Below are 162,746 nucleotides of genomic sequence, written 5' to 3'. Positions count from 1 at the left end.
TTTAATTCCGTAAATGCGTTGGCATGCTCGCGCGCTACAATAAACAGCTCAAAACGATCTGTAAAACGCTCATCCTGTTCGTTCTTCTTCGCCAATGGGGAAATCTCGACTGGATGACCGTATACAAACGTTGGCTGAATCAATGTTTCTTCAATTTTCTGTTCAAAGAATTCGTTTACTACATGGCCAAACGTATGGTGCGGTTCCACCTGCACGCCATGCTCTTTTGCCAGGGCACGGGCCTCTTCATCGCTCATCGGCTGCCAGAAATCTACACCGACATGCTCTTTGACCAGGTCAACCATGTGAACACGGCGCCATTTCGGGGTAAGATCGACCTCATGTCCTTGATACTGAATTTTTGTCGTCCCCAATACTTCTTTAGCGATATGGGCGATCAACTCTTCAGTCAAAGTCATGATATCTTGAAAATCGGCATAGGCCTGATACAGCTCAATCATCGTAAATTCAGGATTGTGACGGGTCGAGATCCCCTCATTTCGATAGACACGGCCAATCTCATACACCTTTTCCAAACCACCAACGATCAGTCGTTTCAGGTGCAGCTCGATCGCAATTCGCATATACAACTGCATGTCCAACGCATTGTGATGCGTAATGAACGGGCGGGCAGCAGCACCGCCGGCAATCGCATGCAAGGTCGGGGTCTCCACTTCAAGGAATCCCAGGTTGTCCAAATAACGGCGCATCGAAGTCAGAATGCGGCTTCTTGTGATGAATGTATCACGAACCTCAGGATTGACGATCAGATCGACGTAGCGTTTCCGGTAGCGCGTCTCAATATCTTTGAGGCCGTGGTATTTTTCAGGCAGCGGACGGAGTGATTTCGTCAGGTAGGACAGTTCCTTCGCCTTTACACTCAGTTCGCCCGTCTTTGTCTTAAACACGACACCGCTGACGCCGATCAGGTCGCCAATGTCACTGAGGTCAAACACTTTAAAGGTCTCTTCTCCCACCGTATCCAGCCGCACGTAAATCTGGATTTGTCCTGTGCGATCCAGCAGTTGGGCAAAGCTCGCCTTCCCCATCTCCCGTTTCGCCATCAGACGGCCGGCAATGGAGACGACATGCTCTTCTGCTTCCAGCTCTTCTTTGGTTTTGTCGCCAAAACGGCTGACGATGTCGGCCGCATGATCGGTTTGCTCAAATTTTTTGCCGAAAGGATCGACGCCCCATTCGCGAAGCTGATCCATTTTGTCATGGCGCACCTGAAGCAACTCGTGAAGACTCTCCTGTTGCTGTTCTTCCTGTTGTCGGTCTTGCTCGTTATTCATTTCCTTGTTCACTCCTTACCATGCCTATGAGACAATTTGGGTGGATAAATAGCGATACGGCGTACCCTTTTCCTAAGGTACGCCTTGTTTTGAACAATTACAAGTTAATATCGAGAATCTCGTATTGGATCACGCCTGCCGGCACTTGAACATCAACAATGGAGCCTCTCGCTTTTCCCAAGAGTGCCTGGCCTACCGGGGATTCATTGGAAATCTTGTTGTTCATCGGATCAGACTCGGCAGAACCGACGATGGTGTACATCACGATGTCCCCGTACTCCAGGTCCTTCAGTTTGACAGTAGAGCCGACACTGACAACACCGGTGTCTACATCTTCGTTCGTAATAATGCGTGCGTTGCGAAGCATTTTCTCCAGCGTCAGAATGCGGCCTTCAATGAACGCCTGCTCATTTTTTGCTTCTTCGTACTCAGAGTTTTCGCTGATATCTCCATAGCTGATTGCTTCTTTAATCCGTGCAGCCACTTCTTTTCGTTTAACCGTTTTCAAATCTTCCAGTTCTTGTTCCAGTTTCGCTAAACCTTCAGGTGTAAGAATCACTTCTTTTTCCGACATGGTTCAATTCCCCCGTTTAAATAATTCCATCGCACTGGGTAAAGTACAAAGGATTATATGTAGTTGTTCTATACAATATACAGGCAGAAGGTGAATACCAAGCTGTCAACGCCATTGTCATAGGGAAAGCTGCCAGTATGAACTGGCAGCTTACGTCCCGATAATACGACGTATTATAGGATATGAAGGAATCCTTGTCAATGTCTGGGATACCCCTTAATAACTGACTGCTTCTTCCTGGGTGACAGCTTCTTCTCCATCCACTTCGTCTGCGTGGTTTTCCACCCAATCGACATAATCGAGCAGGACACGACGCAGTTCGTCTTCTGTCTCCACGGCATTGATCAAATTTTTCGTATGGGTTGCACCTTTTAACCCCTTCAGGTACCAGGCTGCGTGTTTACGCATCTCCAGCACACCTACGCGCGGCCCTTTCAGGGCGATCAAACGCTCCGCATGAAGCAGGCAAATTTCCATCTTTTCGCGCGGGGTTGGTTCCGGGAGCAATTCTCCCTTCGTCAGGTATTGGATGGTCCGGTAAAGCATCCATGGGTTGCCGAGTGCGGCACGGCCAATCATCACCCCGTCGCAGCCGGTTGTATCCAGCATGCGGCGAGCGTCTTCCGGTGTAGCCACGTCCCCGTTGCCGATCACCGGGATGGAGACAGCCTCCTTCACACGGCGAATCCAATCCCAATCCGCCTTCCCTTTGTACATCTGGACGCGCGTGCGACCGTGGACCGAGACGGCTTTTCCGCCTGCACGCTCTACGGCCTGGGCATTTTCGATGGCATACAGATGGTCTTCATCCCAGCCTAGACGCATTTTGACGGTAACCGGTTTTTCTACCGCGTCTACAACCGCCGAAACGACCTCATAGATTTTCTCCGGGTCCAACAGCAGCCGCGCACCAGCATCGCAGCTTACGATTTTGGGAACAGGACACCCCATATTAATATCAATAATGTCTGCATTTGTATACTGATCCACGTGTTTTGCCGCTGCTACCAGCGTCTCGCGGTCACCGCCAAAAATCTGCAAACTTAGCGGTTTTTCGCGTTCATCTACATACAGCATATCCAGCGTCTTCTTGTTTCCGTGTACGATCGCTTTATCGCTAACCATCTCGGCACAGACCAGGCCTGTACCAAATTCTTTGGCGATCAAACGAAATGCAGGGTTACACACCCCTGCCATCGGAGCAAGAACGACGTTGTTTTTCAACTCGATGTCAGCAATTTTCATGTAATCATTCAACCTCCTTTTCCCGCGATTCCAGAGGGACAAAGCCCGCCACGACAAAGCAGGTGGATGGAGAGGCGCAGCCCCAATGAAAAGTTATTTAATAGTTATAGCACATAATTCCTCATAATCAACCTGTAAAGTGCTGGCGATCTTTCTCAATACTGGCTCGGTCGGCGTTCGTGTCCCTCTTTCCAGAGATCCGACAAAGGAGAGCGAGACGCCCATTTTTTCTGCAAGTGACTGCTGTGTCAGCCCCTTCAGCTTTCGGAATGATCGAATCCGGTTTCCCAGCCGATTGTTCCCCATTTTTGTACCCCCTTGTTCTCTTGCGGCAGCAACCTGAGGTATTCGTCGACAGGCCGGTTCAACACGGGCAATGCCCCTCCCTCCCAGACATCGCGCAAAGGGACTAGAACGAAAGCGCGCTCGGTCATGGACGGATGGGGGATGGTCAAATGTTCGAGCTGGAGCATCTTGTCCCCGTACAACAGAAGATCGATGTCAATGGTTCGCGGCCCCCAGCGAACGGTACGAACACGGCCCAGCTCCTGTTCCACTGCCAATGCGGTTTCCAGCAGCTTTTCCGGAGCCAGGTCTGATTCTACAGCGATCACCATGTTCAGAAACGCCTCTTGATCGACAAAACCGACCGGTTCCGTTTCGTATACAGGTGAAATGCGGATGACCCGAATCCCGTCTCGTCTGTTCAGCTTATGGATGGCTTGTCGCAATTGTTCAGCCCGATCGCCCATATTGGAGCCGAGGGCCAAATAGGCACACACGGTCATGGGGCAAGATCCTCTTTTCTGCGTGTCATCTCGATCGCCACAGAATCATAATGACCGTTAATCGGAGGGTTCGGCTTGGTTACCTTGACCTTTACTTCGGAGAACGGAAATGCCTGCAGCACTCGACTTGCAATCTGCGAAGTTAATGCCTCTACCAGGTTGTAACGCTCTTTTTCGACAATTTGCTGCACACAATGAAAAATATCGGCGTAATTCACCGTATCATTTAGATCGTCACTGGCTCCGGCTTTGGACAGATCCATGGAGAGCTCAAGATCGACATAAAATCGCTGACCCAGCTTCGCCTCTGCTTCAAACACCCCGTGGTAACCGTAAAAAGACATCTTGTTCACATAAATTTTATCCAATCAGGGTGCCCCCTTTTAGCATCGCATCCATCATTGCTGTCACGCGCTTCATTTCCTTGACATCGTGGACGCGCACGATTTGACAACCTTTCGCTACGCCCAAGGCTACGGTGGCAGCGGTTCCTTCCAGGCGCTCCTCGACGGGCAAGTCCAGAACGCGGCCAATCATCGACTTGCGCGAGGTTCCCAGCAGTACAGGGTACCCGAGTGCCACCAGATCATCCAGCCGGCGCATGGCCTCCAGATTTTGCTCCAATGTTTTTGCAAAGCCGATGCCGGGATCGAGAATAATCATCTCGTCGCGGACGCCCGCCTTTTTGGCAATCTGAACAGACTCCCGCAAATCCCGTACCATGTCGCTGAAGAAATGCGTGTACGCCATATCTTCCCGGTTGTGCATGAGAATGATCGGAACCTGGTGGTGAGTTGCTACTTCTGCCATTCTCCGATCTTTTTTGGCTCCCCAGACATCGTTGATGATGTGGGCACCGGCGCGAATCGCCTGGTCAGCCACTTCCGACTTATAGGTGTCAATCGACAGCGGAACTGAAAGCTCCTCCGCCAAAGCACGGATCACCGGGAGTACCCTGTCCAATTCTTCGGCCAGCTCAACTTCTGCCGACCCCGGCCTGGTGGATTCTCCACCAATATCAATGATATCGGCTCCCGCTTCCACCAATGCTCGCGCTTGTGCAACGGCGTGCTCAACCTCTGTATAGCGACCTCCGTCCGAAAAGGAGTCGGGCGTTACATTGAGGATTCCCATGACCAGTGTACGCTGGCCGAGAGGAAGCAGTCTGTTTCCGCAGAGAAGGTTTTTTCTTTGCTGCTGCTGACGGTACATCGTCAACCATTCTCTGACCTCTGCCGCAACGCTGCGAATTCCTTCCGTCTGGTCAGGCAAACGGGCAAGCAGTGCCTGCCACTGTCCATACGAGCCCTTCACATACAGATCGGACAGATTCGGGTCAGCCGGATTGCCGTGTACGACTGCATCGCCGCCGCAGAGCTTCACCTCTTTTTTCAGCAGCGCGGCCTCCTCTGGAGCCAGTCTTTCCACATGTATCTGCAAAAGCTCCCCCGCGTCTGCGAATCGATCCGCTTCTACAGGATCAACACGGAGTCGGGACAGCTCCTCTTTGACGTCCAAACGATTATGTGCGTGAATCACGAATGGATTGTGCATCATCTGCCAAGCTTCCTTTCGCGTGGTGGTCTGACTTGTTGCCATGTTGTTTGAAGCATACCATAATTTACCCGCCACTTGCTACAGACTCACGGTAGGCAAAGCGCAAGGCCCGGGTAAAGCGACCATCTGTTTCGAGCAGATCCATTTCGTCTACCCCGGCGACCGGGACGATTTCTTGAATCGAATTGGTCACAAACACTTCATCGGCCAGTTTCAACGCGTCTGCGGGGAAAAAGCCCTCTTGTACCGGAATCCCCAAGTGAGCTGCCAGCTTCAGTACGTGGCGCCGTGTGATCCCATCCAAAATGCCTGTCTGCGTCGACGGTGTACACAACTGACCATCGCGTATCCAGAACAGATTGCTGACAATGCCTTCTGCCAAATGGCCATCATGGGTCAAAAATACTCCCTCTACATCCGCCTGCTTGCCGATCTCCAGACGTCCCAGCGCATTATTGAGGTAATTATGCGACTTGAAGCGAACAGGTCCCTCCGCTGTCTGACGCGGAAAGGAGAGCATTTGCAGCCTTTTGGGACGAGGCGGCTCGATGATCGGCGGAACGGTTTTCGCGAAGATAAACAGAGAAGGCTGCTCATATCCCGCTGACACCAGACCGATACCCTCTGCTCCCGCCGTGATACTGAGGCGGACATAGGCATCAGTCAGCCCATTTGCTTCAACCGTTTGCAGGATGGCCGCCGCCAGCTCTTCCCCGCTCCATTTCTGACGAATGCGCAACGCCAAAAGCCCGGCAGATAACCGGGCAAAATGTTCCTTCCACAAAAACAAGCGGCCCTCATAGACCCGGACGGTTTCAAACAGGCCAATCCCGTACAAAAACCCGTGATCCAAAACTGAGACTGTCGCCTGCTCTGCGGGCAGTATGGTTCCATCGCAATACACGTACATGACATTCTCTCCCGCTACCATTCTTCGAGAGCATCATACCATATTTTTCAGCCTGTCTGCGCATCCTCTTCCTACCGTTTTCGATTGATGTTGTGAAATGATAGAAAAGACCGCCCTTTCATGAGGGCGGCCCGCAACTCACTTCCATCACCATTGAAAAACCAGAGTCCGGAGCGAGTTTCATTTTTTCAATATTTATCCGACAGATTCCTTGGCATACGCATGCAGGAAGTTTTGCAGCAACTGCTTGCCGTGCTGGGTAATAATCGATTCGGGATGAAATTGGACGCCTTCTATCGGAAATTGTCGATGGCGGACAGCCATAATCTCCCCTTCGGCCGTTCGCGCTGTCACCTCAAGCTCAGGAGGCAGGGAGATCTCTTCCACGATCAGCGAGTGATACCGGGCAGCCGTGAACGGCGACGGAATACCGCTGAAAATCGTCTTGCCGTCATGGAATACCTCAGAGGTTTTGCCATGCATCAGACGCTCCGCGCGAATCACTTTTCCGCCAAAAACCTGGCCAATGGATTGATGACCCAGGCAGACACCCAAAATCGGGATTTTTCCGGCAAAATGACGAATGGCCTCCATGCTGATACCCGCTTCGTTTGGTGTGCATGGTCCCGGCGACACCATCAGATAATCAGGAGCGAGCCTTTCGATCTCTTCCAGCGTAATCTTGTCATTTCGATAGACCTGCAGTTCCTGTCCAAGCTCACCTACGTATTGCACCAGGTTGTAGGTAAAGGAATCATAGTTATCAATCGTCAAAATCATCTTCTCTTCTCCTCTCAACTCTTCTTTCTGTTCTCACTCAGCTCAAAGGCTTTCCACAACGCTTCTGCTTTTTTCAGAGACTCGAGATACTCTGCCTGCGGGATAGAATCGATCACGATCCCCGCACCTGCCTGCACATGTGCCCATCCGTCTTTGACGACCATCGTCCGGATCGCAATATTGACCTCCACATCGCCGTGAAAGCCAAACCACCCGATAGAACCGGTGTAGACGCCTCGTTTGACAGGCTCCAGCTCCTCGATGATTTCCATCGTCCTCACTTTTGGCGCCCCGGTGATCGTACCCCCGGGAAAAGCGGCAGCAACGGCATCGAAGGCATCCTTGTCCTCCGCCAGCATCCCCTCCACATGGGAGACGATATGCATCACATGGGAGTATTTTTCCACCACCATCAATTCGCTGACGCGAACACTCCCATAGCGGCAAACCCGGCCCAGATCGTTTCGCTCCAGGTCGACCAGCATGACATGCTCTGCCCGTTCCTTTTCGTTCTCCACCAATTCGCGAACGAGCGCGTCATCCTCCGCTTCACTTTTTCCACGGGGTCTGGTCCCGGCAATCGGACGCGTACTCACTTTTCCTTCCTTCACTTTAACCAGCAGCTCGGGTGAAGCACTGACGAGCTGGAAGTCGGGAAAATGGAGATACCCCATATAGGGCGACGGATTCAGCTTGCGCAGGATACCGTATACCTCGGGTGCAGCGGAGTGCATCGGTTTGCTCTGCCGGACGGAGAGGTTTACCTGAAAAACATCCCCCTGCGAGATGTAGGACTGTACACGACGCACCGCTTCTTCGAACTGTTCCTGGCCAAAGGATACCTGCGCCGGTTCCACGAACTCAACCGGGTGCTTCCGAAGGGCATCCCAGTCGGTATCATCGGCCGCCACAGCGAGCAGTTGACCCAATTCCTCCGCCTGCCGTGTCAAACGGTCGGCAGCATCCCGGTACGAATCTTCTGTCAATGAGCGGGATGGCAGATGCGTCACGCAGACACATGCTCTTGTCTCGTGATCAAAAACGAGAAGGTCTTGCATTATCATAACATATAGATCGGGCAGCCGTAAGTCGTCTTCCGCAATCTGCGGCAGAGTCGGCTCAAAAAAACGGTTCATCTCGTAGCTGAGATAGCCAATCGCCCCTCCATAGAAATCTGGGAAATCGGGAAGGACCGGCGTTTGATACTGCGCCAGAAAGCGGCGGAGCGCATCCAGTGGATGGTCACCCTTCAGCTCCGTCTCCTCCTGGTCATGCGGATAGGAAACTTTGGTGCAGCCATCTTGGCTGGTAATCACCGCGATCGGCTGATAAGCAAGATAGGTGTACCTTCCCGCTCGTCCACTTTCCAAAAGCACGGCTCCCTCCAGTGAGGGCTGCAAGGATTGGAGCAGCTCCCATGGATCGAGGCGTTCCGGCCACGGCACCCGTATGGATAAAGGGATGTAAGGATAATCGGCAGCATACCTGGTGGTATCGAGATAGGATGGCAATATCAAAAGGACTCACTCTCCGCTATTCATGTCAGATATAGGTGCAGCATTAGCATATCATATCGAGCCTATTCGTCCTATGAAATTAGAAAACTTGGCTGGCTACGGCTTTTGTCATAGATTTTTGGTCAACCCGCCTTTTGTACAGTACCGCTTTTGGTAGAGGAAAGCTTTTGGTCACTCGCCACCCGCTCTGCGTGAGCGACTTGACCCTTCCGAAGCAAAAACAAAAAGAACGCCGGCCAAGGCCGACGTCCAGCAGTTGTATGACGCCCTATTCTTCGAATTGGTAAAGTGGCGTAGAGAGGTAGCGTTCTCCGTTGCTCGGGATGACCACGACTACCTTTTTCCCTTTCCCCAGCTTCTTGGCTACTTGCAAAGCGGCAAAGATGGCTGCGCCGGAAGAAATGCCGCCGAGAATTCCCTCATTTTTGGCTACACTTCGAGCCGTCTCGAAAGCATCCTCATTTTCTACCTGGATAATTTCGTCGTAGATGTTCGTATCCAGAATCTCTGGAACAAAACCGGCTCCAATGCCCTGGATTTTGTGCGGGCCTGGCTTGCCGCCCGACAGAACAGGCGAAGCAGCCGGTTCAACCGCGATGATTTGGACCCCTGGAAAATGCTCGCGGAGCACCTGACCGACACCGGTAATGGTTCCACCTGTACCCACGCCGGAGATGAACGCATCAATACCGCCGATCTCCTTGCCTTGTTCAAACAGCTCCTGGCCTGTTGTTTCGAGATGGACCTTCGGGTTGGCCGGGTTTTTAAACTGCTGCGGGATAAAGTAGGACGGATTTTCCTGAGCCAGTTCCTCTGCCTTGCGAATCGCGCCCCCCATACCTTCCGCGCCCGGGGTGAGCACCAGCTCCGCTCCATACGCACGAAGCAGATTTCGCCGCTCCAAGCTCATCGTCTCCGGCATCACCAAAATCGCCCGATAGCCCTTGGCAGCCGCCACCATCGCAAGACCGATACCCGTATTTCCGCTCGTAGGTTCAATGATGGTATCGCCCGGCTTCAGTTTGCCTTCTGCTTCGGCAGCCTCGATCATCGCCAGTGCAATCCGGTCCTTCACGCTGCTACCCGGATTGAAAAACTCCAGTTTGAGGTAAATGTCGGCTATGTCCTCACTGACAACACGGTTCAGCTTTACCAGAGGTGTATAACCGATCAAATCTGTAATCGATTTGGCAACTCGCATGTTTCCGTTCCCCCTCATAATAACCGAGTAAAATGGTAGGTTTTATTGGTTAATTATATCAATGAAAGCCCAACTGGTCAATTAGACATTTGCCCAATTTCTACCCCAACTGAGTCCTTCAGCCTATCCAAAACCGCGTCCAGGGATTCAACCTGGGCAAGCGCCATCTCCCGGCGAATCCCTTCCTTTGCCTGCTCAAAGGAAACCTGTTCTGCTTCTTTGCGTGCAGAAACCCGGTAGATGACGTACTTCCCTTTCACTTCGACAGGGTCGCTATTTGTATGCAAGCGCAGGGATGAAATCACGTCTTTTTCCGCGCTCGACAAGCTGTCGTCGGTGAGCGCTACCCAGCCGGCGTCGCCTCCGCTGGAAGTGGTCAATGCGTCAATCGACCGCTCTTTGGCCAGCGTGTTGAAATTGGCTCCGTTCTTCAATTCCTTGACCACCTGCTGGGCTTCTGTTTGCGAGGCGACGACAATCTTCCACAAATGCACTTTCAACGGATGATTGTAGCGATCCGCGTATTTTTGGTAGTACGCAAGCAATTCTTCTTCAGGGATGACAATATCGCGGGTAGCCAGCTCCTGCAGGAGCATTTGATAGGTGATTTCCCTCTCCAGCGCTTCCGGAGTCGTGCCGCCCTGTTTTACGAGGGCCTCGCGGAATTCATCGTCTGTCTGGCTGCCGTAGCTTTCCCGGATTTGATCCATTTCCGCGCTGATCCGGGCGGGATCGATGGTGATACCGAGCCGCTTGGCTTCCTGAAAGACGGCTTCCCGGTTGATCATATCTGCGAGCACCTGCTGTCCGTGTTTTTCTTTTAACGTCTGTACCCAGTCGGCCTCACTGATCGTCCGATCGCCCACAACCGCAGTGGCATGCAGCTTGTCCGCCGACTGATACCATGACCACGTGACTGCCAGAAGCAGCAACACCAATGCACCGATCACTGTCCACAGCGTTTTCGTATTGGACACGTCATCCCTCTCCCCCTCGCTTACAGCTCGCCGCGGATTTCCTCCAGCTCCGGCTTTTCAAACATATAGCGTTCATTGCAGAAGTGGCAATGCACCTCCGCCTCCCCTTGCTCCTCAATCAGGCTGTCCATTTCATCCGGCCCCATGCTGATCAGTGCTTTTCTCACTTTTTCATGGGAACAGGAGCAGGTAAAGCGGATATCGGTCCGGCTCAGGATCTTGGGTTCGTCCAAGACTTTGGCCAAAATCTCTTCGGGAGACAATCCCTCCCCAATCATCCGGGACACTTGCGGCAGTCCCGCGAGGCGCTCTTCCATCTGTTTGATCACCTCGTCGGGTGTAGAGGGCAAAAGCTGCAGCACGAAGCCGCCCGCTGCAACGACCGAACGATCCTCCGGGTTTACCAGCACTCCGACGCCAACTGCCGAAGGGGTCTGTTCGGACGTCACAAAATAATAAGTGAAATCCTCACCAATTTCACCCGATACGATTGGCGAGCTGCCTTCGTAGGGCTCCTTCAGACCCAGGTCCTTCACGACATGAAGCAAGCCCTCCGTACCTACCGCGCGCGCTACATCCAGCTTGCCCTTCTCGTTCAGTTCAAAATGGACATGCGGGTTGCTCACGTAAGCAATTCCCTCTCCGTGAGCATTGGCCTCTGCGACGATCTGCCCGATAGGCCCGCCCCCTTTTACTTTGACAGACAGGCGCTCTTCACCTTTCAACATCGCTCCCATCATCAGTGTCACCGTCAGCGTACGGCCTGCTGCTGCTGTCGCCGTATTCCACATATCGTGACGGCGGCGCATTTCCTCCACTATATCAGTTGTCCGAGCGGCAAACGCGCGAACATGGCCGTTATATCCGGTGGCTCTTATCAAATAATCGCTCATGAGGCGATCCTCCTTCTCATCGTTGAACTCAAAAAGTGTGTATCAACCATTTTACCACAAGTATTGCCCCTTCCCTCAACCTGGCAGCCAGCGGAAGTGCTTCTTTATGTATTTTGGACATATGAACAAAGAGGTGTTATCTTCCAGTGAACGAAGTGGGCAAGTGGAACGAAATGGAACAAAGTGTTGACAAGCCGAGATTACACATGTAATCTATTGATAGAATTTCGGATTACAAATGTAATCAAAGGGAGGTGTGATGCTTTGGATGAACAACCGCGTATTTCCGATGCCGAGTGGGAAATCATGAAGGTCCTTTGGGCAGAATCCCCTGCGACCGCGTCGGACATCATCATGGCTCTGCGAGACAACAAATCGTGGAAAGACAAGACGATCAAAACCCTGATCAGCCGTTTGGTTCAAAAAGGGATTATTCAGTATACACAGGTCAACCGCCTGTATTACTATTCCCCGGTGCTGAGTGAGGAAGATTGCAAGCGTGCCGAGCGCGAATCTTTTTTGCAACGCGTGTACGGAGGCGCATTAAAGCCAATGCTCGTGCATTTTCTGCAGGACGAAAAGCTCTCCTCAAAAGAGATTGACGAGCTCAGGAAAATCCTTTCCGAAAAGGAGAACTAATTTGTGATGGAGTCACTAAGGTTGCTGCTGGAACACTCCTTTGTCTGGGTGCTGACCAATTCCCTGCAGGCAAGTATACTGGTTGGGCTTATCCTGCTTTGCAAGCTGGCAGGCAGAGGACGGCTCACCGTAAAATGGCACGATGCGATCTGGTTTCTGCTGATCCTGAAGCTGGCGATTCCCTGGTCTCCCGGCAGCCCGATGAGTTTGTTCAACTGGCTTCCTGCGTGGAGCGGGGCAGCTATGCCATTCGACACGACGGTTGCTGCACCGCCAATCTACATAGAAAGAGCGGGACTTCCCCTTTCAGGTGATCTGACCCTACAGCAGAGCAGTACCAGTCTGCTTGGAACCGACTCTCTCCTGCTGAGCCTGCTTGCTGTCATTTGGTTCTGCGGAGCGCTCATCCTGCTCATCACCGTCTTTTGTCAGGCACGCCGCTTTTCATCCCGGCTGAAACAAGAACCGCTTGTAGAGGAGCAATGGGTGTTAGATATCCTCGCAGCATGCAAGCACCAGATGAACATCACGAAGCCGATTCGCGTGATCAAGAGCAGAAGCGTGACTAGCCCGATGTTGACCGGATTGTGGCAGCCTCAGATCGTCCTGCCGGAAAAGTCGCTGGAGATTTTGGATAAACAAGAGCTGCAGCATGTGATCCTGCATGAATTGTCCCACTGGAAAAGACGGGATATTGCAGTGAACAGCCTGATGAGCTTCCTGCTCATCTGGAACTGGTTTAACCCGCTGCTGTGGTACGCCGCTTCCCGGATGCGACGGGATCAAGAGATTGCCTGTGATGCCCTGGCTCTTACTTATATGAAGGAAAGCGAAGTAAAGAGCTATGGGTACACCATGATCAAACTGCTCGAAATGTATGCAAAGCAAAGGAACACTGCCTTCACAGCCGGGTTTTCCAGCTCAAAAAACGAATTAAAAAGGAGAATGTACATGATCCGATCTTTTCGCAAAAATGCGTATTCCTGGACGACTTCCGGGGTCATCATCGCAATTGTTTTGGGAGTCGTCACGCTAACCAGCGGGCAAAAGGCAGCCGGTGAACCGCTGCATCTGATAAATCCCGTTGAAGGTAGCACCGCTGCTACCAGTGAGCCATTCCTTTTGATCCCACCCGTGGAGGGCAAGATCACTTCTACCTTCCGGGATGCCAGAAATCAAGACGGCATTGTCATTGTCAACAACGCGAGCACCCCTGTTCAGGCTGCTGCTGCCGGCACGGTGATCCAGGCCGAGTATTCGGGCAAAGCAGGAAATCAGATCATCATACAGCATGAAGCGGGCTATCAGACGGTGTATTCCCATTTGGAAAAACTAGAGGTTACTTCAGGAACCGCGGTTGCTCAAGGACAGCTCATCGGCCTTTTGGGCAGCACGGGTCGAAGCACAGGCCCTCATCTCTACTTTGAGCTCCACCGTGACGGACAACCCGTAGATCCCCTGCCTTTTATGTCAGAGGCCACAGCTAAGGAATAGCACTAGCTAATGCTGCTGGCGGAACAGGATCGCTTAGAGGGTCCTTGTTGCTTGCGAAAAAGAATCTCATGCCCGCCTATGTTCTAGCGAAGTGAAATAACTCCAATCACCCTCGCTGTTTGGTAAGGAGAAATAACACATAGCTCAGGGCTTGGTTACTGTCCTTTGTTGGTAGTCTAGCCTTGCTGCTTCTAATTAGAAAAACTTGGCTTATCGCCGAGTCAAATAGCGAAAGCCTTAGTTTTTCTTATACTTTCACCATTTAATGCGTTAGCGAAGTCAGCATACCTGTCAGATTCGCATTCTCAGGAAAGAGAGTATCTTTAATGGCTTCAAACAAGCGATGTTGGTCTTTTTGTGGAAGGTCATAAAAGACCTCGTAAGCGTGTCTCCAATCCATCTACTGCGTCCTCCTTGACACTTTTCGTATCCATTATGGAGCAAAAGTGTTAAGCGAAACGGTAAATAAAAGCTCGTCAGCGTTATCTCTGCAAGGACTGTGGGAAGTCATTTAATGACACAACTGCCAGTCCTCTTTCTGGTACTCACTATCCTCAAAAATGGTTGAAATACTTTGAGATGATGGTAGAAGGCTATACCTTGCCCAAAATTGCAGAAGCCCTTGATATTCATATCTCAACTGCTTTCTACTGGAGACACAAGATATTAAATGCTCTTCGCTCCCTTGGAAATGGGCAACTAAAAGGAATCATTGAAAGCGATGAAACTTTCTTCCTTGAATCGGATAAAGGTAAGAATGGTATCGTTCACCGAAACCCAAGAAAACGTGGCGGTGTCGCTAAAAAACGTGGTATCTCCAAAGAGCAAATTTGTGTCGTTGTTGCCCAAGATAGAAATGGTCAAATCGTCTCTCAATTCGCAGGGAAAGGTAGAATCTCTACAAAGGAGATTGACCAAGTTTTAGGCGAGTATATTCACCCGTCTGCTGTGCTATGTTCAGATTCCGCAACCAACTACAAGACGTTTGCTAAAATAAAGGGCATTGAACACGAAACCATCAATGTCCATAAGGGAGTTTATACCAAGAAGGGTGTATATCACATCCAACACGTTAACTCTTATCACAAGCATCTGAAACAATGGATCGATTTCAAGGTGTTGCTACTACGTACATTGATAACAACCTCTTCTGGTTCCGTTTCTTGGAGATGTCAAAAAGTTGAATAATACGGATAAAAAGAAGGTCATATTGTTAGAGGCTTTGAAGAAAGCTAATTTTACAATAGTGAAGACATTTTGAATTGAATAGCAAAACATGCATGTTAGGTTTATAATGGAAATTATTACAAAAATAGCTTCAAAGGGTGAGGTATATGGCGGAACTTACTGTAGTTAGACAGATTCAATATGATGAATTAAATCAACTGTTGTCACTATACAAGCACCTAAATCAAGAAGACCCCGAACTGATACATGATAACATTCTAAAAGCACACTGGGATGAAATCTACAATGACCCCAATATGCATTACATTGTAGTCGAGGTAAACGGCAAGATTGTTTCGTCTTGTGTATTAGTCATAATCAAGAATTTAACAAGAAATGCGCGTTCCTACGGATTGATTGAGAATGTTGTAACGCATTCGGATTACAGAAGAAATGGCTACGGAAAACTCGCTTTGTCCAAGGCGTTAGAAATAGCTTGGAACACGAATTGTTATAAGGTTATGCTTCTAACAGGGTCAAAGAAAGAAGAAACACTAAGATTTTATGAAGAAGCAGGCTTTCGAAAAGGTCTTAAAACAGGATTTATTGCAGTTCCATAAAAGGGACTGTTTAAAAAGCAACAATCTTTACGAAAAGAGCCAATCGAGTAGGAGGGGGTGACTGACCCCCGACCTCTCACACCACCGTACGTACCGTTCGGTATACGGCGGTTCATCTAGGTATGACGTCAAAGTAAATACCTATCCGTAAGACTTTTCAGACCTTCGGTCTGCCAGTAGGCGTTATTCAAAGTTCTGTGAAGTATAGGACTGCATGCAATACGCCAGTATTTCTTACGTGAATTACCCCATTCGTAGGCTTTTGCTTTGGGTACTCCCAAGGTAATGAGCCTTTTTACTTTTGTTTTGGGGTTCTTCCACTGTTTCCAGAGGCACATGCGGAGCCTTCTTCTTATCCATTCGTCTAGACTGGTAAATACCGAAGGTGTGTCTGCAAGTGAGAAGTATCCCGCCCAGCCAATCAGGTATTGATTTAGCTGTTCAATCCGATACTCCATGGGAAGCGCTTTAGATCTTGAGGTAAGTTCCCGAATTCGTTGTTTTACCTTCTTCATGCTTTCTTTCGCAATTCGAACCTTTGGATCAGACTGATAGGTAAAGCTAAACCCAAGAAATTTACGCTTCCACGGTCTGTCTACCGCGCTTTTCTCTTGGTTGACTTTGAGTTTTAGCTTTCCTTCAATAAACGCGGTAATGGATGTCATCACCCGTTTGCCAGCCTTCTTTGAGGAAATATATACGTTGCAGTCGTCCGCATAACGGACGAAGCTAAGCCCACGTTTTTCAAGCTCCATATCCAATTCATGCAGCATAATGTTGGATAAGAGCGGACTTAGAGGGCCACCTTGCGGTACCCCTTCCTCGTTGGCTGTTTCCAGTCCGTTAATCATGACGCCAGATTCTAAATAGCTTCTGATGAGCTTAAGAAGTGTCTTGTCCTTGACATGTTTAGCGATTAGGCCCATTAACTTGTCATGGTTCACTTTATCGAAGAATTTCTCTAAGTCTAAATCAACAACCCATCGTTTCCCGTCTTTCATAAATCCCTTCGCCCTTCGGACTGCATCGTGTCCTCGTCTATTTGGTCGGAAACCATAACTGTGTTCGGAAAACATCGGATCGAAGATCGGGGTAAGAATCTGAGCGATTGCCTGTTGGATAAAGCGGTCTGTTACGGTAGGTATCCCTAACAAGCGCACGCCACCGTTCGGTTTCGGGATTTCGATCCTTCGGACTGGTTGCGGTTGATAGGTACCTGCCTCTACCTGCTGGCGGATGGAGTCCCAGTTGGTCATGATATGTTCACGTAGGGATTTTACTGACATACCATCCACACCGTGGCTTCCTTTATTCTTTTCCACTCTCTTTAATGCTGTCAGAAGGTTTTCCCGTGACAGAAGCTGCTTCATCATTTGGACTATTCCTTTCGCGTGAACGTTCTTTCTATTTGTGCCATTCTTACTTCAGCCCTCTCAGAGTCCCCCGTGGGATTCACCACTTCCTCCCCTGAGCAAGTCCTTGCGGATTGTCTGCTTCATCAGCAAGAATGAACGCCTAGCTTCTCGTTCTTCCTAGATGTTCGGTCCTTCCCTGTTCAGGTGCCCCTTACTACGGTACTATGACCTCTGCTGACCCCTGACCGTTCAGCTTCTCCTCTTGAAGAAGGTTACCATGTGGGCATGGCGTTCCGATCAGGTCTCCCCAGGTAAGAGCGTTATCTTCCCCTCCATCTATCTGCCTCATTTACTCTCATTCGCCTTTGGCAGTAGGGACTTCGCCTTGACATGCAGACTCATCCAGCGAATGCTAGCCTCATATGAGGTTCGTGTTCCTCAGACCGGAGGTTTGCCGCCGACTTCCTTCAGATTCCACCTCACGGTGGACACCCTTGTCTTAAGCTAATGGCTACTACTGCCTTCGCCATTCGGGACTTTAACCCTATAGATAACGACCATGCTGGGCGCACATAAAAAACAGTCCCCATCATGAGGACTGTTTCTTTGCATTTATCATAAAATATGAGATCGAGCATGCAGAGGCAATCCCACTCTCGAAACGAGACTGGCGGGACACCCCTCCATGCATGTGTATTCAGGCTTTCGTGGTACGAGGTACGGTCGATGTTTTCTTTAGGTCAGGTAATCTTTCAACAGACGCGAGGCTTTTTGAGTACGGAGCCGATCAATCGTCGTCGCTTCGATTTGGCGAATCCGCTCACGGGTCAGGCCAAACATCTTGCCGACCTCCTCCAGCGTGTACACCTGATCATCATACAAACCGTAACGCATCGCGATGATTTCCTGTGCGCGCGGACTGAGTCGGTCCAAGGCAGCTCGCATTTGCGAGCGGAGATCAACCTTTTCAATCCAATCGTCCAAAGACGTCTCCCCATCGTCGACAATCTCGGCATAGCTGAGATATTCATCCTCATACTCTGCCCAGAGCGTATCATCATCCGGCTGCGCATCAATTGATTCCATTTTTAACATCAAGGCAAACTCAATCGCCTCCACCTTTTCCAGCGGAAGATCGAGCAGTGTAGCAATCTCCTGGCGATCAGGAGTACGGCTCAGCAGATGGGCCAACTGGAGCACCTGCTTTTGATACTGTCTGATTTGCTCGTGCATGTGGACAGGGATACGAATCAGTGTCCCTTTGTCATTAATCGCCCGGGTAATCGCCTGCGAGATCCACCAGTGCGAGTAATGGTACAGACGCACGCCGCGATCTACATCAAACTTGTCGATAGCGGTAAACAGTCCAATCGTTCCTTCCTGGATCAGATCCAAGAAGGGCATTCCCTTTCGAAGATGGCGCAAAGCTGTACTGACGACATACCGAAGATAGGCACGCACCAGTTGCTCTCGAGCCTCCAGATCCCCATCACGCTGATAACGGATCAGGCAGTCCATCTCTTCCTCTTTGTCCAACATGGGTGTTGCAGCGACGCCTTCCAGAAACAGCAGAGTCGACGTGTCATTCCGCAGGGAACGGGGCACGACAATGCCCAACTGGTTTTCAACTTCCCGCCAGCGACGAGGAGTTGACTGGAAAGTAGAAGTACTCACAGTCATATGCAACCCTCACTTCTCTGAATGAAAATTCCACGATGAGGTTTCGCCAGTTGCTTCCTTCTGATGTTACATTATGCGTATTTCGACAAAGACGGGTTAATTCCTTCTAGTTTACAGAATATTTACGGAAATGCGGACGATAGATTGATGGAAACGCTGTCAATATCAGGAGATTGTTCGTCCTCTTCCTTTACATAAAAAGTCCTCATCTTGGGGGATGAGGGGGGAATTTGTCGAATATTGGATTGTTATTTGGATGGTTTTTAGAGGAGCGTCTCATTTTCCCATGATAATGGTATCCAAAAGGATTTCTTCTACATGCTGGCCATTCTCATCTTCCCATGTCATTTGAAAGGTTAAGTCGCTGAACATGGAAGCAAGCTCTTTCTCTGGCATATTCTGATGAAAAGTAGGCTTTGTTGCAGAATGGGCATAAGTAGAAAAAATCTGAACGGTTTCGAAGTTTTGCAATTTTTCTAGATCATGTCTCAAATCCCCACCTGGGCTGCCATTGCGAACTTGAGCCTCATACTGAGCAGATTTCAATGTAACCGGGGTTTTCAACTTTATTTTTCCAACAAAAACAGCCTCAACATCGGGGTCATCAACGGGCTTTATGTCCATACTGGCTTCCCAATGTTCACTACTTCCTTGCAGAGTGTGTACCCATTCTTTTTTACTACACCCCAATAGAAATACAAACACGATCATCAGAACGATAAAATTTCCTGTTTCTCATGTTTGGCATCTTCCTTTTCAATATTATGTTCATCCACTTTTTCAGTGTACGGTAAGGTCGATGAGGTGGGATCTGCTGAGGAATCTACTGTAAAAACTTTTTCTTCAACAATACCCACGTTTTTCCTGTTTGTAAATATATGGGGGGATTTTGTTGAATTTTGGCTGGTATAGTCAGGTATATCTTCGAGGGTTTTCCAATAGATGTGACGAAAAATGTGACAAATCCTTTTATCCCCTCGTCTCCCATTAAGCAGGGGTACCGGCGTATTTTTCATCATCGGAATTTCGAGAAAGGGGTGCAGCATTTTGAGAAAAGGACAAATTCTGATATTCTCTCTCCTCATCATTTATTCGCTTAGCCAATTGATATACTTTCCTGGTTTGAAAGTGTCGTCTTTCGATGAACTGGGCTTATTTGATAAGCACAAGATAACTGGGCTGGCCATTACAAAAATTGGCGAGAACGACAGAGTACAACTTACCGATCAAAAGGAGATTCAAAAAATACTAGATGATTTATCAAAATTGGAGCTTCGGAAAATAAAGAGTGAAATGGATGCGATGGACATGGACCCTACTCAGATCGATGCAGAAAAAAACTCGCAGAAATATTTCATAGATATCAAGGAAAATAATCGGGATGTGGGGACAGCCTATCTTTCCGGTACGAAATACATAAAGTTCTACATGGATTCCACTACCGAAATTCTTATCTATAAAATTGTAAATACTCCTGAATTAGACATTCATCATGTATTCGATTCAGCGAAAAATAATTGATCATACCAGTACCCCTAAAGGGGTGTACCGTAAAAAACAACAACAGAGCTGAATATTCTCTCTTCACAAAAAACAAGAATGGCTGGAATCGTGACCAACCATTCTTTCGTAACGTCATTTACCATTTGAGTTCTTCCACACTGACGACCGGAAAAGCATGGGCCGGCAACATCGGAAGAAAGGGACGCTCGTCTACATAGGCGACAACGATATGGGAGGGCCCCACCATGGTTTTCGGGGCCATACGGAGTTCTTCTCCTGTTTTGGTCGTGACGGTAATCTCCAGCAATCCTCCGGTCGGTCTTGCTGGCCCGGGAACGACTTGATCCAGAACCAGCTCATTGCCCTTATGTTGGAGAAAGAGCTTGTGATCGTGGCGCCACGATAAAAAATCGACGTAATACCGAGCGAAGGGGACGGCATCTGTCGTCACGCTATGCTCCCCAGGAAAATACTGACTTCCCTCGCGACGATAACCGCCATTTTCAAGCATTCGCTTGTCAAAGCGATCAAGCGATTCCTTTTCCATCAGGTCGATGACGCCTTCTGTCTTTAACAGAGGCTCCACGGCAAACGTCGCATGATGATTAGAGAGCTCCAGCAGCATTTTCATCTCTGTCTTTTTCTGCATGGCTAGATCCGCATCGACCACAAAAGCACCAATCAGAAGGAAGAACAGCAACGCTGATATAGACAAAATATTAATCCCCGTACCTATCCCCTCCGTTTTGTCATTAAACTGTACTTACAGATCATAGTCCATCCTGTTTATAGTGCCGTAGCGAGTGACGCGCATCTTTTTCTCAGAAGAGGAGAACCATGAGGTGAAAAGAGGAAAAGGCAGTTCGGCTTCCAGCATAAATTCATCTTCATGACTCCATAAAACTGGGTCGGCAGCCCGGCTACGTTCAACTTTCACAACCAGATCATCCTCAGACAGCGAAAAAGATTTCTCAGCCAGCTCCTGCGAGATGAAGGCTCGGACTTTTCCCAACACCTCTCCCTCTCCGCGCCCACCGTGGTTGCTCACGTATTTGGTCGCGGCGGCACTTACCTCCAGCAGTTCATTATGCGTCTGAATGACCGTATGAACCTGCAAAATTCCGAGCGGTACCAGCAGCATCACCATCACTTGAAGAAATACTGCAATAATCTGTCCCATTATCCCGTACCAAACCGGGTTACATGACCCAGCAGCTTTCCAAAAAACTGCATGCATAATGCCAACAAACTATCAGGACCTGTCAGCAGCAGGTTTACAGTCAGAGGCAATACCAGCACCATGAGTCCCAGGACTGCAAGGATTTTGTTCATACCTACCACCCCGGATCAAAGTATTCGGAAGGGCGACTTCCAGTAAAATGAAAGGACGTCTCTCCCTTCACAAATAAGTGCATCCACTGCGATAGACGGGAGGGCCGAACGGTGAGCGTGAGCGTAACCATTTCGTCCCGCTCTTTGCGTGCACGTAGACCCTCCGTCCTCGGTACACTACCGGAAAAAACGTCTAACGAGACATCCCAACCCAGGTCCCCCATCTTTTGAAGGTAGTAATCAGCCAGGAGCGGCTCCAGATAACCGATATCCTGCATATCGTCAAACGCATCCGCATAGATACTGCGGGCAATGGCCCTCTCCATCGCATACATCTCATATGCTGCGATGGCCGAGAAAAGGATAAGCATCACCGACAAGCAGATGAAAAAGACCTTCGTTTTCAACATATCCTTCCAGCAGCAACGCTAGTAATCGGTATTCCGGTTAATCCGGCTATGCCGGTTTGTCCAACCTTTTCCGATTTGCCAGAAACCGATCGTCAACCGGTCCCGTCGCGATAACCACTAGTGAAAGCTGATCGTTGCTGCTTTATACACCCTTTCCTGTTGAGTTTCTTTCAACTGCTCCTGAGGGGTGTTCCCCCAGATAAACGCGCACAAACTCCCTACCATGACCAAGATGATCAAGAACGCGTGAAGATGTATCATTATTTGCTTGTATAAGAGGTGCCATTTTGCATTTTAAACTGAACATTTTCATTTCTTGTATCGTAGTTAAGGGACGTTACGGAGTTATGAATGTTTTCAGCGGACTCGATAGCGGACGGACTCAGTTCGTTTCCGTATGAGCTTACACCAATCCCCAGAACCATTACGCAAGCCAGAAAAATAAAGAACATTTTAGACATACATCACACTCTCCCTTTTTCATGATTATTGTTTTATTCCTTTGGCAAAGCCTGGTCAATCCAGTGGACTGCCCGGTCGCGCAATCCACCATCACTGACGATCGAGCTGTTAACGGATGATATGCTGGATACGATGATGCCCAGGGTGAAGACGATACACATCAGGATGGAGAAAAGTTTCGTCATGCCTGCTCCCCTCCTCAGGTAAGATATTTATCCAGAATTTCGGTGAGCAGTTTGTACCACGGATACATAGCCACTAGCAAGCCCATGTAAAATGCCGGATAGACAATGATGCTATAACCGATGCCCAGTGATTTGATTTTTTTCCGGTGACGAAACATGCGCCGATGATCAACTGCCCACTCCAATCGCTGCATCGTAATGGAGACCTGCCCCTGGCTTAAATGTTCAATGGTCCTCATACTGGAGACGAGCATAATCCCATCATCAACGCCAAGCTTCCTTTTGAATGTTTCCAAAGCCTCATCCGGGTCCTGATTCCAATCCGATAGACTCGGGATATATTCTTTTAGCAAGCGAGTCGGACGAGCTGCTTTAAGCATTGCGGAATAGACGGGTACCTGGTTCTCCAGCAAATTCACATATCGGTTAATAAAACGGGCGATATCTGTACTTAATACTTCTTCCCGATAGCTGGCCCACATCTTCAGTCCAAAATACGGAAGCAAAAAACTGAGAGTCGAAGCAATCAACAATGTCAAAAGAGGAAACGAAGCTGCCCGAATGAACATCGATCCAAACAGAATTAGCAGACATACCGCAGTACCGCAGACAACTTGTGATAATACCCATTCTGGTTTTCCCCACCCAAAAGGTCTGCCCGCACGTTCCAGCAACCGGTCCCACGCCGGATCATCCGAGGAATTCACTGCCTTTGACCAGACTTCTTTCCAGGGTATGGATACAAACAGCTTCCGACGATGTTCAAAGCTGATCGCGTACTTCCCCAGTGTAAGACAACCGATGAAGACAAAAATAGCGCCCAATGACAAAGCGGTATACATATAGATCGTGGGCAATTAGTGATACCTCCTTCCCCAGATGAATGCCAACAGAATTGAGATGAACCACACGGTCACCGCCAGCGACAAGATAGCTTGTCCGTCAGCTGTGAAAAAATACAGCCTGTATGATTCTTTCAACAGACTTTGATTATAGGGAATCAAACAGATACAAATGATGATCACCAGAATCAAACTAATCCATATCGAATGGATTTCGCTGTTTCTTTCTTCTTTTTCATCCTGCTGAACAAACATTTCATTGGTCAAACGGTTTAATGCTGCTTGTATGTCCTCCGTTTCTCCTTCCAACCCGCTCGTCACATAGGTCGCAAAATCAAAAGCCCACGGGTGGTTCAACCGCTCTGCAAACTGCTGAAGGGCGAAAGAAGAATCCCCTCCATCCGCTAATGTATTGATTAACAACAATAAATCAGGGAGAAGGTCTTTCGGACATTCCTCAACCATTTCTCGAAAAGCCAGAACGATATTTTTCTTACTGCTGTAATATCGAGCGAAGAGATCAACAAATAAACAAAAAGAGGCGATCTTTCGGTTGATCAGCACCGTATACCTGGCGTACAGCAACAGGGTTGGCAAAAGCAGCAACAAAATAAAAAGCGATAAGGACACCACGACATTTCCCAGTAGCAGCCCGGAAATAAAACCCGATACCGCTCCCACGATCGAGAGGCCCAAAACGATTTCAGGCACTCCTCCAGCCACCCGACACCAACGTTCATATTGGCTGTAAAGAAACTGGTTGGTTTTGCGCTTGAGCATCTTTTCGCGCAGTTCCGCAACGGTTCTCGAAAAGAAAACCTTTGGTGAAGTCCATGTCCGATAAAGGTACAAGCTCAAAAGGAAAAAGCTGACCAGAAGACATACAAACATCGGGACAAATAGAAATAGCTTCATAGGATTCTTCCTCTATCTGTCAGTCTCAATTCTTTTAATGTATCAAGATCTGCTTTTCCTACGTGGCACATGTACTCAACCAAGTGTCCGTCTATCTGTTTCCCTGTCCACTCGTACTCACCAGTAACCATATTGCGATAGACCAGCGGCACGGATTCAACACGATTCATCGTTTCATTCCACTCTGTCACATGTATGGCATCGATAAAGCGATGACCGTTATTTCGGTAGGTCAATGAATTAATAAAGTTGACAGCGCGACTGATCCTCTCTTGTGTCAGCTCAACACTTCGTCCCCCGTATTGATAGACCAAATCTGTCAAATCGTTGAGTGCCTTATGTGGAAATCGCTCATGCATCGCGGCAAGCGTAGCATCCGTTCCACGTACTCCGGCATTAATGAAGTGATACGCTTCTATAGGTTCACGTATTTCCCCAATAAGGATGGTATTGGCGGTGGAACGGTACATATCTTTGAAGGAATTGGCCAATTCAATCCCGATTTCTTCAACGTTTTGAAGTTCAATCACCTCTCCACTCCACACATCACCAAATCTCATTTCATGCTCGCTTTCAAAGATCGTGATGTATTCCGTTTGCGGGTTCTTGAGCTTCAGCATGCATAGCATCAACGTTGTTTTTCCGGCCGCCATCGGTCCAATCACCAGTGCGTTGCCCCGACCATAAACTTGCTGTTCCAGCAGCAGCTGCACTTTATCGTCAAAGGTTGGCTTCTCTTGGTTACGGAGATCGTCCAGCGAAAAAGCGGGTGTGGCAAAGCGGCGAACGATAATAACCGGCACACGAGAGTAGGGAAAGGTAAACATGGTTAATCTCGCCTTTAAGGCTTCCAGATAGCCACTGAGCCGTGGCTTCTTTTCATGAAAGGAAAGACCTGCCGTGTTGGTCAATTTTTGTTGCAGCGTCTCTACCTCTTGCCAAGTAGGGATATAGTCTAAAAACTTCTTCACTCCCTGCTCAATGTAAGCAACCCTTCTTCCTGCAGATAGCCTCACCTCCTCCACCCATGGGGAGAGATGGAGCACAGCGTCCAAGATTCCCCACCCATACGTGGAAAAAACCAGGCCTTCATACGCATTTACATGTGGAAGAATACACTCCTGGACTGGACGTCGCAGCACCTCCTCGAAGTAATGCTCCAGTCGAAGAATGATGTGACTATGGCTGTCTCGATCTCCCTGTTCCGCTAAAGTTAAAATTTGCTGCATCTCCATCTTCTCTTCGCGGGTTGAACCAAAATGGTTGAGGTAATCCCGCGCAGCTTGCTGAATATCATGGATATCTTTGAGGTCTGCTGCCTGCCATCTTTTGAGCGCCATATTCATTGGTACACGACCGCTCCTCTGACCATTTTTTCAGCCTGCATGATTGCTTGCAGTCCTGTGATATACGGCTTAGGAGGAAGAAACTCTTCAACCAATACACTGTGAGTCCGGTGCGACTGGCTCAACCGATCGTCTGATATACGGGGAACCACCCCGTATACTGATATCCCTTCCCCTATGCGATTGACCTGACCCTTTTCCATATGGCTCAGCATTACCTGATAATCAATGCCTCTCTGATTCCAGCTTTTTATCCATTCTTTGGCTCCCTCGATGCTAAACGGGTCAGACCTTACGAAGAACAGATTGCGGTCGGCAATGTGAACAAGTCTTTTCAATGCCTCTGTTTCCGGGAAACTATAGCCCCAATCGATATAGACAAAGTCAAATTGTTCACGAAGGGTAGTCATCAGGTTAGAGATCTCTACGCTCTTCCAATTGCTCGTTGCGTTCGCATAAAAGAGATTCGGGCAATAGCTACTTTGTTTGCACAGCTTTCCCCAATCTCTTTGCCGGGCTGTACGCATGTCCAACAAATCTGGACGGAACAGACTGAGCTGAAACTGCTGCAGCTTATAGAAGCGGGTCAGATCCTGCTTATGAAGGTTCATATCCAACACCAAAATCCGTTTTTCGGGGTACTCTTTGGCAAGTAATACGGGATAGTTGATACAAAATGATGTGATCCCTGCACCTCCATGACTCATCAGCGCGTAAATCAGTCCTTGCCTTTCGGGCGGGATTCGCTGGCGTTCAACGTCTTCTTCTTCCCATCCAAAGATTTGCCCGATCGCCTTCCGTATCTCTTCTTGTGACAGATTGGCTAAAAGGGTATACACGCCGTTTAAATCAGCGACTTCTACTACTTCTTTGACCAATCTTTCATTTTGATACAGCGGTACGACTATGATCCTCGTCTCAGTCGGCAATGCCTCTCTTACCTTTGGAAGCCAGTCCCAGACAGGTGTCTCGAACATTTCGGAAAACAGCACAGCAGCCTCTGGTTGATAGAGCTTGGCCAAGCGAAAAAAATCTGTGGAAGATTCTGAAACCAGGGCTTGGCATTTGCTAGGCAAATAAGTATAAACCAAAGACTTTACAGGATAACAAACGATCGTTTTCATTTTGTTGTCACCACCTCAGGGCTGGATACTTGACCAATTTGAACGACACCGTACAGAAACGCCTCGCTGATCGCTGTAAATTGGTGATCGGTAAGGTTTAATCCGATAAATGACGCCAGAGCAGTCGGTTGTGAGCGATAGTCATGGAATCGCTTTTCACCGTTTAACAGCGGCCTTTCCCTGGAGCCGTTAAATATAGCATCCATATGATCGGGTGAAGGAAGCGGGCTTGGCTTAATCGTGTAAATTTCCGTACCGTTACTGTCTCTCACTGTTGCCAGCTGGGTGGTAAATAACAGATCGGCAGTGCCATTGCTTTTCACAAAATGGCTGGGCTCCGGTAAATGCTCCAGCTCGGACGGTGATTTATAGGTAACCCATACTTTCACATGGTCACCCTTTCGCAATTCCGTTACGGGATTAAAAAATGTAAGTGGAAATTCATAGCGCGCCATCCCTTTTTCCGGAAGCAACTGGTCATCCGTTAGCTTCCTCTTCAGCAGTTGTTCACCGGCGTAGATGGTTTGTGTACTTCTCTTTCCGATGACACTCTCCAGGTCACTGATTGAATCCGGAAGTATTTCATCGATTTCCTCCTGAACCAAAACGATATCGGCTTTTGTGATCGGTTCAAACGGAGAAATTTCCTTTCCTGGCGCTACCTTCACAACCGGTGCATACAAACGTTCTAGAGTGAGTACCTCAATATAGCGAGTCGCTGCATAGAAACACGAACCAGCAAGGATAAAAGAAATGATGCTGATAATGAATAAGGTCTGTTTTTTCATAGCGTTCTTCCTTCTTCATGATAAAAGTGAGGCAAAACCGCTCTCTTCCTCGGGGTACTCTTCCAACAACAGCTTTGCCTTCGAGTGGGCTTCAAAGGTCTTTTCTCCATCAATAAGCGGCACAATCTTTTCGACACGAACGGGATTCCCCTCATCCCAAAGTGACAAGGTCCCATCCACTTTTTTCATCACCGCAGAGCGGTTCCATCTCTCGCTCCATTTGTTGGCAATAATTCTAATTTTGTTCTGCTGTTCAAGCCACCATTTCGGAGGCTGTTCTGTTACCATCATCCGGGTAAGCCGGGCTATATCTGTATCAATGACGACCCAGATTTCATCAACGAATCCAAGCAAGTGCTCGATTTGTTGGTCGCGCCAATCGGAAGAGAAGTCAATCAAAACAACGGCACTCTCTCTACTCATTCGAAAAAGCCAGTCTGTATGATTCTGAGTAAATTTGGTTTGGGATAGTGGAGTTTCAACATGGATGCGGAGATTATTATTTTGCAAGAAGAGAATGGATGTGGATGCAGTTCGTTGCTGTGAGAAAACAGGTGCTCGCTGCGCAATATCGAGAGCAAAATAGGTATGGGAGACTCTTCCCGGCAGCTCGCAAAGACTTACTGTATGTCCGTTACCTGCCATAGCAAAAGCAGTATTTCCAGCTAGAAAACTGGCTCCAGCCTGGGGATACAGGCTGACAACAGCGATACAACGCTGATGAATCTGCTTCGGTGTTTCATCGGGTTCCAGTTTCGTTAGTTTTTCTTTTAGTACTTTGAGACGCTGTTCTTCTTCTTGAGTATGGTGTATTTCTTTTTTCTCCAGTTCACGAAACTGGCTTACAAATTGATGAACATGCTTGAACATGTTTAGCCTACCTGCGTGTCATTTTCACGGTCTTTTGACCACAAATATTTCTTGAACTTTTCTACCATCTCTACCATGGAGAGCGTTTTTCGGTGGTAGTAGTATATCTTTCGAAGTCTCTCCCGCTCCTGATGTGTCAAATGGGGCTTGAGCTTGCTTACCAAATCCTGCAGTTGAGCCAGTTCCACGTTATTCGGCCGCCCTCTTCTGGGGGGTTTGCCAAACAGTTGTTGCTGCATTTTGTTGAATGCCTGAGGCTGCTCCAGCAGCCACATGTCCACCAAGGTTCCGATATCCGCTAATGAACGAATCCCTAGCCTCATCAAATATCGAAAGTACGTGGGAAAATCGTTCTCTTCCCGTTGACCTTTTTTCCAGCGGTGAAAAAATCCGCTCGGTGACGTTAACACCTTCGTAACATCCCGGACCAGTTGGTCACGGGTACTGGAATGATACTGAGCGACGGTATCTTTGACCATGTCAAATAAGACATCGTGATAACCAGCAACCACCGATTTTTCTTCACATTCTTTCCGGTACCAGTTCTCTACTGCGCGGTCGAAATCTACCCGGCAATTGGTCAACTCAATCTCGTCCAAATGCTTGTAGAAGAATTCCAGCCCATGGGAAGAGACAATCTGATCCTGATAAGGACCAAACACAAACTCGATAAAGGTCTCCTTTAGATCCAGTACGGAGATCAGGCAATTCGTTTGTTCGTAGCAGCGATTCACCAATTCTAATGCGCTTTTCGCCATCACTTCAAATTACCCCCAATAATGACATATTTATACATTATTAGACATTTTGCTACATCTTTCGCCCTTCGTCAAATCTTTTTATCATGATAGGAGCTCGCCCTGTACGCAACCGTACGGGGCGAGCACTGGAGTCTACTCTACGTAAAAATAGAGTTCCTCCCCTGTTGCGAGCAGAAGGGCGATCCTTCCCCCGCGCTCCATGACGGTTGGAGCATTCTCCATTACTACGATACCGTCATTGAGAATAATCCTCTCTCCGAACCGAGTGAGAGACTCGATCTGGAAAGTACCCTGGGGCATTCGGTCCAATGACAAATGCTTTCCAGGCTTGTGCTTTTGGTAACGCACGCGGCGCTCCAAAAGAATTTCCACTCCTGTGGAGCGGTCTTGGTGAGCTTCAACTGTTGCCATTTGCAACTCCTCCTTTTCTCACCAATCATTTACGGCCGTTTCATATGCTTATAAGCCAATGAAACTAACTCTACCGTAAAAAAAGACAGCGCATGGACGCAAATAAATTTATACATCCTCCCACAGGTTAGGTTTTGCCAGCTCCGGAAACATGTCTGTAATCATGTCAAAGGGAGAAAAATACAGCGTGTCTACAAGGATTTTCAGCTTATATTTTCTAAGGAGCGCGTATGCTCGCTCCGTCTTTCCAAAAATCTTGGGCAATTGCCGCAAGTCTTCTACTTTCATAAGCTCGCGGCACATATATTGAAAGCATACCTTGGCACGCTCTTCTCCCTTTATGCTTTGAAAATACAACGGGGGGAAATGGCGCCGGACACCATCCAACACTTCCTGATAGACCCATAGTATTTTCTGTTCTTCCGATGGTTTGGGCAGGTACGGATATGCGTATTCGACCAGATAGTAGACATCCTGAGCCTTTGCCTCAATCGGCGGTTCGATGTACTCGCGTATCAAATGCAGCTTCAAATCCTTGACATCCTGGATACTCAGCTCATTGCGAGCCTGCTCCGGCGTCCACATTTTTACATGTTCAATCGCATATCGTATGACCAGTTGAACCTTTTGTTTGCGATATTGGGCATCCTCAAACTCGTACGGCGAAAAGCGCTTTTGTACTCCACCCAAAATACGCTTGTACCGCTCGACGATTTTTGACGGCACGGCTCACTCACTCCCACACTATTGGAATTTGAATTTGAACCCAAATTACCATACGTGTGTAGGACAAAAATAACACAATTTACATAATTGACCAAACTAAAAGTCATAAATCCCGGATTGGGATACCCTGCGAAAGGTACCATTAACTTCTCCCCAAAAATGATGAATCGGATAATCTGTTACAATTTCCACATAATAGATTCCCTGGTTGTACAAACGCCTCTGTTCTCCCTTTTGATGCCTGATCGTCGCATCTTTGGCCTGGCGTGTTATTGCCGGGCTGTTTAATCGCCATAACTCCTCTGCTTCTTCCCGTGCCCCGCGAACAACATCTGCGTCGTGTTGCAAAGCATCCTGCTTTGTAGCAAATAGCACGGATTGCTTCTCTCCAAAAAGATCCAGATACTCCCCGGCACCAGCTGCACGTGCTCCTTTTGAAATGATGTCCGCAGTCTGTTGTGTCCGCATCTTGGCAAGATTGACCTGCCCGATCACAAGTAAGAGCGCCAATAAACCACCCATGCAGATGAGAAAAAAGAGCGCGGTCACTGTCGTGGTCCCGCGCTCCTCGGCCAGTTTTTCCACTGCCCAGTTCGACATCGTCCTGTCTCTTTTTTTCAACACTCTTACTCCCTTCTCTTCTCCGCATTTTCGATCATGAGATGGTAGCTTTCCTTCAATTCATACGGGGTTCCCGAGGCAAGAAGCCTGAATTGCATGGTTGCTTCCGCCTCAAAATGATTTCCCTTTTCCCATCCACCCTGTACATAAAGCCGAACGTCGCTGCTTGTCCTGCCGATTCCTTGCTCCAGCTCTGCATGTCCCAACTCCATGGCATGATATTTCGCTAACCCGAAATTGGGTTGAACAGCGGCAATTCGTCCCGCCTCATAGGCTGCAGCCAGAACCTTTTGCCGATTGTACAGGATCGAAAACTGATCAAATGAAAAGATAAACAGAAACCAGAGAAGGGGAAGAACGAGGATCAACTCCAAGATCTGTGTGCCCCGCTCGTCGCGGAGGCCGATGAGCCATTTCCTTCTCATTTGGCTTACCTCCACAAGGCTTGTACCAGGTATGCCCCCAAAAGTGGTACGGCATAGGGAAAGGACAAAGCTGCCTCTGCAGGTTGCGGCATCCAAAATTGCCGATGCGCTCTCCATCCCATGAACATGTTGTACAAATTATGACCAAGACGCCGCCAGATACGCGGCCTACACATCATGACAATCAGACAGACCCACAGGGAGTGAAGAAATAAAGGGTACACCTCTGTCCAGCTGGTCCAAGCTCCAACCGCCATCAGCAGCTTCTGGTCACCCATCCCCATTCCTCTTAGAACAACAGGAACAATCGTCAACATAAATGCACACACAAGTCCAGTCAAGGCGGCCCACCCCATGCCTGTATGCCACTGGTACATCAGCCCTGCCGCCATGACCGGAAACGTGAGGGTATTGGGAATCCTCCGATACTGCCAATCAAAGTAGGCAGCCGTTCCCAATACCAGAAGTAGAACGACGTGCGTCATTTCGTAATCATGTTCTCAAGCTCTTCCAGCCTGTCCTGCTCCGTGCCTGCCAGTCCCTGCAGCGTCGGAATCAGCAAGATCAATACGACGGCCACAATAATCACCATCTCCACAATCGTCACGCCATCCTCTTCCTTGACAAAACGGTTCAAGTACTGAGATACCCATGTCATCGCAATCACTCCTTTTTTTCTTGTACTTATACCTTGTCAAAAGAAAGAGTGCTTTCGCAAAGAAACTTATTCATTTACTGCTAACGAGATTCCTTAAACAAAAAAGAACAGTCGTAGATGCGACCGTTCCACTTGTACTTACAAAATACTCCCGAATACTGATTTACTTCTTATTTAGGCTTGAGAATGCCCGCACGATTATTACTATTCCAAATACTATCATAACTAATAATCCTATTATATTTAGGACACCAATCATAAACTCAAAAAAGTCTACGGAATCATAAGGTCGTAACATACTGAATAAAAAACCGACCAAGAAAGCAGCAAAAACAGCTAAATTTTTCTCCAATAAAATACACCCTTTCCTAAAAGTAAAAAATATCAAGATATGTATTATTATACATACCTTGATACGTTATTACCATCTTACCTTTATACTTTCATTGGCAACTCTACTTACTGTTTTCACAAATGTTCCACCAAAATCAACATACGCATATACGCCTATATTATGACTTGAATATTCACTTGGAACCCTATAAATGGCTCCGCCTTTTGCTGTAACGACTTGGCTCCTCAAACTTCCACTTACATCGTAAACCCAAACGCCATAATCATCACTCTCATCGGACAATGTAAGATCTGACCAGTTCTGTGTAAATTGATAAGCATAGCTGAAAGACCCTCCACCTCTCATATCAAAACCTAGACCACCAGAATGAGAAGTGCTACCGGAACGACCGGTATTAACTGGTTCGTGATCTAACATAACAAAAGGGGTACGATCTGCAGTCCTTGGTCTAGATCTTAATTCAATATTTAAAACTCTATAAGCTGAGTCATAGTCACTATCGCCTTTCGCTAATTGAGCACCTGGGTTTACCTGAGCATTTAAGTAGGAGGACATATAGTTCCCCTTATCAGAAGTATGCAAACTTCTAGCTTTGGCTATTTGATAATTTAACCTTATTTTCCCATAAGGCGGATAGTATTTAGCTACCTGATCCCATTCAACATCAGTCCAGTCATATTCTTGTGAAGCGGCTAAAAGAGAAGATGTATTCCTTTCATCAATTGCCTCCCCCTCGTCCTCCTGTAGGTAAGCCAGATGATCGGTTATTGCATCCAATACAGTGGTCTGTATAATGAACTGTTTATCTTTTTCATCTTTACTCTCCGAAACATAACCATCAATGTCTACAAAAACTTCATCCTTCCCTGATATTTCAACACCCTTGCTATTTAAACCAGACCAATATAGTCGTAGATCGGTATCTTCAGAATTTACCTCTTCAACACCAATTACTAACTGATGCTTATCGACTAGAGACTCGATTTCTTCTCTGCTATTAAAATCTACAATTAGTACGTCACTAGTGTTTCTACGTGAGTTTAATTTTCTTTCTTCACTTACTACTTTTTTATAAGCCTCGTTTGTAATTTGGAACTTACTTTCATTCTTAATTTTAAAGTTATTTGAGTAGTTAATTTTAGCAAGCCCCGGACTACTTAGACTAGTTAGTAATAGTGTACTCAGAATACAAATAGTGGCACGCCTAAACAACTTCATGAACATCATCTCTCCTTTTTATTGAAATGTTTTCCATATAAACACTACCGCTATTCCAAATATTTGTAAATAAGTTATTTTAAAACTAATATTTTATTACCAGTGTTCAATGTTTCCATGTCCTTGTATCTTCTCAGCAGAATAGTAAAGCGAACCACCCTTCTCCTAGATTTCCCTTTTCAAAGCCTCTCATCAATCCCAATAAAAATAGGGCCCATTACAAGAAACAACAACGGCACTCCCATCAAGACAATGACAAAAGGAAGCAGCCGGACATTTAACCGATTCATATGATCAGAAGCCTCATCCTCCTGCTGACGCACCTGCTCCTCCACCTGGGCCGCGATCATCTGGGCAATGCTTACCCCTTTGCTCATCGCCTCGTTGATTTCCATAGCGATCGCCGAGAGAGAGTCGACCTCCCAGCGGAACGCCGTGTCTTCCAGGGCCTTGCGCCAGTTGCCGCTGCGCCTCTCCTCTGTCTCCAATCGTGCAAGCTCCTGTCCCAACCGTCCCGCGAAACGGCTTGCTGTCTGTGTGACCGCGGACTGAATAGGCATCCCTGCCTCTACGAGCGATTGCACAATACTAAAAAAAATGGGCACTTGTTCACGGATTTCTGCCTTGGCTCGTTTATCTGCCCACTCCAGCAGCAAGGTAGGAAGCAGAAACAGCAGGACAGCAGCCAGTACGGGCAGCGCTGTCTTGGCATTCCACGGTTGTCCCGCCGACAGGCGAAAACCCACCTGAATGATGATCGCCAGCAGGACGACTCCGCCGATCGCCTTGGCCGCAGCCACTTCCGCCAAGGTATAGCCAGAGCGAAGGCGATAAAGCATGTCTGCTGTTTGGTCCATGTTGATTCCGGTCAGCTTGCAAATACGTTCAAGCAGTCCATTCTGTTGTTCCAGATAGCGAACAATCCGCCACTTTGATGGAGCTTGTCCAAAGGAATGTTCGAGATAAGTATGCTGCTCCCGGTCAATTCGTCCGAGCAGGGAATGGACAGGATCTGTACGAAATTTTCCCCGACAAACAGGCAATCCCCATAGAAATACGGCCAGTCCTACAACGCTAGCCAGTGTCCCCAGTACGAGCATGAGTTCAGCCCCCTTTATGAATCCCTTTGCGGGCCAGATGGCGAATTACCTCTCCGCCAATCAATATCGACCCGAGTGCTGCCAAGACGGTCAGCCTCCCCGATAAAGTAGCTGTCAACGGTTCAAAGTGCAGGGGATTGTTTGCATACAGGGCGATGATAAAGATAAAAGGCATGATGCTGAGCAGATTTACCTGCGCTGTGATTTGAGCCATGGCCGCCCGCTGTCGTCTCAAGGATTGTTTTTTTCTGAGTATGGTTGAGGCTGCCAGGTCCAGCGTTTTTGCCATGTCCCCGCCCATCTCCCGCTGAATGGAGACGATGGTCGCCAGGTACCGAATATCGGTAGACCCCGTTCGCTGATAGAACGACTCCATGATCCGCTCCAGCGGCACTTGTGCCCGCAAAAGCTCTACGACCCTGCTGTATTCGGCGGTGACGCTTTTATCCAGATAAGGACTGGCTGCCACCTGTTCAAATGCATGCAAATAGGATGGCGAGGTCCGCAAAGAGCTGGCCATCAAGCGAATCGCCTTCACGTTGTCTGCTTCGAACCGGTCCTTTTTCCTCGCTCCCAGAACGCTTACCAGTCTCTCGACGAAAAGCACACCGGCAAAGAATGCGGGCAGAGCCAATATCCACGACTTTAAAATCTGCTGACTGACAGCAAAAGAGACCAGCCCGCACAGAAACGCAAGACCCACGTACCGATGAATCCCGATCCCTGAACCAGACTGCTGAAGTCTGAGATCGAGCTTGTCCCACATCGTTTTGCGATCCCGCTGCAACTGGTGGACGATATCGTGTTTTCCCTCCGGTTGCCGTCGCTGGAAAAATGCCTGGGGAAGCGTGAGCATTACCGTTCCAATCCCCAGTCCTGCCGCAATGTACAAGCTCCCAATGGTCATGACCGCCCCTCCTACATCGGTATCGGTGTCGTAAAAAAGACACGTTCCCACTCTTCCTGCCTAAGCCCCTTTTCCGTCCAGCGGCGCACCAACTGTTCCGGTCGATATCCCGTCCATTTATACTGTCCGACTACCCGTCCATTTTTGATCCCGGTTGGCTCGTACACGTAAATATCCTGCAAGTAAACGCGGTCCGGGTTGATCTGTCTGACGTTGCACGATTGCCGGATTCGCTCCTCATGGGACTGACCCGTTCCAACAACCTCGGTAATGGCCACTACCTTGCGGCTGCCGTCTTCTTCAAAGCGCTTTACCTGGACAATCAAGTCCAAGGCCGACCCGATCATCAGATTTCGCTCCGTGGTGCTGTAGGATTCCTCGGCTTTGGCGAACAGTATGGGCAAAGTGGAATCGATCAGAGCGCGCGGAGAGTTGGCGTGAGCTGTACTCCAGCTTCCTGGATGGTCCGTATTCATGGCCCACAGCATATCGACGATTTCCCCACCCCGTGTCTCCCCAACGATGATCACATCGGGCCGCTTTCGGAGGGAGAGCCGGACACAATCCTTGATGGAAAAGCCCCCTTTCCCTTCGTAGTTCGCCGGTTTGGCCAAAAATCGGCGGACAAACGGGTGCTGCAGTTTCATTTCTAGGACATCTTCAATCGTGATGATACTCAGATGATGAGGCACGTACTGGGAAATCAGGTTGAGCAAATGCGTTTTTCCCGAACCGGTCCCCCCGCTTACAATGCCAGAGGCACGTGAATAGCCGATGGCCCATTTGAGAAAGGTCAGCATCGGTTCGCAAATGGACCCATAGGAAAGGTAATCCTGCTCCGTCAACAGATCGCGGTGCTTTCGAATGGTCAACATGTGGCCATCGGGGGAAATCGAGCGATGTGTTGCTGCTACCCGAGAGCCGTCGGGCAACTGCGTGTTCAGCTCCGCTTTGGTCTCGTTGAACTCTCGTCCCATCGTGGCTGCAATTTGCTCGAGCAGGCGAAGCATTTCATCTTCGTCCCGAAAGACAGGAGTATCTGGTACCTCCAGCCGTCCCGTGCTTTTTCGTTCAACGACCAGATGATCATAGCGATGAAACATAATTTCTGTAATATCCGGATTATCCAGCAGTGGATCAAGCGGCCCCCATCCGGTCAGGGAGCGAATCAACCGCTCGACTTCCAGTTCCATTTGCGCCGATGAGAGCGGGGTTCCCGCTTCCAGCAGCAGACGGATATCCTTGGCAAGCTCTTGCAAATAAGCGGGCTGCGCTTTCTCCTCCCACAATCGTTTTCCGTGCTTTTCCACGATTTGCGTGCGAATCGCCGCCTCTGCCTCCGGGCTCAGCCGTCTGTCTACCGGAGTCTGCTGCCTGATCTGCATGATCTCCTGCAAGGTGTGCGATTCCCTTGTCGATTTTTTTGCCTCAGAACGTAAATCGACTCGTTCCCGCTGCGGTGTTTGTATCCCCAGTAAAGTTTTTTTCTGAAAGCTCATTCCCACTTCGCCCTCCTTTCTCTTTTTATCGCTTCAGCCATTTCCACAGGGAGGATCGTCCTTTTTCCTTGCGTTTGAGCGAGTCACCGTTCCCCTCCTGCTCAGGCAGAAGCGCTTTTCCCAGTTCAATGATGGCGTCCTTGGCAGCCAGCTTGCCGGGATGGAGCATGACCGGATTGCCTGTGTTGATCGACTTTTTTACCTCCTGATCATCAGGGATCGCAAAGATTTTTTTACTGGGATGCAACTGAAAATAGGCGCGGATTTCATCCAAAGTAAACATCTCTTTGCGCTGCAGACGGTTCATGCAAAGTTGGATTCGCTCCTCAGGGTACTCTGCCTCCCGCAGCAGCTTTAAAATACGTTGGATATTTTCAATAGAGTCCACTACTGGATTGCCGACCATAATCACTTGTTCGGCGAAAAACAATGCTTGAATCGTGGCATCGGTCGTATCGGGCGCAGTATCGATCAAGATGACATCATAGCCGCTGTGCTTCAAAGCATCCAGAATCAGATACAAATGATAGTCTTTGATTTCAAAGCTGTTCCGAATATCGCGCGGGGAGGTGAGGACATGCAATCCGCTCGCTTCATGAACGACAATATGATTGTCCACCTCCTGCGGCGATAACTGTACCGCCTCGATATACTCCTGCCACTCCTGCTGGTTCAATTCGTCTGGCTCTCTGCCGTGAGAACGAATCCAGTCACGAAGCCGTCTATCAATATCCTGCACCCAAGTGTAGAGATTGGGGGTGCGAGACAGGTTTAACGCGGTGGCAAAGGTCCCCAGGTCCAGATTGAAATCGACAGCCAGCACTTTTAACGGAGTGTCACCGTTTTTTCTTTGCGCAAAATAAATAGCCAGTTCGCGGGAAAGAAAGGTTTTCCCCACGCCGCCTTTTGGTCCGTATACCGTCATCAATCGTTTAGATGCTCGCTGCACACCGTTTGAATCTGCCTTGTAAGGCGGCTCCGGTCTCGCTTCGGCAACAGCCGGAAACGTTAGTGGCATACCCGTCCCCCCTGATGAAACAGTTCCTCCCGCCAAACTTTGACCTGGCAGGACTGGCGCTTGGCCAGGTGCGGCTGGAGCGACTGGTGCGACGAAACCATGGCTTTGTGTGTAAGGTTCCGAGACGGATGAGACCTGGCCGGAAATCCCGGATGCGCCCATGCCTGATTTGTTGATTGGTGGTAGAGAAGGAGGTGTGGACAAGGATGAAAGTTGCATCGCCAGCACCTCCAGTTGACCAGGTTGGATCGGCTTGCCAATCACCCACATCCCCAGGTTTCGCCAAAATGGCTCCCACATCAGCTCAGTCGACGTGCATGCAGCGATAAAATGAAGGTGTGGAAAGGAAAGACGCAACTGTTGACATAACACCCCCCTTTCCACTTCCCGCACTCCACCGAGCAGGACCATATCCATTTTCTCCTCGTCTAGTGCACGCCATGTGTCCTCCACGCTCGCTGTCTGCCCGCAGACCTCTAGCCACTGACTTCCTCCCAGCTGTGTTTGCAATAATGTACCTACAGCGGGATCATCATCGATAATCAACAATCTTTTTTTCACTAACGCCCCTCCTCCGTCTCTCCCCACCGTTTTTTCGTTTTGATCAGGGATGCTGCAAAGCCTTGATCGCCAATTCCCGCTGTATCTTCCCCCTCCTGCAGAGAGGCTTGTCCCAAACGGATTTTCCCGTAATGGAGGGCATGAGTAAGCAGCACCGCCTCTCGGAGCTGCAATGACAGTGTGACTGCCTGAAGTCTGGGAATCGCTCCGTCCATCTCCCTCTGCACGCCAATGACTGGCATATTGCGAAGGAGCAGCCCAGTGTGTGCGCCGCTGTCGTCCTCAAACGAGGCGTATACATGCACGCGTTCACCCACAGCGACATGGGGGTGGACTCCCGTTACATTGTTGACTGGAATGCTGATGCCCGTCATGGATTCTGCCAGCTCCCGGCCATACGTTTTGCCACTCTCGGGCTCCACGTCTCCTGGCAAAAGCGGTCTGCCTCCCTCTATTCGCCGAGACAACGGTCTGTCCAAGTAACGCGGCGCATGTTCCCATGGAATCAGGCCAAGGGCTTCTGCCGATTGGCCGCGAGCCAGCCCTCCTACCTGAATCTCGCCTCGCTCCAGATCCGTTGCCGCCAGCTTTTCTCCGCTTGCTTTTTCCACATGTCCTCTCAGCTTGACGTAGACAAAGGTTTGCGGTTGTAAGAAGTGGTACGCCCCGGCCGCTACGCAAGCAGCCAGCAGAAATATCGCAATCAGTCGAAGCGGATGAATCGACACGCTGCGTGCCCCCTTTCCTGTTTTATCCAGCGTATAGGGGAAGGAGAGGACAAAAAAAGCCAACTTACCGGTTTGATGGAAAAACAAATAGGATGCCTCTATTGGGTGCAACTGTTTGGAACAGTCACCTAGAGACATCCTTTAAAATAGTTTATACCAAGGACATGAAGACTTTTAAAGCTGTAGTTTCCCCGACTCAGTAAATTAACACCATGATATAATTTTCCATAAAAATTTTTATCTAATAACCATTTCCTAGAAAAAAAGAGTTTGAAACTTTTTCCATTTTCTTTCGTCTATTTAATATAGACAAGTCGAGGAATTTCATCATCCCGGCTTTGTAAAAATCCGAAGCTAGTTTTGATTGGTATCATTACAACTAACTGTTCTTTTTTTCCGTTCTTGGTAATATTCATGTTAAAACTGTTCAGCTTGAAAATCGTAGATTAAACAAATTATTTAAAGGTATGCCAGATAAAATCAAAAGGCGGTTTAACATTTTGAAAAAAAGATGATCATTTTTGTTGTATTTATTATTGTTGTTATCGGTATATTTTATGCCTATAGTAGCTTGAAAAGTTCACCTTCTAAAGAAATTGTAGCACTTAACGAAGAAGAGGTGTCTGCTATTGTTATAGACTATAATGAAGATAGAAAAATAATCAAAGATCGAAATGAAATTAAAAAAATATTAGATACTTTCTCCAAGATGGAACTTAAATCAAGACGTGATTCCACATCTTTTAAAGAGTCCCAATCTATTCGAATAATAAAAGATTATTCAATAACATATCTATTGTATTTATACGACAACCATTCTATAGATATATTTAGTACTGATAAGGAGGAACTTGGCAAATATCAAATAATCAATGCTAAAACTATAAATCTTCAAAACTTACTAAAAAAAATCTCGGAGTAATCACCGAACATTCTTTAGCTGTCGAGAAAGTCGACAGCCATTTTTTTGCTGTCTCATAACGACACCGCGTTAATACGTTTAATATTATAGCTATAATTATATTCCCTAACAAATAGTGAAATATATCCAATATTGTAAAAACCAGTGATGGCTTTTTCTAAAAAATTACAATCTCAGTCAATCAATATGTTGAATCACCGTGCTTATCAAAAAATTGACCACCATGGCAAAATTATTGCCACCCGATGGTGGGTAACTTTTTCATGATCACGATTGCTTCAGGCTTTGCTTAAATCAGTAACTTTCGCCATTCATTGCGAAGATGTGAGCGCGGTTAGTAAGTCGATCCACTAAAGCGGCCGTCATTTGTTCATCCTTGAACACTTGAGTCCAGTTTGCGAAGTCCAAAATACTCGTAAGAATCATGCTGCCTATTTCGTAACGAGCAACGCAGAATTGAAAGAGTAGTTCCTCTCCTGTTTTGCTTAAAGGAACAAACCCTACCTCATCAAGAATAGCTAGATCGACTTTTAACCACTGTTTCTCCAATTGAAGCAAACACCTCTCCGATTGCGCCTCCATCAGCTCATTACATAATTTAGCGGCTGTCCAGAATTGTACAGTGTAACCGTGACGGCAAGCCTCCATCCCAAGATAGAGACAATTAACTTTACAATTCAGAGCAAAACAACAAAGCCCTTCTCGTTTAAGGAGGGCTCTTGATACTGATTCTTGATTATATCCAATTTTCCGAAATATAATGTGGAACTTTTTACTTAACCAAAGAGTTACACACCAATCTTTTTAATCGGTCCTAAAAAATTAAAAACTTTCTGTATGAAGTGAGCAACCCCTAAATTTTTTTACCTAGTTAGTGAAAGCGAAGAGACGACCGGTCAAATTCTCGCTTAATCTAAAAAAGGTGGTTTTTAATATGGCAAACCGAAGAATGCGAGCGTTACATGTTTATACCGGAAAAGGATACGGTACAGTCGACAGGCAAATACTTAATGAACTTGATAAAAAAATATTTGGGTTTTAGTGGTCCATCTTGGGGATATGACCCTAGATTCAATGAAATTTGACTTACGAAAAAGTAATGCCCATCAAGAAAGTGTTATTGAACAGATGATTTCGGATTTAGAAGATTTCGTTTATGAGTGGAGACGTTCATCGCTTTGGTCTAAAGATCTCTACATTTCGTTACCTGCAATTGACAACAATCAATATACCATGGAGAACATTGAGAAGATTAGTTCATTTTATCCATTCTATAAAACTTTTATGAGTCGAGCAAGAGATACTGTCATTGATATCTGTGGGGAGACTTTTTGGGATGGGGGCATCGATGGTTTTTATTTCCGGACTGAAACTATCTTCCCGATTCAAGAACAAATTAGCGAATCACGTCCAACATCTAACCCCATGGTCAAACTGTTAAATGATATTTCCTATCAAGTCCGTAATAACTATGATAAAGAATTCATGTGGTGCCCATATTATGGGTATGGTAAATACGCGAAAAATGTAACACATAATCTCGGAGTCATTGCAAACCAAACAAATATTTTTGACTACATTTGCATCCAACCACAGTATTACTTCCAGGGTAGTACCTACAAGAAAAATGTTAATCGGGTTTATGATAGTGCATAAGCGCAGGAAGTAGTGGATGATGCCGGAAATCCAATTGCAGGGGGTAAAAAATCCTCCGCGACCGCTATAATCGGGGTGAACATGGAAGCCAATGATTATTACAATAGCTCCCATCGAGAGGAATTTAATTACTATATCAATACATTTAAAAGTCTAGTTAAACGGGCACCAATGGTATTTTATGCTGGTCCAACAATCAATCTGGTTAAAAATAGTCCTGGGCTTATTGAAGAGATTAGGAAATTCTATGACTAATATCTGGTAATATCCGGTAAAAAAAGAAGTCAACATCATTTCGTCATTTAAGGGAGTACAAAAATGTCTCTCACCTCCCTATAACACCACAGAACCATATATAGAAGGTTGCAATCCTGGATATCAAGAGTGGGCGTTTAGAGATAACCTGAAGTAGTGACTATCACTTCATTTTTTTATGCTAACACCTGTATTTTTTTCCACCTCCTTGAAAATTTCACCACTTGGATCGTTCACATGATCAAAAAAATAAATAAAGCTTTTTAGATGTTCATTGTTGCTACCGTAAGTTTCCTCTTTTATAGGGAGTCCGGTTGAGATGTCAATGTATGCTATTTGGTAGATACCACCTTTGGGCTCTACTATTGATTTCACTTTTTTTACTTGTATACCACCGAGATTATCATAACCTACTAGTTTCCACACAATCTCGTCCTGATATTGCGTCATACTTTTTTTAAATAATGATTCATTCGGCTCATATTTATAAACCTTAGTTTCTGAATTTATCGTCTCTCTGTCAATATATTCCTTGTCGTTACGTTGAAATCCAGTTACTGGGTCATACCATTCTTCAGTTACTGAAGCCCAAGGGGAATTCAAGCCTATACCTATTACCTTGACATGTTCAATCTGCGATTGTGCCTTTTGTACTTCAACAGCACTATTAGCGGAAACTGATTGAGTCATCAGTCCTGAAAATCCAATAGACATTACGAGTACTAATGACGTTAGAAAAGAGCTTTTTTTCAAGTATAATACCTCCCTTAACATTTTATCTCACAATACATTAGACTCCAAAAAAAGGAAAATGTTTCGCAATGTTGAGCTTCCTCAGGGAAATGGGTGCCTAAGATATAGGAATACCTAACTTATAAATATATTTTTCTTTTTCATCATACGCCCCCAATAATCATAACGGCATCTCACGCAAGCCTACGGTTAGCGTAGAGAACGCAACAAGGTAATCCAAGCCTTTCGGCGAATTTTCCATATCGGAACAGGTTACAGCCTTGAAAAGTGATCTCTACAAAAAGGAGAAAGACATGAATATCAGAAAACTGCTTGCCCATGAAGATTCCCCCATGGAGTTGTTGTTACTCGCAGACCCTTCTCGTAGTCTTGTTGAAGAGTACGTGAACAGAGGAGAATGTTATGTCGCGGAAATCGATTATCAACCAATCGGGGTTTACGTACTTCTGCCGACGAGGCCTGCCACGGTAGAGTTGGTGAACATCGCTGTTGCTGAAACGATGCACGGCCAAGGGATCGGGAAAAAGCTGGTGCTGCATGCGATCCAAACGGCCAAGGAGAAAGGCTATGAAACAATAGAAATCGGCACAGGAAACTCAAGCATCGGGCAATTGGCTCTCTATCAAAAGTGCGGCTTTCGCATTGTAGGTGTAGATGTCGATTTTTTTCTTCGGCATTACCCGGAAGAGATTTACGAGAACGGGATACAGTGCCGGGATATGATTCGATTGTCTCAAGATATTTAAATTTCTTTCGGTTCGGCTTCCCTGTCTTTGAGTGATTCTGTTGTAACATCATTCGTTGTTTGTTAACAACAGGTTTAAAAGTAAGAAATGACCATTTGCTTTTGAGAATGTTATACTTTAAAAAATGATACTTTCATCAACCATACGCAAGGAGGCATCTCTTTGAACATCATTCGCAAAAATCCGGACACTGTAGCACCTCCGATTGGATCGTATTCACATCTCTCCATCTTGCCAAGAGACGCAGAACTGCTCGTTTTGTCCGGGCAGGTGGGAGCCGACTTGAATGGTGAGATTCCCGATTCGGTGGAAGACCAATTTCGCAATGCCTTGCAGAATATCACCCGCATCTTAAGCAGTGAAGGCGTAACAGCAGATGGGATTTTCAAAATAAATATCTGGTTTACCGAATCTCTTGATCGGGATCAATTCGTCTCCATTTGGAATGAATTTCATGGTGGCAATCCGCCCGCTACGACTTTGGCGTACGTATCCGCATTGGCTCAGCCATCCCTGAAGGTTGAAGTGGAGGCGTGGGCAGCCCGGAAGTAAGGCGGCGACAAGCTGCCTGTTCTCTCGTCAGCTATTTTACACTGGGGGGAATTTCGTGAAAACGGAACAGTGGCTCGCCTCTTTTGTTGTCTCCGTTTTTTTGACAGTTAGCGTTGTCCTGTCGATTTTGTCTGGTCAAACAGGGCCATCTTCTGACCTTAATAGACATGATGTTGGGAATACTCGGATTACATCTGTTTCTTATCCGTTTCCCATTGAACACGTAGATAAGGATGGCGACCTTGTGTTCGTCACCCTCGAAGGGATAACACAGGGTACGGAGATGAACGACCTGATTCCAGAGGTTGTGAGGACAATCAATAGATTCGGCGGGCTTGCTGCCTCAAAGCAGATCATCGAATTTCCCGATGCGGAAGGCAATGTTGTCATGAGAATACCAGAAGAGCTTATCTTAAAAGACGGTGAAAAACTGCATCACACCGGAAATAACGAAGAAGCACTCCAGTCCATCTCTCATGAAGTGTTAGTGAACATGATTCATTTCCACGATGAGAAGGTAAAGGAATGGAAAGCTGCCCAAAATATGAGCAAACTCATCCTCTCTGACAATAAGGAGTGGCCCAAGTCGAGGGTTCGAAATGGTGTGGAAGGATAACCTTAGTGGATGAACAGCAACAAAGGCTTCGCCGACAATCCTGGCGAAGCCTTTGTTTATAGTTTGTTTATAGTATAAATAGGGCGCAGGGGCGACCCTAAAAGTCGTCCCCTTTATCCACAAATTCAGCGCCTCCGATCAGGCCTTTTCCTCCCATGTAACATCTCTTTCCTTTAGGGCGATACCACTTTTATGTAAGTTACGTTTTTTACATTGATGACAATGTCATCATATTGGAGCCACCCGTCGTTTTGATTGGCAATCATCTGTATGATTTCTTCAGGCTCAGAGGTCCGCAGAGAAATCGTGTCTCCTCCATTGAAATGAAATACCACTTTCTTTTCTTCCAGCATCAGTCATCATCCTCCCTTTTTGCCATAATTCGACAAAAGGGAGATGTTTCCTCTTTTTCCGGCTGCTTGGTCTGATCCGCTATCTGTTCCCAGCGAAAACAGCTTTAGCGGGACCGATACGCCTCCTCCAGAATACGCAGGTAATCAGTAGCCGTGATCGCCCTGACATTACTTGGTGTAGAGCCGTTTGCCACCGCCAGCTCCACGATCCGCGGAAAATCCTCTTCGCGTACACCCGGCAAATCGCTCAGTGCAGGGATGCCCAGACCTTTCGTAAAGTCTGCGATTCCCTCGATCAGCTTTGCCACCGCCAGCTCGTCGGTATCCGAGTCCCTGGCAAACCCCATCGTCCGCGAAAGAGTGGCGTGCATAGGCTTATTTTCAGCAGCATTGAACCGAAGCACATGAGGTAAAAAGACCGAATTGGCTACGCCGTGCGGAGTGTCGTAAAGACCGCCGAGTGCCTCTGCGAGACAATGCACAGCCGCCACATCCGCAGAGCCGAAGCAAAGACCGGCCAGCATGCTGCCCCCCAGCATGGAGTAGCGTGCCGCTTCGTTTTGTCCATCCGCGTAGGCAGCGGGCAGCGCAGAGACTATGGTTTGCATCGCTTTTGCCCCAAGTGCTTGCGAAATCGGATTCGTCACCTTGCAGGTATACCCCTCGATGGCATGCACCAAAGCGTCAACACCGGTAGCAGCCGTGACAGCAGGCGGCACACTGTAGGTCAGGGCGGGGTCAAGCACTGCCAGCACGGGGCGAAGACTGGCGTGCTTCAGCGTCATTTTTCTATGTGTAGACGACTCCGTAATGACAGCAGAGCGGGTGACTTCCGATCCCGTACCGGCTGTCGTAGGCACACAGATGATCGGGGCTATGTTCTGATAGGGCAATTGTCCGTCTGCGTAATCGGCTGGCATGCCGCCATTGGGCCCGCACAGCGCGATTGTTTTTCCCGTGTCCATGGCACTTCCTCCTCCGATGGCTACCACCATCTCGGCGCCAGCCTCGCGGAATTGGGCTGCTCCTGCCAGGCATTCCGTATCGCGTGGATTTTGACTGAGGGACGAGAAGAGCGTTACGGTATATCCTGCTTCCACCAGAGCATTCTGGATCGGTTCGACCAGTCCTGCCCGAATCACGCCCGGGTCACTGACCAGCAAGATGGACGAGCCTGCTTGCATGGAACGCAGGTATTCGGGCAACTGAAGAGCCTTGCCTACTCCCATTTCGATACGTGTAGAACAATAATAGCTGTATGAAATCACGATCTTTTCCTCCCCGTTTCTCCTACATGTTTTGATACCATGATACAAGCCGGGGAGATTGCCTTCCACATAAAATTCGAAATATTGTATATCACATGACAAGTAAAGTCACGAGGGGTATCTCCCTTCTTCTTTGTTCAACTGGTAAAAACGTAGGGGATCAGCGTTGCACCCTCTCATGATTTGCTAGCTACGTGGTACAGACTATCACTTAGATCAATCCCAGCAAAAAAAATAGACGTTCTTTTATGAAACGTCTATAATATAATATTACAGACCGGAGATGCTGGAACATCCACCGGCCTATGTTTTTAGTTTCTTTTATGACACGATTTGATCTTTCGTGAGTTTTCACGAAGATCTTTTTTTTATTTGGATATTTATACGGACCATAGTTTGCGTATTACTGCTTAATCACTTCTGTATGTTGGTAATTAGTTGGGACAGTAATCGATCCAATATATCTATCTCGAACAATTGTATCTTTGTTTGGATATACCTTTGCCCGCCAGTCAGCATAAACTTCATATACTTCACCAACCGCCCAAACTACCACCAAGTATTCTCCCGGTTGTTTGAATGTGGCATCTACTGCCTGCCCTTTTTTAATCTCATGAGTGGTACTCTTAGTATATTGATATCCAAGTTCGGTTTTCACCAAACTGATTGGAAACTCCACGTCACCTTTAAAACTGTGTTTACTATCTACGGTTTCTGATACATTTCGCGTATATTGCGCCTTCACTTCAACACCAGGAGCAACCGTAACATATTCCTTATGAAGTGAATAGAATCTTTTATCGTCTTTATAGTACTCCGTATAGCCAGAACCTTTTACATAGCCATCCCTATAATAGGATATACCTGTATCTAAGGGTTGAATTTCATGTGAAAATTCCTGACTGTAAGATCCTACTTCCCTGTCACTGTGTTCATCTTCACTCGCATTAGTATAGGTTGTAAAATTCCCAGCAGCATGTGTAATTGAATAAACATTTGATGCAACTAACGCCATTGTTAATGCCAAGATAGGAACCATCTTTTTTCTCTTCATCATTCTTATTCCTCCCACAATTAGTAAGTATTTATTTCATAGCTTTTAGCTATAAAACCAATTAAATGTTATTTTCGATATATTTAATAAATTCAGGTAAAAATTCAGAGTTTATTATTTGTTTATTTGAAACTTTGGAGTTATCGCCAATCAATACAATGCTTACATTTAGCTCTTTTCCGGAAAAATTATAGATACCCACAGTGGTATTTGGATAAATTTCACTATATCCTTTTGTAATACCGCTATCCTCATTTATCGCATTGTAAAAATTTGGTGAATAATATAATGCATTTTTCCATTGAAATTTTTCTTCTATTCCCGGTGAAAGCCCCACCATAACAACAATTCCTTTGCTCTCATTTTTATATACCAAGGTCTTGTTGTTGCCTTCAAAAAAGCTGTGGTCTAATTCTGAACTGTCCGTAAATGTAGGGACAAGATTGGTAATAGCCCAATCTTCAGTTATTTCAATATAGCCATCTAATGTAAAATTAGTTTTTATACCGAGGTATTTCTTGTTGAATTTTTCAATGTCTATAACTGTTGAATTACTACTTACGTTATTACTCTGACAGGATATTAGCAAAAGTAAAAGAGATAAAAATATTAGTAATTTAAAGTTGAACTTCTTCCTATTTTCCATTAAAATCACCTGCTCCTAATTTTTATAAGGTATACCTATTAAGTGCGAATTGATAGTAGTTATATGCCAGACTTAAGTAACCACCCTGATCAAGCTACCATTTGGTAATAAATAAGGAAAATCAGATGACGTAACTGGCTGCAAAAATCTTAAAGCATGAGTTACAAAACCTCTTTGGCAATAATACCATACCTTGTAAATTTTACAATATTTTTTAATAAAAGTGATTTATTTACATAATATACCGAATAAACTAAATATTCAATCTGTAGCATCGCCAATAAGCTGTTCTGCCTTTTTTCTCTCTCATTACTTATTCCATTCGTAAATCAACCGCAAGCCCCTGATCCACCACGTCTACAGGCTTCTTGATATATGTCTCGCACATCCGTTTAATCGTCAGGTTAATCGGTGTAAATCCGATGTTCCTTTTCCCCTCTAAAAGAAGCAGAAACAGGATTAAATCCCCCACTCTGAGCATAAGGACTTACAAAGGAGGGCAGTGGAGCAGAATCAACATGATGAGATAAAGGGGGATGCAGGAATGCCTGAAGTGCTGTTCAAAGTGGATCTGACCAAACCGATGGAGGAGCAGGAGCTGCCTGGTCACAACCGGTGGCACCCGGATATTCCGGCTGTGGCTGCGGTCAATCCAGGGTCGGTTTTTCGCGTGGAATGCAAAGACTGGACAGATGGACAGGTGCAAAACAATGACGACCCGAGCGATATCCGCGATGTGAATCTCAAGCGTGTCCATGTCCTGAGCGGACCGTTTTGGGTAAACGGCGCGGAACCGGGCGATTTGCTTGTGGTTGACATTCTCGATATCGGGCCGCTGCAAGGAGCGGAGTGGGGCTTCAACGGCATTTTTGCCCGTGAAAACGGAGGCGGTTTCCTCACCGAACACTACCCCGAAGCAGCCAAGTCGATTTGGGATATCCACGGGATCTTTACCACCTCCCGCCACATCCCCGGGGTCAGATTTGCCGGAATTACCCACCCGGGGCTGATCGGTGTCGCGCCGTCCCATGATTTGCTGTCCACCTGGAACAGACGGGAACGGGAGTTGTATGCCACTGACCCCAACCGGGTGCCTGAGCTGGCCGCCATGCCCGATCCAAACAGCACGGTTCTCGGATCTTTGACAGGCGCCGAATATGAACGGGTGGCGGCAGAAGGTGCGCGAACTGTTCCTCCTCGGGAAAACGGCGGAAACTGCGACATCAAAAACCTCTCCAAAGGCTCCCGCATCTATTTCCCCGTCTTCGTCAAAGGGGCGAAGCTGTCGATGGGAGACATTCACTTTTCACAGGGAGACGGCGAGATTTCCTTCTGCGGCGGCATCGAAATGGCCGGCTTTATCGATCTTCATGTCGATATCATCAAAGGCGGCATGGCCAAATACGGTATCATCGACAATCCTGTCTTCAAACCCGGTCCAGTGGAGCCGCGCTATTCGGAATTCCTTGTCTTTGAAGGCATTTCCGTCGACGAATTTACAGGCAAACAGCACTACCTCGATGCTCATCTCGCGTATCGCCGCGCCTGCCTGAATGCGATCGAATATCTGAAAACGTTAGGCTACACAGGCGAGCAGGCCTACATGCTGCTCTCTACGGCCCCTGTCGAGGGACGGATCGGCGGCATTGTCGACATCCCCAATGCCTGCTGTACGCTTGCAATTCCGACGGCCATCTTTGATCGTGACATCACACCGAGATAACATGCCGCATTACATGTTAGGAGAGGATACAGCTATGCCTACCTACCAGTTCACTTGTGAAACCTGCGGAGTCTTTGACCTCTACCGCAGCATGGCTCATGCAGGAGACCTCAGTCATTGCCCCGAGTGTCAAAAACCGGCCGTGCGGGTCTACTCACCTGTGGGTCTGATTACTTCATCCAAAGCGCTCCGGACCCGCGTGGAACAGAGCTCCGTTCCCAAAGTCGTGAAGAAAGAGACCAGTGGGGCCACCGGGGAGGGGCGGGCAGCTCAGCCTTCCCACGGGGACGCCTGCCGTTCGCATAGCCACAGTCACGCAGGCCGGGCCTCCAGCCGTCCCCATGCCCCTCATCGGCCTTGGCAGGTCGGACATTAATCCACTTAGCTTAGCCCAAAAAATCTATCTCTCGCAGATAGTCCCCTCTCCATCGATTGGTCAGAGGGGATATTTCTCTATTTGCAATCCCTAAAATTTGCAAATCGTGAATTTCTTTTGCAGGAAAACAACTTTCTCTTTACCTGCCTCTGCCGGTTTGGTATTGTACATTATCAAATACGCCGGGATTGGAGTGGTGAATACAAATGATTTCCATCAGGCCAGCCCTTGTCCAAGACGTCCACGCTATCTGCCGTCTGGACGCCATGCTCCTGGGAAGCACCTCCCGATCAGCCAACCTTCACAGATGGATTGCTCAGGGAGAATGCCATGTGGTTACCCAAGGCCATCAGGTATGTGCTTATGCCGTTATGAACCAGTCCTTTTTCGGGCAAAGCCTGGTCGTTCTTCTGATGGTCGACCCCCGCAACCAAAAACAAGGGATCGGCCGTGCCCTGCTCACCTATCTGGAGTCGATCTGCCCGACCGAAAAGCTGTTTGTCTCCACGAATCTGACAAACAAGCGGATGCAGAGGCTCTTGCTCACTGCGGGATACACACCCTGTGGAATGATCGACGCGCTTGATCCCGGTGACCCGGAACTCTTCTATTACAAAAAGCCGCCGCATCACTAGTGTAATGCACCCGCTCCCCCGACAAAAAAAGCCGGAACATCGCAGAATAGCAGCTCTGACTTTCTTTTCTCTCCCGTTACTGATTCCGTTCGTAGATCAACCGCAAACCCTTGAGCGTCAGCCCTTGATCCACCACGTCGATACACTCTGCCTCGTATCCGATCAGCGGAGCCAGTCCGCCTGTTGCCACCACGATCGGGTCGGTGCCATTCTCTGTCTTGATCCGGCGCACGATGCCTTCTACCTGGCCGACGAAGCCGTAGAAGATCCCGGATTGCATCGCGGAAATCGTATTGCGTCCTACCACGGATGGCGGCTTCGCGATTTCAATGCGCGGCAGCTTGTCCGCCCGGTTGACCAGAGCTTCCGTCGAAATTCCGATGCCGGGAGCAATCGCCCCTCCCCAGTACTGCCCTCGCTCGTCCACGTAACAAAAGGTTGTGGCCGTACCGAAGTCCACGACGATTAGCGGCGTTCCGTACTCGTGGATGGCGGCGACCGCATTGACGATCCGGTCAGAGCCGACCTCGCGCGGATACTCGCATTTGATGTTCAGACCGGTCTTGACGCCGGGACCGACCACCAAAGGCTTCTGCCTGATGTATTTTTCGCACATCCGTTCAATCGTCAGGTTAATCGGCGGCACAACAGAGGAGATACTGATCCCTTCCACCTCTCCAAGCGACAAGCCCACGCTGTCGAAGAGATTTCGGACGAGCATGCCGTACTCATCCTCCGTCTTGTTCCGGTCCGTCGCTACGCGCCAATGATGCCGCAGCGTTTCCCCCTCATACAGACCCAGCACCATGTTGGAGTTTCCAATATCCATCACCAGCAGCATCAGACTTCTCCTATCGCTTCCGGGTATTCAAATCAAGACTGATATCCAGCGCTTTCACCGAATGGGTCAGCGCACCGACTGAGATCACGTCTACGCCCGTCTGTGCAATCCCGCTGATGGTCTCCAGTGTGACGCCGCCGGAGGCTTCTACGACCGCGCGTCCACCGATCAACGCCACTGCCTCTGTCATCATTGCCAGAGACATATTGTCCAGCATGATGATATCGGCACCGGCATCCAGCGCCTCCTGCACCTGCTCATGCGATTCGGCCTCGACCTCGATTTTCATCGTGTGCGGGATCGCTGCACGAGCTGCCGCGACCGCTTGGGCGATTCCGCCTGCTCCCTTGATGTGATTGTCTTTGATCATCACGGCATCGTAAAGCGCATAGCGGTGATTGTGCCCGCCGCCGATCCGCACTGCGTATTTCTCCAGCATCCGCAGGCCGGGCGTGGTTTTGCGCGTGTCGACCACCCGTGCTTTGGTGCCCGCCACCGCAGCTGCGTATTCGTGGGTCCGGGTTGCAATCCCGGAGAGGCGCTGCAGCAGATTGAGCGCCAGCCGCTCCCCGCTCAGAATCGAGCGAACCGAACCGCTCACTTCCGCAATCTGATCGCCTTTTTCCACTTTGGCTCCTTCTGCTACTCGGCGGGTAAACGAAAGGGACGGATCGACGGTCGCAAATACTTCTTCTGCCACCGGAAGACCGGCGATAATCCCCGCTTCCTTCGCGTAGAGAATCCCCACGCCCTCTTCGGTCTCCGGGATGGTGCTCATCGTCGTCACGTCTCCGAAGCCAATATCCTCGTGCAGCCATTCTTCAATTTTTCGTTGCAGCTCCCGCTTATTCCACATCGTATCGGTCACTCTCCTCACGTACGCCCTCGTCTATTGACTGAATAATATGCTTGCGCCAAATCAAATCGTCTTTGTTCGGAAAATCAATGCGGTAATGCCCGCCGCGGCTCTCCTCCCGCAAAAGCGCCGCCCGTGTCGTCAATACTGCCGTATTGAGCAAATTGAGAAATTCAAAAGACTCCATCTCCTGAAGCTCATAGCTGTAAAACCGCTGCATGCGCTCCAGCTCTTCCAGTGCTTTGCGCAAGCCCTTTTCCTGCCTTTTCACACCGACGTGGCGCAGCATCAGCTTTTGCAGCTTCACTCTCTGCTCCCGGGTGTTGACCGGCCGATGTACGCGCTTGTCTTCGTTCGCCTGCAGGGGACGAACCTCGGACATAGGCGGAAGCTCCGCGATGCGCTTGACGATGCGGTGACCAAAGACGACCGCCTCGGACAGGGAATTGCTCGCCAGACGGTTGGCTCCATGCACGCCGGTGCAGGAGACCTCTCCGCAGGCAAACAGCCGCTTGGTGGTGGTCTCCCCGTTCAGATCAGTCTGGACCCCGCCCATAATATAGTGGCAGGCAGGGGCGACTGGTATCCAGTCCGTCACCATATCCAGGCCGTACTGGAGACAAAATTGGTAAATGGTCGGAAAGCGATGCTTGATCAGCTCCTCCGACTCATGGGTAATATCGAGGTAAACGTAAGCCGCATGTGTCCTCTCCATCTCGGAAACGATGGCCCGGGCCACGATGTCGCGGGGAGCCAGCTCCTTTTGCGGATGGTACTTTTCCATGAAGCGCTCGCCGCTCGTGTTTCGCAGGATCGCGCCTTCCCCGCGAACGGCCTCGGAAATCAGGAAGCGCGGCGCCCCCGGATAATACAGCGCGGTCGGGTGAAACTGGATAAACTCCACGTCCTTGATCCGCGCCCCGGCCCGGTAAGCGAGCGCGATCCCGTCTGCAGTCGCGATCTCCGGGTTGGTCGTGTAGCGGTAGAGCTGGCCTGCTCCCCCTGTCGCCAGCACGGTTGCATGGGCTTGCAGGAAAAAGCGCTCTCCGTCCGGCTTCATGACGATCACGCCGACACATTCGCCATCCTGCGTCACAACGTCGATGACAAAGTGGTTTTCCAGCACGGTGATATTGGACTTCTCCCGCACGCGCTCGGACAAGGCCCGGACGATTTCCGCTCCGGTGGCATCACCGTGCGCATGCAAAATACGGCGCTTGCTGTGAGCGCCTTCCTTGGTCAGTTCATATCGCCCCTGGGCATCTCGATCAAACTCGGTTCCGTAGGCGATCAGTTCTTTCAGCCGCTCCGGCCCTTCATGGACCAGCACCTCGACAGCCTCGTACGAGCAGAGGCCTGCCCCTGCAATCAGTGTGTCCTGACGGTGCAGGGCAGGCGAGTCGGACTTGGCCGTGACGGCGGCGATCCCCCCTTGCGCCCAGCGCGTATTACTGTCATCCAATCCTTTTTTGCTGATCAATACCACGTCGGCTTGCTCGCTGGCTTGCAAGGCCGTATACAGACCGGCAATCCCGGCACCAATGACAGCCACCTCTGTTTTCAGCCGGGGTAACGCTTCCAAATCAAAGTCTGTGATATAGCGGGGGATCATACCCTTTGTCCCTTCTCTCTGCCGATTTCTATTTCATGTCCCACCCATTATAGCAAATCCCTGTAAGGAGCAAAATGAGTTCACATGTCGAGTCGAGAGTGCGGACGATCCGCTCCCGAAGACCCTGGTTACGCCCGAGTATTTTCCATCGCAGGTATGTGAATCTCTTTCACACAAGACGCCGGGGATAGGTGGATGACACATTTCACCAATGACACGATATCCTGCAGCGGGATCTGGCTGCCCTGGTATGCAGCAATCACTTTCTCCGGGCCGGCTTCGTAAGGAACTTGGGTGGCAATTGCGCCAGGGTTGATGCAGGTCACACTGATGCCAAACTTTTTGACGAAGGCCCGAAGAGAATGGGCAATCCCGCGCAAACCAAATTTGGATGCGGCAAACGTCACCTGGGCAAAGCCTGTATTCTCCAGACCTGCTGTGGAACCGATCAGGATGATTTTAGCGTGCTTCGCTTTCTTGAGATTGGGCAGCAATTTCTGGATGCAGGTGATCGTCGAAGTCAGATTCACTTGCAGAATTTCTGCAATTTCACTTGGATCGTCTTGTTCAAAGTCATAGCCGACCACAAATCCCTTGCTCTCCCAGATGCCCACATTGTAGATCAAGACGTCAATATCCTCCCCCTGCAATGCATCTGCGATCGTGAGGCTGGCGGTATTCGTGGACAAATCCGCCTCGATCCAGAGCCTTTCCACACCATCCGCTCTCTCCAGGGTTTCCGGACGGCTTCTGGAGACGATCCATACGCGATCCCCCGCTTCCGGCAGTCCTTTCACAAATGCGTCACCCAAGCCTTTGCTTCCGCCAAAGATCAGAAATTTCTTCACGCCGCATTCCTCCTTCTTTTTCCATTTATTATATTCTATTTTAAAACTTTGTCAATATTTATGTATGTAATGTAAGAAAATCGAAAAGCCCCTCCTGCAAGCGAAAAAAATCTCGCCTGGGAAGGGCTTTCTCTTTGCTCAATGCTATCGGTGCGACGCTGCGCCCATTGATGCACAATCCGAGCAGGTGCCGTACACCTCGAATTTATGTCCGGTTACCTCAAAGTCTTTCGGGATCGCCGACATGATGTTCATCGGACATCCGGGGAGGGACGAGGTCTTGCCGCATTCGGTACAGATGACATGGTGATGGTGATGACCGTCTGCCGAACAGGCCAGCCTAAATTTCCCCTCTCCATCCAGCTCTGTTTCTTCCAGGATGCCTAATTCTACAAATGTGGAGATGTTGCGATAAACCGTGTCAAAGCTGAGATTGGGGTAGTCGATCTTGATCCGCTCCATGATATCCTTGGCTGACAGGTACCGTTTTTCCGCCGCACAAATGCGGATCAGCTTTTCCCGTTTCCCTGTATATTTATATCCCTTGTCCTTCAATATCTGCAACGCTTCTTCTACCTTCATCGTTCATGCTCCTTCCCGCCATCATCGCATGCTAGCGCAAAGCTGCTTTGATTTTTTTCATCCCCAGAACCAGCAACAAGATAAACACTGCTACCAAGACTATTGTACCACCGGAAGCCCAGTCCAGCAGGTAGGCAAAATAAAGCCCGCTGAGCACAGAGATTTCCGCAAAGAGAATCGCATAAAGTATGGTTTGCCGAAAGCTTTTGGCAATCTGCAGGCTGGCGGCTACCGGCAGGGTAATCAGCGCCGAGATCAGCAGCACGCCGACAATCCGCATCGATGCCGCAATTGTCAGAGCCACCAGAATCATGAACCACAGATTGATCGAGCGGCGAGCCACACCGGAGACGCGGGCAAACTCCTCGTCAAAGGAAACCGCAAACAGCTCTTTGTAAATCAGAAATACCGTCCCCAGTACAACCGCGGCCACGCCCAACAGTGCGTAGAGATCATCTTTGCTCACGGTCACGATCTTCCCGAAAAGATACGAATACAAGTCTGTATTAAAGCCCTTGGCAATACTGATCAGAACGGTAAACAGGCCCAGTCCCGTGGAGAGAATAATAGGAATTGCCAAATCCTGGTACGATTTGTATACCTTGCGCAGCCGCTCAATAAACAGCGAGCCGACGACAGAAAACAGCATGCCGAAAAAGAGCGGATTGACGGCTTGAAAAAGCGCCACCTTTTTGGATAACAGCATCCCCGCCGCTACACCGGAAAGAGTCACATGCGAGAGGCCATCCGCCATCATCGACAGGCGGCGTACGATCAAAAAGGTCCCCAGAATGGGACAGATTAGGCCAATAATGATGCCGGAAAACAACGTATATCGTAAAAAGTCATACTGCCACCAGTCAGCCAGCATGGTTATACTCCTTCTTTCCGTTCCATAGATCAGTGATGGTGAGCCAGCATTTTGATGGAATCACCGTACATATCCTGCAGGATTTTTTCGTGGTTATGTGTAAAGTCATGAGCCGTCCCGTGGAAGTGAAGCTTTCGCTGCAGGCAGGCCACTTTGTTGACCCACTGCGTCATCACGCCTACATCATGGCTGACAATCATCATCGTCATGCCGCTGTCCTCTTTTAGCGAGCGCAGCAGCTCGTAAAATTGTTCGATCGATTCCTGATCGACACCAACCGTCGGCTCATCGAGAATCAACAGCTCCGGCTCCGCTACCAATGCCCGCGCGATAAAGACCCGTTGAAGCTGTCCTCCCGACAGATTGCCGATCCGCTCATCCAGCTTTTCCGTAAGTCCGACGCGCTCCACCACATCTTTTACTTGCTGGTGATGCTTACCGTTCAGGCGGCGGAACAGCCCCACCTTGCCGACAAGCCCGGAGGCGACTACTTCCCTGACTGTAGCGGGAAATCCACCCGCACCATGCGCTACCTGCTGGGCGACATAGCCGATTTTACTCCAGTCGCGGAACTTGGTCAAAGGCTGTCCGAACAGCTCGACCGTCCCCTTGGTCGCAGGCAGCAGCCCTAAGAGCAGCTTCATCAACGTCGATTTGCCCGAGCCATTCGGTCCCACAATCCCGACGAAATCGCCTCGGTCCAAACAGAAATTGATGTCTTCCAGCACTGTTTTCTGTTCATATTGAAAGAATACCGAGGTGAGCTTCACGACAGTATCCGTTTGATGTGTCCGTTCCATGACGCCATCCTTCTTCCTTCAAATCGGATTAGTTCTGATTTACTAATCTTCATCGTACTATGATTCGGCAAAAATCTCAAGAAGCCAAACTCTGTTTTATCTTGTCTTCTTATTGATGTAAATTGGTTATGTAGATTTACTGGGAAAAATACCCTGCACCTTGGATTTACTCTCCAATGTCCAGGGCATCTTATGATTTCGACATGATCATCAACAGCAAGCCAATCCATTTTTTGTGACGACCTTTTTCATTTCATAATCGTACGGATAAATGATATTTCTTTTTCTGTTCTGGAGGTTGATTTGTTGTGAATCTTTTTCGGACATGTACCGTGGGAATGCTACTACTGACCATTTTCGTTGGATGCTCATCACAAAATCGACAGTCGAGAATCGAGGATCATATGACGGGAGATTCGGCTTTTACCAGGCCAATCAAGCAGGATGCATCAACTAGCTTATCTCAAGCACTTTTCCCTGTTAGGGTTCAAGAACGCACGGGATATATTGGCCAAGATGGACAGATGGTGATCCCCCCAACCTTTTCCCAGGGTTATACCTTTTCAGAAGGACTCGCCATTGTAGAAAATGAGGATAGGAAGCTGGGATACATCGATAAACAAGGAACCGTTCAAATTGATTTTCAATATACAGATGCATTGGATTTTTCGGAGGGGCTGGCTGCTGTACGTTTTCCCAGCGGAGAAGGATGGGGGTATATTAATCGTGAGGGCAAAGTCGTAATACACCCGCGCTTTTCATTTGTACAAAGCTTCCATGAGGGATTGGCTGCCGTCTATGACAACTCCTCCTTCTATTTTATCAACCAAGCCGGAGTACCGGCTTTCGATATTCCGTTTTCACATGTAGAAGACCTGGGTGATTACTCCGAAGGACTGGCTTTTATAAAAACAGCGAATCAATACGGTTTTTTGGACAAAAGCGGAAAGGTGGTCATCCCCCCTTCCTTCCATGCTGTGGAGTCCTTTCGGCAGGGATTAGCGGCTGTGCAGCTGAACGGGAAATGGGGATTTATCGATAAGCAGGGTACCATGAGAATCACGCCCGTCTACGATTCTGCTTTGGGTTTTTCAGAAGGCTTGGCTGGGGTAAAGGTCGGACAAAAATGGGGGTTTATAGACCAGGAGGGAAAACGAACGATTCCCTCACGCTTTACTCAGGTGCACTCCTTTTCCGAAGGATTGGCTGCCGTACAGGCCAACGACAAGTGGGGGTTTATCAACCCGCTTGGGGAAATCATAATTCCCCCTCAGTTTGATTTCGCTTACGACTTTCAAAATGGCCTGGCACAGGTGAAAGTAAATGCGAAGTGGCACTATATCGACCATACCGGTCGATTCATTTGGCCCTAGCAAGAAACCCCTTTTCCTTAAAAAACGAAAACGGAGTTATCCCTTTGCATAGAAATCTCCAGGAGACAACTCCGTTACCTTTGGGCGGGCAACTTATACACTCATATGATTATTTTACTCAATGTTTATTATTTCTTCTTCTCGTAGAAGCTCCAAAATTCGCGGGAGGTACTGGAAAAGGTACAACAGATCTTCCTCCCTTGTCTGTAATCCAAAGCTAAAACGAATGGTCGCATATTTCTCGGTATCGGCACCGATGGCTTCCAGGACATGGGATGTTTTTGTCCGTCTGGAGTGGCAGGCTGAGCTGATCGAAGTGCTGATCCCGATGCGATTGAGACTACGCAAAAGTGCGCCGCTGTCTACATGCGCAAAGCCAATACTCAGATTATGCGGGGCGCGGTACTCTAATGAGCCGTTAATGACAAAGTCGTCCTCTATCTTTCCAAGCTCTGTGAGGAATCGATCACGCAGGGCAAGTAAACGCTCTGTTTCCTGCTCCATTTCCCGATGCATCAACTCCGCCGCTTTCCCCATCGCCACGATGGAAGCGACATTTTCTGTTCCTGCCCGTAGCTCCCGTTCTTGTCCGCCTCCATGAATCAGTGGCTGCAAAGGAATTCCTTCCCCGACATAAAGGCCGCCCACTCCTTTTGGCGCGTACATTTTGTGACCAGAAAAGCTGAGCAAGGAAATCCCCATCTCCTCGGGATGAAGCGGGATACGGCCAAATGCTTGAATGGCATCGACCATAAACGGGATACCCCTCGCTTTGCAGAGCTGACCGATTTCGCCAATGGGATTAAGTGTGCCAATTTCATTATTTGCTGCCATGATCGAAACCAAAATCGTATCGGGACGAATCGCATTCTCGACATCTTGCACAGAAACCCTGCCTTCTTTATCAACATCCAGATATGTAACGGAGAAACCCAGGGTTTCCAGATAGTTCATCACCTGCAAAACAGCGGAATGCTCGACTTTACTGGTAATCAGATGTCCCCTCTCTGCCCAGTGCTGCATCGCAATCCCTTTGATCGCCAAATTGTTCGCCTCAGAACCGGACCCGGTAAAAATAATCCCTTCCGCTGAAACAGACAGACAATCGGCAATCGTCTTTCTCGCTCGCTCAATCTGATCACTCGCGTACCTGCCTTCGAGCGTGTTGCTGCTGGGATTGGCGAAGCCCCATTGATTGAGGTAATATTCACTCAGCCATTTGCCCACCTCTGGCCGAACGTAGGTCGTCGCACAATGGTCGAGGTAGACTTCACGATAATTGGTCACCTGAAGCTCCGCGCAAGGTTTGCATGGCTTGCCTTCAGGGTCCTCCTCTGTCAAAAGCCGCGCCATCCGCCCGTCTATTTCCTCCCATTGTCGCTGGCGCAGATATTCCTTCAAACTCATCATCAGCTTCTGCGCATTGACCAGCAGCTCGCTGTTTTCAGGAGTCTTCTCGGCAAAAAAATCTTCTGCCAGCAGAAAAGGCTGGTTTTTCGGGTCCTGGATTAGTGCCCGCAACAAATCCCGATTTTGTGCTGACGTACATACATATCCCGCATATCGATCATCCTTGAGCGCACGATGCAGTACATCTGAAGGGACTGCCTGGTCCAACCCAAGCAGTTCCCCCAGCTCCTGACACAGATGCTCCCATAATTGGAGATGATTTATATGGTTACTCATCAACAAACCCCTCCCTAAGCAGTCGCCTTTCCTACGGTGTGCGGACAATCACAGCATCACTGCCAGCCGATACCGGTACGTCGTAAATCGATTTGATATTTTTCACGGATAAAATATACAAGCTTTGTCCCAACAGACCCTCCACTTTGAGAAGCACTTGCTTTGGATTCGCTTCTGCCAAAGCGGCCTCCAGCACTTCTACTTCAGGGGTGAACTGGTAGTTGGTAATAGCACCGACTGTCGCAGGGTCGATTGCTTCACTGAATAAAACCGTAACCTCTGTATTCTTGATGTTGGCATAGGCTTTTTCCAGACGCATGAACGGATTTTTAGGTGTGGCGCAAGCCGGGAGATCAAGGAAGCTGAATGAAGCTCTGTAGGTTTCAATCCGGCATTCCAGCGAAGGCTGTTCACACACCTTGGCAGGATTCCCCTCCGCGTGCTGCTCTTGAACGAGATCAAACAATGCTTTTACTTGCTTGATCGCTTTGGGAACAAGCGGCGCCAAAATCGGGTCATGCCAGGTATCACGGAGATTCTCAATCGCCTGATAATCTGCTTCCCCGACACAATGCTTGCCTTGATGATAGGCTTGCAGTGTTGCCAGAATTAACGACAAACCTTCAAAGTAAAGATTTTTTAGCCGAGCCAAACCACCTGTGAAAAGAATGTATTTTTGGCTATTTTCCGACCACGCGTATGCATTCGGTTCTTCATTATTCCAATCCAATAAGCAGATGACATCTGGACATAACAGGCGGTTCAGCCTAAAGAGATACTCCAGGGAGTGGCGGCCGGCATAAACATTGTACGGGTGAAACTCCCCGTAATGCTTTACATCCTGTGCTTGCTTTTTACTCAGGAACCCGTGTGCAAGCCGCGGAATATTGATCAGCTTGCGGTTTTTTGGACGGAAGCCTTTGGGCCAGCGTGTTTCATCTTCCAGGAAAGCGTTGAGCGCATCCACAGGAAAAGCAGCCAGATATTCTGGAGTTCCGGCATCATAGATCTCCGTTGCTCCATCGAATGCATAATGAAGCTCATCGCTTATCAGGGAGGTCTCACTTTGCACCTGAATCGCATAATCCGCTGTGACGACTCCGTTGGCGTTAAGCAGATGACCTTCAAGATTGTTGTCGTGCGTATACGGAGCGTCCATTTCAATGCTTTGAATGGCAGTCAGGTATTCACCGACCGTGACAAACTGGACAACAGCCGCATTTCCATCGCTGCCCATCAGTTTGTCCCCAGGGATAAGATGCTGTACCCGCTTCAGTGTTCTGTCAGCATGCATGAGAAACAGATGATCAGGCGTCACAATAAGATGGCGCTCCTCTGTTTCCCCATGGAGGACATAATTGACAAAATACATACCGGGAACCATGTGCAATTCTTGAAATCCTGTGCGCTGCTTCACTTTGGTTGGTTTCCACTGTAAATCGCGCCCCGCAGCCAAAATCGTGTCGCCACTTAAAATATTTTGAATCTGGACATACTCGCCTGGTGTCGCCTCAATCGGTGTATCATGGGCAAAGCAGGAGCAGCAGCAATAACATTCACCGACGGTGTCATCATAGGTAAGAACGGGCCGATCCATCATCTCTTCCTTTTTAAATTTACTGCAATGCGCACCACGAGCATAAGACGTTTTCAAGCACCACGCCTCCGAGCATGGAATATTGTACGGGGGAGTTTCAGCCGCAATATTTTTCAGACATTGTGCAGTTGGCATGATTTGATTCCTCCTTCGTTTTAGGTAGAAAGTGATCCGTCATAATACAAAATCAACTGGATATTCTGGAGCTTGGTCGGGTCAAGAAAATGCCCTTCTTTCAATTCTTCCGGTGTTGCTGCCAATTGAAAATGCACTCCCCTCCTTTCCCCGAGTATTTTGCTGATGGCAGGCTGTTCTTTGCCATTTGCTTTAAAGCTGTACGCAAAGTCATTGTTCTCGCCAAGCTGAACATCGATGGACAGGCTGTTGGTTAGCTGAAGCGTCAGATAGCTTCCCGGCTGACTTCCCACGGTATCCAGCTTGATATAGAAACCCGTACACTTGGCACCATCGATATGCGGCGGCACAAAGTTGGGAATTTCAAAGATAAGCGATTGTACCGCTGCAGAGCTGTGGTTCTGCAAAAATGCAAACCAGTTCTCCGCATACATCTGTCTCAAATTGAAATAACCAACACCGCTAACTGGCTGCATGGCGGGCAGGGTTCGTACTTTTTCGGCAAACAGCTCTCCCCCGTTATATGCGGTATAGCGCAGGGTAAAGATCACATCTGTGATCGTGTCAAAATTGAGCCGGTTTGTTGCTTTTGGCATGCTCAGCTTCCAGGTCGAGACTGCACCGGTTCCTTCAAACGGCAGGTAGCGGCTGTCATTCGAGCTCATTTCAAATAGCCCATTGTCATTCACTCCGCGGGACAAAACCACTTGTTGATTGGACCACCAGTTCGAGCGGAGTACATCAGCTCCAGGCTCCTGTACTTTTTTTCCTCCCAGCAGAAAGTTGATCGCATCCACTCCGCTTTGGTCAGATTTCAGCACAAGATGGTTGCTTAATTGCGTAAGTGTGGCTTTGATATTCTGATACGGTCCGACCACAGCAGGAATGGAGACACTGACACTTTTGATCTTGCGAGCGTAATGACCAGGGAAGTCAAAATCGAAGAGCCGCTCACTCCACTCAAAATGGCACTCCCCTTTTTCCTTCAAATCCAGCAGGGCTTTCGGATTGAGCTGGGAGAGTGAGATGGTTTTCTCGATTTCCAGCGGTCGACGATTCGCTTCGATCGAGGCATTTTCCATCTGATGCAATGCCAGCAGCAACCCGTCAGCGGCACCAAGCCCCTTGTAGCGATCATCCCAATAGCCAAAGTTGATAAAGCTGCGATTCGTATCGAATTCAAATTGATAGGAACGTTGCGCGGCCAAAGCCAGGTCGTAGGCGAGTGTATACGTCTGGAAATAGACGGACGATAATCGGTTGGCCAGCCACTGGTACAACTCTTTATTGGTGAATTTATCCTTGTAGAAAAGCTCGGTTGCTTCATTTTGTTTGATGCTTTCCAGATGGATGGTCAGCGATTGCTCGGCAATTTTTTGTCTGAATTCATTGGCTTTTATCTGTTCTTTTAGCTGATTGATTTCGTAGGAGGCCAGCTTTTCCTGTAGCGTCCAATCCTCCAGACGGCGATCATAGCCAGCCATCGTCAATGTCTGCTGGGATATGGCAGTAGAGATCGTCGCCCCCATTTCCAATACACCGGAGGCAGCATTGAGCATATTTCCAATCTGCACCCCGCCATAGGTCATGGCAAAGGGAGAACCCACTTGAGGTACTGCATAGGCGATTGAAGCAGCTGTCTTGGTTCCGACCCCCAACACATTGAATACGGCAGCAGCCAGCGCTGCATCCAAGCTGCTTTGTTCGCGTGCGGAGATGCCCACCTTTACCAAATTGGCATAATGTTGATAGCGGTAGGTTGCGCTGTTCAAATTCTCCGTCAGTACTTTGTGAGTAGATCTGGTTTCTGCTACTTCGGCTTCTTTGATTGCCGTCGTCATTTTTAACAGCGTTTTTTCCTGCTGAACTCTCAGCAGATTTAACAGTTCTGCATCCTTTTTCTCCAACGCACTCAATAGAGATGAGCCCAATGCAGATAGCTGACCGGTTAGCGCTTTGGCCTTCTCCAGCAGATATTCAAAGCGGTACGAGAACAAGGTTGGCGCCACTTGAGAGGACAGAGCCATACCAAAGCCGCCAGCCGCAATCGCCCTGATCAGTACGCGCGGATCAATGGGCGGTGCAAAAAGCGAGAGGGAACGGACGAGACCATCCAGGTTCATGCAGTGACGTATCTTGTAAAGCCGATCCTCTACACGATCCCAATATTTGATGAAATCAGCATTTTCAGGAACACAGAAGTAGGATGGTATATCGTTGAAGGGAACATCGCGGTAATAACCTGATGCTGTCCAGCCTGATTGACTGCTGTTTTCCAGATCAATTAAAAACTGCGGGATTTCTTTTCCCTGATACTCTTTTTGGATTTCCAGGAAGTTTTTTGGCTCCGGTGTGGGCCGCTTTCCTTTGGACTGCGGACGTTCACCCAGCAAATCTGCTGCCAGAAGATAGAGTTGGGTCGCCTGATTAACCGACTCACTCGTATCCTGTGCAAACAGATAATCGCCCCAGCTAATCAAATTGTCGATGTAGCGCATCACAATGGTTTTGGCATAAGCCACCTGCCGTTGAGAGGCAATCGTATCCGGGTCAAATGGATCGTAATTATAGCGGGCAATCTGCTCCTTGCTCGTCAATATCTCTCGTATTGATTCATTTTTTACCGCGCGGAAAGGCAGAAACCTCCAAAAACGCTCGTTGGATGCAGCATTTTCCCATTGGGATGGTGCCTGTGTCGGGTTAAAAATGTATTGCATCCATCGCTTGGCATCCTCAAATCGATTGTTTTCACTTAACCTGGCAGCAATCAAGAATGGAGCGTGGAAGAAGATTTCCCAGAAGTAAAGCCCATAAGCTCCGTCGAAGTCCATGGTCGTCTGTGCAGGAGGGATGACGGAAGCAGGCGGTGTGCTTCCTGGCGGCGGATAGAACCGACTAAAAGGCAGCTCTTGCAGCATCTGAGACTCTATCGTCAGTAAATTATCGAGGCCGCCAGCAAACAGTTTTTGGCTAAGCATCGAAATGGTGTTGGTCGTCAACCGGGTAAAGGTAAACTTCAGCTTTTCGATGGCGAGCGGTTTTGTTACATAAGCATCTGTCGAGAGAATCTGATTAGAAAGCATATCCGGTGGCATCGGCGATGGTTGCAGGTAAATCAGATCGGACAGCTTATTGATTTCCATCCCCTCTGGACGAACGAGGAAGGATTCATCTCCGCTGCTGAAAATCATCCATCCGGGCTGATTCGTGACGTTCCTCAGTGCAGATTTTTCTTCGGATACGTAGTAAAGCAGATTGACTCCTGCTAAGGCCGGCTCATTGCGAAAGGCATTATGTGTTCCGGGAATGTTGTTTCCCCAGTAATTGCTCTCCAGCAGGTTTTTCCCGTATTCGACGCGCAGCAATTCCTGATTTCTTCTCAAAGAGAATTGATAAGGCTGGGGATTGCTTCCAGCGCTGTACCGGTAGTCGGGCAGGTGCAGCCGCTTTTTGCTTTTGATCAGGTTGCCATCGAGCATGACGGAAGGCCCGACCGCGACAATTCCAGGGATATTCTCCACGCTTGGACTGGCTTTTTTGGCAAGGCGAAGCGAATTATACATATTGTGATTGACAGCATTTCGTTGATCGATAAAAGAATCTCGATCCTTATTTTCCACTGTGGGCGGTTTGACAACGGGACGCTCCACATTGCTCGCAAGCGCTCCTCCATAGATCACGAGCAATTGCTCGTTTCCGCTCCTTCTTGGAACAATCGTGAAAGATTCATGATGATCTGCCAGCCAATCGGAATCTACCAGCATTTCTGTATCATTTTTGATGTAGATAATGACTCGCGACTCGTCACCGACGACAATTTTGTCCCCGTACACAAACTGCTCCGTAAATCGGGTATTCTTACCGCTCACCAGCCTCAATCCGGCGGTAATCTCAACGGTTCCTTGTCCGATAAAAGGAGCAAAGCGGTTGCTGTTGGTGGCGGGAATGATTTTGTAGAGCGCATGTTCTACGCCGGTAGACCAAGGCTCCCGAACAACCAGGGTAGTCGCATTCTTGACCTCTGCTACTACTCGCTCTTCTCCCATGCTTCTGATTCGGTCGCCGGGGCGTATTTCACGATCAAACTGCGTCAATTCCCCCCGAACAATCTGCGCCCCTTCAGAGAAGGAGATTTTACCTGCCCCCACTATTCCCGTACCCGTCGTCAAAGCATACGGCTCCTGCCAAAAGTGATTGTTTTCATTCAGCAGGTTCTTCATCTCTTCCGTGGTCAGCGCGTCGTAGTTGGCGGGATAGGCGTTGATGACAACCTCGTCCAGCAATGTTTGCGGAGGAACCCACTCGCCATGATTCAGAAAGGAGTATTTCAGGCTTGCTTTATTTACCGTTTGGGTGCTCGATTCCTGATTTTTGATCGCATTGCTCTTTCCGATATCAAATTCTGTCCAGAAGATAAACAAACGTCCGAAGGCATAGACGGGAGATAGATGCTGTGCCGGAATGCTCAGCTTAATCTCTTCCCAAGGACCCCATGACTTTCCGTTATCAAGAAAGCGGAAGTAGTAGGTATACGGCTGGGTATTCGTCCGTCCAAAGAAAAACACCGTATCTTTCTCTTCTCCATTGCGGGGGTCGATACGCCTGCAATGATAGCTGGCTACATGCTCCAGACTGCCCAGCACCAGCAGCTTGCTGATGTAATCCTGAAACGGCTTTTCTACATTTTCATGGGTGATATTATTTTGCAGGATGTCATCTGACAGTTTTTGGAAATCGGGTGTTGCCGTTTTGCGGAGGGTCGGATCAATGTAATTCTCGGGATAGAGAAAAATTTTCCGATTCGCTTCCCACAATCTGTAGTTGGAAACCCATGTCCACCAAATGGTCGGAACCTTTGTCTCGACGATTCCTTCTTCGAGCATCATGCGAGCGCGCTGCATATAAAGCTGGACGGAGGCAATCCCTTGGGCGATCAGCGAAGTAGTTGCGCAGCTTCCCATCTCTACATCAATCAGCAAATATTTAAACAAATCCGCAGGGGTCGCAATCCGCTCATCCTGCTTGTGAATGATCCACAGTGCGTAGCTTAGCAGGCTGTCTCGGGATAAGGTGTGAATCTGATCGACAGCTTCCCGGTTCAGAACCGCAAATCGTTCTTCGCCATATTTCGCTTGCAACAGGTCGATGCTCGCCTGGGCCAGCTTGTCATACTGCTCCCAGTTCTGCTGATTGATTTTTCCACCCTCATCTGTCAGCCCCAGGTGGCTCAGACTTCCATACTTAAGGACGACATCGACGCTTGCACCGAGCAGACTGGCCTGATCAAATACGCTCTTCATTCGTACAAGCCCCGCAACGGTAGCTTCCGGTTTCTCAGCAGTTGGACGATTGGACCAGAAATAGTCAATCACTTTGCCGATCTGCGTCTCTTGCCAACCCGTAGCCTCCGCGAGAATAGCCAACTTTTTTTCCCGATCCTTTTCGCTAAAATAGGACAGCAGCCTGTCTTCATCATCTGCGAAGGCTTTGACCAGCTTTTTATAGGCAGACAGGAGCTTCATCTCAGCGAAGGAGGGATAGACCAGATCTTTGATTCCAAAGTGTTTCGCATTGTCATGTGTGGTGATAAATCCTGCCTGGACAGGATTTAGCTCCAGCAGTTCCGCAAGCTGTTGCAGGCGCGCCAGGACATCGATGAAAGAAATAACCTGTGGAGAAGGCTCCTGGTCAGCGGCTGATGGCGTGAGGAATGAAACCAGATACTCACGCAAGCCACTAGCGGTGGAGGCAAACGGCAGCAAAGCCTCTGTCAGCGGAATCGTCCCCTGCAAGAAATCGACCATACCTTTGACCAGATAGCTTTTCTGAAGCTCCATGGTTTTCTGCCACAATTCAAGCAATCTGCCAATGATCTGTCTGGTCTGTAACAGATGGGACCGAACCAGATCCACCTTATTTTCATCCCCGGCAAACAGAGAAAGCAGGAAGGAGAGGTCTGTCTTCTCCGTGAAATGCGAACTCAACACCGTGATTCCCGACTCCAGCCGGACGAGGATAGCCTGCTCCTGCTCCAACAGTGCTGTATACACGTCCCCAGACTCTTCCAGATTGATCGATTGATTCATCGTGACAAAGGAACGCTCGGTGTATCCCGCAAACCATACACTGTTGTGAAGCTCAAGCGGAACCAAAGTGGCAGCATTCTCATAGACAAACTCATATTTCCGAAAAATCCCATGTTCACTGATGATTTCATGGGAAATGAGTAGCTGATAGAGCTGGTCCGCCTGCTCCGTGGTCAGACTTCCTGCCTTCAGTTGGTTCGGTTGCAGATGCGAGCCTTTTGCCGCCATCGCCAAGTTGCTGATAAAAGGGGCGATGCTCTTTTCTTCATATCCCTGTTGAAAAGCTGGGCTCGTTTTTCCGGTTGATAGATATTTCAATTGGTACAGATCATAGGAACCTGCCTGTGCCCAAGCCGCTGCATCGAGCGTTTGTGTCAAGACGTCCAGTGTTGGCTGCAGGGCATCCTTGCCTGGTGTACGATAGTCACGCTCTGGATAGAAGAGCAGTCCCAGCAGGTTGAGATATTCATCAATGGTCAAATCTAGCTGTCTGCTCATCATCGTGATGCGGTACAGCCAGGAGAGATTGTCCAGCGTAAGGGAAAGAGTATCGGCTTCCCCTTCTCCTGCCAACGAATGGACAAAGACCGCGACAGTCGTCAAATCTTGATTGCTTATGGTGAGAGCTGCACGCAAACGATTCCGAATGATTCCGTTGCCTTCACTTTCGTCCTCTATTTTCCATTTTGCTGCAGGGACCCGAAATGGATGAAAGGGAACGTGATCATTTTTGTATGGATTCTCCCCATGGAGCAGGATGGGGTTGTTGAAAACCCGGTCAAAAAAGTCTTGAGGCTGTTGATCGTTCCCCCTGCCGATTGTCTTCATCGGATATAAGCAGGCTGTGAGTGCCTCCAGTGAAAGCTCAGTCGTTTTATGCAACTGTTGCAGCGCGGCAACCTGCTGGATAAACAGCGGCGTAATTTCTTTTGCCTGCAGAGCTGCCATCGCCCAGTTTAGATCGGCATAGCTCCACCCCAGCTTTTTTGCCAACCGAATAAAGCGATTCAGCCGATCCAGGCGATCCAACGATAGCCCGCTGATTCTCTGTATGGGATGATCATCTGCATGGATGCGAAGCGGTGGAAGCTCTTCCTCAGTCGCGTTGATATACAAGGTTTTGCCGACTCCGTCCTTCCATTCCTGAGGGCTGAGATTCTGGTGAATCAACTGATCCAGTTCCTCTCGCGTCAAACCCGTGCGTTTGAGAAACACATCCACCACATCAAGCCCGTCCTTCGTTACTTTCGTGCACTCATTGTCCACCTGTACGGTCTTCCACGGGCGATCTACCTTCAGTTGTGTGTCGGAGAGAAGCTCTGCCACCATGCGTACTTCATTCCCAACCTGGATGCGATCCCCGATGGCGACGTCTTTGGTAAACCGGGTACCGTTTCCGAGAAGAATCTCTTCATTCGCATTGTGACGAACCTTTCCCTCCATTTTTTGGGGCAGGTACCGCGAAATCGGAAGCTCATAACCGTAAGCTTCCGTCAGCCCTGTCTCGCTTTTGTCGGGACGGGTTACTCTTTCGAACTGAATCATGGTCAATCCGAGTGCTTCTCTGGCGGTATCCAGCGGCAATACTTGTTCCGCTGCGCCGCTCTCCACCTGGAGCGTTTGATAGAGCTCGCTTACAGATGTGCCCAGCTTTTGCAAATACACTCGTATTTGCGACGGTGGTCTTTCATAGGGAAGCGAGAATGGATATTTGGCTGTCGCCAGAACTTGGTACGCATCCTCTTTTTCTTTTCTCTCCTCGATTTTTTTTTGCAGAACGCGATTGACCACCTGTACATAAGGGATTTCCGAAAATGTATTTGCGCATGTTAATTTCAGGTCAAACAGGTCTGGACGCCGTTCTCGTAACGTATACCCGTCAGGAATATTCCGTACCGGATTCAAGTTCGGGTCCGTGATGTATTCGTCTGTGATGCGCATCAGATCGAGAAAATAAGCGGCAGGGCTGAAAATGGACAGACATTCCTCACATTCCAGATAGTCCAGGCTGCCAAACAGGTCTTGATAGCTGGGGATATTTTGGTAGTAGCTGTCCAGTTCCGGATTGTCCGTGGAAAAATTAGCTGCACGGTAATGTGGAGAGGCGATCATATCCTTGACCACACCATATACCTGGCGAATTGCTGTTTTGATATGAACAGCTCGTTGATGAGCTTCTTTTGCTTTTGTTTCGTCTCCTTGAAAGAACTGGGCATACTCGCGAACGAACCGATGCTCAGGGATTGCCGCTATTTTATGGGCAGAATCCAATCCTTGCTCCAATAACTCTTTGGCGACTTGCTGATCAGGATATACGCGCATCACCCGTTGATATGCTTTTAACTCTGTCTGGATGCCCTCCTGATCCAAGCCTGCCCAATTCAAGCTAGCCGTCTTTTGTGGATCGTAGAAATCAAAATGTAACAGCTGAAATTCCTCGTTTTGTTGATAGAACTGGTCCAGATGCTGGATTCGATCCCTCTGGCTTCCCATCATGTATCCCCCTATCTGAAAAGTGAAGCTACGATAACCGAGCATTCAGGCGGCCCTTTTTTTAGTTGAGGTGCCAAAAAATCGATTCAATTCCGCTAAAGTTCTGTCCTCCATATCTCTTTGAAGCCCTTCTGCACGCAAAATAGCAGCGCTGAACTTGGTATGGAAAATCTGATTTTTCCCGCCAGAATCGAAAATTTGATAGTGAAACTGGTCGGCAATATGAGTCAAATTTCCATCACTCAATTGGCGAACATCTGCCCCGACACGGATCAGGAGAGCTGTGTCGTTCGCTTTCACATAATTGGCAACAGCATCTTCAATCCCCTTTTGCACCAGATTGGAGCCGTGACTTCCCGCAACCATATTCGAGGCTGCTTCTGCTCCGCCTAGAAAATGAGCGATCAGATGGCACCAGGCTTCTCCCAATCCTCTTCGATCTTTATCATCCCGTCCGGAGTATTGAGAGGCAGAAAGCTCAGAACCCGAATAACCTTTCATGGCTGCCGCCATCGCGGCACCGGTTGAATCCCGCTTGTCACTCGTGATACTTTTTTTGGATACGATCATTTGCTGCTCCACGTAGGTATGCTTGCCTGTAAAGGAACTGCCTTGCACAGAGGCAGCATTTCGTACCTGATCGGGAAGAGGTGTACCCTTCCCTGGCGGTGCTGCAAATTGATCCATTGCCACCTGGGCTCGATTTTCATTTCTCTCCAATAGCTCGCGAACCGCCTCTTGACGCATCTTGGTCATTCGCAAGCTTCTTCCACCACGCAACTCGCTAATGATTGCTTTTTTTTGCTCAACTTTCCCCTTCAAAAACGTTTTTGATATTTTTTTTGCCTTCCCGAGCTCAAGTGCTGCATTTCTCTTCGTAATCTTCCCTGAATTACCTTTGTTCCTATTGTTTTTCGCTTTTCCATCTGGATCGACGAAGGTGGTCGGATTGTTGCCGACGAAGGCGTACAGATTTAATCCATCTACCGTCCAGGCGGGGTCAGGGTTTAACCAACGTCCCAGCCATGGTGGATAATAACGAGCGCCGTAATAGTAAAGGCCTGTCTTTTCGTCCCGCTCTTTTTGGCAATAGCGATACTCTCGCAGTACGATTTCCCGTTCATTTCGCCCGGCGATTAGTGCCGTCCCCCCAAAGGGAAGATACTCTTCATAGCTGATGACATTGGCCTCGCCATCCGTTTCCACACTGGAGGAACCCTGACGATCGGTCAATTGATAGCGGATTTGACGTCGGCCCAGCTGGTCCGTCTCTCTGTGATCGCGATCCGTAAGCCAGCGATTGATCATGACGGCGCAAATATTCTCTTCTCTGACCAAAAGCGTTTGCCGTTCCAAAATCAGCGTCTCCTTTTCAGCAGTAACCCTCCGCACCCGTTTGATTTCCAACGTGCCGAGATAGATTTTTTCGCTGATCTCCGTTATCGTATCGCTGATTTTTTGCTCCATGATCTTTCTCACCCGTTGCCCCTTACTGTCGTACACGTAAAAGCAACGGTCGGATGGCTCGTCCCTTCTGTCGATCAGGTCGACCTGAGCGATATTGTTCCGATAATTCCAGACCACTCGGGAAAGATGCTCCAGCGTCAGCATATTGCCGTTTTCATCATAAAAAACGGGCAGATTCTCGCTCACGCCGTTTTTCCGCCGAATATTCACTGCCCGATTGGAATCGGGAGCAATCCGTATCTCCCGTGACCAAGACGAGGATGGCGCATGATGTCTGACAGAGGTAAGATTGCCTGCATCATCATAGGTGTAGCTTTCTCTGTAGATTTCCAGTTTTTCGCGGTCATTCGGGTGAACGGAATTCGCTGGTTGTTGTCTGCCTCTGGCTTGTGTGAGTTGATAAATCGGGTTATAGGTGTAATCGCTGAGCGGCTCAACAACCTGCTGATTAAAGAAGGTTGTTTCATAGGAAGTATCACGTGCGCGGGTAATGTTTCCATGCGGGTCGTAGGTATAGAAAATTTGCTGGAGATGTGGATCTCGTCCGATGCCCTGTAAATCTGTCGCCGGTCTCGTCGTGTGGATACCAAGCAAATGGTGCGTGCTGGGTTCATAAGTGAAACGTGCATGGACCTGATTCTCATAGACAATGGACAGCGGTAAGCTGCCTGCATTATAGCGAATCTCTTTGACGAAGGAATGGACCGTGCCGTCAGCAAACTGTACATTCACCTTATCGAGCAGACCTGCCTGGTTGTACTCCGGCTGGTACACGCTGTGGTCGGGTGTCGTTTTCGACTGGATGCGCTTCAGGGCGTCGTAAGAAAAGCGTGTCGTAAAGCGTTCCTTTTCAACCCTGACAGACTCCGGCTCATCCCAATTTGCTTCCTTGCGATATTCCTGCAGCAAGACCCTGTCCGAAACAAGCAGTTGTCCGTTTATATCGTAAAGCGATTGCGTGATTATCCCCGCCTGGTCGTAAAGGCGATAAAGCTGTCCACGCAAATTTTTATCCTTTGCATCTGGCTCCTCTTCCCCGTATACCATCCGTTCCACCATCTGGTTCAGAACGAGTCCCCTGCCATCATCGCCCGAAACATGGATACTCACAGGACGCTGAAGCTGATCGAACTTGCTGGTTTCATGAAATCCCCGCTGATCCCAGGCGTGAATCGGATTGCCAAACATATTGTTCAAGACGAGGCGATCCCCCGCATCCGCACTTTGGATGGAGAGTGGCTGATGTACCATATCCCATACATAGCGGAAATTGCTGTACGCTGTCCCATGCTTTTGATTGGAAGTATAGAGGCGCGGATCAATAGAGAGCAGCGTGTTGCCTGTGATATCCAGCTTCTGATAGGTCCGCAGTTCATTTTCTCTCAGCATATCTACGATTTCCTCAGCATAAGGCATAAATTTCTCGTCGAGCTCCAAGAGAAAATCCTTTTCATAGGGCTGGAACTTTCGGCTGACCCATCCCGCCTCAGGGAATCTTTCTTTCCGCATCAGATAGCCTTTTTCCAGCAATTCGCTCCAAACCTGATGGGAAGTAACATTCATCCCCTGAACAAGCCGGGCAAAAAAGTCCGGTGGCACCTGGCCCAGATTATTTGTCAATCTCAGGAAGGTGTCTCCTGTGCTATTCAGTACGTGAGTCTCCGGTGTGTCGTAAAAAAGCGCAGCCTTCTCTAACGCATCCTTCTCGTCTTTTGGTTGTTGGGTTGGCTGATCGGGATAGTCCTGCATAAAGCTTTGGTAGTAGACACTATCCAGAACCGTATCATTGACATCGTAATGAAACTCCTCCCACGCGGTGAACACTACCTTGGAGAAGAAACCCTTCGGAGTATCGACACGGATCAAGCGGGATAACGGATCATAGTGATGGATCGTTGGTGCAGGCAAGACGCCAGCCATTTTTCGCTGGTCCTCATAATCTCGCAAAGGAGAGAAAAACGACTCGTATTGCAGGACGGGATTTCCCTTGTTGTTATAGATCGTTTTCCCGGAAACAATCCATCTTTCCTCCGCCATTCCTTCGATAGCGCGACCGTTTTCTTGAGAGCGCAGCACTCCCTCTGCATCCCGCAGGAAGACAACGCCGGGGTCGGTCTTCACCTTGCTCTCAAGGATTCGTCCAAATCCGTCCGTAAAGGTACTGTGTATTTTCACAGCGGTTTGTTCGCCTTCAGGCAGCTCGCTCTCATAAGTGTGGCGCTCCAGTCCTGCCGAGCGGGCCGGTTGTCGATCGGTCATCCAAGCAAATAAGTCGTAGTAGAAAAAGGAGCTTAGCTTCTGCAAATACTTGTGGGGAAAGTCCAGTACATCTGCAAAGCTGGCAGAGTCCTGCACTTGATAACTGCCTATATCCTCATCACCTTGCCGTTTCCCCTCGGTGATTCCATAAGCAGTCGTGCCGATGACCATCCCCAGCGGATCAAACAGCACCTGCGTAATATTGTCGTTGCTGTCTGTCAGTTGCCAAGGCTGAATGGTGTAATAATCAATCAAGGAAGCCGTCTCGTTCCAACTGGTTTCACTCAAATATTGCTTGATCCGAATCGGCGTCAGCGCATAGGCATCATACTCCATAACGGTCCTTGTCTGTAAAGAATCGGCCATGTGTTGACCATCGCTTGACACCTCACGCGGGAGGAAAAACTGTCGATCATTTTCCGTAAAGTAATGCTGAATCAACCCCTTGTTCCACCAGTATCCCTCACGCAACTGGTAGCCGCCGTCCTGCTCCAGGATGTCATCCGTGATCCGCTCCTGGAATACACGATTCGCCAGTTCTTTCGGAAAAACCGCATGCTCCACCCGATGATAAAGTGATCTTTCGCTGATTTGTCCAAGCGGCAAGGGAGTCGTTTGCGTCAGATTCCAAAAATAGTGCTGTTCCCAGGAAAGCAGTCGCGCTTCCTTGCGGTTGGGAGAGAAAGACTGATCATAGCGGATCGATTGAGCTAGCGCTTCGTCTACCTGCCTTTTGATAAGCGAGGAGTGAAAATACAATTCTTCTACTTGCAGACCGTTTAGCTCATAGGATTTGGATTCATACGGAACACCGATCAGCCAAAACTCAGCCTGCTCATTGATATAGCTCCCAACGTGCAGCTTCGCTTTCAGCACCTGTTGTTCAGGAAACAGCCTTTTTTCCTCACTGTAGAGTTGTTTGGGAAACAGCTCCTTCTCACCACCACCGGAAACTCGTCGCGGGTAATAGATTTCGCAAGAGGTACAGACGTTGCCAAAATCATCGACGTCGAGGAAAAATTGATGCTGTACCCGGGGATCTGTGGGATCGCGCTCGTACTGGTACTCAATCGTTTCTAGCGGATGTACGAAAAAGACAGCGTGTCTTTGCGTACCTTTTGGTTGCAGCAGGTTTACCTGATAGTTGGTTTCCGTAACCAGGTAGGGATGATCCGAGAGACCTGCCACATGATCCTGCGCGTACACCTCTTCACGCAGCAACTGTCCCTTCAAGGCACCGTATGCTTGTCGAATCGTCTCGGTTTCCGTCTGTTGAATGGCGGTGTCCAGAGAGCTGTCCGGCATGTGGTACGCAAGCGAATCCCGCTGGTAGTATTGATGCTCATACTGCCTTGAAAAGGCACCCTCTTCAAAATAAGCGCCTGTATGATACCACTGCTTGGTGTATGTAGGCGGGACATACAACGCTCCTGTCAAAAGGTCAGCCCCTGTCCCTCCCCCGACATTCTGGGCTACCTCCCTCTGTACATCGCTATCGAATGATTCGCCATCCCACTGCTCAACATAGCCAAAGCCGTTAAATTCCCGCTCTTGATGATCGTAAAAACCGTCATGATACCGATACCGTGTGACCAATCTGTTCCCCGTCAAATGATCCGTATTCTCCACTTTTTCAACCACCTGAACAGGAAACGGCAACCGGGTCAACCACGGACGTTCCAGTCGATCCTGTAAATAAAAGGAAACAGAACTGGCATAGCGAATCGACGTACTCGCCCCGAAGTTATTCTCAATCGCATGAAGCAAATACGGCTTTGTCCCTCCGCTGAAATCGTAATAATAGCCTCTGGCGGAGCAATCCCCTTTTATCAATACCAGACAAGCAGTTCCATTCCCCAAGATATCGGCAAACAAGATTTTGTCCATAGCCGTAAAGGGCTCGGGCAAATGAATGGAAAACGGATCACTGAAGCGATTCCCGCTTTGGTTGAGATAAATCTCGATTCTGTCTGAATGGACATAAATCAAATCAGCAGGGCCTGTTCCTGAGAGGTCAGCCAAAAAAAGCCTGTTTCGATCCAATCCTCCCTCAAAAACAGGTGCATTCCCCATGATCACTCGCTTGGAAAAAGAACCGTGACCCAGATTCGGCCAATATTCCACAAGGCCACTCCGAATCCTGATGCGATGCGATAAGCCATCTCCAAGCAAATCAGCAAACGTTACCAGCTCTTGCTCATCGCCTTCATCTGTGACAGGAAAGCTGCCCATCCTCTCTTGCGGCAAACGGCGACTAACCGGACCTCCATAGCCTGCTTTTTTTAGCGATGGATAATATCGCAAGGAATCCTGGGCAAGCACGACCAGATCAGCAAGTCCATCTCCTTCCATATCAACGAACTGGCGACTGGGATTGGCAAGGTCCAGCGGATACGACGTGAAAGCGCGATACGGCTGCCAGCCTCCCCCTGATTCCCCTGCGAAAAACCCGCCCCAGACAGGTTCAGAAATCACCAAATCCAGTTTTCCATTCCCCTCCAAACTGGTCAGCGCCAAATCCGCACCCCTGAGATCGCGATGGTTGGGAAAATAGGCGGGTGTCTCCGGAGCCTGATATCCCCCTGCCCCCAGCGGTTTCCAATAGAGTGTTTGGGAAGAATCGCTGTAAAGAAAACCGGGAAGTCCTTCCCCATATAAATCAACCAACTGAGTATTCGGAGCAGCTAACAGCGCTATCTGCTCACGATCTCCCTCCACTCTCAATGGGGAGAAGCATTGATTCGCCGGTTGGAATGAGGTGTAGTCAACATGAACGGGTGGCATAGCTTTGATTTGATAGCTGCCATCGCTCTGTCGACGATAACCCTTCACTTCAACGTCGGTAATCAGGGAAAGTTCAGAAGAGAAACGATACGTCATTTCGGTGGATCGAACCAAACATGGTTCCGGGCCGAGCTCCTTCTCCAAATAGTGAAACAAAAGAATGGATCGGCACAAACGATAGGTTCGTATCTCAAATCCACTGCGGTAGATTGAAAAGGGGTCAGGACGGCAATCCCATGATCTTTGAGCCTTGTGAGGATGACAATGCGGTGTTTTCAGCTTTTCTTCAGAAATATCGTATTCTCCATAGTTAAAGATCAATTGAAACGCCCATTGTTCTTGGTTTTGTTGATTGAAATAGTTGCCGTAACGAATGGATTCCAGGTATTTATTTGCGGTGAAGGTTCGATGCTGTTCATAAATCTGAGGTGGGACATTCTCGGAGTTTTCTTGCTTGTAGTGGTACTTTATTTTATTACCCTTTGCATCAAAGCTTTCTTCAATCAGCCATCGGAAGATTTTTGAAGGGGAATCGGGGTCGAAAATTCGTGCTTGGTCACTTTGACCATAAACAGAGGTAAGGTTATCCTTGGTGGTCACCTTCCAGTAGGAGTTGACGGTATTGCTCCAGTGCTGAATCTTGTTGAACGCTCCTTCTACTCTCGGCCGATAGTCGGTAACCGTCCAGGTTTCATTGTCCTGCTCTACTTCAGTGGTACGCTGTGGTACCAATATCTCATCATTGTCGAAAACGAAGCTGTCTGTACTTCGATACTGTGGGACACCATTTTCTGTTCGTCTGGAGATGCTGGATAAAGGGAGGGAAAAACCGATACCGAAGGGACCATTTCCCAAGCCTGAGCTGTAGGTCAAGCTCAATTCCGGTTGAAAACCGCGGGAAGGGGTCGTATAAATGGGAATGGAAAATGTTGCGCTTCCCGTAAAGGGGTGGGGCTGAAAAGTTTCGCTAATCCCGCGAATGGCTCCTCCACCTGCCGGCAGAGATAAATCCGGTACCGATATCTTCAGACTTCCTTCCGAAGAGTTTCTACCAGATTGATTTTTATTTACCATTTATTTCACCTTATAAAAATATTTGTAATCTACCTTAAATTGTATTTCATGACAGTTTGCAAGTCAAATATTTTAAAGAAAATTGTCGAATGCTCGTACGTAAGGTTATCGACAAGCCCTCTATATTCGCTATAAGACCGTTAAAATTCCCTTCCTTGGCAGCTCATTTGGCCCTTCCTTAAAAAATGAAAACGGAGTTATCCCTTTGAGTAGAAATCTCCAGGGGACAACTCCGTTACCTTTTCTTATTTCAGCACCGTGCGCAGCATTTCCAAATTCTCTTTCATAATCGAAAGGTAATCTTTCCCTGCCTTCGCTTCATCTTCCGTCAAGCCCTCCAAAGGATTGAGCGTTCCGGTTTGCAGCTTCGCCTCTTTGGCGATAACATCCGCCACTTTCGGAGATGCCAGCGTCTCGAACAAGACGTGGGAAATCTCGTGTTCCTTCACATATTCGACCAGTCTCTTCATATCGGCTGGAGACGGTTCACTGGCCGGATTGATGCCGGAGATTGCCACTTGCTCAAGTCCATAGCGGTGGGCCAGGTAGGCAAAGGCACTGTGCGACACCAGGAATTCCTTCTTGGACGATTGCCTGACCATATCCTTGAAGTCTTTGTCCAACTGGTCCAGATCAGCAGCCAGCTGTTGGTAGTTTTTCTCATACGCCTCCGCATTGGCTTTATCTTTTTCCGCCAGTGCAGCCTTGATTTTCTCTGCCTGTGCTTTCAGCATGGTCGGATCAAGCCAAACGTGAGGGTCTGTATCTCCGTGATCGTGATCATGGTCATGGCCGTGTTCTTCAGACGCCTTTGCTTCTTCTTTGTGGTCGGCGTGTCCGGCTGCTTCGGAACCTTCTTTATGCTCATCATGTCCGGCTGCCTCAGAACCTTCTTTGTGCTCGTCATGCCCTTTCTCGGCCGCCTCGCCCTCATGGCTGTGGTCATGATCATGGTCATGATCATCATGCCCCGAAGCTTCCAGCAGGGACAGTCCTTCCGTCGCATTCACTGCGATCGTTTTGTTTTTATCCAGGTTTTCGACAGCTTTATCGATCCACGCTTCGAAGCCGCTTCCGTTGTATACGAACAGATCGGACCCGGACAAAGCAACCATATCCTTTGCTGTCGGTTCGAAGTCATGCGGTTCTACTCCAGGAGGCACGAGATTGACGACCTCCGCATGATCTCCGGCAATCCGTTTGGCAGCGTACTCCAGCGGATACAGGGTCGTAAATACCTTTATTTTCGACGTCGTATCTGATGACGTTTGCGGGGTCGTATTGGCAGTTGTTCCAGCACCGCATCCGGCCATGGCAGCTGCTGTAATGACGCCTAGCAGAGCCAGCATCGTTTTCTTCATCTTTTCCACTCCTCTTCCAATTCATAATCATTCCGATTTATCTTTTAACCGATTTTCATTATACGGGCAGTCGCCCATCTTGTAAATAGGATTTATTCCGATTTGCTCTTTTTTCTTCACATCCTCATCTTTTTCATTGTGATATGATAGCTATTAAGGAGGTTAGTCCAGGATGAAAAGGAAATCATTGCTTGTAATCGGTCTGCTTGCTGTTGCCCTTGTCTCCGGTTGTGCCTCTTCCGAAAAAGCCCAGGGAGATCACAACGGAAATCAGCAGCATGCAGCAAACGGAGATTTGCAAGAGTTGACCGCTTCTGTCGATCAACTGCCCAGTTTTCTAGACAACCAGGACCCGCAAATTGTTGCCTCGTATAAAATTGCCGCGGCCAATCGCGAGCTACTCAAAGTCATTCCCTGTTATTGCGGCTGCGGGGAAAGCGCTGGTCACGAGCACAACGGAAACTGTTTTATCAAAGAAGAGAAAGAAGACGGCTCGATCGTCTGGGATGATCACGGCACGCGCTGCGGCGTCTGTATGGAGATTGCCGTTATCTCTTCGAAGATGAAATACGACGGCAAAACGGACAAAGAGATTCGCACCTTTATCGACGAAACCTACAACCAGGGCTATGGCAAGCCTACGCCCACACCGATGCCGTCATAATGGCATCAGACATTTGCCGATCGGCAACCAGCTCCTTACCATAACAAGCCCCCTTCTTTATCTGGAAGGGGGCTTGTTGCCATCCGGCATCGCACTTGCGGCTGTGTCACCGTATGCATGCTTTATGGATTCCTATTCGGTTTTCACTTTATCGTCCCGCTAAAATACCTTTTACCAGCATCTCCGCATAAGCCTTTGCCCCTTCAATTGTAAGGTGCACGCCGTCTTTGACAAAATACTGGTCCTTGCCTGTGCTTGCTTCGTACCAATTCACCAGCGAGATCCGGGCAGAGCTGTCTGCTCGCTCTTGCAGCGCGGCGTTTACCACACTCTCCCATGGCCTCGGCACGCGTGTATTGATCAGGATAATCTGCCGGTCCTCGCCCAGTGCAGCCAAGAGGGAATCCATCTGCTTTTTCGTAAACGACCCGTTCGAGCCCAGCTCCAGAATCACGGTATGGCCCAATTTCCCTTGTTCCCTGAGGTGATTAACGACATCCAGAGCTTGGGACAGCTGTCTGCCGATCTTCCCATCGATGATGATCCCCGGCAGCATTTCTTCGAGATAGGGTTTCGCATCGAGTATGACGGAATCACCGATAACGACGATTCCCTGTCCGCTTCCTCTGACAGTCATGCTGGGATGGCCATCCGGTTTGTCTTTCTTTTCGGTGACCTTCTCTTGGGAAGAGGGTTCGGTCTCGTTGCCTGTATCCGTATTTGGTTTTTGTCCTTTTTCTTTACCGGAATTAGCTGAATCAGCCGGATTTTTACCTGCTGTCTCAGACGGGGAGACCGTCCCCTTGGGGGCACCCGAATGATTGGCATTTTCCGTCGGGCTTTTGGGCTGACTGGGGCTGCTGCCCGGCTTCGCCGCTGTCTGATCGCTTTTTTCTTTTTCGCTCGATGGCTTGGCGGCCCCCGTTTTCTCCGCTTGCGTACTGCCTGCTTGTGTTCCTGTACGATCGGCCGGGTCCTTGCTTATCTGATCTTCATTCGACGACGATTGACCGCCTGCCGACGCGGGTCTGGGTCTATCCGGTGCTTTTTGTCCCTGCCCCGGGACCGACGAGTGAGCAGTGCTTTTTTCATCCTGTCCCTTTACATTGATTGTGGTAGCCGTCGCGATGGGATAGAACTGCGTGACCCCGACGAAAGAAAGGCTGACCAAAAGCAAAACGGCGGTAGAGGTCACCCAGGCTACTCTGCCTTTTTTCCACTTGCTCTCTTTCATCCGCTGCCACAGTCGCCCCAACCCGCCATGACGAATCGGCTCCTCAATGAACCGCCACGACAAATCCGCCAGGACCAGACACGCGGCAAACTGCATAAGGGATAGTGAAAGATTGACCCCGTTTGTATTCACATCCGGACTGGTCAGGACGATGATGGGATAGTGCCAGAGATAGATGCCGTAGGAGCGAACCCCGATCCAGCGCAAAGGCTTTGCTCCCATGATTTTGCCCAGCATGGCAGCAGGGTGGGCAATGACGGCTACGACGGCAGCTGTGATCAACGATAACACCACAAAACCGCCCTGATACAAAAAGTCGTCAAACTCATTTATTTTCCAAAACATGTACAGCAGGATGAGCAGCCCCGCTCCTCCCACCAGATTGAGCATCCACCGCACTTTTGTCGATACATGCACAGACAGCTTTGCACTGGGCCACACCATTCCCAGGGCAGCTCCGATCAAAAGCCCGAAGGCTCTGGTGTCCGTTCCATAATAGACACGACTTGGATCGGCGCCGGGTTCGTACAAAAACGCCATGGCCAGAGCTGAGACAGCCGCTCCCGCCAGCGTCAGTCCGAACAACTTGCCCCGCTGCCGGATGAAGAGGAGCCCTGCCAACAGGACCAATGGCCAGAGCAGGTAAAACTGTTCCTCGACAGCAAGCGACCAAAAGTGACCCAAAGGGGAAGGCGGCCCAAAACTCTCGAAATACGAAACCTCATGAAAAATGAGCCACCAGTTATTCACGTAAAACAATGCGGAAAGCATCTCTGCTTTCATCGCAGCCAGCCGGGAGGGATCAAAGACAGCCAGCCATCCCACCACGACTGCCATCAGCACGAACATTGCAGGAAGCAATCTGCGTGCACGTCTCCACCAAAAATCCCCCAGGTTGATCCGACCATTCCGTTTCCACTCGGCAATAAGCAGATCGGTGATCAGATAACCCGACAACACAAAAAATACACCGACACCCAGCAATCCTCCGGGTATCCAGTCAAAATGAAGGTGGTAAGCGATAACGGCCAGCACGGCCAATGCCCTAAGCCCATCCAGGCCAGCCATATAGCGGCCGTTTCCTTTGATCGGCTTAGGCATGCCGTACACCTCCTCTATCAGTTTCCACTCTTGCTGCAGACGCCTCTTGCTGCTGGTTTTTCATGGTCTTTCTGCCTTCCCCTCAGGTAATCTTGTATAGTGAACAGACGCGAAGCAACGCTTTTTTACCGAATCCATACCTCCATTCCCGCCCCTTAGCTTCGCTTCCGATTCAGGCATCCTTTTATGTACGTTCTCATTATAAAAAGGACGAGAGCAAATGTATTTACAAAATGTAAAAAAACAAAAAGGCACTTTTTTCCACGAATGCTGCTGGTGAAAAGCGAGTTGCTTTCCTTTCCAAAAGATATGCTGCACTTCATCATGATTGTGAAGTATCTAAAACGAAAAATGGTTTGTTATAACGAGAAAAAGGAAGGTTTATCCATACATTTGTGACGATAAGGGGAGATTGCCTGATGAACGAACAGCAAACAGCACCGCTTCTTATTGATGTGCAGATTGGACCACTATGGGAGACGTTCAAGAGGGAAGAAGCCTTGACAACAGACTTCTACGTCACCCTGGTCGGGGTTGGACACACCACGGGGACAGTGTTTTGCCGGCTGAACAGATGATTCGGCATCACAATCATCATTTGAGCACGGTTGGCACGCCTGAGAGGAAAATCACGGTCATGCCAGCCAGTCAAATCACTTTTCAGCAAGCAGCCGCTTGAGGCTGCTTTTTTTTGTAAGGGCCTTCATCTTCAGCCATAAGGAAATCTGACTTGCGTTCGTCAAAATCCCTAAAATCTCTACAACTGTTTGACGAACCGTGGGGTTAAAACGTTTCCTGAATCTCCCTTCTTTTTTCCTTTACGCCAAGGTATTTCTTCGATAAGATATAATACATAGATATTCGATGCATCGTAATTCGATATGAGAGGAGAAAAACATGACCATCAATAAAGAGCTCCTGAAAGGAAGTACCGTCATTCTCATCCTGACACTGCTTCAGGAAAAACCGATGTACGGCTACGAGATGATCAAGGAAATGGAGAAAAACTCAAGCGGTATTCTGACCTTGAAGGAAGGTACGCTTTACCCGATTCTTCACACACTTGAGTCTGAGAGATTGGTGGAAGCGTTTTGGAGTCAAGGTGAAGGAGAACGCAAGCGAAAATACTACCGGATCACGGGCGAAGGGAAGCTTCGCTTACAGGAAAAGAAACAGGAGTGGCTTACTTTCCGAAATGCTGTGGATCAAGTGTTGGGGGAGGGACGGGCATGACACCGAATGACAAAATTCGTGCGTACTTAGGGAAAGTCTGTTCCCAAATCCGCTGCAAAGACGTGCATGCCGACGTGAAGCTGGAGCTGGAGGGCCATATCGCTGATAAAGTGGAAGAAATGATAAAAAGCGGGTACAGTGAAACGGAAGCGGTCGACCAAGTGTTGCACGAGATGGGTGATCCCATTACCGTCGGAAAACAGCTCCATCAGGCTCACAAGCCCCGGATTGAGTGGAGTGTGCTTGGTCTGGTGGGCATATTGATTGGCGTAGGTATCCTTGTCCTATTTTCTTTGCTAGAAAGTCGCGCCCAGGAACTTACTCAATCTCCTATGGGGAGACATCTTCCCGTCGCTGGACTCGGGGTGATCGTCCTGATTGCCTTGCTCTTTGCAAACTATAACAAAATCAAGCCCTACTCCCTGTTTTTGTACATAGGGACCATCCTGACGATGATGTATGTATTTCAAGCGGGTACAGCAGTAAATGGCCTCCCGATGCTAGAACTTCCCTTTACCTCCTTGCGTCTTAACTTTATCAGGCTCAGCCCCATTTTTCTCATCATCTCATTGGCTGGAATATTTACTGACTGGAACTGGCATAAAAAGAAGACACCTCTCGTCGTGCTCGGACTCTACATCGTCCCCATCTTCTTGTTTGCCAGCGCACCTGACTCTTTTGCAGCGCTTCTTTACTCTGTTGGTTTTTTCGTTCTGCTTTTTTACTCGCCGATTGGAAAAAAGCGGGCCATGATGACCATCAGCAGTCTCTTTGGCGCTGCGATTCTCGCAATTGCTCTTATCATCAAACGAAGCGAGCTGGATCGCCTGCTCATCTTTTTGCATCCAGATGCTGACCCAAAGGGATATGGGTACGCGCTCCTTCAATCGATCGAAGCGCTCCGCTCTGCGGGTTGGTGGGGAAACGGCTTTGGTGCTTCCCTCGATAGCCTCCCCGCCTTGGAATCTGATTTTGCCTTTGTCTATCTGGTTCACTGTTTTGGCCTTGCCACTGGGATCGGTGTCTTGATGATTGGAATTGTGCTGCTGGTGCGACTTTTCCGTGCAGCCAATCAAACGAGGGACAGCTATGGTGCGTTGTTAATTCGCGGATCGATCGTTCTCTTTTTTACCCCGTATTTTTACGCAATCCTGATGACCATGGGGTGGATTCCGATGTTCGATGCATCCGTCCCCTTGATCAGTTATGGCGGCGCTAACTTTCTTTGTAACATGGCGTTGCTGGGTCTCGTCCTGGGAATCTACCGCCGTATCAATTTGCAGTCTTCGGTTTCACATCAAACCCATTCCTAAAAAACAAATCCTGCCACTGTACCGACCGTACAGCGTGCAGGATTTTTGTTCGTTTGCTTGTGGATATAGCAGCAGGTGGATCACGTTCAAGCCAGCTACTCTCTTGTCACTTTTTCGGAACCAGACGGATGAGCTTATCATCATCCTCTGCGGGCTTCCCGCGCCCATCACGGCCAAGCGTCATCTTCAGCACTGGTTCCCGCGTAGATTGGCGTCAAGCAACTGCCCCTTCCCACGGCCCCTCTGATACAAATGTGATCCCAGACGGCGCCCACGTCTCTTCACCGCTTATATGCAGATGCATCCAGATACCTGCCATTCAAAAAAACCTGTACATCAGCCGGTCAGGCGTCGTACAGGTTTTTCGATCGGTGATCCAGTTTTGGTTTTGGCCTTTCTTACGCGGGGGCAACCGCCAGCATACGCTCCAGGGACGCCCGTGCCTTGTCGGCCACATCCTCCGGCACGTAGATTTCCGGCTTCATGTTTTCCAGTGCTTCCACGCATTTTTTCAGGTTGTTTACCTTCATATTCGGGCACACCAGGTACTTGGAGGCAAAAATAAACGTTTTGTCCGGGCTGTCTTTCTCCAGCATGTACCGCGTACCGTCTTCTGTTCCGATGATGAACTCTTTGTGGGCAGATTCCCGGCAGTATTTGAGAATCCCTGTCGTGGAACCGACGAAATCAGCGAGAGCCACCACTTCTGGACGGCATTCAGGGTGAACCACTACCTCGGCATTGGGATATTGCGCTTTCAGGGTCATGATATCCTGCACCGACAACTGGTCATGCGTGTTGCAATACCCTTCCCAGATAATCATCTTTTTATCGGTAAACTGGGATACGTAGTGACCCAGGTTTTTGTCCGGTACCCAGATGATCTCATCGCTGTCGATGGACTCGATCACGCGTTTTGCGTTGGAAGATGTGCAGCAAATGTATGTTTCCGCTTTCACATCTGCCGAAGTATTGATGTATGCGACCACTTTCGCATTCGGATGCTGCGCCTTCAGCTTGCGTAGTCCTTCTACGTTCACCATGTCAGCCATCGGACAGCCGGCACGCTCATCCGGGATGATGACCTTCTTTTGGGGATTGAGAATTTTTGCACTTTCTCCCATAAAGTGAACGCCGCAGAACAAAATCACATCCGCATCGGTTTCTTTGGCTTTTTGTGCCAAACCGAATGAATCGCCAATATAGTCAGCCACTTCCTGAATTTCTGGCCGTTGGTAAAAGTGAGCCAGAATAATGGCATTACGCTCCTTTTTCAGTTGCATCAGCCGTTCGCGCAACTCAGCGTTTCGTTGGGCCTTTTTTTCTAACGCCAAGGCTTCCATCTGATAGATCCCCCTACATCGATGTCATAATTTAGGGCCATTGTAAGCCCATCCCACTTGCTTGTCAATGGATTGTCGCTGGAGAAGCTGCTTCTTTTACCCACCTGCGAGAATCTGTTTGCGAATAAACTCCGCCACGCCATCCCGGTCATGATGCGGCGCAATAAAACGGGCAAGCTCTTTGATCGTCGGGACTGCGTTTTCCATAACGACAGGATAGCCTGCATGGGAGAGCGCTTCACGGTCATTCTCCGCATCGCCGAACATCATCACCTGCTCGGGGCCAAGACCCCACTTGCGGCAAAAATAGGTGAGTCCTTCCCATTTGGACACGCCTTTCGGGATCACCTCCAGATTATGTTTGCCTGATGACGTGATGTCAGACACATCACCCCAGCGCTCCAGCTCATCCCGAACCGGCACCAGCTCTTCGGGAACCGGGTGCCAGACAAACATTTTGACAATCTTCGACTCACCCGACGCTATTCGCTGCATCATCTCCGCCAGGGGAACCACTCGTGTCCATTTGTAAAAAGCGAATCGTCGCAGCGAAATGCCTTCCACCGAAATATCATCACGGATTAATAACTCTATGCGTTCCCTGTCCTCCTGAACCATCCAGCGAGTGCTTTCCGTATCGTGAAACTCATAATAAAACGGCTGTTTTCTTAGTGTATGCACAGCCTGTTGAATCATTTCCGGTTGCAGGCTGGAGGACTGTACCAGATTCCCGTCCGCATCCAGGACAGTTGCACCATTGCTGCATACATAGCCATCAAAGGAAAAGCCATTGATGGGTTGCTGTGCTGATTTATAGGTACGTCCCGTTGACAGTACCAGCTTGCAGCCGCTGGCCTGAAGCAACCGGCAGGCTTCCCAGGTCGCATCAGTCATCTGCGACTCTCCGTTCAGCAAAGTCCCATCCATATCAAACGCTGCAAGGCGCAGTTGGGAAAACAAGGTTATCTCCTCCTTCGCTTAAAAGAAAAGTGCAGGCCATCGCTCCTGCACTCTATTTCATGTATATGGGCACTTCCATTTACAATGTACCCCATTTCACCGTGTTATTCAATACAGGGAGTAGATTCATGGGATGCGGGGTAACCGAGCACTGCAGCAGAGGTACCATTCGCTGTATTCAAGGAACTTTCCACCTACTGTTTCTACTACTCTATAATATCCATGAGTTAATTGTTTCTAATGTCCAAGATTTGATGGCTCTGTTGACCGCTCACTGTAAACCAGTCAAGGCTGCGACTTAACTCATCTGTCAATACCTCGGCACGCGGAACTCTCTTTCATACGATTTACACGTTTGCTTGCTCTTAATATGCTACCTGTGGAATGAACTGTAAATATTCAATATATTGTGCAAACACATAAACCTCTACGGGTTATTGAGATTACAGTATTTGGTTAATCAACAGGCCTGATGATGCCAAGAGGTTATTCCGTAGCTTTCCCTCATATTGTGTATCCGATTATTGGGCTCAACCTGAAAATCAACAAAAAATTTTTAACTCCCAAAATATAGAACCAAACATGTAATTAATGACGGTAACCCAACTAATAGGGTGCAAATAGCCCATTGTTGCTCTAACTTTCTTTCTTTTTTCATTTCTTCGTTGTCATCATCAACAATGAAATTTCTTTTTACGTCAGGAGTCTCTATTTTAATCCTGTCTACTCCCAATGTAGACCCCAACATAAGAATTGCAAGACCTACCAATCCGAAGCCTGTATACCCTGTAAACCTAATTAGATAGCCCAAAAAATCTCCTTGATAAAGAGAATACGCAAAAAAAAGTAGGACGAAACTGATTCCAATTAATGTTGCTTTAATCAAGTGAACCACCTCCTCCTCATTATCAAAATTATAAAACGAACACCAATATTAGTGCTCGTTTTATAACTTCCAAAATGTTAATTTAATTTTATTGGTAATTATTCAGTCTTAAGGTCCAAGTTTCAGATCCTAATTTTAGCGTTGCAGTTGTATTCACACCAATAGTACCAGCCCCTTCAAAAACCGGCTTCCAACTTGTAGGGGCATTGTATGAGAATGAATTTGACGTTGGCTTTAATATTCCACTATCCTGGATTACACTACCCCCGTGGGTTCCATCGTCACGTAAAGAACCACCACTTGCCCCATATTTAACCTCTCTATTTGTTATTGATACTTTATTATCGTGAATGGTCCATCCCCCAGTAACTTTAGTTAATTTTTTATATCCGTTCCCATTAGTGTCTTTGTATCTGTCCCAGAAGTATGTGGAATATGCTTGAACAGAATAACTGGAGTCAAAATCATCATCAGAAGTTGAGCCAAAAGTTGATATTGACTCGTTATCAATTGCTTCTTTAGGTACACCATAAAAATAATAGGTAACGTAGCTATCTTTTTGATCACCTGAAGCAATATTTCTTTCAGTTTTTAAGCGCTTTGTTGTTTGATAAACCCTCACATTTTGGACATTCCCGTCTTTAGATAGTGTAGCTCTAGCATTGGGAGGTTCTTTATATTCCGTAATATTGTTTTTGGCCATTTCGAATAATGCACTAAGGTCTTTAGTTTCTTCTGTTGAGAACGACACCTCTTTAGTACTGGCTGAGTTACCTGCTACAGCTACACCACTAACCAAAGAAGTTAAGAGCATCAATGAAAAAAAACTACTAAATATTTTTTTCACAAAAAAACCTCCTATGTAATATATTTACACAATACATTACCTTATAAAACCTATAATGTCAAATATTTCTGATTTTATTGACTAAACAAAATAGTTTATAATATATAACCCTGAGTTTCGAAAGCACTTCATAGCGATGATCAAGTAGAGATCAACGCTGAATAAGCTGTAAAAGCCAGGGAATTTCCCAGTCATTCTTGAACAAAGTGACGAGTTGCAGATAGACGCTCCCCCTCCCCACAACTGAAATTCCATGTTAAATTATAGGAATTCATTTCAAAACAACTATTCTCGCTTCGATTCGTTTTCAATAATGACGATTCGCTGAATCCTCTACAAGCTTCAAGACGATTTTGCGGCTATGTCAAGACGATGGTCACAACACAATTAAAGAAATCCAGGCGATATCTGGTGATCGTGTATCTTTGCTATCGGGTCACAGCAATCGCGTTTATCCGCTGGCTCCATTTTCTTCAATTGAGAAATCGTTTGATCCGAATAATCTTTCTGCTCAACTCTTGTTGCCAGATACTAATCTTTTGTTTGCATATCCTCTTACTTCTTCTTGCATATACTCCAAAATGACGAATCGTCTTAAACTGCTCGTCTGGAATATGGCTAATCGGGCAACCTATAAATTCTTCTACACTTAAAGTTTCCCGTTTTTCTTTGCCAGTTGTTTTATCATGATACCGAAAAGTAACGGTTTCCCCACCATATTGCTCTATTCGATTTAGGCCAATGGCTGTACTTGTTTTAGCTCTTGTCGGTTCAACAATTGACGAATTAGCTTAAGAACTACAGTTTGCCACCGTTTTCGTAACATCCCAAATGGAATTTAGTCATACGTTTTCCATTCCCCGTTTTTCTTTTCTTCATTCCCCTCCATTGTAACTAACATGTGGATCAAAATTTAAATGCGAACCAAATGTATACAACCCTGCAATGATTCCTGGAGCTACCTTAAGTTTCTTTTCAAACCATTCCTGAACAAGACGGACAGCTTCATTCATAAATTCTTTAAGCATCCTACGATATTTTTGGAAAATCACTCGTAATCCTTCATCGATTGTAAAAGTCACATGACGATGATTAACCTGTAGAACCTCTTCGTTCATGATACGGCTCCATTCTTCCGCTTCGCTGCATGAACAAGTCGTGCTTGTATGATGACATCCTTCACAAACGAATAATTTAAATCCGTTTTTTGGGTCGCCGCAGTTTAGAAACTTCTGTACTTCTTTCAAAACCGATGGACGGATTCTCTTTCCATATTTCTTAACAAAAGGTTTCCAGTGATCAATAAAAATCTGCTTAAGAACGTTTGTCTCCATATCCCCATTTTATCAAAACAAATAAAGGGGCTTGCGCCCCCAAAACATATTCTTTCCGCTATTATATTATGAAAAAAGAGCACCCGCAGGTGCTCTTACTGTTTTTTCTCATCTTGATTCGGGTCTTGGTTTGGCTCCGTGTCGGAAGACTTCTTGCTTTCATTTGCGCTGTCAGTCGCGTTTTCAGCAGAGCTGTCAGCCTCTTGAGTGGCAGGAGCAGGAGCTTCACTGATCGTCGGCTCCTCTTTTTTGGACTGGATATTTACCACGACATCCTTGTTTTCCAAGGGATGCGGGTCCATTTTGCCGTTTTCGATCAATTGCTTGATCTGATCAGCATCCAGCGTTTCCACTTCCAGCAAAGTCGTCGCGACCAGCTCCAGTTTATCCCGATGTGTCGTCAGAAGTTCTTTACACTTGTCGTAGCACTCGGTGATAATTCTCTGCATTTCCTGGTCGATCTCATACGCAATCTGCTCGGAGTAGTTGCGCTCGTGGCCAATATCGCGGCCGAGGAAGACTTGACCTTGATTGCGTCCAAACTGCATCGGTCCCAGACGGCTCATACCGTATTCAGTAATCATGCTGCGAGCGATGGCCGTGGCGCGCTGGAAGTCGTTATGAGCACCGGTACTGATATCGCCCAGTACCAGTTCTTCTGCAACGCGACCGCCCAGCAGTCCGGTAATCTTGTCAAGCAAATCGGTTTTTGTCGCAAAGAAACGGTCTTCTTTCGGCAGCATCACTGTGTATCCACCCGCTTGACCGCGTGGGATGATGGTTACCTTATGTACCATTTCAGCATTTCTGAGGTAGTATCCAATAATCGTATGACCCGCTTCGTGATAAGCAACCAAGCGTCTTTCGTCCTCGCTCACCACGCGGGATTTCTTCGCAGGACCAGCAATGACGCGGTCAATCGCTTCATCGACCTCTAGCATATTGATCTGCTTTTTGTTTTTGCGTGCGGTCAAGAGAGCTGCCTCATTCAACAGGTTCTCCAGATCGGCACCCGTGAAACCTGATGTACCGCGCGCGATTACATCCAGCTTCACATCCTCGCCCAGCGGCTTGTTGCGGGCGTGGACCTTCAGTACAGCTTCCCGTCCCTTGATGTCAGGGCGGTCTACGGTAATTTGACGGTCAAAGCGTCCCGGACGCAAGAGTGCCGGGTCCAGAATGTCAGGACGGTTCGTAGCAGCAACGATGATGATTCCTTCGTTTCCGCCGAAGCCATCCATTTCTACAAGCAATTGGTTCAGTGTTTGCTCGCGTTCGTCATGGCCGCCGCCAAGACCTGCTCCACGCTGGCGACCCACTGCGTCAATCTCGTCGATAAAGATAATGCAAGGCGCGTTTTTCTTTGCGTTCTCAAACAAATCACGCACGCGGGACGCACCCACCCCGACAAACATCTCTACGAAGTCAGAACCGGAGATGCTGAAAAACGGTACACCCGCCTCACCGGCTACAGCACGGGCAAGCAGGGTTTTACCGGTACCAGGAGGACCCACCAGCAGCACGCCCTTCGGAATACGGGCACCGACTGCGGAGAACTTGCGCGGGTCTTTAAGAAACTCCACGACTTCCTCCAGCTCTGCTTTTTCTTCGTCTGCTCCTGCAACATCGTCAAATGTGACACGCTTTTTCTCTTCGTTATACAGCTTTGCACGGCTCTTGCCGAAATTCATGACTCGGCTGCCGCCGCCTTGGGCCTGATTTAGCAAAAAGAAAAACAGGATAAAAATAATGATAAACGGAATGATCGAGGTCAGGAAAGTAAGCCAAATGCTGTTTCCTTCTTGAGGCGCAACCTCGACCCGCTTCATTTTCTCCTCATCAATCTTTTTATTGATCAAGACGATGATATCCGAATCGTAAAGCGGTACATTCGTTACAAACTTGGTTTCCTGTCCCGGACCTGATTTCGCCAAAATGCCTTCTACCCGATAGGTGCCGCCTTCAGGGCGAAGGGTAAGCTCGGAGACATTATCGGCTTGCAGGTTTACCCGGAATTCCTGATATGTAAGTTTCCCAACCTTATCAGTACCGGAGAGGATAAAATTCACGATCCCGACCGTGACAAGAAAGATTAGTAGGTAGAACCCAGTATTACGAAAAAAGCGATTCATTCCTTACCTCCTCTCACGAACAGACACTTTTCACATTTTACCATACGAGGCCTGTTCTTCACAACAAACCTAGCTGGAGTATACTTCCGGCTTTAAAACGCCGATAAACGGCAAATTGCGGTACTTCTCGGCATAATCCAAACCGTAGCCGACGACAAATTCGTCAGGAATGGTAAAGCCGCTGTAATCCGGCGAGATGTCTACCTTGCGGCGCTCTGGTTTGTTCAAGAGCGTCACAACCTTCACCGAAGCAGCGCGGCGGTGGCGTAGAAGCTCCATCAGCCGGCTCAGCGTCAATCCGCTGTCCATGATATCCTCTACAACGAGAACATGCCGGTCCTCGGCAGAGGTGTCGAGGTCCTTCAGGATTTTCACCATCCCTGAAGACTCGGTCCCGCTACCGTAGCTCGATACCGCCATGAAATCCATTTCGCAAGGGATATCCATGTGACGAAGCAGATCGGCCATGAATACCACGGCACCCTTCAGGACGCAGATGACGAGCGGGTTTTTCCCCCGGTATTCATCGCTCAAGACAGCCCCCAGCTCTTTTACCTTTTCTGCAATCTGCTCCTCGGTGAGCAAAATCTCTTTGATGTCTTGATTCACTTTAAAACCTCCCGCCACTCTTCTCCAAACTCCACTTCCACGTACAAAACCCGCTTGGTCCACTCATTCACTGGTGCAATCGCGGATCGGCGGATGCCCGGCACCCAGACCACCTGGTCACCCGCAGTCACGATCGGCATTTTGTCCCGCCATCGCTGCGGCACCTTGGCGTCAATCAACAGATCCTTCAGCTTTTTGCTTCCGGCAGTCCCCCATAACGTCATGCGATCGCCTGACTTGCGACTGCGAACAAATAAAGGCCCAGGAAGTCGATCGGCATCAAATACCGCAGCATCATCGGGAAGTCGTGCCCAATCGATGGGGCCATCTCGATAAAACATATGTACTGATGCTCCACTTTCCGGAACGAGTGTCATTCCCGGAACCGCGAGCTTGTAGCAGAAAAACGAACTATGTAATTGCTCTTCCTCCATCTGAAAGCGAACCTGCCCGTAAACCCTGACGACGGATATGCCGCTGGGAAAATTCAGCTCTGCAGACGGACGAATTCCCTCTATCATGTGCAAAACGGCCTCCACATGTTGCGAAGACCATTCGATTTGCCTTGAGAGATAATTTAATATTAGAGTAATCATTCTCCTTTGTAAAGCAACGTCACAACTTTGAAACTTGTCCGCGTCGATGGCCACTTTGCCCGGTTTTTGTTCCAAAATAACCGCTTCCAGCCGTTCCCTGCTCTGCTTTTGCAGATAGGCTTCATCCTCCTGGGCAGCCCTCGACAGAGAGAGGATATGTTCCGCGTACCGCTCATTAATTTGTCCCAAAAGCGGCATGACTTCCAGCCGAATCAGGTTGCGCGCGTATTTGCGCGAGCGGTTGCTGCTGTCTTCCCGCGGAGACAATCCAGCATCCCGGCAGTATTGCTCCAGCTCCGCACGACTGACCGACAACAGAGGGCGTACCAGCTCAACCTGATTCTCTACCAGCCAGCGACGTGCAGGCATTCCCGCAAGTCCGGACAGCCGGGTGCCCCTGACGAGCCGGAACAGGATCGTTTCGACCTGGTCGTCAGCATGATGAGCGACCGCTATTTTTGAGGCTTTCACCTTCAGCGCCACCTGTTTGTACAGATCGTATCGGACGGCCCGGCTTGCTTCTTGCGGCCCCATCCCGGTCTCTTTCATCACTTCGGGGATGCTGCGCTCGAACAGATGGAAGGCGATGCCCAGCTCTCGGCACAGCTCCTCTGCGTATTTCGCGTCCTCTTTTGCTTCTTCTCCGCGAAACCCGTGATTGAGGTGAACCGCGTGGAGCGTCCAGCCGTACTGATAGTGTGAATTGAGAGCCCACAAGATATGCAACAGCGCTGTAGAATCATTGCCCCCCGAAATTCCGACGACAATCGACTCGCCCGGCCCCAAAAGATGTTGGCTCTCAATGTTATTGCGCACGCTTTCGAGCATGGCGGGTTTCCCTCCAAATGGTAAATACAGAAATTCCCAAAATCAGACCAGATGCGATGGCCCCTGCTACCATGGCCGTTTGCATCCCCAGGGTGAGTCCATTAATATATTCTCCATTTACAAATGCGAGCATGGCTTTATAGGCGAGAGATCCGGGAACCAGCGGAATAATGCCGGCAACACTGAAATTGGTGGACGGCACCCTCAGCCAGATCGAGAGCATCTGACTGAGCATCGAGACAACCGTAGCCGCAACAAACGTGCATAAAATGACCTCCGCCCCAAAAAGAGGCAACAGCGCAAAGACCAGCCAACCGGTCAATCCGGCGAAACCGCAGGCCAAGAGCGTCCGCACCGGCACATTAAACAGCAATCCCCAGGCCATCGAGGACAAAAGGCTTAATCCCAATCCTTTCAACAGTACCATTTGCGCGTCACCTCATGAACCATAGGGTAATAGCTGTTGCGACTGCAACGGAAAGTGCCGTCAAAAGCGCTTCCGCCCCGCGTGAGACACCGGCTACCAGATCTCCGGCAATCAAATCCCGAAGCGAGTTGGTAATCGCAATCCCAGGGAAAAGGGGCAGCATGGCACCGATAATCAAGATGCTAAAATGAAGCTGAGGGAAAATCGTTACGCTCAGGAATGCAAACAATCCCCCAAGCAATGCGGACATAAATTCTGTAAAAAATTTCATGCGTAGAAACTTTTCGAAAAATTGTAGACTGAGATTTACCGTTAAGCCTGCCAAAACAGAAGGAAGCAGGTCGTACCATGACCCGCCGGCAAGCATGGAAAAAGAGCCGCTGGCAATGCCAGCCGCCATATGCAGCAGCCATCTCGGATAGACAGGTTTTCCCCGGTCAATCTGCTCAAATAAATGATAGGCTTCCAAAAGCGTGATCTTTCCAGAAACAAACCGGCGCGAAACGTCGTTGGCCAGGGTTACTTTGTTTAGATTAATCGTACGGCTCGGCGTGCGAACCATACGGGTATGATCCTGCCCATTTGTCCGAAAAGACAAAATGATGCTGGTTGGCGTCGCTGAACTGTTTACCGAGTCCATACCGGCCGCCCTTGCGATCAGGGACATCGTCTCTTCCGTACGATACGTTTCGCCGCCGTTTTTCAACATGATTTCACCTGCCAACAGGCATGTATCCATCACCAGGTCAGAGGACACTGCTTGCCACACCCCTCACATCAACCATGCGTAATACAGTGTTCCAGCCAGCAGCAGCATGGATGCGACAAAGAAACCGCCAATCCAGATGCCGGCAGCGCCGGAGCCAGACGCCTTCTTTTTGCGTGTGCCAACTGAACCTTTCTGCACAATCGCAATCATCTCACTCTTCATCTCCTCCGCTGTGGCGTATTGGCCGTGCAGGGCCTTGACGAGCGGATGACGATAGGGATAAAGGCTGTCGTTGTTCCGTATTATATCACAGAGCAGGGTAGTATGACGTCTCTCTACTTGTAAACTCTTCCAATCTTCTGGCCGAGTCGCCAAGCGAACCGTCATGACCGCCAGAGAGAATAGATCGTAAGCGGCCTCTGCCCGCCGATCTCCTGCGAGCCAGGCAGCACGGTCGTATTCTTCGGTAAATTGTCTCACGGCATTGCCGATTTTGGTTACTCCCCCAAAATCAATCAGCCTCACCTGGCTATCCGTATGGGTTACCATGACATTTTCCGGTTTTAAGTCCCCGAAAACCCACCCGTAGCGATGCAGCACAGAGAGCCTGGAGAGCAGTTGAATCATCAGCACGGGCACCCAGTCGGCACCCCTCCGCTGAACGTATTGATTCAATTGCTCGCCATCCAGATATTCCATGGAGTAAAACGTGCAGCTTTTCCCCTCAATCCGCAGATCGTCCACATCGCACAGCAACGGAGCCACTGATGTGCGGTCGTTTCGCCCCTGCTGCAAATGTTTCAGTACATTGACCTCCATGAGGATATCCATGCCTTCCGCTCCAATTTTGACAGCGCGCGGAACTCCCCCCTGTGAAGCCAAATACACGGCCCCGTTCGCACCACGGCCCAGCTCCCGCAGGACGTGGTACGTTTTTTGATTCCACTTGCCGCTAAATTGGCGGGGCAAGCTGGGGATCGCCCGATTAAAAGACATGGTCCTTCAGGCTGCCCCGATCGTCATCCTCTGTCTCGTCATACCCATAGCGATCACGCAAATTCGCCGGGAGCTGGATATGCTCAAACAACGCAATTGCCTCAATAATCGCTGGACCTGTGGGCGTAATTCCGCTCATCGTCAGGCCGGACGTGAGCTGATGGGCCTGCTCCACTTGTTCTGTCCACGGGATACGGACATCGAGATGATTTTGTTTCCCAGGAAATGAACAAACAGCCATTCGACTTTGGCCACTGCGGGAACGCAGGCTGATGCTGAAATCGTGGATGGCTTGCTGGACAGCCGACAGCTTTGGCTTCATACTACCGGAGGAATCGACCAGCATCACGACATCAAGTCGGCTGCGCTCCCCCAGATCATCCACCATTCCTGCTACCTGTACCCGTTTTTCCGGGGCCAAGCCTTCCATGGCAGAATCGCCCAAAATCTCTTTCAATTCCTTGCTGACCACCTGATGGATCGTCCGCGTCATGGCCTTGCGCGTCAGCATCTGCACTGTTTGGGCCAGTTGCTGGGGATAGACGATGTCAAACAGGCCGCCCCCTGCCTCTGCCATCTCGCGGATTTCCTTCTCGCCCTGCTCGCCCATGTCTCCTTTTTCAATGACCCCGATGACATTTACCGTAATTCCCTGTTCGCGTGCCAACGTAGCCGCCGCCACCGGACTTAAACCAGAGTTGGAGCAGCCGTCCGTCACTACCAAAATTTGTCGCAATGTTGCTTCTTTCACTTTTCATCTCCCCATTCTGCCTTGCCTGTTATTTGCTAACCAGTATCGACAGGGTGGGGAGGAAACATACCAAAAGGATTGCAAGCTGCCCGAATCCAGGCCGCAGCAACCCTCCTGTGCTTCCTGCACGTCCTCACAGCTTGGAGAGAACCTGCTCTTTTATATACGCTCTGATTTCTTCACCATTCTCCATGGAAAGAACGTGTTCGGCAACCGCGCGCATCTCGCTGTGATCCAGTTGCTTCAATAAATGACGCGAACGCAGGATCGAGACGGCACTCATGCTGAACTCATCCAAACCAAGTCCCAACAAGATCGGAATCGCAGCCTCTTCGCCTGCCATTTCACCGCACATCCCTACCCATTTCCCTTCCTGATGGGCGGCCTGAATCACTTGCCTGATCATCCGCAGTACGGCTGGATGGTAGGGATCATACAGGTACGAGACTTGCTCATTCATCCGGTCGGCAGCCATCATATACTGGATCAGATCATTGGTGCCAATGCTGAAGAAATCGACTTCCTTCGCCAGTTGATCGGCGATCATGGCTGCTGCCGGCACTTCGATCATGATACCGACCTTAAGATCTGTTTGAAACGGAATCTGGTTGCGCTGCAGCTCTTCCTTGGCTTCCTCCAGCATACGGTTGGCCCGGCGCAGCTCCCCGAGCGTCGCGATCATCGGATACATAATCTTGATGTTTCCATACACACTGGCTCTGAGCAAGGCACGCAGCTGCGTCCGAAACAGCTCGGGGCGATCCAGACAGAGACGAATCGCGCGATAGCCGAGAAACGGGTTCAGCTCTTTGGGCAAAGACAGATAGGAAAGCTCCTTGTCCCCGCCGATATCCAGTGTCCGAATCACGACCGGCCTACCGCCCATGGCCTGGGCAGCCGCCTTGTACGCCTCAAATTGTTCGTCCTCCGTGGGGAACTGGTCCCTGCCCATATAGAGAAACTCCGTTCGGAACAGGCCAACGGCTTCCGCACCGCTCGCCAGGGCTTGCGCGGCCTCTTGCGGGTTGCCAATATTGGCAGCCAGCTCTACACGCTTTCCGTCTTTCGTCACCGTCGATTCATGGACCAAACGATTCCAGGTCTCTTTTTTCTCCGCATACTGACGCTGTTTTTCCTCATAGGCCTGGATCAGATCCGGGTCCGGCTTGATGTGTACCTTTCCTTCCAGTCCGTCCACAATCACCAGGTCCCCGGTCTGTACCTGCTCCGTGACCGTGGACAATCCGACCACTGCCGGTATTTCCATCGTCCTTGCCATAATAGCCGAATGGGAGGTGCGCCCCCCGATATCAGTCAAGAATCCTTTTACCTTCTCCCGATCCAACTGAGCAGTATCTGAAGGGGTCAAATCATGGACGACCAGAACCATCGGATCGGAAAAGCCCGACTCGGCGTCTTCCTTTACCCCCAAGAGATTGCGCAACACGCGCTGGCTCACATCGCGGAGGTCGGCGGCACGCTCCCGCATGTATTCATTCTCCATGCTCTCAAACAAGAGAACGAATTGATCCCGCACCTCTTCCAGTGCTGCTTCGGCATTGACGCCTTCCCCTCTGATCTTTTCCTCGATACTGCCGATAAAATCCGGATCTTGCAGAAACAACTGGTGTGCCTCGAAGATTTTCGCTTCTTCTTCCCCGATGCCGAGCCGCGTTTTTTCCTGAATGGCTTCCAACTCTTGAAGCGATGCTTGCACGCTGCGCTGAAACCTTCCCACTTCTGCGGCACTCTCTGTTTCACCGACGGTCCGGCGCTCGTAACGAAGCTGGTCGTTCTTTTTTACCAGCGCACGTCCAATGACAATGCCCGGTGCAGCCGCAATACCTTGGATAATCATGTGATCGCCCCTTACTTATTCGTGGACCGCTTCAAGCAAGCTGCCCAGTTCGTCCATCGCCTGCTGTTCCCTTTCTCCGTCAATTTCCAGAATAATTTCATCACCCTTGGCGGCTCCCAGCGTCATCAAACCCATGATGCTTTTCCCATTGATCTTCTTGGTGCCTTTGATGACATAGATGTTGCAGGGGTAGGACGTCGCCTTCTGGACAAATAGGGAGGCAGGACGTGCATGCAGTCCGCTTGGATTTTGGATAGTGAAAGATTTCGTCAACATGGTGCTACCACTCCTTTTATGTTTACTTGACGGCTTCCTTCTTTAAAAGATTGACCATCAATGCGGTAATGATCGTACCGGCCAAAATGGAAAGGACGTACATTCCCGGGTGGCCGATGACTGGAAGCACGAAGATGCCTCCATGCGGTGCCGGCAGGGTACAACCGAAGAACATTGACAGCCCGCCCGCCACGGCAGAGCCTGCCATGATGGAAGGAATCACACGAGTCGGGTCAGCAGCCGCAAACGGGATCGCCCCCTCTGTAATGAAAGAGGCCCCCAACAGGTATGCCGTCTTGCCGGCCTGTCGTTCCTCCGCGCTGAATTTCTTGCGGAACAGCGTGGTTGCCAGGGCCAATCCCAGCGGCGGAGTCATCCCCGCTGCCATGATGGCCGCGTGGGGACCGTAATTTCCTTCTGCAATCATCGCGATCCCGAAGGTGAATGCCGCTTTGTTAAACGGTCCTCCCATATCAAGCGCCATCATCGCCCCGAGAATAGCGCCCAGGAGGATGGCATTCCCCTGGTTCAGGTTTTTCAACCAGTCACCGAGCGCTGTATTTACCAGGGCCAACGGTTCGGATATCACGTAAATCATGACCAGACCAGTGAGCAGCGTCCCGAGCAACGGGTAGAGCAGCATCGGTTTTATGCCCTCTAGTGATTGCGGCAGTCCGCTGAACAGCTTTTTCAAGCCGAGCACGAGATAACCCGCCAGGAACCCGGCGATGAGTCCGCCGAGGAATCCGGCACCGCTGGAAGCAGCCAGCATCCCGCCCACCATACCGGGGGCAAAACCGGGACGATCTGCGATGCTTTTGGCAATAAATCCGGCGAGAACCGGGATCATCAGGCCAAATGCCGACCCGCCTCCGATGTCCATCAATACCTTGGCAAAAGGATGGAACGTCGGGTCATTCGGATCAGAGGCCTTAATGCCAAACATAAAGCTGAGCGCAATGATAATCCCGCCGCCGACGACAAAGGGCAGCATGTTGGACACGCCATTCATCAGATGCTTGTAAAAGGCAAACTGTTTTGCTCCCTGCTTCTCTTTGGACTCACCATCCGGCTGAGCCTGAGCTCTGCCTCCCTGGTATCGTTTGCCCTGCTGCTTCACTGCACGTTCAAGCAAGACGTCAGGCTGGCGAATTCCTTCTGCGACCGGAACCTCGATGACGATTTTTCCGGCAAATCGCTCCATCTCTACCTGCTTGTCAGCGGCGACGATGACAGCGGCAGCCTCCTCGATATCCTCTGCTGTCAGCCGGTTTTTCACTCCGCCTGAGCCATTCGTCTCCACTTTGATAGCAATGCCCATTTCCTCTGCTTTTTTCCTCAGGGCATCCGCAGCCATATAGGTGTGGGCAATACCGGTAGGACACGCCGTTACGGCAACCACCCGGTCTCTTGCAGCAGGCTCCGTACTCTCTTTTGCCAAAGACTGTCGCGCTTGCTCCGCCCGTGCTTCTCGCTCTTCTTGCTTCTCTTGTTCTCCTTCAATCTCGCGCTCCTTCTCTGCGATGATGGCCAGAATCTCTTCTTTTGATCCCGCAGTCATAAGCTTTTCTCGAAAACCTTCATCCATCAGCATCTGGGAGAGCAAAGCCAGTGTTTCCAGATGCGCCTGATTGGCGTTTTCCGTGGCAGCAATCATGAAAAACAGATGCGCCTTCTGTTGGTCCAGGGAATCGAAGTCGACCCCCTCTTTGGAAAAGCCAAATGCAATGCTGGGAGTTTTAACTGCTGCCGACTTGGCGTGAGGGATGGCGATTCCCTCGCCGATTCCGGTCGAGCTCAGATTTTCGCGGGCGAGTATCGCTTGTTTCATTTCGTCCCTGCTGTTCAACCGCCCTGCTTCATCCAGCTTGGCGATCAACTCGTCCAGCACCTCTTCCTTGGTAGAGGACGCAAGCGCCAGAACGATGGTATCCTCTTTCAACAAATCACCGATGCGAATGGGTTTTGACATGTGTACTCCCCCTTACCCTTCCACGGTTGTCACCGTGATCTTCGGAGATATTTCTCGAATCTTCTCGTGCGTGCAGAAGCCTTCCGATAAAGCAGTGGAACTGCCTGCTGCCACAGCAAAGCGAAATGCTTCCTCGCTGGACATCCCCCTAGTGAATCCATACAAAAAGCCGGCCACCATGGAATCTCCTGCTCCAATGGAATTGACAGGAGGCTGTTTCGGGATACGAGCGACGTACACCCCATCTCGGCTGACAAAGACTGCGCCCTGCTCCGCCATCGAGACGATGACGTGCTGTGCCCCTGCCTCCAACGCTTTTTTCCCATAGGTTACAGCCTCTTCATGCGTGGTGATCTCCACGCCGAACAACTCGCCCAGCTCATGATGATTCGGTTTGATGAGAAAAGGCTTTTCTGCCAATCCGTCCGCCAGCGCTTTCCCGCTCGCGTCCAGAAAAATCCGCACGCCGCGGGGACCCAATCGTTTCATGATGCTTTGATAAACGGTATCCGGGATGCCCCGGGGCACGCTGCCGGCCAACACCAGGTAATCATCAGCCGTCAACTCATCAAGCTGGCTGTACAAGGCTGCAAGCTCCTCTTCCGAAATGGCCGGCGACGTCCCGCTGATATCCGTTTCCGATTGCGCCTTGATTTTGATGTTGAGGCGGGATTCCTGCCGGGTGCGAATCAGCCTGTGAGCGATGCCTTCCTGCTCCAGCTCATGCTGGATAAAGGCGCCAAAAAAACCGCCCACAAAACCCAAAGCCGTACTTTCCATCCCCAGGATGTTCAGTACCTTGGAGACGTTGATTCCCTTTCCTCCGGCAACCTTTTGTTCTCGCTGCGCCTTGTGAATCTCTCTTTCTGTCCAGGCGTCCATCCAAATGTGATAGTCAATTGAAGGATTCAAGGTCACTGTGTAAATCATGCTTTCACCACTTTTAGTTGTGTCAATGCTCCGTATTCGCGGATCTCTTCTTCATGCAAGCCATCATCGGTAATCAGGGTCGCTTCATCCAGCTCCCCGACCTTGGCAAAAGTGACGCGGGAAAACTTGTTGGAATCACAGAGGACGAAGCTTTGGTCCGAATACTGAAGAGCCATTTGCTTGACATGGGCCTCGTCTGGATCAGGCGTGGTCAATCCATGCCGCTTATCGATCCCGTTCATCCCCAGAAAGCATTTGTCGAAGCGGTATTGGCTGATGGTTTTCAAAGCGTCGCGACCCACCAATGACAATGTAGCCGCTTTCATTTCGCCGCCAAGCAAAATCGTTTTGATCTGCCTATTGCTGAGCTGCAAGGCGATATCTACGCCATTGGTCACCACCACGATATTTTCGTGCGGAATAAAAGAAAGCAGATGATGCGTCGTCGTACCCGCATCGATAAAAATCGAGTCGCTCTCTTCGATCAGACTGGCCGCATATTTGGCAATCGCGATCTTTTCCCGCTCATATTTCACTGATTTTTCCTGGACAGAGGGCTCTTCCAGCTTGTTCTGCAGCAGTGCTGCTCCGCCGTGAACGCGTTTTAACAAACGCTGTTCTTCCAGATCACTCAGGTCTCTTCTTACAGTTGATTCAGATGCGCCGGTTCTCTCAACCAGCTCGTGAATCCGGGCAACTCCTTTTTCTTTGAGCATGCTCAAAATAAGCTGATGTCGTTCAGGCGTAAGCATGATCGTCTCCTTTCACACCAGATGAAAATCATCTTGGATGATTCTCATTATAACCGAAATAACAGTCATAAACAATCAAAATAAATCAAAAAACTCCATTTATAGTATAGAAATCATTCATTTTCGATCAAACATGCTGAATGAACAAATAAAAAGAGCAGCCGTCTTTCACAAGAGGCTACCCTATTCTTGATTGCTGTACGCATATGCTAGCTGACGATTCTCGGTCGTTCCAGCTTGGGCATTCCGTGTACCTGGATCGCCGACCATTGCGGAACAAATCTGTCAATTCTCGCCACCAGTACGGTCATGTCATCCACGATCTGGCCGGAATGCTGCCGGATCACCCTCTCCAGCAACAGATCAGCTACCTCTTGCGGATCATTGGTCTCCAGCTCCGAGAGAATCCGCTTCATCCAGGCCTGGCGGTTCTCGATATGGCGCGGCGCTTCGTAGATGCCATCTGACATCATCACGAGCAGATCACCTGGCTTTAAGGTGCGCGAGATGACATCCACCTCGATCTCCTCCAAAATCCCCACCGGGAGGTTGTTAGCGGTAATCGTAATCACATCGGCCCCTCTTTTGACAAAGCTGGGCGTAGACCCGATCTTGACGAAGCGTGTATGTGCAGTCTGCAAGTCGACCAGGGCAAGGTCCACCGTCGCAAACATTTCATCGGTCGAGCGGAGGGCCAGAACCGAGTTCACGGTTTTGATCGAGAGCTTCTCATCGAGGCCGGAGCGAAGCAGCTGCTGAAGCATGTCCAACGCCGATTGGCTCTCCAGATAGGCACGCTCTCCATTGCCCATCCCGTCACTGATTGCCAGCGCCATCTTTCCGTTGCCCAGATCCATCGTTCGGAAGCTGTCCCCCGAAAGCAGCTTTCCGTCTTTGGCCGCTCCGGCAACCCCTATATCAATCTCAAAGGTTTTAGCTGATGTCAGGCACATCGTGCAGCTCCCGTCTTTTTGCGCCTCACATTGCCGCTCCCTCACCACGATGTTCTCGCCCAGAATCTCCGTCAGCATCGGAGCGACGATCTTGGCACACTCGTCTCTGCCGTAACAGGAGGGTTGGCTGATTTCGATATCGACCTTGCCCTCCTCCAGGTTGTGAATCTCGACGCGCCGCACAGACAAACCCAATCCCTCCAAGGCTTGCGAGACCTGCTTTTCCTGCAGACTCAGCTCCATGCCTTCCCGCTGAATCTCGCGGGCAAAATCGCTCATCACCCGGGAGACACCGGACAGTTGATCGGCGACCAGCTTGCGGCTTTCCTTTACTTGTTTTTTCAACAGATCAAAGGCTTGCTGACGATCGTACTCCTGTTCCATGACCGTGATCACCTTTTCCGTCTTGATGCATCTTCTCTCCCATTCGCGCGGAGGTGCCACTCCGGCCAACGATCCCGTCTCTTGCACCTTCTCCATCATCCAGACCATCCCCTGGTACACGGCCTCCGTATCTCTTTCCCAGCACTGCTCTCTTTTCCAGCAACGCTGGCAGGTAAACTCTGTCACCCGGCTCAGCAAAGCATCTGTCTGTTCATCGTACTCTTCGGCATCGGCTGTCTGGGCGAAGCTGCGGGAAAGCTGGACAAACAGTTCGGAAAACTGCTGAATCTTGCCGGCTGTCACGTCCCGAACCCTGCGCATATACATCTGATGCGACTGCAGATTTTCCGGTGTTCCGGGGATAAATCGCGAGACGTTTTTCCAGACACCCGCCGGAGTCAGCAGGAACAGGATGATGGCAAGTCCGGTTTCCACCAGCGACAGGTATAAGGTTTCCTCGGCTCCCCCATAAATGGCCAAAATGGCGGTACCCATCAACAGACCGGCCGACACACCAACCTTCCCGCCCTCTTTCAAAAGACCGGCCAGCAGACCGGAAAACGCCAACAGATTAATCTGCATTAACGCATTGACATTGGCCAAGCTGAGAATCAGACCCGTTACTACTCCTACCGCCGCTCCAATCGTGCCTCCCCCCGCAAAGGCAAACAGCAGCAGCAGGTACCGCGACAAAACATGCTCCATGGACAGGCCCTCAATCGTCCAGTCTACCGTTCCTGTCATCAGGGATGCGAGCAGGATCACCAGGGAAACGATCTCTTCGCTTTTTAACGGCTCATACGGCTTCGCCAGATGAATGATCGACAGAGACTGTATAAAAATCAGGGTGAGCACAAAGCTGAGAACAGCTTCCACCGCCACCATGACCAATTGGTAGGTGTTCACCTGATTGGTAATCGCATCAAACAAGAGATGGCTGCTAAACACGGTGACCAATACGAGCAGCGGTGTCCGTGAGAAGTCCTTGCGACGCAGCCGCTCGCTCCATTTGCAAACAGCCAGTGAAAGCGCCACGCTCATGACAGCCTGCAACCCCATCGGAACCGTATGCGTAAAGGCGCCCAGAATCAGGGCCGCACCGCAAGCCAAAACGGTGTCCTTCCGCAAGTAGTACATTACCATGAAATAGGGAACGATGAAGGGAGTCAATTCCTCCAAAATCAAGGCTCGTCCCAATAAAAAGCCCATGAGGAAGGGTAGCAGCTTCCATTTCTGAACCGTTTCCGCGATTTTCTCTCCCCAACTTCCCGTTGTGGAATCCCATTGTTGTGAGACACGTCGTGCCCACATATGACCGGTACTCGTAACGTTTTTATTGATCATGACCCTTACACCACCCCGTCTACGTTTTCATGTGGTTCCCATTATACGAAGGGGGTGTTGTAAATTTTGTCAAAAAACCAAAGTGTATTCTATAAATCGTGCGACAAATTCATTGACGCGTTTGGACAAAATACGGTCTACCTTTATACAAAAGCTTTTTTGGACAAAAAAAACCGACGTTTTGGCGGTCTACGTCGGCTGACAGGTGATTCGCGCTTTTGCGAAACGGGCTTATTGTTATAGATTCGTCACGATTTCAAAATGCCCTTCCTCGATTTCTCTGCAAATTGCGCTTTTCTATAAGAAAGAAAAATCAAAATACTCAGAAATTATTGGGATTAACGACTTCGTCCCCTCTTGTCCCGCTTTTTTCTCAAAGACGTCTGGCGATCTTCGCTCTCTTTGATAAATCGGTTCAGCTTTTCTTCAAAGCCTTCCGTTCGCTCACGATGCTGGCGAGGAGGCCGCTCTTTTTCTTGGGCTTTCTTGATGGAGAGACCGATCTTTCCGTCCCGGATATTCAACACCTTGACTATGACCTTGTCCCCGAGCTTCAGGTGCTCGTGAATGTCCTTTACATACGTCGGTGCAATCTCACTGATGTGGACGAGCCCCGTTTCACCTCCGGGCAGCTCGACGAAAGCACCGAATTTCGTGATGCCTGTCACTTTCCCTTCCAGTTTGCTCCCCACTTCAACTCCCATAGACGTGAAAAGCCTCCCTTTGGTGTAGATGTCCCTGAACGCCTATTCCGGTATCACGTAAATGCTTTCTCCTGGTTTTGTGTAGAAGAACTGCTTTCGTGCCAGCTCTGCGATGTACTCCTCGTCATAAAGGCGGCTGGCCTTGTACGTAAGCTCCGCCTGCTCATTTTGGACGGCAGTGATTTCTTGCTTGAGTAAGTCAAGCTCTGCCTTTTTCTCGGCCAGGACTCCGCTTTGCATGTAAAGGGTATAGCCAGTCCAGATGAACAAGCAAAGCACGAAGAAGAGAACAAGGCGGATTCTGCGCTTTTGTCCTTTTCGATTATTCGGTTTGGAGGGGGGGACGGTCTTCAATGTTTGCCACCTCGATTGCAGTTACTTCTGCTTCTTCTTTCCGGAGAATAACCATTTCTTGAACGAGCCCCAGAATCCTGCCCATTTTCTGTATATTCCTTTCCCCAAATGCTGACCCCATCTGGCAAAAGGAGACGATAAAAATCGAATCAGCTTCCAAACGTATCCAAAAATCGTCATGATGATGGTCATCAAAAAGGTAACGACCATGAAGATCAATTTATACAAAAGTAACACGGGTCGAACAATTAGGGTATAGATCAATAGTACTATGGTTCGATATAACCAACGTAGAAATTTTATCACGGCATTCAAGAATTGAATATACTTCTTACTTCCTATGACAAAATACACCCACGCACCAAACAACATACCCAGAAATATGGGGAACCGCACAATTCCGTCGTTTACCTGGATGAGAATCCAGAATACCAATGCCATGCTGCCTACCCAAAACAGGATATCCAGAAAGAAAGAGAGCCAGACCGGAATTTTTCCCTTTCTCGAAAACACGTGGTACGTGTCAAATCCCATTCCGAGGATCGCTCCGCACGCTGTCATGGCCAGAACGGTTTGAAACTGAACGGCGATACTCACTTGAATAACTTCCCGAAAAATCCTCTCGACCGGTCTGTGGCCTGCCCTTGTTCCAGATACGCCAAATCGTGTACCAGTCCCTCAATAGCCACTTCGCCAGTCTCCAGGCTCAGATTTTTCATGTGCAGGTTCTGTCCGCGTATGGTTAAAAAGCCGCCTTCCGTCTCCAGCAAAAACTCTTCACTATCAAAGCTCTCGACGTTTTTCACTCCGGAAATCGCCAAGCTGCGTCGATTGATCATCACAACTTCGTGGCGTGGACGCTTCACATGGTCGTTCATCCCTTTGTCCTCCTCACGTACCATTTCTTGTACCATAAATATGGGGAGGGATGTCCTTTTAGAACAACAAGCCTGCGCTGCCCTTCCAAATTTGATCCGTAGGGAGGGAGGGCAACCGCACTTAGCTCGCGATCAAAAAAGGAGTACTTTCCGGGAGAGGTCCCGAAAAATACTCCTGATTTGCTTGTACCCGCAAAAGGTTGGCTTTTGTCAGGTTATTTGAATACGGCATAATGGCCGTTGTTAAACGAAATCTTGTACTGCAGTTGATCAAGCACAAAACGCAGTGGAACCACCGGCACATTGTTTCTCGCTTGTACGGCTACCGGCAGTGTAACGTTCTTGCCATTGACCGTCGCGATGTTGGAGCCCACTTTGAATTGAATCGTTTTGCCATTGCCTACAATTTTCGCTGTGCTGTTGGTGAACGTGGTCGAAACGCCCAGACCATCCCGGAAGAAAGGTGCCGGCATCAGCGTATGTCCGTTGACGGCAAATGGTGCGGCTGGCAAAGCAATCTTCTTGCCATTCTTCATGAAGGAGCCCACGCTCGCCTGGAACGTAACCGAGTTGGTCGGTACGACATTCACTGTGCGCGAGAACAAAATGCCTGGTTCCTCGGAAGAGTAAACGCCGATATTGTACACGCCACCTGCAGCAGGTGTGACGATTCCCGACGTTTCGAGCATGCTGATGTTGACTCCTGTTTTCGCAGGAATATCTTGTCCGGGAACGATAATCAGATTTTGTCCGCGCACGCCCACGAATGCTGGAGTCACGCCGTTGAGTGTCACTGTTTGCGGCGCAATGTAGGCCGGAACACGGAAACCGATCGGCATGACGATCTCAATAAAATCGCGGTTTTTCACCAAAGGCATGCCCAGGGAACGGATCGCGACTTGCATCCCGGTTGCCGTCTGCGGCAATGATTTGGTCAAGGTTAAAGTAGCCGAGCTGTTGTCCACCTGCACCGGCACCGGTGGAGGCGTCGTCGGCTGAGTCGGATTGACAATCGGTGTGCCGGAAATATCAAAACTGCTGGAATAATACTTTCTGCCATCGACCGTGACAATGATGTCATAGCTTCCCGGGGTGTTCGGGTTGCGCACGAAAGCATCATAGTCAAACTCGATGTTCAGCTTGTTGCTGTTGGTAAAGCCGGACGGTGTACGGAATGACACTTTGCTTCCGCTTACGCCCAGTGAAGAAACGTTCTTCCCGTTTACTGTCACGTACAGGTTGGAGATAACCGGCGGAATCATCTCCGTACGCGGGAATTCGACTGAGATCGGTGTATCGGCATAGACGCGTTCGCTCAGGCTGACATCAAAGCTGTAGCTGGTCCGCGCTCCTACGCCCTTGTCGGAGAGCCTTACATCAAACGCACTCCGTTTGCCTCCCTTGATCTCAAAGCTGTCGGTTTCGTAGTCTCTGCTGTCGTACGTAATCTTGTACGTGTATTTGCTGCCAGACTCCGGGTTTTTGATGCCGGCATCCGAGGAAAATTCCAGCTTGAGGTTGGTATCCCCGTCAGCGCCTTTCGGGATCTCAATTTTCACCCGGTCACTGCCCGAAATCGTAACATCTGCGGCTCTGGTTCCGTTCACCTTGACATCGGCTTTGTCGATTTTTCTCGGCAACATGTCCCGGTGAGGGAAGTCCACATAAATGTACTTGCCCTGCTTCAATTTATCCGATTTGTCCAGGTTAAACTTTCCGATCGTAATCGATGTGGTTGCGCCTTCTTCATAACTGCTTTGGCTGACCGATACGTCTTTGGAGCTGTTTTTGCTGCTGGAAGAGCTGCTTCCGATCTGGATATAGTCACTATCTGCTCTTTCATTTTCTGTTTCCACACTGATCGTGTATCTGCCCTTGCTGGATGGATTGGTGACACGATCAATTGTCAGCGTAAGAACCGTACCAGAACTAATTTTTTCATCGACGGTGATCTCGACACTTCGCGATTTCACTTTGACCTTATCGATACTAATCTTATGCCGATCATCATCTCTCAGGGTGACATCCGATTCGCGCAAATTTTTAATACTAAATCCAGAATCGAATTCGACTGTGATCGTTTCTCCTCTTCTTAAATTTTCGTCCAGTTCAAATTCGAGTGTATATTCGGTTTCTTCTCTCGTATCGGTATCCTCGGCTTTAATATCCTCCAGTGTCAGTGCATGAGCCGTCATTGGGCTAATTGCTAACGGTGCAGTAAGTACCGTGGCCGCCATCAGCGCAGCCAGTCCCTTTTTCGCGCTTTTGTGCATCACAAAGACCTCCTTTTCCATGCAACTCTCTCCATGATAGGAAAAGGTTAGTGAAAAAGTCGTTACAAACAGGTAACGATTTACTATCCTGGGCATAGTCAGCCAACATGGACGCAATGACGATGACGTTAAAAGAAAAAAGACTGCACGGCTCGCAGTCTTCATCCTTTGCTTTTCATCCAGGACAGAAGCGCCCATCGTCTCTCTGTCCGCTTTTTGTATTTGGGCAATCCCCGGTAGACCTCCACAGCTTCCGAAAAGGCTTGGCGGGCTTTTTCCTTTTGCCCGATCTGGGTGTAGAGCATACCCAGCTTGTAATACACTTCCGCCGATGAAGTTTGAATCCCTGTCAATTCTTCCAGATAGGCCAGGGCCTTCTCCGTCTGATTGTGTTTGGCGAACGCCTCTCCCAACCGCAGATAGGGCTCTCCGTATTTAACCCGGGGATTCATCTCCAGCGCCTTTTTCAGAATGGCTTCCCCTTCTTCTACTCGGCCTGTTTTGAGCAGACAGATTCCCCGGTCGCTGATCACTTCCGCTGACTCTTGCATGATCAATGCCACTTCATCCAGGTAGGCCAGCGCCTCCTGGTACTGGCCTTTTTCCATCAACAAACGGGCCAGCTCTACTTTTGCCGAGGTATCATGCGGGTTTAGCCGCAGCTCCCGACGCAAAGCAGCGATCCGACTGTTCCGCCGAAACGGCTTCGTCACATCCGGCAGCAGGCGAACAAAGCGCAAATCGAGTGCGTACAGAACGATCAGGATGATGAGCAATGCCACAAACGGGTTCCCCGTAATCCACCACAAGATCGAAAACAACATGACTTTTCCCACAGTCTCATCCCTTTGCATCACAAATCTATCTCTACCTACTTATTATACGGATACCTGAGAATTGTTGTCAAATACTGGCACGGGTCCCTCTCTTTTGGGCTGGGGAAAAAGTGCGCTTCCGCTACACTCCTTTTAGATAGTCATTTTCCTCTTTTTCATCACGCGGCACAGGCACTTCGCCGATCACCCTGTAGAGTGAAGCAGCCTCTTCCTTGCGCGGGTTTTCCTTGATATCTTCCACTTTGACGGAAACGATTTTCTGTCCAAAGCGGATATCCAGCTTGTCGCCGATTTTGACCGAGCTGGAAGCCTTGGCCGGTCGGTCATTGATCTGCACCCGGCTTTGGTCGCACACATCTTTTGCCAGCGTCCGCCGCTTGATTAAGCGGGACACTTTGAGATACTTGTCCAATCTCATCTTGTCATCTTCTCCTCATCCTAGCCGTTTGGCCTCTTCCCACCATTTATCCATCTCTTCCAAATTGGTTTCGTCAAAGCTGCGCCCGGATTCGTGCAGCTTTTGCTCAATGTAGGCAAAGCGGCGGGTAAATTTCCGATTGGTTAATGCGAGGGCTTCCTCCGGGTCGATTTTCAGGAATCGGGCCAGGTTCACTACCGCGAACAGCAGATCGCCCAGTTCACCGGCCTGTTCCTCCGCGGAAGCTTCCCGCAGCTCTTGGTATTCTTCTTCGATTTTTTTGTACACGTCCGCGATGTCATCCCAATCAAAACCGACATGCGCCGCTTTTTTCTGCAGCTTGTAGGCGTACATCAGAGCCGGCAGGTCGCGGGAATGCCAGCCAGCTTTGATTGCTTCTCCAAATCGATACCCTTGGCCGCTTTCTCCTGTGCCTTGATCTCCTGCCAGTTGGCCAGGGCCTCTCCGGCATCTTCCGCACTTTTGTTCCCAAAGACATGCGGATGGCGGCGGATCAGCTTTTGATTCAGCCCGGCCACGACGTCGTCCACCGTGAAGTAACCGTCCTCTGCAGCTATTTGCGAGTGGAGCATAATCTGCATCAACAGATCGCCCAGCTCCTCGCACATGGCATCAGGATCGTCATCGTCGATAGTCTCCAGCACTTCATACGTTTCTTCGATCAGATTCTTGCGGATACTCTGATGCGTCTGCTCTCGATCCCAAGGGCAGCCTTCCGGGCTGCGCAGGATTGCCACAATCTCTTTGAGGTAGGAAAACTGGCGGTACCACACGCTGTCTTCCTTGACCGGCCCTACATATACCAGAGTCAGATTGCCAAAGTGATCCTGCCGATCCAGCTCGTACAAGGGAACCGTCTCGACCCGCTCCTGATCCCTTACCCCGACGGCGGTCGCTATGGTAACCGGGAACTCATCGGGCAGGACCTCCATCAGTGTGAGCTTTACCTCAGAGGCGACGTGCGCATCATATACCTGGGCAATAATCGTATGCAGGCCGGGATGCACCTGCTCCGCCTTGAGAGCTGTCCCGTCTAGAAGGGAAAAGCCTTCGATCGGGTCGATCTGCAAACGGGCAAACAAGGGATCAAGGAAGCTTTGACCTCCGCCAATCTCAATCCGGATACCCTGCTCTGGCCCTTCCTGCAGCAGCATCTGCACAGTCCGCTCTGCCACCAGAGGGTGACCGGGAACAGCGTACACGATCTCTTTCTCCTCCGCCGCTTTGTGCAGCAGCGTCTCGGTAATTTCTGCGTATACTTGTTCAAAGCTGTCGTGTCGCTCATAGATGTCGTCAAATGATGCATAGACGACGTTTTCCGGCAGTTGCGCTACAACCGGATGATCCGAGGTGCGCAAATAGAGACGGGACGCTGTCGTCAGCAGCCGGTACAACCCGTACGGCAGCTGATCAAGATCACCTGCGCCAAGCCCCAGTACCGTGATTTTGCCTTTGTCATTCATCAAGTGAAAAGCCTCCCTCTATGGGTGAGAAATATGTGCCTATGTACGCAGCAGCTTCATACGTGCGAGTAGAGAGGCAATACGCTCTCCCTTCGGCAAAAAGCGAATGTCTTCCCGGGTCAATCCGCCTGTTTTTAGCAAGGCGATCAGATAGACGACCCCGCCGGCCCCGACCGAAACGAGGCCAACCAGCGTGTAAAGCAGCCGGTTAGAGGTAATCGCCCCCTGCAGCAGGAAAAGCATGCCCCACTCCACAATCAGTACGACGATCCCCATTGCGACTACCGATAAAAACGGTCTCCAGGCAATCCGTTTCAGCCCAATCCGGGCACCGGTGTACTTTTGCACACCCAGTACGTTCAGCCCCATGGCAACCAAATAAGAAATTACGGTCGCCAGGGCCGCTCCGGAAATTCCCCAGAACGGAACCAATACGAGATTGAGTATCAATTTGAATAGAACCCCGATAAACAGGTTGCGCGCAGGTCTCATCACTCGACCCAGACCCTGCAGAATGCCCGCGCTGGCAATACTCAAGGTCGCAAAGAGGATGGTAAAGGCTTGAATCGCCAATGCTTGCGTCCCTTTATCATCACCGTACAGCATGACGTTGATCGGTTCCGCCAGCAAAGCCAACCCGACCGAAGCCGGCAGTCCCAGTAAAAACGTGAGGCGAATAGCGACCTCCGAGCGTCCTGCAATCACACGGTGCTGCCTTTGCGCTGCCGCCTCGCTAATCGCGGGAACCAGAGCGAGTGACAGCGAAGTGGCAAAAAACGTTCCAAACTGGATGAGTGGCTGACTGCGGTCAAACGCCCCCTTGACCAGCTTGGCCGCATCCTCATCGATCCCGCTCCATTGCAGCATATTGACGACAGTCATGGAATCCACCAAAGGGATCAAGGGGAGCACTAAGGCCCCGAGACAGATCGGAAGCGCGTAAAACAGCAGACTGCGAAGCACTTGCCGGTTCGACCAGGTGGACTGACTGGCGGCAGGTGCTTCTGATCCTGCCAGTACATGTGACTGCTTGCTCTTTCTCCAGTACCATAGGAGGACCAGGATCGCTGCGACTGCTCCCGGGAAGGCGGCAAATACAGCACCTGTCCCTGCCAAGTAGGCATCCTGGTATACGCTCATGGCCCACCAGGCTGCGACTAAAATAAAAATAACCCGAACCAATTGCTCGATGACTTGTGATACGCCTGTCGGCATCATGTTTTGATGCCCCTGGAAATAGCCGCGCAGGATCGCTACCATCGGCACGAGCAGGAGTGACCAGGCTACTGCCTGAAGCGGACTGGCCAAATGTTCGTCTCCCATGGCACGGGCAATCAGCGAGGCTCCGCCGTACAGAAACAAAAAGAATACGAGACCGAGGATCACCAGCATCATATTGGCAACGCGAAACGCCTTGCGTGCCCCGGCGGCATCCCCGACGGCGATCCGTTCGGAAATGATTTTGGAAATCGCGATAGGAAAGCCTGCTGTCGCTAAAATCAGCAGGGTTGTATACAACGGGTACACTTGCATATAGACGTACAAGCCGATATCGCCCGCGATGTTTTGGTAGGGTATGCGGTACACCGCACCCAGGAGCTTGGAGACAAGACCGGCCGCTCCCAAAATGGCGGCGCCTTTCACGAATTGTACCGAAGCCTTTTCTTGAGCCATGTGTGTGAATTTTCCCCTCTCCAACCACAAACTGCGTACATTATACCACAACCGTTCAGGCCATTCGAAAACTGGGCTTCGCCCAGCTCTTTGGCGTTGCCTTCGTTGCACCTATACGTTTCTACGTTCAACCTATCAAACATATTACAACCATTCTTTCCGAAAGTACAAAAAAACAGCCCCGAATCGAGGCTGTTTCATCCATCTACTGCTCCATCTGTTTGGCGAGAAACCCTGCTGCCGTTTCTGCCATTTTGGTTTCCAGGTCACCCATTTTTGTGGATTCGTTTTTCGTGAGGAGAATAACGGAACCGATCGGATCACCGCCAGCTACAATCGGCGAAACCACGAACGAACCGTAAACTTCATTTAAATCGCGACACAGCTCATACGTGCCTGCATTTTTCTCCAGCCTTGTTTTCCGATCCTCGAGACATTTCTCCACAATGCTGCCAATGGATTTCTCCATGTACTCTTTCTTGGAAGCACCCGATACGGCAATGATGGTGTCACGGTCAGAGATCAAGACGATATGATTCAGGCTCTCGTACAGAGAGTCGGCATATTCCTTGGCGAAATCACCCAGCTCTCCAATCGGAGAATACTTTTTCAGGATAACTTCCCCATCGCGGTCCACAAAAATCTCCAGTGGATCGCCTTCGCGAATGCGCAGCGTACGGCGAATTTCCTTTGGTATCACGACCCGGCCGAGGTCGTCAATTCGACGAACAATACCAGTTGCTTTCATGTCATGTTGCCTCGCTTTCCTGAGAAGTGGGTTGTGAATTGGTTGGTGGTTACCTGTATTTTTTCCTCAGATTCTCATTTTCACTACGGATTGTCGGCAGCAACATTTTCCAATGTTTTCGGTTACTCTCCCCCGGGCGGTAGCGAGTGATTATAGTATTCACTCCCGCTTCAAATATATGCGAGAAAACGAAAAAACAGGGAACCGAAGTCCCCTGCTTTTCCTGTTTATTTTGAAGCCGGTTTTGTTTCCGGAATGTTGTATTTGGTAATCAGCTTGTCCAGCTCTTCTTTGTTGAAATGGTCGTATGCCTGCTCCAACGCCTGACTTTCCAATTGTTTCTTCATTTCGTCAAACGTTTTTTCCTTGCGGCTTTCCACACGCATGATATGGTAACCATAATCCGTTTTCACCGGGTCGCTGATCTGGTTCAGCGGCAGCTTCAGGGCTGCTTCCTTAAATTCTGGTACCCACTGGGTGACATCGGCATCAGCATACAGGCCGCCAGTCTCTTTGCTGCCCGGATCGTCCGTATTTTCGGTCGCCAGCTTCGCAAAGTCTTCCCCTTTTTTCAGGCGAGCTACCAATTCATTCGCCACTTGCAGGGTTTCTTCCTGATTGTTGTTGTGCTTTTCGAAGGATACGAGGATATGACGCACGGAAGCAACGGTCAGAGATTCCTTGTCCATTCCTTCATACAGCTTTTTCAGCGTAGGCTCGTCAATCCCTTTTCTCAGCACGGTCATCGATTTGTTGATGAGTTCCATCTGGCCGACGACGGTTTCTTTGTCCAATCCTTGGTTGCTCATCAATTTTTCAAACTTGGCATCATCCTTGCCGAGCAATCCCATGTATTGGATTTTCAGGCTCTCAAAGGTTTGCTCTGCCAATTCCTTCGCTTCTTTTTCCATCGCAGCATCGGCGCGGGAGGCCAGAATCTTGGTGGCGGTGTATTCCCGGGCAAACATTTTCAGCGATTCCTGGTCAGCCGATTCAATCATCATTCCCTGCATGGGATTGAGGAAATTAATGACACGCAGGAAGGTCTCGAATTCTTCAGCGCTCAGTGTCCCGTCCTTATACTCGACAAGAGCGGTTTTCGGCTCAACCGTATACGGCAGTGTCAGTTTTTTAAATTGGTCAAGCACATCATCAGGCTGGGTTGCCTGTTCTCCGTTTTGCGCAGGTTGGGTCTGGTCAGCAGGCTTGGATGCAGAGTCCTTTCCGGCTGCCCCGCCGCATCCGGTCAACAGAGACACAACCAGTACTGCTGATGACAATAAAGCAACAGATCGTTTCATCGTTTGTCGATCTCCCTTCTCAGAACCCCGTGTTCCCTCAGGACACGGGTCTTTCTGTGCTGGTGTCTTTCCGCACCATGTGAAATTGGCGAAGCAGCTTCTCGACAAGCTGCACGCCTTCATCTTCCCGTAACCCCTTTACTTTAACAGTAATGATGATCTGTTGTCCACCCGACAAGCCTACCCTCCTGCTCCAATTGCTGGCAAGTGCAAAGAGAGCGCCGCCATCAATGTTGTTGTTCTGGCTGGGGTGCAGGAACAATTTGATTTCATCCGGATTTTTCTGGCTGATTTCTGTAACCCGATGCTCCAACGCATAGACGCGCAGCCGGGAGATGGTGAGCAAGTTCTCCACCGGTTTGGTGAGCGATCCAAAGCGGTCCAGCAGTTCTTCTGCCAGATCGTCGACATCCTCGAGTGACGAAACCGCGACAAATTTTTTGTACATCTCGATCTTCTGTCTGCTGTCTGTAATGTAGGTCGACGGCAGGTAGGCGTCAAGCTGCAGGTTGATTTCTACAGGCGGCGCCGCTTCCTGCTTCACTTCGCCTTTCAGCTCGTCGATCGCTTCCTTTAGCATCTGGCTGTACAGGTCAAATCCGACCGAGTTGATAAAGCCGTGCTGCTCGGCCCCCAAAAGGTTCCCCGCTCCGCGAATGGACAAGTCGCGCATGGCAATTTTGAAACCGGAGCCCAATTCAGTAAATTCCTTGATCGCTTGCAAACGTTTTTCCGCCACCTCGGTCAGCACTTTGTCGCGCTGATAGGTAAAGTACGCATAGGCGATCCGGTTGGAGCGGCCGACACGTCCACGCAGCTGATAAAGCTGGGACAAGCCCATCTTATCCGCATTGTGAATGATCAGTGTATTGACATTCGGGATGTCCACCCCGGTTTCAATAATCGTCGTGCTGACCAGTACGTCGTAATTGCCCTCCAAAAAGTCGAGAATTACGCTCTCCAGTTCGCTTTCGTTCATCTGTCCATGAGCGACGGCAATCCGCGCTTCGGGAACCAGCATGGAAATATGTTCGGCCATCTGCTCGATCCCTTGCACCTGATTGTACAGGAAAAAGATTTGGCCGCCCCTGGCCATTTCGCGTTCAATCGCTTCACGCACCAGAGAGGGACTGTACTCCATGACATAAGTCTGCACGGGAAAGCGATTTTCCGGCGGCGTTTCAATTACGGATAAATCACGCACGCCAATCATCGACATATGCAGCGTCCTCGGAATCGGCGTAGCCGTCAACGTCAGTACATCCACATTGGTTTTCAGTTGCTTCAGCTTCTCTTTGTGGCTGACGCCAAAGCGCTGTTCTTCATCGACAATCAACATGCCCAGATCGCGGAACTGAATATCCTTGGACAGCAGACGATGCGTACCGATGACCACATCCACGGTTCCATCCTTCAGCCCTTTCATCGTCGCGTTTTGTTCCTTGCGCGAACGGAAGCGGCTCAGTACCTCCACGCGGATCGGGTAGTCAGCAAAGCGTTCGCGGAAGGTTTCGTAGTGCTGCTGGGCCAGAATCGTGGTTGGTACAAGCACAGCTACCTGCTTGCCGTCCATGACCGATTTGAAGGCAGCACGGATCGCGACCTCCGTCTTTCCATAGCCTACGTCTCCGCAAACCAGTCGATCCATCGGACGTCTTTTCTCCATATCGCTTTTCACTTCGGTGATCGCCCGAAGCTGGTCTGGCGTCTCCTGATACGGGAACATCGCTTCAAACTCACGCTGCTCCTCTGAATCTCTGGAAAACGAATGACCCACAGCCGCTTCCCTCGCAGCGTACAGCTTGATCAAATCCTCTGCGATATCTTTGACAGACGATTGCACCTTGTTTTTGACGCGTTTCCACTCACTGCCGCCCAGGCTGTACACCTTGGGCTGGCTTTCTTCACTGGCCACGTATTTCTGGATGTGGTCAATCTGCTCGATCGGGACAAACAGACTGTCCCCGCCCGCATACTGAATATGCAAATAATCTTTATGAATTCCGAGTATTTCTTTAGTTTCGATCCCCAGATATTTGCCGATTCCGTGATTGATGTGAACCACGTAATCGCCGGGCCTGAGCTCCAGGTAGTTTTTAATTCGCTCGGCATTGGTCATCGCCGGCTGGGCTTTCCGCGCTTTGCGCTGCTTGGCGGTAAATACCTCGCCTTCCGTAATGACCACCAGTTTGTTTAAAGGCAGCTCAAATCCGGTCTGCAGGTTGCCCAGAATGATCGTAGGCCGCCCGGGAGGAACCGTAGCCACTTCCTCTGCAAGCAGGTCCGCTTCCATGTCATAATCATGCAAAACCCGCTCCAGCCTTTTGGCCCGCTCCAAATCGGCCGCAACAAAAATAATCTGATCCTGCGACTTCTTCCAACGAGCCAGCTCCGTTTTGAGGACATTCATCTGCCCGTGGAAGTTTTGCATGGTCCGACAGGTCAAATTGACGATATTCTGCGGCTGGGTTTTGGGAGACTGACGCAGAAACAGCGACAGATAGACGGTCTGCCGTTTTTTGGAGGAGATGAGCTCCTCGTAGGAACGGGACAGGGTCAGGTTTGCCATATACTCGCCTTGGGCAATCCGTCCGGTCAGCCATTCTCCTTCTTCCTTCTGAAGCTGAGCGGCGGTATCCAGTACACGCGAAGGCTCGTCGACGATCAGCAGCGTGTTTGCCGGCATGTAGGAGAGCAGTGTTTCCTGTGTCGGATAAATGACGGAAATATAGGAGTACAGATGCGGGAAACGCTGTCCCTGCGCCATTCTCTCCACGTCTGTACCGATGTTGCCGGCCACCTTTTCCTTGGCTGCGCCATCCTTTAGCTTGCCAATGGTTTCACCCAGCTTCTGTTCCAGCCGGATGGCCGCTTCCTGCAGCAATGCAGTCGAGGCGATCATTTCTTTGGCGGGTCCGATGGTATAGGATTGGACAGATTCCAGCGACCGCTGTGTCGTCATATCAAAAGTGCGAATGGAGTCAATGTCTACGTCGAACAGCTCAATGCGCACAGGCCATTCCGAATCGATCGGGTACAAATCGATAATCCCGCCCCGCACGCTGAGCTCGCCTTTCCGCTCCACCATGTCGACCCGCTCGTAACCCAGCTCGATACATCGCAGCAAGAAAGCGTCGATATCCAGCTCCTCGCCCACGGTCAGTTCAATTTGCGATTCTTTCCAGATGTGAGGAGGCACAGCCAATCTGCGCAAACCGGCAAATGGCACAACCAAAAAACCCGTAAAGCCTTTGGCCAAACGGTTGCATACGTGTATGCGCTGTGCCAGGATATCCGGACTTGCGATAGCCAGCTCCGATCCGATCAGCTCATTTCCGGGGTACAGCAAAACATCCTCGGCGGGAACGAGCTCGGTTAAATCCTCAAACACCTTTTGCGCCTGAAACATGTTATGGGTAATGACGCAGATGGGACGATCGCTCATTTGCTTCAGAGCAACCATTAAGGCTTGTCGCGCAGAGCCTGACAGTCCGGAGACAAGCTGTTCGTTCAGCCCTCTATCCAGACCGGCGACGATCGTCCCGATGTGGGCGTCCTGTTTCATCGGGTTAATGATGACTTGCATTCACGAGTCCCCTCTCAGGTTTTTCTGTGTCGAAAATCTTGGTTTGTCAAACCGGCAGCCTTTTCATGTGTCCTGCTCATCTGCTTTACGCTGATACGCTTTCGGCCAAACTGCACCGCGCTTGACAGCGCTATCAGTCGACCATGCGAAAAGAAGCCTTAGCTTAAGCAAGCCAAGGCCTTGTATCTGAAGCCTTCGAAAATGCACCCATCCTTATTGCAACGGGCTATTTACCAGCGAGAGCTCCGGGTTCAGTTGCAAGGCATCGCGGCAAAAACCGCAGGTGATGCTTACCACGGTGTCTCCCCCTAGTTCTTTGGATATTATAAGAGCACGTTCCTCTGCGGTCAAGGAGTTCAAACCCAGTTGTTCCTCCGATACGCGGTCTTCGTCAAATTCTGCAATCCTCATGCCGCAGCAGCGACATTCATAGCGAATGCTCATACCTACAACACCCCCAGCCATTCCTAAGCTTAGTATGACCGGGCAGGTGGAAAAACATACTAACACGTCTCGTCTTGGCAGAAGTGGTCGACCGCTGTATTTATTTTTTGGCGGCGTTGTATTTGTTCATCACTTTGAGAAACGGTTCCTTCATCCACATCGCGGCGGCTTCGGCAGCCAGATCTACGGCTTCGCTAATTAATGGGCGTTCCTCCGTCGAAAAAGGGTGGAGCACATAATCACTGACACTCCGTCCCGGTTCAGGACGACCGATGCCGATTTTGATGCGGTTAAAATCTTGTGTACCCATATGCATAATAAGTGATTTGATCCCATTGTGTCCGCCGGCGCTTCCTTTTTCTCGCAAGCGAAGCTGGCCAGGGGGCAAATCCAGGTCATCGTAAATGACCACAACATCCTCAGGGCCCAGTTTGTAAAACTTCAGAATTTCCGCTATCGATTCACCGGATAAATTCATATAGGTTTGGGGTTTGACGAGAAGCACTTTCTCTCCGTCAATCCGTCCTTCTCCGACGAGCGCACGAAATTTGTTCTGCTGAACGGGTATGCCCCATTTGTCATTAATCTTATCTATGGCCATAAAACCTGCATTATGTCTGGTATCTTCATATTTTTTGCCGGGGTTCCCCAGTCCGACGATTACTTTCACGCTGACTCCCTCCTCTTTCTCCTCTCATTTTAACCGAAAACAAACGCGGGAACAAAGGAACTGTCCGACTTCCCTTATAGTTGTATGAGCTTATGGGGATTAACCTCTAGCTTTTCTCCGTGCTACGGGGCCGTGGTGAGAAGAATCCTGGTTCCCTGCTTGGCTCCGTATTTCGCCCTGCAGGGCGGATTTCACTGTCCGCTCCACAGCGGCTGGCGGGGGTGCGCAAAAGCAGTAATGCTTCGGGGTCATCCCACGTTGCGCCCCTGTTTCCCGCCATCCGCTGCTCCGCTGAGCTGGGCTTCACAGTCGCACCGCAGGGAACCAGGATTCTTCTTCGAACATGCTGCTTTTTCCATACTTTTATAATGAGCAAAAGAGAAATATGATTTTGGATGAAAACCAAAAAACATCGGCTGTACGATAGCGGAGCGTTCAATTACCGGTTTTTCGCACTTGGAATGATCTGGTTTTATCTTTGGAAGGACAATAGATACGTTAGTTCCTCGGAAAGTGTTTTCTTCAATGTTCATTGGTTTTGTTCTCTGCTTTGTTCTTTTGTTTTATTTATCGGTTTTATGATAGGTTTTCTCATTCTTTTTCTCCTTCGCTTCCCCTTCAAATTTAAGAAGCTCCGGTTTCGTGAAGAAGCATGTTTCCCTGCGGTGCGACTGTGGAGCCCTGCCCCAGCGGAGGGGCAATTCGCGGGAAAAAGGGGCGCAACCTTGGATGACCTCGTAGCGTTGCTGCTTTTGCGCACCCCCGCGAATTGCCCTGGAGCGGACAGTATTACTTCCTTGCGGGCGGAATACGGAGCTGAGCAGGGAAACATGCTTCTTCTCGCTATGGCTCCGTGATCTCGAAGGTTTTATTTGAGATTGAGAGAATAACGGAGGCTTACGCCCCCTATAATATTTAACTTACGGATATGCAAAAAGGGGCTGTCTAAAAAGTCCCTAAAAAGTAAAGAAGCTGGGGGAAAACCGTTTCGTTTTTCCCCCAGCTTCTTTTTTTGCCCTTATTGGTTTGAGGAATGTGGCCAGGCGGATGCCCGCCACTTTCAACAAGTTATGTGCTAGTGCCACAATTCCGAACTCGACATGCACTTTGTCGAGCCCACGAAGAGAAAATCGGCGGAACGACCGATTGCCCTTGATGTGACCGAACACGCTTTCGACCTCGACTTTACGTCGGGCATAGATAGCTGCTTTGTCTTCACATTCAAGGGCTGCTTTTGCCTTTGCTTTCATTTCTTCAAAGATCGTATTCCAATGAACCTGACGGTTCCCTTTACCTTTGGTACATTGCGATTTGAATGGACACCCTGAACAATCCTCACATTCATAAATTTTGTAACTTTGTTCATGACCAGAGGCGTTCTTCTTGTTCTGGTATTTCTTAAACGTAACTTTCATTCCATTTGGGCAGATAAAACAATCATCCTTTTCAACATAGACCCAGTTTATTACACTTTTGATGTCCCTTTTGGCTTTTCGGGTTTTTTCCTTCAAATAGGTTCCGTAAGGAATGAGGAAATCAAACCGTGGTTCTTTTTCCTCCCCCACCGCATACAGATAGTTTTCTTCGCTCCCATACCCCGCATCCGCGATGACATTTTTGGGCATGGGCAGCCAGGAAGAAGCCAGCTTCTCTAGATGGGGGATGAAGCAGCGTGTATCCGTTGGACGTTGATGAATGGTGTAAAATAGGATAAATTGATTCTCCGTTGCCATCTGTACGTTATAGCCAGGCTTAAGTTGACCGTTTTTCATATGATCTTCTTTCATCCGCATGAATGTTGCGTCACTATCTGTCTTGGAATAACTATTGCGGTCACCAAAAGTTTCGTTTTGAGCTTTGTATTTGGCAAGCCTTGGTAGGAAATCTTTACGGATCAGCTTAAGGGATTTCTTCCATGTACTCTGTCTTTTTCGCTTTTCCTTACGGACTTCTGTATTTGTCTCATTTTCCATCTCATCTGATAAAACGGCTATGTGGGTTTCCAAGCCAACAGCAATCTCTTCCAATTTGGAGGGGTCTTCCACTGTATCCATCAGGTTATCCGCAAGGATTTCCAATTCTTCCTCCTTGGCTGTCTCCTCAATGAGCCGCAAGGTTTCTCGGATCTTCTCCTTCAGTTTTTCCTCGAATCGGATCGTTGATTTTTTCCATACGAAAGAATACTTGTTGGCATTTGCTTCGATTTTTGTCCCATCCAGAAAGTAATTTTCCATGGTGATATAGTTGGCCTCGATGAGCTTCAAGATCATGGTTTCGTAAAGTTCATTCATCATCGATTTCATCCGTCTGCCACGAAATTCGTTGATGGTACGGTAGTCTGGTTGTTGCATCGCTGCCAGCCACATGGTGGGAATATTTTCACGGGTAAGCTGTTCGATACCACGGCAAGAGTACACCTTCTGGGAGTAGCCAAACAGGATGACCTTTAGCATCATCTTAGGGTGGAACGAAGGTCTGCCACCGCCTGGATAATGAGAAAATAACTTATCATCAGGAATGGCCTCAACCATTTCATCTACCACACGTGCGACATGGTGCACGGGAATAAGTTCCTCGATATCGAAGATAACTTGAACCTGACGGTTATTATATGATTTGAATGTAGGAGCGCATTGTCTCTTGGAAACAATATTTTCTACTGTTCCCTCTAGGGGAAGAGTTAATTGCGTGGTATAATATGGGGGAGTAATCGAAAGATTACACATAAAAATCGTCCTTCCTAAAATGTTGGTGTGGGAACTTTCATTTTACAAGAAGAGACGATTTTTTTGTGCTTATTTTTGAAAAAAAGGGGCCCCAGGAAGTCAGTTAAAACCGACTTTCTGGACAGCCCCTTCTCGCAAAAACGTTGCTATACCTTTTTCGCTTCCTCCGTCGGAGAAGCGGCATTCTCCATTACACCCTCGGCTGCCTCTTGGGCATCGATTGACTCATCGGACTTGGCTTTTACCGGCAGAACACTGATGACGACTTCCATCTCATCCAGCCCCAAATCCACCGTTTGAGGAACATCCAGGTCTTTGACCAGCACCACATCTCCAATTTGCAAGCCATCCACATTTACGGTAAACGACTCCGGGATATTTCCCGGCAGACACGAGACTTCTACGCTATGCCGGACCAGTGTTGCTACACCCAGTTCGGGATCACCTGTCATCATAATCGGCACACTGGTATGAACCTTTTCATTCATATTGATTTTCTTAAAGTCCGCATGCAGGATATTGCCCATCACCGGGTGACGCTGCAGTTCGTAGACCATCACGACATGCTGGTTGCCGTTAATCTCCAGTGTAAACGGTTTGTTTGTCGTCTGCTGACGAAGGGCCTGATCCAATACGCGTCCTTCTACCTGAATGGACTGATTGCCAATGTCCGAGCCGTAGATCACGGCGGGAACCCAGCCCTTTCGTCTCAGTTCATTGTTCGTCTTCGCGGTCTCGCCTTTGCGACGAATCATCGCCTGAATCGCTTGCACAAAAAAACCTCCTCCGGGAGCTAGAAGTTTCTTCCTACTTTCTAGCTTGTCCAGAGGAGGTCTTTTCCATCCCTCTACCTGTACTTCGGTCTAGTCAAACAGCTTGCTGACCGAAAGCTCCTCGTGTACGCGAATAATCGCTTCCCCGATGATCGGAGCTACGGACAGGACTTTGATTTTGTCAATCAGTTGATCCTGTGTCAGCGGGATCGAGTTGGTCACGACCAGCTCGCTGATTTTGGAGTTGGCGATGCGCTCGATCGCAGGACCGGAGAGAACCGGGTGCGTACAGCAAGCGTAGACGTCGCGGGCACCCGCTTCAATCAGTGCGCTGGCTGCCAGCGTAATAGTACCGGCTGTATCAATGATGTCATCGATGATAATGGCTGTTTTGCCGTCGATATTTCCGACGATGTTCATAACTTCCGCGACATTTGGTTCCGGGCGGCGCTTGTCGATAATCGCGATGGGAGCTTCCAGACGCTCTGCCAGTCTACGGGCACGAGTCACACCACCATGGTCAGGGGAGACGACAACAATATCATTCAGCCCCTTCTCGGCGAAATATTTACCCAAAATCGGTACACCCAGCAAATGATCGACCGGGATATCAAAGAACCCCTGAATCTGGGTTGCATGCAAATCCATCGTGATGACACGGTGAGCCCCAGCTGTTTCGATCAGATTGGCCACCAGTTTGGCCGTAATCGGATCGCGGGCGCGCGCTTTGCGATCTTGGCGTGCATAGCCATAGTACGGAATCACCACGTTGATGCTTTTGGCCGAGGCGCGCTTCAAAGCGTCTACCATGACCAACAGCTCCATCAGGTGCTCATTCACAGGCGCGGATGTCGGTTGGATGACAAAGACATCACAGCCCCGTACACTCTCGTTTAATTTGATCTGACACTCGCCATCGCTAAAGCGAACTGCTTCCGAATTACCCAGCGGAACACCGATGTGATCAGCAATCTCCTGAGCAAGCTGACGGTTTGCATTACATGTAAATACCTTCAGTTTGGGGTCGCGGTAATTAGCCATTATCTTTCAAGAACCTCCTGTAGTTAATCCTTTTTGCCCTTGCGAGGCAATTTGTTCGCGTATCCTGGTTTATTCACCTGACGCTCGCGGGCGATGGCCATGGCGTCATCGGGTACGTCCTGATTAATTGTAGAGCCGGCTGCCACATAAGCGTTCTTCCCGACGGTCAGCGGAGCGACGAGATTTGTATTGCAACCAATAAACGAGCCGTCCCCTACCACTGTTTTGTGTTTGACAGCGCCATCATAGTTCACCGTAATGGTTCCACAACCGATGTTGACACCTTCGCCAATTTCCGCGTCTCCCACATAGCTGAGATGGGGCACTTTGGTCCCCTTGCCAATCTTCGCATTTTTCAATTCGACAAAATCGCCAATTTTGACGTTGGCCCCGATCTCTGATCCCGGTCGCACGTATGCATAGGGTCCGACCGCAGCCCCTTGGTCTACCAGGGCATCGACCAGGACGGAGTAGGAAATCGTTACACCGTCGGCTACTCGGGTGTTGCTCAAATCAGCGCCAGGTCCAATGACACAATCTCCCCCGATGGTTGTCCCTCTTCGCAGATAGGTACCTGGTTGGATAACCGTATCGGACCCGATCACCACATCCGCCTCAATATAGGTAGAGAGGGGATCGATAATGGATACGCCGTTTTTCATGTGGCGCACAGCAATTCGTCTGCGCATGTACGCTTCGGCTTCTGACAACTGGGCACGGTCATTGACGCCCATGGTTTCATCCGGGTCGGCCGCTTCAAAAGCAAAGACCTTTTCTCCGGCTTCGCGAAGAATACCGACGCAATCTGTCACATAGTATTCTCCTTGTACGTTATCATTTTTCACTTGTGCCAGCGTACTCCACAATTTTTGGTTGTCAAAACAGTATATGCCTGTATTAATCTCTTTGATCGCCCGGACCTCTTCAGACGCATCTTTGTGTTCCACGATCTCCAGTACTTCCCCAGCAGCGTTGCGGACGATACGTCCATACCCTGTTGGATCCGGAAGTACAGCAGTCAGAACAGTGGCTGCTGCCTGCTGCTCTTCATGAAAACGCAAAAGCTCTGTCAACGTCTCTTCTGACAGAAGGGGTACATCTCCATACAAAATAAACGTAGTTCCTTCTTTTCCCTGTAGAAGCGGTTCCGCTTGCTGTACAGCATGGGCCGTCCCGAGCTGCTCACTTTGCAATGCGTATTGCACAGTATCGCCCAAGGTGGCTTGAACGGTGTCAGCACCGTGACCAACGACCACGACGACATCCTCCACCTTCATGGCAGCCAGTGTATCCACAACATGCTGGACCATCGGCTTTCCGCAGACGGGGTGCAAAACCTTGTACAGCTTCGACTTCATCCGTGTTCCTTGACCTGCTGCTAGTACTACGGCATGGATATTCGACATGTCAACCCTCCAGCGTAGAAGTTCCACAATGACTATATCTTAATCATTTGGGGATTTCAAGATAATAGGCGCAGTATACTCTTTTCACAACAGACGCACAACTGGCTTAGGGCGTGATTTGACGCTTTCCCTGGCCTGTTTTATGATGGACATGAAAAAATCTGACAATAAACGTGAAGAAGGAGGACGGATGTGATGAAAGCCGGCGTTTACATTTTGACGGGCTACCTGGGCAGCGGGAAAACGACACTGCTGCAAAAGCTGCTTGCCTATCTGCGTCAAAGAGACGGACAGGTCGTCGTTCTGATGAATGAAATGGGCGAGGAAGACATTGATGGAGAACAATTGCAAGGATTCGGCTTTCCGGTGAAAAAGCTGCTGGATGGCTGCATCTGCTGTTCCATACAAGGGGAATTGACAGAAGGTCTCAAAGAAATTCTCTCCTCCTTCACACCCGACCATATCCTGATCGAAACCACCGGGGTAGCTGATCCGGTCGAAGTCGTAGATGCGCTGACACATCCCGAGCTGTACGACAACCTGGACCTCAAGGGAATCGTCAGTGTGGTGGATGCCTCTCGTTTCCGTGACCTGAACTCCCGCTTCCAGTCAAAAGGCTCTCTGGTCAAAACCATCCGCAATCAGGTTAAATATGCCGATTTGCTCCTGCTCAATAAAAGTGATCTGGTCACGCCGGACGTGCTGGAAAAGGTAAAGGCGAAGGTCTTGGAGCTAAATCCCCATGCCCCGATTCATGTAACGATTCAAGGTGAAATGGATCTGGACCAATTGCTTCAGGTTAAGAGGATTGCTGAAAAGGCAGCGGCAGAGCGGGCAGAAGACCGAACAGGCGGCCCGATCGTGCAAAAAAGTATTGGCAAACTGTCCGTGCTAGGAAAGGTGAAACAGTCACTGGGGTTGGCCAGCGCAGAGCCTTCGCTTTACAACAGTATCGAAACCTTTTCCTACCATTTTACCGGTCCTGTAGATGCAGAAAAATTCGAAGATTTTCTCCACGACCTACCCAAGAATGTTTACCGTGCCAAAGGCTACGTGCTGTTTAAGGGGCGTGATGAACTGATCTCCTTTCAGCATACGGAAAATCAGGTTCATCTGTTTCCGTTTGAAAATTTCGGGCCGAAAATGGTCGCGGTGTTTATTGGAGAAGGGTTAGAAAAGGAAAAAATTATTCAAGATATACAATCCTGCTATGGATGAAACAAGGCACCCTGTCATAGGACGGGGTGCCTGTTTTTCAAAAGGTTATGCGCCTGCTTCGATTGTGTTCTCTTCTTCTTGACCTACGCGCTCGTATTCATTCAAGACAGCAGCTTGAATCTTTTCGCGAGTAGCGGAGGAAATTGGATGAGCAATATCGCGGAACTCCCCGTCTGGGGTGCGCTTGCTCGGCATTGCGACGAACATGCCATTGTTTCCGTCAATAACACGGATATCATGAACCACGAATTCATGGTCGATGGTTATGGATGCAATGGCTTTCATACGACCATCCGTATTCACGCGGCGAAGTCTAACGTCTGTTACTTCCATCTAGTTCACTCCCTTTATCTATAAAAAAAGCGTTTAGGAGTATTTCCACGCTCTGGGTAAATATTCCTGCTGAGTTTACCGAAATTTTGCAAAAAAATCTATAATTTTCTCCAGCATACTCCAATTATTAGTAAAAAACAAGCCCGACACGCGAGTGGTGTCGGGCTTTTGCACCTGTTCCAACGTCCTGATACTATTCTCCGAAGTAAGCGATGACTTCGATTTCTACCTGTACATCACGCGGGAGACGAGCAACTTCTACTGTCGAACGGGCAGGCTTGTGGTCGCCAAAATATTCGCCATATACTTCATTCAGACGCGCAAACTCGTTCATATCTTTAATAAAAACGGTCGCTTTTACTACATCGGAAAGCGTCAGACCAGCCTCGGCCAATACTCCTTTGATATTGGCGAAAACCTGGTGGGCTTGTGCGACAATGTCGCCCTCTACCAGCGTGCCGTCCGGGCGAAGCGGGATCTGTCCCGATGCATACAGGAAAGACCCTGCGCGAGCCGCTTGACTGTATGGCCCGATAGCCGCCGGTGCCTGATTGGTGGAAACAAAAGAAATTGCCATGTCCTTTCTACTCCCCTCTATTTTGAAAATAACTGCCCAGCTCGATTTCGATCTGTTTGCCCTTGATGTCGACTTCCTGCAGCTTTGCCAGGGAAACGTATTCATCCACCAGTCGCTCGGATACATCGGCTGTTTCGACCAGGACGCCGCATCCGATGACCGTTGCACGGAACTCCTGCAAAAGATCGATCATCCCGCGAACGGTTCCGCCGGCCTTCATAAAGTCGTCTACGATGAGGACCCGGGATTGCTCAGGCAAGGCACGTCGAGCCAAAGACATCGTCTGAATGCGCTTGCTAGAACCGGATACATAGTTGATGCTTACCACCGAGCCCTCGGTCACCTTGTTGTCTCTTCTCACGATGACAACAGGCACATTCAGATAGAGTGCAGTGGCATATGCGAGCGGGATTCCTTTCGTCTCCACCGTCATCACGACTTCCACGTTTTTATCGGCAAACGCAGAGGCAAACAGCTTGCCGATCTTCGACATGGTGATGGGATTCCCTAAAATATCAGACATGTACAGATAACCGCCGGGCAAAAGACGTTCAGGATTGCCCAAGTGGCCGATTAAATTGTGCATGAAGTCAAGCGCGTCGTCTGTCTTAACCTTGGGAATGTACTTCACTCCCCCGGCTGCTCCCGCCACTGTTGTCAATACGCCTACGCCCTGACTCTCAAACGCCTCTTTGATGATCGACAGATCCTCGCTGATCGACGATTTTGCGGCTCCGTATTGCTCGGCAAACACAGTGAGCGGAATCAGCGTGTGAGGCTGAGCAAGCAAGTGCTGCGTCATATCGACGAGGCGGGCACTTCTGCGCAATTTCTTCATGTTTCTTCCTCCAAAACCGAATATTATGGTGCTAATGTATCATTTCCATACGTGTTATGGCAAGCATTTCCCCCTTCAGGAACCCCCAACATGCGGGCTACGAAAACATCCTTTACAAAACCGCGCAATGCATTGTAGATGCGATGCACCTTTGCCTCTTTTTGCACGAGGGCAAAAACAGTGGGGCCGCTGCCCGACATCAGGACTCCGTCCGCTCCGGAAGCCTCCATCAGTTCTTTGATCTGACGGACCTGGGGATGCATGTTCAGCGTTACTTCCTCAAGCACATTGCCAAGCGAACGGCACATCTGGGAGAAATTTTGTTCTTGTATCGCTTGCAGCATGTTTGCTGTAGATGGATGGTGTTGAATCTCCTGTACGCGCAAATTGCCGTATACATCTGCCGTAGAAACGCCGATCGGCGGCTTCGCCAAGATAATCCAGCACGGAGGAGGAGACGTCAAATGGGTGATCTGTTCTCCTCTGCCGCGAGCGACGGCCGTCCCGCCGTAAACGCAGAACGGTACATCGGAGCCAATCTCCGCTCCGATTTCAGCCAGCTCGTCCAACGTAAGCCCCAGCTTCCAGAGCTGATTGAGGCCTCTTAGCGCAGCGGCAGCATCGCTGCTTCCTCCTGCCAATCCGGCGGCTACCGGGATCTGTTTATCTATGTACACATGTACTCCATCGGGTACTTGAAAGCGTTCCTTCAGCAACACCGCCGCTTTGTAAGCGTGGTTTCTGCTGTCATCGGGCACAAAGCTGGCTGAACAATCCAGCGAAATAGAGCCGTCATCGCGCAAGGTTAGATCAACCCGGTCCGCCAGGTCTACTGTAGTCATCACCATTTCCACCTCGTGATAACCGTCAGGACGTTTGGCCAGTACATCAAGCGTAAGATTAATTTTGGCGGGCGCTTTGACCGAGATACGCACGTTGTTCACCTCTGCCTACGATCTGATTTCCTAGTCTCTTATTGTAGCACAGGGGGATTCAGCCATGCCAGTGAACGTGAGATGCTCTTACCATCGGTAATTTCTAGTTCTTTTTGCTATAGGAGGTTTTCACTAACATATTAGGTTGAGTAGTGTCCGGTATTATGAGGATTTGAAATAGGAAGAGTCATTTCAATCCTCTTTTTTTCTTTCTTGTCTCTTTCTCATCCATAAATGATTCTATTGGATCTCTGTCAACACGTCCCGACATCATGTCGTCAAAAGGAGTATAATCTGTCCTCTTAGGCAACTTATTACTTTTGATCGAGCTAAAAATCATCCACAATAAGCAGGCAGTAATAACAAAGGTAAATCCAATAGCGACTGCGCTCACCAATCTCACCACTTTCATATTAATTGTGAACCTGAAACTGAATTTTTTTGTTTAATGTATTAGACCAAAACAACTTCCAAAAAGTTACAAGGAACAACTAAACATCAGAAATCCAAAACTACTCACCAAGTTACATTCGCAATGAAGGATAGTCCATAGAAGTGGCTACCATGTATCTTATAAAGAAAACAACGGTTTCGTGAAGAAGCATGTTTCCCTGTGGTACGACTTACGACTGTGGAACCCTACCCAGTGGAGGGGTGATTTGCGGGAAAAAGGAGCGCAACCTTGAGAAGTGAAACTGTTGTTTCGCAGCGCCGTTTCTATATGCTAAAAAAAGCCGGGTTTCCCCGACTTCTCTGTCAACGAGTATCTGTGGTATTTTGCTTCGCCAACGCTTCTTCGGCAATCTGAATGGCGCGTTTGACCAGATTCCCTGCGTCACGCGTGGTGATGGCACCCCATCCCTCGGTTTTCACTGTATCGTAAAACCCCAGTTCCTTGGCCAGTTCCATCTTGAACTCATCAGACATAATGCCTCGTCTGCGACCCATAACACCCTCCCTTTCCCGTTGACAACCCTAGTATGCGCGGTCCGGGGCAAAAAAAACAGTAGAGCCCGGAAAGGCTCTACTGTTGAACAAAAGTAATGCGAATGTGCTCATTCTCTCTGCAGACGGTTAACTCGACGGTTTCCGTCAAGATGTCAGCATAGCTGTATGAAACCCGTTCGAACAATTGGTCGTCGTCTAGCTTAACAACAAAAACTGATGGGTACGTTTCTTCGAGGATGCCCGTCCGTTCGACGGTCTTGCGTCGACCGCCATTGGCCTTAAGTAGGATGCGTTCGCCAATGTGCCCGTCTAAACTGCGTTTAATGTCAAGTAACGCGTTTCTTGCCATTGTTCCATCCACCTCGCTTGGTTCCATTATAACAGCATACGCTTATTTTGTCAAACAAATAAAAAATTATAGCAATCTGCCCGAGTTTTTGTCAACGGCCTTTTTTTCGATAAATGCGTGGATATTTGTCGTTTTTCAATCTTTAGCTGAGATGTCAGCAAAAACCCCCTGCTTTTGCGCATTTCACGCGATCAGCAGGGGGCGTTAGTTATTTTTTTCCCAGCAAATGACGTCGAATTGACTCGTTTGCCAGCCTTGCAAATTCTTCAATCGACAAAGTTTCGCCTCGTCGGACCGGATCAATTTCCAAATCATTCAACATCTGTATCACTTCGTCTTTTCGCGCTTTGTCAAACAGACCGTTCATCAGATTGTTCAAGAGCGTCTTTCGCCGCTGGGCGAAGCAAGCCCGAACGACCCGGAAAAACAGGTCTTCATCTTCAACCTCTACAGGAGGGCGGTCCCGAATTTTTAGGCGGATCACGGCGGAGTCTACATTGGGTCGAGGAATGAAGACACTGGCCGGCACGATCATCGCGACTTCCGTTTCTGCGTAGAATTGGGCAGCTACACTGAGTGAGCCGTAATCCTTCGTCCCTGGCCTCGCTGCAATCCGCTCTGCCACTTCCTTCTGGATCATGACGACGATGTTTTCCAGAGGCAGCCGTTCCTCAAGGAGCTTCATCAGGATGGGCGTGGTCACATAATAAGGTAGATTGGCCACGACACTCGCTTTTTCATAGCCGGCCAGCTTGTCCCGAAAAAGAGCCTTGAGGTCCAGTTCCAGCACATCGCCATGGACAACCTCTACATTGTCGTATGGAGCAAGCGTGTCACCTAAAATGGGCAGCAGCCGCTGATCGATCTCGATGGCCACCACACGCCCTGCAGCTCTGCATAACTGCTCTGTCAAGGCGCCGATTCCCGGTCCCACCTCCACAACCGCCTTGCTCTGATCCAAATCGGCTGCGTCCACAATATTGTGCAAGATGTTGGTGTCGATCAGGAAGTTTTGGCCTAGACTTTTTTTAAAGGAAAAGCCGTATTTCTCCAGCACCTCTTTTGTTCGGGTAGGGGTTGCAATATCTTTTCCTGAGGCATTCATCACGACTTGTCCTCCTTGTGCTCTTCTATCGCTGCCATCGCTTCCAGAAATTCCGCTTTGCTGATTTGAAACGCATTGAGGCGGGAAAGCATTTGTTTGGCATTGGCGTAACCGATCCCGAGGCGCTCTCCCAGCTTGATTCTCCGCTCTTTGGAACCGGACCCGGAGGTGAGCCCGTGCTCCAGCATATCATCGGCTGTGATTTCTCCCGCACTCTCCGCCATTTCGCTTTTGACATCCTGCAGCGCGCGGATGATCGTCTCCACTGACGCGTTCTCGACGCCAATATCACCTTTTCTGGTGCCGTCTGCCTGCGTGATGAAGGCATGCTTGCAGCCTGGTACAGCGCGACTGATGATTTTCCGAATCCGCTCTCCCTGGTAATCAGGGTCCGTAAATATGATGACGCCCCGCTTGCTTTGCGCCAGGCGAATCTTTTGGATCGTCCGTTCATTGATGGCCGAGCCGCCGGTTTCGATCGTATCTGCATGGACAGCTCTCTTGATGGCAGCCGTATCGTCCCGGCCTTCTACGACAATGACTTCTTTGATCTTCATGTTGATGCTCCCACTTTCATAAAGTGTCGAAACAACGGAATCCGCATGTACCAAAAGAAGAAAAATTGCATTTTGGTTGTAACATTTTTGCCGCTGCTTCGTCTTACTTAATAACACAGCTTACCATATCCACCTGACAAAATACCACTATCTGGCGCTTCACAGCCCAAAGCTTCCACGGGGATCATTTTCCCTCTCTCTGTTCGAAAGCATTCACGAGGTCCGAGCATCTTTCCATTGCAGAAAAAAAGACAGGAGCATGGCTCCTGTCCTACGGTTTGTGCGGTCCGATAATATAGACGGTGCGGTTTCGCTTGCGTCCAAACTGGACAGCATCAGCTTCCGTTCCAACAAATACGTCGATCTTTGAGCCGCGAATGGCTCCCCCCGTATCTTCAGCACGTCGGTAGCCAATTCCGTCAATAAATACCCACCATCCGAGAGGGACAACTTTCGGATCAACCGCGATGGTATGCTCTGGCTGTGCCTTAACTCCTGTCGCTGTACGCCCGTAGCCTGGCGAATTCGGAGACTTCCCTCCTCCCGCCGGCGAATAGGCCGTCAGTGTAACCCCGTTCAGGACCTTGTGTGGCCGGAACACTTTTCCACCGCGGGAGACCATTCCCGCTTCGGTTGCTACGACTCGATTCGAACTGTCGTCGATCTGAACAGCTACGGCTGTCCCGACCGCTACAATCCGATCTTTTTTTGGTGTGATGACATCTCGCTTTATCAGTTCACGTGAGACTTCCTTGCCATTCTCCGTGACCAATTTGTACTGCGCGAGGGCTTTTCCTTCTTGACCTTCCTGTAAAACACGCGTTGTCCCTTTCGAGAGAACAGGGTCTGTTCTACGGAGCTCTTGAAACGCTACTTGTTCTTCGAGCTGTACAACTTTTTCCTCTACGCGCGTAACGACGATGGTCGATTTCTTGGAAAGAGCCTCTCCCAGTCCCGGTTCTACCCGGTCCTGCTGTCCGAGTGCGATGCCCGCTTCCTGAAGCACACTGGATACATCGCGTTTCAGCGTTTGCACTACTTTTGTCTGCCCGTCCACCTGGACAGGTATTGCCCAGCTTGTATGTAAGGTAATGGTTGTGCCGTTTTTTATTTTGGTGTTAGGTTCTGGTTGTAGTTGATCTTTTTCCGTTACCGTGATGTTTCGTTCAGCCAAAAACTTTTCAACGGTTGACGCTTTCGTACCTACCTTTTGGATGGTACCGTCCAAGGAAAACGTAACCTGTTTTGGCTGGGTGGCTTGGGCAGAGAAATAGCCAATCATGGGAACAAGCACCAGAGCCAGGCCGCCTAAGATGGCGATTGCCCGGTTCTTTTGCCTTTCCCACACCGTGCGTAACTCCATTTCCCACACTCCTTTTTCTTGAAAAGCATTGAAAGCTTTTCTCGTCTAGTCAGGCAAGGGTTGATGAAATCGCACCAATATTTTGGAAATTGGCCTTTCTGAACAAGGTCGGTTTTGATTGTATGCTATCTTTTTCTCTTTGTCAAATTTCCCCTGCCGGACTGAGGATTTGATTGCTACCAGCCTAGCACTAACCGAATGACGAATGGAAGCGGGTTTCTGTCGAGGGGCTCTGTCGATTCAAAATGAATCGTTCGACACGCATACCTTTACTGTATGCAGGGATGTCCCTCGAAAGAACCTGTTTTTTGTCCAGTTTTTTGGAAATGGGGTGACCTTTCTTGTAAATTCGAACAAAAAGGGGCGCCGATTTTATCGACAACCCCAGATTGACCCCTCATTATTCCTCTTCTTTTAATGAGATGATCTTGTCCACCAGCTTTTTGCTATTTTTCCCGCCAAATTCCTTTTGCAAGAAAAACAGGTCATCGTCTTCTTCCAACGCATCTTTCTTAACAGTAAATACAACCCTATCGTTTTGAAGTTTTAACTTTCCTTGAACGCTTCCCATTGGGGAATACGTATCCGACTTTTGGTTGTGACGTAGAAAAACCATGTAGGAGTTGTTTACCTTCATGACAGGTGAACCTTCTACTGTTTGTTCTACAATTTCAGGTTTGTGCCTTCCGGTGCTTGGTTTATCAATGCTGATTTTTGTGTAGTCAACAGGTCCGCCAACCTCTGCGATCACAATGGTTTCTAATTCAGGATCCCCTTTATATAACGCCTGAATCTTTGCCTCTGAAATCGTCTGCGCTATCGTTCCATCTAACATTTCTACTTCTTGATCAATTATTTCAATTTCTGCAACGACATCAGCATCTCTATACATCTCATCGATACTTGAATAGGCTACAGCTAGAAACGGACGGCCAGATACAATCGGATATTCGGTTTCGCTGGAAAACAGATCGTCCTGTCTCGCTGTTTCTCCGTATATAACGAAGAGCCCGACCACCAATAGGAAGGGGTATATCAATTTTATATTTTTTCGTTTCACTACAACGTCACCTCACTTTATATACATTTCCCCTCCTCCTGTTTTTTCCTTTTTTTGAGAGACGTTCTTCGAATTTATTCATATAAAAAACGAGCTGCCCATATCGGACAAGCTCGTCTCTTTTTGGTTCAACATAATTAAAGCCGGAACAATCGGCGCGCATTCTCAGTCGTTATCTGCGCCATCTCTTCATAGGACATCTCGCGAATGTTGGCCATCTCCTCGCATACATAGCGAACGTAGCCGGATTCATTGCGCTTTCCGCGGAAAGGATGAGGCGTCAGGTAGGGACAGTCGGTCTCGATCAGCAGTCGGTCCAGCGGCACTTTGGCTGCTACTTCTTTGGGCTGTCTGGCGTTTTTGAACGTAAGCGGCCCGCCAAACGAGATGTAGAAATTCATATCCAAAGCCAGCTTGGCTGTCTCCCAGCTTCCGGAGAAGCAGTGCATGATCCCACCCACTTCGGCGGCCTTCTCTTCCTTCAGGATCTGGATGACATCCTGGTGCGCGTCCCGATTGTGGATGATGATCGGCATATTCAGCTTGCGAGCCAACCGGATCTGCTTGCGGAACACCTCAGCCTGCACATCCTTCGGTGAAGTGTCCCAGTAGTAATCCAGTCCCATCTCCCCGAGACCGACCACTTTGGGATGGCGGCTCAGCTCCTCCAGCCATTCGAGATGCTCATCGGTCATGTCTTTGGCATCCTGGGGGTGCCAGCCCACGACCGCGTAGATGAAATCATACTGCTCGACGAGCTGCAGGCAGGTGGGAATGGTCTCGGCATTAAACCCGATGTTGACGATGGTACTGACGCCATTTTCCCGGGCGCGAGCGATAACCTCATCGCGATCTGCGTCAAACTCCGGGGCGTTGAGGTGCGCGTGCGTTTCGAATAACAACTCTGCGTCCTCCTTTTTCCTATTTCACAATCGCGCCGTTCGGCATGCTTGGATCGACGGTTGCCAGCGTCAGTTGATCACCGGCAGAAGCGGCCAAAATCATGCCTTGGGACAGTTCCCCACGCAATTTTACCGGTTTCAGGTTGGCTACGAGAATCACTTTTTTCCCTACCATCTCTTCCGGTGTGTAGTATTTGGCAATCCCGGAGACGACCTGACGTTTTTCATAACCCAAATTCAACTGAAGGATCAAAAGCTTGTCAGCATTCGGGTGTTTCGCGCACTCGACCACCTGTGCGACGCGAAGCTCTACTTTTCCAAAGTCATCAATGCCGATTTCTTCTTTGCTGTCAGCCGGTTTTTCTGCTGCTTCCGCTTTTGCTGCAGCTTCATTTTTCGTTTCGTTCACGGATGCTTCTCCTTTCAGCGCCTCTTGCTTCTTCTTGTTTTCCTCGGCCTGACGGCGGGCTTCGGCAGTAGAATCATCAATAAAAGCCAGCTCCGCTTCTACATCAAGACGCGGGAAGAGCAGCTCTTTGCGATTGACCTGGCTGCCTGCAGGCAGTCCGCCCCATACCCCGGCAGACTCCCAGGTGTAGGTTTCCGGTCTGTCCAGGATGCCCAGCTGATCCCAGATTTTTGCCGGGGTCTTGGTCATGAATGGCTGAATGAGAATCGAAGAGATACGGATGCTCTCCATCAGGTTGTACATGACGGTAGCGAGACGGCCTTTGGTCTCCTCGGACTTCGCCAGATTCCACGGCATGGTCTCATCAATGTATTTGTTCGTGCGACCGACCAGCTCCCAGATGTGGGCAAGCGCGTTGCTGAAACGCATCTCGTCCAGATGCTCCTCCACGAGAGCCTTCGTCTTGGTGGCCAGCTCGATCAGGCTGTCGTCCGGCTCCCCTTTGTCGGCTGGAGCAGGCACAGCGCCGTCGAAATATTTTTCAATCATGGTTGTCGTACGGCTGAGCAGATTGCCGATGTCATTGGCCAAATCGTAGTTCAGGCGCTGGATAAAGCTCTCTGGTGTAAATACACCGTCCTGACCGAATTGAATCTCGCGAAGCAGGAAGTACCGCACACTGTCTGAGCCATAGCGGTCGATCAGCAGTTTCGGATCGATCACATTTCCTTTTGATTTGGACATTTTGCCGTCCGGCATCAGCAGCCAGCCGTGGCCAAATACTTTTTTCGGCAGCGGCAAATCAAGCGCCATCAACAGGATCGGCCAGTAGATGGTATGGAAGCGGAGAATATCTTTACCCACGAGATGGACGTCTGCCGGCCAGTAGCGCTGATATTTGCTGTCATCTTCGGACAGATAGCCCAGTGCCGTAATATAGTTGGCCAGCGCGTCAATCCAGACGTAGATCACATGCCCCGGATCGCTGGGAACCTTGACCCCCCAGTCAAACGTGCTGCGGGAGACACTCAAGTCCTGAAGGCCCGGCTTGAGGAAATTATTGATCATCTCGTTGCGGCGGGTTTCTGGCTGGATAAACTCAGGGTTGGCCTCAATATGCTGCAGCAGTCTATCCTGGTATTTGGAGAGACGGAAGAAATAGTTTTGCTCTTTTACTTTCTTGACTTCGCGTCCACAGTCCGGGCAAAAATACCCTTTGTCCGTTTTGCATTGCGTTTCTGTCCAGAAGGCTTCATCCGGGACACAATAGTAGCCCTCGTATTCACCCAAATAGATATCTCCCTGGTCGAGAAGACGCTGAAAAATCTTTTGCACAATCACTTTGTGGCGCGGCTGGGTCGTGCGGATAAAATCGTCGTAGGAGATATCGAGTTTCTCCCACAGATCGCGAATCCAGTCGACCACCGGATCGATGAATTCGAGCGGCTGTTTGCCGTCTTCTGCAGCTCTCTCCTGCAATTTCTGCCCGTGCTCGTCGGTTCCCGTCAGGTAGAAAACGTCATAGCCGCGCAATCTTTTGTAGCGAGCCATGGTATCCGCTGCAATCGTCGTATAAGCGTTTCCGATGTGCAGCTTGTTGCTGGGGTAATAAATCGGCGTTGTAATGTAATAAGTCGGCTTCAAAACAAGTAACCTCCTCTGAAAAAAATTAGAAAACTTGGCTACGCCGAATTTGGCGTGGCCTTAGTTGCACTTATACTTTCGTCCTCTACCGCGTTAGCGAAAAAACTTTCTGAAAGTATAAAAAACCCGCCCCGGATTGGGACGAGTTTTATTCTCGTGGTACCACCCAAATACTCCGCCTTCTCACGAACGGCGGACTTGGAGAGTCATCCTGACTCCACCTGTAACGCAGGTTTGCGTCACGAACTACTTGCGAGCCTTGGCTGCTGTTCATTCGTGAAACTCAGGGGCCATCTTCAGCTTGGTTGCTTATACCGGCTCACACCTACCCCGGCTCTCTGTGATAAGAAAAGCAAGCCTACTCTTCCCGTCATGGTCGATCTTCAGTATTTATTGAGTGTCCTTACCTACTATTGTACACAATAGGGTTTGTTTGTAAACCTTTCCTTTCCCCTTGATCAAGGTACCCGACGGAGAATACATGATGCAAAAAATTTGTCGATGAGGTACGAAAACGCACATTTTGTCGAATGAAATTGATTTATTCGACATGAAATGACTAAATCGACAACGAAAACTTCCAGTTACTTTTTTCCATTCCCAACTCATATGAATTTATTTACATATGTAGTTACTGCTAGTGTATTGATTTTCACTGTTAAAAACAAATTGCGCTTCAAGGAAATGTAAAATTCATGTTGACACCTTTGGGAATCGCTGGTATGATGAAAACACCGGAAATTGTCGAATATTGACGATTAAATATCCGATTCAAAGAATAAACGACATTTTGAAACATCTGAGGGGAGAGACTGTACATGATGAAATCTACAGGTATTGTTAGAAAAGTGGACGAGCTGGGTCGTGTCGTAATTCCGATTGAATTGCGCCGTACACTGGGTATCGCTGAGAAGGATGCGTTGGAAATTTACGTGGACGGAGAGCGCATCATCCTGAAAAAGTACGAGCCTGCTTGTATCTTCTGTGGAAACGCTGATCGTGTATCTCACTTTAAAGGCAAAATCGTTTGCCATGACTGTCTTTCCGAAATGCCTGTAGGCAAACGCTAATCCGACAAAACGATCATGACCGTTTTCCCCTCATCGGGGGACAAAAGTGTGGACCGTAAACGGTCACATCCCATTTTGTGAAAAACGTTAGGATGTTTCAATCCCTCAAATGGGAGGGGACATTTTTCACAGCAAAAAAGAGGCTGGTTCCTGAACCGGCCTCTTTTTGCTGTTTATTGCTGTGGAAATTCGCGGTGGTACTCGTTGTACACATCCCGCTTCGATACCCCTCTGTCATCTGCAGCAAGTTTGATCGCTTCTTTCTTGCTGTACCCCTGGTCACAATATCTGTCGACATGTTCGACCACGGTTACCTGCATCCACCACTGCTCTTCATCGGGGTTCTTTTCAGCTGATTGGCTGTATCCCTCAACGATCAGGCAGTATTCGCCGCGCGGTTCGGTTTCTTGGACGTGCTCAGCAAGCTCGTCCAGCGTTCCACGGGCAAATTCCTCGTATCGCTTGGTCAGCTCCCGTGCCAAAACAGCGCGCCTGTCTCCCCATTCCTCCCGCATCGCTTCCAACGTTTTCACAATCCGATGGGGAGCTTCATAAAAGATCAGCGTTTCCGGATAGTACCGCAGGCGCTCCAGCTCTTTTCGGCGATCCTTGTTCTCTCTCGGCAAAAAACCGCAAAAGACAAACCGTTCTGTCGGCAAGCCCGAGGCGATCAGGGCGGTCAACGCTGCGTTCGCTCCTGGTACGGGTATAACCGCAAATCCGGCGGCCACCGCATCCCGGACCAAATCCGCTCCCGGATCGGAAATCGCCGGCAATCCTGCGTCGCTGACCAGCGCAATCTTTTTGCCCTCTTCCAGCCATTGAAGCAGCCCGCTCCCACTCGCCTCTTTATTATGCTCGTGATAGCTGACTGTCCGCTTGTCGATTTGAAAGTGATTCAGCAGCTTTCGCGTCTGTCTTGTATCCTCACAGGCGATCACGTCCACAGAACGGAGTGTTTCCAGACAACGAACGGAGATGTCATCCAGATTGCCGATTGGCGTCGCTACCAGGTACAGCACACCCGTATTTTCACCTACAAAACTTCGCTGGATGTTCATTCACATCGTCCTTTCTCCTGAAAGATCAACCCTTCTTTTTGATCGCGAGACAGCCGTTTGATCGCTTCCTCTCGTCGCAATCCCCAGGAACGGTCTGTTCCTTCTTCTATATACATCAGCTCCACAGGACCGCGTCCTCTGGTATATTTTGCTCCCTTTCCCTCGTTATGCTCACGGATTCTTCTTTCCATCTCGGTCGTATACCCGGTGTAGTACGTTCCATCCGCGCAACGCAGTATATAGACAAAGTGGCTTTTATGAGAGGGAATCTCGTCTGCCAAAATAGATCTCCTGAAGTTCTGCACAGTATTCCTCCCCGTTTTCATAGACAATCAGCGGGGGCTGGATGCGAAGCTCCGGTCTGCCGTTTCGTATCCCTTCGATCAGGACCATATTGGGCTCTGCATCACGTCTGGGATAAACCAGACGCATCCGCTTTGGTTCGATCCCGTATGTGCGCATCATGGTTACAATATCGATCAGACGAGAGGAGCGATGCACCAAAGCAAGCTTGCCGCCATTTTTAAGCAGCTGGCTCCCCACCCGAATGACATCGTCCAACGAGAGCAGGATTTCGTGACGGGCAATCGCAAAATGCTCACTGAGATTTTGTTCTCCGCTGTTGGCTGGCATGTACGGCGGATTGCACGTAATCAAGTCGAATTTGCCATAGCCAAATTGCTGAACCGCTTCCTTTACATCTCCCAGATGCATGGTGACACGATGCTGCAATTGGTTCAACTGCACATTGCGGCTGGCCATGTCATGCAGCCGCGGCTGAATTTCCATGCCCTCAAATACGGCTTCGGGAGAACGTGTTGTCATGATCAGCGGGATCGCCCCGTTTCCTGTACAGAAATCCAGTACTCTGCCGCGCTTCGGAACGGAAGCAAACCGGGCCAGAAGCACCGCATCCATCGAGAAACAAAAGACTTCGTGGCTTTGAATGATTTTCATCTCGTGAGTCAACAGGTCATCGATCCGCTCCGACTCGTAGAGCGGGATATTTTTCTCCAAATCCATGCGACGTTTCTTACTCCTTTACCCTGTAAAGCTCGGCCAGATATTCATCTAAGTCTGAAAAAGCGACCTGACAAAATATCCAGGTCGCTTGGGTTCCTTCATTATGATACATCGAGGCTGCTTCGCCTATTTCTGCACGCCGCTGAGGAATGAGAGGCAGAACAAGCAGTCCCCTTCCTTTCGCAAACTGCCAAAATGCACATTGCAGATATGAAAGCCTTCCGCGTAGAGACGCGCCAGATTATCATATCCTTCCCCGACTACTTTTTTCTTGGCGTCATCTGCTTTGACCTGCTCCGACCGTTTTTGCTTCGGTGGGGTTGTGGTCGTCTTTTTGTCCAGTCGGTTGCGAAGGTGCTGGTTTTCAACGAGTAATTGGGCGTTCTCCTCCATCAAGACCACGATGACGTCCTTTAACTCACCAATTTCTTGATACAGTTCGCCGATTCGTTCCTCAATACTAGCCATCTTGACGAAGATTTCCCGTTTGTCCACTTGCTCACCTCATCCCCGCTCCCTGTTCTTTGTCTATCTATTGCTCGAACGCAGATTGGCCCGTGACCACTTCGTCCAGCGTAAATTCCATGATCCGACTGTTGTCGGAGAGCTCAACCTGCATCGAATGATCCAAAATATTCAAGGAGACCACGCGTCCCTTGCCCATCGGCGTCGTCACGACAGTGCCGATGTCCGGCATTTCATCACGGGTGCTCTCATAATTATCATTCTCATATTTCAGACAGCACATCAGACGTCCGCACAGTCCGGAGATCTTTGCCGGGTTCAGAGACAGATTCTGATCTTTTGCCATCTTGATCGACACCGGTTCAAAATCGCCCAGGAATGTCGAGCAGCAGAGAAGGCGGCCACAGGGGCCGATTCCGCCCAACATTTTGGCTTCGTCCCGCACGCCGATCTGCCGCAGTTCAATCCGGGTACGGAAAACCGAGGCCAAATCCTTGACCAGCTCACGGAAGTCTACCCGTCCATCAGCTGTAAAATAGAAAATGATTTTATTTCTGTCAAATGTGTATTCGACATCAACCAGCTTCATTTCCAGCTTGTGTTCCTTAATTTTGGTCTGGCATACGGCGAAGGCATTTTTGGCAGCCTGTTTGTTTTCGTCCACCTGCTTGGCATCCTTGTCATCTGCCATTCGGATTACTTTTTTCAATGGCAGAACGACGTCAGAATCATCAACCTGCTTGCGGCCGATGACAACTTTGCCGTATTCCACCCCTCTTGCAGTCTCGACAATAACGGAAGAATCCCGCTCGATTGGCAACTGATCAGGGTCAAAATAATATATTTTGCCCGCTTTTTTAAAACGGACACCTACAACCTCGTACAAGGTTATCCCTCCTGGATTTGAAGAACCAACCGCTCAAGGGCCAACTGTGGGTTGGCATTTCGCTCTATCCGATTTTTTGTTTCCATGACCAGATCGATCCCGCGCAAGAGCTCAGCTTTTGTCCATAACAAGGCTTGTCCTTGCAGCACATCCTGTTGGTCACTATTGATGAGATGGGCATGTCTGTCTACTTGCACATACAGGATATCGCGTAGCCAAAGGATGAGCAAATCCAAGAAGAGGGGCAGTTCCTCCTTTATTTTGTCGCTCTTTTGAAGCATATCGTGAATGGTATAGAGTACAGAAGAGTTGTGTTGCTTACATTCCTGCACCAATTGTATCATTAGATTTCTTAGCTGTGCAAACCATTCTGCTTGGCTAAGTACACGAGCTTCTTCCAGATTTGACGTTATGTGGGACACTACCCTCGCCGCCCCGCCCGGGATGCCTTCCTCCCCCAATTTTCGGGCGATCACTTCGGGAGAAAGCGGGGAGAAATGGATGATCTGACAACGGGACAAAATGGTCGGCAGCATCGCGTGACTATTCTCGGTCAAAAGCAGCGCGACCACTCCCGCTGGCGGTTCCTCCAGAAATTTCAGCAGGCTGTTGGCAGCCTGGGTCGTCATCTTGTCGACGTGTTCGATGATGTATACCTTATGAAAAGATTCAACCGCGCGCATCGCCATTTCTTTCTGCAGATTGCGGATTTGGTCGATCTTGATAGATGCGCCATCCGGAGAGATGACCAAGACGTCCGGGTGATTTCCGGCGTCAATGCGTCTGCATGTGATACAGGCCCCGCAGGCATCCGCTTCTTTTTCGGTACAAAAGAGGGACTTCGCCAGATGCAGGGCCACCTGTTTTTTCCCTGCGCCTCTCGGGCCGGCAAACAAGTAAGCGTGTGCCAGCCGATCGTTGCGCAGACTATGATAGAGCAGCTCAACCACACGGGGCTGCTGTGATATTGTTGTCCATGACATGGCTTTCACCTAAACAGTTTATTGACTCACTGTGTTGCCAACTTCGGTACGGCTGATCCTCGCAGCAGAAGCGTTGCTGCGGCGAGGTCAAAACGAGTGAAACTGTTGAACATCCAAAACAAAAACGGCTGCGCCCCCGACCTGGACTTCCAGTGGATAGGGCATGAATGAGTCAACGGCATTACTCAAAGGTGAGACCGGGGTGACCATCTGTTTTCGGGATTTGCAGTTTTGTTGAATGATTTCAATGACATCGGGCAAATTTTCGTCATTCGTACCAATCAAGAAAGTCGTATTGCCCGCGCGCAAAAAGCTTCCCGTACTGGCCAACTTAGTAGCCCGGTAACCTTTTTTCACCAACTGCTGTGACAGACGACCACTGTCTTTGTCCTGAACGACAGCAACCACCATTTTCATACGGCACTCACCCTTTCCGCGTAGTTTTTCAAAAGGATTGTTTGGCACAAACTCGAAACCCTGTCTCCCTACCATTATATGAGGGGAAGGCTGACAGTGTAACGATATTCTTCTTATCCATAGTATACAGCATGTACCGGTCAGTTCGGTACTCAAACCTGTAAACGAGCTTCCAATTGTGCCAAAGCATCCGCGAAAACCTCATCCGCCGGTTTTTCTGCGTCGATGATCTGGAATCGATCAGCAAAGCGTTCGATGACAAGCCGATAGCCTTCCCGCACTTTTTCGTGGAAATCCAGGGCTTCCAGATCCAGCCGGTTGATCTCTCTGTCTTTTGTGGCATTGATCCGAGCCAGTCCGACCTCAGGGCGTACGTCAAAATAGAGGGTCAAATCAGGCATGCAATTCTCTACCGCGAACTGATTGATCGCAAACACCTCATCGATGCCAATCCCGCGTGCATAGCCCTGGTAGGCCAGACTGCTGTCGATAAACCGGTCGCACAGCACCAGCTTGCCCCCTTCGAGTGCGGGCAGCACCTTTTCCGCCAAATGCTGCCGGCGTGCAGCAGCGTACAGGAGGGCTTCCGTCCGTTTGTCCATCTTTATGTGTTCGGGATTAAGAATAATCTCACGGATTTTCTCTGCGATTTCGATTCCGCCCGGCTCCCTCGTCAGCAGCACGTCCCATCCCTTGTTTTGTAATGCTTCATAAAGGCGGGTCACTACCGTCGATTTCCCGGCTCCATCCGCTCCTTCAACCGTAATGAATCGACCCGTTTTTCTCGTTGTCACAACATTTTGCTCCTTCCAAAATTCAGATCCCATGCGCGTTGGCCTGCATCCGCTTTGTTTGGCCGCAGCTTTTTAACGGACGACCAGAATCGTCTGCAGACCGGCGTCGTCCACACCCTGAAACCTGACCCGGCTCTTCCGCAGTTCTTTTAACAGCTCCAAAAGTGAGGCATCCATGCGCTCTCCCGGTGTCAACAAGGGTATGCCTGGCGGGTAGGGAATGATCATCTCCCCCGCGATTCGCCCCAGGGCTTGTTCCAACGGGATACGGATCAGCTCCGCTTCCATCGCTTCATGGATCGGCATGGCCTGCTCGCGCAAAAAGCTGGAGGAGACCATCCCCGGTTGAACCAAGCGCTGAAACGGGCGCTGCGGCTGACAAGGAGCCGACTCCAGCGTCAAAATCAACTGATGAATGTCTTCCGCCCGCGTCCCTGAGGATGCGGCCAGCAATACATGGCCCACATCGGCCAACTCCGGGTAAATGCCCGCATCCTCCAGCATCTGCTGCAATCCAAAGCCATCCATGTCACGGGTTCGCAGTGTCAGCATCAGCTTGAGCGGGTCCATCGACGTGTAGACGCTGCCAGAGCCTGAACCGACCAACTCCAACCACGACAGCGCAGCGACACTCTCCCGCAGCTTTGCCAACAGAGGAAAGAGCTCGTCCCATTCCTCTGCTGCCTCCAGAACCAAGTGACGTCTTGCCAAATCCAGCGATGCCATCAGCAGGTAGGAGGGGCTGGATGATTGCAGCATGGCCAGACACCGGGCCAGTCTTTCCCGGTTGATGCGATTCCCCTGGATATGAAGCATGGACGACATCGTCAAGGCTGTCGTCATTTTATGGGTAGATTGTACCGCTGCGTCCACCCCGCTCTGCATCGCCGATGGGGGAAATGCTGAGTGAAAGCCGTAATGAGAGCCATGAGCCTCATCCACCAGCAGCGGCACATCATAACGATGAACTGTGGCTGCCATTTTTGCCAGATCGATACCCATCCCATAATAAGTCGGATTGGTAAGGAAAACCGCTTTGGCATCCGGATGGGCCTGCAAAGCTCGCTCCACATCCTCCCTGCGCAAGCCAACAGCCACTCCGCTATCGGGATCGACAGCGGGCACGATGTAGACGGGGTTTGCTCTAGCCAGCATCATCCCGTGGAAAACCGATTTATGGCAATTGCGCTGCACCAGAATTTTATCACCCGGGCGGCATACGGCCATGATCAACGCCATGTTTCCAACGGTGCTTCCCCCGATGAGAAAGCGCGTCTCTTCCGCCCCGAATGCTTCTGCCGCCAGCTCCTGTGCTTCTGCAATCACCTCTGCGGGATCGTGCAAATCATCCATCCCGGAAATTTCCGTCAGGTCCAGCTCCAAAACACTGCCAAACCGGGCTGAACCGCCGGTATCAAAGCTGTGCCCCATTTTATGACCGGGCACATGAAACGGATGCGGATGCGCGGCCGCGTGCCTTTCCAATTTTTCGTACAAGGGAGCACGCCGCTGCCTCTCCCGATAGCCAGGGCTCTTATCCCGCACGAGCTTCACGTCCTTTTTTTCAGCTTTGTTCATTGTAGCATGATTGAAGGACGGAAGTCTGCCCAAATGGAAAAAGGCACTGGACGTTGGCCAATGCCTTTTGTGAACGTAATTACGCGTCTTTTGTGAGCCATATGCGTCTCATCTGATGGATAAAAAATGGATATTTTGCATCTTGTACGTCAGTCTGCACCATTTCTTGTTCGCAATGATGGCAGATAAACTGCTCACAGATCGCGATCCCGTCCAACCGTTCTTCCTCACAGACGATGCATCGCTGAGCAATTCTTTCCATTTTAAACGCCTGCCCTTTTCCTCAATCTACCAACCATTATACCCCATTATAATCGGTTCCATTCCCAAACGTTCGTGTTTTCGCCGATCGTTCGGTAGAGGATCTGGCAGGATTCTGCTTCTGTTACCGGAAAGCATGAACAAGCATCGAGGATGAGGGGCTGATTCATCCCCTGAATCAGCTCCGGCAGTCGAATCTCCTGGATTACTGGATCGGCTGTGCCGATCACCAGCAAGTCAGAGTGAGCCAAGGCAGTGCGCCAATTATCGTAGACCGCCCAAGCCCGGCGCGAAGAAAAATCATCTGTTACGGCCTCCCCGGGAGAAAACAGCCGCGTTTCCATGCCCTGTAACTCTCCCCTGGGGAATCCCTCCCAAAAAGAAGCCCTTCCCCATAGCGTAATCCGCTGTATCTCTGCTTTTTCCCGAATGTGCCGAAGCTGACGAGTGATCCAGCGATACACCGGCCCGTGCCGCTTCCTGTCGGTGTACAGCCAGCTTTGGCCAATCCGTTTATCCATACCAAGTGCGCGGGCAACCACCTGCGACCGTGATCCGCTTTTGTCACACTGCTCACTCATGCGCAGAAAAAAACGCTCCTTCCACGCCAAATAAAGCGGGAGCTGACGGACAGCCTCGTCCACCTCGCACCTGCGGGTAACAAATGAAACAAAGCCATGTCTGGCTAGCTGCCTGCTCAGCCGCCGCAGCCAGATCCCGCCTTCCTCCCCGCCAAGCAGAGCTCTTTCTTTGTCAGCAAAACAAAAAAGGCGAACGACTTCCCATTCCGGATAGGTCGCTGCCAGAGCATCAGCCGTACCATTGGGGATGCGATTTCCATAGACGAGCAGCAAGCGGGGCTCCCCTCCCGCCTCACCGCTCAGATTTCCAGTTAGCAGCTCCCCATCCGAGTAATCGGTCAACACTAATCCTGCTGCATCCCACGCTTCTCCACTATTCTCTCTGGCGGTAAGAACCTGAAAGCCCAGCTCAGCCAGTTCGCCAGCTAGCGAGTCGGATGGCATCGTTCCATTAGCGCCTCTGAGGATGGTCTTGCTCTGTGGTAACAATCTGGCTCCGCCCCCTTTTTCACCTTTGCTGCATGAAGCTGTTTGTCCTTGTTATGATTCCGGATGAAAGGAAGTCAATCCGTCTTCCTCAACATGGAAGGCTATGACATAATAGATAGAGATGATGGAAAAGCGTGGTGTCACTGACGTGAACTCTTCTTTGTTTGTAAAACAGCTTGGAGAAGGCAGCCGTACGTTGGTATTTCTACCCGGCATTACAGGCACGCACCGGTACTGGGAAGAGCGTGTTGCCAATCTGGCGGAAAGAAAGCGGCTCCTGCTGGTCGACCCGCTCGGGTTTGGTCAATCGGAAAAGCCCCTCGATGCGATCTACTCGGTCGACCGACATGTGGAGGAGCTTCGACGCGCATTGGCTTCAGAGCCGCCCTTTACGCTGGTCGGCCACTCGATGGGCGCCATTTTGGCAGTCGCCTACGCAGCAAGGTATCCCGAACAGGTCGATCGCTTGCATTTGCTCAGTCTTCCTTGTTTTGACAATAGAGCGGACGCGGCGGCAGCTATGGGATTTCCTTACGGCCTGCTTTATACGAACCGATTCCTGGCCATTGCCGGTTGCATTGCCGGAAGAAAACTGTTTGGCCGTTTTTTGACTAAAATTCCCGCTTTCTTACAGCTTTATCCCCGAGAAGTATTGGAGGATGTCACCACTCACCATTGGCAATCTTTCTCCTCCTCTTTGGAAGAGGTTATTTTCAACCATGATGTAAAAAAGGATTTACGCCGCCTCCCGAAAACACTCTCGGTGTCGTTCGTGCACGGAGACGCGGATCAGGTGGCTCCTCTCGAGCCTGTCCGTGTTGCCTGCAAAGAGCGTCCTGAATGGATGCTTCACGTGCTTCGCGGCGGCGATCACCATCCATTGCTGCGTGACCCGGATTGGTGCCTCGCTCCTTTATTCTCATCTTGAGCTCGAATGGACGTGACGTATGAAGAATCAAACCATCTACAGCTATAAACTGGTGCGTCGGTTCCGCTGGCGGTTTGCCGGAATCTTTCTGCAGTTTCTGCTATTTGCTTTGTTTGTGACCGCTTCTGCCCGCTGGCTAGCGATTCCGATCCCCTCGTTGATCGTCTCTTTGGCTGTATGGCCAGGCATCGCTTTGCTGCATCTCTGTCTGTTTCGTCTGTACGTGTTTCTGCGCGGTCACGCACCCCAGACGACCCCCGACATGCTGTTCTCCCCGTGGTGGGGAGCCGGCTTCAGGCTGCCTGTCCCGCTAGCCGCCTATCGCGGCGCAGAATCGACCGTCCTCGGGGGCAGTTTATTTCTGGCAGCAGCCCTGTACGTCTGGTTGCCCTCCCCCTATGGACTTACTCTTTTGGCCGGAACGATCATCACAGGCATCCCGCGGCTTTTCGCCCTTTTGCTCTCGTTTCGTCTGCCCAAACAATGCCGGGTCAAGTATGAGAACCGCAGTGTCGCCTTTCTCCTGACAGATGGGTAAGGCTTATAGGAGCCACATTTTGATGATGATCAGGGCAGCCAGCCCAGGCAGGCGGAGCAAACCCGTCACAAGAGCCGTAACCGGATTGATGGGAATGTGAAAGTCAGCCAGATCGCCAATCAGATTGGCGAAAAACAGTAATACCGCGCCAATCACCAGTTGCATCGCACCCAGTCCAATCCAGCGAATCGGCTTCCACGCTGATTTGCTGGCCGCGATTACCACTAACAACCCCGCCACGAGCAAGGCGATGATCCACCCTGAGGTCATGGTCACTCCTCCTATGCTTGTTGATAGGCCTGCTCCCTTTTGACATGCGAAAGCAGGTACATGTAGCGCTTTTCGGTAAGCTGCAGATAGTAAATGGCATTATCCAATCGGTTGTCAGGCTCGCTCAGTTCCATCAAATGGCGAGCTTGCTGCCAATCGAGGCGCGCTCTGTCGACGGCTGCCTCGAGAACCCCCTTAGTCCAACTGACTGTCGGTTTGGGTTGTCTCCATATGCCCATGTTTCCTTCCCCCTATTGGAAGTAATAAAGCACTCCGGCCATGTTGTTGAGCGCATGCAAAAGAACCGCTCCCCAAATCGATTGAAAACGATATCGCAAAAAACCCAAACACAGACCCATGACAAACAGCGGAGCAAATAAAGCAACATCCACATGCATCAGGGCAAACCAAAGACTGCTGAGCAATATGCCGATCAAAGCGCCGAGTCGATTCACCAGGTAGGTTTGCACCACACCTCGGAACAACAGCTCTTCCGCTATGGGAACCAGTCCGCCGATCACGAAGAGGGCGGCTAAAATGGATAAGGGATTCCCGTCTTTAGCTTGGACAATTTCCTGTTCGATCAGTTTTTCCCGATCAGAATCCAGCGCGAGTCCCAGCCAGTTGGCAAACGGTTTGGTCACCGCAGCATCCAGCAGAAGCATCACGGCCAAAAACAGCACAATCAAAATCACGATCATGACTCCCAGATTCCGCGGCCGGCTCACCCCGATCTCCCGCAAGCGACCTCGCATCAACACAGGCACCAGAATCAGGATAAAAAGCTGATAGGAGGCCGACTCCAGAAAACTTCCCAGAGTGCCCGCTGGAAATAAGGTAGAGGGCAGGAAGAGTCCGTACATTAGCAGCGTGCATGTCTGAAACAGATGCAGCCATGCCACCACGTGCAGGACATCCGAGCCCGTCACTTCTGTCGGAGCCCACAGCCAATCCTGCTTTCCTCGACTTCGTACAGTCTGCACCACATAACCAATCGAGATCAGGAAACTAAGGCCACTTACACATAAAATGGATAGTACCAACCACTGTGCAGGTTCCTCTGCCGTAGTAGCCACCCATAATCCGTCCGTTCCTTGCTCCAACCGAATCATGAAAAACTCCGCGGCAAACATCAACCAATAGCCTGCAAACAAGAGAGCAGCCCAACTTTTTGCGTGATCTGGCTGGGTTCTTCCCGAGAGCAGCAGCCCCGGTCCATTCAGCATTGTCTCACTCTCCCCGTTACACTTTATGTCTCGTCCCATCAAAAAAGTCGTTCATTCGAAAAAAAAAGACAGGCTTGCCTGTCTTTTCCGGTGTCTCCCGGCCCCTTTATAGTTCGCGGCGTCCTTCCAATGCCTTGGTCAGAGTGACCTCGTCCGCGTATTCTAAATCCCCGCCCACTGGAAGTCCGTGAGCGATCCGGGTCACCCGAATCCCAAACGGCTTGATCAGTCGGGAGATATACATGGCTGTTGCTTCCCCTTCGATGTTGGGGTTTGTCGCCAGAATTACTTCCTTTACCTGTTCATCGCTCAGTCGCTTTAACAGGTCGGGAATTTTGATATCCTCCGGTCCAATCCCCTCGATCGGAGAAATCGCGCCGTGCAGGACATGGTAATACCCTTCGAATTCGCGGGTTTTTTCCATCGCCACTACATCCTTGGGCTCTTGCACAACACAGATAACAGAGCCGTCCCGCCGTTTGTCACGGCAGATATGGCAGGGGTCCACATCCGTAATATTGTTGCACACGGAACAGTAATGGAGCTGGCGTTTGGCATTGACCAGCGCCTTGGCCAGATCCAGTACATCATCCTCTTTCATATTCAATACATAAAACGCCAGCCGTCCTGCCGTTTTTGGACCAATTCCCGGCAGTTTCATAAAACCCTCAATCAATTTTGAGACCGGTTCGGGATAAAACATCGCTTTCTACTCCTTCAATAGGCCTGACTTGTGCGACTAGAACAATCCCGGAATGTTCATCCCTCCGGTAAAGCGTCCCATTTCCTTGCCGACCAGCTCATCTACCTTGCGAAGCGCATCGTTAACCGCAGTCAAAACCAGATCCTGCAGCATTTCGACATCCTCCGCGTCCACCACTTCGGGCTTGATCGCAATTTCAATAATTTCTTTGTGGCCGTTTGCTTTTACCGTAACCGCACCGCCGCCAGCGGAGCTTTCCACTACTTTTTCTTTCAATCCTTCTTGGGCTTTTTGCATTTCTTCCTGCATTTTCTTAACCTGACGCATCATTTGCTGCATGTTTTTCACGTGGGTGTCCTCCTTAAAGAATGTATGGGATGTGCTACTTTATTCCTTCACTTCCACAAGACCTTCGCCGACCAGTTTGATCGCTTCGGCCACAAACGGATCCTGTTCCTCCTGCTTCTGGGCATCTCCCTGCGCAGCTTGCTGATAGACGGACTGCCACTCCTCCTCCATCACTGACAGGAGCTGCAGCGGTCTGCCAACGACGCCGAGAATCGCCCGTTCAATCACGTTTTTCAGTTCAGGTTCCATCGTCTTGTCGCAGTGGATCGGGCTTGTAAAGGTCACAACGACAGAATCACTGCCGACTGCTGCTGGTTGCCCATTGACCAACCAGGCTTGATACTGAATCTTGACCTTTTTCACATCGGCCAAAATCTGGCTCCATTGTCCGCGGACCTGACGGCTCAAAGCCTCATTTACAGCCATCGCCGCTTCCCGGACCCGATTCATTGGCGTTCGCGACCCGCCGCCTGCAGCTGCAACCGGCCGGCGAGCTTCCTGTTTCCGTGGCTCTTCCGCTTGGGCTTGCCCGGACTGAAGACCTTGGCCCTGGGCTAGCTGCGCAAGTCTTTCCTCCAGTTGGCGGATGCGATTTGCCAAACCAGCCAGGTCCTCGCCGCTCGCTGTGTTAGATACCGCTGCCGACTGGGTCGCGCCCTGCTGAGGACTCTGCCCCGGCAGTTGGCATAATTTCACCAGCGTCAACTCCACCAGCACCCGGGCGTACGTCGACCACTTCAGTTGGGCCAGGGATTGGTTGCACACTTCAATCGCACTGTATAGATGCGGGATTTCATATAGCTGTGCTACTTGGGCAAACTGGTCGTCAATCATCGTCCGCTCCACGATTTCTTCCAGATGGGGAGCGGTTTTCAGAAGCAGCATATCTCGATAGTAGTAGAGAAAATCATGCAAAAACTGCTCGGGGTCTTTCCCCTGGACCATCACTTTGTCAAACTGTTCCATGACCTGGGCCACGTCCCGGTTGGCGACAGAGCGGGCCAGGGTAGAAAAATACCCTTGGGATACCGTCCCCGTGATCTGCATGATATCAGCGGCCGTTATCTTCTCGTTGCTATAGCTGATCGCCTGGTCGAGCAAGCTCAATGCATCCCGCATGCCGCCTTCTGCCATCTTGGCAACGAGTGTCAGTGCTTGCTCCTCCACGGAAACCTGTTGTGACTCACAGATGTAGGAGAGCCGTCTGACCATCTCGCGCAGTGAGATCCGGTGGAAATCAAAGCGCTGGCAGCGGGAGATAATCGTCGCCGGCAGCTTGTGGGGTTCTGTTGTTGCCAAAATAAAGATGACGTGGGAAGGAGGCTCCTCCAGCGTTTTCAGCAAGGCGTTAAACGCTTCCGTCGTCAGCATATGCACTTCGTCAATAATGTAAACCTTGTATTTGACATCGCTTGGGGCAAATTTCACCTTGTCACGGATGTCCCGAATTTCTTCCACGCCCCGGTTGGATGCTGCGTCAATTTCCAGTACATCGGTCACAGAGCCATCGGTGATAGCCTTGCAGGTAGCGCACTGGTTGCACGGCTCGCCATCCTGCGGCTGCTCGCAGTTTACAGCTTTGGCCATAATCTTGGCTGCACTGGTTTTACCCGTGCCTCGGGGACCGTTGAACAAATAAGCGTGAGACAGTCTTTGCTCCCGCAAGGCATTGCGCAGAGTGACGGTCACATGCTCTTGTCCTACCACGTCTTGAAAGGTTTGCGGTCGGTATACGCGATACAGCGCGGTGTAAGCCATGTTTTAAGTGACACTCCAATCTGCAAAGTCCTTGTCCGAATCTCATCTATTATACAACATCCGTTTGTGTTCGTACAAAGAAAACGCCCCGTGATGCACGCGGGACGCGGTTTTTTGCGGTTTTGTTTACAAGTAGGGCAAGAGGATGTGAAAGGTAGTTCCGTATCCTTTCGAGGACAAGCGTATCTGCCCGCCGATATCGTGGATAATCTTTTGGCAAACGGACAGTCCCAGCCCTGTTCCCTCTTCCTTTGTTGTGAAAAATGGATCAAATATTTTGTCAACAATATACAGGGGAATTCCGGGGCCTGTGTCTCTGATATCAATGCTCACCTTGTCACCGTCGGGATCTATGTGATGGGAGATATTCAGGGTACCCTGCTCCCCCATGGCCTCAATGCCGTTTTTGCATATATTGATAAATACCTGCTTCAGCAGTTCATTATCCCCAACCACGAGTGGCAGGTTTCCCCGCGAGGAAAACTGGACATCAATTCCGTATAACAGCGCCTGCGATTCCACAATCGGCAGGATTTCTTCAAAAACGATATTAAGATCCACGATGGCGTATTGAACATCACGCGGTTTGCTCAATAACAAAAACTCACTGACCAGCGAATTAATCCGGTTGATTTCCGTCAGCATGATCTCGGTATAAGTCCGTTCCCGATCCATCCCATTTTCACTGAAGGATTGTAAAAACATCTGTAAAAACCCTTTGATAGAAGTGAGAGGATTGCGGATTTCATGGGCGGTACCTGCCGCAATTTGACCAATCATGGCCAAGCGTTCATTGCGCTCGATTTTCTGCTCAAAGGAACGAAAGTTGGAGATGTCCTTAAAGAGAAAATAGGCGCCCACCGTCTTGCCGCTGTCATCCTGAAGCGTGCTTGCATCGACGATCAATTCATAGCGCTGGTTGTCATTGGTCCAGGATGTGGCCATATTGTACAGCTTGACCCCGTCCAAAAGCTCGCGTTTGAGCAACCGATGATCTTCCGGAATGCCGGCAAACACCTGGTCGACATGCTTGTTGATGACGTCAACACGGTTCATGCCAAGCAGTTTACAGGCCATGTGACTGACTTCGACAATCAGCCCTTGCTCGTCCAGAACAAACAGTCCCAGGCTGCTGTCGCTAGTCAGCTTGTCTACCAGTCGCTGGGACAGATTTCCCTGAGTCTCCTTGTCCAGTTGAAACAGGTGAACGAAATACACGGGTTGCTCTCCCTGCTGGACCATGATCATCGCCGGGGTTTTTCCCGTCCTGCCCTGGCAATCCCGCCAATCCACTTCCATCGGCTGGTCTGGTCCCCGATGCATGAGCTCCTCATACAATTGTTTGATCGTGCCGGGATAAGGCAAGAGGTGTTGAAAGGACTGATTGACCAACTCTTCATACCGATAGCCCGTGACTCGCAACAGCTTTTCATTCACTTCAACGATAGTTCCCGCTTGGTCTACCAGGAAAATGGCAGTTGGCATCTGTTGCGCAAACTGTTTCAATCGATTGGACGAGCCGACGAGATGTAATGCCAGTGATCCTCCCACAGCTTGTCCCTCCTGACCTTCGCGTTTTACAAGCGTTTGCATTCCCCTAACAAATTCGTCGAAAAAATGGTAATAACCTGCTGATATAGCCATTTTTTACTGGAAATGTTTTCGCTAGAGATCGTCAGAAAACAACAAAAGTAGTCAAACCGACACGAATCGTTCGTGATTATACGTCTGAACCAACCGTAAGTACTGCCACTAGCAGTCTTAAGAGGCGGCATTTGTTTCAAAATGTCAAAAAACGGTATGATCCACGTGGATTCATACCGTTTGCTTTTCGTTATATGTACCGTGCACCTATCTTCGATCAAGCCCATCCAAGCGTTACTTATGGCTGCAGCTCAGAACAGGCTACCCTGCGGCACACGTGATGATCCACTTATGGCTGCTTCCTTCCGGACCTGACCAGGTTCATGGGTTCACGTTGCACAGGACCCGCTCCTCAACACCGCCACCATAAGGCAGCCTCACATGAGAAGACCTCTGATAGGAATTCAACCCTGCTATTGCGGATTGCAGGTTACAGGGCACCGCAACCTCCCCGTCTAGCACGGTAATGATAGCATACCAGAGATAAACCTTGATCGCAAGGTAAAAACCCATCCAAAGGAGGGAAACTCCTCCTTATGATTGAGCGGCCATCGGCACCTCGCCTTTTCTTTGATCCATCTGTTGCAGCAGCAAGTGACAGGCTCCAGATCGAAAGGCTTCGCAAAATACACGCACGATCTCAGGATCAAACTGTGTGCCCGAGCATCGAAGGATTTCGGCGTGAGCTGCTTCCAGCGTCATGGCGTTTCGATACGAACGAGTCGAGGTCATCGCATCAAACGTGTCGGCGACAGCCAGTATTCGGCCCATCAGCGGAATGTCCGTACCCGACAGTCTGTCCGGATACCCTCTGCCATCCCAGCGTTCATGATGATGGCGGACGCCGGGACTTACGTGTGAAAGACTGATGATCTGGTTCACGATATTGGCACCGATCGAGGCGTGAAGCTTGATCAGTTCATACTCTTCATTTGTCAGCTTTCCTTCTTTCAGCAGCACGCGATCGGGAATTGCTACTTTCCCGATATCATGCATCAGTCCGGCATACCGCAGATCATCACGGGTAAACCCGACTTTTTCACTGGTATTCATATGATCGTAAATCATTAGGGCGTATTCGGTTACCCGCTCACTGTGTCCGGCCGTGTAGGGATCTTTCATCTCCACCGCCAGATAGAAGCTGCGCACAATCTGATCCAGCCCCGTTTGCATATAATCCCGCTCCCGCTTGATCAGCGCTTGAAGCTGAGAAGCCATCCGGTTGAATTTTTCCTCCAGCTGGGCAATTTCAGCCATCCGATGCTTCTTGACCCTTATGGAAAAATTTCCCTGCTGCAGAGCTTCTGTGGCTTCGATCAAGGATCGTATCGGTGCATCAAACCACTGGGCGATCTTCCGGGCGACGATTGCCGCAAACAATATGACCAGGATCGTTACAACGAGCAAATTCCTCTTCAATGGCGAAAGGTCCCTGTTTATTTTACTCTCCGGCAGCAACTCTACATATGTCATGCCTGTCTCGGGTGAGCGATAGTGAAATAGATACATGCTTTCTTTCCCATCTGAATACAGCGCCACTTCCTTGCCCTGATTATTATGGACGAACGTCAGGAGATTCGCCGTGTTTTGTGCACTCGCCTTGTCCGGTGAGAGCAACATGTTGTCAGGAGAAAAGATAAAAAGCGTGGTCGGAGAGGCTTGGTTACCCAATTGCAGCCACCTTTCTACCTGATCCGCCCCCCACTCAGACACCAGTACCCCAGGTGAATGCCCGTTCGCTTGATGGAGGCGGCGGGCAAGCAGCCAGCCCCCGTCTTGGTTCTCCGGAACGCCACTGTCCTTGAGATAGAGGGAGAGTTGATGGTCCAGGTGAAGCAGGTGCTCCCTGATATTTGCAGTGTACTGCCCTAGCAGCGCCGTCTCGGCTGCTTTGTAATTGATCAGACTAACAAGCAATATGGGGATAAGGCAAAGGAAAAGCAAAGCTGCAAATATTCGATCTTTCACTTTTGTAAACATCTGCCTCCCCTTTTCGGCCCGTTTTTATCTGGTTTCTCATAAAAAGTCGAATCTATCCGATTGTTCCAGATTCAGGTGACACTTCAATACCTTCCACATCTGGGGCGGCGGTAAACCTATTTTTTGGGGATTTGCCAGAATTCTCGCTACATCACTTTCCGTACATAGACAAAAGGCACCATTCGTATTATCCTAGCGAGGGATAACTTGATGGTAAGGGGTTACATGCTGATGCGATACATACTGCTTGTCTTCTTGGGTGCTTGCAGCTACGGAATCCTGTCCACGATTGTCAAACTGGCCTATGGCCAAGGATATTCACCAAGTGAAGTGGTAGGCGGGCAGATGTTTTTCGGATTTTTGCTTACGTGGATTCCCGCGCTGTTCACCCTGCGTCAAAAGCCTTCTCCAAAACGTCTCCTGCTGCTGCTGGCGGTCGGCCTTCCTGTTGGCTCTACCGGATTGCTCTATTACAACTCCCTGCAACACATACCGGCCTCGATCGCGATCGTTCTGCTATTTCAGTTTACCTGGATGAGCGTCTTGCTGGAGACGATTTTGACACGTAAAAAGCCCTCCAAAGCCACTCTCTGCTCGCTGATCCTACTGTTTGGCGGTACTCTTTTGGCGGGGGGTGTCATCGACAAAGGAATCGGTTCGTTTACGCTGACCGGCGTTGCCTTTGGTCTGGCTGCTGCCGTCTCGTATACCTTGTTTATCTTTTTTAGCGGAAAAGCGGCACCGGAAGTCAATTCCTGGCTGCGTACGTCCTTGATGTCTACAGGCTCGATGCTCCTGGTGTTTCTTGTCTATCCGCCATCCTTTCTGACAAGCGGCGTACTGTTCGACGGCCTGTTTGGCTACGTTTTTCCGCTTGCCCTGTTTGGTGTGTTTGTCCCAACCCTTTGTTTTACCTTTGGTGTCCCGCATACGGGTCCGGCGATGGCAGGCATTCTGGGGGCGGCCGAGCTGCCAATGGCAGTCTTTTCCTCCTACATCATCCTGCAGGAATCAGTCAGCCTGCTTCAATGGATCGGCGTGGTGATTATTCTGGTTGGGATCGTACTGCCGGAATGGGCTCGTCAAAGAGGCAACAAAAAAGCTCCCGCACCCCTGGCGTAAAGGCGCAGGCGCGGGAGTTTTTCATGGGGTTTCTCCCCTGTGGTCAGAAAGCTCTGTCACGTAAATTCCGGTCAGCATCAGCAGGACTCCGATGACAACCAGCGCGGTCAGCGGTTCTCCCCACAATAGCCAGGAAAAGAGAAAGGCAAACACCGCTTCCAAAGAAAGCAGAATGCTCACGTGAACGGGCGGTGAGAATTGCTGTGCCTTGATTTGTACAACGTAGGCCAACAGCGTCCCCAACAGGCAGTCGAACCAGAAAGCAAACCAGCCGTACCCGCTGAGATTGCGGGGAATCGGCTCAGAAAAGGCCGCGATCACGGTATCGATAACTCCCACCACCAGCAATTGAATCATCACAAAAGAAAGCGTATCAATGTCCCCGTGCTTTTCATAAACCCTGTCCACCATCAGGATATGCAGGGCAAAAAAGAGGGCACAAAGAAAAACAAGCAGATCCCCATATGTTAACCCGCCCCAGTCACCCTCTCCCGATAAGCACAGGATCCCGATAAATGCGAGCAGACTACCCAGTATCGCCCCTCTTTTGACCGGCAATCTTCTCCAGAGAAAATAGAGGAAGGGTACCAAAATCACATTTGTTCCGGTAATGACGCCGGCTTTTCCCGGAGTCGTCTGATCGATTCCGAGAATTTGCAGGGTATACGCTGCGCACAGTGCGATCCCGCAAAGGATTCCTTGCAGCCATGCCTGACGACTGACGTATTTCAGCCGTTTCCATACAAACGGCAGCAGGATAGCCGAAGCGATCAGGAAGCGCGACCCGGTAAAAGCAAACGGGGTTAACTCCGTCAGCAGATCCTTTGACAGGATAAAGGTATAGCCCCAAGCTAAAGCAATCAAAAATAAGGACAGGTCGGCCCAAAGAAGTTGTTTTTTTGTAGGCACACGATCACACTCCCAACCATTCTCCATTATAAAGGAGCAGGCAGGGAACAAGCTTCTGGAAAATGAAAAACCTCCGCAGCCGATGTTGCGGAGGGAGAAGGCATTTATTCAACCAGACTGCCCATAGGGCCGAAGAACTCAAAGTGTATCCGCTCTTCGGGCACGCCCCATTCACGCAAGGCCCGATAAACGCCTTTCATAAACGGAACCGGTCCGCAGAAATAAAACTCGGCGTGCTGGTCGGGCAGAACGGACTGAAGCCAAGGCAAGTCAATGAAACCTTCCCGGTCATAACTGCCGTGTGTCCGATCCGCTTCTGTCGGCTCAGAATACACCACGTAGGAAACGGACTGTGGATGCCCGGAGACGGCTGCTGTTACTTGTTCCCGCATCGCATGTGTAAGGCTGTTGCGTGCCGCGTGAATAAACGTAACCCGACGATTTGGCTGGCATTCGACAATCGCCTGCAGCATGCTCATCATAGGCGTAAGCCCGACACCCCCGCTCAGCAGGACCACAGGTGTCTCTTTTGTCATGTCGAGCGTAAAATCACCGGCTGGCGCGCTGATTGGCAAAATATCTCCCTCTTTCACTTGTTCATGGAGATACTGAGAGACGATCCCCGCCGGGGTTTCTCCTGCGCCATCCTCTCGTTTTACGCTGATGCGGTAATACTCTTTCCCTGGGCGATCTGACAGGCTGTACTGACGGATATGCGTATACGCTTGACCCGGTATGGTCATCTTTACGCTGATGTATTGACCAGGCAGAAATGACGGAAGCTTGCCTCCATCCAGCGGTTTCAGATAAAAGGAGGTAATGACCTCGCTTTCCTTCACTTTTTGGACCACTTCAAACGGCCGGAAATCTCTCCAGCCACCCTCTGCCTCTTCGGCTTCGCGGTACATGCCTTCTTCGACGCTGATAAAAGCGTCGGCGATCACGCCGTAGGCTTCTGCCCAAGCGTTGATAATCTCCTTCGTCGCTGCATCTCCCAGCACATCTTTGATGGCAGCCAGCAGATTTTCTCCGACAATCGGATAGTGCTCCGGTTTGATGCCCAGGCTGCGGTGCTTGTAAGCAATCTGCTTGACGGCAGGCAAAATCGCTTCCAGATTATCAATGTGAGCAGCAGCCGCATAGACCGCATTGGCCAGGGCTGTTTGCTGCCGTCCCTGTTTTTGATTGGCGTGGTTAAATATATGGAGCAGTTCTGGATGCTTGGCAAACAATATTTGGTAGAACCTGGTGGTAATCGCCTTGCCGTGCATTTCCAGGACGGGTACGGTTGATTTGATGATGTCGATTGTTTGTTGGCTAAGCATGCTAGCCCTCCTTTTTCCGAGATCATTTCCTGTACATGTCTCAGTATAAGGAGGTATGCAGGGTTTCCTCTGTGATTCGAGTCACATCAATCGTGGAGGGTTTGTGAACAGCTCCCCATGCGTTATCAGGTAGAGCCGACGCCCTCCGTCTTAAGCCGGATGTTCAAATCGAGCTTATGACCGTTACAAAAGCTGTCCTGTCTTTGTATTATAATAGTATTGACATGATTATTTGTTCATTTAGGAGGATCTCTGATGGATCACAGAGGCATCAAAGCTATTACACACGCGAGTACTTTTTTTGCTCCGATTCTCGTTCCGCTGCTGGTTTGGCTGTTGATTTCCGATCGATATGTGAAAAACACGGCTTTGCAAGCATTGTTTTTTCACATCATTATGGGTGTCTTGATTGCCATCTCGATCCCTTTCTGCTACATCCTGATCGGCATTCCGTTCTTTATTGTGTTTAGCCTGGTGGCCTTGTACTACCCGATCAAAGGCATTCTGTACTCGTTGAGCGGCAGACCGTTTGCATACCCGATCCTTGGTTCGCTTTTCCGCTGACCAAATTTACCAGTCCCATTTGCTCTTTGCCATTCCCAGCTTTTCCATCAGCCAGTAGGAGAGCGGCACCTCAATGGGCTTCAAGGATTGCTCAGTGCAA

Annotated in this window: 153 protein-coding genes, 1 other RNA gene, 4 pseudogenes and 1 other annotated feature (2 of these 159 only partly in view); of the genes and pseudogenes, 24 read left to right on the top strand and 134 right to left on the bottom strand. The window is 49.6% G+C overall.

Going from position 1 to position 162,746, the window contains the following annotated elements; translation table 11 throughout:
* From lysS to hslO, 13 genes are all read right to left on the bottom strand, one after another.
* Positions 1 to 1,295, bottom strand: partial view of a lysine--tRNA ligase gene (gene lysS, locus NDK47_RS01250; protein WP_251873095.1) — the 5' portion only. 226 nt of this gene lie to the left of the window's left edge; 1,295 of the gene's 1,521 nt are visible here — the first part of the coding sequence; the start codon lies at positions 1,293 to 1,295; its stop codon lies off the left edge, out of view.
* Between the two features lie 97 nt (positions 1,296 to 1,392).
* A complete protein-coding gene (gene greA / locus NDK47_RS01245) occupies positions 1,393 to 1,869 on the bottom strand; it encodes a transcription elongation factor GreA (RefSeq protein WP_251873094.1) in 477 nt (158 codons plus the stop codon).
* Between the two features lie 216 nt (positions 1,870 to 2,085).
* Entirely contained in the window at positions 2,086 to 3,114 is a 1,029-nt protein-coding gene (dusB, locus tag NDK47_RS01240) for a tRNA dihydrouridine synthase DusB (protein WP_251873093.1), read from the bottom strand.
* A 93-nt stretch (positions 3,115 to 3,207) separates the two neighbouring features.
* Complete coding sequence (locus NDK47_RS01235) at positions 3,208 to 3,420, bottom strand: helix-turn-helix domain-containing protein (RefSeq protein WP_251873092.1); 213 nt, start codon at positions 3,418 to 3,420, stop codon at positions 3,208 to 3,210.
* Complete coding sequence (gene folK, locus NDK47_RS01230) at positions 3,372 to 3,902, bottom strand: 2-amino-4-hydroxy-6-hydroxymethyldihydropteridine diphosphokinase (RefSeq protein WP_251873091.1); 531 nt, start codon at positions 3,900 to 3,902, stop codon at positions 3,372 to 3,374. Before folK ends, NDK47_RS01235 begins: the two co-directional genes overlap by 49 nt.
* A complete protein-coding gene (gene folB, locus NDK47_RS01225) occupies positions 3,899 to 4,270 on the bottom strand; it encodes a dihydroneopterin aldolase (protein WP_251873090.1) in 372 nt (123 codons plus the stop codon). Before folB ends, folK begins: the two co-directional genes overlap by 4 nt.
* Complete coding sequence (gene folP, locus NDK47_RS01220) at positions 4,263 to 5,114, bottom strand: dihydropteroate synthase (protein ID WP_251875907.1); 852 nt, start codon at positions 5,112 to 5,114, stop codon at positions 4,263 to 4,265. The genes folB and folP overlap by 8 nt, the downstream gene beginning before the upstream one ends.
* 409 nt (positions 5,115 to 5,523) lie before the next feature.
* Positions 5,524 to 6,369 (bottom strand): aminodeoxychorismate lyase, encoded by an 846-nt coding sequence (pabC, locus tag NDK47_RS01215; protein WP_251873089.1) that lies wholly within the window; start codon positions 6,367 to 6,369, stop codon positions 5,524 to 5,526.
* Positions 6,370 to 6,564: 195 nt separating this feature from the next.
* On the bottom strand, positions 6,565 to 7,149 hold the full coding sequence (pabA, locus tag NDK47_RS01210) for an aminodeoxychorismate/anthranilate synthase component II (protein WP_251873088.1): 585 nt from the start codon (positions 7,147 to 7,149) through the stop codon (positions 6,565 to 6,567).
* Positions 7,150 to 7,163: 14 nt separating this feature from the next.
* On the bottom strand, positions 7,164 to 8,663 hold the full coding sequence (locus NDK47_RS01205) for an anthranilate synthase component I family protein (RefSeq protein WP_407653421.1): 1,500 nt from the start codon (positions 8,661 to 8,663) through the stop codon (positions 7,164 to 7,166).
* A gap of 271 nt (positions 8,664 to 8,934) precedes the next feature.
* Positions 8,935 to 9,867, bottom strand: coding sequence for a cysteine synthase A (gene cysK, locus NDK47_RS01200; RefSeq protein ID WP_251873086.1), 933 nt, complete (start codon positions 9,865 to 9,867; stop codon positions 8,935 to 8,937).
* 77 nt (positions 9,868 to 9,944) lie between these two features.
* Positions 9,945 to 10,844, bottom strand: a complete 900-nt coding sequence (locus NDK47_RS01195; RefSeq protein ID WP_251873085.1) for a peptidyl-prolyl cis-trans isomerase — start codon at positions 10,842 to 10,844, stop codon at positions 9,945 to 9,947.
* Between the two features lie 20 nt (positions 10,845 to 10,864).
* Entirely contained in the window at positions 10,865 to 11,737 is an 873-nt protein-coding gene (gene hslO / locus NDK47_RS01190) for an Hsp33 family molecular chaperone HslO (RefSeq protein WP_251873084.1), read from the bottom strand.
* Between the two features lie 264 nt (positions 11,738 to 12,001).
* Here hslO and NDK47_RS01185 point away from each other — a divergent pair, with 264 nt between their 5' ends.
* The gene (locus NDK47_RS01185; protein WP_251873083.1) at positions 12,002 to 12,376 is read left to right on the top strand and encodes a BlaI/MecI/CopY family transcriptional regulator; all 375 of its coding nucleotides are present in this window, start codon (positions 12,002 to 12,004) and stop codon (positions 12,374 to 12,376) included.
* 6 nt (positions 12,377 to 12,382) lie between these two features.
* Complete coding sequence (locus tag NDK47_RS01180) at positions 12,383 to 13,870, top strand: M56 family metallopeptidase (RefSeq protein WP_251875905.1); 1,488 nt, start codon at positions 12,383 to 12,385, stop codon at positions 13,868 to 13,870.
* A 262-nt stretch (positions 13,871 to 14,132) separates the two neighbouring features.
* Here NDK47_RS01180 and NDK47_RS01175 read toward each other — a convergent pair whose 3' ends face one another.
* Complete coding sequence (locus NDK47_RS01175) at positions 14,133 to 14,270, bottom strand: hypothetical protein (RefSeq protein ID WP_251873082.1); 138 nt, start codon at positions 14,268 to 14,270, stop codon at positions 14,133 to 14,135.
* Positions 14,271 to 14,309: 39 nt separating this feature from the next.
* On the opposite strand from NDK47_RS01175, the pseudogene NDK47_RS01170 reads away from it, so the two are divergent.
* Positions 14,310 to 15,131, top strand: a pseudogene (locus NDK47_RS01170) (IS1595 family transposase); the annotation flags it as partial.
* A 73-nt stretch (positions 15,132 to 15,204) separates the two neighbouring features.
* Positions 15,205 to 15,657 (top strand): GNAT family N-acetyltransferase, encoded by a 453-nt coding sequence (locus NDK47_RS01165; protein ID WP_251873081.1) that lies wholly within the window; start codon positions 15,205 to 15,207, stop codon positions 15,655 to 15,657.
* A gap of 128 nt (positions 15,658 to 15,785) precedes the next feature.
* Here the strand turns inward: NDK47_RS01165 and ltrA are convergent, their stop codons facing one another.
* The 4 genes from ltrA to NDK47_RS01145 form a co-directional block, all read right to left on the bottom strand.
* The gene (gene ltrA, locus NDK47_RS01160; protein ID WP_251873080.1) at positions 15,786 to 17,030 is read right to left on the bottom strand and encodes a group II intron reverse transcriptase/maturase; all 1,245 of its coding nucleotides are present in this window, start codon (positions 17,028 to 17,030) and stop codon (positions 15,786 to 15,788) included.
* Positions 17,031 to 17,747: 717 nt separating this feature from the next.
* Entirely contained in the window at positions 17,748 to 18,692 is a 945-nt protein-coding gene (locus tag NDK47_RS01155; RefSeq protein ID WP_251873079.1) for a sigma-70 family RNA polymerase sigma factor, read from the bottom strand.
* Positions 18,693 to 18,968: 276 nt separating this feature from the next.
* Positions 18,969 to 19,403: a hypothetical protein gene (locus NDK47_RS01150; protein ID WP_251873078.1), complete on the bottom strand. Its 435-nt coding sequence runs from the start codon at positions 19,401 to 19,403 to the stop codon at positions 18,969 to 18,971.
* Positions 19,403 to 19,549 (bottom strand): hypothetical protein, encoded by a 147-nt coding sequence (locus NDK47_RS01145; protein WP_251873077.1) that lies wholly within the window; start codon positions 19,547 to 19,549, stop codon positions 19,403 to 19,405. The genes NDK47_RS01150 and NDK47_RS01145 overlap by 1 nt, the downstream gene beginning before the upstream one ends.
* 190 nt (positions 19,550 to 19,739) lie before the next feature.
* Between NDK47_RS01145 and NDK47_RS01140 the strand changes: the two genes are divergently transcribed.
* Positions 19,740 to 20,213, top strand: coding sequence for a hypothetical protein (locus tag NDK47_RS01140; RefSeq protein ID WP_251873076.1), 474 nt, complete (start codon positions 19,740 to 19,742; stop codon positions 20,211 to 20,213).
* A 118-nt stretch (positions 20,214 to 20,331) separates the two neighbouring features.
* Here NDK47_RS01140 and NDK47_RS01135 read toward each other — a convergent pair whose 3' ends face one another.
* The 24 genes from NDK47_RS01135 to NDK47_RS01020 form a co-directional block, all read right to left on the bottom strand.
* Positions 20,332 to 20,895, bottom strand: coding sequence for a hypothetical protein (locus tag NDK47_RS01135; protein ID WP_251875903.1), 564 nt, complete (start codon positions 20,893 to 20,895; stop codon positions 20,332 to 20,334).
* A gap of 63 nt (positions 20,896 to 20,958) precedes the next feature.
* Positions 20,959 to 21,375 carry a hypothetical protein gene (locus tag NDK47_RS01130; RefSeq protein WP_251873075.1) on the bottom strand — a complete coding sequence of 139 codons (417 nt, stop codon included), beginning with the start codon at positions 21,373 to 21,375 and terminating at the stop codon, positions 20,959 to 20,961.
* The gene (locus NDK47_RS01125; protein WP_251873074.1) at positions 21,375 to 21,527 is read right to left on the bottom strand and encodes a hypothetical protein; all 153 of its coding nucleotides are present in this window, start codon (positions 21,525 to 21,527) and stop codon (positions 21,375 to 21,377) included. The genes NDK47_RS01130 and NDK47_RS01125 overlap by 1 nt, the downstream gene beginning before the upstream one ends.
* Before the next feature lie 2 nt (positions 21,528 to 21,529).
* Entirely contained in the window at positions 21,530 to 21,937 is a 408-nt protein-coding gene (locus NDK47_RS01120) for a hypothetical protein (RefSeq protein WP_251873073.1), read from the bottom strand.
* 494 nt (positions 21,938 to 22,431) lie between these two features.
* Entirely contained in the window at positions 22,432 to 22,584 is a 153-nt protein-coding gene (locus tag NDK47_RS01115; protein WP_251873072.1) for a hypothetical protein, read from the bottom strand.
* A 14-nt stretch (positions 22,585 to 22,598) separates the two neighbouring features.
* A complete protein-coding gene (locus NDK47_RS01110; protein ID WP_251873071.1) occupies positions 22,599 to 23,441 on the bottom strand; it encodes a hypothetical protein in 843 nt (280 codons plus the stop codon).
* A complete protein-coding gene (locus NDK47_RS01105) occupies positions 23,442 to 24,137 on the bottom strand; it encodes a hypothetical protein (protein ID WP_251873070.1) in 696 nt (231 codons plus the stop codon).
* A 200-nt stretch (positions 24,138 to 24,337) separates the two neighbouring features.
* The gene (locus NDK47_RS01100) at positions 24,338 to 25,687 is read right to left on the bottom strand and encodes an ATPase, T2SS/T4P/T4SS family (protein ID WP_251873069.1); all 1,350 of its coding nucleotides are present in this window, start codon (positions 25,685 to 25,687) and stop codon (positions 24,338 to 24,340) included.
* Complete coding sequence (locus tag NDK47_RS01095) at positions 25,684 to 26,811, bottom strand: hypothetical protein (RefSeq protein ID WP_251873068.1); 1,128 nt, start codon at positions 26,809 to 26,811, stop codon at positions 25,684 to 25,686. The genes NDK47_RS01100 and NDK47_RS01095 overlap by 4 nt, the downstream gene beginning before the upstream one ends.
* Positions 26,808 to 27,599 (bottom strand): SAF domain-containing protein, encoded by a 792-nt coding sequence (locus NDK47_RS01090; RefSeq protein ID WP_251873067.1) that lies wholly within the window; start codon positions 27,597 to 27,599, stop codon positions 26,808 to 26,810. Before NDK47_RS01090 ends, NDK47_RS01095 begins: the two co-directional genes overlap by 4 nt.
* Before the next feature lie 15 nt (positions 27,600 to 27,614).
* Entirely contained in the window at positions 27,615 to 28,469 is an 855-nt protein-coding gene (locus NDK47_RS01085) for a CpaE/TadZ family protein (RefSeq protein ID WP_251873066.1), read from the bottom strand.
* Between the two features lie 2 nt (positions 28,470 to 28,471).
* Positions 28,472 to 29,227 carry a hypothetical protein gene (locus NDK47_RS01080; RefSeq protein WP_251875902.1) on the bottom strand — a complete coding sequence of 252 codons (756 nt, stop codon included), beginning with the start codon at positions 29,225 to 29,227 and terminating at the stop codon, positions 28,472 to 28,474.
* A gap of 135 nt (positions 29,228 to 29,362) precedes the next feature.
* A complete protein-coding gene (locus NDK47_RS01075) occupies positions 29,363 to 29,641 on the bottom strand; it encodes a hypothetical protein (RefSeq protein ID WP_251873065.1) in 279 nt (92 codons plus the stop codon).
* A gap of 108 nt (positions 29,642 to 29,749) precedes the next feature.
* Entirely contained in the window at positions 29,750 to 30,367 is a 618-nt protein-coding gene (locus NDK47_RS01070; RefSeq protein WP_251873064.1) for a DUF4046 domain-containing protein, read from the bottom strand.
* Between the two features lie 96 nt (positions 30,368 to 30,463).
* On the bottom strand, positions 30,464 to 30,967 hold the full coding sequence (locus NDK47_RS01065; RefSeq protein ID WP_251873063.1) for a hypothetical protein: 504 nt from the start codon (positions 30,965 to 30,967) through the stop codon (positions 30,464 to 30,466).
* 26 nt (positions 30,968 to 30,993) lie between these two features.
* Entirely contained in the window at positions 30,994 to 31,413 is a 420-nt protein-coding gene (locus NDK47_RS01060; protein WP_251873062.1) for a TadE/TadG family type IV pilus assembly protein, read from the bottom strand.
* Positions 31,414 to 31,418: 5 nt separating this feature from the next.
* Positions 31,419 to 31,898, bottom strand: a complete 480-nt coding sequence (locus NDK47_RS01055; protein ID WP_251873061.1) for an A24 family peptidase — start codon at positions 31,896 to 31,898, stop codon at positions 31,419 to 31,421.
* Positions 31,895 to 32,071 (bottom strand): Flp family type IVb pilin, encoded by a 177-nt coding sequence (locus NDK47_RS01050; RefSeq protein ID WP_251873060.1) that lies wholly within the window; start codon positions 32,069 to 32,071, stop codon positions 31,895 to 31,897. The genes NDK47_RS01055 and NDK47_RS01050 overlap by 4 nt, the downstream gene beginning before the upstream one ends.
* A gap of 421 nt (positions 32,072 to 32,492) precedes the next feature.
* Positions 32,493 to 33,644 carry a hypothetical protein gene (locus NDK47_RS01045; RefSeq protein WP_251873059.1) on the bottom strand — a complete coding sequence of 384 codons (1,152 nt, stop codon included), beginning with the start codon at positions 33,642 to 33,644 and terminating at the stop codon, positions 32,493 to 32,495.
* Positions 33,645 to 33,823: 179 nt separating this feature from the next.
* On the bottom strand, positions 33,824 to 34,744 hold the full coding sequence (locus NDK47_RS01040; RefSeq protein WP_251873058.1) for a type II secretion system F family protein: 921 nt from the start codon (positions 34,742 to 34,744) through the stop codon (positions 33,824 to 33,826).
* Positions 34,745 to 34,748: 4 nt separating this feature from the next.
* Positions 34,749 to 35,651, bottom strand: coding sequence for a type II secretion system F family protein (locus NDK47_RS01035; protein WP_251873057.1), 903 nt, complete (start codon positions 35,649 to 35,651; stop codon positions 34,749 to 34,751).
* 11 nt (positions 35,652 to 35,662) lie between these two features.
* Positions 35,663 to 37,150, bottom strand: a complete 1,488-nt coding sequence (locus tag NDK47_RS01030) for a TadA family conjugal transfer-associated ATPase (RefSeq protein WP_251873056.1) — start codon at positions 37,148 to 37,150, stop codon at positions 35,663 to 35,665.
* 25 nt (positions 37,151 to 37,175) lie between these two features.
* Complete coding sequence (locus NDK47_RS01025) at positions 37,176 to 38,729, bottom strand: AAA family ATPase (protein WP_251873055.1); 1,554 nt, start codon at positions 38,727 to 38,729, stop codon at positions 37,176 to 37,178.
* The gene (locus tag NDK47_RS01020; protein WP_251873054.1) at positions 38,729 to 39,457 is read right to left on the bottom strand and encodes an RcpC/CpaB family pilus assembly protein; all 729 of its coding nucleotides are present in this window, start codon (positions 39,455 to 39,457) and stop codon (positions 38,729 to 38,731) included. Before NDK47_RS01020 ends, NDK47_RS01025 begins: the two co-directional genes overlap by 1 nt.
* A 511-nt stretch (positions 39,458 to 39,968) precedes the next feature.
* Between NDK47_RS01020 and NDK47_RS01015 the strand changes: the two genes are divergently transcribed.
* Positions 39,969 to 40,379: a hypothetical protein gene (locus tag NDK47_RS01015; RefSeq protein WP_251873053.1), complete on the top strand. Its 411-nt coding sequence runs from the start codon at positions 39,969 to 39,971 to the stop codon at positions 40,377 to 40,379.
* Positions 40,380 to 40,673: 294 nt separating this feature from the next.
* Here NDK47_RS01015 and NDK47_RS01010 read toward each other — a convergent pair whose 3' ends face one another.
* Complete coding sequence (locus tag NDK47_RS01010) at positions 40,674 to 41,027, bottom strand: ATP-binding protein (protein WP_305883359.1); 354 nt, start codon at positions 41,025 to 41,027, stop codon at positions 40,674 to 40,676.
* 411 nt (positions 41,028 to 41,438) lie between these two features.
* Here NDK47_RS01010 and NDK47_RS01005 point away from each other — a divergent pair, with 411 nt between their 5' ends.
* Positions 41,439 to 42,035 carry a DUF4855 domain-containing protein gene (locus NDK47_RS01005; RefSeq protein WP_251873052.1) on the top strand — a complete coding sequence of 199 codons (597 nt, stop codon included), beginning with the start codon at positions 41,439 to 41,441 and terminating at the stop codon, positions 42,033 to 42,035.
* Between the two features lie 423 nt (positions 42,036 to 42,458).
* Here NDK47_RS01005 and NDK47_RS01000 read toward each other — a convergent pair whose 3' ends face one another.
* On the bottom strand, positions 42,459 to 43,043 hold the full coding sequence (locus tag NDK47_RS01000; RefSeq protein ID WP_251873051.1) for a hypothetical protein: 585 nt from the start codon (positions 43,041 to 43,043) through the stop codon (positions 42,459 to 42,461).
* A gap of 293 nt (positions 43,044 to 43,336) precedes the next feature.
* Here NDK47_RS01000 and NDK47_RS00995 point away from each other — a divergent pair, with 293 nt between their 5' ends.
* The 3 genes from NDK47_RS00995 to NDK47_RS00985 all read left to right on the top strand — a co-directional run bounded on the left by NDK47_RS00995 (position 43,337) and on the right by NDK47_RS00985 (position 44,957).
* The gene (locus tag NDK47_RS00995; protein ID WP_251873050.1) at positions 43,337 to 43,789 is read left to right on the top strand and encodes a GNAT family N-acetyltransferase; all 453 of its coding nucleotides are present in this window, start codon (positions 43,337 to 43,339) and stop codon (positions 43,787 to 43,789) included.
* A gap of 162 nt (positions 43,790 to 43,951) precedes the next feature.
* Positions 43,952 to 44,341: a RidA family protein gene (locus tag NDK47_RS00990; RefSeq protein WP_251873049.1), complete on the top strand. Its 390-nt coding sequence runs from the start codon at positions 43,952 to 43,954 to the stop codon at positions 44,339 to 44,341.
* Between the two features lie 55 nt (positions 44,342 to 44,396).
* Positions 44,397 to 44,957, top strand: coding sequence for a hypothetical protein (locus tag NDK47_RS00985; protein ID WP_251873048.1), 561 nt, complete (start codon positions 44,397 to 44,399; stop codon positions 44,955 to 44,957).
* 173 nt (positions 44,958 to 45,130) lie between these two features.
* Here NDK47_RS00985 and NDK47_RS00980 read toward each other — a convergent pair whose 3' ends face one another.
* From NDK47_RS00980 to NDK47_RS00965, 4 genes are all read right to left on the bottom strand, one after another.
* Positions 45,131 to 45,310 (bottom strand): hypothetical protein, encoded by a 180-nt coding sequence (locus tag NDK47_RS00980; RefSeq protein WP_251873047.1) that lies wholly within the window; start codon positions 45,308 to 45,310, stop codon positions 45,131 to 45,133.
* A gap of 104 nt (positions 45,311 to 45,414) precedes the next feature.
* Positions 45,415 to 46,578 (bottom strand): iron-containing alcohol dehydrogenase, encoded by a 1,164-nt coding sequence (locus NDK47_RS00975; RefSeq protein ID WP_251873046.1) that lies wholly within the window; start codon positions 46,576 to 46,578, stop codon positions 45,415 to 45,417.
* A gap of 403 nt (positions 46,579 to 46,981) precedes the next feature.
* The gene (locus NDK47_RS00970; protein ID WP_251873045.1) at positions 46,982 to 47,635 is read right to left on the bottom strand and encodes a hypothetical protein; all 654 of its coding nucleotides are present in this window, start codon (positions 47,633 to 47,635) and stop codon (positions 46,982 to 46,984) included.
* A 58-nt stretch (positions 47,636 to 47,693) separates the two neighbouring features.
* A complete protein-coding gene (locus tag NDK47_RS00965) occupies positions 47,694 to 48,278 on the bottom strand; it encodes a hypothetical protein (RefSeq protein WP_251873044.1) in 585 nt (194 codons plus the stop codon).
* 544 nt (positions 48,279 to 48,822) lie between these two features.
* On the opposite strand from NDK47_RS00965, the gene fmdA reads away from it, so the two are divergent.
* From fmdA to NDK47_RS00950, 3 genes are all read left to right on the top strand, one after another.
* Positions 48,823 to 50,001, top strand: coding sequence for a formamidase (gene fmdA / locus NDK47_RS00960; RefSeq protein WP_251873043.1), 1,179 nt, complete (start codon positions 48,823 to 48,825; stop codon positions 49,999 to 50,001).
* 34 nt (positions 50,002 to 50,035) lie between these two features.
* Positions 50,036 to 50,377 (top strand): FmdB family zinc ribbon protein, encoded by a 342-nt coding sequence (locus NDK47_RS00955; RefSeq protein ID WP_251873042.1) that lies wholly within the window; start codon positions 50,036 to 50,038, stop codon positions 50,375 to 50,377.
* A gap of 206 nt (positions 50,378 to 50,583) precedes the next feature.
* Complete coding sequence (locus NDK47_RS00950) at positions 50,584 to 51,012, top strand: GNAT family N-acetyltransferase (RefSeq protein ID WP_251873041.1); 429 nt, start codon at positions 50,584 to 50,586, stop codon at positions 51,010 to 51,012.
* A gap of 76 nt (positions 51,013 to 51,088) precedes the next feature.
* Here NDK47_RS00950 and NDK47_RS00945 read toward each other — a convergent pair whose 3' ends face one another.
* The 7 genes from NDK47_RS00945 to NDK47_RS00915 all read right to left on the bottom strand — a co-directional run bounded on the left by NDK47_RS00945 (position 51,089) and on the right by NDK47_RS00915 (position 57,422).
* Entirely contained in the window at positions 51,089 to 51,853 is a 765-nt protein-coding gene (locus NDK47_RS00945) for a type III pantothenate kinase (RefSeq protein ID WP_251873040.1), read from the bottom strand.
* A gap of 10 nt (positions 51,854 to 51,863) precedes the next feature.
* On the bottom strand, positions 51,864 to 52,709 hold the full coding sequence (gene nadC, locus NDK47_RS00940; protein ID WP_251873039.1) for a carboxylating nicotinate-nucleotide diphosphorylase: 846 nt from the start codon (positions 52,707 to 52,709) through the stop codon (positions 51,864 to 51,866).
* Complete coding sequence (gene nadB, locus NDK47_RS00935; RefSeq protein ID WP_251873038.1) at positions 52,699 to 54,321, bottom strand: L-aspartate oxidase; 1,623 nt, start codon at positions 54,319 to 54,321, stop codon at positions 52,699 to 52,701. Before nadB ends, nadC begins: the two co-directional genes overlap by 11 nt.
* A 128-nt stretch (positions 54,322 to 54,449) precedes the next feature.
* A complete protein-coding gene (locus NDK47_RS00930) occupies positions 54,450 to 55,169 on the bottom strand; it encodes an SDR family NAD(P)-dependent oxidoreductase (RefSeq protein WP_251873037.1) in 720 nt (239 codons plus the stop codon).
* 144 nt (positions 55,170 to 55,313) lie between these two features.
* A complete protein-coding gene (locus NDK47_RS00925; protein ID WP_251873036.1) occupies positions 55,314 to 55,751 on the bottom strand; it encodes a Fur family transcriptional regulator in 438 nt (145 codons plus the stop codon).
* Positions 55,752 to 55,782: 31 nt separating this feature from the next.
* Positions 55,783 to 56,622: a metal ABC transporter permease gene (locus NDK47_RS00920; RefSeq protein ID WP_251873035.1), complete on the bottom strand. Its 840-nt coding sequence runs from the start codon at positions 56,620 to 56,622 to the stop codon at positions 55,783 to 55,785.
* A gap of 29 nt (positions 56,623 to 56,651) precedes the next feature.
* Positions 56,652 to 57,422, bottom strand: a complete 771-nt coding sequence (locus NDK47_RS00915) for a metal ABC transporter ATP-binding protein (RefSeq protein WP_251873034.1) — start codon at positions 57,420 to 57,422, stop codon at positions 56,652 to 56,654.
* A 524-nt stretch (positions 57,423 to 57,946) separates the two neighbouring features.
* Between NDK47_RS00915 and NDK47_RS00910 the strand changes: the two genes are divergently transcribed.
* Positions 57,947 to 58,795, top strand: coding sequence for a WG repeat-containing protein (locus tag NDK47_RS00910; RefSeq protein ID WP_251873033.1), 849 nt, complete (start codon positions 57,947 to 57,949; stop codon positions 58,793 to 58,795).
* Between the two features lie 114 nt (positions 58,796 to 58,909).
* Here NDK47_RS00910 and NDK47_RS00905 read toward each other — a convergent pair whose 3' ends face one another.
* From NDK47_RS00905 to NDK47_RS00885, 5 genes are all read right to left on the bottom strand, one after another.
* Positions 58,910 to 60,481, bottom strand: coding sequence for a cysteine desulfurase family protein (locus NDK47_RS00905; RefSeq protein ID WP_251873032.1), 1,572 nt, complete (start codon positions 60,479 to 60,481; stop codon positions 58,910 to 58,912).
* Between the two features lie 31 nt (positions 60,482 to 60,512).
* Entirely contained in the window at positions 60,513 to 62,135 is a 1,623-nt protein-coding gene (locus NDK47_RS00900; RefSeq protein WP_251873031.1) for a hypothetical protein, read from the bottom strand.
* Between the two features lie 98 nt (positions 62,136 to 62,233).
* Positions 62,234 to 70,792, bottom strand: coding sequence for a Tc toxin subunit A-related protein (locus NDK47_RS00895; RefSeq protein ID WP_251873030.1), 8,559 nt, complete (start codon positions 70,790 to 70,792; stop codon positions 62,234 to 62,236).
* Positions 70,793 to 70,837: 45 nt separating this feature from the next.
* Positions 70,838 to 78,376 carry a SpvB/TcaC N-terminal domain-containing protein gene (locus NDK47_RS00890; protein ID WP_251873029.1) on the bottom strand — a complete coding sequence of 2,513 codons (7,539 nt, stop codon included), beginning with the start codon at positions 78,374 to 78,376 and terminating at the stop codon, positions 70,838 to 70,840.
* 245 nt (positions 78,377 to 78,621) lie between these two features.
* Entirely contained in the window at positions 78,622 to 79,737 is a 1,116-nt protein-coding gene (locus tag NDK47_RS00885; RefSeq protein ID WP_251873028.1) for a metal ABC transporter solute-binding protein, Zn/Mn family, read from the bottom strand.
* A gap of 172 nt (positions 79,738 to 79,909) precedes the next feature.
* Between NDK47_RS00885 and NDK47_RS00880 the strand changes: the two genes are divergently transcribed.
* A complete protein-coding gene (locus NDK47_RS00880; RefSeq protein ID WP_251873027.1) occupies positions 79,910 to 80,401 on the top strand; it encodes a PCYCGC motif-containing (lipo)protein in 492 nt (163 codons plus the stop codon).
* A gap of 148 nt (positions 80,402 to 80,549) precedes the next feature.
* On the opposite strand, the gene NDK47_RS00875 is transcribed toward NDK47_RS00880, so the two are convergent.
* Positions 80,550 to 82,736 (bottom strand): acyltransferase family protein, encoded by a 2,187-nt coding sequence (locus NDK47_RS00875; RefSeq protein ID WP_251873026.1) that lies wholly within the window; start codon positions 82,734 to 82,736, stop codon positions 80,550 to 80,552.
* 419 nt (positions 82,737 to 83,155) lie between these two features.
* Between NDK47_RS00875 and NDK47_RS00870 the strand changes: the two genes are divergently transcribed.
* The 3 genes from NDK47_RS00870 (at position 83,156) to NDK47_RS00860 (ending at position 85,282) form a co-directional block, all read left to right on the top strand.
* On the top strand, positions 83,156 to 83,314 hold the full coding sequence (locus NDK47_RS00870; RefSeq protein ID WP_251873025.1) for a hypothetical protein: 159 nt from the start codon (positions 83,156 to 83,158) through the stop codon (positions 83,312 to 83,314).
* A gap of 319 nt (positions 83,315 to 83,633) precedes the next feature.
* A complete protein-coding gene (locus NDK47_RS00865) occupies positions 83,634 to 83,969 on the top strand; it encodes a PadR family transcriptional regulator (protein WP_251873024.1) in 336 nt (111 codons plus the stop codon).
* The gene (locus tag NDK47_RS00860) at positions 83,966 to 85,282 is read left to right on the top strand and encodes an FtsW/RodA/SpoVE family cell cycle protein (RefSeq protein WP_251873023.1); all 1,317 of its coding nucleotides are present in this window, start codon (positions 83,966 to 83,968) and stop codon (positions 85,280 to 85,282) included. Before NDK47_RS00865 ends, NDK47_RS00860 begins: the two co-directional genes overlap by 4 nt.
* Before the next feature lie 398 nt (positions 85,283 to 85,680).
* Here the strand turns inward: NDK47_RS00860 and nadA are convergent, their stop codons facing one another.
* The 37 genes and pseudogenes from nadA to glmU form a co-directional block, all read right to left on the bottom strand.
* Positions 85,681 to 86,625 carry a quinolinate synthase NadA gene (nadA, locus tag NDK47_RS00850; RefSeq protein WP_251873022.1) on the bottom strand — a complete coding sequence of 315 codons (945 nt, stop codon included), beginning with the start codon at positions 86,623 to 86,625 and terminating at the stop codon, positions 85,681 to 85,683.
* A 96-nt stretch (positions 86,626 to 86,721) separates the two neighbouring features.
* Positions 86,722 to 87,585: an HAD family hydrolase gene (locus NDK47_RS00845; RefSeq protein WP_251873021.1), complete on the bottom strand. Its 864-nt coding sequence runs from the start codon at positions 87,583 to 87,585 to the stop codon at positions 86,722 to 86,724.
* Between the two features lie 556 nt (positions 87,586 to 88,141).
* On the bottom strand, positions 88,142 to 88,471 hold the full coding sequence (locus NDK47_RS00840; protein ID WP_251873020.1) for a hypothetical protein: 330 nt from the start codon (positions 88,469 to 88,471) through the stop codon (positions 88,142 to 88,144).
* 88 nt (positions 88,472 to 88,559) lie between these two features.
* A complete protein-coding gene (locus tag NDK47_RS00835; RefSeq protein WP_251873019.1) occupies positions 88,560 to 89,318 on the bottom strand; it encodes a hypothetical protein in 759 nt (252 codons plus the stop codon).
* A gap of 476 nt (positions 89,319 to 89,794) precedes the next feature.
* Positions 89,795 to 90,652, bottom strand: a pseudogene (locus NDK47_RS27920) (transposase); the annotation flags it as partial.
* 95 nt (positions 90,653 to 90,747) lie between these two features.
* Positions 90,748 to 92,784 (bottom strand): ATP-dependent zinc metalloprotease FtsH, encoded by a 2,037-nt coding sequence (gene ftsH / locus NDK47_RS00820; RefSeq protein WP_251873017.1) that lies wholly within the window; start codon positions 92,782 to 92,784, stop codon positions 90,748 to 90,750.
* A 69-nt stretch (positions 92,785 to 92,853) separates the two neighbouring features.
* On the bottom strand, positions 92,854 to 93,393 hold the full coding sequence (gene hpt / locus NDK47_RS00815) for a hypoxanthine phosphoribosyltransferase (RefSeq protein ID WP_251873016.1): 540 nt from the start codon (positions 93,391 to 93,393) through the stop codon (positions 92,854 to 92,856).
* Positions 93,390 to 94,817: a tRNA lysidine(34) synthetase TilS gene (gene tilS / locus NDK47_RS00810; protein ID WP_251873015.1), complete on the bottom strand. Its 1,428-nt coding sequence runs from the start codon at positions 94,815 to 94,817 to the stop codon at positions 93,390 to 93,392. The genes hpt and tilS overlap by 4 nt, the downstream gene beginning before the upstream one ends.
* On the bottom strand, positions 94,795 to 95,244 hold the full coding sequence (locus NDK47_RS00805; protein WP_251873014.1) for a threonine/serine exporter family protein: 450 nt from the start codon (positions 95,242 to 95,244) through the stop codon (positions 94,795 to 94,797). The genes tilS and NDK47_RS00805 overlap by 23 nt, the downstream gene beginning before the upstream one ends.
* Before the next feature lie 7 nt (positions 95,245 to 95,251).
* Positions 95,252 to 96,001 carry a threonine/serine exporter family protein gene (locus NDK47_RS00800; RefSeq protein WP_251873013.1) on the bottom strand — a complete coding sequence of 250 codons (750 nt, stop codon included), beginning with the start codon at positions 95,999 to 96,001 and terminating at the stop codon, positions 95,252 to 95,254.
* 15 nt (positions 96,002 to 96,016) lie between these two features.
* Positions 96,017 to 96,949 (bottom strand): serine/threonine protein kinase, encoded by a 933-nt coding sequence (locus NDK47_RS00795; RefSeq protein ID WP_251873012.1) that lies wholly within the window; start codon positions 96,947 to 96,949, stop codon positions 96,017 to 96,019.
* Positions 96,939 to 97,700, bottom strand: coding sequence for a VWA domain-containing protein (locus NDK47_RS00790; protein WP_251873011.1), 762 nt, complete (start codon positions 97,698 to 97,700; stop codon positions 96,939 to 96,941). The genes NDK47_RS00795 and NDK47_RS00790 overlap by 11 nt, the downstream gene beginning before the upstream one ends.
* 133 nt (positions 97,701 to 97,833) lie before the next feature.
* Positions 97,834 to 99,558, bottom strand: coding sequence for a phosphoenolpyruvate--protein phosphotransferase (gene ptsP / locus NDK47_RS00785; protein WP_251873010.1), 1,725 nt, complete (start codon positions 99,556 to 99,558; stop codon positions 97,834 to 97,836).
* A gap of 15 nt (positions 99,559 to 99,573) precedes the next feature.
* Entirely contained in the window at positions 99,574 to 99,834 is a 261-nt protein-coding gene (locus NDK47_RS00780; RefSeq protein ID WP_251873009.1) for an HPr family phosphocarrier protein, read from the bottom strand.
* Between the two features lie 22 nt (positions 99,835 to 99,856).
* Positions 99,857 to 101,806, bottom strand: coding sequence for a PTS fructose transporter subunit IIABC (locus tag NDK47_RS00775; protein ID WP_251873008.1), 1,950 nt, complete (start codon positions 101,804 to 101,806; stop codon positions 99,857 to 99,859).
* A 12-nt stretch (positions 101,807 to 101,818) separates the two neighbouring features.
* On the bottom strand, positions 101,819 to 102,736 hold the full coding sequence (pfkB, locus tag NDK47_RS00770) for a 1-phosphofructokinase (protein WP_251873007.1): 918 nt from the start codon (positions 102,734 to 102,736) through the stop codon (positions 101,819 to 101,821).
* Positions 102,733 to 103,488: a DeoR/GlpR family DNA-binding transcription regulator gene (locus NDK47_RS00765; RefSeq protein WP_251873006.1), complete on the bottom strand. Its 756-nt coding sequence runs from the start codon at positions 103,486 to 103,488 to the stop codon at positions 102,733 to 102,735. Before NDK47_RS00765 ends, pfkB begins: the two co-directional genes overlap by 4 nt.
* A 209-nt stretch (positions 103,489 to 103,697) precedes the next feature.
* The gene (gene spoIIE, locus NDK47_RS00760; protein WP_251873005.1) at positions 103,698 to 106,169 is read right to left on the bottom strand and encodes a stage II sporulation protein E; all 2,472 of its coding nucleotides are present in this window, start codon (positions 106,167 to 106,169) and stop codon (positions 103,698 to 103,700) included.
* Positions 106,170 to 106,507: 338 nt separating this feature from the next.
* Complete coding sequence (locus NDK47_RS00755) at positions 106,508 to 106,873, bottom strand: S1 RNA-binding domain-containing protein (protein ID WP_251873004.1); 366 nt, start codon at positions 106,871 to 106,873, stop codon at positions 106,508 to 106,510.
* A 42-nt stretch (positions 106,874 to 106,915) separates the two neighbouring features.
* Complete coding sequence (locus NDK47_RS00750) at positions 106,916 to 107,227, bottom strand: FtsB family cell division protein (protein ID WP_251873003.1); 312 nt, start codon at positions 107,225 to 107,227, stop codon at positions 106,916 to 106,918.
* Between the two features lie 21 nt (positions 107,228 to 107,248).
* Positions 107,249 to 107,824: a spore cortex biosynthesis protein YabQ gene (gene yabQ, locus NDK47_RS00745; RefSeq protein WP_251873002.1), complete on the bottom strand. Its 576-nt coding sequence runs from the start codon at positions 107,822 to 107,824 to the stop codon at positions 107,249 to 107,251.
* Positions 107,821 to 108,105 (bottom strand): sporulation protein YabP, encoded by a 285-nt coding sequence (gene yabP / locus NDK47_RS00740; RefSeq protein ID WP_251873001.1) that lies wholly within the window; start codon positions 108,103 to 108,105, stop codon positions 107,821 to 107,823. The genes yabQ and yabP overlap by 4 nt, the downstream gene beginning before the upstream one ends.
* Positions 108,106 to 108,320: 215 nt before the next feature.
* The gene (locus NDK47_RS00735; RefSeq protein WP_251873000.1) at positions 108,321 to 110,378 is read right to left on the bottom strand and encodes a copper amine oxidase N-terminal domain-containing protein; all 2,058 of its coding nucleotides are present in this window, start codon (positions 110,376 to 110,378) and stop codon (positions 108,321 to 108,323) included.
* Positions 110,379 to 110,539: 161 nt separating this feature from the next.
* Positions 110,540 to 111,214, bottom strand: coding sequence for a tetratricopeptide repeat protein (locus NDK47_RS00730; protein WP_251872999.1), 675 nt, complete (start codon positions 111,212 to 111,214; stop codon positions 110,540 to 110,542).
* 121 nt (positions 111,215 to 111,335) lie between these two features.
* Positions 111,336 to 111,632, bottom strand: coding sequence for an RNA-binding S4 domain-containing protein (locus NDK47_RS00725; protein WP_251872998.1), 297 nt, complete (start codon positions 111,630 to 111,632; stop codon positions 111,336 to 111,338).
* Positions 111,633 to 111,647: 15 nt separating this feature from the next.
* A pseudogene (yabN, locus tag NDK47_RS00720) lies at positions 111,648 to 113,116 on the bottom strand (bifunctional methyltransferase/pyrophosphohydrolase YabN).
* A gap of 39 nt (positions 113,117 to 113,155) precedes the next feature.
* Positions 113,156 to 114,790 (bottom strand): putative polysaccharide biosynthesis protein, encoded by a 1,635-nt coding sequence (locus NDK47_RS00715; protein ID WP_251872997.1) that lies wholly within the window; start codon positions 114,788 to 114,790, stop codon positions 113,156 to 113,158.
* Between the two features lie 205 nt (positions 114,791 to 114,995).
* Positions 114,996 to 115,538: a stage V sporulation protein T gene (gene spoVT / locus NDK47_RS00710; RefSeq protein ID WP_251872996.1), complete on the bottom strand. Its 543-nt coding sequence runs from the start codon at positions 115,536 to 115,538 to the stop codon at positions 114,996 to 114,998.
* Between the two features lie 227 nt (positions 115,539 to 115,765).
* Complete coding sequence (locus NDK47_RS00705) at positions 115,766 to 116,839, bottom strand: peptidylprolyl isomerase (protein WP_251872995.1); 1,074 nt, start codon at positions 116,837 to 116,839, stop codon at positions 115,766 to 115,768.
* Positions 116,840 to 116,876: 37 nt separating this feature from the next.
* On the bottom strand, positions 116,877 to 120,425 hold the full coding sequence (mfd, locus tag NDK47_RS00700) for a transcription-repair coupling factor (protein ID WP_251872994.1): 3,549 nt from the start codon (positions 120,423 to 120,425) through the stop codon (positions 116,877 to 116,879).
* Between the two features lie 213 nt (positions 120,426 to 120,638).
* Positions 120,639 to 120,869: an anti-sigma-F factor Fin gene (locus NDK47_RS00695; RefSeq protein WP_251872993.1), complete on the bottom strand. Its 231-nt coding sequence runs from the start codon at positions 120,867 to 120,869 to the stop codon at positions 120,639 to 120,641.
* A 100-nt stretch (positions 120,870 to 120,969) separates the two neighbouring features.
* Positions 120,970 to 121,539 (bottom strand): aminoacyl-tRNA hydrolase, encoded by a 570-nt coding sequence (gene pth, locus NDK47_RS00690; RefSeq protein WP_251872992.1) that lies wholly within the window; start codon positions 121,537 to 121,539, stop codon positions 120,970 to 120,972.
* Positions 121,540 to 121,787: 248 nt separating this feature from the next.
* Positions 121,788 to 122,072: a hypothetical protein gene (locus tag NDK47_RS00685; protein WP_251872991.1), complete on the bottom strand. Its 285-nt coding sequence runs from the start codon at positions 122,070 to 122,072 to the stop codon at positions 121,788 to 121,790.
* Positions 122,073 to 122,495: 423 nt separating this feature from the next.
* Positions 122,496 to 124,265, bottom strand: coding sequence for an IS1182 family transposase (locus NDK47_RS00680; RefSeq protein ID WP_251870983.1), 1,770 nt, complete (start codon positions 124,263 to 124,265; stop codon positions 122,496 to 122,498).
* Between the two features lie 146 nt (positions 124,266 to 124,411).
* Positions 124,412 to 125,038 carry a 50S ribosomal protein L25 gene (locus tag NDK47_RS00675; protein ID WP_251872990.1) on the bottom strand — a complete coding sequence of 209 codons (627 nt, stop codon included), beginning with the start codon at positions 125,036 to 125,038 and terminating at the stop codon, positions 124,412 to 124,414.
* A 90-nt stretch (positions 125,039 to 125,128) separates the two neighbouring features.
* On the bottom strand, positions 125,129 to 126,079 hold the full coding sequence (locus tag NDK47_RS00670) for a ribose-phosphate diphosphokinase (protein ID WP_251872989.1): 951 nt from the start codon (positions 126,077 to 126,079) through the stop codon (positions 125,129 to 125,131).
* Positions 126,080 to 126,102: 23 nt separating this feature from the next.
* Entirely contained in the window at positions 126,103 to 127,485 is a 1,383-nt protein-coding gene (gene glmU / locus NDK47_RS00665; protein ID WP_251872988.1) for a bifunctional UDP-N-acetylglucosamine diphosphorylase/glucosamine-1-phosphate N-acetyltransferase GlmU, read from the bottom strand.
* A 195-nt stretch (positions 127,486 to 127,680) separates the two neighbouring features.
* Here glmU and NDK47_RS00660 point away from each other — a divergent pair, with 195 nt between their 5' ends.
* Positions 127,681 to 128,703, top strand: a complete 1,023-nt coding sequence (locus NDK47_RS00660) for a CobW family GTP-binding protein (RefSeq protein WP_251872987.1) — start codon at positions 127,681 to 127,683, stop codon at positions 128,701 to 128,703.
* Between the two features lie 45 nt (positions 128,704 to 128,748).
* Here the strand turns inward: NDK47_RS00660 and spoVG are convergent, their stop codons facing one another.
* The 13 genes from spoVG to metG all read right to left on the bottom strand — a co-directional run bounded on the left by spoVG (position 128,749) and on the right by metG (position 139,723).
* Entirely contained in the window at positions 128,749 to 129,036 is a 288-nt protein-coding gene (spoVG, locus tag NDK47_RS00655; protein ID WP_251872986.1) for a septation regulator SpoVG, read from the bottom strand.
* A 193-nt stretch (positions 129,037 to 129,229) separates the two neighbouring features.
* Positions 129,230 to 129,613 (bottom strand): RidA family protein, encoded by a 384-nt coding sequence (locus NDK47_RS00650; RefSeq protein ID WP_251872985.1) that lies wholly within the window; start codon positions 129,611 to 129,613, stop codon positions 129,230 to 129,232.
* Between the two features lie 7 nt (positions 129,614 to 129,620).
* Positions 129,621 to 130,451, bottom strand: coding sequence for a pur operon repressor (gene purR / locus NDK47_RS00645; protein WP_251872984.1), 831 nt, complete (start codon positions 130,449 to 130,451; stop codon positions 129,621 to 129,623).
* A gap of 23 nt (positions 130,452 to 130,474) precedes the next feature.
* Positions 130,475 to 131,386, bottom strand: coding sequence for a 4-(cytidine 5'-diphospho)-2-C-methyl-D-erythritol kinase (gene ispE / locus NDK47_RS00640; protein ID WP_251872983.1), 912 nt, complete (start codon positions 131,384 to 131,386; stop codon positions 130,475 to 130,477).
* A 187-nt stretch (positions 131,387 to 131,573) separates the two neighbouring features.
* On the bottom strand, positions 131,574 to 131,780 hold the full coding sequence (locus NDK47_RS00635) for a hypothetical protein (RefSeq protein ID WP_251872982.1): 207 nt from the start codon (positions 131,778 to 131,780) through the stop codon (positions 131,574 to 131,576).
* A gap of 362 nt (positions 131,781 to 132,142) precedes the next feature.
* Positions 132,143 to 132,334, bottom strand: a complete 192-nt coding sequence (locus tag NDK47_RS00630; RefSeq protein ID WP_251872981.1) for a small, acid-soluble spore protein, alpha/beta type — start codon at positions 132,332 to 132,334, stop codon at positions 132,143 to 132,145.
* A 76-nt stretch (positions 132,335 to 132,410) separates the two neighbouring features.
* Positions 132,411 to 132,683 (bottom strand): biofilm formation stimulator Veg, encoded by a 273-nt coding sequence (gene veg, locus NDK47_RS00625; RefSeq protein WP_003390218.1) that lies wholly within the window; start codon positions 132,681 to 132,683, stop codon positions 132,411 to 132,413.
* Positions 132,684 to 132,891: 208 nt separating this feature from the next.
* Complete coding sequence (gene rsmA, locus NDK47_RS00620; protein WP_251875898.1) at positions 132,892 to 133,788, bottom strand: 16S rRNA (adenine(1518)-N(6)/adenine(1519)-N(6))-dimethyltransferase RsmA; 897 nt, start codon at positions 133,786 to 133,788, stop codon at positions 132,892 to 132,894.
* Positions 133,788 to 134,345: a ribonuclease M5 gene (gene rnmV / locus NDK47_RS00615; protein ID WP_251872980.1), complete on the bottom strand. Its 558-nt coding sequence runs from the start codon at positions 134,343 to 134,345 to the stop codon at positions 133,788 to 133,790. The genes rsmA and rnmV overlap by 1 nt, the downstream gene beginning before the upstream one ends.
* A 271-nt stretch (positions 134,346 to 134,616) precedes the next feature.
* Positions 134,617 to 135,708 (bottom strand): resuscitation-promoting factor, encoded by a 1,092-nt coding sequence (locus NDK47_RS00610; protein WP_251872979.1) that lies wholly within the window; start codon positions 135,706 to 135,708, stop codon positions 134,617 to 134,619.
* Positions 135,709 to 136,108: 400 nt separating this feature from the next.
* On the bottom strand, positions 136,109 to 136,768 hold the full coding sequence (locus NDK47_RS00605) for a hypothetical protein (RefSeq protein ID WP_251872978.1): 660 nt from the start codon (positions 136,766 to 136,768) through the stop codon (positions 136,109 to 136,111).
* Positions 136,769 to 136,905: 137 nt separating this feature from the next.
* Entirely contained in the window at positions 136,906 to 137,670 is a 765-nt protein-coding gene (locus tag NDK47_RS00600) for a TatD family hydrolase (protein WP_251872977.1), read from the bottom strand.
* A 19-nt stretch (positions 137,671 to 137,689) separates the two neighbouring features.
* The gene (metG, locus tag NDK47_RS00595; RefSeq protein WP_251872976.1) at positions 137,690 to 139,723 is read right to left on the bottom strand and encodes a methionine--tRNA ligase; all 2,034 of its coding nucleotides are present in this window, start codon (positions 139,721 to 139,723) and stop codon (positions 137,690 to 137,692) included.
* A 134-nt stretch (positions 139,724 to 139,857) separates the two neighbouring features.
* Positions 139,858 to 140,106 (bottom strand) — a binding site (T-box leader).
* Positions 140,107 to 140,541: 435 nt separating this feature from the next.
* Here metG and NDK47_RS00590 point away from each other — a divergent pair.
* The gene (locus tag NDK47_RS00590) at positions 140,542 to 140,793 is read left to right on the top strand and encodes an AbrB/MazE/SpoVT family DNA-binding domain-containing protein (protein ID WP_251872975.1); all 252 of its coding nucleotides are present in this window, start codon (positions 140,542 to 140,544) and stop codon (positions 140,791 to 140,793) included.
* A gap of 173 nt (positions 140,794 to 140,966) precedes the next feature.
* Here NDK47_RS00590 and rsmI read toward each other — a convergent pair whose 3' ends face one another.
* From rsmI to NDK47_RS00535, 11 genes are all read right to left on the bottom strand, one after another.
* Complete coding sequence (gene rsmI / locus NDK47_RS00585) at positions 140,967 to 141,854, bottom strand: 16S rRNA (cytidine(1402)-2'-O)-methyltransferase (protein WP_251872974.1); 888 nt, start codon at positions 141,852 to 141,854, stop codon at positions 140,967 to 140,969.
* Positions 141,851 to 142,135: a GIY-YIG nuclease family protein gene (locus NDK47_RS00580; protein WP_251872973.1), complete on the bottom strand. Its 285-nt coding sequence runs from the start codon at positions 142,133 to 142,135 to the stop codon at positions 141,851 to 141,853. The genes rsmI and NDK47_RS00580 overlap by 4 nt, the downstream gene beginning before the upstream one ends.
* Positions 142,110 to 142,877: a tRNA1(Val) (adenine(37)-N6)-methyltransferase gene (locus NDK47_RS00575; RefSeq protein ID WP_251872972.1), complete on the bottom strand. Its 768-nt coding sequence runs from the start codon at positions 142,875 to 142,877 to the stop codon at positions 142,110 to 142,112. Before NDK47_RS00575 ends, NDK47_RS00580 begins: the two co-directional genes overlap by 26 nt.
* Before the next feature lie 126 nt (positions 142,878 to 143,003).
* Positions 143,004 to 143,372: a DNA replication initiation control protein YabA gene (yabA, locus tag NDK47_RS00570; RefSeq protein WP_251872971.1), complete on the bottom strand. Its 369-nt coding sequence runs from the start codon at positions 143,370 to 143,372 to the stop codon at positions 143,004 to 143,006.
* Between the two features lie 37 nt (positions 143,373 to 143,409).
* Positions 143,410 to 144,228, bottom strand: coding sequence for a PSP1 domain-containing protein (locus NDK47_RS00565; protein WP_251872970.1), 819 nt, complete (start codon positions 144,226 to 144,228; stop codon positions 143,410 to 143,412).
* A 2-nt stretch (positions 144,229 to 144,230) separates the two neighbouring features.
* Positions 144,231 to 145,211, bottom strand: a complete 981-nt coding sequence (gene holB / locus NDK47_RS00560; protein WP_251872969.1) for a DNA polymerase III subunit delta' — start codon at positions 145,209 to 145,211, stop codon at positions 144,231 to 144,233.
* A gap of 87 nt (positions 145,212 to 145,298) precedes the next feature.
* Positions 145,299 to 145,628 (bottom strand): cyclic di-AMP receptor DarA, encoded by a 330-nt coding sequence (locus NDK47_RS00555; protein ID WP_251872968.1) that lies wholly within the window; start codon positions 145,626 to 145,628, stop codon positions 145,299 to 145,301.
* Between the two features lie 152 nt (positions 145,629 to 145,780).
* A complete protein-coding gene (gene tmk / locus NDK47_RS00550) occupies positions 145,781 to 146,422 on the bottom strand; it encodes a dTMP kinase (protein WP_251872967.1) in 642 nt (213 codons plus the stop codon).
* A gap of 72 nt (positions 146,423 to 146,494) precedes the next feature.
* Positions 146,495 to 147,967, bottom strand: coding sequence for an aminotransferase class I/II-fold pyridoxal phosphate-dependent enzyme (locus NDK47_RS00545; RefSeq protein WP_407653375.1), 1,473 nt, complete (start codon positions 147,965 to 147,967; stop codon positions 146,495 to 146,497).
* Positions 147,968 to 148,079: 112 nt separating this feature from the next.
* Positions 148,080 to 148,262 (bottom strand): sigma factor G inhibitor Gin, encoded by a 183-nt coding sequence (locus NDK47_RS00540; protein ID WP_251872965.1) that lies wholly within the window; start codon positions 148,260 to 148,262, stop codon positions 148,080 to 148,082.
* 46 nt (positions 148,263 to 148,308) lie between these two features.
* A complete protein-coding gene (locus NDK47_RS00535) occupies positions 148,309 to 149,331 on the bottom strand; it encodes a Rossmann-fold NAD(P)-binding domain-containing protein (protein WP_251872964.1) in 1,023 nt (340 codons plus the stop codon).
* A gap of 148 nt (positions 149,332 to 149,479) precedes the next feature.
* On the opposite strand from NDK47_RS00535, the gene NDK47_RS00530 reads away from it, so the two are divergent.
* On the top strand, positions 149,480 to 150,259 hold the full coding sequence (locus NDK47_RS00530) for an alpha/beta fold hydrolase (RefSeq protein ID WP_251872963.1): 780 nt from the start codon (positions 149,480 to 149,482) through the stop codon (positions 150,257 to 150,259).
* A gap of 19 nt (positions 150,260 to 150,278) precedes the next feature.
* The gene (locus NDK47_RS00525; RefSeq protein ID WP_251872962.1) at positions 150,279 to 150,797 is read left to right on the top strand and encodes a hypothetical protein; all 519 of its coding nucleotides are present in this window, start codon (positions 150,279 to 150,281) and stop codon (positions 150,795 to 150,797) included.
* 3 nt (positions 150,798 to 150,800) lie between these two features.
* On the opposite strand, the gene NDK47_RS00520 is transcribed toward NDK47_RS00525, so the two are convergent.
* The 9 genes and pseudogenes from NDK47_RS00520 to NDK47_RS00480 form a co-directional block, all read right to left on the bottom strand.
* Complete coding sequence (locus NDK47_RS00520) at positions 150,801 to 151,067, bottom strand: pro-sigmaK processing inhibitor BofA family protein (RefSeq protein WP_251872961.1); 267 nt, start codon at positions 151,065 to 151,067, stop codon at positions 150,801 to 150,803.
* Between the two features lie 11 nt (positions 151,068 to 151,078).
* Positions 151,079 to 151,306: a DUF2508 family protein gene (locus tag NDK47_RS00515; protein ID WP_251872960.1), complete on the bottom strand. Its 228-nt coding sequence runs from the start codon at positions 151,304 to 151,306 to the stop codon at positions 151,079 to 151,081.
* A gap of 12 nt (positions 151,307 to 151,318) precedes the next feature.
* On the bottom strand, positions 151,319 to 152,293 hold the full coding sequence (locus NDK47_RS00510; protein WP_251872959.1) for a CPBP family intramembrane glutamic endopeptidase: 975 nt from the start codon (positions 152,291 to 152,293) through the stop codon (positions 151,319 to 151,321).
* 106 nt (positions 152,294 to 152,399) lie between these two features.
* Positions 152,400 to 152,996 carry a recombination mediator RecR gene (gene recR / locus NDK47_RS00505; protein WP_251872958.1) on the bottom strand — a complete coding sequence of 199 codons (597 nt, stop codon included), beginning with the start codon at positions 152,994 to 152,996 and terminating at the stop codon, positions 152,400 to 152,402.
* 36 nt (positions 152,997 to 153,032) lie between these two features.
* Positions 153,033 to 153,347: pseudogene (locus NDK47_RS00500) on the bottom strand (YbaB/EbfC family nucleoid-associated protein); the annotation flags it as partial.
* A 36-nt stretch (positions 153,348 to 153,383) separates the two neighbouring features.
* Complete coding sequence (gene dnaX / locus NDK47_RS00495) at positions 153,384 to 155,102, bottom strand: DNA polymerase III subunit gamma/tau (RefSeq protein ID WP_251872956.1); 1,719 nt, start codon at positions 155,100 to 155,102, stop codon at positions 153,384 to 153,386.
* Positions 155,103 to 155,228: 126 nt separating this feature from the next.
* Positions 155,229 to 156,653, bottom strand: coding sequence for a PAS domain-containing sensor histidine kinase (locus NDK47_RS00490; RefSeq protein WP_407653374.1), 1,425 nt, complete (start codon positions 156,651 to 156,653; stop codon positions 155,229 to 155,231).
* 292 nt (positions 156,654 to 156,945) lie between these two features.
* An RNA gene (gene ffs, locus NDK47_RS00485) (signal recognition particle sRNA large type) lies at positions 156,946 to 157,210 on the bottom strand.
* Between the two features lie 70 nt (positions 157,211 to 157,280).
* Positions 157,281 to 158,726: an HD domain-containing phosphohydrolase gene (locus tag NDK47_RS00480; protein ID WP_251872954.1), complete on the bottom strand. Its 1,446-nt coding sequence runs from the start codon at positions 158,724 to 158,726 to the stop codon at positions 157,281 to 157,283.
* A 231-nt stretch (positions 158,727 to 158,957) separates the two neighbouring features.
* Between NDK47_RS00480 and NDK47_RS00475 the strand changes: the two genes are divergently transcribed.
* Entirely contained in the window at positions 158,958 to 159,848 is an 891-nt protein-coding gene (locus NDK47_RS00475) for an EamA family transporter (protein WP_251872953.1), read from the top strand.
* A gap of 21 nt (positions 159,849 to 159,869) precedes the next feature.
* On the opposite strand, the gene NDK47_RS00470 is transcribed toward NDK47_RS00475, so the two are convergent.
* Both NDK47_RS00470 and hmpA read right to left on the bottom strand, forming a co-directional pair.
* Positions 159,870 to 160,757, bottom strand: coding sequence for a DMT family transporter (locus NDK47_RS00470; protein WP_251872952.1), 888 nt, complete (start codon positions 160,755 to 160,757; stop codon positions 159,870 to 159,872).
* A 104-nt stretch (positions 160,758 to 160,861) separates the two neighbouring features.
* Positions 160,862 to 162,082, bottom strand: coding sequence for an NO-inducible flavohemoprotein (gene hmpA, locus NDK47_RS00465; protein WP_251872951.1), 1,221 nt, complete (start codon positions 162,080 to 162,082; stop codon positions 160,862 to 160,864).
* Positions 162,083 to 162,337: 255 nt separating this feature from the next.
* On the opposite strand from hmpA, the gene NDK47_RS00460 reads away from it, so the two are divergent.
* Positions 162,338 to 162,646, top strand: a complete 309-nt coding sequence (locus tag NDK47_RS00460) for a DUF4870 domain-containing protein (RefSeq protein ID WP_251872950.1) — start codon at positions 162,338 to 162,340, stop codon at positions 162,644 to 162,646.
* Between the two features lie 6 nt (positions 162,647 to 162,652).
* Here the strand turns inward: NDK47_RS00460 and NDK47_RS00455 are convergent, their stop codons facing one another.
* On the bottom strand, positions 162,653 to 162,746 hold the 3' end of the coding sequence (locus tag NDK47_RS00455; RefSeq protein WP_251872949.1) for a hypothetical protein. Its footprint extends 248 nt past the window's final position; only the last 94 of its 342 coding nucleotides appear in the window; its start codon lies beyond the right edge, outside the window — the gene reads right to left on this strand; the stop codon is at positions 162,653 to 162,655.

The sequence above is a fragment of the Brevibacillus ruminantium genome (assembly GCF_023746555.1).
Classification (GTDB): Bacteria; Bacillota; Bacilli; order Brevibacillales; family Brevibacillaceae; genus Brevibacillus; species Brevibacillus ruminantium.
Note: the sequence above shows the minus strand (reverse complement) of the source record. Positions and strands in the feature narration are given on the sequence as shown.

What these genes read in the sequence shown, in the direction of transcription:
- greA (WP_251873094.1), bottom strand. Translation starts at nt 1,869, where the DNA reads ATGTCGGAAAAAGAAGTGATTCTTACACCTGAAGGTTTAGCGAAACTG.
- dusB (WP_251873093.1), bottom strand. Translation starts at nt 3,114, where the DNA reads ATGAAAATTGCTGACATCGAGTTGAAAAACAACGTCGTTCTTGCTCCG.
- NDK47_RS01235 (WP_251873092.1), bottom strand. Translation starts at nt 3,420, where the DNA reads ATGGGGAACAATCGGCTGGGAAACCGGATTCGATCATTCCGAAAGCTG.
- folK (WP_251873091.1), bottom strand. Translation starts at nt 3,902, where the DNA reads ATGACCGTGTGTGCCTATTTGGCCCTCGGCTCCAATATGGGCGATCGG.
- folP (WP_251875907.1), bottom strand. Translation starts at nt 5,114, where the DNA reads ATGTACCGTCAGCAGCAGCAAAGAAAAAACCTTCTCTGCGGAAACAGA.
- pabC (WP_251873089.1), bottom strand. Translation starts at nt 6,369, where the DNA reads ATGTACGTGTATTGCGATGGAACCATACTGCCCGCAGAGCAGGCGACA.
- pabA (WP_251873088.1), bottom strand. Translation starts at nt 7,149, where the DNA reads ATGATTTTGACGATTGATAACTATGATTCCTTTACCTACAACCTGGTG.
- cysK (WP_251873086.1), bottom strand. Translation starts at nt 9,867, where the DNA reads ATGCGAGTTGCCAAATCGATTACAGATTTGATCGGTTATACACCTCTG.
- hslO (WP_251873084.1), bottom strand. Translation starts at nt 11,737, where the DNA reads ATGAGCGATTATTTGATAAGAGCCACCGGATATAACGGCCATGTTCGC.
- NDK47_RS01180 (WP_251875905.1), top strand. Translation starts at nt 12,383, where the DNA reads ATGGAGTCACTAAGGTTGCTGCTGGAACACTCCTTTGTCTGGGTGCTG.
- NDK47_RS01175 (WP_251873082.1), bottom strand. Translation starts at nt 14,270, where the DNA reads ATGGATTGGAGACACGCTTACGAGGTCTTTTATGACCTTCCACAAAAA.
- NDK47_RS01165 (WP_251873081.1), top strand. Translation starts at nt 15,205, where the DNA reads ATGGCGGAACTTACTGTAGTTAGACAGATTCAATATGATGAATTAAAT.
- ltrA (WP_251873080.1), bottom strand. Translation starts at nt 17,030, where the DNA reads ATGATGAAGCAGCTTCTGTCACGGGAAAACCTTCTGACAGCATTAAAG.
- NDK47_RS01155 (WP_251873079.1), bottom strand. Translation starts at nt 18,692, where the DNA reads ATGACTGTGAGTACTTCTACTTTCCAGTCAACTCCTCGTCGCTGGCGG.
- NDK47_RS01150 (WP_251873078.1), bottom strand. Translation starts at nt 19,403, where the DNA reads ATGATCGTGTTTGTATTTCTATTGGGGTGTAGTAAAAAAGAATGGGTA.
- NDK47_RS01130 (WP_251873075.1), bottom strand. Translation starts at nt 21,375, where the DNA reads ATGGGACAGATTATTGCAGTATTTCTTCAAGTGATGGTGATGCTGCTG.
- NDK47_RS01125 (WP_251873074.1), bottom strand. Translation starts at nt 21,527, where the DNA reads ATGAACAAAATCCTTGCAGTCCTGGGACTCATGGTGCTGGTATTGCCT.
- NDK47_RS01120 (WP_251873073.1), bottom strand. Translation starts at nt 21,937, where the DNA reads ATGTTGAAAACGAAGGTCTTTTTCATCTGCTTGTCGGTGATGCTTATC.
- NDK47_RS01115 (WP_251873072.1), bottom strand. Translation starts at nt 22,584, where the DNA reads ATGACGAAACTTTTCTCCATCCTGATGTGTATCGTCTTCACCCTGGGC.
- NDK47_RS01100 (WP_251873069.1), bottom strand. Translation starts at nt 25,687, where the DNA reads ATGAATATGGCGCTCAAAAGATGGCAGGCAGCAGACCTCAAAGATATC.
- NDK47_RS01095 (WP_251873068.1), bottom strand. Translation starts at nt 26,811, where the DNA reads ATGAAAACGATCGTTTGTTATCCTGTAAAGTCTTTGGTTTATACTTAT.
- NDK47_RS01090 (WP_251873067.1), bottom strand. Translation starts at nt 27,599, where the DNA reads ATGAAAAAACAGACCTTATTCATTATCAGCATCATTTCTTTTATCCTT.
- NDK47_RS01085 (WP_251873066.1), bottom strand. Translation starts at nt 28,469, where the DNA reads ATGTTCAAGCATGTTCATCAATTTGTAAGCCAGTTTCGTGAACTGGAG.
- NDK47_RS01080 (WP_251875902.1), bottom strand. Translation starts at nt 29,227, where the DNA reads ATGGCGAAAAGCGCATTAGAATTGGTGAATCGCTGCTACGAACAAACG.
- NDK47_RS01075 (WP_251873065.1), bottom strand. Translation starts at nt 29,641, where the DNA reads ATGGCAACAGTTGAAGCTCACCAAGACCGCTCCACAGGAGTGGAAATT.
- NDK47_RS01065 (WP_251873063.1), bottom strand. Translation starts at nt 30,967, where the DNA reads ATGTCGAACTGGGCAGTGGAAAAACTGGCCGAGGAGCGCGGGACCACG.
- NDK47_RS01060 (WP_251873062.1), bottom strand. Translation starts at nt 31,413, where the DNA reads ATGAGAAGGAAATGGCTCATCGGCCTCCGCGACGAGCGGGGCACACAG.
- NDK47_RS01055 (WP_251873061.1), bottom strand. Translation starts at nt 31,898, where the DNA reads ATGACGCACGTCGTTCTACTTCTGGTATTGGGAACGGCTGCCTACTTT.
- NDK47_RS01050 (WP_251873060.1), bottom strand. Translation starts at nt 32,071, where the DNA reads ATGACATGGGTATCTCAGTACTTGAACCGTTTTGTCAAGGAAGAGGAT.
- NDK47_RS01045 (WP_251873059.1), bottom strand. Translation starts at nt 33,644, where the DNA reads ATGAAGTTGTTTAGGCGTGCCACTATTTGTATTCTGAGTACACTATTA.
- NDK47_RS01040 (WP_251873058.1), bottom strand. Translation starts at nt 34,744, where the DNA reads ATGCTCGTACTGGGGACACTGGCTAGCGTTGTAGGACTGGCCGTATTT.
- NDK47_RS01035 (WP_251873057.1), bottom strand. Translation starts at nt 35,651, where the DNA reads ATGACCATTGGGAGCTTGTACATTGCGGCAGGACTGGGGATTGGAACG.
- NDK47_RS01030 (WP_251873056.1), bottom strand. Translation starts at nt 37,150, where the DNA reads ATGAGCTTTCAGAAAAAAACTTTACTGGGGATACAAACACCGCAGCGG.
- NDK47_RS01015 (WP_251873053.1), top strand. Translation starts at nt 39,969, where the DNA reads ATGATCATTTTTGTTGTATTTATTATTGTTGTTATCGGTATATTTTAT.
- NDK47_RS01010 (WP_305883359.1), bottom strand. Translation starts at nt 41,027, where the DNA reads ATGGAGGCTTGCCGTCACGGTTACACTGTACAATTCTGGACAGCCGCT.
- NDK47_RS01005 (WP_251873052.1), top strand. Translation starts at nt 41,439, where the DNA reads ATGACCCTAGATTCAATGAAATTTGACTTACGAAAAAGTAATGCCCAT.
- NDK47_RS00995 (WP_251873050.1), top strand. Translation starts at nt 43,337, where the DNA reads ATGAATATCAGAAAACTGCTTGCCCATGAAGATTCCCCCATGGAGTTG.
- NDK47_RS00980 (WP_251873047.1), bottom strand. Translation starts at nt 45,310, where the DNA reads ATGCTGGAAGAAAAGAAAGTGGTATTTCATTTCAATGGAGGAGACACG.
- NDK47_RS00970 (WP_251873045.1), bottom strand. Translation starts at nt 47,635, where the DNA reads ATGATGAAGAGAAAAAAGATGGTTCCTATCTTGGCATTAACAATGGCG.
- NDK47_RS00965 (WP_251873044.1), bottom strand. Translation starts at nt 48,278, where the DNA reads ATGGAAAATAGGAAGAAGTTCAACTTTAAATTACTAATATTTTTATCT.
- fmdA (WP_251873043.1), top strand. Translation starts at nt 48,823, where the DNA reads ATGCCTGAAGTGCTGTTCAAAGTGGATCTGACCAAACCGATGGAGGAG.
- NDK47_RS00955 (WP_251873042.1), top strand. Translation starts at nt 50,036, where the DNA reads ATGCCTACCTACCAGTTCACTTGTGAAACCTGCGGAGTCTTTGACCTC.
- NDK47_RS00950 (WP_251873041.1), top strand. Translation starts at nt 50,584, where the DNA reads ATGATTTCCATCAGGCCAGCCCTTGTCCAAGACGTCCACGCTATCTGC.
- NDK47_RS00945 (WP_251873040.1), bottom strand. Translation starts at nt 51,853, where the DNA reads ATGCTGCTGGTGATGGATATTGGAAACTCCAACATGGTGCTGGGTCTG.
- nadC (WP_251873039.1), bottom strand. Translation starts at nt 52,709, where the DNA reads ATGTGGAATAAGCGGGAGCTGCAACGAAAAATTGAAGAATGGCTGCAC.
- nadB (WP_251873038.1), bottom strand. Translation starts at nt 54,321, where the DNA reads ATGATCCCCCGCTATATCACAGACTTTGATTTGGAAGCGTTACCCCGG.
- NDK47_RS00925 (WP_251873036.1), bottom strand. Translation starts at nt 55,751, where the DNA reads ATGAAGGTAGAAGAAGCGTTGCAGATATTGAAGGACAAGGGATATAAA.
- NDK47_RS00920 (WP_251873035.1), bottom strand. Translation starts at nt 56,622, where the DNA reads ATGCTGGCTGACTGGTGGCAGTATGACTTTTTACGATATACGTTGTTT.
- NDK47_RS00915 (WP_251873034.1), bottom strand. Translation starts at nt 57,422, where the DNA reads ATGGAACGGACACATCAAACGGATACTGTCGTGAAGCTCACCTCGGTA.
- NDK47_RS00910 (WP_251873033.1), top strand. Translation starts at nt 57,947, where the DNA reads ATGGTGATCCCCCCAACCTTTTCCCAGGGTTATACCTTTTCAGAAGGA.
- NDK47_RS00905 (WP_251873032.1), bottom strand. Translation starts at nt 60,481, where the DNA reads ATGAGTAACCATATAAATCATCTCCAATTATGGGAGCATCTGTGTCAG.
- NDK47_RS00895 (WP_251873030.1), bottom strand. Translation starts at nt 70,792, where the DNA reads ATGGGAAGCCAGAGGGATCGAATCCAGCATCTGGACCAGTTCTATCAA.
- NDK47_RS00890 (WP_251873029.1), bottom strand. Translation starts at nt 78,376, where the DNA reads ATGGTAAATAAAAATCAATCTGGTAGAAACTCTTCGGAAGGAAGTCTG.
- NDK47_RS00885 (WP_251873028.1), bottom strand. Translation starts at nt 79,737, where the DNA reads ATGAAGAAAACGATGCTGGCTCTGCTAGGCGTCATTACAGCAGCTGCC.
- NDK47_RS00880 (WP_251873027.1), top strand. Translation starts at nt 79,910, where the DNA reads ATGAAAAGGAAATCATTGCTTGTAATCGGTCTGCTTGCTGTTGCCCTT.
- NDK47_RS00875 (WP_251873026.1), bottom strand. Translation starts at nt 82,736, where the DNA reads ATGCCTAAGCCGATCAAAGGAAACGGCCGCTATATGGCTGGCCTGGAT.
- NDK47_RS00870 (WP_251873025.1), top strand. Translation starts at nt 83,156, where the DNA reads ATGAACGAACAGCAAACAGCACCGCTTCTTATTGATGTGCAGATTGGA.
- NDK47_RS00865 (WP_251873024.1), top strand. Translation starts at nt 83,634, where the DNA reads ATGACCATCAATAAAGAGCTCCTGAAAGGAAGTACCGTCATTCTCATC.
- NDK47_RS00860 (WP_251873023.1), top strand. Translation starts at nt 83,966, where the DNA reads ATGACACCGAATGACAAAATTCGTGCGTACTTAGGGAAAGTCTGTTCC.
- nadA (WP_251873022.1), bottom strand. Translation starts at nt 86,625, where the DNA reads ATGGAAGCCTTGGCGTTAGAAAAAAAGGCCCAACGAAACGCTGAGTTG.
- ftsH (WP_251873017.1), bottom strand. Translation starts at nt 92,784, where the DNA reads ATGAATCGCTTTTTTCGTAATACTGGGTTCTACCTACTAATCTTTCTT.
- tilS (WP_251873015.1), bottom strand. Translation starts at nt 94,817, where the DNA reads ATGCTCGAAAGCGTGCGCAATAACATTGAGAGCCAACATCTTTTGGGG.
- NDK47_RS00805 (WP_251873014.1), bottom strand. Translation starts at nt 95,244, where the DNA reads ATGGTACTGTTGAAAGGATTGGGATTAAGCCTTTTGTCCTCGATGGCC.
- NDK47_RS00795 (WP_251873012.1), bottom strand. Translation starts at nt 96,949, where the DNA reads ATGTCTTTTAATCGGGCGATCCCCAGCTTGCCCCGCCAATTTAGCGGC.
- ptsP (WP_251873010.1), bottom strand. Translation starts at nt 99,558, where the DNA reads ATGATTATCCAAGGTATTGCGGCTGCACCGGGCATTGTCATTGGACGT.
- NDK47_RS00780 (WP_251873009.1), bottom strand. Translation starts at nt 99,834, where the DNA reads ATGTTGACGAAATCTTTCACTATCCAAAATCCAAGCGGACTGCATGCA.
- NDK47_RS00775 (WP_251873008.1), bottom strand. Translation starts at nt 101,806, where the DNA reads ATGTCAAAACCCATTCGCATCGGTGATTTGTTGAAAGAGGATACCATC.
- pfkB (WP_251873007.1), bottom strand. Translation starts at nt 102,736, where the DNA reads ATGATTTACACAGTGACCTTGAATCCTTCAATTGACTATCACATTTGG.
- NDK47_RS00765 (WP_251873006.1), bottom strand. Translation starts at nt 103,488, where the DNA reads ATGCTTACGCCTGAACGACATCAGCTTATTTTGAGCATGCTCAAAGAA.
- spoIIE (WP_251873005.1), bottom strand. Translation starts at nt 106,169, where the DNA reads ATGATCAATAAAAACGTTACGAGTACCGGTCATATGTGGGCACGACGT.
- NDK47_RS00755 (WP_251873004.1), bottom strand. Translation starts at nt 106,873, where the DNA reads ATGGGAGTTGAAGTGGGGAGCAAACTGGAAGGGAAAGTGACAGGCATC.
- yabP (WP_251873001.1), bottom strand. Translation starts at nt 108,105, where the DNA reads ATGAACGACCATGTGAAGCGTCCACGCCACGAAGTTGTGATGATCAAT.
- NDK47_RS00735 (WP_251873000.1), bottom strand. Translation starts at nt 110,378, where the DNA reads ATGCACAAAAGCGCGAAAAAGGGACTGGCTGCGCTGATGGCGGCCACG.
- NDK47_RS00725 (WP_251872998.1), bottom strand. Translation starts at nt 111,632, where the DNA reads ATGAGATTGGACAAGTATCTCAAAGTGTCCCGCTTAATCAAGCGGCGG.
- NDK47_RS00715 (WP_251872997.1), bottom strand. Translation starts at nt 114,790, where the DNA reads ATGGCTCAAGAAAAGGCTTCGGTACAATTCGTGAAAGGCGCCGCCATT.
- spoVT (WP_251872996.1), bottom strand. Translation starts at nt 115,538, where the DNA reads ATGAAAGCAACTGGTATTGTTCGTCGAATTGACGACCTCGGCCGGGTC.
- NDK47_RS00705 (WP_251872995.1), bottom strand. Translation starts at nt 116,839, where the DNA reads ATGAAACGATCTGTTGCTTTATTGTCATCAGCAGTACTGGTTGTGTCT.
- mfd (WP_251872994.1), bottom strand. Translation starts at nt 120,425, where the DNA reads ATGCAAGTCATCATTAACCCGATGAAACAGGACGCCCACATCGGGACG.
- NDK47_RS00695 (WP_251872993.1), bottom strand. Translation starts at nt 120,869, where the DNA reads ATGAGCATTCGCTATGAATGTCGCTGCTGCGGCATGAGGATTGCAGAA.
- NDK47_RS00685 (WP_251872991.1), bottom strand. Translation starts at nt 122,072, where the DNA reads ATGAACATTGAAGAAAACACTTTCCGAGGAACTAACGTATCTATTGTC.
- NDK47_RS00680 (WP_251870983.1), bottom strand. Translation starts at nt 124,265, where the DNA reads ATGTGTAATCTTTCGATTACTCCCCCATATTATACCACGCAATTAACT.
- NDK47_RS00670 (WP_251872989.1), bottom strand. Translation starts at nt 126,079, where the DNA reads ATGGCTAATTACCGCGACCCCAAACTGAAGGTATTTACATGTAATGCA.
- glmU (WP_251872988.1), bottom strand. Translation starts at nt 127,485, where the DNA reads ATGTCGAATATCCATGCCGTAGTACTAGCAGCAGGTCAAGGAACACGG.
- NDK47_RS00660 (WP_251872987.1), top strand. Translation starts at nt 127,681, where the DNA reads ATGAAAGCCGGCGTTTACATTTTGACGGGCTACCTGGGCAGCGGGAAA.
- spoVG (WP_251872986.1), bottom strand. Translation starts at nt 129,036, where the DNA reads ATGGAAGTAACAGACGTTAGACTTCGCCGCGTGAATACGGATGGTCGT.
- NDK47_RS00650 (WP_251872985.1), bottom strand. Translation starts at nt 129,613, where the DNA reads ATGGCAATTTCTTTTGTTTCCACCAATCAGGCACCGGCGGCTATCGGG.
- purR (WP_251872984.1), bottom strand. Translation starts at nt 130,451, where the DNA reads ATGAAGAAATTGCGCAGAAGTGCCCGCCTCGTCGATATGACGCAGCAC.
- NDK47_RS00630 (WP_251872981.1), bottom strand. Translation starts at nt 132,334, where the DNA reads ATGGGTCGCAGACGAGGCATTATGTCTGATGAGTTCAAGATGGAACTG.
- veg (WP_003390218.1), bottom strand. Translation starts at nt 132,683, where the DNA reads ATGGCAAGAAACGCGTTACTTGACATTAAACGCAGTTTAGACGGGCAC.
- rsmA (WP_251875898.1), bottom strand. Translation starts at nt 133,788, where the DNA reads ATGAATGCCTCAGGAAAAGATATTGCAACCCCTACCCGAACAAAAGAG.
- rnmV (WP_251872980.1), bottom strand. Translation starts at nt 134,345, where the DNA reads ATGAAGATCAAAGAAGTCATTGTCGTAGAAGGCCGGGACGATACGGCT.
- NDK47_RS00610 (WP_251872979.1), bottom strand. Translation starts at nt 135,708, where the DNA reads ATGGAGTTACGCACGGTGTGGGAAAGGCAAAAGAACCGGGCAATCGCC.
- NDK47_RS00590 (WP_251872975.1), top strand. Translation starts at nt 140,542, where the DNA reads ATGATGAAATCTACAGGTATTGTTAGAAAAGTGGACGAGCTGGGTCGT.
- rsmI (WP_251872974.1), bottom strand. Translation starts at nt 141,854, where the DNA reads ATGAACATCCAGCGAAGTTTTGTAGGTGAAAATACGGGTGTGCTGTAC.
- NDK47_RS00575 (WP_251872972.1), bottom strand. Translation starts at nt 142,877, where the DNA reads ATGGATTTGGAGAAAAATATCCCGCTCTACGAGTCGGAGCGGATCGAT.
- holB (WP_251872969.1), bottom strand. Translation starts at nt 145,211, where the DNA reads ATGTCATGGACAACAATATCACAGCAGCCCCGTGTGGTTGAGCTGCTC.
- NDK47_RS00555 (WP_251872968.1), bottom strand. Translation starts at nt 145,628, where the DNA reads ATGAAAATGGTGGTTGCTGTCGTTCAGGACAAAGACAGTGGTCGTCTG.
- NDK47_RS00540 (WP_251872965.1), bottom strand. Translation starts at nt 148,262, where the DNA reads ATGGAAAGAATTGCTCAGCGATGCATCGTCTGTGAGGAAGAACGGTTG.
- NDK47_RS00525 (WP_251872962.1), top strand. Translation starts at nt 150,279, where the DNA reads ATGAAGAATCAAACCATCTACAGCTATAAACTGGTGCGTCGGTTCCGC.
- NDK47_RS00520 (WP_251872961.1), bottom strand. Translation starts at nt 151,067, where the DNA reads ATGACCTCAGGGTGGATCATCGCCTTGCTCGTGGCGGGGTTGTTAGTG.
- NDK47_RS00515 (WP_251872960.1), bottom strand. Translation starts at nt 151,306, where the DNA reads ATGGGCATATGGAGACAACCCAAACCGACAGTCAGTTGGACTAAGGGG.
- NDK47_RS00510 (WP_251872959.1), bottom strand. Translation starts at nt 152,293, where the DNA reads ATGCTGAATGGACCGGGGCTGCTGCTCTCGGGAAGAACCCAGCCAGAT.
- recR (WP_251872958.1), bottom strand. Translation starts at nt 152,996, where the DNA reads ATGTTTTATCCCGAACCGGTCTCAAAATTGATTGAGGGTTTTATGAAA.
- dnaX (WP_251872956.1), bottom strand. Translation starts at nt 155,102, where the DNA reads ATGGCTTACACCGCGCTGTATCGCGTATACCGACCGCAAACCTTTCAA.
- NDK47_RS00480 (WP_251872954.1), bottom strand. Translation starts at nt 158,726, where the DNA reads ATGTTTACAAAAGTGAAAGATCGAATATTTGCAGCTTTGCTTTTCCTT.
- NDK47_RS00475 (WP_251872953.1), top strand. Translation starts at nt 158,958, where the DNA reads ATGCGATACATACTGCTTGTCTTCTTGGGTGCTTGCAGCTACGGAATC.
- hmpA (WP_251872951.1), bottom strand. Translation starts at nt 162,082, where the DNA reads ATGCTTAGCCAACAAACAATCGACATCATCAAATCAACCGTACCCGTC.
- NDK47_RS00460 (WP_251872950.1), top strand. Translation starts at nt 162,338, where the DNA reads ATGGATCACAGAGGCATCAAAGCTATTACACACGCGAGTACTTTTTTT.